The following is a 230,686-nucleotide window of genomic DNA, read 5'->3' as shown; positions in this document are numbered from 1 at the left end:
CAGTGGTCGACAACGGTAACCTCACCCCATGGCCTCACGTCAGCCCGCAGCCAAGAAGACGCCCGCGAAGAAGGCGGCCGCGCCGACGAAGGCCCCGGCGAAGAAGGCCGCTGCCAAACCGCCCGCGAAGAAGGCCGCGGCGAAGAAGGCGCCCGCAAAGAGGGCACCGGCCAAGAAGGCCGCGGTGAAGAAACCCGCGCCCGCGTCGGCGCCCAGTCCCACCGGTGGCGTGTACCGCCTGGTGCGTGCCGTCTGGCTCGGCGTCGCGCACGCGGTCGGCGCCACGTTCCGCGGCATAGGGCGCGGCGCGAAGGGCCTGGACCCGGCGCACCGCAAGGACGGCCTCGCCCTGCTGCTGCTCGGCACCGCCCTGATCGTCGCGGCGGGTACCTGGTCGAACCTGCGGGGCCCCGTCGGCGACCTCGTCGAGGCCCTGGTGACCGGCGCCTTCGGCCGCCTCGACCTGCTCGTGCCGCTGCTGCTCGGCGCCATCGCCGTACGCCTCATCCGCCACCCGGAGAGGCCCGAGGCGAACGGCCGCATCGTCATCGGCCTGTCCGCCCTGGTCATCGGCGTCCTCGGCCAGGTCCACGTGGCGTGCGGCTCACCGGCCCGCAGCGACGGCATGCAGGCGATAAGGGACGCGGGCGGCCTGATCGGCTGGGGCGCCTCCACGCCGCTGATCTACACCATGGGCGAGATCCTCGCGGTGCCACTGCTGGTGCTGCTCACCGTCTTCGGCCTCCTCGTCGTCACGGCGACGCCCGTCAACGCCATCCCGCAGCGGCTGCGGCTGCTCGGCACCAAGCTCGGCGTGATCCAGCCGGAGCCCGAGGCCGACGAGTTCGGCGACGACGAGCGCTACGACGAGCAGTGGCGCGAGGCGCTGCCCGCCCGGTCCTCGCGCCGGCGCACCGCCACCCCCGACGCGTACGCCCCCGACCACGCCGAGGAGGAGGCGCTCACCAAGCGCCGCAGGCCGCGCAGGACCCCCGTGCAGCCGGACATGGGCCGGCCGATGGACGCCGTCGACGTGGCGGCCGCCGCGGCCGCGGACCTGGACGGCGCCGTCCTGCACGGCATGCCGCCCTCGCCGCTGGTCGCCGATCTGACGCAGGGCGTCTCGGGGGAGCGCGAGGAGCGGGCACGTACGGCCCCTGTGCCGCCCGCGCGCGCCCAGGACGCGCCGGTGCCCGGCAAGCTCAGGAAGAAGCCGCAGGAGGCCGCTGAGGGCGTCGTTCCGGACCTCACCAAGTCCGCGCCCGACACCCCACGCGATCTGCCGCCGCGCGCCGAGCAGCTCCAGCTCGCCGGCGACATCACGTACGCGCTGCCCTCGCTCGACCTCCTGGAGCGCGGCGGCCCCGGCAAGACCCGCAGCGCCGCCAACGACGCGGTCGTGGCCTCGCTGACGAACGTGTTCACGGAGTTCAAGGTCGACGCGGTCGTCACCGGCTTCACGCGCGGCCCGACGGTCACGCGGTACGAGATCGAGCTCGGCCCCGCCGTGAAGGTCGAGAAGATCACGGCGCTGGCCAAGAACATCGCGTACGCGGTCGCCTCCCCGGACGTGCGGATCATCTCGCCGATCCCCGGCAAGTCCGCGGTCGGCATCGAGATCCCCAACACCGACCGCGAGATGGTCAACGTCGGCGACGTGCTGCGCCTCGCGGACGCCGCCGAGGACGACCACCCGATGCTCGTCGCGCTCGGCAAGGACGTCGAGGGCGGCTACGTCATGGCCAACATGGCGAAGATGCCGCACATCCTGGTCGCCGGAGCCACCGGCTCCGGCAAGTCGTCCTGCATCAACTGCCTGATCACCTCGATCATGCTGCGGGCGACCCCCGAGGACGTACGGATGGTCCTCGTCGACCCCAAGCGCGTCGAGCTCACCGCGTACGAGGGCATCCCGCACCTGATCACGCCGATCATCACCAACCCCAAGCGGGCCGCCGAGGCGCTCCAGTGGGTCGTGCGCGAGATGGATCTGCGCTACGACGACCTGGCGGCGTTCGGCTACCGGCACATCGACGACTTCAACCGGGCCGTCCGCGAGGGCAAGCTCAAGACGCCCGAGGGCAGCGAGCGGGAGCTGCAGGCCTATCCGTATCTGCTGGTGATCGTCGACGAGCTCGCCGACCTGATGATGGTCGCGCCGCGCGACGTCGAGGACTCGATCGTGCGCATCACGCAGCTCGCGCGCGCGGCCGGTATCCACCTGGTGCTCGCCACCCAGCGGCCCTCCGTGGACGTCGTGACCGGTCTGATCAAGGCGAACGTCCCTTCGCGGCTCGCCTTCGCGACCTCCTCGCTCGCGGACAGCCGCGTCATTCTCGACCAACCGGGTGCAGAGAAACTCATCGGAAAGGGTGATGGTCTCTTCCTGCCGATGGGGGCGAACAAGCCCACCCGAATGCAGGGCGCCTTCGTCACCGAGGACGAGATCCACGCGGTGGTCCAGCACTGCAAGGACCAGATGGCGCCCGTCTTCCGCGACGACGTGACCGTCGGCACCAAGCAGAAGAAGGAGATCGACGAGGACATCGGCGACGACCTCGATCTGCTGTGCCAGGCCGCTGAGCTGGTCGTTTCCACCCAGTTCGGCTCCACGTCGATGCTTCAGCGCAAGCTGCGCGTCGGCTTCGCCAAGGCCGGACGGCTGATGGATCTCATGGAGTCGCGCTCCATCGTGGGCCCGAGCGAGGGCTCCAAGGCACGTGACGTTCTCGTGAAACCCGATGAGCTGGACGGCGTGCTCGCCGTGATCCGCGGGGAGGCTCACCCGTAAGAATCGTGAGGCAACCGTTTCCCTTCGGCATACGTCAAGTTGAGGGAGGGACAGGAGAATGTCCACCATCAGGATGTCCGGCCATTCCGATGGCGTACAAAGACCGTCCGTCCGGTTGCCCCACTCTTTCGCGACCCCCCTAAACTGAACCTCCGGCAGGTGGCTACACGCTCGAAAGGCGCCCCCGTGTCCATCGGCAAATCCCCTGAAGACGACCGACCTTCAGACGACCGCCTCGACCGAATCGCCGGCCCGGCAGACGAGAGCCCGGCCGACGAGAGCCCGGCAAGTGACCGCCCGGCCGACGACCGGCCCTCGATCGGCCACGTCCTGCGACAGGCCCGCGTCGACGCCGGTCTGACCGTCGACGAGGTCAGCACGTCCACCCGGGTGCGCATCCCCATCGTGCACGCGATCGAGCAGGACGACTTCTCGCGGTGCGGTGGCGACGTGTACGCCCGTGGCCACATCAGGACGCTCGCGCGCGCCGCCGGGCTCGATCCGGTCCCGCTGCTCGCGCGGTACGACGAGGGGCGCGGCGGACGTCCGCCCGGGCCCACGCCGGCGGCGCCCCTCTTCGAGGCCGAGCGCATCCGCTCCGATCGGCGCCGGCCGAACTGGACCGCCGCCATGGTCGCCGCGATCGTCGCTGTGATCGGCTTCGTCGGCTTCACCGCTTTCAACGGCGGCGACGACGGCGCCGGGCCGAACGCGGTCGCCGAGGGCTCCGAGCCCGCCACCAGCAAGCCCGCCCAGAAGCCCAAGCCCAACAAGCCCGCCGACCCCAAGCCCGATCCGTCGGACAGCGCCATCGCCGGCGTGCCGGGCGACAAGGTCACGGTCAAGGTCGCCGCCGCGGACGGCCGCAGCTGGATCTCGGCCAAGGACCACAACGGCCGCACGCTCTTCGACGGTGTCCTGGAGCAGGGCGAGGACAAGACGTTCCAGGACAAGAAGAAGATCGACCTCGTCCTCGGCGACGCGGGTGCGATCAATCTGTACGTGAACGGCAAGCAGGTCGAGAACGAATTCGAGCCCGGTCAAGTGGAGCGCCTCACGTACACCAAGGGCGACCCGGAAGTCGGCTGACAGAGCCCGCGGGGTGGCTGACCTGCGACGCGGCCCGGACCGCGGTGACGTCGGGATGACGTGCCGACGACCGCGGACCGACGGCCGGGTAACCCTGGCGGGCGGGGCCGATCCATGGACGAAGTAGTCTTGAGACCATGCCCGAACGCCGCACCGTCGCCCTTGTCACTCTTGGCTGCGCCCGTAACGAGGTGGACTCGGAGGAGCTGGCAGGCCGCTTGGAGGCGGATGGCTGGCAGCTCGTCGAGGACGCCGAGGACGCGGATGTCGCCGTCGTCAACACCTGTGGCTTCGTCGAAGCCGCCAAGAAGGACTCCGTCGACGCCCTCCTCGAGGCCAACGACCTCAAGGGCCACGGCAAGACCCGGGCCGTCGTCGCGGTCGGCTGCATGGCCGAGCGGTACGGCAAGGAACTGGCCGACGCGCTGCCCGAGGCCGACGGCGTGCTCGGGTTCGACGACTACTCCGACATCTCCAACCGGCTGCAGACCATCCTGAGCGGTGGCAGCGTCGAGGCGCACACCCCGCGTGACCGGCGCAAGCTCCTGCCGATCAGCCCCGCGGAGCGGCAGGACGCCGGCGCCGGGATCGCCCTGCCCGGGCATGCCCCCGTAGAGCCCCCCAAGGACCTGCCCGAGGGTGTCGCGCCCGCGTCGGGGCCGCGCGCCCCGCTGCGCCGCCGCCTCGGCAGCAGCCCCGTCGCCTCCGTGAAGCTGGCCTCCGGCTGCGACCGGCGCTGCTCGTTCTGCGCCATCCCGTCCTTCCGCGGCTCCTTCATCTCGCGCCGGCCCTCCGACGTCCTCGGCGAGACCCGCTGGCTCGCCGAGCAGGGCGTCAAGGAGGTCATGCTCGTCTCCGAGAACAACACCTCCTACGGCAAGGACCTCGGCGACATCCGCCTCCTGGAGACGCTCCTTCCCGAGCTGGCCGCCGTCGACGGAATCCAGCGGGTGCGAGTCAGCTACCTGCAGCCCGCCGAGATGCGGCCCGGACTCATCGACGTACTCACGTCGACGGAGAAGGTCGCCCCTTACTTCGACCTGTCCTTCCAGCACTCCGCGCCCGGCGTGCTGCGCGCGATGCGGCGCTTCGGCGACACCGACCGCTTCCTGGAGCTGCTGGACACCATCCGGGCCAAGGCGCCGCAGGCCGGTGTCCGGTCGAACTTCATCGTCGGCTTCCCCGGCGAGAGCGAGGGCGACCTCGCCGAGCTGGAGCGCTTCCTGACCGGCGCGCGGCTGGATGCCATCGGCGTCTTCGGGTACTCCGACGAGGAGGGCACCGAGGCGGCGACATACGACGAGAAGCTGCACCAGGACGTCGTCGACGAGCGGCTCGCGCACATCGCGCGGCTCGCCGAGGAACTCACCTCGCAGCGCGCGGACGAGCGGCTCGGGGAGACCGTCGAGGTCCTCGTCGAGTCCCTGGACGAGGAAGAGGGCCCGCTCGGCCGCGCCGCGCACCAGGCCCCGGAGACCGACGGCCAGATCCGTTTGACGGGCACCATCGGTGGGGACGGCCTGCAGGTCGGCCGTATGGTCGTGGCAAAGGTCGTCGGCACGGAGGGCGTGGACTTGGTGGCTGAGTGTCTCGAGGAGGCCGGCAGATGACCGGAGTCCCGGCATCCGCGTCAGGCGGTTCCGGCACGCAAGGCGCCCCGGGCGCCAAGCCGGTGCGTGGCGGGAAGCTGGGTGCTGCGGCCGTCAATCAGGCCAGCCTGTGGAACGTCGCCAACCTGCTCACCATGGTCCGGCTGCTGCTCGTACCAGGCTTTGTGATGCTCCTGCTCGGCAACGGCGGTTACGACCCGGCCTGGCGGTCGTTCGCCTGGGCCGCCTTCGCCGTCGCCATGATCACCGACCTCTTCGACGGGCACCTGGCACGCACATACAACCTGGTCACGGACTTCGGGAAGATCGCCGACCCCATCGCCGACAAGGCGATCATGGGTGCCGCGCTGATCTGTCTGTCCTGGCTCGGGGACCTGCCCTGGTGGGTGACCGGAGTGATTCTCGGGCGCGAGCTCGGCATCACGCTGCTGCGGTTCTGGGTGATCCGCTATGGCGTCATTCCGGCCAGTCGCGGCGGCAAGATGAAGACGCTCGCGCAGGGCACGGCGGTCGGCATGTACGTTCTCGCCCTGACGGGACCGCTCGCGACACTGCGGTTCTGGATGATGGCGGTCGCCGTCGTACTGACGGTGGTGACCGGACTGGACTATGTGAAGCAGGCCGTTGTACTGCGCAAGCAGGGCATGGCCGAGGAGCGTACGGCGGCGTCGGAGTCCGCCCGGGAGGCCGCGAAGTGACATCCCCCGGACTGTCGGCGGCCGCGGTGTCGGCGAGGCTGCTTCGGCTCCTGGCCGCGCGCGACGAGACGCTCGCTGTCGCCGAGTCGCTCACGGGGGGTCTGGTGGCCTCCGAGATCACGGCGGTGCCCGGGGCCTCGACGGTCTTCCGGGGGTCCGTGACGGCGTACGCCACTGATCTGAAGCGGGACGTGCTCGGGGTCGACGGCACCCTGTTGGACGAGCGCGGAGCCGTGGACGCCGAGGTGGCACGGCAGATGGCGGTCGGCGTGCGGAAGGCGCTGGGCACCGACTGGGGGATCGCGACCACCGGTGTCGCGGGGCCCGAGGCCCAGGACGGCAAGCCCGTCGGGACTGTCTTCGTGGCGGTCGCGGGGCCCGGTACGGACAGCGTGCGCGGTTACGCCCGTGGCGGAGCCGAGGGGAAAGTGGCCGCTCTGCGGTTGAACGGCGACCGCTCGGAAATCCGTATGGAGAGCGTACGGAGCGTGCTCACGCTGCTGCTGGAGCAGCTGGCAGGCGAACCTGCCGGGAACGGGCGGGCACAGGATACGGAACAGAACGGGGGGAATTGATGTTTGCAGCCCTGAGTGAACACGACATCGCTCCCCGCACGGCCGCCGCACGAGGCGGTACGGTGGGGCGTGAAGGATGCGGCTACGCGGTCCGAGGAGGGAGCCACCGATGATTCTGCTCCGTCGCCTGTTGGGTGACGTGCTGCGTCGGCAGCGCCAGCGCCAGGGCCGTACTCTGCGCGAAGTCTCCTCGTCCGCCCGAGTCTCGCTCGGCTATCTCTCCGAGGTGGAGCGGGGGCAGAAGGAGGCATCCTCCGAGCTGCTTTCCGCGATCTGCGACGCGCTTGACGTACGGATGTCCGAGCTGATGCGGGAAGTGAGTGACGAACTGTCGCTCGCCGAGCTGGCCGAGTCTGCGGCAGCAGTCACGGAACCGGTGCGTGCGCCGGTTCGCCCGATGCTCAATTCTGTCTCCGTCTCCGTGGCCGGTGTGCCACCGGAACGGGTGACGATCAAGGCGCCCGCCGAGGCGGTGGACGTCGTCGCGGCGTGACGGCCTTTCTTGGCTGAGAGCGCCTATGCGTGTGAAGGTCCCGACCGGGTACTCGGTCGGGACCTTTTGCGTTTTCCTGAAAGTACGGATGCCTTGTGACGAACGTCCCGTGACGAACGTTCCGTGACGAACGTTCCGTGACAAACGTTCCGTGACAAACGTCCTGTGTGGGAGCACTCAGAGGGGATAGAAGAGCCCTTAAGCCAGCTTAATCAGCCGTATTGGGCTATTTATGCCATGGTTGATGAGGGTTTCTCTCGTTCGTCGATGAGGTGGAGGAAACAGATGTACGTCGCCAAGAGCCCCCTGTCCGACGCGGCCCAGAAGACGGTCTCGGAGGCGCTGCAGGGCGCGCTGGTGGACCTGGTCGACCTGTCGCTGGTGGCCAAGCAGGTTCACTGGAACGTGGTCGGGCCGCGTTTCCGTTCCGTACATCTGCAGCTCGACGAGGTCGTCGACACCGCGAGGCAGCACTCCGACACGGTGGCGGAGCGCGCCTCCACGCTCGGTGTCTCGCCCGACGGGCGTGCGGCGACCGTGGCGCAGAGCAGCGGCATCGGCAAGGTCCCTGAGGGCTGGGTCAAGGACTCGGACGCGATCGGGGTACTCGTGGACGCGCTCGGTGCCGTGATCACGCGCTTCCGTGAGCGGATCGACACGACCGGTGAGGCGGACCCGGTCAGCCAGGACATCTTCATCGGGATCACGGCTGACCTCGAAAAGCATCACTGGATGTTCCAGGCCGAGAACGGCTGACGCGCCCGTAGCGCCCCCGTAGTGCTTCCGATGCCGGCGGTGAGCCCTCCCGGCGGGTGAACCCGGCGTTTAGCGTCGATCTCGCGTCGGCGGGAGGTGACAGCCGTGACAACCGTGAACGTGACAGCCGTGACGTGGCGGGTGGTGCGGTGGGCGCCTGCCGTCGGGATCGGCGCGGTGTGGTGGTGGGGTGTGCTGCGCCTGGCCTTCGCGCCCGACGCGGGCGCCCTGGAAGGGGCGGTCGCCGCCGGCGGGTGGGGGCTGAGCCTGCTGCCTGTGCACTGCGTGCCGAAGTCGCGGGCTGTCGGGGCGGCGAAGGCCCGGCGGCCAGGGGGTGAGCTTCCAGGGGGTGAGTTTGAGGGACGGGGGCGAGGGCGGGCTACCAGGGCATGGCGACTCCGCCGTTGGGGCGGAGGATCTGGCCCGTCGTGAAGGACGAGGCGTCGGATGCCAGGTGCAGCACTGCGTGTGCGATGTCGTCCGGCTCGCCGACGCGGCGCAGGGGTGACACGCGCGCCATGATCTCTTCGGTGTGGGCCGGGGCCGGGGCCGGGGCCGGGGTTCGGCTTGGGGTTTCGGCTGGGGTTTGGGCTTGGGAGCGGGTGGGCGTTTCTTGTGTGTCGTGGCGGGCCGTCATGGGCGTGCGGACCCAGCCCGGCGCCACGGCGTTGACCCGGATGCCGTGCGGGCCGACTTCCGTGGCCAGGGTCTTGGTGAGCTGCACGACGGCGGCCTTCGCCGCGCCGTAGCAGAGGAGGCCCGGGCCGCCGGTGTCCACCGCTCCTGAGGCCATGGTGATGATGCTGCCGCCCTTGCGGGCGTCGATCATGGCGCGGGCCGCCGCTTGGCAGGCGTAGAGGACGCCCTTGAAGTTGATGGTCAGGACCCGGTCGAGGTCTTCGTCGCGGGTCTCCAGGACCGGGCTGCTGTGCATGACTCCGGCGATGGCGGCCATGATGTCGAGTCGGCCGTGGGGTGCGGTGGTTGTGGCGGCTGCGACGGCCTGCTCGACCTGTTCCCTGTCGGCGACGTCGAGTCGGTGGGTGTGGGCTTCGCCGCCGGCCGCCTTGATGAGCGTCGCGGTCTCGTGGAGGCCCTGGGTGTCGCGGTCGGCGCAGTGGACGGTGGCTCCCGCCTCGGCCAGGAGCAGGGCCGATGCGCGGCCGATGCCGCTGGCGGCGCCGGTGACGAATGCGGTGCGTCCGGTGAGGTCGTACGCCTTGACGGGCATGACGGGACGGTACGGCTGGACCTGACGGGGCGTCAACTGGTTGGTGCGGGTGCGGGTGCGGGTGCGGGTGCGGGGGTGGGGGCCCGCTGTGGCGCGGGCGCAGGGGCAGCCGTGTCAGGTCAGGGGGTCGGGCCCTGCTGGCAGGTGGGGCACCAGTAGGTGGGGCGGCTGCGTGAGCCGTCTCCCTGCTCCGCCACGCGGATCGAGGTTCCGCAGCGCAGGCAGGGGCGGGGCGCGCGGCCGTACACGTACAGGCGCTGGCCGGTGCGGGGGCGGCCGGTGGTCGTGCGCGAAGGCCGGTCGCGGTTGGCTTCCAGGAGCTTCTTGGCGAACGCGGGGAGGCGGGCCGCCGTCTCCTCGGGGAGTGCGCCCACCGTGAGCCAGGGGGTGACGCCCAGCAGGAAGCAGAGCTCGCTCTTGTAGATGTTGCCGATGCCCGCGAGGTTGCGCTGGTCCAGCAGGGCTTCGCCGAGGGGGCGGTCGGGTGTCGCCTGGAGGTTGCCCAGCGCGCGCTCGGGGTCCCAGTCGGGGCCGAGGAGGTCGGGGCCCAAGTGGCCCACGGCCTTGCTCTCGTCGGCGGTGCGGAGCAGTTCGAGGACGGGCAGGCGGTACCCGACGGCGGTGCGCTCGGCGGTGCCCAGGATCGCCCGGATCTGGTGTGCCGGGCCGCCGCGCCAGGGTTCGCCGGGGGCGTACACCCGCCAAGCGCCGTCCATGCGGAGGTGGGAGTGCAGGGTGAGGCCGCCCTCGATGCGGGTGAGGAGGTGCTTGCCGCGCGGGGTCACGTCCAGGACGGTGCGCCCGGTGAGGTCGACCGTCGCGAGTTTGGGCACGCGGAGGTCGGAACGCGTGAGGGCATGCCCGGCGAGAGCGCTGTGCAGCCGCCGGGCCGCCTGATGGACGGTGTCTCCTTCGGGCATGGGTCCAGGGTGGCATGGAGGGAGGTGGGGCGGGGGCACGCGTGCGGGCACGTTGCCCTGCGCCCAGGGGTGGCACCGTTACGCGCGCAGTCGCAGGCCCCGTGGGGTGGCGTGGAAGCCGGCTCCTTCCAGGAGGGGGGCGAAGGGGGAGGTCAGGGCGGCGGCGCCGTTGACGCGCTCCACGGTGACCGTGCCGAGGGAGCCCGCTCGGGCGGCTGCGGCCAGGGCCCCGGCGGCCGCGTGCAGGCGGGGATCTTCGGTGACCGGTTCCTCGGGAACCCCGGGCCAGGCGAGGAGTGTCTTGCCGCCGCGCTCCATGTACAGCGTCAGTTCGCCGTCGACCAGGACGACGAGGGAGCCCGCCTTGCGGCCGGGCTTGTGGCTCGCGCCGGTCGGAGGCTCGGGCCAGGGCAACGCGGCGCCGTACGCGTTGGCGGGGTCGGCGGCGGCGAGGACGACGGCGGCCTGTGCGTCGGAGGGGCGCGAAGCGCCCGTACGCTCCCGGGAGTTCGCCGTGGCGCGCAGGCGGTCCACCGCGCCGTCCATCGCGAACTGGGCCGCGCCGAGCCCTTCCACGACGTAGCCCCGCCGGGCCTGGCCGCTGTCCTCGAAGGCGGACAGGACACGGTACGTCGCCGAGAAGCCGCCCTCGACACCTTCGGCCGCCACCGCACCACGGGTGACCACGCCATGCCGATCCAGGAGGGAGCGGGCCAGGGCGTGCGCGCGCACCGTCAGGTCGGACTCGCGCGGCGGAAGCAGCGACCAGCGGCCCGCGACCGTCGGGGGGCCGCTGCGGGAGGCGGTACGGGCGGCGGCGGTCAGCGTGCCGTATCGCCCGCGCGGGATGCCCCGCTTGGCACGGTGAGCCGTGGCGCCCGCGGTGCGGCCCGAGCCGAGGAGCGAGCGCATCGGGCTGAGCGTGTCGTTCGTGAGCCGTCCCGACCAGGCCAGTTCCCAGACGGCGTCGGCCAGTTGGGGGTCGGAGGCTTCGGGGTGGGTGGTGGCGCGGACCTGGTCGGCGATCTGGCGGAAGAAGAGGCCGTACCCCCCGGAGAGGGTGTCCAGGACGGACTGGTGCAGGGCGGTGAGTTCCAGGGGATGCGGGGGCGGCAGGAGCAGGGGCGCCGTGTCGGACAGGTAGAGGGAGACCCAGCCATCCTTTCCCGGCAGGGATCCGGCGCCGGCCCAGACCACCTCGCCGGCCGCGGTCAGCTCGTCGAGCATGGCGGGGGTGTAGCCGGAGACCCGCGACGGCAGGACGAGCTTTTCGAGCGCGGATGCCGGGACGGTCGCCCCCTGCAACTGCTCGACGGCGCGCGCCAAGCCGTCGATGCCTCGCAGGCCATGGCCGTCCAGGTGCTGCCACTGGGGCAGGAACTGGGCGAGTGCGGACGGTGGCACCGGCTCCAGCTCGTGCCGCAGGGCCGCCAGGGATCGGCGGCGCAGGCGGCGAAGGACCGCGGCGTCGCACCACTCCTGGCCGATGCCCGCCGGGTGGAACTCGCCCTGTACGACGCGGCCGTTCCCCGCGAGGCGTTGCAGCGCGCCCTCCGTGACCGCCGCTCCGAGGCCGAAGCGGGCGGCGGCGGTGGCGGACGTGAACGGGCCGTGCGTGCGCGCGAAGCGGGCCAGGAGGTCGCCGAGGGGGTCCTTGACCGGCTCGGTGAACGCCTCGGGGACGCCCACGGGCAGGGCCGTGCCGAGGGCGTCCCTCAGGCGTCCGGCGTCCTCGATCGCCGCCCAGCGCTCGGCCCCGGCGATCCGGACCCGGATGGCGCGGCGGGCGGACGCCAGCTCAGCGGCCCACTCGGGCTCCGCACCACGCTCGGCCAACTCGGCCTCAGTGAGGGGTCCAAGGAGGCGCAGCAGATCGGCGACGCCTTCGGAGTCCTTGATCCGGCGATCCTCCGTGCGCCACTGGAGCTCCTGCTCCAGCTCGGTCAGGACGTCCGCGTCGAGCAGTTCGCGCAGCTCCGCCTGGCCGAGGAGCTCCGCGAGCAGATGGGAGTCCAGGGAGAGGGCCGCCGCGCGCCGCTCGGCCAGCGGGGAGTCACCCTCGTACAGGAACTGGGCCACGTACCCGAACAGGAGCGAGCGGGCGAAGGGAGAGGGCTCCGGAGTGGTGACCTCGACGAGGCGGACGCTGCGGGACTCGATGTCGCCCATCAGTTCCGTGAGGCCCGGTACGTCGAAGACGTCCTGGAGGCACTCCCTGACGGCCTCAAGGACGATCGGGAACGAGCCGTACTCGCTCGCCACTTCGAGCAGTTGCGCGGCGCGCTGGCGCTGCTGCCACAGGGGGGTGCGCTTGCCGGGACTGCGGCGCGGCAGCAGCAGGGCGCGGGCTGCGCATTCGCGGAAGCGGGAGGCGAACAGGGCCGAGCCGCCCACCTGGTCGGTGACGATCTGGTTGACCTCGCCCTTGTCGAAGGCGACATCGCCGGCCCCGATGGGGGCCTTGTCGGCGTCGTACTCCATGGCGGGCTCTGCGGGGTCCTGGTCGAGCAGGTCCAGGCCCATCAGGTCGGCGTCGGGCAAGCGCAGCACGATGCCGTCGTCGGCGTGCATGACCTGCGCGTCCATGCCATACCGCTCGGTCAGGCGGGCGCCCAGGGCGAGGGCCCACGGCGCGTGCACCTGCGCTCCGAAGGGCGAGTGCACGACGACCCGCCAGTCGCCCAGCTCGTCACGGAACCGCTCCACCACGATCGTACGGTCGTCCGGGATGTGACCGCAGGCCTCGCGCTGCTCCGCGAGGTACGTCAGGACATTGTCGGCGGCCCAGGAGTCGAGCCCCGCGGCGAGCAACCGCACGCGCGCGTCCTCCCGCGAGAGCGCGCCGACTTCCCTGAGGAACGCGCCGAGCGCACGGCCCAGTTCCAGCGGGCGCCCCAGCTGGTCGCCCTTCCAGAAGGGCAGGCGGCCGGGGACACCGGGAGCGGGGGAGACGAGGACACGGTCACGGGTGATGTCCTCGATGCGCCAGGAGCTCGTGCCGAGCGTGAAGACGTCGCCGATCCGGGACTCGTACACCATCTCCTCGTCGAGCTCTCCGACGCGGCCGCCGCCCTTCTTCGGGTCGGCGCCGGCGAGGAAGACCCCGAAGAGGCCGCGGTCGGGGATCGTGCCTCCGGAGGTGACCGCGAGGCGCTGTGCGCCCGGCCGCCCGGTGACCGTGCCCGCCACGCGGTCCCAGACCACGCGGGGGCGCAGCTCCGCGAAGGCGTCGGAGGGATATCGGCCCGCGAGCATGTCCAGGACGGCCGTGAACGCGGACTCCGGGAGCGAGGCGAAGGAGGCGGCCCTGCGGACCACCGTGAGGAGGTCGTCGACCTGCCAGGTGTCGAGCGCGACCATCGCCACCAGCTGCTGGGCCAGCACGTCCAGAGGGTTGGCCGGGACGCGCAGCGACTCGATTGCGCCGGTCCGCATCCGCTCCGTGACGACGGCCGCCTGGACCAGGTCGCCTCGGTACTTGGGGAAGACGACTCCGGTGGAGACCGCGCCCACCTGGTGGCCCGCGCGGCCCACGCGCTGCAGACCGGAGGCGACGGACGGCGGCGACTCGACCTGCACGACCAGGTCGACCGCGCCCATGTCGATGCCCAGCTCCAGACTGGACGTGGCGACCACGGCCGGCAGCCGGCCCGCCTTCAGATCCTCCTCGACCAGCGCGCGCTGCTCCTTGGAGACCGAGCCGTGGTGGGCGCGGGCCAGGACCGGCGGAGCGCCCTTGGCAGCGCCGGACTCGGCCATCATCTCCGCGGGCGAGTGGTCCTCGGGGAGGGCCTCACCGGTCGCTCGCTCGTACGCGATCTCGTTGAGGCGGTTGCACAGGCGCTCGGCCAGGCGGCGGGAGTTGGCGAAGACGATCGTCGAGCGGTGCGCCTGGACGAGGTCGGTGATGCGCTCCTCGACGTGCGGCCAGATCGACGGGCGCTCGGCTGCCGCGCCCGTGCCGTCTCCGGAGTCGGCGACCGGGGAGCCGCCCAACTCACCGAGGTCCTCGACGGGGACGACCACCGAAAGGTCGAACACCTTGTCGGACGGCGGCTGGACGATCTCCACCTTGCGCTTGGGGGAGAGATAGCGCGCCACCTCGTCCACCGGCCGCACCGTCGCCGACAGGCCGATGCGGCGCGCGGGCTTCGGCAGCAGCTCGTCGAGCCGCTCCAGGGACAGCGCGAGATGGGCGCCGCGCTTGGTGCCCGCGACGGCGTGCACCTCGTCGAGGATCACCGTCTCGATGCCGGTGAGCGCGTCCCGGGTGGCCGAGGTGAGCATCAGGAAGAGCGACTCGGGGGTGGTGATCAGGATGTCCGGCGGGCGGGTGGAGAGGGCGCGGCGCTCGGCGGGCGGGGTGTCGCCCGAACGGATGCCGACGCGCACCTCCGGCTCGGGCAGGCCGAGGCGCACGGCTTCCTGGCGGATGCCGGTCAAGGGACTGCGCAGATTGCGCTCCACGTCGACCGCGAGGGCCTTCAGCGGCGAGACGTACAGCACCCGGCAGCGCTTCTTCGGGTCCGCGGGCGGCGGCGTCGAGGCCAGCTGGTCGAGCGCGGCCAAGAACGCGGCCAGTGTCTTGCCGGAGCCCGTGGGCGCGACGACCAGCACGTCGGCACCCTCGGCGATCGCCCGCCACGCACCGGCCTGGGCGGAGGTGGGCGCGGAAAAGGCCCCCGTGAACCAGTCGCGGGTCGCGGGGGAGAACTCGTCGAGGGCGCTGTGGGCACCGGACGTGGAGCTGACCATGACCCCATCGTGCACCCCGCCACTGACAACGGCGTCGACCTGCGGAAACGGCATTGCGCGCAGGTCGCAGAATGGAGGCATGGCAGCTTCGGCGGAGCAGGCTCGGCACTGGCGGTACGGCGAGCTGCCCGGCGTCGACCTGCTGCGGGCCCGCTATGTCCGCAAGACGTTCTTGAGGCACACTCACGAGCACTTCGTGATCGCGGCGATAGCCGAGGGCGTCGAAATCTTCCACCACAGCGGCGCCGACCGGCACGCGGGCCCCGGGACCGTTGCCCTGGTCAACCCGGACACCTCGCACACCGGCCGGGCCGGTGCGCCCGAGGGGTGGCGGTACGGTGCCGTCTACCCGGCACCGGAGGTGATCGCCGGCATCGCCGCGGAGACTACGGCCATTCGTGGCACGCCCGGGTTCATCCGTCCCGTGCTCGACGATCCGCACGCCGTCGCCCTCGTCCACCTACTGCTGCGCGCCGCGGAAGAGGGCAACGCGCTCGCCGCCGACACCCTCCTGCGGGTGGTGGTGACCCGGCTGCTGCGGCTGAACGGCGGGCGGCTGCCGCACCGCGCCGTGCGCACGGCCGGTGCCAGAACCGCGGCACGCGCGCGTGCCGTCCTTCAGGATCGCCTCGCCGATCCGCCGAGCCTGGAACGGCTCGCCACCGACCTCGGAGTCGGCCCTTTCGCCCTGCTGCGCGCCTTCCGCGACCTGTACGGCATGCCGCCGCACGCCTGGCTCACCGACGCGCGCGTACGCCGGGCGCTGCGCCTCCTCGACGCGGGAACGACCCCCGCCGACGCGGCCGCCGCCGTGGGCTTCACCGACCAGCCGCACCTCAACCGGCACTTCACCCGGATCGTGGGAGTGCCTCCGGGGGCGTATCAGCGCGAGCGCAAGAACGTACAAGACCCGGCGGCGGCAGCGCTCATAGCGTCCGGGGCGTGGCAGAACAGGCGACGCACACGGGCGCGGACGACGGAACCGACGCCGGCGACGGCACCGGCGAATCAGGGGGCAGGCACGCACAGGACGGACGCGCTTCGAAGAGGCGCGACGCGGCCGTCGTCCGGGACGCGCTCGGCGTCGGAGTCGCCGTCGGACTCTCGGGCTTCGCCTTCGGGGTGACCTCGGCGGGCAGCGGCCTCACCGTGCTCCAGGCCTGCGCGCTCAGCCTGCTGGTGTTCACCGGGGCCTCGCAGTTCGCGCTTGTCGGTGCGCTCGCGGGGGGCGGCCATCCCTTCACCGCCGCCGCGGGGGCTTTCTTCCTCGGAGTGCGCAATGCCTTCTACGGGCTGCGTCTGTCGCAGGTGCTCGACCTCCCGCGCGCGGTGCGGCCGTTCGCCGCGCACTGGGTCATCGACGAGACCGCGGCCGTCTCCCTCGCCCAGCCCACGCGGCGGGCCGCCCGCATCGGCTTCACGGTCACCGGACTCAGCCTCTACCTGCTGTGGAACCTCACCACGCTGCTGGGCGCACTGGGAGCCGAGGCGATCGGCGACACCGACGTGTGGGGGGTGGACGCGGCCGGGCCAGCTGTCTTCCTGGCGCTGCTCACGCCCATGCTGCGCACGGCGAGGGACCGCTCCGTCGCCGCCGTCGCGGGCCTCCTCGGGCTCGGACTGCTGCCCTTGCTGCCGACGGGAGCACCCGTCCTGGTGTCCGCGCTCGCGGTGCCGATCGTCCTCTGTGCAGAGGGCCGAAAACGCCGGGCGGGGCCCAGGCGTGAGGAGGACCGAGAGACTTCTGACGAGCCGCAAAGGGATGACCAGTGAACATCTGGATCGCGATCGGAAGGGACGACCAGTGAGCATCTGGATCGCGATCGGAGTGACTGTCGTCGGCTGTTACCTCGTCAAACTCGTCGGCCTCCTGGTGCCCGCCGACGCGCTGGAGCGGCCGCTCGTCAAGCAGATGGCAGCCCTGCTTCCCGTGGCCCTGCTGGCGGCTCTCACGGCCCAGCAGACCTTCGCCGACGGGCGGGTGCTCTTTCTGGACGCCAAGGCGGCAGGGCTCGCCGCGGCCGCCTTGGCGCTGCTCCTGCGTGCGCCGTTCCTGGTCGTCATCGCGGTGGCCGTGTTCACCACGGCCGGGCTGCGGGCGCTGACGGGCTGAACCGGCGCCTGCCGGGCCCGTCAGGCGATGGGCCGCCGGTAAGCCCGTAGCGTGCGCAGCGCCTCGATGGTCACGATCGGGCGCGACTCAAGGGCCGTACCCGGTGCCCACTGGCGCCACCGGACAGGCCAGCCGCCGTCCTCCTGCTGTTCCCGCGCCAGGAGGTCCAGCGAGCGCTCCATCTCGGCATCGGTGAACCACGCGCGCGCGAGCGACTCGGGAGTCTTCGCGAAGTCGTGCGCGAAGTGGTGCTCACCCGGCGCGTATCCCGGGGACACCGGATACGCGTCCAGGTCGTCCGGGTCCAGCGCCGCCAGACGCTGCTCCCGCACGAGGCGTCCGAGGCGGTCGGCGGCGGCCTGCGCGCGGGAGCGGTCGGGCGCGCCGTCGAGGAAGGCGACGGCCGCCTGGACCTCGTACGGATGCGACTTGCCGAGCGATTCGACGGCCGCCCAGCAGAAATCCGTGGCCCGGAAGAGCCAGGCGTGCCACACCCCGTTGCGGTGCAGCAGCCCGACCACGGGCCCGGTGGCCAGCAGCTCACTGGGCGGGTTGTCGAGGATCGGCACGAACGGTGCCGAAGGGTAGCCGCGCTGGCTGGGATGGATCGCCGGGAGGGCGCCCTCAGGCGTCGACACGGACGTCAGATAGCGGCACACGCGCTCCACCCGCTGCCCGCCGCAGCGCCGGATCGAGTCCAGGATCCGCAGCGCGTGCCCGATGTGCAGCGGCTGGGCCACAGGGCCGCGCAGATCGGGTTCGAGTGCGTAGCCGTACCCGCCGTCCGCGGTGGCGTACGCGGCAAGGGCGGTCTCCACGGCGTCCGCGGCCCGGTCGCCGCCGTCGAGGAAGTGGTACGCGAACCGCCGCTGCTCCAGGACGCGCGCGGTGAGCCAGACGAAGTGCTCGGCGCGGGCGACCGGGGAGGACGCCGCGTCGGGGGAGGGCACTGGGTCGGGGGATGCTCCGGTTTCGGCCATGTTCCGACCGTAGGACGGAAAGCGTTCTCGACAAGCCCCCTGCGCCCGGCTGCACTCTCAGGGGCGCGATACTGGAGGCATGCGGTTGACGGTCTTCTGGCAGCGAATGGCGGCTCACTTCGGAGCGGGCTACGCCGACTCCTTCGCGCGTGATCACGTGATGACGGAGCTGGGAGGCCGTACGGTCCACGAAGCGCTGGAGGCGGGCTGGGAGGCCAAGGACGTCTGGCGCGCGGTCTGCACGGCCATGGACGTACCGCCCGAAAAGCGCTGACTACGGACCACCCTATGGGCCGCTCGTGGCCTCTACGGGTCGCTCCACGGGCGGCTTGTTGTCGTCGGAGGGCGCCGCCACGCGCGCGTAGGCCGCCACAGGATTGTGGGCAGCCCGTCCCAACATGCGGGGGCGGCGACCGATTGCCGGCGGCGTGGGCGAGACTGGCCCCGTGGCACCCACAGACGAGACCGCGCAGGTCACCCAGGACATCGCTCCACTCGGCACGACGCCGCCCGCGCAGCCCCCCGCCGGGGCCGAGGCAGGGCACGGCGCCCGCATGCCGCGCTGGCTGCCGCGTGCCATGGTGCTCGCCCTCGCGCTCATCGCCTGCTTTCAGCTCGGCAGTTGGGCCTTCCATCAGCTGACCGGGCTGCTGATCAATGTCCTGATCGCGTTCTTCCTTGCGCTCGCGGTCGAGCCGGCGGTGAGCTGGATGGCCGCGCGCGGGCTGCGCAGGGGCTTCGCCACGTTCATCGTCTTCATGGGCGTCGTGATCGCGAGCGCGGGCTTCGTCACGCTGATGGGGTCGATGCTCGCGGGCCAGATCGTGGACATGGTGGAGGACTTCCCCGACTACCTCGACAAGGTCATCAGCTGGATCAACCAGACGTTCCACACGGAACTCTCCCGCGTCGAGGTGCAGGACAGCCTGGTCCACTCCGACTGGCTGCGGAAGTACGTGCAGAACAGCGCCAGCGGCGTCCTGGATGTCTCCGCGCAGGTCCTCGGCGGTCTCTTCCAGCTTCTGACGATCCTGCTGTTCTCGTTCTACTTCGCGGCTGACGGGCCGCGGCTGCGTCGCGCGCTGTGCTCGGTGCTGCCGCCCGCCAAGCAGGCCGAGGTGCTGCGCGCCTGGGAGATCGCGGTCGACAAGACCGGCGGCTATCTGTACTCGCGCGGGCTGATGGCACTCATCTCCGGGGTCGCCCACTACGTCCTGCTCCAGGCGCTCGACGTCCCCTACGCGCCCGTGCTCGCCGTGTGGGTGGGCCTGGTCTCCCAGTTCATCCCCACCATCGGCACGTATCTGGCGGGCGCCCTGCCGATGCTGATCGCCTTCACGGTCGATCCCTGGTACGCGCTCTGGGTGCTGATCTTCGTAGTGATCTATCAGCAGTTCGAGAACTACGTGCTGCAGCCCAAGCTCACCGCCAAGAGCGTGGACATCCACCCCGCGGTCGCCTTCGGGTCGGTCATCGCGGGAACGGCACTTCTCGGCGCGGTCGGAGCGCTCATCGCCATCCCGGCCGTCGCGACCCTGCAGGCTTTCCTCGGGGCGTATGTGAAGAGGTACGACGTCACGGACGACCCCCGGGTGAACGGGCACCGGCGCCGGGTCGGACCACCCCTCCTCGCGCGCGTGCGGCGCGCGTTGCGCGGGCCGAACGACCCGGGGGCGGCGGCGGAGTCCGAGACACGACCGAAGCCGGACGAGCGCCCGTAGGACCCGGCGGGCGGTTGTTCAGAGCGGCAGCAGTCGAACCTCGGCCTCGGGGAGCTTGGCCCACCAGTAGTGGTGGCGGCTGTAGACCTTCGTCTCGCGGTCGGCGAGGAGCGCGGTGAGGGAGCGGGCCTCCGCCGCGAGCTCGTCCCAGGTCCCGGGCGACAGGGAGTGGAAGGCCGTGGCCTCGATCGCGCCGTCCACCTGACGCCACACCCCGGCGACATGGCCGTCCACCAGCAGGGTGGGCAGCACGTCGCCGTTGTTCCGGATCACCAGGGGGCGGTAGGCCGGGGGTATCAGGCGGCTGCGGTCGGCGTAGGCCAGCAGAACGCTGTCCCACATCGCCATGAGCCGGGGCGGTGCGGGGGTGTCCGCGGCCGGGCGGGAGGCGCCCGGAAGGTCGAACAGCGCGCTTCCGTCCGGCCCCTGGAACTGCTCGACGACGCCGTCCAGAGCGCGGAGCGCCTCACGTACGGGAGCCCGCTGCACCATGGAGAACTGAGCCACGTCCGCCACGGACGCGGGGCCGAACCCCTCCAGATAGCGCAGGATCAGGGCCCGCAGCGCCTCCGGTACCACCGCTCGCCCCACCGGCAGGGGCCCGGCCTCGGCCGCCACGAAAGACGGCCGGACGCCGAACGACCACGGCGCGTCGGTCGGCGCGTGGTGCAGCGGCGCATACGCCTTCAGCCCCCACCACGCCCCGTCCGCCTTCTCGGCGCCGAGCCGCTCCGCGATCCATCCCTGCAACTCGGCCGAGGTCCGCGGCCGGGCGGCGAAGGCCAGCAGTTCCGGCACCATCTCCTCGGCGTCCGCGGGCGTCAGGCCCGAGGCGGCGAAGCGGTGGCCGAGCCGGGAACCGTACAGGGTCGGCTGCATCGCTCCGCGGAAGTCCTGGTAGTCCTCGGCGTGTACGGCGTGCAGGGTGATCCGCATGAGCGTCGCCTTGACCAGCGTGCGCTTGGCGAAGGCGGTGTCGAGCTCGGCAGCAGCGAAGCCCGTGAGTCGGTTCCAGAGCGCGAGATACGGCGAGGCCGCGTGCTGCGCCTGCAGCGCGACCACGCGTCGTATCCCGTCCTGGACGGTCAGCGGCTCACGCTTCAGCAGCATCTGACGGCTGAGGGTGGCCCGGTTGAGTTCGCCCGCGGTGATCTTCACAGCGCAGGATTCTGCCCCGCTCCACCTCGCCCCAGCCAGTGCTTGGGCTGTCCCGGTCTCCGCCGCCCCCGAGGGCGGTGTCGAGCTTGACACTAAAATCGAACATCCATTCTTATGGGGTGTCCGGCGGTGATTTTCCGGGGGCGCGGGGGTGATCCCTGGCACGCTTCGGCGGATTTCGGTGAGGGATGGCCTCGAGTTATCCACAGGCTGGACGGGCGTCGGGGCGGATTGTCAGTGGCAGGCGTTAGCGTCTTTGACGTGAAGCGATCGACTCAAGCAAATCGGGTGGAACCCATGGCAGGAACCGACCGCGAGAAGGCGCTGGACGCCGCGCTCGCACAGATTGAACGGCAATTCGGCAAGGGCGCAGTGATGCGCATGGGCGAGCGGCCGAACGAGCCCATCGAGGTCATCCCCACCGGGTCGACCGCGCTCGACGTCGCGCTCGGCGTCGGCGGCATCCCGCGCGGCCGTGTGGTGGAGGTGTACGGACCGGAGTCCTCCGGTAAGACGACCCTCACGCTGCACGCCGTGGCAAACGCCCAGCGCGCAGGCGGCGCGGTGGCCTTCATCGACGCGGAGCACGCCCTCGACCCCGAGTACGCGAAGAAGCTCGGCGTCGACATCGACAACCTCATCCTGTCCCAGCCGGACAACGGCGAGCAGGCTCTCGAGATCGTCGACATGCTGGTCCGCTCCGGCGCCCTCGACCTCATCGTCATCGACTCCGTCGCCGCCCTGGTGCCGCGCGCGGAGATCGAGGGCGAGATGGGTGACTCGCACGTGGGTCTCCAGGCCCGTCTGATGAGCCAGGCGCTCCGGAAGATCACCAGCGCGCTCAACCAGTCCAAGACCACCGCGATCTTCATCAACCAGCTCCGCGAGAAGATCGGCGTGATGTTCGGCTCCCCGGAGACCACGACCGGTGGCCGGGCGCTGAAGTTCTACGCGTCGGTGCGGCTCGACATCCGACGCATCGAGACCCTGAAGGACGGCACGGACGCGGTGGGCAACCGCACCCGCGTCAAGGTCGTCAAGAACAAGGTCGCGCCGCCCTTCAAGCAGGCCGAGTTCGACATCCTCTACGGCCATGGCATCAGCCGTGAGGGCGGCCTGATCGACATGGGCGTGGAGAACGGCTTCGTCCGCAAGGCGGGCGCCTGGTACACGTACGAGGGCGACCAGCTCGGCCAGGGCAAGGAGAACGCCCGTAACTTCCTGAAGGACAACCCCGACCTCGCCAACGAGATCGAGAGGAAGATCAAGGAGAAGCTGGGCGTCGGCGTGAAGCCCGAGGCTCCGGCCGCCGAGCCGGGCACGGACGCGGCGGGTACCGTCCCGGCCGATGACGCCGCCAAGACGGTGCCCGCGCCGGTGGCCAAGGCCGCCAAGTCCAAGGCCGCGGCGGCAAAGAGCTAGTCCGTGACGCGACGAACCGACTGGACGGACCACACCGTCCCCGAAAGCCGCCCCGGGGCCCCGGGGCGGGGCCACGGGGACGGTGTGGATCAAGACGGCGTCGGCCAAGGTGATGGCCGCGGTTTCCGGGAGGACGACGGGGCCGGCTTCGGGGGCGATGGCGGCAACCGGGAGGGCGGCATCGGCCGGAGCGGCGGGCGCCGGCGGCGTGGCGGCTTCGGTGACCATCAGGACAGCGGCCCCCCTTCCTCGTCGAGGGCCGAGAAGGGGGAGCCGCCGACGGGGGATCCGGCTGAGCGGGCGCGGGCGATCTGTCTGCGCCTGCTCACCGGTACCGCGCGTACGCGCAAGCAGCTGGCCGACGCGCTGCGCAAGCGGGACATCCCCGATGACGTGGCGGAAGAGGTCCTCTCCCGCTTCGAAGAGGTCGGCCTGATCAATGACAGCGCCTTCGCGGACGCCTGGGTGGAGTCCCGCCACCACGGCCGGGGCCTGGCCCGCCGGGCACTCGCCCGGGAGCTGCGGACCAAGGGCGTGGAGTCCATGCTGATCGACGAAGCCGTGGGGCAGCTGGACTCGGAGCAGGAGGAGGCGACCGCGCGCGAGCTGGTCGCCCGCAAGCTCCGCTCCACGCGCGGCCTGGACCGGGACAAGCGGCTGCGCCGCCTCGCGGGCATGCTCGCCCGCAAGGGTTACGGGGAGGGCATGGCGCTCAGAGTGGTCCGGCAGGCCCTGGAGGAAGAGGGCGAGGAGACCGGGGACTTGGGGTGCGAGACGTTCTGAGCGGGCCGCTCCCACGGGGGTGGGGCGGCACCCAGAACGATCCACGCATCCCAACGGGCGCTCCGTGGGGTGGGGTTATCCCCCCTGCGGAGACGCCGGGCCGCCGCAGTGCACAGGAATGTGTGCACAGACGACTGTGTACGCATGGCAGAGGAACCCGGCACGACTGATGCGAGGCAGGCCCATGACTCGGCCTCCGCCACTGCCCCTGCCTCGCAAAAACCCCCGGCTGCCCACGCCCAAGCCGCTCCGGAGAAGCTTCCAGCCTCAGCCTCAGCCACGGAAGAGGGGGACCCTCCGGAAGGGCCCTCGCCCTCGCCCCCAGAAGAGCTGACCGACCTCAGCGTGCTGAAGGCTCTCGCGCAGCCTCGGCGGCAGCAGATGCTGCAGCACCTCACCGTGCACGGCCCGGCCACCTCGGCGACGCTCGCCAGGGCCCTCGGCCTCAACACCGGGTCCACCAGTTACCACCTGCGCGAGCTCGCCCGCTACGGCTTCGTCGAGGAGACGCCCGAATCCGGGCACGGGCACCGGCACGGACGCGAGCGCTGGTGGCGGGCCGTCCCCGGCGACCGGCGCTTTCCGCCGCGCAGTCGGCAGAGCCCCGAGACGCGGCTCGTCATGGACGAGCTCAACCATCTCTCGTACGCCGCCGACCTCGACCTCTTCGAGCAGTCGCAGCGGGAGACGAGTGCCGAACTCGGCCAGTGGGCCGACGCGTTCCCGTACTCGCGCGGCACGATCCGGCTGACCCTCCCCGAACTGCGCGAGTTCTTCGAGGAGTACATCGGGCTGCTCAACCGCTACAAGCGCCCCGACACCGACACCCCGGCCGGCGCCCGCACGGTGCTCACGCGCTTCATGGCCTTCCCCGCACCCTCCAGGCCCGCCACGCCCGCCGCCCCCGCCGCGCCCTCCGACAACCGAAAAGAGACCGAGCCCTCATGATGCTGCGCTACGCACTGCAGACAGTCAGGGACCGCAAAGGCGGATTCCTGGGTGCCTTCCTCGCACTGATGTGCGCAGCCGCACTGATCACGGCATGCGGCACCCTCCTGGAGACCGGGCTGCGCGGCACCATCAAGACCGAGCGCTACGCCGCCGCGCCCGTGATCGTCTCCGCCGACCAGAACGTCCACCAGACCACGGTCAAGCACAAGAAGGGCAAGACCAAGGTCAAGCACAAGGCGAAACCGATCGCGGAACGGGCCTGGCTGTCGGCCGAAGGCATAGCGGACCGGCTCAAGAAGGCCCCGGGCGTCCGCGCGGTCGTGCCCGAACTGACGTTCCTCGCCCAGCCATTGGCGCCCGCCGTCGCGAGGGACGCCGACAGGCCCGCGTACGGACACGCCTGGAAGTCCGCCGCCCTCACCCCCTTCCGTCTCGTCGACGGCAGCGCACCGCGTGCGGCGGGTGACCTCGTCATCGACCGTGATCTCGCCGACCGCACCGGCCTGACGCCCGGCGACCGGCTCACCGTCCAGTCGACGCAGAGCCCGCGCAGCTACCGCATCACCGGCATCGCCGCCCCTCAGAACGGCGCCCTCGCCCACCAGACCTCGCTCTTCTTCTCCCCCGGAGAGGCCGAGCGGCTCGCGGCGCACCCCGGAAAGGTCACGGCCTTCGGCGTCGTACCGGACGAGGGCACCGACGTCGCTGAGCTGAAGCGGGCTGTCGTACATGCCCTCGACGGCACGACAGCACAGGTCAGCACGGGTGATGATCGCGGACCTGTCGAGTTCCTCGACGCGGCGGGCGCCCGCGTCAAGCTCGTCAGCATGGGCGCCGCGATGGGCGGCACATCGCTCCTCGTCGCCGTCCTCGTGGTCGTCGGCACCTTCGCGCTCTCCGTCCAGCAGCGCCACCGCGAACTCGCCCTGCTGCGTGCCGTCGCCGCGACACCGAAGCAGATCCGCAGGCTGCTGGGGCGCGAGGCGCTGGTCGTCGGTGCCGCGGCGGGTGTCACCGGCTCGCTCGCCGGAATCCCGCTCGGCGGCTGGCTGCACGGCCGGTTCGTGGGCACGGGGGCCGTCCCGGCCACCCTCGAACGGGCCGTCAGCGTCTTCCCGCCCTTCGTCGCCATCGCCGCGACCCTGCTCGGCGCCTGGGCCGCCGCCCGCATCGCGGGCCGCCGGATCGTCCGGATCCGCCCGGCCGAAGCCCTCGCCGAGGCGCGGGTCGAGCGGGTCCGGCCCGCCTGGGGCCGCGTCGTCGCCGGTCTCGTCCTGCTCGTCGGCGGCATCGTCCTGGTCGCCGTGCTGAGCATCCTGCACACCGAGGCCGCGTCGACTCCCGTGACATTCCTGGCCGTTGTGGTCTTCGCCTGCGCCATCGCGCTCCTCGGCCCGTTCGTCGTCCGGGCGGCGGCCGCGCTGCTGCGTGGTCCGCTCCGGCTGAGCGGCCCGGCCGGCAAGCTCGCCCATGCCAACCTGCGCGGCAACGCGGCCCGGATGGCCGCCGCCGTCACCCCCCTCGCCCTCCTCACCGGCATGACCTGCACCGTCCTCTTCGTCCAGCCCACCCTCGACGACGCGGCTCGCGCCGAGGCGCGCGACGGCATCCGCGCGAACTGGGTGCTCGCCGCGCAGGGACCGGGCGTTCCGGCGCAGGCGGCGCGTGAGTTGCGTACGACCGAAGGCGTCGAGGCCGCCACCGAGGTCGTACGCACCACCGTGCGCGTAGGGCTCGGCAAGTACCCGGCGCAGGGCGTCACGCCGGAGAGCCTGGCCCGGACCTGGGACCCGGACGTCACCGCCGGATCCCTGAAGGGCTTCGACGAGGACAGCGTCGCCGTCAGCGAACTGGCCGCCGACCGGCTCGGCCTGAAGCCGGGCAGCACGCTCAAGTTCACCCTCGGGGACGGTACGAAGGCCGAGCTAACCGTCCGGGCCGTGTACGCCCGCGGGCTCGGGTTCGGCGATCTGACCATGGCGCACGGCCTGGTCGCCCGCCATGTCGACAACCCGCTCGCCGCCACGGTCCTCGTCAAAAGCGACCGCACACAGCAACAACTCGCGGCGGCGGTCGAGAAGTTCCCAGGCGTACGAGTTCTCGCCCCGGCCGCCGCCGACGGACTCCAGGCCGAGCGCCGGCAGGACAACGCCGAGGTGAACCACCTCGCCATGGGGCTCGTCCTGGCCTTCACCGCCATCGCGGTCGTCAACACCCTCGCGATGTCCGTGTCCGAGCGCATCCGGGAGTTCGCGATGCTCCGGCTCGCGGGCGCCACACGCCGCCAGGTGCTGCGGATGCTGCGCACCGAGGCGCTGTCGGTCCTTCTCATCGGCACGGCGCTGGGCAGTGGGGTGGCGCTCGCCGTCCTGAGCGCGTTCAGCGTGGGCATGACGGGCAGCGCGGCACCGACGGTCACTCCGCTGGTGTACGTCTCCGTGGTCGCCGTCGCCGGGCTGCTCGCCCTGGTGGCGACCGTGCTTCCCGGCCGTGCCGCCCTGAGGCCGCTCCCGGTCGCGGTGGCGACGGCGAAGGAGTAGGGAAGTAAGGGGCAGCACGCAAGGGTGGGCGCCCCTTACCCGAGGGGCGCTCACCCTTGCCTTCACGGGCCCATCGCGCGCGTTCACACGGTGACCGGAAGCCCCGCCGTCCGCCACGCCTGGAAGCCGCCGACGAGGTCGGTCGCGTGGCGCAGCCCCAACTGCCGCAAGGAAGCGGCCGCGAGGCTCGACGCGTACCCCTCGTTGCAGATCACGACGACGCGCAGCGCGTGACCGGTGGCTTCCGGGGAGCGATGGCTGCCCTGGGGGTCGAGGCGCCACTCCAGTTCGTTTCGCTCGACGACCAGCGCTCCGGGGATCAGTCCGTCGCGTTCCCGCAGTGCCGCGTATCGGATGTCGACCAGCAGGCCGCCGGCTTGGGAGATGGCGTACGCCTCCTGGGGAACGACCCGGTCGAGGCCGAGCCGTACGCGCTCCAACAACTCGTCGATGCCGATCGGCTGTTCACTCACTGCCAGTCCTCCGGGCGCTCCACGGACTCCAGGCGGAGCACGTCGCCAGTCCGGCTGTAGCGGCGGATCCGTGGCAGGGGCGGGTAGTAGGCGTGTACGGAGATGGCGTGCTCGGCGGGCGACTCGTTCAGCACCTCGTGCACGTGGTTGCGGCCGAATGCGCGGCCCTCGCCAGGCGTCAACTCCCGTTCGCGGTCGACATCTCCGGTGAGTTCCAAGGTCTTCCAGCCGTCGGTGGGCAGGCGTACGGCGAGCGCGTTCTCCTTGAGGGTGCCCGCCGCGGTGAGGAACGCGCCGATCGACTCCGCGTGGTCGTGCCAGCCGGTGCCGGTACCGGGCGGCCAGCCGATCAGCCAGGCCTCGCTGCCACCGGGCCCCTCCAGGCGCACCCAGGTGCGGCCCTCCGGGTCGAGCGGCAGGGAAGCGATCAGCTCGGGGTCGGCCGCGCTGCGGCGGACGAAGTCGAGGAGTTCAGCGGCGGTGGGGGCGGCGGGAGCGGTGGAGCGTGCGGACGCGGGCGCGGTGGAGGAAGGGGTGGGGGCAGACACGGGTACCGTCCTGGAAGTTCGCGGAAGAGCACGCGAGCAGGCCGGGAAGCGGCGCTCAGCGTGCGGGGGAAGAGGCGAATTCAGCAGGACGGGTGACACACGCAGCCCGCGTAGCGGACGAGGTCCATATGGACCCTCCGCCACAGGCGCACATCGGTGTCGGTCACGATCCGGAGTAGACCATGGAGGTCGGGGGAGGTCAACTCCTGCGCATCCGCTGCCGACGGGGGCCTCGCCGGGGGCAGCGACCCCGGAATACGTCCACCGACCCACACCGACAGCGAACCCCACGCCCGCGGCCATGCAGACACTGACCGGCCCGCCCAGGGGAGCGGACCAGCCCCCGCCACCGAGCCCGCGCCTACCAGTCCACGCCGACAACGGACCACGCCCACGCCGCCAGGGCAAACACTCACCGGTCCAGCCCCGCCGCCGGGCTCGGGCCTATCAACCCACGCCGGCAGCGGTCCGCGCGCCCGCCGCCAGGCAGACACTCACTGCCCCCCACCAGCAGCGGACGCCCCCCGCCACCGGTCACACGCCCATCAAGCCCATCTCGGCCCCCCACAGGACCGAGGCACACGCACGCCCCCTCACTTCGCCGGCCGCGCCGCCCGCGTCCCCGCGGGGCTTGCCTCCCCGCCCCCCGGAATCGCCTGGCCGACAGGCTCCGTATCGGCGGTCCCCCGTTCATGGACCGTCGGTTTCGGGCCGCCCACCGCCGCCTCGGTCGCCGCGTACAGCTCGGCCGGGCGGACTCCGGAGAGCGCGGTGACCAGGCGCCCGTCGGGGCGTACGAGCAGGACCGAGTGCGCGCCGGCCCCGGGGTAGTTCTCCGCGACGAGCAACTCGGCGGGGTGCGGCAGTGCCGTGACGGCCGCGGCGAGCCGCGGCATGATCCCGGCCGTCACCCAGTGCCGCCGCTCCCACACCATGGTGCCCGGCGCGACCAGGACGACGAGGAAATGACCGAACCCGAGCCGTTCCCGCAGCTGCACGAAGGACCCGTCGGGCGCGGTCACCCGCACATCGGCGACCGGAGCGCCCGGCTCCGTCGCCACCGCCACCTCGGACTCGGACGGCGCGGGCGCCAAGGGCGAGCCCGCGTACGACGAGGGTGCCCCGAGCGGCCCGCGCCCCACGTGGCCGTCCGTGAGGAGCGCGTCGTGCCCGCGCGCGGTCCCCGGCACGTAGGAACGCAGACCTTTGCCGCCGCGCAGAACCGGCAGCGACTGGTCGGCGGCGCGCAGCCGTGCGGCCACACCGGCCCGCCGCTCGGTCTGGTAGCTGTCGAGCAGCGGATCGCGCGCGCCGTGGTGCCAGGCGAGCGCCAGCTTCCACGCGAGGTTGTCCGCGTCCCGGAGCCCCTCGTCGAGCCCCTGGGTGCCGAGCGCGCCGAGCAGATGCGCGGCGTCCCCGGCAAGGAAGGCACGGCCGACCCGCCACCGGCGGGCGAGGCGGTGATGGACGAGGTGCACACCCGTGTCGAGCAGTTCGTACGGAGGTGTGGAGCCCCCGCACCAGCCCGCGAGGGTCTCCCGGATCCGCAGGACCAGGGCATCGGGCGTCACCAGCTCACCCCGCGGCGGCAGCAGCCAGTCGAGCCGCCACACCCCGTCGGTGAGCGGGCGGCCCGTCACCTCGGCGCCTCCGCCGCGCCACGGGGGCATCCGATGCAACAACGCCTCACCCGCCCAGGGAAGTTCCGTCCGCAGCGCCGCCACGGCATGTCGCTCGACGGCCGTACGACCCGGAAAGCGGATGTCGAGCAGCTTGCGCACCGTCGAGCGGGCCCCGTCACAGCCCACGAGATAACTGCCCCGCCACCACGTGTCCTTCCGCCCACGCGCGTGGGCGGTCACCCCGGAGGCGTCCTGCTCCAAGGAGTCGAGCTTGCTCGCCACCGCGAGCTCGACGAGCCGCTCGTCGGCGATGGCGTCGCGCAGCGCGCCGGTCAGGACGTGCTGCGGAAGATGCAGCGGGGAAGGAACCTCGTCGCCGAAGGAGAGTTCCCGTATCACTTGCTTGCGCCGCAGGGACCGCCAACTCGTCCAGCGCGCACCCGTTTCCGTGTCACCGAACGACCGCCCCACGAGCCGTTCCACGAAGGCAGCGGTGTCCTCGCGGAGCACGACTGTTCGCGCGAGGCGCTGTTCGTCCTTGCCGGGCCCTTCGTCGAGGACCACCGTGGGCACCGAGTGGCGGGCGAGTGCGAGAGCGAGGGCGAGGCCGACGGGGCCCGCGCCGACGACGATCACCGGGTCCACGGCGCACGCCCTCCGGCCCGTCGGGTTCCGAGGGTCCGGGCTGCCCGGAAGCGCTGGACGTACGTACAGGAACTGGCAGTTGGAGCCCGGTGCACGATCACAGAACGTATGCAACCCATTGCCGGTGCTTGCGTCAAGTGACGATGGCAGTGGCGTTCACCAGGAAGTAAGAGTGAAGTGGAGCGGAGGGAGAGGGATTCGGGCCCGGGGAAACGAGTGTGGGGAGCGGCACCTCGGCCGCCCCCCACACTCGTGTCGACGTTACGTCAGTTGGACTTCCCAACCGTGCCGTTGGAGTCGTCGTCCGGGCGCCCGGATCCATCCTCGGTCCGCCCGGGTCCCGCCGAGGGCTTCGCGGCACCTGCCGATGGCTCCACAGGGCCCATCGCGGGCTCCGCAGCGACCTTCGGGCCCAGCGGCGTGGCCGCGTCCAGCACGCCCGGCGCCTCCGCGGGCTCCGCGGCGGCGGCCACCACGATGCCCGTCTTGGCGCGGCGCCCGCGCTTCTCGATCCAGGTGGCGAGCGACGAGAGCGCCAGACAGAGCGAGATGTAGATGACACCGAAGACGGCCACCGTCTGGACGAACGGGTAGGTGCCGTTCACCGGAGTGTTGTTGGCGATCAGGCGGGCCGAGTACAGCAGCTCCGGGTAGAGGATCATGAAGCCGAGCGAGGTGTCCTTGAGGGTCACCACGAGCTGGCTGATGATCGTCGGCAGCATGGAGCGCACGGCCTGCGGGAACAGGATGCTGGCCATGACCTGGGTCTTGCTCAGGCCCAGGGCGTAGGCGGCCTCCCGCTGGCCCTTGGGGACGGCGTTGATGCCCGCGCGCAGCACCTCCGCCTGGACACAGCCGTTGTAGATGGCCAGGCCCCAGACCAGCGCCCACATCGGGGTCATGTCGCCGAGGATGCCGACCCACAGGGCGAAGATCGTGATCAGCAGCGGGATCGACCGGAAGAGGTCGATGAAGATGACCGAGGCCCAGCGGACGAGCCGGTGGTCCGAGAGCCTGCCGACGCACAGTACGACCGCGAAGACCAGCGAGAAGACACCGGCGAGCGCGAAGACCTTCAGGGTCGCGAGGAGCGCGTCGAAGATGTTCTGGCGGATGCCGGAGTAGTTGAAGATGTCCCACAGGGCGCTGTCGAACTCGCCCTTCTCGTTGAGCCGCAGCACGACCCAGACGATCAGGCCGAGCACCGCCGCGGTGCCGACGATCGAGTAGATCCTGTTGCGGACCTTGGCCTTGGGGCCCGGGGCGTCGAAGAGAACGCTGGCGCTCATCGGGCGACCTCCATTCGGTGCTCCAGCAGCCGGAAGGCGCCATTGATGGCGTACGTGATGATCAGGTAGGCGACCGTGACCCAGAGGAAGATCATCGTGATGTCGTAACCCTCATTGCTGAGGGTCTTGGTGACGTTGAACAGATCGACGTTGTCGAAGCCGCCCGCGATCGCCGAGTTCTTGGTCAGCGCGATGAAGATCGAGCCCATCGGGGCGATGACCGCGCGGGTGGCCTGGGGGAGCACCACTACCCGCATCACCTGGGTGAAGCTCATGCCGATCGCGCGAGCCGCCTCGGCCTGCCCCATCGGCACGGTGTTGATGCCGGAGCGTATCGCCTCGGCGACGAAGGACGAGGTGTAGAAGCCCAGCGCCACGACGCCGAGCACGAAGGAGTTCATGTCCGGGAACAGGATCTTCGGAAGGATGAAGAAGGCCACCAGGAAGAGCAGCGTCAGCGGGGTGTTCCGCAGGATGTTCACCCAGAGGGTGCCGAAGATGCGCAGCGGCGGGACCGGGGAGACCCGGAAGGCGGCAATGATCACGCCGAGCACCATGGCGATGATCCCGCTGACCACGGTCAGCTCCACGGTGCCGATGAACCCCTCGCGGAACAGCGACAGGTTGTCGGTCAGTACGTTCATGAATTCTCCGCGAGAGGGCGGTCGGGCGGCGATGGGCTCACAAGACACCCCGCCCCGTACGGACGTGTCGGCCGTACGAAGCGGGGCTCGGGGGTCCTACTTCGGGTCGGTGAAGGCCGGCGGGTCCTTGTACTCGGAGCCGGACTTGCCGATGGTGGCGTCGAACGCCTTCTTGTAGTCGCCGTTCTCCTGGTGCGCCTTGATGGCGTCCGCGACGGCCTTCTGGAGCGCCTTGTCGCCCTTCTTGAGGCCGACACCGTAGGGCTCGTCGGAGAAGGGCTTGCCGACGACCTTGAGCTTGCCCGGGTTCTGCGCCGCGTAGCCCATCAGGATGGCGTCGTCGGTGGTGACGGCGTCGACCTGGTTGTTGAGCATCTGCGCCACGCACTCGGAGTACTTGGACAGCTCGGTCACCTTGGCGCCGTACTTCGGCTTCTTGATGTTCTGCAGCGGCGTGGAGCCGACGATGGAGCAGACCTTCTTGCCGCGGACGGTCTCCGGGCCCTTGATGTCCTTCTCGTCCTCGCGGACCAGCAGGGAGGCACCGGCGTGGTAGTACGGCCCGGCGAAGTCGATCTGCTTCTTGCGCTCGTCGTTGATCGTGTACGTGCCGATCATCAGGTCGACATCGCCCTTGGAGACCGCGGTCTCGCGGGCACCGGAGTCGATCGTCTTCCACTCGATCTGCTTGGCCGAGAAGCCGAGGTCCGCCGCGATCATCTTGGCGATCTCGATGTCGAAGCCGGAGTACTCCTTGGTCGACTGGTCCTGGAAGCCCAGGTACGGCTGGTCGGCCTTGGCGCCGACGACCAGCTTGCCGCGCTTCTTGGCGTCCTTGAAGACGGACGAGTCGACCGAGACGTCCTTCTTGACCGTGTAGCTGAGCGCCTTGGTGTCCTTGCCGTCCGAGCCCTCCGGCTTGTCACCGGCGGAGCCCTCCTTGCCACCGCAGGCGGTGGCGGTCAGCGAGAGCGCTGCGACGGCCGCTGCGACGGCAACGGACTTACGGAGCTTCATGGGGAACATCCTCTGTTTCGACTGGAGTTGAGACGGCGTGGGAGCCTCAGTGTTTAAGGATCTTCGACAGGAAGTCCTTGGCCCGGTCGCTGCGCGGGTTGCTGAAGAACTGGTCCGGCGTGGCCTCTTCGACGATCCGGCCGTCCGCCATGAAGACGACGCGGTTCGCCGCGGACCGGGCGAAGCCCATCTCGTGGGTGACGACGACCATCGTCATCCCGTCGCGGGCGAGCTGCTGCATCACCTCGAGGACCTCGTTGATCATCTCCGGGTCGAGCGCCGACGTGGGCTCGTCGAAGAGCATCACCTTGGGGTCCATCGCCAACGCGCGCGCAATGGCGACGCGTTGCTGCTGACCGCCGGAGAGCTGCGCGGGGTACTTGTCGGCCTGTGAGGCGACACCCACGCGGTCCAGCAGGGCGCGGGCCTTCTTCTCGGCCTCCGCCTTGCCGGCCTTGCGCACCTTGGCCTGGCCCAGCGTCACGTTCTCGAGCACGGTCTTGTGCGCGAAAAGGTTGAACGACTGGAAGACCATGCCCACGTCGGCGCGGAGACGGGCGAGTTCCTTGCCTTCCTGGGGCAGCGGCTTGCCGTCGATCGAGATGTTTCCCGAGTCGATCGTCTCCAGGCGGTTGATGGCGCGGCACAGGGTCGACTTGCCGGACCCGGAGGGGCCGATCACCACGACGACCTCGCCGCGGGCGATGGTCAGGTCGATGTCCTGGAGGACGTGCAGAGCGCCGAAGTGCTTGTTGACGTTCTTCAGCACGACCAGGTCGTCCGCCCCGGGCGGTATGGCGTCCTTGGTCACCGATACTTCGGTCACGGCTTGTTGCTCCATCCTCCTCGGTTGGGAGGACAGTAATAACCCAGCGCGACCAGCGTCATTACATCTGAGGGGAAATTGAGCATAACGATCCGGCCGCAACCGGACACACCGTGTGAAGAGGGTCCACCGTGTGCGTACCGGCTGGATAACGGAACGTGTCCGTGACCCGAACCCTCTTGACGCGGTCCTTATCCATCGGCGTGGATGCCTGGGTGCGTATGCGCGACTACCGGCCATGAGGGAACGACGGATGAACTGGAGGGGGCCCGTATGAGACTGCTTCTTGTAGAGGACGACGACCATGTGGCCGCCGCCCTGTCCGCGGTCCTGGCCCGGCACGGCTTCGACGTCGTGCACGCCCGGAGCGGCGAGGAGGCGCTGCAGGCCCTGCTGCCCGCGCAAGCGCCCCCCTTCGGAGTGGTGCTCCTCGACCTGGGCCTGCCCGACCAGGACGGCTACGAGGTCTGCGGCAAGATCCGCAAGCGCGGCTCGATACCGGTGATCATGGTGACGGCGCGCTCGGACGTACGTTCCCGGATACACGGCCTCAACCTCGGAGCCGACGACTACGTAGTGAAGCCGTACGACACCGGGGAACTCATCGCCCGCATCCACGCGGTCATCCGGCGCCCCACTCCTGGCGGCGCGACGGTGCCGGGCGACAGCAAGCTGCGGCTCGGTTCCGTGCACATCGAACTGCCCACCCGCCAGGTCAGCGTGGAGGGTTCGGTTGTCCAACTGACCCGCAAGGAGTTCGACTTGCTCGCGCTCCTCGCCCAGCGACCCGGAGTGGTGTTCCGCCGCGAGCAGATCATCAGCGAAGTATGGCGTACCAGTTGGGAAGGGACGGGGCGCACGCTGGAAGTGCACGTGGCGTCCCTGCGCTCCAAACTGCACATGCCGGCGCTGATCGAGACGGTACGAGGCGTCGGCTACCGCCTCGTCGCCCCGGCCACGTAGCAAGAGCGAGGACAGGTGCGCTCTCGCCTCCTCCCGCTGCTGATCGTCCTCATGGCGGGCGTGCTGCTCGCGCTCGGCTTCCCGCTGGCCGTCAGCGTCGCGGCAGCGCAGCAGCAGAAGGTCGTCGTGGACCGGATCGACGACACGGCGCGCTTCGCCTCCCTCGCGCAGTTCGTCACCGAACGCCCGACGGGCTCCCGGGTGAAGGACGGCACGGACGAGCGCCGCGAGACGCTGCAGAAGGAACTCGACGACTACTACGAGGTCTACGGCATCAGGGCGGGCGTCTTCTACCGCGACGACGGCCCCATGGCGCATGCCCCGGCCACCTGGTACCTGCCCGCCAAGGGAGACGTCCGCGGTGCCTTCCAGGAGGCGCTGCGCTCCCGCGGCAGCCACGACCCCGAGCAGGTGTGGCCCTGGCAGCGGGGCCGCCTCGCCGTCGCGTCCCCGGTGATCAAGGACGGGGACGTCATCGCCGTCGTCGTCACCGACTCCCCCACAGGACGCATGCGTTCGAAGACGCTCCAGGGATGGCTGCTCATCGCCGCGGGCGAATCGGCGGCCATGCTCCTCGCGGTCGGTGCCGCCCTGCGGCTCACCGGATGGGTGCTGCGCCCGGTGCGGGTCCTGGACGCCACCACGCACGACATAGCGACCGGACGTCTCAAATCACGCGTCGCGGCCGCGGGCGGTCCGCCGGAACTCAGACGCCTGGCCCGGTCGTTCAACGAGATGGCCGACAACGTCGAGGACGTGCTCGAACAGCAGCGCGCCTTCGTCGCCGACGCCTCGCACCAACTGCGTAACCCCCTCTCCGCCCTGCTCCTGCGCATCGAGCTCCTCGCCCTGGAACTGCCCGAGGGCAATGAGGAGATCGCCTCGGTCCGCACCGAGGGCAAGCGCCTGGCCCAGGTCCTCGACGACCTGCTCGACCTGGCGCTCGCCGAGCATGCCGCGGCTGACCTGTGCCTCACGGACATCGGCGAACTGACGGCCGAGCGGCTCGCCTCCTGGCGGCCGCTCGCCGACGAGCGCGGCGTACGGCTGACAGGCGAGTGTCCGGCGACGACCGGCTGGGCCGACCCGGTCGCCCTCTCCAGCGCGCTCGACGCGGTGATAGACAACGCCCTGAAGTTCACCCCCGAGGAAGGCGAGGTCCATGTGACGGTCTCCGCCGGCAACGGCACGACGACCGTCGTGGTCGCCGACGGGGGACCCGGCCTGACCGAGGACGAGCTCGCCCGCGTCGGCGACCGCTTCTGGCGCAGCAACCGCCACCAGAACGTGAAGGGCTCGGGTCTCGGCCTGTCCATCTCGCGCGCCCTGCTCGCGCCGGGCGGCGGCTCGATCGCGTACGCGCGAAACGAACCGCACGGGCTGAAGGTGACCGTCAGCGTGCCCCGCAGCGAGCCGTCCGCGGCGGCCTGACGGCAGGGCTCAGCGCTCCCGCTCAGCGCTCAGCGTCCGCCGGTCCGGCTCACGGCTTGACCGAGCGGTAGTAGCGGCGTGCACCGTCGTGCAGTGGAAGGGGGTCGGTGAACAGCGCGGTTCGCAGATCGACCAACTGGGCCGCGTGCACCTCATCGCCGATGTGATCGCGGCTGTCGATCACCGTACGGGTCAGCCCGGCGGTGAGGTCGGCATCGGCCCGATCCGTGGTGACCAGGAGGTTCGCCACGGCCAGGGTGGGCACCGCGGAGCCCTGCTGGGCCTCCGGATAGGCGTCGGCCGGCATCGTCGCGGCCCGGTAGTAGCGCGAGGCGCCGCCCTGCTTGTGCAGCCTGTCGACGAGGTAACCGAGCTTGACGAGGCGGATGCCCATCTGCTGCGACAGCACACGCACGGAGGTGGTCGGCAGACCGCCCGACCAGAAGAAGGCGTCCACGGAACCGCTCTTCAGGAGGCCCGGCATGGTGTCGATGCCCGCCGACACCGGCTTGATGTCCGCGACCGGGTCGAGGCCCGCCGCGTCCAGCACCCTGTCCGCTATCAGCCGCACGCCCGAGCGGCCCTGCCCCACAGCCACACGCTTGTTCCGCAGATCTTCCACGGAGTGGATGTCGGAGCCCCGGGGCACCACCAGCTGGACGTAGTCGTCGTAGAGGCGTGCACAGCCCCGCAGACGGTCCGCCCCCGGAGCGCCGTCGAGGCGGTACTTCTCGACGGCGTCGGCGGCCGCGATGGTGAAGTCGGCCTCTCCCGTGGCCACCCGCTGGATGTTCTGCTGCGACCCCTGGCTGTTGAGGAGGTCCACGTCCACCTTCGGCATGTCCTGTGAGATCGCCGTACGCAGAAGCTTTCCGTACCGCTCGTACACGCCGTTCCGCACGCCTGTGCTGAACGTCATCCGGCCACTCGGAGAGCTCTCGCCCACGGGAAGCAGCCACCACATCAGCAGCCCGAAGACCACAAGCGCCGCGGCCGAACCCTGGAGGGCGCGGCGCCTGCTGATACGGGGGAGTGCCTGGAGCATGCGCGCGATCCTGCCAGCCCACTCACCGTGATGACCAGGGGCGAGGTCACACGGGGCCGCCCTGAGGGCCGCCCCGAGGCGCTCCCTTCGGATATCGCCGGACACGCGCGCGTGGCGACCCCGTACCCTGGGGGGCGAGATGAGCGCGAAGACTTACGAGGTGCGCACCTACGGGTGCCAGATGAACGTCCATGACTCCGAGCGGCTCTCCGGGCTGCTGGAGGACGCCGGCTACGAGCGTGCGCCCGAAGGAGCCGACGGCGACGCCGACGTCGTCGTCTTCAACACGTGCGCCGTGCGCGAGAACGCCGACAACCGTCTGTACGGCAATCTCGGCCGCCTGGCGCCGATGAAGACCAAGCGTCCAGGGATGCAGATCGCCGTCGGCGGCTGCCTCGCCCAGAAGGACCGCGACACCATCGTCAAGAAGGCGCCCTGGGTCGATGTCGTCTTCGGTACGCACAACATCGGCAAGCTGCCGGTCCTCCTGGAGCGCGCCCGCGTCCAGGAAGAGGCGCAGGTGGAGATCGCCGAGTCCTTGGAGGCGTTCCCCTCGACGCTGCCCACCCGCCGCGAGAGCGCGTACGCCGCGTGGGTCTCCATCTCCGTCGGCTGCAACAACACCTGCACCTTCTGCATCGTCCCCGCCCTGCGCGGCAAGGAGAAGGACCGCAGGACCGGCGACATCCTCGCCGAGATCGAGGCACTCGTCGGCGAGGGCGTCTGCGAGATCACGCTCCTCGGGCAGAACGTGAACGCGTACGGCTCGGACATAGGCGACAGCGAGGCCTTCAGCAAGCTCCTGCGCGCCTGCGGGAGGATCGAGGGCCTGGAGCGGGTGCGCTTCACCTCCCCGCACCCCCGTGACTTCACCGACGACGTCATCGCCGCCATGGCCGAGACGCCGAACGCGATGCCGCAGCTCCACATGCCACTGCAGTCCGGCTCGGACCCGGTCCTCAAGGCGATGCGCCGCTCGTACCGCCAGGAGCGCTTCCTGGGGATCATCGAGAAGGTCCGCGCCGCCATGCCGGACGCGGCCATCTCCACCGACATCATCGTGGGCTTCCCCGGGGAGACCGAGGAGGACTTCGAGCAGACGATGCACGTGGTCCGAGAGGCCCGCTTCGCCAACGCCTTCACCTTCCAGTACTCCAAGCGCCCCGGGACCCCGGCCGCGACCATGGAGGGGCAGATCCCCAAGGAGGTCGTCCAGTCGCGCTACGAGCGTCTGGTGGCCCTCCAGGAGGAGATCTCCTGGGAGGAGAACAAGAAGCAGGTCGGCCGCACCCTGGAGCTGATGGTCGCCGAGGGCGAAGGCCGCAAGGACGGCGCCACGCACCGCCTCTCCGGCCGCGCCCCCGACAACCGCCTGGTGCACTTCACCAAGCCGGATACCGAGGTGCGCCCCGGTGACGTCGTGACAGTCGAGATCACCTACGCCGCCCCGCACCACCTGCTCGCCGAAGGCGCCGTGCTGAACGTGCGCCCCACGCGCGCGGGCGACGCCTGGGAGAAGCGGAACGCCGAGGCCGCCGCGAAGCCCGCGGGCGTCATGCTGGGCCTGCCGAAGATCGGCGCTCCCGCGCCGCTGCCGGTGGCGACGGGCAGCGGCTGCGGTTGCGACTGACCCAGGGTCGGTCATCCAATAGGCGACTGACCCCGGGCCCGGTCATCCAGTAGGCGCGTTACTCTGCGGATCATGCTTGTCGCCGCAGCCGTCTGCCCTTGTCCGCCCCTGCTCGTACCCGAGGTGGCCGCGGGAGCTGCCCCCGAACTGGACGCCGCGCGCGCGGCGTGCACGGACGCCATAGGGGTCCTCGCCGCCGCCAGGCCCGACCGGCTCGTCGTCGTGGGCTCCGCCGAGCCGAGCGGCAGCGGGCCGCATCCGCAGGGCGCGCGCGGCTCCTTCCGGGGCTTCGGGGTGGACCTGGACGTACGGCTCGGATCTGCCGGTGGCGATGGAGACGGCGATGGCGAGGCCGCCGGGCGCGAGCTTCCGCCGTCGCTCGCGGTGGCCGCCTGGCTGCTCGGGCGCACGCGGTGGTCGACCGCCCCAGTGGAAGGTCTCGGCGTGGGGGAACCACTTGCCGCCGAGCGGTGTATTCAAGTCGGAGGAGAGATCGGGGCACGGGCCGACCGGGTGGCCCTGCTGGTGATGGGCGACGCCAGCGCGTGCCGCACGCTGAAGGCGCCGGGCTACCTCGACGAGCGGGCGGCCGACTTCGACGCGGAGATCGGACGTGCCCTCGGCGCGGCCGACGTGGCGGCGCTGAAGGCGCTGGACGCGGAGCTGGCGTACGAACTGAAGGCGGCGGGACGTGCTCCCTGGCAGGTGCTCGCCGGGGCGGCCGATGGCGCCGCGCTGAGCGGCGAGCTGCTCTACGAGGACGCGCCGTACGGCGTCGGGTATCTCGTGGCCGCCTGGTCCTAGCGGAAAGCCGCCTGGCCCGGGCGCGCGGGGCGCCCGGACACGCGGCGACGGCCGCGAAGCGGGATGCTTCGCGGCCGTCCGCCGGTGCGGTTCAGGAAGCCGGAGGGGGCGACGGGGGCGTCGGGGACGACGGCGATGTGGCGCTGCCGCCCGCGTCCTTGCCCTGGTCCGGCCCGGCGAGGCGGTCGACGGCGTTCTTAGCCTTGCCCGTTCCCGCCTGAATCTTGTCGCTGTACTTGCCCTTGGTCTTCTCGTCGACGACCTTCGCGGCCTTGTCGAGGCCCTGGTCGATCTTGTCCCCGTGCTGCTGCGCGAGGCCGGAGACCTTGTTCTTGGCAGGGGCGAGCTTGGCCTTCAGTTGGTCCAGGAAGCCCATGGATTCACCTTCCCTCGCCGGGGACTACTTGCGGGCGCCCTCACCGGCCTCGTTGTCGGCCGCTTCTCCGGCGGACTGCTGCTTCGGAATGTCCACACCCTCTGCCGCGCTTTCCGCCGCGCCCGCCTCTGCGGTTTCCGCAGGCTTGTCCTTGTCCTCGGTAACGCTCTCGGCGTCCGTGTCGGCCTTGGCCGCGGGCTTCGAATCGGTGGAGGCTTCGGCCGGTCCGGCCGATTCCCCGGCCTCTTCCGGCTCGGCCGTCAGGGTGGCGGCGGCTGCCTCGGCCGACGACGCCTCTTCGCTCTCGTTGGTCTTCCGGCGAAACCTTGCAAAAACACCCATATCTACTCCATACGTTACTCGTGTGGGCGAAATCCCGCGGCGCCCGGTGCGTCCCATTGCGTCGCCCGGGCTGTCGGTCCTCGAAACCGGCGGCCGGAACCTCGCAACAGGCAACGACCTGAAAGCCGTGCCGTCACGTAGCTCGTTCGGGAAGTACGCGCCGGGTTTGCGAGACTGGGGCGGTGAGTAGTGCAGCTCCCGCCCCGCGGGTCATCGCCGTCGTCGGTCCGACCGCAGCAGGAAAGTCCGATCTGGGCGTTTTCCTCGCTCAGCGTCTCGACGGCGAAATCGTCAACGCCGACTCCATGCAGCTCTACCGAGGGATGGATATCGGCACCGCCAAACTGACGCCCGAGGAGCGCGGCGGCGTCCCTCACCACCTGCTCGACATCTGGGACGTCACGGAGGCGGCCAGCGTCGCCGAGTACCAGAAGCTGGCCCGCGCCCAGATCGACCGCCTCCTGGCCGAGGGGCGCTGGCCGATCCTGGTCGGCGGCTCCGGGCTGTACGTCAGGGGGGCCGTCGACCACCTGGAGTTCCCCGGCACCGATCCCGCCGTACGGGCCCGTCTGGAGGAGGAGCTCGCCCTGCGCGGCCCCGGAGCGCTGCACGCCCGCCTCGCCGCCGCCGACCCCGGAGCCGGCCAGGCGATCCTGCCCAGCAACGGCCGCCGGATCGTCCGCGCCCTGGAGGTCATCGAGATCACCGGCAAGCCCTTCACCGCCAACCTGCCGGGCCACGACTCCGTGTACGACACGGTCCAGATCGGCGTCGACGTGGCCCGCCCCGAACTCGACGAACGCATCGCCACGCGCGTGGACCGCATGTGGGAGGCGGGCCTGGTCGACGAGGTACGCGCGCTGGAGGCGCGAGGGCTGCGCGAAGGGCGAACGGCATCGCGGGCGCTCGGCTACCAGCAGGTGCTCACCGCGCTCGCGGGGGAGTGCACCGAGGAAGAGGCGCGTGCCGAGACGGTGCGCGCCACCAAACGCTTCGCGCGCCGTCAGGACTCGTGGTTCCGGCGCGATCCGCGGGTGCACTGGCTCAGTGGGGCCGTGGCCGACCGCGGGGAACTCCCGGCACATGCGCTGGCGTTGGTCGAACGACCGGTCACAGCCTGATCACGTGATGGCATCGGGACGCTCCGGCGGTCATCCGGGCACCTGACACCGTGCCATCATCGACCATCGATCGACCGGTGGAGTCCGAAGTAGGAGGGCGCGTGGCGATGGAGGCCGGCCCTCGTGACACCGCGCATGACGGCGGAGAGCAGCTGAGTCCCGACGGTCCCGACGAGGTCGGTGGCGGCGTGACGGACGACGGCCCCGGTGCGGACGAGATGTCCCCGGAGGCCGAGGTCGAGGTCGAGCTGCGTCCGCAGCGAAGGCTGCGCATCTGGCAGCTCGCGCCGATCGTGATCCTCGCCGCAGTCGGTTCCCTGATGTTCGCCTTCCCGCTGGCCTTCGAGTTCGGCGACGGCGGTGCGGTGGTCGCCATGCTCGGGCTGCTGCTCAGCTGCTGCGCCGCCGGCTGGGGGATGATGGCCGCCCGCCGCGTGGGGCACACCTGGCCAGGACTGCCCGAGCGGGGCTCCGGGCGCCGTCCGGACTGGCGGGTCGTCTCCGCGTACGCCCTGATGTTCCTCGGCGCGGCGGTCCTCGCGGTGTGGCGGGTGGCCCGGCTCCGCTGACGCGGCCCTGGCGGACCCCCTTCACCGGCACCGCGCGGACCGAGTGTCGTACCCACCCCGTACGATCGAGGAATGAGCACGCGGATCGCCTTCCTCAAGGGGCACGGGACCGAGAACGACTTCGTGATCATCCCGGACCCCGACAACACCGTCGAGCTGCCCCCGGCCGCCGTGGCCGCCCTGTGCGACCGCCGCGCGGGCATCGGTGGCGACGGCCTCCTGCACGTCGTACGCTCCGCCGCCCACCCCGAGGCCCGTCATCTCGCCGACCGGGCCGAGTGGTTCATGGACTACCGCAACGGCGACGGGTCGATCGCCGAGATGTGCGGCAATGGAGTGCGCGTCTTCGCCCGGTACCTCCAGCACGCGAGGCACATCGGCGAGGGCGACCTGGTGGTGGCCACCCGCGGCGGCGTGAAGACCGTGCACATCGCCAAGGCGGAAGCCGGCGGCGAGATCACCGTGGGAATGGGCAAGGCGCTGCTCCCCGGAGAGGACGTCACCGTCTCGGTCGCGGACCACCAGTGGCCCGCGCTCAACGTGAACATGGGCAACCCGCACGCGGTCGCCTTCGTGGACGACCTCTCCGAAGCGGGCAAGCTCTACGAACCCCCGCTCTTCAGCCCCGCCTCCGCCTACCCGCAAGGCGTCAACGTCGAATTCGTCGTCGACCGAGGCCCGCGCCACGTCGCCATGCGCGTGCACGAGCGCGGCGCGGGGGAGACCCGCTCGTGCGGCACGGGCACATGCGCCGTGGCCGTGGCCGCGGCCCGCAAGGACGGCGTGGACCCGTCCGTCACCGGAGCCCCGGTGACGTACACCGTCGACGTGCTCGGAGGACGCCTGGTGATCACCGAGCGGCCCGACGGCGAGATCGAGATGACAGGCCCGGCCGTTATCGTCGCCGAGGGCGAGTTCGCGTCCGAATGGCTCGAAACGGCAATCGCATGAACTGTCGCTCGAATGGGTGATCCGTTTCACGCTCGGCGAGAGGCGGTCAGTGCCGCGTGATGGGCTCGGTAGCATCAAGCACCGGCCCGGACGGAGTACGCCACCGTCCGTTCACCGCCGGTCGAAGCAGCCGGAGGTGCCCATGAGTGCGGAGGCCACGAACCCTGCCACGCCCGTCCCCGTGACGTCGGGGATCCAGCGCAGGCGCGGCCGCGCCCGCCTCGACCTGCGCAGGCTCGGCAGGGCCGCCCTGCTGGGCCCCGCCACCCGTGACCGTCTCCCCGACGCGATCGGCCATGTGGTGGAAGCCCACCGGGCCCACTACCCCGACGCGGACCTTGAGCCCCTGCGCCGTGCGTATGTCCTCGCGGAGTCCTCGCACCGCGGCCAGACGCGCAAGAGCGGCGAACCGTACATCACGCACCCCCTCGCCGTGACCTTGATCCTCGCCCAGCTCGGCGCGGAGATCACCACCTTGACCGCGTCCTTGCTCCACGACACCGTCGAGGACACGGACGTGACGCTCGCACAGGTGCGGGCCGAGTTCGGTGACGACGTCTGCTATCTGGTCGACGGCGTCACGAAACTGGAGAAGGTCGACTACGGAGCGGCCGCCGAGCCGGAGACCTTCCGCAAGATGCTCGTCGCCACCGGCAACGACGTGCGCGTCATGTCGATCAAGCTCGCCGACCGGCTGCACAACATGCGCACTCTCGGCGTGATGCGCCCCGAGAAACAGGCGCGCATCGCCAAGGTGACCCGGGACGTGCTCATTCCGCTCGCCGAACGCCTCGGCGTACAGGCGCTCAAGACCGAGCTGGAGGATCTCGCCTTCGCGATCCTCCACCCGGAGGAGTACGCCGAGGTCCAGGCCCTCATCGCCGCCGACGCAGCAAGTGAGGGCGACCCGCTCGGGGACATCGCGGGCGAGGTGCGCGGTGTGCTGCGCGAGGCGGGCATCGCGGCCGAAGTGCTCATCCGGCCACGGCACTCCCTCTCCGTCCACCGGGTGCACCGCAAACGCGGCGAGCTGCGCGCGTCGGACTACGGCCGCCTCCTCGTGCTCGTCAATGAAGACGCGGACTGCTACGGAGTCCTGGGCGAACTGCACACCTGCTTCACGCCGGTCGTCTCGGAGTTCAAGGACTTCATCGCCGTACCGAAGTTCAACCTCTACCAATCGCTGCACACCGCCGTGGCCCGCGCCGACGGTGAGGTCGCCGAAGTCCTCATCCGCACACACCAGATGCACCAGGTCGCGGAGGCCGGCGTCGTCGCCCTGCGCAACCCCTACGCTCCTCCTGCGGAGGAGCCTTCCGACAGGGCCGACGACGAGCGCGTGGACCCGACCAGGCCCGGCTGGCTCTCCCGGCTCCTCGACTGGCAGCAGGCCGCCCCCGACCCGGACACTTTCTGGTCGACGCTGCGCGAAGACCTGGCCCAGGACCGCGAGATCGCCGTCTTCCGGCCCGACGGCGGCACACTCGGCCTGCCCGCCGGAGCCAGCTGCGTGGACGCCGCCTACGCCCAGTACGGGGAGGACGCGCACGCCTGCATCGGCGCACGCGTCAACGGCCGCCTGGCGACGCTCAGCACGGTCCTGCGGGACGGTGACACAGTGCAGCTGCTCATGGGCCAGGACGCCACCTCGGGGCCCTCACGCGAGTGGCTGGACCACGCCCGCACGCCCGGCGCGCGCATCGCCATCCGGCGCTGGCTGACCACGCATCCGGCGCCCGCCCCGACGCCGTCCGGGCAGCGGCAGCCCCAGCAGGCGCCGGTGGCGGGGCCCCGCCCTGAGGCCTCCGACGCCCCGCGCCCCGCCGCCCCGAGCGCCGTGGTGGACCGCGAGGGCGCGAGCGTGCGGCTCGCGGGCTGTTGTACGCCGGTGCCGCCCGACGCCATCACCGCCTTCGCCGTGCGCGGAGGCGTGGTGACCGTCCACCGCGTCGGCTGCCCCTCGGTGGAGCGCATGAAGGAAGTGGGGCGCGCGGAGGTCGGCGTGCGCTGGGGGGACACCGCGGAGTTCCGGGTCACCCTGACCGCTGAATCGTTCGGCCGCGCCCATCTGCTCGCCGACCTCACCGAGGCGATCGCTCTGGAGGGCGTCGCCATCGTGTCCGCGACCGTGGAGCCGCCGACCCAGCAGCGCGTTCGCCATACGTACACGCTCCAGCTGCCGGACGCGGCGCACCTTCCAGGACTGATGCGGGCGATGCGCGCCGTGCCGGGCGTGTACGACGTGAGCCGCGCCCAGCATCCGGCGGCCGCGGTCAACTGAAGCGGTTCGGTGGCCCTGACCGGCTGAGGCCGGCCCGGGACCGCGGCCCATCAGGTGGGCCCCGCAGCGACTCGTTCGAGTGGCCCGGCGCGCGCCGTCGCACCGCCGGAGGCGCACGCTGATAGCGGTAAGTTCATGCTGCTCACCCCTCGGACCACGGCCCCGCGACCGAAGGCCTTCCGCGCCCCTCGCATCGCCGCGGCGCTGATCGTGGCGACCGCGTCCGCCGCTCTCGTCGCGGCGAGCGCGCCGTCGCCGGTCACCCCGCTCGGCATCGGTGACCCGCTCTTCCCGCACCTGGGCAACCCCGGGTACGACGTGGAGTCGTACGACATCGCCTTCGCCTATCGCGGTGACAACCGCAAGCCGCTGGACGCCGTCACCAAGATCGACGCCCGGGTCACGGCGCCTCTGGAGCGCGTGAACCTCGACTTCGCGCACGGCAAGGTCCGCTCCGTCGAGGTCAACGGCGAGACGGCACGCTTCGACAGCAGCGGTGAGGATCTGGTCCTCACGCCGTCCGCGTCGGTCGGGACCGGCGAGCGGCTGCGGATCACCGTCCGGCACACCAGCGACCCCTTGCCCTCCAAGGACGCCCAGGGTGGCTGGGTGCGGACCGGTGACGGGCTCGCCATGGCCAACCAGGCGGACGCCGCCCACCTGGTCTTTCCATGCAATGACCACCCTTCGGACAAAGCGGTGTTCACGTTCCGTGTGACGGCCCCCAAGGGGCTCACCGCCGTCGCCAACGGGCTGCCGGTCGGCAAGGCCCACCATGGCGGCCGGGCCACCACCTGGGCCTACCGCACGCACCACCCCATGGCGACCGAGCTGGCACAGGTGTCGATCGGCCGCTCCACCGTGTTGCACCGCGAGGGCCCGCACGGCCTTCCCGTGCGCGATGTGGTGCCCACCAAGGACCGCAAGACCCTGGAGCGCTGGCTGAAGAAGACGCCCGGCCAGATCAGCTGGATGGAGAAGAAGGTGGGCCGCTACCCCTTCGAGACCTACGGCGCCCTGGTGGCCCACGCACGGACCGGCTTCGAACTGGAGACACAGACTCTCTCTCTCTTCGAGAGAGAGCTCTTCACCCGCCCCGAGTACCCGGAGTGGTACGTCGACACAATCATGGTGCACGAACTGGCGCACCAGTGGTTCGGCGACAGCGTCAGCCCTCAGGCCTGGTCGGATCTCTGGCTCAACGAAGGCCACGCCACCTGGTACGAGGCACTCTTCGCCGAGGAGAAGGCGAAGCGGCCCCTGAAGGACCGGATGCGGAACGCCTACCGCCGGTCGGACGGCTGGCGCGCGGCCGGCGGACCGCCCGCCAGGCCCAAGGGGGCCGCTCCCGGGCAGAAGATCAGTATCTTCCGGCCCGTCGTCTATGACGGCAGCGCCCTGGTGCTCTACGCCCTGCGCCAGAAGATCGGGCACCGGGCCTTCGACCGGCTTGAGCGGCAGTGGGTCCGCACCTACCGCGACGGCAACGCGACGACCGCCGATTTCGTACAGCTCGCCTCGCGGAACGCCGGGCGTGACCTGGGCGGATTCTTCGACGCCTGGCTGTACGGGGAGAAGACGCCGCCCATGCCGGGGCACCCGGACTGGCGTACGACGGCGCCGGAAGGGAAATAATCTTTCCAGGCGGAAAAACACGGATGACGAGACGGGCCGTGCCGTGCAACCATCGTCAGGTCGACGACACGGTCGGCCTGAGTTCGGTTCGGGCCGGAGTCGGTTCGGGTCTGAGTCCGGTTCGGGTCTGAGTCCGGGCTCCGGGGCATCCCCTCGGGGACATCTCAGGGTCGGTCCGGGCGGCTCCCGGGAATCTCCGGGTCGCACCAGGCGTTGACGACTGTGACGGATGACGCATCCGCCCGCGACGGATCAGGCATCCGTCCGCATTTCCATCGATGTATCGACGTAAGGATCCAATGACCTCCTCTTCTTCCCCTTCCCAGGACGCACAGAGCTTCGCGCAGAACTACCCCGAAGGTCTTCGGGCCGATGCCCTGATGGAAGAGGACGTCGCCTGGAGCCACGAGATCGACGGAGACCGGGACGGCGACCAGCTCGACCGCTCCGAGCGTGCGGCCCTGCGCCGCGTCGCCGGACTCTCCACCGAACTCGAGGACGTCACCGAAGTCGAGTACCGACAGCTCCGTCTGGAGCGTGTGGTGCTCGTCGGCGTGTGGACCTCCGGGACGGTTGACGATGCGGAGAACTCCCTCGCCGAGCTGGCGGCCCTCGCGGAGACGGCGGGCGCCCTCGTGCTCGACGGCGTCATCCAGCGCCGCGACAAGCCGGACCCGGCGACGTACATCGGCTCCGGCAAGGCGTTGGAGCTGCGCGACGTCGTGCTCGAGACCGGAGCCGACACCGTCGTGTGCGACGGTGAGCTGAGCCCCGGCCAGCTGATCCACCTCGAAGACGTCGTCAAGGTCAAGGTGGTCGACAGGACCGCCCTGATCCTCGACATCTTCGCCCAGCACGCCAAGTCCCGAGAGGGCAAGGCGCAGGTCGCCCTCGCGCAGATGCAGTACATGCTGCCGAGGCTCCGCGGCTGGGGCCAGTCGCTCTCCCGTCAGATGGGTGGCGGCGGCGGTGGCGGCATGGCCACCCGCGGTCCCGGTGAGACCAAGATCGAGACGGACCGACGACGGATCCGCGAGAAGATGGCGAAGATGCGCCGTGAGATCGCGGAGATGAAGACGGGCCGCGACATCAAGCGGCAGGAGCGTCGGCGCCACAAGGTGCCTTCGGTCGCCATCGCCGGATACACGAACGCGGGCAAGTCCTCGCTCCTCAACCGCCTCACGGGCGCGGGCGTGCTGGTGGAGAACTCGCTGTTCGCCACCCTCGACCCGACCGTGCGCCGGGCCGAGACGCCGAGCGGCCGGGTCTACACCCTGGCCGACACGGTCGGGTTTGTCAGGCATCTGCCGCACCACCTCGTCGAGGCGTTCCGCTCCACGATGGAGGAGGTCGGCGACTCCGACCTCATCCTGCACGTGGTGGACGGGTCGCACCCGGTGCCGGAGGAGCAGCTTGCCGCCGTGCGCGAGGTGATCCGCGATGTGGGCGCCACCGACGTGCCCGAGATCGTAGTGATCAACAAGGCGGACGCGGCGGACCCGCTGGTCCTCCAGCGGCTGATGCGCAACGAGAAGCACGCGATCGCGGTCTCCGCGCGCACCGGTGCCGGTATCGAGGAGCTTCTCGGGCTCATCGACACCGAGCTGCCGCGGCCCGAGGTCGAGATCGAGGCCCTCGTTCCGTACACGCACGGCCAGCTCATCTCGCGCGCGCACGCCGAAGGCGAGGTGCTCTCCGAGGAGCACACCGCCGACGGCACACTGCTCAAGGCGCGGGTGCACGAGGAGCTCGCCGCGGACCTCAGTCCGTACGTGCCGGCCGCTCACTGACCGCAGCCGCACGCGACCAGCGCGGTCCGGCTCAGCCACGGCGAAGGCCCGCCCCCTTTCGAAAGGGGGCGGGCCTTCGCCGTGGCATGTGTCGGTGTGTACCGCGCGGTTACCGCGAGCCGTACTTCTTGCTCATCATGTCGTAGACCTGCTCGGCACCCTTGCCCAGCTGCGGTCCCGCCAGCCACGTGTTCTCGGCCGGGCCGATGGAGGTGTTCGACACGAGCTCGGTCTTGTCGCCCACCACACGGAACCAGCCGCCGCCGGATGAGCCGCCGGTCATGGTGCAGCCGATGCGGTACATCGTCGGCAGGGCCGGCGACAGCGAGAGACGGCCCGGCTTGTCGACGCACTTGTGCATGATCAGGCCGTTGTACGGAGGAGCGGCCGGGTAGCCCCAGGCGCCCATCGAACTCACGCTCTGCGTGGACGGAGTCGAGAAATCGACATCGAGAGCGTTGCCGACGGTCTCCTCCAGGGACTTGCCGCCCTGCTCCGGCTTCACGTGCATCACGGCGTAGTCGTACGTCGCACCCGCGCCGCCCGTCGGACCGCCCTCGTTGATCCACTCGTTCGAGGTCGAGACCCAGTCGGCCCAGTACTGGCCGTAGGGGGCGATCTCCTGCGGGGCCGCGTTGCCCAGCTCGGCCTCGGACTTGCCGAGGTCGTTGTAGGAGGGCACGAACGCGATGTTGCGGTACCAGCCGCCGCTCTTGCCGGCGTGCACACAGTGGCCCGCGGTCCACACGAGGTTGGACTTGCCGGGGTTGCGGGGGTCCTTCACGACGGTGCCGGAGCAGACCATCGAACCCTCGGGGGAGTCGAAGAAGATCTTGCCGACGGGGGCGGCGTTCTCGTGGTACGGCGTCTTCTCGGGCTTGGCCCTGACCGGCGTCGGCTCGGGATCGGTGGCGCCCTGGTCGGCGGTCGCGTCCTTCACGGCGATCGTCTTCTTCGGGTCCTTGGCCTTCTGCATCCGCTCGGGCTTCCAGAGCCCGGCGATGACCGGGTTGACGAAGTCCTTGGACTCGCGCAGCCAGTCGTCCTTGTCCCAGTTCTTCCAGGCGCCGTTCTTCCACTTGTCCGGGTCGATGCCGTGCTTCTTGAGCTTGTCGGCGAGGTCACCGGGAAGCTTGGAGTCGGAACCCTCAGAACCCTCAGAACCTTCGGAACCGGAGCTGTCAGCTCCCTGGGAGGCGGCGGTGCCCGGCTTGTCGCTCGCCTTGTCTTCGCTCGGGCCGCAGGCCGTGGCGGTGAGCGCCAGGGTCGCGGCGAGTCCCGTTGCGGCGAGTGCGGCGCGCCGCCCACGGTTGCGCGCGAAAAGCGCACGAGTGGAACGCATGGTGCTGTTACCCCCGATAGAGCGTGTAAGTGCGTGATTGCGCATAGCGCGTATTTGCCATGTACGTGTCATGTGTGGACCCGGGAGAGCCCGGGGAACTCCGCGTGGACACAACACCTCACTATGCCTGTGAGGTTGGGGATGAACGGCGGCGGGGTCGTGAAGGTTTCCGGCGACCCCGCCGCGTCCCACTACTGGTCGGCGAACTTCTCGCTGACCGCGCTGTAGATGCCCTTGGCCTCCTTGCCCAGCCGCGGACCGGCCAGCCAGCCCGCCGTCACCGGACCGATGGAGGTGTTCGACACCAGGGCGGGCTTGCCGTCCTGGCCCTGGGCGACCCAGCCGCCGCCGGATGAGCCGCCGGTCATCGTGCAGCCGATGCGGTACATCGTCGGGTCCGGCTCGGTGAGCGAGAGCCGGCCCGGCTTGTCGGCGCACTGGAACAGCTTCTGGCCGTCGAAGGGCGACGCCGCCGGGTAACCGGTGGCCGTCATGGTCTTGATCTGGGGCACCGCCGGAGCGTCGAAGTCCACCGGGAGCGCCGAACCGACGGTTTCCTCCAGCGACTTGCCCTCGCTGCCCTTCTCGGGCTTCACGTGCATGACGGCGAAGTCGTACGGCGCGCCCTTGCCGCCCGTCGGACCACCCTGCTCGATCCACTGGTCGGAGGTCTGCGCCCAGTCACCCCACCAGACGCCGTACGGAGCGACCTCTTCCTTGGGGGCGTTCTGCAGCTCCTGGGCCGACTTGCCGCTGTTGTTGTACGAGGGGACGAAGACCATGTTGCGGTACCAGCCGCCCTTGGCGCCGGCGTGCACACAGTGGCCCGCGGTCCACACCATGTTGGACTTGCCCGGGTTGGCCGGGTCCTTGACGACGGTCGCGGAGCAGACCATCGAACCCTCGGGACCGTCGAAGAAGAGCTTGCCCGACTCGGCCGCCCGGTCGTGGTACGGCGCGTTCACGGCGGCCGCCTCCACGGGCTCGGGCGTCGGATCGGTGACGCCCTGGTCACCGGAGATGTCGTTGTCATCGACGCTCCGGTCCGGGTTCTTGTCGGCGTCCCGCATCCGGTCCGGGTCCCACAGGTCCTCGATGATCGGGTTGACGAACTCACCGGCCTCGCGCAGCCAGTCGTCCTTGTTCCAGTCCTTCCAGGCGCCGTTCTTCCACTTGTCCAGGTCGATCCCGTGCTCCTTGAGCCGGTCCTGGAGGTCCGCCGGAATCTGGATCTTGTCGTCGCCGGCGCTGCCGCCCTCGCTGTCACCGGGCTGCGAGGACGACGAGTCGCCACCGGCGTTGTCCTCGCTGGGCCCACAGGCCGTGGCGGTCAGTACGAGCGCCGCGCCGAGCGCGACCGCGGCCGCCACGGGGGAGGTTCTGGTGCGCGCGCTCCTCCCGCTGCGGGCGGCGAAGAGCGGACGTATGGGTCGCATCGTGAGATTCCCCCTGGGCCTCGAAATCGTTCCAAAGTGCTGGACACCCGGGCGCGGAACACCCGTCGCACACCGATGCGGGCTCCCGTGAACCCGGGAGCGGCGCACCTGTCGCTGGTGAACGGCCCCCCACACTATGCCGGTGCCGTTGGGGACGGCCGACGGAAGGGCAACGGTTCCGTCACGGCAAGGATCTTCCGACAACCCGTGATCCTGCGGGGTCACCGTCGTTGGTACGTACGGGGGAGGCGCGGCCTGCGTTCATCTCCCCTGCCAACTCGTCTGCGCGATCGGCCACATGAGGCTCCCGAGATTCCGGGCGTCACACCGGGCCGGGCGCGCTCGTCCACAGCGGGAGGACCAACAGTCGTGGCCGTGACCGAGCCAGCGCCCGCGGCGGTGTCCGCAGCACGTTCCGTAACGCAGTCCGTGCCTTCCGTGCCATCTGCGTCATCTGAGCCTTCTGCGTCGTCTGTGACTCCTGCCGAGGCGTGGGGCGAGGGGCGGGGGAGGGCGAGTGAAGAGGCGGCCATGGAGGCGCACCCTGCTGAGCACTCTGCGACGAAGGCCGCGCACTCCGCGACACAGGAGGGCATCCTGCGGCGGCAGTCGGCACGCGAATCGGCGGCGCGCACCTACGCGCGAGCACTGCCGATCGTGCCGGTGCGGGCGCGCGGCATGACCATCGAAGGCGCCGACGGAAGCCGCTACCTCGACTGCCTCTCCGGTGCCGGAACCCTCGCCCTCGGACACAACCACCCTGTGGTGCTCGAAGCCATCCGGAAGGTCCTCGACTCGGGGGCGCCGCTGCACGTCCTGGACCTGGCCACACCCGTCAAGGACGACTTCACCACCGAGCTGTTCAGCACGCTGCCGCGCGGCCTCGCCGAGCGTGCGCGGATCCAGTTCTGCGGCCCGGCCGGGACGGACGCCGTGGAAGCCGCGCTGAAACTGGTCCGCGCGGCCACCGGTCGCGACGGCATGCTGGCCTTCACCGGCGCCTACCACGGCATGACGGCCGGGGCGCTCGAAGCATCCGGCGGCGCACAGGACGTACGCGTGGCGCGCCTCCCTTATCCGCAGGACTACCGCTGTCCCTTCGGCCTCGGTGGCCCCAGCGGCGCCGAGCTTTCCGCTCGCTGGACGGAGAGCCTCCTGGACGACACCAAGTCGGGCGTACCGCTTCCAGCAGGCATGATCCTGGAACCGGTGCAGGGCGAGGGCGGTGTCCTCCCGGCACCCGACGCCTGGCTGCGCCGGATGCGTGAGATCACCGCGGCCCGCGGCATCCCGCTCATCGCGGACGAGGTACAGACGGGCGTCGGGCGCACCGGCGCCTTCTGGGCCGTCGAACACAGTGGCGTCGTACCCGACGTGATGGTGCTCTCCAAGGCGATCGGCGGCAGCCTTCCGCTCGCCGTCGTCATCTACCGCGACGACCTCGACGTCTGGCCACCCGGAGCTCATGCAGGCACCTTCCGCGGCAACCAACTCGCCATGGCCGCCGGTGCGGCGACCCTCGCGTACGTCCGCGAGAACGGCCTCGCCGAACGCGCCGCCACGGTCGGCGCCCGCATGCTCGCCCAACTCCGCTCCCTGGCCGCGTCCCACCCCTGCGTCGGCGAGGTCCGCGGCCGGGGCTTGATGCTGGGTGTCGAACTCGTCGAACCCGCCGATCCGGATGGGCAGAGGTCGCCGGACTCTGTCCCCGTCCCGGCCGCGCGGGGCGGGAGCCCGGACAGTCAGAGGAAAGGGCCGGACATCCGCAGGGAGGGGGGCGGGTCTGGAGCGGTGGCCGGCGCCGCCGCCAGAGGCAACGGCGACAGCCGGGACGAGGACTGCGAGGGCACGTCGGCCATCACCCACGCGGGCACCGCGTACGACCCGCTCGCCGAGGCGGTAGAAACCCTGCCCCCTCTCGCCCGCCCCCGTCCCCCGGCACCCCAAATGGCCGCGGCCGTGCAACGGGAGTGCCTGCGCCGCGGCCTCATCGTCGAACTCGGCGGCCGCCACTCCAGCGTCGTACGGCTCCTCCCTCCTCTCACCATCACCGACGAACAGGCGGCCGCGGTCCTCGACCGCCTCGCCGACGCGCTGGCCACCGCGGCGCGTACCCACCACGGATAGCCAAGACGGACCCGGGCCGCCCCGGCGGCCATGAGACGCCGGGCACGCCCCGGCCCCGTCGCCACACGGAGCCCGTACAAACTCACAAGGAACCCCTCTTGAACGCCACCCCCGCATCCGAAGGCCGCCCCCACCCGCACGCCCCAGGGGCGTGCGGCACGCAATCCTCACTGGTGGCGGAGTCCGGTACGGTCCCCCGGCAGAAGGGTGGCGGCCAGGAGGCCGAGCACCTGCGCGGCACGTCCACGGACCTGCTGGAGCACCCTGACCCGCACATCGCCGCGCAGGCAGCAGCCGTCGAGAACCTCCTGCGCTGCTGGGTAAGAGAGAACAACCTTCCGGCGCCGGACCACGGCGTCCTGCGCATCCCCCTCCACGCCAGCGGCACGGCTCTGCTCATCCCCGTGCACTACTGGTCGGCCACCGGCTGGCACCGCTTCGGCCTCCCCTACCTGGAGGACGGCCCGGCCAGCGCACCTCCCGTCGACGCGGTCACGGTCGCGGCCCTCCTCGGCCGCGAGACCGCCCGCCGCGACGCGCAACCGGTGCCGAGCGTTCCGGCGGCGGCACCCGAGGCGGGGCGCGGGTCCCGCCCAGGGGCTGTGACTGAGCCCGAGCCGGTGTCCGAGCCGCGACCGGCGACCTCCTCGGCAAAGTCGGCCAGTCCGGCAGAAGCGGCCAACCCCTCAGTGGTGGCCGATCCGCCGACCGTAGCCAATCCGGCAGGCTCGGCCACCCCACCACGGGCCGGCGACGGCGCCGACCTGGTCGGCCGGGTCGCCGACTCCGTCCGCCGTACCGCCGAGTTCATCGCCGACCGCCGCGCCAGCCCAGGCGACGAGCCCGACCTCTTCCTCTCCGCCGAACAGTCCCTGCTCCTTGGCCACCCCCTGCATCCGACCCCCAAGAGCCGCGAGGGCCTGTCCGACGCCGAATCGCGCCTCTACTCACCGGAACTGCGCGGAGCCTTCACGCTGCACTGGCTGGCCGTCGACCCCTCCGTGCTCGCCTCCGACTCGGCCTGGACGGAGCGCGGCCGCACTGTCCCGGCCGACCAGCTCACCGCCCGCCTGGCCGGACCGGAACTGCCGCTGGCGGACGGCCGCGTCGCCCTCCCCGTCCACCCTTGGCAGATCCGCGAACTCCGACACCGCCCCGCGGTAGCCGAACTCCTCGATGCGGGTCTCCTGCAAGACCTCGGGTCTCACGGAACCCCCTGGCACCCCACTTCCTCCGTACGCACCCTCTACCGCTCCGGCGCGGCCGCCATGCTCAAGCTCTCCCTCGGCCTGCGCATCACCAACTCCCGTCGTGAGAACCTCCGCAAGGAACTTCACCGTGGCGTCGAGGTCCACCGGCTGCTGCGCAGCGGCCTCGCCGAGAAGTGGCAGGCGGCCCACCCCCGCTTCGACGTGGTCCGCGACCCGGCGTGGCTCGCTGTCAACGGCCGTGACGGCGCACCCGTGGCCGGGCTCGACGTCATGATCCGGCACAACCCCTTCGGCCCCGGTGACGATGCCACCTGCGTCGCAGGGCTCGTCTCGCCCAGGCCCTCGGCACTGTCCGCCGGCCAGGACCGTCGCCTGATGCGGTCCCGGCTCGGTGAGACCGTCACCAGGCTGGCCGGACGAACTGGCCGCCCTCGAGGGGCCGTCGCCACCGAGTGGTTCCTGCGCTACCTGGAGAGCGTCGTCCGCCCCGTGCTGTGGCTGGACAGCGAGGCGGGCGTCGCCCTTGAGGCGCACCAGCAGAACACGATCCTGCTGCTCGACCCCGACGGCTGGCCCGTGGGCGGCCGCTACCGCGACAACCAGGGCTACTACTTCCGCGAGTCACGGCGAGCCGAACTCGACCGACGGCTCCCCGGCATCGGCGGCCACAGCGACACCTTCGTCTCCGACGAGGTGACCGACGAGCGCTTCGCCTACTACCTCGGCATCAACAACGTCCTGGGCCTGATCGGAGCCTTCGGCGCCGAACGGCTCGCGGACGAACGGCTGTTGCTCGCCGCCTTCCGGCGCTTCCTCGGTGATGTCGCATCAGGCCCCGACCGGTTGCGCACCTCGCTGCCCGCGACGCTGCTCGACTCACCCGTGCTGCGGTGCAAAGCCAACCTGCTGACCCGGCTGCACGGACTCGACGAACTCGTCGGCCCGGTCGACACCCAGTCCGTCTACGTCACCATCACCAACCCCCTTCATTCCTGAGGAACATGTCCCACCACTTCTGACAGGAGCGACGCCGTGCCTCCCACCGATGCGAGCACCGACGCCGGGGCCGAATCCACAGCCCCCGACGCCGACGGCGCGGACACCCTCGACCTGCGCCTGCCCGACGAGCTTGTCGCCTTGCTGGCCGAGGGCGAAGAGCGAGCTCCGCGGGCAGCTCACATCGGCCATTCCGAGCACGCGCCGGACCGTGTGCCGCACGACGTGCCGGACCACACCCCAGGCGTTGTAGCGGCGGAAGACCTCCTCGACAGCGTCGCCGACTGGGGGCCGGCCGCCACCGCCGCCGGTGTCTTCCAGCTCGTGCCCGTCCGTCTCGAACGCGACCTCCCTCTGATCAGCCGTTGGATGAACGACCCCGCCGTGGCCGCCTTCTGGGAACTCGCGGGACCCGAAGCCGTCACGGAGGCCCACCTGCGCCCTCAGCTCGACGGAGACGGACGCAGCGTGCCCTGTCTTGGCGTGCTGGAGGGCAGGCCGATGAGCTACTGGGAGATCTACCGGGCGGACCTCGACCCGCTGGCCCGTCACTACCCTTCGCGCCCGCACGACACCGGAATTCACCTCCTCATCGGTGGTGTCGTCAACCGCGGCCGAGGTCTTGGCACTTCGTTGCTCAGAGCCGTCGCCGACCTCGTGCTCGACCACCGCCCCGCGTGCGCACGCGTCATCGCAGAACCCGACCTGCGCAACACCCCCTCCATCTCCGCCTTCCTGAGCGCTGGCTTCCGCTTCTCCGCCGAAGTGGATCTGCCCGGCAAACGGGCGGCGCTCATGGTCCGTGACCGGGCCCTGCGCCCAGTGCTCTGACCTGATCACTTTTGGTACACCGCTCGACCCGATCCGGTTCCCTCCCTGAGGAGTCCCCGTGCCGAATCCGTCCGACAGCCCGATTCCCCATCCCTCCGCCGCGCTCTACGACCCGCCCGAACTGACCCAGGACAGTTGGCGTGAGGCCGGACGTCGTCTGCTCGCCAAGATGATCGGTGAGTTCGCGTACGAAGAGATCATCCGGCCAGTACCTGTCATAGGGGGCGAGCCGGATACGTACCGCCTTCACCTCGAACCGACCGAGCCCGGCGGCGCCGGCGGGGTCCACGGGGTCCACGGGGTCCACGAGGCGTTTGGAGGTGCCGAGCCGGCCGCGGCTCCCGGCTCGGCAGAGATCACCACACCGGCAGGGCCCCCCGCCCTCGACGCCCCCGTCCTCGACACCCACGCCCTCTTCATCCCTGACAGCGACACTCCCGGCAGTGACCAAGGCGCCACCTGTCTCACCTTCCGCGCCCGCCGAGGCTCGTACGAGGGCTGGCATGTGGACCCGGCCAGCCTGGCCCTGGCCGAGGGCGGCGCGGCCGGACTCTCCTTCACCGACCCGGTCCGATTCCTCGCGCTGGCCCGCCGGACCCTCGGCCTCGACGGCGCCACCCTCGGCCACCTGATCCGCGAGCTCAGCGTCACGCTCTGCGCCGACGCCCGGATCGGCCACACCGCGCTCGCCGCGCCGCAGCTCGCCGACCTCGGCTACGCGGAACTGGAGGGGCACCAGGCCGGCCACCCCTGGCTTGTCCTCAACAAGGGACGCATCGGCTTCTCCGCGAGCGACACCGGCCAATGGGCGCCCGAGGCCCGTCGCTCCACGACGCTCCCGTGGATCGCCGTTCACACCGACCTCGCCGTGTACCGAGGCATCACAGGACTGGAAACCGCACCGCAGCTCTACGCCCGCGAGCTCACCACCGTCACCCAGGAGTCCTTCGCGGACTTACTGCGCACACGCGGACTCGACCCCCGGGAGTACTTCTACCTTCCGGTGCACCCCTGGCAGTGGGACGAGGTCGTGCTGCCGCTCTTCGCTCCCTCCGTCGCCGCGGACGCCATTGTTCCGCTCGGTAGCGACGGCGACCTGCGCCTTCCGCAGCAGTCCATCCGCACATTCCTGAACGCGTCCCGTCCCGACCGGCACACCGTGAAGCTGCCGTTGTCGGTCCTGAACACACTGGTGTGGCGAGGCCTCCCGACTGAGCGCACGGTCGCGGCACCAGCCGTCACGGCATGGATGCACGCCCTGCGCGACGCCGACCCCTTCCTGCGCGACGAGTGCGGGGTGATCCTGCTCGGCGAGGTGGCATCGGTGGCCGTGGAGCACCCGGTCTACGACAGGCTGCCCGAAGTCCCGTACCAGTACAGGGAACTGCTCGGCGCCATCTGGCGTGAGCCGATCACCCGCTACCTCGCTCCCGACGAACGCGCGCGCACCCTTGCCTCACTGCTCCACACCGATCCGGGCGGCAAGGCCTTCGTCGCGGAGCTCGTGGAACGCTCGGGGCTGTCGCCCACCGTATGGCTGCGCCGACTGTTCGCCGCCCTGCTGCCCCCGCTGCTGCACTTCCTGTACCGCTACGGCACCGTGTTCTCCCCTCACGGGGAGAACGCCATCGTCGTCTTCGACGACAAGGACGTGCCCGTCCGGCTCGCGGTGAAGGACTTCGTCGACGACGTGAACGTCAGCGCCGCACCGCTGCCCGAGCACGACTCGATGCCGGCCGATGTGCGCGACGTCCTGCTCACCGAGCCGCCCGGATTCCTCACCCAGTTCATCCACTCCGGCCTCTTCGTCGGCGTATTCCGCTATCTGGCACCGCTGTGCGAGGAACAGCTGGGTGTCCCGGAGGCCGACTTCTGGTCCGCCGTGCGCGCCGAGATCCTCCGGCACCAGGCGCGCGCTCCGGAGCTGAAGGAGCGGTACGAGATGTTCGACCTGCTCACACCCCGTATCGAGCGGCTGTGCCTCAATCGGAACCGTCTTCTCCTCGACGGGTACCGTGACCGCCCCCAGCGTCCTCACGCCGCCGTGCACGGGACCGTGCCCAACCCTCTCCATCAGCCTTGATCGCGGGATTGTCAGTGGGGCACCGTAGGGTGGTCGCGCTATGACGAAGCCCTCCCTCCCCGAGCTCCTGCACGCCGCCGTCACCGCTGTCGGCGGCACGGAACGCCCTGGCCAGGTATCCATGGCCGAGACAGTCGCCGAGGCGATCGACGACGGCTCACACCTGCTGGTCCAGGCCGGTACCGGCACGGGTAAATCCCTCGGTTACCTTGTGCCGGCCCTGGCGCACGGGGAGCGCGTCGTGGTCGCCACGGCCACGCTGGCCCTGCAGCGCCAGCTCGTGGAGCGGGACCTGCCGCGCACGGTGGAGGCGCTGCATCCGCTGATGCGCCGCCGCCCCCAGTTCGCGATGCTCAAAGGCCGCTCGAACTACCTGTGCCTGCACCGCCTCCACGAAGGCGTGCCCCAGGAAGAGGAGGAGGGCCTCTTCGACCAGTTCGAGGCGGCCGCGCCCACCAGCAAGCTGGGCCAGGACCTCCTGAGGATGCGGGACTGGGCGGACGAGACCGAGACGGGCGACCGCGACGATCTCACCCCCGGGGTGTCCGATCGCGCCTGGTCCCAGGTCTCCGTCTCCTCCAGGGAGTGCCTCGGGGCCTCGAAGTGTGCCTATGGGGCGGAGTGTTTCGCCGAGGCTGCTCGCGAGCGTGCCAAGCTCGCCGATGTCGTCGTCACGAACCACGCGCTGCTCGCCATCGACGCCATCGAGGGTGCCCCTGTCCTTCCCCAGCACGAAGTGCTGATCGTGGACGAGGCCCATGAGCTGGTCTCGCGTGTCACCGGTGTGGCCACGGGCGAGCTAACCCCCGGGCAGGTCAACCGCGCCGTCCGTCGCGCGGCCAAGCTCGTCAACGAAAAGGCGGCCGACCAGCTCCAGACCGCATCCGAAGGCTTCGAGCGGTTGATGGAGCTGGCGCTGCCAGGCCGTCTGGAGGAGATCCCCGAAGACCTCGGGTATGCGCTGATGGCCCTGCGTGACGCCGCGCGCTCCGTCATCACGGCGCTGGGCTCCACCCGGGACAAGTCGGTCCAGGACGAGGACGCGGTCCGTAAGCAGGCACTCGCCTCCGTGGAGTCGATCCACGATGTGGCGGAGCGCATCACGAACGGCTCGGAGTACGACGTCGTCTGGTACGAGCGGCACGACCGTTTCGGAGCCTCCCTGCGCGTGGCCCCCATGTCCGTGTCGGGTCTCCTCCGGGAGAAGCTCTTCGCCGACCGCTCGGTGATCCTCACCTCGGCCACGCTCAAGCTCGGCGGCGACTTCAACGGCGTCGGGGCCTCACTCGGCCTGGCCCCGGAGGGCACCGAGTCCGAGGACGCGCCTCAGTGGAAGGGCCTCGACGTCGGGTCCCCGTTCGACTACGGCAAGCAGGGCATCCTGTACGTCGCCAAGCACCTGGCTCGTCCCGGGCGCGAGGGCACTCGCAGCGACATGCTCGATGAGCTGGCCGAACTGATCGAGGCGGCCGGCGGTCGCACGCTCGGCCTGTTCTCCTCCATGCGCGCCGCTCAGAGCGCGGCGGAGGAGCTGCGCGGCCGCCTGGACATGCCCATCCTCCTGCAGGGCGAGGAGACCCTGGGCGAGCTGATCAAGGGCTTCGCGGCGGACGCGAAGACGTGCCTCTTCGGGACGCTTTCGCTCTGGCAGGGCGTCGACGTGCCGGGGCCCAACTGCCAGCTGGTGATCATGGACAAGATCCCGTTTCCGCGTCCCGACGACCCGCTGATGAGCGCCCGCCAGAAGGCGGTCGACGAGGCCGGTGGGAACGGCTTCATGGCGATCGCTGCCACGCACGCGGCCCTGCTGATGGCGCAGGGCGCGGGACGTCTCGTACGAGCGTCCGGAGACCGTGGGGTGGTCGCCGTGCTGGATCCCCGTCTGGCCACCGCGCGCTATGGAAGCTATCTGCGGGCTTCGCTGCCTGACTTCTGGTATACGACGGACCGGAACCAGGCACGCCGCTCCCTGGCCGCGATCGACGCCGCGGCGAAGGCCGCCGAGGCGTAGAACCCCCGGCTGCGACGACGGCCGGAGCTGCGTGTGGGGGCGAAGCGCCCCCACACGGGCGGGCGCCTTTGACCGGATATAGCACCGGACACAGCAGGGCCCCGGAACCGGCGCAGTTGGTTCCGGGGCCCGGTCTGGGGCGGAGGCTCACACCCGCCGCAGCACCGCCACGACCTTGCCGAGGATCGTTGCCTCGTCGCCGGGGATCGGCTGGTACGCGGAGTTGTGCGGGAGGAGCCAGACGTGCCCGTCCTCGCGCTTGAAACGCTTGACCGTCGCTTCGCCGTCCAGCATGGCAGCCACGATGTCGCCGTTCTCCGCGACGGGCTGACGGCGCACCGTGACCCAGTCGCCGTCGCAGATCGCGGCCTCGATCATCGAGTCACCGACGACCTTCAGTACGAAGAGCTCGCCGTCGCCCACGAGCTGCCGGGGGAGAGGAAAGACGTCCTCCACCGACTCCTCGGCGAGGATCGGCCCGCCGGCCGCGATACGGCCCACCAGCGGGACGTACGAAGCGGCCGGTTTGCCGGTGGTGTCGGTGGGCTGGCTGCTCGGCTGGTCCGAGCCCCGCACCTCGTACGCCCGCGGGCGGTGCGGGTCGCGGCGGAGGAAGCCCTTGCGCTCCAGAGCCATCAGCTGGTGGGCGACCGAGGAGGTGCTGGAGAGGCCCACCGCCTGACCGATCTCACGCATTGACGGTGGGTAGCCGCGTCGCTGCACGGAGTCCCTGATGACCTCGATCACGCGGCGCTGCCGGTCCGTGAGCCCCGAACTGTCGGCACGGATGCCTGGAGGTCGGCCCGGCAGGGAGCGAGTGGGCTTGGGCCCCTCCTGGTTCGTGGCTGCGTCATTCATGGCATGCACCGGCTCGAGTCGGCTCTGGGAGCGGTCCTGGGCAGTGATGGTGGCGCTGTCTGCGGTGGTGGTCACGTCGGTCGGCCCCTCTCGAGATGTTCTCTCCCTAGCTAGCCAACGGTAGTTGCTTTCGAAAGGTTGCGCCAAACACACGTTCGAGTGAAAAATCGGCGATTACCTGACGTGATCATGTGTCCAGGTGTATGGCTGGCGCTCGGGCCGAACGGCAATTCGGTTCATTACGGTACTCTTCACCGCCGGGGTCGTGAGCCCCTCCGTGGCGCTCCCATACTGCCACCCGGTGCCCCGTCAACCCGGCACCGGCCCCCGCCCCGAGCGGCGCGAGTGACGACTTCGTAGGTCTGACGCGGTCTGGGGCGATGCGACACGCTAGGTGCCGAAAAAGCGGTCAAACCCCAGATCTAGTGGTTGGATTGCGGGAGTGGCCCAGAAGTTGTGGTCCCTGGTCTTTCAGGGCCTCGGGGATCGCCTATGCTTGGGGCTGCTTCGAGGGCCCCGAGGGCCTGTTGAGGCTTATGAGTCACGCCATGAAGGAGGGTTCGGAGTTCCATGCACTGCCCCTTCTGCAGGCACCCCGACAGCCGCGTAGTCGACAGCCGCACCACCGACGACGGCACGTCGATCCGCAGGCGCCGCCAGTGCCCTGACTGCTCCCGTCGTTTCACGACCGTGGAGACATGCTCACTGATGGTGATCAAGCGCAGCGGCGTGACCGAGCCCTTCAGTCGTACGAAGGTCATCAATGGCGTCCGCAAGGCGTGCCAGGGACGGCCGGTGACCGAGGATGCCCTCGCCCTGCTCGGCCAGCGGGTCGAAGAGGCGGTGCGCGCCACCGGAAGCGCCGAGCTGACCACCCATGACGTCGGGCTGGCCATACTGGGTCCGCTGCAGGAACTCGACCTCGTCGCCTACCTGCGCTTCGCGTCCGTGTACCGGGCGTTCGACTCGCTCGAGGACTTCGAGGCCGCCATCGGGGAGCTGAGGGAACAGCGGCTCGACGCCGAGCCGCGCGACGCGGGCGGAGAGCGCGTCGTGAACGACTGCGGGCCCGGAGGGACTGTCGAAGTCCCGGTGCCCGCCACCGCCGCCGACTGACCGGCTGACCGACCGGCCGGCGGCGAAACCAGACCTGTTGTGGGTGTCCTCTGCGATGCCCACGACATCAGACACATATCCGTGCCATGGGAAGAACGTGGCACTTCAGGGCGTTTTAGCCTGATACAGGGAGGCGGCATGACCGAGACGACGAGCGGCCCGGCACGAGGTTCCCGCGCCAAGGGAACCAAGGCCAACAAGGGTCTGCGCATCGACCGCATCCATACGACCCCCGGCGTGCATCCGTACGACGAGGTGGTCTGGGAGCGCCGTGACGTCGTCATGACCAACTGGCGCGACGGCTCGGTCAACTTCGAGCAGCGTGGCGTCGAGTTCCCCGACTTCTGGTCGGTGAACGCGGTCAACATCGTCACCAGCAAGTACTTTCGCGGGGCTGTCGGTACTCCGCAGCGCGAGACCGGCCTCAAGCAGCTGATCGACCGCATCGTGAAGACGTACCGCAAGGCCGGCGAGGACTACAACTACTTCGCCTCGCCCGCCGACGCGGAAATCTTCGAGCACGAGCTGGCGTACGCCCTCCTGCACCAGATCTTCAGCTTCAACTCGCCGGTCTGGTTCAACGTCGGAACGCCGCAGCCGCAGCAGGTCTCCGCCTGCTTCATCCTGGCCGTCGACGACTCCATGGAGTCGATCCTCGACTGGTACAAGGAAGAGGGCATGATCTTCAAGGGCGGCTCCGGCGCCGGCCTGAACCTGTCCCGCATCCGTTCCTCCAAGGAACTGCTGTCTTCCGGAGGCAACGCCTCGGGTCCTGTCTCCTTCATGCGCGGTGCCGACGCCTCCGCAGGAACGATCAAGTCCGGTGGCGCCACGCGCCGCGCGGCCAAGATGGTCATCCTCGACGTCGACCACCCCGACATCGAGGGCTTCATCGAGACCAAGGTGAAGGAAGAGGAGAAGATCCGCGCCCTGCGCGACGCGGGCTTCGACATGGACCTGGGCGGCGACGACATCACGTCCGTCCAGTACCAGAACGCCAACAACTCGGTCCGCGTGAACGACGAGTTCATGAAGGCCGTGGAGTCCGACTCCAAGTTCGGGCTGCGCGCCCGGATGACCGGTGACGTCATCGAGGAGGTCGACGCCAAGTCGCTCTTCCGCAAGATGGCCGAGGCGGCCTGGGCCTGCGCCGACCCCGGCATCCAGTACGACGACACCATCAACGCCTGGCACACCTGCCCGGAGTCCGGCCGGATCAACGGCTCGAACCCGTGCAGCGAGTACATGCACCTGGACAACACGTCCTGCAACCTCGCCTCGCTGAACCTGATGAAGTTCCTGAAGGACGACGGCAAGGGCACCCAGTCCTTCGACGCCGAGCGCTTCTCGAAGGTCGTCGAGCTGGTCATCACCGCGATGGACATCTCGATCTGCTTCGCGGACTTCCCGACCCAGAAGATCGGCGATAACACCCGGGCCTTCCGTCAGCTGGGCATCGGCTACGCCAACCTCGGCGCCCTGCTGATGGCCACGGGTCACGCGTACGACTCCGACGGCGGTCGCGCCCTCGCCGGTGCCATTACGTCGCTGATGACGGGCACCTCGTACAAGCGTTCCGCCGAGCTCGCCGCGGTCGTGGGTCCGTACGACGGCTACGCCCGCAACGCCACGCCGCACAAGCGCGTCATGAAGCAGCACGCCGACGCCAACGCCACGGCCGTCCGCATGGACGACCTGGACTCGCCGATCTGGGCCGCCGCCACGGAAGCCTGGCAGGACGTGATCCGCCTCGGTGAGAAGAACGGTTTCCGTAACTCCCAGGCGTCCGTCATCGCCCCGACCGGCACCATCGGTCTCGCGATGTCCTGCGACACCACGGGCCTGGAGCCCGACCTCGCCCTGGTGAAGTTCAAGAAGCTCGTCGGCGGCGGCTCGATGCAGATCGTCAACGGCACCGTGCCGCAGGCCCTGCGCCGCCTGGGCTACCAGGAGGAGCAGATCGAGGCGATCGTCGCCCACATCGCCGAGAACGGCAATGTGATCGACGCCCCGGGCCTGAAGAGCGAGCATTACGAGGTCTTCGACTGCGCCATGGGTGAGCGCTCCATCTCCGCGATGGGCCACGTCCGCATGATGGCCGCGATCCAGCCGTGGATCTCGGGCGCCCTCTCCAAGACGGTCAACCTCCCGGAGACCGCCACTGTCGAGGACGTCGAAGAGGTCTACTTCGAGGCCTGGAAGATGGGCGTCAAGGCGCTGGCCATCTACCGCGACAACTGCAAGGTCGGTCAGCCGCTCTCCGCCAAGAAGAAGGAGGCGGAGAAGACCGAGATCACCGAGAAGACCGAGGACACGATCCGTGCCGCGGTCGAGAAGGTGGTCGAGTACCGCCCCGTCCGCAAGCGCCTCCCGAAGGGCCGTCCCGGCATCACCACTTCCTTCACGGTGGGCGGCGCCGAGGGTTACATGACCGCCAACTCCTACCCGGACGACGGTCTGGGCGAGGTCTTCCTGAAGATGTCCAAGCAGGGCTCGACCCTCGCGGGCATGATGGACGCCTTCTCGATCGCCGTCTCGGTCGGTCTGCAGTACGGGGTGCCCCTGGAGACGTACGTCTCCAAGTTCACCAATATGCGCTTCGAGCCGGCCGGCATGACGGACGACCCGGACGTGCGGATGGCGCAGTCGATCGTCGACTACATCTTCCGCCGCCTGGCGCTGGACTTCCTGCCCTTCGAGACGCGCTCCGCGCTCGGCATCCACTCCGCCGAGGAGCGTCAGCGTCACCTGGAGACGGGCTCCTACGAGCCGTCGCTCGACGACCCCGAGGTCGACGTCGAGGGGCTGGCCCAGTCCGCTCCGCGGCAGACCGAGTCGCTGAAGGCGGTCGCCACGCCGAAGGTGGAGGCCGAGGCGGTCAAGCCCGCCCCGCAGCAGGCGCACACCAGCGCCGAGCTGGTCGAGATGCAGCTCGGTATCCAGGCCGACGCGCCGCTGTGCTTCTCCTGCGGTACGAAGATGCAGCGTGCGGGCTCCTGCTACATCTGCGAGGGCTGCGGCTCCACCAGCGGCTGCAGCTGACCGACGGCGGAAGCCGATTGACAGCTGAGGCCGACTGACAGCTGAGGCTGGCTGACGGCAGAGGCTGGCTGACGGCACACGAAGGGGATCGGCGACTACGTCGATCCCCTTCGTTGTGTGCTGTTGCGGCGAATCGTGGTGAGAGGGCTACTTCTCGCGCCGCTGTCAGATCTTGCTTCCCATGAGGGAGGCGAACTCCGTCGGATCGGCGTCGAAGCCACGGATGACCTCGCGGAACGACCACGCCCCGGACTCGTCCCTGGTGAACTCCGCGACAGTCGAAGCTGTGCTTCCGGAGACACCGGACAGATCGTTCTGTGCCAGATCCGAGTGGCCTTCGCGAACCCGGACCACGGTGTTCGGGATGTCGCCGAACGTCTTCTGCGCTTCCTGCTGCTGGATAGCGACGCCCACCACCACCCGGGAGTACGTGGGCGCGAGGCGGTCCAGCTCCAGGACCATGACCTCATCGAAACCGAAGCCCTGACCCGTCCTGCTGTCACGGTTGAGGGTGATCGTGCCGTCGGGTGAGCGGCTGTCGAAGTGCACGAGATACACGGGGTTTCCGTAAGGAGCATCCGACGTGTAGGTCGCGGCGATGATGTCGAGGTCGTTGGGCGTGGAGCCGGCCGGGCCCGGCTCCCACTTGAGACCGACTTCGACCTTCTTGATTCCCTTGCTGACACCGCTCACTGGGCTTCCCCCTCCTCGTGGCCCGGCCACTGCGGATCCGCCAGGCATGTCCCACACATACGCTACGACGCGCGACTGACAACGGCGTAGCGCTGCTGGTCAGGAGCGCGCAACAGGGCTGCCACCCGGGCAGGTTGGCGTTCGGCGCGGCCCCGGAGATCATTGCTTCATGACATGGAACGGGGAAGAACTCGATGTCGACGCCTACTTGGCGAGACTCGGGCACACGGCTGGGACGAAGCCGGATCTGGATACTCTGCGCGCGCTCCACAGGGCGCATGTGGCGGCGATCCCCTTCGAGAACCTTGAGATGATGCTCGGCCGTCCGGTCCCGCTGGACCTGGCGGCACTGCAGGACAAGATGGTGCACAGCCGGCGGGGCGGCTACTGCTATGAACAGAACCTGCTCTTCGCGGCGGCTCTCGAACGTATCGGCTTCAACGTCACCGGACTTGGAGCGCGCGTCAGGGCCAGGGCGTCCGCCACGCGCGCGGTGACGCACATGCTCCTGAAAGTCGAGGCGGACGGCGAGGACTGGCACTGCGATGTCGGATTCGGCGGCGACGGGCTGCTCGAACCGATCCCGCTGCGCGGCGACGTGGAGACGCGACAAGGGGAGTGGCGTTTTCGGATCGAGCGTGAGGACGACGGGGCCATGGTCCTGCGGACGTGGCGCCCCGACGGATGGTTCGACCTCTACGCCTACACCCTGGAGCCACGCCTTCCCGTCGACTACGTAGTCATGAACCACTACACGTCGACCCACCCCAGGTCGTCGTTCATCCGGCGTCCGGTCATGCAGAGGGCCGCTTCCGAGATGCGACGCAGGCTGGTGGGCGATCAGTTGAGTGTCACGTACCCGGACGGCTCGGTGGTCGAACGAGCCGTCCCTGTGGGCGAATTGACGGACGTTCTCGCTCGGGAGTTCGGTATTGAACTGGATGCTGATGACTCAGCCGAGCTGATCCGGGTGCACTACGCCGGAGCGTGACCCGGGGCGCGCTCCGCGCCGTACGATGGCGCGGTGCTGGTCAAGTGGATTCGCTGCACCGTGGTGGACCGTCGGGGGTTCGAGCGAGGGCAGCGAAAGTGGGCGGGGCTTTTGGGGGAGCCGGGGTTCCGGGGACAGGGCGGGGGGTGGAGTCGAGGTCGGACGGGTGTGGCCCATGTCTTCACCTTCTGGGAGAGCCGCGCCTTCTACGACTCCTTCATGGCTCGCTCGCACGACCGCCTCGCGGCCGCGCAGGGGGGTACGTACAAGGACCACCAGGCCAAGCTCTTCGATCACCGCTTCGATGTGAAGACGGGCTTCGAACCGCGCTTCACGGACGCCGACGTGGTACGCGTCGCGCACTGCCGGGTCCGTGAAGCGCGGGTGGAGCACTTCGCCCTGATGCAGGAGAAGGTCTGGAACCCGGCGATGGCCGGCTCGCCCGGCATGGTGCGTGGGCTTTTCGGAGAGGCGCCCGGACACGAATTCCTCGTTCTCTCCATGTGGCAGTCCGCCGCTGAGCACGGCAAGTACCGCGCCGAGCGCGTGGAACGCCTCTCCCTGCGCGCGCAGACGGAGGCCGATGTCTCCGCACTGGCCGGGGACATCGTGCAGTTGGAACCGTCGTGGACGGTGTGACTCCTCCTTGAGAGGCGTCCTCGCGGGTGGAGCGAGCGGGTGGGGTGTACGGGTGCGGTCTGTCCTGGCTTGCGGCGCCGTTGCTGTCACCGTCTGGTGAAAGCCCCTTCGCGCGTGGCGGCGATGGCCGCAGCCGCCGACTGGTCGGCCAGCGCCGTGTCGATCGGCTCACGCGTGATGAAGACGCGGAGCAGCAGTGGTGCGGACACGGCGCGGACGAGTGCCGCCGAGTCGATGTCAGGGCCTGCCTCGCCGCGCTCCACGGCCCGCGAGACGACCGCTTCGCAGCGGCTGAACCGCTCGGCGTAGAAGGCATGGAGGGCCCTGGCGGCCCGCTCCGACTGGAAGGCCGCGGCGATGAAGGCGGTGGGTGCCGCGGCCGTCGCCTCGTCGGAGAAGGAGTCGACCACCTCACGGGCGAGCTCGCGCAGGTCCCCCTCCAGACTGCCGGTGTCCGGCGGAGTCCACGTGTCTTCGCCCGCCATGTCGAGGGCGTCGGCTACCAGACCCTCAAGTCCGCCCCAGCGGCGGTACAGCGTGGTCTTGTGGACTCCTGAGTGATCGGCCACGTACTCGACGGTCAGGCCCGGATAGCCATGGTCCGCGAGGCCGCTCAGTACGGCGTCGCGGACGGCGGCGCGGGTGCGGGCCGTGCGGCCGCCGGGGCGGCGGGTGCCGGGGGCGGCGGCGGGCGCTGCCGATTCCACCGCGTCGGACTGTGACGCTTCGCGTTGCGGAGGCTCGGCGTACTCCGCCCGTTCCGCCCGTTCCGCCGGTTCCGCCCGTTCCGCTATGTCTGCTTCCGGTCGGCTTCGCCGATTCGTCTCGCCGGTCGCGGGCCGCTCACCGGCTCGTGCTGGGCTGCTCTGACCAGCGGTAACAGGTCTGTCCGCCATGGCTTGTCTCTCTCCGTCGTCCCGTACCCGGCAGGCCCGGCGCCTACAGCCGGGAAAATAATCGCAACTTCTGTTGCGTTAGCCGGGTTACTGTGTCACGCTCATCGTAATGCGACAACCGTTGCGTTTGACTGGTGTGGATATGGAACCGGGGGTGCCCTTGCCTACTCAGATCTCTCTGCATGGCGTGACCAAGGCCCGTGGCGAGCGGCTGTTGTTCGACGGGGTGACCCTCGCGATCAGGCCGGGCGAGCGCATAGGTGTCGTGGGGGAGAACGGCGCGGGCAAGTCCACGCTGCTGCATCTGATGTCCGGCGACGAACAGCCCGACGAGGGCGAGGTGGTGACCGTCGCCGACCAGGGGGCGGCGTTGCTCGCGCAGACTCCCCCGCTGCCCCCCGACTGCTGCGTCGATGATGCGATCGACGCGGCGCTGGCCGAGCTGCGATCCATGGAGCGGCGGCTGCGCGACCTCGAAGCAGACCTTGGTTCCGCTACGGAACAGACGCTGGCAGAGTACGGCGATCTACTGACGGCCTTCGAGCTGCGCGGCGGCTATGAGGCGGACGCACGTGTGGACAAGGCGATGCACGGACTGGGGCTCGGGCACATCGGCAAGGACAGGAGCCTGGGCAGCCTGTCCGGTGGTGAGCAGGCGCGGCTCGGCCTGGCCTGTCTGATCGCAGCCTCGCCGGAAGTCATGCTCCTTGACGAGCCGACCAACCACCTCGACGAGGAGGCGCTCGACTGGCTGGAGTGCGCCCTGTCAGCACACCGCGGCACGGTTGTCGCGGTCTCGCACGACCGTACGTTCCTGGAGCGGATCGCCACCGCCATCCTCGAAGTGGACGCCGACCGCAGGACGGTGGTGCGGCACGGCGGCGGCTACCAGGGGCTGCTCGCCGACCGGGCAGCCGCCCGGTCGCGCTGGGAGCAGGAGTACGCGCAGTGGTGTGAGGAGACGAGCCGGCTCCAGGAGTTCATGGCGACCACCGCCCATGCCGTCGCCGGTGGGCGTGGCATGAAGGACAACAACAAAATGGCGTACGACCGGGCGGCCGGCCGGGTCCAGGCCTCGGTCGCGGGCCGCGTGCGCAACGCGCAGGAGCGCCTTCGCAGACTCCGCGAGCAGCCGGTCCCCAAGCCTCCCGAACCACTGATGTTCGCGGCGCGTCCCATGGCGGGTGCGGCCCAAGGGGCGCTGGTGACCTTGCGGAACGTACGAGTGGGCGAGCGGCTCGCCGTGGAGGAGCTCACGGTGTCGGCCGGTGAGCGACTGCTGATCCACGGGGGCAACGGCGCGGGCAAGTCCACGCTGCTGCGCGCCATGGCAGGTGTCCTGGACCCCGACGAAGGAACCGTCGTCCGTAGAGGACGGATCGGCTATCTCGCCCAGGAAATACCGGTACAGCGTCCTGCCGAGCGCGTCCTCGAAGTGTTCGGCAAGGGCCTCGGCCTGACCGAGGAGGAAGGGACGGAACTGCTCCTTTCGTACGGCATGTTCCGAACCCGCGACCTGCATGTCCCTGTGGGGGCGCTCTCCGCCGGGCAGCGCCGGAGGCTGGCCCTCGCGCGGCTGCTCGCCAGGCCGGCGGATCTGCTGCTCCTCGACGAGCCCGCCAACCACCTGGCGCTCGGCCTGGTCGAGGAGCTGGAGGCGGCACTCGACCAGTGGACGGGAGCGCTGGTCGTCGTCTCGCACGACCGGTCACTGCGTCGGCGTTTCACGGGCCGAATACGCCGGATGGAGTCCGGACGGCTACCCGCCTGAGCCGCCCGACAGCACGCCGATCTAGGGTTTCCGCATGGCACGCCCGCGGCGCATCATCCTGGTCCGGCACGGCGAGTCGGCGGGAAACGCCGACGACACCGTGTACGAGCGCGAGCCCGACCATGCGCTCGCACTCACCGAGACGGGGTGGGCCCAAGCGGCGGACGCGGGGAAACGACTGCGTGAGGTGCTCGGCAGAGAACGGGTGAGCGTGTACGTCTCGCCGTACCGCCGCACGCACGAGACGTTCCAGGCGTTCCGGCTCGACTCCGAACTAGTACGGGTGCGCGAGGAGCCCAGGCTGCGGGAACAGGACTGGGGCAACTGGCAGGACAGGGACGACGTGCGCTTGCAGAAGGCGTACCGGGACGCGTACGGACACTTCTTCTACCGCTTCGCGCAGGGTGAGTCCGGAGCCGACGTCTACGACAGGGTGGGGGCCTTCCTCGAGAGCCTCTACCGGAGCTTCGAGGCCCCTGACCATCCGCCGAACGTCCTGCTGGTCACGCACGGACTCACCATGCGGCTGTTCTGCATGCGATGGTTCCACTGGTCGGTGGCCGAGTTCGAGTCGCTGTCCAACCCAGGGAACGGCGCGATAAGGATGCTGGTGCTCGGCGAGGACGGCAAGTACGCGCTGGATCGGCCGTTCGAACGCTGGCGCGAGCCGGAGCCGTACGGCATCACCGGCTAGAGTGGCAGGGCGATGACCGCTGACTCCTCTCCCGACCGGCGCCTGGAGCGCGCTCTGGCCAGCCTGCGCGGACTGGCGGTGGGGGACGCGCTGGGCTCCCAGTTCTTCGTGCCCGCGCACTACCCACTGCTCAAGCACCGACAGCTGCCGGACGCCCCATGGCAGTGGACAGACGACACTGAGATGGCCTGCTCCGTGCTGGCCGTCCTCATCAAGCACCGCCGGATCGACCAGGACGCGCTTGCCCGGTCCTTCGCCGAGCACCACGACTTCGACCGCGGTTATGGCCCTGCCGTGAACCGTCTGCTGAGGCTGGTCCGTGAGGGCGGGGACTGGCGGGAGCTGGCTTCCGCGCTCTTCAAGGGTCAGGGTTCCTGGGGCAACGGCGCCGCGATGCGGATCGCCCCGCTCGGCGCCTGGTACGCGGACGACCCGGAGCAGGCGACACACCAGGCGGAGATCTCGGCCTACCCCACGCACCAGCACCGGGAGGCCGTGGTCGGAGCCATGGCGGTAGCCGCGGCCGCGGCGTTGACGGCCGCTCCCGCGGGGCCGCCCACGCCACAGGCCCTCCTCGACGGCGTCATCGCCCTGGTGCCGCGCAGCGCGGTGGGGGCGGGGCTGCGTAGAGCGCGGGACATGCTCGACTACGGTGACGCGGCGACGGTCGCCGCGGTCCTGGGATGCGGGCGCCGCACTACGGCTCATGACACGGTGCCGTTCGCGCTGTGGTCGGCTGCCCGTGGCCTTGGAGCGTACGAGCGGGCCATCTGGGACACAGCCCAGGTGGGCGGCGACATGGACACGACGTGCGCCATCGTGGGCGGCGTGGTTGCTGCCGGGGACGGCGGGGCGCCACCCGTGGAGTGGCTGGAGCGGACCGAAGCGCTGCCGGGCTGGGTGCCCGTCGGGAGGGCTTGATTCCGGACCTTTCCGGAGCCCCTGGCGCCTCAAGGTCACGGTCGTGCCACAGGCGCTTCCTGGCCGGGAGCCGGGAATGGCTGCGCGGATACTCTTGTGCGGCCCGCTGGTTGATCTTCGCTTGCGCGTATTGAACGAGATGCCGGTTCCGGCAGCCCTGCGGCATCTGAGCGTGCCGCGTGCCGTACGGATGAACCGGCCGGGAGGGGGTCCCGTGTCCGACACACCCGCCAGCCGCGACGGATCAGTCGAGGGTGACGGATCAGCCAGAGGTGACGTACCAGCCGGAGGCGACACTCCGGCCGGAGGCGATACAGTAGATACGTCTGGGGCAGTCGAGCCGCCCGGGCCCGTGCGGACGGCGACCCTCTGCGCAGTGCTCGCCACCGGTGTACTGACCATGCTGTTCCTCGGTGACGGCCTGGCGCTCAATCTGCTGATGGCTGCCATCCCGGCCACGCTCGCCGCCTACTTCGCCCGCCGGACGGCCGGTGGTCGACCTCGCGCATGGTCGCTGACGTGGGCAGTCGGCGGACTGGCGCTGCTGGTCGTGCCCGCCCTGCGTGACGCGGGATGGCCGTCATTCCTCGCGATCGTCTCCGCGCTCGCGCTCGGCTCGCTCGCGCTGCACGGCTGCCGGACCTGGCTCGGGATAGTCCTGAGTCCGATAGGCCTCTTCGACGCTCTCTGGAAGGGCCTCGTCTGGGGCTGGCGCGGAGTGCGTGAGCGCGCGGGCAGTGCGAACGGCGCAGGCCCCGCCATGCGCGCGGTGGCGGTGACCGCCGGGCTGCTTCTGGTCTTCGGCGCGCTGTTCGCCGGCGCGGACGCCGCCTTCGCCGATCTGCTCGGCGATCTGATACCTGACGCCTCCGTCGCGGGCGTTCCTTGGCGCATCCTGCTCCTGATAGCCGGTGTGGTCGGTGCTCTCGCCGCGGCGCACACGGCGGCCTCCCCCCTGCGCTGGGACCGGCTCGTGGTCAACCCCGGCCGGGCCCGTGGCCGCATGGAGTGGGCGCTGCCGTTGATCGTGCTCAATGTGCTGTTCGCGGCGTTCAACGCCGTCCAACTCGCCGTGCTCTTCGGCGGGTACGACGCCGTCCTCGACAAGACCGGACTCTCCTACTCCGCCTACGCGCGGCAGGGGTTCTGGCAGTTGCTCCTGGCCACGTTGCTCACGCTGCTCGTCATCGTGTTCGCGTTGCGCTGGGCCCCGCGCGACGGCTCCAGGGACCGCGCTCTGGTGCGCGCGGTGCTCGGCACGCTCTGCGCGTTGACGTTGGTGGTGGTGGCGTCCGCGGTGTGCCGCATGGAGATGTACGTGGAGGCGTACGGGCTGACCAGGCTCAGGATCTCGGCCGTCGCCGTGGAGCTCTGGCTCGGCGTGATCATCCTGCTGCTCATGGCTGCCGGAGTGTGGGGCGCTCGATGGCTGCCGCGTGCCGTCGCCGCGAGCGCCGCTGCGGGGGTGATGGCCTTCGGCCTGCTCTCGCCCGACGCGATGATCGCCGAGCGCAATGTGCAGCGCTACGAGGACACCGGCAAGTTCGACCTCCATTACGCGCGGCAGCTCTCCGCGGACGCGGTGCCCGCCCTCGACGGACTGCCGGAACCGAAGCGCTCCTGTGCGCTCATGGACATAGCCGACGACCTCGGGACCGAGAGCGGCCCTTGGTACGCGACAAGCTTGGGGGAGTCCCGGGCCCGGCAGGTCATCGAGGCGCGGCCAGCCGAGCCGGACCTGGACGTCTGCGGCCGGACGAGCACTGGGACCCCATACACCTCGTATCCCTGACATCGGTCCACGCCCGTTGGTGTCGGTCGCTGCCCACCGCTTCGTATCGCTGCGATCGAGGCAGGGGCCGATGAAAGCAGCCGGGCAGGTGCCGGGCCGACCTCGCTGTCATGGTCGCCCCGGCACGCGCCCTGGCCTCCCTAGCAACCCCTGGCCCCGCCAGCAGCCCCTGGCCCCGCCAGCAACCCTTGGTCCCGTCGGCAGCCCCAGGCCCGTCAGCCGCCCCCTGGCCCGGCAGCGCTCGCCGTACCCGACAGGGCTTCGAGGTCGCTCTTGCGTACGCGGATCACCAGCGTGGCGGTAGCCAGGGCGAGCAGGGCCATGGCTACCGCCGGGATGAAGGCCGTCGAGATGCCCTCGGACAACACCTCGTGACCCCACGGCGCCGGGAGTTCGTGGGTCCTGGCGAATTCAGCCTTCTGTTCCGGAGTGCCGTGGGCCATGAAGTCCGCCATCTGTTCCTTGGCCTCGTCCCGGCTCGCGGTGCCGAAGACCGTGGTCAGGATGGAGAGGCCGAGCGAACCGCCGACCTGCTGGGTCGCGTTGAGCAGCCCGGATGCCGCGCCCGCCTCGTGCAGGCCCACTCCGGAGACCGCTGTCAGCGTCAGCGTCACGAAGTTCAGGCCCATGCCGAAGCCGAACAGCAGCATCGGACCGAGTACTCCACCGACGTACGAACTGTCCGGGCCGATCAGTGTCTGCCAGCCGAGGCCCACGGCGACGATGATCGAACCGGTCACCATGAACGGTTTGGGGCCGAGGACCGGCAGGAACTTCTGCGAGAGCGCCGCACCGATCGCGATCACGACCGTGACCGGCAGGAAGGCCAGGCCGGCCTCGATCGGGGTGTAGTTCAGTACGTTCTGTACGAAGAGCACGATGAAGAAGAACATGCCGAACATCGCGGCAGCGAGGCTGAGCATGATCACATACGTGCCCGAGCGGTTGCGGTCGGCGAACATCCGCAGCGGAGTGATCGGTTCCTTCGCACGGCTCTCGACCAGCGCGAAGGCGACGAGCAGGACGACCGCGGCCGCGAACGACCCCAGGGTGAGGCTGTCGCGCCAGCCCTCCTCGGAGGCCCGGATGAAGCCGAAGACCAGGGAGGTCATGCCCGCCGTCGAGGTGAGCGCGCCCAAGAAGTCGAAGCGGCCCGGGTGACGCTCGGATTCGTTGATGTAGAGCGGGGCCAGCACGGCGATCAGGATGCCGATGGGTACGTTCACGAAAAGCACCCAGCGCCAGTCGAGCCACTCGGTGAGCATGCCGCCGGCCAGTAGCCCGATCGCGCCGCCGCCCGCGGAGACGGCCGCGAAGACGCCGAACGCACGGTTCCGCTCCGGCCCTTCGGGGAAGGTCGTCGTGATGAGAGCCAGCGAGGTGGGCGAAGCGATCGCGCCTCCGACACCTTGCAGGGCGCGCGCGGCCAGCAGCTGCCAGGGCTCCTGGGCGAATCCGCCGAGGAGCGAGGCGAGCGTGAAGAGGAGGATGCCGGCCATGAAGACGCGGCGACGTCCCAGAATGTCCCCGGCCCGGCCGCCGAGAAGCAGCAGGCCGCCGAAGGTGAGGGTGTACGCGCTGACGACCCATGTCAGGTCGGTCGTGGAGAAGTTGAGCGCGCCCTGAATGTGAGGCAGCGCGATATTCACAATCGTCGCGTCCAGGACCACCATGAGTTGGCAGGCCGCGATGACGGTCAGGGCTATGCCGGGATGCCCCTGCCGGCGTGCTGCACCAGGCTTGTGATCTTGCGTCAGTTGAGAGGTAGTCACCATGATCCCCCGCAAGTGCCTTAGTGAACGGACTCGTTCACTGTTCTGAAGACGGTAGTGACTCACCTTCAGTGAACGCAACCGTTCACTCGCTCGCTCAACGGAGAGATATCGATGGTTACTTCGCGCTGGTCGGCCGTTCCCGCTCGGACGGTGTCCCCGCGGCGTCGGGGCCCTGTGCTCGAGCGGGCGATCCTCGACGCCGCCCTTGAGCAGCTCAGCACGGTGGGCTGGAGCGGGCTCACGATGGAGGGCGTGGCCGCGGGCGCGCAGACGGGGAAGGCCGCGGTGTACCGCCGCTGGCCGTCCAAGGAGGAGCTCGTCGTGCACGCGCTGCGGGTCGGGCTGCCGCAGATCGACAGCACCCCGGACCTAGGAGGCGTCCGGGAGGAGCTTCTGCAGCTGTGCGGACAGATTCGCGAGGCCATGTTCTCGCGCCCCGGATTCGCCCTGCGTTCGGTGCTTCACGAATGCGATACGGCAGCGGCGGAACGCTTCCATGAAGTGATCTTCGAGGGCGTCGTGGAGCCGAGCGTCAAACTGATCAAGGAGGTCGTGCGGCGTGGCATCGCGCGCGGAGAGGTGCGTTCCGGAGGTATGGACGACTACGTATGCGACGTCATTCCGGCCATGCTGATGTACCGCTCCAAGGTGTGCGGCAGCGAATGGACGGACGAGGAGTTCGAGGCCCTGATCGATCAGGTGATGGTGCCGCTGCTGCGTCGCTGAGGGAGGCCCGGGACGGGCCTGGGACGGGCCCGGGGCGGCCCGTTCGGGGGCCACCCGAGGGCCGATCAGGCCCGCTTCGCGTAGAGCGTAGGGCAGGTCTTCGCGTAGTACGCAGGGCAGGTCCATGAGCCGTTGTACGGACCCGCTGGAGAACCGTTCACGAAGGGGCTCAGGAGCGACTGGGCAAGCCTGGGTGTCGCAGGTGGCCTCCGGCGGCGTACGCTGTCTGGCGCCATGCCGTACGAAGCACCCACCCACACCGTCGAGCGCTCCTTGCGCGCCACCACCGGAGCGAAGATCGTCGCCGGTGTCGACGAGGTCGGGCGCGGTGCGTGGGCGGGCCCCGTCACCGTCTGCGCGGCGGTCACAGGACTGCGCAGGCCGCCCGAAGGGCTCACCGACTCCAAGCTGATCAGCCCCAAGCGACGCACCACGCTCGCGGAGGAGCTCGAGAGCTGGGTCACGGCGCACGCCCTCGGTCACGCCTCGCACGAGGAGATCGACGAACTGGGGATGACGGCCGCGCTGCGGCTCGCCGCGGTGCGCGCACTGGAGGGGCTGCCCGTCCGTCCGGACGCGGTCATCCTCGACGGGAAACACGACTACCTCGGCACTCCATGGCGGGTTCGTACGGTGATCAAGGGTGACCAGTCCTGTGTGGCCGTCGCCGCCGCTTCGGTGATCGCCAAAGTCCGGCGCGACAAAATGATGGCCGAACTGGGCATCGAACATGCAGACTTCGGTTTTGCGGCCAACGCCGGCTATCCGTCGCCGGTGCACAAGGCCGCGCTGGCGGAGCGGGGGCCCACCCCGTACCACCGGCTTACGTGGGCGTATCTTGATGCGCTGCCCCAGTGGCGGCACCTCAAGAAGGCCCGCAGCTGGGCGGACGGAAACGTTCCGGAAATCGAGGGTCAGCTCGGCTTTGAGTTCTGACCCTTTTCCGGCACGTCCGGTCGCACTCATGTGCCACCCGCCGACGCGAGTCGCATCGGCGTTTGATAGACAACACTTCATGCCTCTCATTCCCGAGGAGCCTCAGATTCACGAGAGTGCCCAGGGTCCCCGCGCCACGCAGGCCAGTGGCCGCACCGCGCCGACCCCCCGCCCCGTACCCGGTCCGCGTCCCGCGGCTCCGCCGCGTCCCGGCCGTCCGGGTCCCGCCCGGCCGATGCCGCCCGCGCAGCGCACGCCGCGTGATGCGGCCGCCAAGCCCGGGCTGTCCACCCCGGCTGCTTCCGGAGCCTCTGCTTCCGGAGCTCCGGCTCCAGGAGCCCCGGCTTCCGGAGTACCTGCCTCTGGAGTACCTGTTTCTGGAGCACCTGCTTCCGCAGCGTCCGCTTCTGGAGCGTCCGCCGACAGTGCCTCCGCGGCCTCGGTTCCGCAGATCCAGTTGATCCCGGCCTCGGCCGAGGGCGCGCTGGACGCGGCCGAGGAGGCTGTCGACCTGCTCCTCGACTCCGGGCGCGCGCCCGGGGACGTCCTGGTGATCACCACCGGCGAACCGCACCCGTGGGCCACGCACGAGCTGTCCTTCGGCGAGGCCGCCTACTGGGCCCAGCACGACGCGGGCGACGACGTCTTCTACGCCGACGCCGCCGCGCTGAGCCGTGCGGCGACCCGGCCCGTGGTCGTCGTCGCTGTCAACGGTGCCAGCGAGGAGACCGCGCTCGGCGCGCTGCCGACGGCTGTGACCCGAGCAGGCGACCTGTTGATCGTGTGCGGCGACCCGCAGCGGATCAACTCGATGCTGAGCGCGGGCGTCTGACGGTTACGCGTCTGGCGTCCTCGCCCGGCGGTTGTGTCGCCCGGTGGCCGCGTCGCGCCCGGTGGCTGCGTCCGACGTTCGACGTCCCGTGTCCGCCGGGGGTCGTGCGTCGGTCGGTGCGCGCCGTGCGGTGCCAAAGCGCGCCGTGCGGTGTCGACCCGTGCCGTGGCCCCCTGTGGTGCACGGTGATCAGTCGTGTGCCGCGCGGAGACGTGGCTGCTTCCCGCGTCCCGGCGCTGGATGCGGGGCACGCACTGGGGGCGAGGTCGCAGCGTGTGCGTGCGTGGCGCCTCAGAGTGCGCGTGCGTGGCGCGTCAGCGTGCCGCCGCGCGGCGGAGCACGTCCGAGGCGGCGCCTCCGGCGCGAGGCGCCGGCGGGTCGGCTCCGGTGAAGGCATCGGGCTGCGAGTCGGCGCTCGGCCTGCGGCCACCGCGCCCCTCGCCGAGCACCTGCCAGCCGTCGCGAGTCAGCGTGATGTACGCACCGCAGCGCAGCCCGTGCAAAGTGCAGGCGTCCCGCAGACCCCACATCCAGGCTCCGTCCTCCTGCGTCCAACGCGCGTCGCCCTCACGGCAGTAGAGCAGCACGGCGGTGCGCACCGGAGTGCGGCGCCGCAGGTCGTGCGGGATGATCCGACGCAATTGCGCGAGCAGCGCGTTACGGAAGATCCAGCCGTCCGTCGTGGTCGCGCGGCGGCTGAACGAGGCGCTCGCGCAGAGCCGGTCGTCCGGATCCAGCACCGCCACGACGGCCGTCGCGGGGGCCGGCCGATGCCGGGAGTGCAGGCCGCTCACGACCTCGCGTGGGTTGCGCAGCAGGGGGATTCCCGCGGCTGACCACTCCGCGGGCTCGAGCATCCGGGCCAGTCGGTGGGCGGAATCGGCGGACATCTCGGCCGGCGTCGAAGACTCCGGCAGCGAGGCCGCATCGGACGGAGCGAATGCGAAGGTCACGGTCCTCCCTTCGGCTACGCGCCCCCGACTGAGGGCGAGGGTCGGACTGGGGGAGCGCACCGCGGCACAGCCCTTCCGGGCCACGGGAACCGCGCGGGGAGCAATTCCAATTCTTCCCGTCGTACGTGCTTGCGGCAACGAGCATTTGGGCTCGCACGTCGGTATCGGACGATGCGTCGTGTATATCCTTCCCACCTTGCCGTCCCTCGACGCTCACTCCGTCCCTGTACAGCCAGGACCTTGTACAGCCAGGACCAGCGGCGACATGTCCATGGCTCCGGCGCGACGTCGGTCCGGTGCGACGTCGCCTCCTCATCGGGCCTGGTCACGTTGCGTGAGTTGGTCGATTGTCAGTGGTATCGGGTTGCATGGGGGCATGGACAACCAGGAGCTGCGCACTGAAGCCGACGCCATCCTCGCCGAGCTCGTCGGCGACCCGGGGGGTACGGCGCGGCTGCGGGAGGACCAGTGGCAGGCGGTGGCGGCTCTGGTGGAGGAGCGTCGGCGCGCCCTGGTGGTGCAGCGCACGGGCTGGGGCAAGTCGGCGGTGTACTTCGTCGCCACCGCTCTGCTGCGACGGCGCGGCTCCGGCCCTACGGTGATCATCTCGCCGCTGCTGGCGCTGATGCGCAACCAGGTCGAGTCGGCGGCGAGGGCGGGCATCCGGGCGCACACGATCAACTCGGCCAACCCGGAGGAATGGAACACCATCTACGAGGAGGTCGAGCGAGGCGAGACCGACGTCCTCCTTGTCAGCCCGGAACGCCTCAATTCCGTGGACTTCCGCGAGCAGGTGCTGCCCAAGCTGGCGGCCACGACCGGCCTGCTGGTGGTCGACGAGGCGCACTGCATCTCCGACTGGGGGCACGATTTCCGCCCCGACTACCGCCGCCTGCGGGCGATGCTCGCCGAGCTGCCCGTCGGCGTCCCGGTACTGGCCACGACGGCGACCGCCAACGCGCGCGTGACCGCGGACGTGGCCGAGCAGCTCGGGACCGGTGCGGGCGAGGCTCTGGTGCTGCGCGGCCCGCTGGAGCGGGAGAGCCTGCGCCTGGGCGTGGTCCAGCTGCCGGATGCAGCGCACCGGCTGGCCTGGCTCGCCGAGCACCTGGACGAGCTGCAGGGTTCCGGAATCATCTACGCGCTCACCGTCGCCGCGGCCGAGGAAGCCACCGCCTTCCTGCGGCAGCGCGGCTTCCAGGTGGCCTCGTACACGGGCCGTACGGAGAACGCCGACCGTCTGCAGGCCGAGATCGATCTGCAGGAGAACCGGGTCAAGGCGCTCGTCGCGACTTCCGCGCTGGGCATGGGCTTCGACAAGCCGGATCTCGGCTTCGTGGTGCACCTCGGCTCGCCGTCGTCGCCGATCGCCTACTACCAGCAGGTGGGCCGTGCGGGCCGCGGTGTCGAGCACGCCGATGTGCTGCTGCTGCCGGGCAAGGAGGACGAGGCCATCTGGCGCTACTTCGCCGATACGGCTTTCCCGCCCGAGACCCAGGTCCGGCAGACCCTGGCGACCCTCGCCGACGCGGGACGACCGCTGTCCGTGCCCGCCCTGGAAGCGGCGGTGGACCTTCGGCGCACCCGCCTGGAGACCATGCTGAAGGTGCTCGACGTGGACGGGGCGGTCAAGCGGGTGAAGGGCGGCTGGACCTCCACCGGGCAGCCGTGGGTCTACGACGCCGAGCGGTACGCGTGGGTGGCGCGGCAGCGCGCCGCCGAGCAGCAGGCCATGCGGGACTACGTGAGCACGTCCCGGTGCCGGATGGAGTTCCTGCGCCGGCAGCTGGACGACGAAGGTGCGATTCCCTGCGGCCGTTGTGACAACTGTGCCGGTGCCTGGGCCGATTCCTCCGTCTCGTCGGAGACGTTGACGGGAGCGGCGAAGGAACTGGATCGCCCGGGGGTGGAGGTCGAGCCGCGCCGGATGTGGCCGACGGGGATGCCCGCGCTGGGCATCAACCTCAAGGGACGTATCCCGGCCAAGGAGCAGTGCTCCACCGGACGTGCCCTCGGGAGGCTCTCGGACATCGGCTGGGGCAACCGGCTGCGCCCGCTGCTGGCCGAGAACGCGCCTGACGGTCCGGTCCCCGACAAGGCCCTACAGGCGGCGGTGGACGTGCTCGCCGACTGGGCGCGCTCTCCGGGCGGCTGGGCGCCGAACGTCCCGGAGGCCTCCGCCCGGCCGGTGGGAGTCGTCGCCGTACCGTCCCTGTCCCGACCGCAACTGGTCGGGTCCCTCGCCCAGGGGATCGCCACCATCGGCCGCCTCCCCTTCCTGGGCGCCCTGGAGTACACCGGCCCGGACGGCGCGCACACGGCACGCCGCAGCAACTCCGCCCAGCGCGTCAGGGCGCTCTCCGGCGCGTTCACCGTCCCTGAGGAGCTGGCGGCCGCCCTGCGGCGCTCACCAGGCCCTGTCCTGCTCGTGGACGACTACACGGACTCCGGCTGGACCCTGGCGGTCGCTGCCCGCCTTCTCCGCCAGGCGGGCAGCGAACAGGTGCTTCCCTTGGTGCTCGCTGCGGCGGGCTGAGCTTTCCCCCGGCCCTCTCCCGCGCGGACTGCAGCGGTTGTGACCAGGCGTACCAGGCGTAACAGGCGTGCTTTTGTGAGAGCGAATCGACAGGCAGCTCGTTCGGGTGAGATCCCAAAAGAGGAGCGTTCCTGTAATGGCCAAGATTCACACCGACGGTTCAGCTGGGGCGCCGCTGTGGGCACCGAGAAGAGCTCTTACGAATTCGAGGGAAACGCCGTCCAGGCGGACGTCGACGGCCCTCCGTTCGTGCTCGGTACATTCACGCACCACAACATCCCGATCTACATACCGTTCGAGCGTTTCCGGGCGGACCTCAAGGTCGCCATGACCATCCAGGACAGCACCAAGCGAGACTTCATCATCCGTTTCTCGCATTACGAGTCGCTGAATCGCGGACCCGTGGCGGCCCAGGCCGATGTGGTCGACCTGCCAAACGTCAAGGTGGAGAAGGCCGCACACACCTCTCGCGTCGCTCACACCTCCATGGCGTGCCCCTGACCAGAGTTATCCACAGGGGCAACCGGAACCTTGTGATCCGCGGGACAGTCGTCGCATGACGAATCACAGCGAAGCAACGGGACCGATCGACCCGAACGACGCCGCTCGTTCCGACGGCCCGACCGACCCCACCTCCAGCCCCGTCCGCCCCGGCTCCACCGACCCGGGCCCCGCCGAGCTTCGTCCCGGCGATCCGTTCGACGAGCCCTTGGTCACCCTGCGCACCCCTGCCGAACTGGCCGACGCCTTGCCGTACCTGCTCGGCTTCAAGCCCGAGGAAAGCATCGTGCTCATCGCGCTGCACGGGGAACGCGGGCGGTTCGGAGGCCGGGTGCGCCTAGGGATTCCCGAGCGCGCGGAGGACTGGCCGTGTGTCGCGCAGCAGCTGGCCCAGTGCCTGGTGGGCGGCTGCGAACGGAGGGGAGCCCGCCCCGACGGCATCGTCGCCTTCCTCTGCCGGGAGCCCGGCGAAGCGGAGTCCGGACAACAGGTCGTGCGGCGCCTACGGCCGCTGGCGCAGTTGCTGCGCACGGCGTGCGGCGCGCTCGACGTCCCGGTGTTCGAGGTCGTGTGCATTTCGGGAGGTCGCTTCTGGACCTACTGCTGTCCGGACACCCGGTGCTGCCCGCCGGAGGGCATCCCCCTGCTCAGGCCGGGCACCTCGGTCCTGGCGGCTGCGGCGACCTACATGGGCGTCCCAGCGGTCGCCGGCCAAGGCGAGATCAGGGCGCGGCTCATCCCCTGGGAGACCGCTGCGGCGATCGAGCAGGAGCGTGCGCTGGACGCCGCCGGCCTCGCGCTCATCCCCAGGATGCTGAACGAGGAGGCGCACGTAGCCGCCGCCGAGACGCTCGACCTGGCGCGTCGGATCAGGGCGCGGCTGGCTGCCGCACCGCCCGCTAGCGGCACGCTGGAGGCGGACAACAGGGACGACGAACTGATCGCGCACGACGAAGCGGCCGCACTGATCCTCGGCCTCCAGGTCCGGACGACACGCGACCGCGCGGCGGAGTGGATGGAAGGCGACGAGGCGCCTCCCACGCTCCGGCTCTGGCGGGCACTGGCGCGACGTTGCGTCGGTGCGTACGCGGAGCACGCGGCGGCACCGCTGGCTCTCGCCGGTTGGGTCGCCTGGTCCCTGGGCGACCTCGCGGAGGGCCAGGAAGCCTTGGACATGGCGTTGTGCGCCGACCCCGAGTACATGTTCGCCCAGCTCCTGAACCGCGCATGCAACGAAGACATGGACCCGGAGCCGATCCGTCGCTGTCTCCGCAGGAGGCACAGCGATTGCGATGACGATTCTGACGGGACCTCTGACAGCAATCCTGAGGGGAATGCGGCTTGGGAATCGCCGGGCGGCTCCTCCGAAGGCCCGGGGGCTGTGCGGTTGTCGGAGGCGACGGACTCGCCCGCGCAGGGAGGCGCTTCCAGGCGGCGTCGTCGCCGACTGCCTCGTTCGCCGGGCAGCGATGGCTCCCGGAGCTTCGACGCCCCCCGCTCCTCAAGCGGACCCGGCACCAGCCGTAGCCCAGGCGGCCCCAGCGGCCCCCGTGCCTCCGGCGGCGTCCCCGGCGCGGGCCCCCAGAACCGGCGGCGGACCATCAGGCGCGGCACGAGGCACGGCCGATGAGCGCGCCCGTGCGTGGGTGGGCCAGGTGGGCGGCGCCGCTGCGCTCAAGGTTGGCGTCCATAGGGAGATGGCTCCATGTGGTCGGCTTCCTGTGGGGGGAGCGTGTCTTGCGGCGGTGCGGGTCCGTTCACCTGAGTGGCGGTATCCGCGGCCGAGCCGCGTCGCTGTACCGCCTCCGACCTTCCGTAGCGCAGACAACGCCGAAGAAGCCGCCCCATGTCCCTTTCCGCTCCGTCTTCCGCGTCCGACAGAGAGGGGCCTCGCCGGCCCGCGCCGACCCCCGCGCTCCGGCCCGGCGCACCGCGTCCGTCCGGTCTACCGGCGCAGGCGTTGCGCCGCCCTGCCGAGCTCCCGCCCGCGCACGCGACCTTGATCTGCGTCGCCCTGCCTGCCTTCGCCGTCTCGACCGACCAGGGGCAGTTGACCGGCCGTGGGCTGGAGGGGTTCTACCGCGAGGGACGCCGGATCCTGTCGCGCTGCCAGGTGCGCGTAGCAGGGCGCGAGCCCGTCGCGGTGCAGGCCCGCATGGTCTCCGCGGACAGCGCCCGCTTCGTGGCGACACTGCGCCTGCCGACCGACGCCGGCCCCGACCCGGAAGTCGTCGTCGAGCGGATCCGCTACGCGGACGGTACGGAACGGATCACGTTGCACAGCGCGGCCGGGCGCCACCTGCGGCTGCCCGTCGAGGTCGCGCTCGGCACGGACCTTGCCGAGGTGGGACTCGTCGCCTCCGGCAGAGCCGGGCCCGAACTGCCCGCGAGCGTGCACGCCTCCGGCATGCGGTGGTCGTCCGCCACGGCCCACTGCGCGGTCACGGCTGACCCGGCGCCCGCGGACGCCCTGGCCTCGGCGGGGCTGTTGCGCTGGGAGGTGGACCTGCCGCCGGGCGCCTCCCGGAGCGTGGAGCTGCGGGTGAGGCCCGATGGCGCCGGGCCGATCCGCGCGGCGGGGCACGGCGCGATGCGTTCCGTCACCACAGCTCGAGCCGTGGGCGACGACCCCAGGGTCCAGCCGCTGCTCGACCGGTCCATCGAGGATCTGCAGGCGTTGCTGCTGCGGGACCCCGGACACCCCACGGACATGTACGCGGCCGCGGGTGCGCCGTGGCGCTGCGGACTCGCGCCCGCCGAGGCGCTGGCCGCCGCCCGCATGGCGCTGCCGCTTGGCACACGGCTCGCCGCCGGTACGTTGCGCGCCCTCGCTCGAAGCCAACTGGCGGGGCCCGGACCGCGGTTCGGCATGATCCCGGGGCCGCTGAGGGACGCGGGGCCGCACCTGCCACCCGGCTGCACCGGCATCGAGGCGACCCTGCTCTTCCCCGTGCTCCTCGCCGAAGCGCGGCGTTGGGGGCTTCCCGGACAGGAAGTGGAGGAACTGCTGCCCGCGGCGGAGAGGTGCCTGCGGTGGCTGCGCACCGCGGTCGGCGACGGCGTATTCCTGACGGACGCGCACCCGAATGGACCGGCGCGCTGTGAGACCCAGGCTCACGCGCACCGGGCCGCGCTGCTCGGCGCCGACCTGCTCGACGCATACGGCATCGAGGGCTCCGCGGACCTGCGGCAGTGGGCCCAGCGGCTGCGGTCCACGTTTCGGGAGGAGTTCTGGGTGGAGGACCGGACAGGTGGCCGCCCGGCCTCGGCTCGCCTGCGCGACGGCCGCCCCTTGCGGCACCTCACCGGGGGAGCGGCCCACCTCCTGGACACCGGCCTGCTCGGGTCGGGGACGCTCGCCCCGGGCCTGCTCGACAAGGTCCAGACCGGACAACTCGCCAGGCTGTTCGGCGGGCCCGCCATGGACTCCGGTTGGGGGCTGCGCAGCCTGGGGGCCAGAGAGGCCGCGTACAACCCGTTCGGGCATCGCGGCGGGACGGTCCGCGTACAGGAGACGGCGGCCGCCGTCACGGGCCTTGCGGCGGCGGGGTACGAGAAGGAGGCGAGTTCGCTGTTGCGAGGCCTGCTGTCGGCGGCCGAGCGCTTCGGCCATCGGCTGCCCGAGATGTACGCGGGGGAGCAGCGCACGGAGGGCGGGGCTCCGCTGGCGCACCCGGCTGCCTGCCGCCCGGCGGCGACCGCCGCGGCCGCCGGGGTGCAGGTCCTCACGGCGCTCGCCGGAATCCGCCCCGACGCGCCGGCGCGGACAGTGACGCTGAGACCGGTCCGCAGCGCACCGCTGGGGGAACTGGAGCTGACCGCGCTGAGCGTCGCGGGTGCCCCGTTCTCCGTGCGGGTGAGCCGACTCGGCCTCGCCATGGTCGAGGAGGCGGCCGATGGGTTGCAGTTGGGGGTGTGATGGCCCGGTTGGGCCTTTAGGAGGTATCCGGCGTGGGGGCGGGGACATGAGTGCGGAGAAGCGGGGACAACCGGACCCGGAGCTGCGGGTCAAGGAAAGAACCTGGTCGGAGAGGTGTGGACGAAGGGAGAGAACCTGGCCGGAAGCCATGGGCGAAGAAGCTGTTTATCGTCAGGCAGACGACTATGATCGCGGCATGTCCCCCTACGACCCGTCGGCCTTCCCGCCCTTCGCCGTCACTGTCGACCTGGTCGTGCTGACCGTGCGCCGTCACGCGCTCTGCGCGCTGGCCGTACGGCGCGGTGAGCAGCCCTTCCAGGGGCGTTGGGCGCTCCCCGGAGGATTCGTACGCCCTGATGAGGATCTCTCGGCCGCAGCGGCGCGCGAACTCGTCGAGGAGACGGGCCTGTGCGCCCATGACCCCGACACCCCGGCGCAGGCCAACGGAGCGCACCTGGAACAGCTCGCCACGTACGGCGATCCCAAGCGCGATCCGCGGATGCGGGTGGTCAGCGTCGCCCACCTCGCGCTCGCTCCCGACCTGCCCGCGCCCCGGGCGGGCGGCGACGCGCACAGCGCGCGATGGGCGCCGGTAGAGGCGCTGCTCAACGAATCGGGCTTCGGCCGTGACAGCGAACCGGCCGCGCCGCTGGCCTTCGACCACGGGCAGATCCTGGCGGACGGCGTGGAGCGCGCCCGGTCCAAAATCGAGTACTCGTCGCTGGCCACGGCCTTCTGCCCGCCGGAGTTCACCGTCGGCGAACTGCGTCGCGTGTACGAGGCCGTCTGGGGTGTCGTCCTCGACCCTCGCAACTTCCATCGCAAGGTGACCGGTACCCCGGGCTTCCTCGTGCCCACGGGTGGCACGACGACTCGGCAGGGCGGCCGGCCCGCCCAGCTCTTCCGCGCGGGAGGGGCGACGCTCCTCAACCCGCCGATGCTGCGCCCCGAGGTCTGACCGCCCGCCCTCGTCCTCGGCCGCCGACTGCCCCGCCCCGCCCCGCCCCAGCGGTTCCCGCGTTCCGCGTCGCTCGGTGGACACCCGCGACCCACCTCCTGCCCGAAAAGCCGGAAATATCGCGTTATCTTGCTGCAGTACCCGCGGGGTTCGTCCGCCCCCGACCCGGCGGACGGGCCCCGGCCGCCGAGCGGTCGCACATCCTGCGAGAGAAGCGATGATCCAGGCCATCGGACTGACCAGCAATCCCCGCGATGAGCTCCAGCCCGCCGTCGACGACGTGTCCTTCGAGGCGCGAGTCGGCCGTGTCACGGCGTTGCTCGGCGCCGAGGGCGCCGGTAAGACCACGGTGCTGCGGCTGATGCTCGAACTCCAACAGGGTCGCGGAGTCGCGTACTTCAGAGGCCGCCCCCTTCATCGCATCGCTCACCCCTCGCGTGAGGTGGGCGTGCTCCTGGGCGATGTCCCAGGGCACCCGGCGCGCTCGGTCCGTGGGCACCTGCGCATGCTGTGCGCGGCCGCCGGAGTATCCGGCCGACGTGCCGACGACGTCCTTGAGGCCGTGGGCCTCGTCAGCCTCCGGGACCAGCGCCTCGGCACCCTCTCGCGCGGCATGGACCGTCGCCTCGGGCTGGCCTGCGCGCTGCTCGCCGACCCGCACACGCTTGTCCTGGACGGGCCGGCCGGCGGGCTCTCGCCTCGGGAGGGCGCCTGGCTGCACGGACTCCTGCGTGCCCACGCGAGCCAAGGCGGAACGGTTCTGTTCACGACGGACAATGCCAAGGAGGCGGCGCGGACCGCCGATCGCGTCGTCACGCTGGAGGCAGGGCGGCTCGTCGCGGACCAGGAGGTCACGGACTTCGCGAGGACCAGGCTCCGCCCCCGCGTCGCCGTCCTGAGCCCCCACGCGGCCCGCCTCGGCGCGCTCCTCGCCAAGGAAGCCCGCGCGGGGCGGCGCTCCATCGAGGTGGTCAAGGAGGACGGCAACAGGCTCTCCGTATACGGCAGTAACTGTGCCGACGTGGGGGAGACCGCCTTTCGACACGGCATCCTCGTCCATCAACTCGCCGACGAAGTCGGCGACGCGGGGCCTTGGGGACCCCCGGAGCCCTCCGGGCCTTCAGGTCCTTCGGTGCCGTTGAAACGGCCGGAGCCGTCGATGCCCCAGGGCATCGCGTCCGAGGCTCAGGTCCCCGCCGACGAGCCCGCCGAAGCCCAGCCGCCGGAGGCAGCCTTCGAAGCTCCTGCGTCCCTCGCCCACCTCGTTCCGCCAGGGGGAGACGGCACGGTCCCGCTCACGAGCGGCGATGGCACTTCCGCTTCCTCCCTGCCGCCGCCCATCACCGTCCACCCGAGCCGCAGCCCCCTCCGCCCCCTGCGGTACGAACTACGTCGCCTGACAGGTGTGGGGACCGGCTATTTCACCCTGGCCGCCGTCCTCGCCACCTCTGCTCTGATCTGCGTCTTCCTGGCGCGGGCCGGGCACACGCCGCAGCCGCGCCTGCTCGCCGCCTGGCCCCAGGAGCTGCCCTTGCCGCCCGCCGCTCTTGGCGCGGGGTTGCTCGGCGCCCTCGCCTTCGGGGACGAATTCCGGCATCCCGCCCTCGCCGCGGACCGGGGAACCGTCCCGCGCCGCTTGGGGCTCCTCGTCGCCAAGCTGCTCGTCGCCGCCGCCACGGCTCTGCTGCTCGGTCTGCTCGCGGTGGGTGCCGACGCCGCGCTGCTTCACCTTGTATACGGAGAAGAGCTCACCAGAGTTCCCGGCGACTGGCTTTCCTTGAGCGGGGGTTGGGCGGCCCTGGTGACGGGGTGTGCCTGGGCGGGTGTGCTGGCCGCCGGTGTCTTCCGCTCCACGACCGCCGGGCTGGCCGCGGTCGTGGCGGTGCCGATCGTCGTCGTACCTCTCGTACAGAAGGCCGTTGAGGGGCCTGCTGTGCGGTCGGCGGCCGGACTTCCGGGGCGGTTGCGGGATCTCGCGCTGATGCAGTGGCCGTTCGGGGCCGAGCGTTACGTGGCAGGGGGAGTCCGCATGGTCGCGCAACCCGTGGGCGGCGCGCTGATGTTGTCGGTGACCGCTCTGCTCTGCGCATATGTGCTCACGGCGATGCGTGGCGGAGTCCGGTGACGACCGTCCGTCGTCTTCCGTTTCGGGGCTGCGCGCAACTCCCCGGACGGCGCTCGTTTCTTTCCGATAAGGCGTCAATTGCGGCGAGGTAAGCGATCACCCTTTCGTGTGCTTTTCACCAAAGACCTCAAGGGAGTTGGGAGCCACGCCGACAACTGATCCGTGAGTACCCTTGCGCACACCATGATGACCACCGCCCGCTCCGCCGACTCCGGCCTCGCCGGCCCGGGCGACCTCGACCGATACCCCTTCGCCGAGCCCCCCGGGGGCGGCGACCGTGTCGTCGCCCCCATGTGGGACGGCGCCGACCACGACCTGGGGCGTGTGAGCCGGCGCGCGTCCGGAAGCCGCGGCCGCGGGCTGCACGGCCAACTCGTCCAGCAGCTCGGCCAGATGATCGTCTCCGGCGATCTCGGCGCCGACCGCCCGCTCGTCCCCGAGGAGATCGGCCAGCGCTTCGAGGTCTCCCGCACCGTCGTCCGTGAGTCGCTGCGTGTGCTCGAGGCCAAGGGCCTCGTCAGCGCCCGGCCCAACGTCGGCACGCGCGTGCGTCCCGTCAGCGACTGGAACCTACTCGATCCGGACATCATCGAGTGGCGTGCCTTCGGGCCGCAGCGCGACGATCAGCGGCGCGAGCTCGGCGAGCTGCGCTGGATGATCGAGCCGCTCGCCGCCCGCCTCGCCGCCGGACACGGCCGCGAGGAGGTGCAGCAGCGTCTCGCCGACATGGTCGAGATCATGGGGCACGCGCTGGCCCAGGGCGACCCGATCACGTTCTCGCGCGCCGACGCGGAGTTCCACTCGCTGCTCATCCAGGTCGCCGGCAACCGCATGCTGGAGCACCTCTCCGGCATCGTCTCCGCCGCCCTGCAGGTCTCCGGAGGCCCGGTTACGGGCTGTGACCGACCCAGCGAGGCCTCTCTCGTGCACCACTCGCGCGTGGTCGACGCCCTCGCGGCGGGCGACGGGGCCGGCGCCGAGGCCGCCATGCGGCAGCTGCTCACCGTCCACCCGGAGGTGGAGCGCGTCGTGCCCGCCCCTCGCGAGCACTGACCCGCGCGTCGCCGCCGCCCGCCGTGCACGCGCCTCGCGACAGGCGCCTCGTCGTCCCCATGCCGTCGACGGCTCCGCCTCCGCACCGGGCGTCGCCGGATCTCCGCGGGCTCCCAGGGGCCCGGCGGGGTCCGGCGACGCGATCGTGAGGGTTGCATCGCGGGGCAACGGGGGATCATTCGTGCATGCCTATAGGTCGCTTTTGGCCGCATCTGGACGCTTTTGAGTACTTACGGGGTGTGACTCGGGCCACGTAGATTGGGCGTAACGCTCCAAGGAACAGCGCGATGACCTAAGAGGTGATAGCCGAGGAGGGAATACAGCAGTCGTTCGCGGCGCTGTGTAGCTCCCCGGCCCCCGCCCGCGCCGTCGGCCCGAATCCCTAGCCGCCGGTCGTCGGCTCCGGTCCACAATGGACGGGGCCGGAAGCCGTTTTCCAACGTTCCGAGAGGTTGTTCGTGTCGGCCAGCACATCCCGTACGCTCCCGCCGGAGATCGCCGAATCCGTCTCTGTCATGGCGCTCATCGAGCGGGGAAAGGCTGATGGGCAGATCGCCGGCGATGACGTGCGTCGTGCCTTCGAAGCTGACCAGATTCCGGCCACTCAGTGGAAGAACGTTCTGCGCAGCCTCAACCAGATCCTCGAGGAAGAGGGTGTGACGCTGATGGTCAGTGCCGCGGAGCCGAAGCGCCCCCGCAAGAGCGTCGCAGCGAAGAGCCCGGCCAAGCGCACCGCGACCAGGACGGTCGCGGCCAAGACCGCTACGGCGAAGCCCACCGCCACCGCCGCCACTGAGGCGCCGACCGCGGATGGCGCCGCCGAGGACGCGTCCGCGAAGAAGGTCGCTGCCAAGAAGACGACGGCGAAGAAGGCCGTCGCGAAGAAGACCGTCGCCAAGAAGGCCGCGGCCAAGAAGTCCACTTCCAAGAAGGACGCCGACGAGCTCCTGGACGAAGAGGGCACCGAGGAGACACCCGCCGCCGGCAAGTCCGGCGAGGGCGAGCCGGCCGAGGAAGGCGCCCAGGGCTTCGTGCTCTCCGACGAGGACGAGGACGACGCGCCGGCCCAGCAGGTCGCCGCGGCCGGCGCCACCGCCGACCCCGTCAAGGACTACCTGAAGCAGATCGGCAAGGTCCCGCTCCTCAACGCCGAGCAGGAGGTCGAGCTCGCCAAGCGCATCGAGGCCGGCCTGTTCGCCGAGGACAAGCTGGCCAACGCCGACAAGCTCGCGCCGAAGCTCAAGCGCGAGCTGGAGATCATCGCCGAGGACGGCCGCCGGGCCAAGAACCACCTCCTGGAGGCCAACCTCCGTCTGGTGGTCTCCCTGGCCAAGCGCTACACCGGCCGCGGCATGCTCTTCCTGGACCTCATCCAGGAGGGCAACCTCGGTCTGATCCGCGCGGTCGAGAAGTTCGACTACACCAAGGGCTACAAGTTCTCCACGTACGCCACCTGGTGGATCCGTCAGGCGATCACCCGCGCCATGGCCGACCAGGCCCGCACCATCCGTATCCCGGTGCACATGGTCGAGGTCATCAACAAGCTGGCCCGTGTCCAGCGCCAGATGCTCCAGGACCTGGGCCGCGAGCCCACCCCGGAGGAGCTGGCCAAGGAACTCGACATGACCCCCGAGAAGGTCATCGAGGTCCAGAAGTACGGCCGTGAGCCGATCTCCCTCCACACCCCTCTGGGTGAGGACGGCGACAGCGAGTTCGGTGACCTCATCGAGGACTCCGAAGCGGTCGTGCCGGCCGACGCGGTGAGCTTCACGCTCCTCCAGGAGCAGCTGCACTCGGTCCTGGACACCCTGTCCGAGCGTGAGGCGGGCGTGGTCTCCATGCGCTTCGGTCTCACGGACGGCCAGCCCAAGACCCTCGACGAGATCGGCAAGGTCTACGGAGTGACGCGTGAGCGCATCCGTCAGATCGAGTCGAAGACGATGTCGAAGCTGCGCCACCCGTCGCGCTCGCAGGTCCTGCGGGACTACCTCGACTAGGTCTCCTCAGTCGTCAGAGCGTTTCCCGGAAGGCCCGAAGTCTCGGTACGAGGCTTCGGGCCTTCCGCGCGCGGGTGCGCGGTATGCGCCGCTGGATGACTCTGGGTACGCGTTTGCAGCCCAGAGTGAGGAGATCGCATGCGTCGTTCCTTCGTCCGGTCGTGGACACGGGCACTGGCTCTGGCGGCCGCCGCCGCCCCACTGCCGTTGGCTTCCCCGGCACCCGCGGCCGCCGACAGCGTGGTCATCGGGGGCAGCCCTGTACGGATTTCCGATAATCCATGGATGGTGGCGCTCTCCAGCCGTGACCGGTTCGGGGGTACCCGCTCGGGACAGTTCTGCGGCGCCGTCGTCGTCGGGCGTACGACGGTCCTGACGGCTGCCCACTGCATGAGTGAGGAAGCGCTGGGCGTGCCCCTGAGCCGCGTCCTGGACCTGAAGGTCATCGCCGGCCGCGGAGACCTGCGTACGTCGGAGGGCAGGGAGATCGCTGTCCGTGACGTCTGGGTCAATCCGAAGTACGACGGCCAAACCAACTCAGGGGACGTCGCGGCGCTGACCCTGTCCGAGCCGCTACCGGAGAAGTACGTGATTGCGATGGCGGGGAGCGGCAACCCCGCATACGAGGCGGGGACGGATGCGTCCGTCTACGGCTGGGGGGACACCACGGGGTCGGGCCAGTACGCCCGGACGCTCCACGCGGCCAGGGTGCGGGTGCTGCCCGACACCGTGTGTGAAAAGGCGTACCCGGGCAGTGCCGCCGGGAAGTACGAGGCCGCCACCATGCTGTGCGCCGGCGAGATGGACGGCCGACGGGACGCCTGCCAGGGGGACAGCGGCGGGCCGCTGGTCGCGAAAGGACGACTCATCGGGCTTGTGTCCTGGGGGAGCGGCTGTGGGCGTCCTGGGAGTCCAGGCGTCTACACCCGGATCTCGGACGTGGCCAAGATGATCGGGGGTGCGCCTGAAGAGAGTGTTCCGCCGAGGTCACCGGCGGAGCCGCCGGTCCAGGAGGGCCCTGAAGGGGTGTGGGGCCTCTTGTGACGAGAGCGGGCGGCCGTCCCTGCCTGTTGGCAGGGACGGCCGCCCGTTCGCCGGCCTGGTGCGCCGGAGCTGGCTCGTCGTGGATGCGAGGTGTCAGCGTTCCTCTTCGGTGACGCTTTCCGGAACGGCGGTCAGGCGCTCCGTCTCGTCCTGTATCTCAGCGGCGATCTTCTTGAGTTCCGGCTCGAACTTGCGGCCATGGTGGGCGCAGAAGAGCAGTTCGCCGCCGCTCAGCAGGACGACGCGCAGGTATGCCTGGGCGCCGCAGCGGTCGCAGCGATCAGCGGCCGTCAGGGGGCTCGCGGGGGTCAGAACAGTAGTCACGTCGCCTCTTCTCTAGCTCGACGAGCTGTCGTACCAGGGTCAACATCCAACCAGGCCGAAAACGTTCCCGCTCGCGGCTTTTCCTCAAAATTTCTTTTTGAGGAGGTTGTCCGTTGCCGGTTGGCGGCGAATGTGCCGTATTGCGTCTCTTACGTGTCTTACGGTTTCGCGCTGTCTGTCAGGTCGGTGTCCTCCCGGCTGGCTTGCCGGTTGTTCATGAGGACGTGCCCGGAGCCTAAATGGTTCATGCCTCGAAGGGAACGTGACGTGCGCTTCACCCCATCGAGGGATCGAACATGCATACGAGTGTGGGCTAGTCTGAGTTGTGACGAGGGTGGCGTTACAACGGCTCTACCAGGCCTCGGTACCCTCTGACGGGCAACCGAAGCCGCGTCCTTACCCCAAAGGACTCCCCTTGAAATTCAGCGAGGAGCGAACCGCGTGACCGCCGAGACGTCCGTGCCGTCCACAGCGTTGCTGACAGGAGCAGATCGGGACGGTTCCAACTACACCGCGCGGCACCTGCTCGTCCTGGAGGGGCTCGAGGCCGTCCGTAAGCGCCCGGGCATGTACATCGGGTCGACGGACAGCCGCGGCCTCATGCACTGCCTCTGGGAGATCATCGACAACTCCGTCGACGAGGCCCTGGGCGGGTACTGCGACCACATCGAGGTCATCCTCCACGACGACGCCTCCGTGGAGGTCCGGGACAACGGCCGCGGCATCCCCGTGGATGTCGAGCCCAAGACCGGCCTTTCCGGAGTCGAGGTCGTCATGACCAAGCTTCACGCGGGCGGCAAGTTCGGCGGTGGCTCCTACGCCGCCTCCGGCGGTCTGCACGGCGTGGGCGCCTCCGTGGTGAACGCGCTCTCCGCGCGCCTCGACGTCGAGGTGGACCGGGCGGGCCACACGCACGCGATCAGCTTCCGGCGCGGTGTTCCCGGTGCCTTCGCCAAGGCGGGCCCCGATGCGCCCTTCGACTCGTCGGTGAAGCTCAGCAAGGTCAAGAAGGTCCCCAAGAACCGCACCGGCACGCGCGTGCGCTACTGGGCGGACCGACAGATCTTCCTCAAGGACGCCAAGCTGTCGCTGGAGCACCTCCATCAGCGCGCCCGCCAGACCGCCTTCCTCGTGCCGGGCCTGACCCTCGTCGTCCGCGACGAATTCGGCCTCGGCGAGGGTGGCACGAAGGGCGAGGAATCCTTCCGCTTCGACGGCGGCATCAGCGAGTTCTGCGAGTACCTGGCCCGGGACAAGGCGGTCTGCGACATCCTCCGGTTCTCCGGGCAGGGCACCTTCAAGGAGACCGTGCCGGTCCTGGACGACCACGGCCAGATGACTCCCACCGAGGTCACGCGTGAACTCGGTGTGGACGTGGCGCTGCGCTGGGGCACCGGGTACGACACGACCGTCAGGTCCTTCGTCAACATCATCGCCACCCCCAAGGGCGGCACCCACGTGAGCGGCTTCGAGCGCTCCCTCACCAAGACGATGAACGAGGCGATGCGCAGCCAGAAGGTGCTGCGCGTCGCCGAGGACGACATCGTCAAGGACGACGCCCTGGAAGGCCTCACGGCGGTCGTCACGGTGCGTCTCGCGGAGCCGCAGTTCGAGGGCCAGACCAAGGAGGTGCTCGGCACTTCCGCGGCCAACCGCATCGTCGCCAACGTCATCGCCAAGGAGCTCAAGGCCTTCCTGACGTCCACGAAGCGGGACGCGAAGGCCCAGGCCCGTGCCGTCATGGACAAGGCCGTCGCCGCGGCCCGTACGCGCATCGCGGCCCGCCAGCACAAGGACGCCCAGCGTCGCAAGACCGCCCTGGAGTCCTCGTCGCTGCCCGCGAAGCTCGCGGACTGCCGCAGCGACGACGTGGAGCGCAGCGAGCTCTTCATCGTCGAGGGCGACTCGGCGCTCGGCACCGCCAAGCTCGCCCGGAACTCCGAGTTCCAGGCGCTGCTGCCGATCCGCGGCAAGATCCTCAACGTTCAGAAGGCGTCCGTGACGGACATGCTGAAGAACGCCGAGTGCGGCGCGATCATCCAGGTCATAGGAGCGGGGTCCGGCCGGACCTTCGACATCGACGCGGCGCGCTACGGAAAGATCATCCTGCTCGTGGACGCCGACGTCGACGGCGCCCACATCCGGATCCTGCTGCTGACGCTCTTCCAGCGCTACATGCGGCCCATGGTCGAGGCGGGGCGCGTTTTCGCGGCGGTGCCGCCGCTGCACCGCATCGAGCTCAGCCAGCCGAAGAAGGGCCAGGACAAGTACGTCTACACGTACTCGGACCGTGAGCTGCGGGAGACCCTGCTCGAACTGCAGCGCAAGAACGTGCGCTACAAGGACTCGATCCAGCGGTACAAGGGTCTCGGCGAGATGGACGCCGATCAGCTGGCCGAGACCACGATGGACCCGCGCTTCCGGACTCTGCGCCGGATCAACATCTCGGACCTGGAGTCGTCCGAGCAGGTCTTCGACTTGCTGATGGGCAACGACGTCGCTCCGCGCAAGGAATTCATCACGAGCTCCGCGGCGACGCTGGACCGGTCCCGCATCGACGCGTAGCGGGCCAAGGCTTCACCTGATGGGGTGAAGCGCGGGGAGAGAAGAGTCGGGGATCTTCACGATCTGCCCATCCTTGGGCACGCGGACGAACAGGCTGCGGACAAGGGGGGTTCGGTGGAGAGGTACGACGGGCCCGATGCCGGGTCGGGCCGGGCTGGCCCGACCCGGCATCGGGCCGGTGATCTGAGGGATCCTTGGTACGACTCGCTCACCTCCGGCTGGGAAGAGCTGGACGGCACGGGGGCGCCGGCTCCGTTGTGTCGCCCGGGGCCGGGGCACAGCGGCGGGACGCGAGCGCGGCCGACATCTATCTGGAAGTGCGGCGCGGCGACGCTTTCCAGGAAGTGCGGAGCCGGTATCGGAGGTTCGCCTTCCCGGCGGTTGCCGTCTTCTTCACGTGGTACGTCGCGTACGTCGTGACCGCGACGGCGGCGCCGGGCCTGATGGCGCGTCCCGTCGCGGGAGCGGTGAATGTGGCGATGCTGGCGGGGCTCGGGCAGTTCCTCACGACGTTCTTGCTGACCTGGGCGTATGCCCGGCACGCTCGGTTGCGCAGGGACCGTGCGGCCCTTGATCTGCGGTGGTCCGTGTTCGAGCAGAAGCGAGAGCGGGACAGAGACCGGGAGCGGGGTAGCGATCGGGACCGGGGAGCCGAGCGGTGACCGGTGATCATCAGACCCTTGCTCTTCTGCTGTTCGGTGCCTTCGTGGCCGTCACACTCGCGATCACGACGTGGGTGAGCCGTAACAGACAGGGTTCGGCCGAGGAGTTCTACGCGGGCGGGCGGCTCTTCTCGCCGATGGAGAATGGTTTTGCCATCGCCGGGGACTACATGTCGGCCGCCTCCTTCCTCGGCATCTCCGGGCTGATCGCGCTCTTCGGGTACGACGGGCTGCTCTACTCGGTCGGCTTCCTCGTCGCATGGCTCGTGGTGCTGTTCCTCGTGGCCGAACTGGTGCGCAACTGCGGACGGTTCACGCTCGCCGATGTCGTCGCCTCGCGGATGAGGGAACGGCCGGTGCGGATCGCGGCGGGAACTTCCTCGGTGACCGTCTGCGTTCTCTATCTGGTGGCGCAGATGGTGGGGGCGGGCTCACTGGTCGCGCTGCTGCTCGGTGGGACGAGCGGGGCGGCGCAGTCCTGGACGGTGGTCGGCGTCGGCGCGCTCATGGTGATCTATGTGTCGTTGGGAGGGATGCGGGCCACCACCTGGATCCAGATCGTGAAGGCCGTCCTGTTGATGTCCGGCGCGATCGTTCTGACCGTGCTTGTCCTGGTGCGCTTTCATGGGGACTTCGATCAACTGCTGCGCACGGCAGCGGACCGCAGCGGCGAGGGTGAGCGGTTCCTGGCGCCCGGCCTGAAATACGGCGGGGACTGGACCGCGCGGCTGGACTTCATCAGCCTCGGGCTGGCGCTTGTGCTCGGTACGGCAGGGCTGCCGCACATCCTGTCCCGCTTCTACACCGTGCCGACCGCGCGGGCCGCGCGCCGGTCGGTCGTCTGGGCCATCGGTCTCATCGGCAGCTTCTATCTGATGACGATCGTGCTCGGCTTCGGCGCGGCCGCGATCGTGGGCTCCGAGGCGGTGCGCGGGTCGAACGCCGCGGGGAACACGGCGGTTCCGCTGCTCGCGCTCGACCTGGGCGGCGGCGCGGGCTCCACAGGCGGAACGGTTCTGTTCGCGGTCGTCGCCGCCGTCGCCTTCGCCACGATCCTCGCCGTGGTCGCCGGGATCACGCTCGCCTCTTCGGCGTCGGTCGCCCACGACCTGTACGCCTCCTTGCGACGGCGGAACGCGAAGCCGCGCGGTGAGGTGGCGGTGGCGCGTGTCGCCGCGGTGGGGATCGGTGTGGTCGCGATCGGGCTCGGCTTGCTGGCCCGCGACCTCAACGTCGCGTTCCTGGTGGGCCTCGCCTTCGCGGTCGCCGCGTCCGCCAACCTGCCGGTGCTGCTGTACTCGCTGTTCTGGCGGAACTTCACCACGCGTGGCGCGGTGTGGTCGGTGTACGGGGGGCTGCTGCCCGCGCTCGCGCTGGTCGTGCTCTCACCGGTGGTCTCCGGAGGGCCCAACTCGCTCTTCCCCGGGGCGGACTTCCAGTACTTCCCACTGGAGAACCCGGGGCTCGTCTCCATCCCGCTGGGGTTCCTCGCGGGCTGGCTGGGCACGGTGACCTCGCGCGAATCCGCGGACGAGGCCAAGCATGCGGAGACGGAAGTGCGGTCGCTGACCGGTGCCGGAGCGGCGTAACGATTCACTGGGCGTTCTCCAGTGGCCGACCAGTGGCCGACTAGACGCTCGCCGTCCACTCGTAACGGTGTTCCGGGCGGCCCGTGTCGCCGTACTTGAGGCTGAGCCTGACCCGGCCCGTGCGCTCCAGGAGCTTCAGATAGCGCTGCGCGGTCTGTCGGCTCAGCCGCGTGTGGTCGGCCAGCTCCTGGGCGGAGAGCGGGCCTTCCGCGGCCATCAGCGCCCGGCGTACCAGCTCCGCCGTGGTGGGGGAGTGCCCCTTGGGCAGCTCGGGTGCCGGGGTCGCCGAGAGCGCGCCGAAGATCCGGTCGACCTCGGCCTGCTCGGCCTCGCCCCCACCGTCCAGCGTGCGGCGCAAGGTCGCGTACGCGTCCAGCTTGGCGCGAAGACCCGCGTAGGAGAACGGCTTGACCAGGTACTGGAGCGCGCCGTGCCGCATCGCCGCCTGCACGGTGGCGACATCGCGCGCGGCGGTCACCATGATCACGTCGGTCTGGTGGCCGCGCTCGCGCAACGTACGTACGACCGACAGGCCCGTCTCGTCCGGCAGATAGTGATCCAGCAGCACCAGGTCGACGGGGACGGCCGCGACGAGGCGCAGCGCCTCTGCGGCGCTGTGCGCCTTCGCCACCACGCGGAAGCCGGGGATCTTCGCCACATAGGCGGCGTTGACGTCCGCGACCCGGACATCGTCGTCGACGACGAGGACCTCGATCATGGCGTCGCCTCCGTGCCCTTGATCAATGTTGATTCCTCCGTGGCGGCGAGCCCGGGCTCCGTGAGCGCTTCGGGCAGGGTGACGGTGAACTCCGCGCCTCCCTCGGGTGCTTCACCGGCCCGTGCGCTGCCGCCTTGCCGCTCGGCGAGTCTGCGGACCAGGGCGAGGCCGATCCCGCGTTTGCCGTGGGCCGGCGGCTCCTTGGTGGTCCAGCCCTCCGTGAAGATCGTCTCCCGCTGCCCGGCGGGCACCCCGGGGCCGGTGTCGCGCACCCGCAGGACCACGGAGCGTCCCTCGGTGCGAACGGCGACCTCCACGCGCGCGTGGCGGGTTCCCGCCGCGGCGTCGAGGGCGTTGTCGACGAGGTTGCCGACGATCGTGACGAGGCCGCCGGGATCGACGAGGCGGTCGGGCAGCGCGGTGTCGCGTGGCACGGAGAGCGCGACCCCTCGCTCCGCGGCGACCGTCGCCTTGCCGACGAGAAGGGCCGCGATCAGCGGATCGCGGATCTTCTCGGTGATCTGCTCGGCGGTCACGCGGTGGGCGCCGGCCACCTCGCCGACGAACTCCGCGGCCTCCTCGTACATCTCCAGTTCGATCAGACCAAGGAGCGTGTGCATGCGGTTGGCGTGCTCGTGGTCCTGGGCGCGCAGGGCGTCGATGAGGCCGCGGGTGGAGTCGAGTTCGCGGCCGAGCTGCTCCAGTTCGGTGCGGTCGCGCAGGGTCGCGACGGCGCCTCCGTCGTCGGTCGGCATGCGGTTGGCGACCAGGACGCGCTGTCCGCGGACGGTCAGCAGGTCGGTGCCGGTGACGCGTCCCGCGAGGACGTCGGTCGTACGTCCCGCGCCGAGCGCCTCGTCGAGCGGCCGGCCGAGCGCCTCCGTGCCGAGGCCGAGGAGGCGCTGCGCCTCGTCGTTGAGCAGCCTGATCCGGCCGCCGCGGTCCAGGGCGACGACCCCTTCGCGGATGCCGTGGAGCATCGCCTCGCGCTCTGCGAGCAGGGCGGAGATATCGGAGAAGGCCAGGTCACGGGTCTGCCGTTGCACTCTGCGAGAGATCAGATACGCGGCGAGCGCGCCGACGGCGAGCGCCCCGCCCGCGTAGGCGAGCAGCCCCGGGATGGAGTGGATCAGGCGGGCCCGCACGCTGTCGTACTCGATGCCTACGGAGACGGCGCCCACGATGTCGCCATGCGCGTCCCGCAGCGGCACCTTGCCGCGCGCCGAGCGGCCCAGCGTGCCGTTGTCGATCTCCATGACCTCACGGCCCGCGAGCGCGTCGCTGGGGTCGGTCGAGACGATCTTGCCGATCTGGGCGCGGTCGGTGTGGGACCAGCGCACGCCTTCCTTGTTCATGATCACGACGTACTCGGCGCCGCTGGCCCGGCGGATGCGGTCGGCCTCCGTCTGGACGGGCCCGTCGCTCGTGGGCCGCGAGGACTTCAGGTCCTCTGCGATCTGCCGGTGCGCGGCCGTCGTCTGGGCGATGGCGAGCGCGCGGCGCATCGCCTGGTCGTCGAGTTGGTCGCTGAGGGGCGCGAGGAAGAGCCCGGTGGCGAGCACCGCGACCCCGGCGGCGATCGCCAGCTGCATCAGCAGCACCTGCGAGAACACGCGCCGCGGCAGGCCGAGGCGGAGGCGTCGCGCAGGGGAGGTGGGGCTCATGTGTACGAACGGTACGGCCGGTGGCGGCCTACTCCGAAGTCAGTGTGGCGCGGATCTCGTATGTGGACGCACCAGCTCCAAGCGCCGACCGGCCCGATCCCCCCGCACGGCGCCCTACGGTGCCGGGCGCACCGCCAGCACGTCCATCCGCGCCGGGGACCCGAGAGCCGCTCCGCAGCTCTCCGGGCGGGGCGGTCGCGAGGCGCCCTGGGCCACGGTGACCCGCCACCGGCGGCCGTCGGTGTGCTCCACGGTCACCTCCCAGCGCCGGGCCGCGCCGTCCGTGCCGACGACGGTCAGGGTCCCCGCGGTGTCCTCGCCCGTCGATGCGCGCACCGCCAGCTCGGCGGCCTGCCCGGGGCGCTCCCACGCGGAGTTGCCCCGGCAGCTCTCAGTGATCACGCGGCCCGCACGGACGGCTTCGAGGATCTCCTTGACGGAGTGCGTCCCGGTCCGGCCGTACGCATAGCCGTACGGCAGCACCAACAGGGTGGGTGAGAAGCGGTGGCCACCCAGATGAGTGATCTCCCACGTTCCCTCTTCACCGGCGGCGGCGAGCTCGGCGGCGAGTGGCCTGCCGAGCAGGGCGCAGCAGCGGTCGCGCTTGCCGTTGGTGCAGACGAGCGCGAGCGGGGCGCCCGTGTGCGGGGTGCCGAAGCCGCCGTGGTCGCCCGCGCCGAGAGCCGGGAAGTCGAGGTCGAGCAGCCGGCGCGCATCGTCCGTCATCTCGGTGCGCAGCCAGGTGCGGCCGGGGACGGTGTGCGCCACGTACACCCGCTGCCGCGTCGGCGCGTAACGGTCCGCGTGGCGCCCGGGGCGGCGGATCAGCGCGACGCGCACGCCGGTGCCTTCAGCGGCCCTCTCCAGGGCGCGGCCGACCTCGGGGTCGAGGTGGCTGGACGTCAGTGCCTTGGCGCCCCAGGGGCCGGCTGCTCCAGCAGGAGCCACGTCCTGGCGGTGGCGGCGGTCCCCGCGAGAGGTTCGTCCAGATCCCGCGAGGCGGTCGCGCACGTACTCACGAAGGTGAGCCTAACCCGCCCGTTTCCCCGAGCGATTCACACCTCTCAGGAGGAGCCCGCCGGGGAAGGCGAGGAAGGGGTCGGCATCGGCTGGGGCGGGCGCACTCCGTCGTACTGGCCGCTGGGGCGCATGCGCAGCGGCCGTTCGTCGTACTCCTCCAGGGCATGTGCGATCCAGCCCGCCGTGCGGGCCACCGCGAAGATCGTCTCGCCCGCCTCGGCCGGCATCCCGGACGAGGCGGTCAGGACGGCCAGGGCGAGGTCGACATTGGCGCGCAGGTCCGTGTGGCGGGCCGTGGTGGCCACCACGTCACGGGCCGCGGCGAGGGCGGGGCCGGCCTTCGGCATCACTTCCAGGAGGCCGAACAGTGCCTGCGCGCGCGGGTCCTCGCCGGGGTAGAGGCGGTGGCCGAGCCCGGGGACGCGGCGGCCCGCGCGCAGTTCGTCGGCCACTACGGGGGTCGCGCTGCCCCGGTCGAGCACGTCGAGGAGCATGCGGTGGGCGAGACCGCTGGCCGCGCCGTGCAGCGGGCCCTCCAGGACGCCGAGCCCGGCCGACACCGCCGCGTAGGGGTGGGCGCGCGCCGAGGCGGCGACCCGCACGGCGAGTGTCGACGCGGCGAGATCGTGGTCCACGAGCAGCGCGAGGGCCGTGTCCAGGGCGTGCAGCGAGGCGTCGTCGGGCCTGACGCCGCTCAGCCGCGCCCACAGCCGCCGGGCCAGCGGGCCGTCGTCCCGGTGGCTGGGCAGGACCGGCGGTAGCGCGGCGACGAGCGTGGGGATCAGCGTGCGCGCGGTGCCGATGACCGCCTCTTCGGAGAGGTCGAAGCGGAGTGGGTCGGCCGCACCGGCGGAGATGGCCGCCACGCGCAGCCGGTCCGTGGGCCCACTGTGCTCGGGCAGGGCGTTGACGGCGCGACGGGCCGCGGAGACGGTCTCGCTCGGGGCGGTGAAGCCGATGCCTGGGCGCAGGACGCCCGTCCACAGCCACTCCGCGACCTCTTCGTAGGAGTGCGCCAGCGCGAGCTCGGTGGCATCGACGCCACGGAAGTAGTAGCGGTCGTCGTCGATGAGTGTGATGCGGGTGCGTACGGAGAGTTCGTTGGCGGCGGTCGAGGCCGTGGGGTTCCGCCTGTTCCTGCGGGCCAGCGCCTCGACCTCCTTGGCGTCGAACGTGCTGCCCCGTGCGCCTGGACCGCGGCGGCTGCTGAGCTGGCCGCGGCTTACATACGCGTACACGGTCTCGGGTTTCACACCGAGCAGCTCGGCGGCTTCTTTGGTGCTCAGCCGCCGCCGACCGTCGTGCCCGGTTCCTTGATCCGTCATGGGCGACACCGTATCCGCATCCCGACAACTGTATGTCATATTGATTCAATCAATATTGACAGAGCTTCAGTCAAGCATGGACAGTCGAATCAAGTCCAGGGAGGAAGTCGAGGAACAACATGCCGATCAATGGCTCCGCCGTCACCCCCACCGAGCCCGTCGAGGTCCCACGAGGACTCGCGGGTGTCGTCGTCACCGAGACCGAACTCGGAGACGTGAGGGGATACGAAGGCTTCTACCACTACCGCCAGTACTCGGCCGTCGAGCTCGCGCAGAACCGCAGCTTCGAGGACGTATGGCACCTGATGTTCCACGGCGGCTTGCCGGATGCCGCCCAGAGCGCCGCCTTCGCCGCGCGGACCGCGCCCTTGCGCCATCTCCCCGAGGAGGTCCGTGACGCGCTGCCCGCCATCGCCCGCGCGAGTGCGCTGTCGGGGCCGCTCTCCGGGCTGCGCACCGCCCTGTCCCTCTTCGGGGCGTCGAAGGGCTTCCGCCCGGTGTACGACATCGACGACGACCGGCGCCGCGCCGACGCCCTGGCAGCCTCCGCCATCGTGCCGACCCTGCTCACCGCGCTGTACCGGCTCGGCCAAGGGCTCGAACCGGTGGAGCCGCGCGAGGACCTGTCGTACGCCGCCAACTACCTCTACATGCTCACGGGTTCACAGCCGGACGCCGTCCGCGCCCGGGCCATCGAGCAGTACTTGATCTCAACCATTGATCATGGGTTCAACGCGTCAACGTTCACGGCCCGGGTCATCACTTCGACCGGAGCGGATGTCGCGGCCTGTCTGGTGGGCGCCGTCGGCGCGCTGTCGGGGCCGCTGCACGGCGGAGCGCCGAGCCGGGCCCTCGACACGCTGGACGCGATCGGCACCCGCGACCGCATCGACGGCTGGATCCGTGAGCGTGTCCTCGCGGGCGACCGCATCATGGGCTTCGGGCACCCCGTCTACCGCACGGAGGATCCGCGTTCACGCATGCTGCGGGACATCGCGCGGCGATTCGGCGGTGACATGGTGGAGTTCGCGGTCGAGGTCGAGCGGCAGGTCGAGGCGATCCTGGCGGAGCTGAAGCCGGGACGGGAGCTGCACACGAACGTGGAGTTCTACGCGGGCGTCGTCATGGAGCTGTGCGGGCTGCCGCGCGAGATGTTCACGCCGACGTTCGCTTCGGCGCGGGTCGTGGGCTGGAGCGCCAACATCCTGGAACAGGCGCGGGACTCGAAGATCATCCGCCCGGCGGCGCGGTACGTGGGGGAGACGCCGCCCGTGCCGGTGCCGCCGGCTGCGGTGCCGCCCACCCCGGAAGAGCTTGCTCCGGTGCCGCCGACCGCTGAGCGTTAGGAACCGGTTGGCGGTGTGCCGCGCTGCCGGTCCGCCACAGCCTGCTCGAAGGCCCGGAACACTCGCCCCTCCAGGCTCTCCGGCGGCAGCGCGGCCTTGTGCGCCCGTGTCGCGTTCCAGTAGCGACGGAACGCGATGCTGTTGCGCGGGTTCGAGGCGTGCACGACCATTCCGCTTCCGTATGGCTGCCCCAGCTGTACGCGAGTACGTAATAGCTGCCCCAGCTGTACGCCAGTACGTAGTGATTGAACGTCAGGTTGGCGACAGGTCCGCGGAATTCTTTCCCGGGCCGAGCACGGGAAACGGGTCCGGCCCCTGAGGGGGGCCGGACCCGTGAGGGTGGCTGCGCGGCCGGGCCGTGGAGCCACCCGTCGGCGATCGCCGTTATTCGTCCGGAATGTCGGGCCCGGACGGCAGAGTGCCGCTGAGCGCGTCGGTCATATCGGTCCCCACCACCGCGAAGTCGCCGTCGGCGAGATCGAAGATGTCGGGACATGTCTGGCCTGTGAAGCTGCCCCGTTGCTTCGGGGCGACGCCTATGCGGGGTTTTGTGAAGAGTTCCATGGCGTTCTTGTGCCCGAGGCGAACTGCCATTCTGCGACTCCTTGCGGACGGGCAGGGAATGACGGTGAACAAATGGCACTGACTGTGAAGGAGTGCTCACAAGGTGCGATGAGGAGTCGCCGTCGGAATGCTGGGTGTGGCACGACGGCGAGTTCGGCGCGGCTCAGGTCTCGGGGATGTCGACCTTGGCTCGGATGAGAGTGTCCCGGCTGATGACGACGATGCGTTCATAGGCGGCACGTGCAGCATCGGCCGGCAGTTCGCCATCGAGCGCCTCGGTCCTGTCTGTCCCGATGACGGCGAAACTGCCGTCGCTGAGCTCGAAAATGTCGGGACAGGTCTGGCCGGTTGCGCTGCCCCGCTCGCGGGGAGACGCGCCGATGCGGCGCACGATGTTCAAGGGGATCCCGGTCCTTGGGCGGTAGAGGAGTAAGGGCGCAGCCAGGTTAGCCCTTGATGTCGCCGAGGTGGGTGCGCCGTCATCCAACTGGACCTATTCGGCGGGAGGTTCGCCCACCACCCACCACTCGTCGGTGTCGGCCTCCTGCAATTCCCTGTCCAGGCGATCCATCATCCGGCCCAGCTTGGCCTCGTCCGAGGACCGGTCCAGGCTCGCGCGGTGATGGCGCGTGGCATCCCAGTAGTGCCGGAAGAGCGGGTTCTGGCACATCACCCGAAGGTGTCCGTGCAGCTCTCCCAGCGTCATGGCGCCGATGCGATGCGCATGCAGCGCGTTGATGTAGAGGGCATTGGCGAAGAGGAATTGCCGCTGTTTCTCAGGGGGGACGTCGTCGTCGTACGTGTCCAGGACGGCGGCCAGCGTCGCGTCCTCCATGGCTTTGCACAGCAGGTCGAAGTGCAGCCGGTGCTGCTCGGTGAGTGCGGCGTTTCTGCGCTCCGCGTCGGCTGCGGCGATCTCTCGCTCGGACGCGAGGCGCTTGTGTTCCACCGCGCGTGCGGCCTGCTTGCGCTCCTTTGCCCAGTGCCATGCAAACGTTCCGGTCGCGAACGCGAGCCCGGCGACGGCTGCCGAACCCACCCCCCGTACCCAAAAGTTCTGTGTGGTCATGTCAACCCCCGATTCAGGCGACCGTCCGCCGGTCGTCGGGTGCGGGGCGACAGGGAGCGGACCGGCGAGCGGTGGGCGGTGCGCTTGCCGTCTCCCAGGGTGCCGAGCGGCTCTGATCGACGGGGAGGCGGAGAGGAGGCGCACAGAGGGAAGTGGTGGTCGCACATCCCGGCGCCGTGCCCAATGTGTGCCCCGCGAGCGCCGCTAACAATCGTTCACTTCGCGCCCGTCCGCGCCCGCCTATCCTGGGGCGGTCTTCATTCTTCATACGGGTTCCGGCGACGTCCCGTATTCCGCGTACGGGATCTTCCGAGGTCCGCACTCCGTGTGCGGGGTCCGCCGCGGCCCGTAGAACGTCGGTACGAAGGGTCCACGGTTGAACAAGCAGCAGATCCCGGTCGTCGTCCTCGCCGGATTCCTGGGTTCCGGCAAGACCACCCTGCTCAACCATCTGCTGCACCGCAGCGGCGGCAGCCGGATCGGGGCGATCGTCAACGACTTCGGATCGATCGAGATCGATGCGATGTCGGTCGCGGGGCAGCTCGGCGACTCCACCGTCTCGCTCGGCAACGGCTGTCTGTGCTGTGCCGTGGACGCGAGCGAGCTCGACGAGTACCTGGAGCGGCTCGCCCGGCCCTCCGCGGGGATCGATGTCATCGTCGTCGAGGCGAGCGGGCTCGCCGAGCCGCAGGAACTCGTGAAGATGCTGCTCGCGAGCGAGAACCCGCACATCGTGTACGGAGGGCTCGTCGAGGTCGTCGACGCCGCGGAGTTCGACGCCACACGGGAGCGGCACCCCGAGGTGGAGCGGCATCTGGGGATCGCCGATCTCGTCGTGGTCAACAAGGCGGACCGGGTGGCCGACGAGGAGCGTGAGCGGCTTCTGGGCGTGGTCCGGGGCTTCACCGACCGTGCGGCCGTGGTGGCCGCCTCGTACGGGCGTGTGGACGTGGAGCTGCTCCTCGACCGCAAGCCCGTGGGGGAGCGGATCGGGCAGCTCTCGTTCGAGGACCTGCGCGAAGACACGCACTCCGGAGCCGAAGCCGAGACCTGTGAAGACGGCTGTGGTCACCGGGACCACCTGCACTCCGCCTACGAAAGCCTCGCCTTCACCTCCGAGGTGCCCATGGGCCCGCGTTCCTTGATGGCCCTGCTCGACAGCAGGCATGAAGGGCTCTACCGCATCAAGGGGTACGTCGATTTCGGCGCCGCCGACCCGCGGAACCGGTACGAGGTGCACGCCGTGGGGCGTTTTCTGCGCTTCTACCCGGAGCGGTGGGCTCCGGGTGAGCCCCGGCTGACCCAGCTCGTACTCATCGGGTCGGGCATCGACGTACCGGCCCTGGAGAAGGAGCTGGAGGCCTGTCGCGAGTACGCCCCACAGGCCGATGAGCGCGGCATGTGGGGCGTACTGCGCTACGTCCAGGACCCGGACGAGGGGCCGGATCAGGAGTCGGACGAGGACCCGGACCAGGAGCCGGACGAGGACCCGGACCAGGAGCGCGGCGCGGAGTACTAGCGGGCCGGGCTACACCGGGCCCGCCACCGCCGCCACCGGCTTCGCGAGCGAGACCCCCGAGCCGTCGCGGCGCGGGTCGATCTCCGGCAGCTCGGCCGGCGCGCCGTTGCGCTGGGCCGCGCGCGGCGGTGTCGGGCCCGCCCAGGCGATGCTCAGGCAGTCCTCGCCCTTCAGGAACCGCTGGACGCGCACACCACCCGTGGCGCGGCCCTTGCGGGGGTACTGGTCGAACGGCGTGAGCTTGGCCGTCGTCTGCACCGAGTCGTCGAGCGTGCCGCGCGAGCCCGCCACCGTGAAGACGACCGCGTCCACCGCCGGGTCCACCGCCGTGAAGGAGATGACCTTCGCGCCGTCGGCGAGCTTGATGCCCGTCATGCCGCCCGCGGGACGGCCCTGGGGGCGCACCTGGGAGGCCTGGTAGCGCAGCAGCTGGGCGTCGTCCGTGATGAAGACCAGGTCCTCCTCGCCGGTGCGCAGCTCGGCCGCGCCGACGATCCGGTCACCGTCCTTGAGGGTGACGACCTCCAACTCCTCCTTGTTGGTCGGATAGTCCGGCACCACACGCTTGACCACGCCCTGCTCGGTGCCGAGCGCCAGGCCCGGTGAGGACTCGTCGAGCGTCATCAGGCAGATGAGCTTCTCGTCCCCGGTCAGCGGAAGCAGCTCCGAGACCGGCGCTCCTCCGGAGAGGTTGGGCGCGCCCATCGTCTCCGGGAGCTGCGGCAGGTCCACTACGGAGAGGCGCAGCAGCCTGCCCAGGGACGTGACCGCTCCCACCTCGCCGCGCGCCGTGGCAGGCACCGCCGAGACGATGGCGTCGTGCTTGACGCGTTTGGTCTCGCTGTCCGTGAAGGGGTCGCCGTTGGCCGTGCGTGCCAGCAGGCCCGTCGACGACAGGAGTACGCGGCACGGGTCGTCCGCCACCTGGAGCGAGACCGTCGCGGCGGGGGAACCCGCCGACTCCAGGAGCACCGTACGCCGGTCCGTGCCGAACTTCTTGGCGACGGCGGCCAGTTCCGAGGAGACCAGCTTGCGCAGCTCGGCGTCCGACTCCAGGATGCCGGTCAGCTCGTCGATCTCGCCGTTGAGCCTGTCGCGCTCGGTCTCCAGCTCGATGCGGTCGAACTTGGTCAGCCGGCGCAGCGGGGTGTCCAGGATGTACTGCGTCTGGATGTCGCTCAGCGAGAAGCGTCCGATCAGGCGCTCCTTGGCCTGCGCGGAGTTGTCGCTGGACCGGATGAGGCGGATGACCTCGTCGATGTCCAGGAGCGCGATCAGCAGGCCGTCGACCAGATGCAGGCGGTCGCGCTTCTTGCCGCGGCGGAACTCGCTGCGGCGGCGCACCACGTTGAAGCGGTGGTCGAGATAGACCTCCAGGAGCTCCTTGAGGCCGAGGGTGAGGGGCTGGCCGTCCACCAGCGCCACGTTGTTGATGCCGAAGGACTCCTCCATCGGCGTCAGTTTGTACAGCTGTTCCAGGACGGCCTCCGGGACGAAGCCGTTCTTGATCTCGATGACCAGGCGCAGGCCGTGCGAGCGGTCGGTGAGGTCCTTGACGTCGGCGATGCCCTGGAGCTTCTTCGCGCCGACCAGGTCCTTGATCTTGGCGATGACCTTCTCGGGGCCTACGGAGAAGGGCAGTTCGGTGACGACGATGCCCTTGCGGCGTGCCGTCACGTTCTCCACGGTGACCGTCGCCCGGATCTTGAAGGAGCCGCGGCCGGAGTCGTACGCGTCCTTGATGCCGTTCAGGCCGACGATCCTGCCGCCCGTGGGCAGGTCGGGGCCCGGCACGTACTTCATCAGTGTCTCGAGGTCGGCCCCCGGGTGCTTGATGAGGTGGCGGGCCGCGGCGATGACCTCGCCGAGGTTGTGCGGCGGCATGTTCGTCGCCATGCCGACCGCGATGCCCGACGCGCCGTTGACCAGGAGGTTCGGGTAGGCCGCGGGGAGTGCCGACGGCTCCATCTCCTGGCCGTCGTAGTTCGGCTCGAAGTCGACGGTGTTCTCGTCGATCGACTCCGTCATCAGGGAGGTGGCGTCGGCCATCTTGCACTCGGTGTACCGCATGGCGGCCGGCGGGTCGTCGTTGCCGAGTGAGCCGAAGTTGCCGTGGCCGTCCACCAGCGGGAGGCGCATCGAGAAGGGCTGGGCCATGCGCACCAGGGCGTCGTAGATCGACGCGTCGCCGTGCGGGTGCAACTTACCCATGACCTCGCCGACGACACGGGCGCACTTCACATAGCCGCGGTCGGGGCGCAGACCCATCTCGTTCATCTGGTAGACGATCCTGCGGTGCACCGGCTTCATGCCGTCGCGGGCGTCCGGCAGGGCCCGGGAGTAGATGACCGAATACGCGTACTCGAGGAAGGAGCCCTGCATCTCGTCGACGACGTCGATGTCGAGGATCTTCTCCTCGAACGAGTCGTCGGGCGGCGGGGTTTTCGTGCTGCGGCGGGCCATCGCTGCTGCGGCTCCTTCACCAACAAGTGCGGGATCTGACGCCGACCATTGTGGACTGTCCCACTGACAACGCCGACCACGACCCGTGCGGTGGCGTCACTCGGGACCGCGCCGAGGCGGGACCGGCGCCGACGCGGGACTATGCCGACGCGGGACTATGCCGTGGGCGGACCGGGGAACTTCGCCAGGTGTCCGCACGCTTGCATACAGTGGCAGGACTGGCAGCAATTGTTCTGGTCCAGCGATGATCACCATGATCCAGCGATCGAAGGGACGTACATGCCCATGGGTCACACGGCCACAGCCGAGGCCGGCTCCGGCGGCCTGACAGCGACCGAGCACCGGCTGGCCAATGGCCTGCGCGTGGTGCTCTCCGAGGACCACCTGACCCCGGTCGCCGCGGTCTGCCTCTGGTACGACGTCGGCTCCCGCCACGAGGTCAAGGGGCGTACCGGCCTGGCTCACCTCTTCGAGCACCTGATGTTCCAGGGATCGAAGCAGGTGCACGGCAACGGCCACTTCGAGCTGGTCCAGGGAGCGGGCGGCTCGCTCAACGGCACGACGAGCTTCGAGCGCACCAACTATTTCGAGACGATGCCCGCCCACCAGCTGGAGCTGGCCCTGTGGCTCGAAGCCGACCGGATGGGCTCACTGCTGTCCGCGCTCGACGACGAGTCCATGGAGAACCAGCGCGACGTCGTCAAGAACGAACGCCGTCAGCGCTACGACAACGTCCCGTACGGCACGGCCTTCGAGAAGCTGACCGCGCTCTCCTACCCGGAGGGCCACCCCTACCACCACACGCCGATCGGCTCCATGGCCGACCTGGACGCGGCCACTCTGGAGGACGCGCGCGACTTCTTCCGCACGTACTACGCGCCCAACAACGCCGTCCTGTCGGTCGTCGGCGACATCGACCCGGAGCGGACGCTCGCCTGGATCGAGAAGTACTTCGGGTCGATCCCCTCGCACGACGGCAAGCAGCCGCCGCGTGACGGCTCCCTCCCGGAGCGCATCGGCGAGGAGCTCCGCGAGGTCGTCGAGGAGGAGGTCCCGGCCCGCGCGCTGATGGCCGCCTACCGCCTCCCGGAGGACGGCACGCGCGCGTGCGACGCGGCGGACCTGGCGCTGACCGTCCTCGGCAGCGGCGATTCCTCCCGGCTCTACAACCGGCTCGTGCGCCGCGACCGCACCGCCGTCGCCGCGGGCTTCGGCCTGCTGCGCCTGGCCGGTGCCCCCTCGCTGGGCTGGCTGGACGTGAAGACCTCCGGTGACGTCGAGGTGCCGGTCATCGAGGCGGCCGTCGACGAGGAGCTCGCCCGCTTCGCCGCGGAGGGCCCCACTCCGGAGGAGATGGAGCGCGCCCAGGCCCAGCTGGAGCGCGAGTGGCTCGACCGGCTCGGCACGGTCGCGGGCCGCGCGGACGAACTGTGCCGGTACGCGGTCCTGTTCGGCGACCCGCAGCTCGCCCTCACCGCCGTGCAGCGCGTCCTCGACGTCACCGCCCAGGAGGTCCAGGAGGTCGCGAAGGCCCGCCTGCGCCCCGACAACCGCGCGGTGCTCGTGTACGAGCCCGTGACGGCCGCCGAGGAGATCGAAGAGACCGTCGCCGAAGGGACCGGCATCGACGGACTCGCCGGCGCCGAGATCGAAGAGGATGAGGAGGCGGCGAAGTGAGCGAGGCCGCGACGATGCAGTTCCACCCACAGCCCGAGGCCGGCACGGCCAAGCCGTGGGCCTTCCCCGCCCCCGAGCGCGGCGCGCTGCCCAACGGCCTCACGGTGCTGCGCTGCGACCGCCCCGGCCAGCAGGTCGTCGCGGTGGAGGTCCACCTGGAGGCGCCGTTGGACGCCGAGCCGGAGGGCCTCGACGGCGTCGCCACGATCATGGCGAGGGCCTTCAACGAAGGCACCGACAAGCACTCCGCCGAGGAGTTCGCCGCAGAGCTGGACCGCTGCGGCGCCACGATGGACGCGCACGCCGACCACCCCGGTGTCCGCGTCTCCCTCGAAGTCCCCGTCTCCCGCCTCCCGAAGGCGCTCGGTCTGCTCTCCGACGCCCTGCGCGCCCCCGCCTTCGCGGACAGCGAGATCGAACGTCTCGTACGCAACCGCCTGGACGAGATCCCGCACGAGGCCGCCAACCCGGCGCGCCGCGCCGCCAAGGAGCTGTCCAAGCAGCTGTTCCCGGCGAGCTCGCGCATGTCCCGTCCCCGCCAGGGCAGCGAGGAGACGGTCACGGCCATCGACTCGGCGGCGGTGCGCGCCTTCTACGAGAAGCACGTCCGCCCCGCGACGGCCACCCTGGTGGTCGTCGGCGACCTCACGGGCACCGACCTGGACGCCGTCCTGGCGGACACCGTCGGCACCTGGACGGGCGGCACGGCCGAGCCGCGTCCGGTGCCCGCGGTGACCGCCGACGACACGGGCCGCGTGGTCATCGTGGACCGTCCCGGAGCCGTGCAGACGCAGCTGCTGATCGGCCGCGTCGGCCCGGACCGGCACGACCGCGTCTGGCCCGCCCAGGTCCTCGGCACGTACTGCCTGGGCGGCACCCTCACCTCCCGCCTGGACCGCGTCCTGCGCGAGGAGAAGGGATACACCTACGGCGTACGCGCGTTCAGCCAGGTCCTGCGCTCCGCGCCGGACGGTACGGGCGCCGCGATGCTCGCCATCAGCGGATCGGTCGACACGGCCTCCACGGGGCCCGCGCTGGACGACCTCTGGAACGTCCTGCGCACCCTCGCCGCGGAGGGTCTGACCGACGCCGAGCGCGACGTGGCGGTGCAGAACCTGGTGGGTGTGGCCCCGCTCAAGTACGAGATGGCCGCCTCCGTGGCGGCCACGCTCGCCGACCAGGTCGAGCAGAACCTCCCGGACGACTTCCAGGCGCAGCTGTACCGCCGGTTGGCCGCGACCGGCACCGTGGAGGCCACCGCGGCCGTCGTGAGCGCCTTCCCGGAGGACCACCTGGTGACGATCCTCGTCGGCGACGCCGCGCAGATCGAGGAGCCCGTCAGGGCGCTCGGCATCGGTGAAGTGAGCGTGGTCAGCGGCTGAGTGCCGGCCGGGCACCGTCAGCGGTGACGGACTGAGCGACAGTCAGGACATATCGGACCCCGGTGACCGTTACGGCCGCCGGGGTCCTCATATGCCCGAATTCGTATGGAGGTTGCCTGTCTGCCGTGTGGCGTGCGCAACAAAAGTGGCGTTGTGTTTGTCGATTGAAAGCAGGCGCGCTTAGCTTCGATCCGGCTGTTCGTCACGCAGTACGTCGCATCCGCGGCACCGGACAGTCATCGCCGAGTCCCCGTACGGCGCGAGCCAGGGGAGCCGGGGACCCACATGTCCCCTGGGGTGAATCGGGCACCTTGCCGTCAGGCGAGGGACTCGTAGGAGACCTTCCTGCTCCGAACCCGTCAGCTAACCCGGTAGGCGAGAAGGAAGGAAAGGATCAGCCGCTTCATGGCGTTCACCCGTGCCACCGGGAAGCACCGTCGTCCCAGCCGCCTCACCCGCACCTCCGCGAACGTCGCGGGTGTCGCCGCGCTCACCACGACCGGCGTCATCGGAGGCCTGGCCGCTCCGGCGCTGGCCGCCGCCGACGACGCGGCCGTCGAGCACATGGGACTCACGCAGGCGATCTCCGTAGGCGACTCGCTCGCCGAGAGCATCGACGCGCAGGCCGCCGCGCAGCGGCAGGCGGCCGACGACGCGGCCGCCGCCAAGATGGCCGAAGCGGCCGCCAAGAAGAAGGCCGCCGAGGACAAGCGCAAGGCTGAGGCCGACGCCAAGGCGAAGGCCAAGAAGGAGCGCGAGGCCAAGGAGCGCGCCGCCCGCGAGGCCGAGCGCAAGCGCCTGAACACCTACGTCTCCCCGATCTCCGGCTCGTACGTCTCCACGGGCTACCAGACCGGCGGTGCCATGTGGTCCTCCGGCAGCCACACCGGCGTGGACTTCCACGCCGCGTCCGGCACTCCGGTCCACGCGGTCGGCTCCGGCACCGTCGTCGAGGCCGGCTGGGGCGGCGCCTACGGCAACAACGTCGTCATCAAGATGAACGACGGCACGTACACCCAGTACGGCCACCTGAACTCCCTCGGCGTCACCGTCGGTCAGACGGTCACTCCGGGCCAGCAGATAGGCCTCTCGGGCTCCACCGGCAACTCCAGTGGCCCCCACCTCCACTTCGAGGCCCGCACCGGCCCGGAGTACGGCTCGGACATCAACCCCGTGACGTACCTCCGCTCGCACGGCGTCAACGTCTGACCCTTCGCGCCTCACCGAAGGCCCCGGCTCTCCCGAGCCGGGGCCTTCGTCGTTTCCCCGGCCCGCTGCCTTCGGCCACCCGCCCGCCTTTGGCCAAAAGATATCCATGGATTCCGGCCCGCCATCGGAAATTCCGAAGCTCTGCAATAGAGTCACCGAACGAGCGTCGGTCGACCGCGTTTCGCGGGGATTAAGGCGGAGGTCCGGACATGCGTATTCCCGCGCATTCGGTGTGCACGGCCATCCGGGACGACATTGTCTCCGGTGCCCACGAAAGAGGCGGCCGGCTCACCGAGGAGGTTCTCGCGCGCCGCTACGGCGTCTCCCGCGTTCCCGTGCGCGAGGCCCTGCGCACCCTGGAGGCCGAGGGCTTCGTCGTCACGCGCAGACACGCGGGCGCCTGCGTCGCCGAGCCCACGCAGCAGGAGGCCGCCGACCTCCTGGAGCTGCGCATGCTGCTGGAGCCGCTCGCCGCGGCCCGCGCCGCCCAGCGCCGCACCGACGCGCATCTGAAGGTCCTGCGCGGTCTCGTCAGACTGGGCCTTGAGCGCTCGAGGAGGGGGCAGGGGGAGGATCTGCGCTCGCTGGGCGGCTGGTTCCACGAGACGCTCGCCCAGGCCTCCGGCAGCCCCGGGCTGATCGCGCTGCTCACCCAGCTCCGGCGCAAGACCGCCTGGATGTACGTCGTCGAGGCCCCGGTCGCGCCGGTCGACTCCTGGTCCGAGCACGCGGCGATCGTCGACGCGGTCGCCCGCGGGGACGCGGAACGGGCCAGGGCGCTCACCGCGGGGCACACGGACCGGGCGACAGCCGCGCATCGATTGCGCCATTCATCGCGGGGCAGCCGTGTGAGCAATGTGCAACATGCCGTAAACACGGCGGGCCTGCCGAATTAACGTGGGCGCCGTATACAAAGAGAGCCGTGAGGAGGGGGCTTTGGTAAAGCCAATTCCGGGCGGTTGTCTGTGCTGCCCGAATTCAGGCGCCGCATTCGCCGGATGAGTGGCAGATAAATCGAAGGGCCCACCCCGTGTTCCAGGGTGGGCCCTTCGAAGGGTGCTGCGTGGCGGTTCAGACCGTCTCCGGGAGCTCCTCAAGGCCCTCCGCGACCAGCTTCGCCAGACGGTCGAGGGCGGCGTCCGCGCCCTCGGCGTCGGAGGCGAGCACGATCTCCTCGCCGCCCTGGGCGCCCAGGCCGAGCACCGCCAGCATCGAGGCGGCGTTGACCGGGTTGCCGTCGGCCTTGGCGATCGTCACGGGGACGCCGGCGGCCGTGGCCGCGCGGACGAAGATGGAGGCGGGTCGGGCGTGAAGGCCCTCGGCCCAGCCGACGTTGACGCGGCGCTCAGCCATGTGTTGCTGCCCTTCCAGGTGTCTCACACTTGTCTAGACCATTGTCTCATGCCGTCACGGGTGCTCCGTCGGCCGCCTTCGGCCTCTCCCAGCCTGCCCCGGCCCGAGCGGCCCCGCGACCCGTACCCTGGCCCCATGCAGACCCCGTCGGATCAGCAGGATCGGCATCGGCAGGACCGGCACGACCACCCGTCGCACTGGGAAGCCGATGTGGTGCTGCGCGACGGAGGCACCGCCCGGATCAGGCCCATCACGGCCGAGGACGCCGACCGCCTGGTCAGCTTCTACGAGCAGGTCTCGGACGAGTCGAAGTACTACCGCTTCTTCGCGCCCTACCCGCGGCTGTCCGCCAAGGACGTGCACCGCTTCACGCACCACGACCAGGTCGACCGGGTGGGTCTCGCGGCCACGGTGGGCGGTGAGTTCATCGCCACCGTGCGCTACGACCGCATCGACGAGCGCGGCATGGCCGCCAGCGCGCCCGCCGACGAGGCCGAGGTCGCCTTCCTCGTGCAGGACGCCCACCAGGGCCGGGGCGTGGCCTCCACGCTCCTCGAACACATCGCGGCGGTCGCCAGGGAGCGCGGTATCCGGCGCTTCGCCGCCGAGGTGCTGCCCGCCAACACCAAGATGATCAAGGTGTTCACGGACGCGGGCTACCAGCAGAAGCGCAGCTTCGAAGACGGCGTCGTCCGCCTTGAGTTCGACCTGGAGCCGACCGACCGCTCGCTCGCCGTGCAGCGCGCCCGCGAGCAGCGCGCCGAGGGGCGCTCGGTACAGCGGCTCCTGACGCCGGGTTCGGTCGCGGTGATCGGCGTGGCCCGCACCTCCGGCGGCGTGGGCCGCAGCGTGCTGCGCAACCTCCAGGAGGCCGGCTTCACCGGCCGCCTGTACGCGGTGAACAGCGCGTACGACGAAGGCGCCGAGGTCGACGGGGTACCCGCGCACCGCTCCGTGGCGGCCATCGAGGAGCCCGTGGACCTCGCCGTGATCGCCGTACCCGCCGACCGGGTGCCCCAGGTCGTCGCCGAGTGCGGTGAGCGCGGGGTGCAGGGCCTTGTGGTGCTCTCCGCCGGGTACGGCGAGAGCGGCGCGGAGGGCCGCGAGCGACAGCGTGAACTGGTGCGCCGGGCGCGGTCGTACGGCATGCGCATCATCGGACCGAACGCCTTCGGTGTCATCAACACATCCCCCCGTACGCGGCTCAACGCCTCGCTCGCTCCCGAGCCTCCCGCGCGCGGGCGCATCGGTCTGTTCACCCAGTCCGGCGCCATCGGCATCGCGCTGCTGTCCGGTCTGCACCGACGGGGCGCGGGCCTGTCCACGTTCGTCGGCTCCGGAAACCGCGCCGACGTCTCCGGGAACGACCTCCTTCAGTACTGGTACGAGGACCCGGACACCGACATCGCCTTGATGTACCTGGAGACCATCGGCAATCCCCGCAAGTTCACCCGCCTCGCGCGCCGGGCCGCGACCGCCAAGCCGCTCGTCGTGGTGCAGGGCGCCCGGCACAGCGGAATCACGCCCACGGGACACGCGGTCCAGGCCACGCGCCTGCCGCACGCCACGGTGTCGGCGCTGCTGCGCCAGGCGGGCGTCATCCGTGTGGACACCGTCACCGAGATGGTCGACGCGGGGCTGCTGCTCGCGGGGCAGCCGCTGCCGTCCGGCCCCCGGGTGGGTATCCTCGGCAACTCCGAGTCGCTGGGGCTCCTCACGTACGACGCGTGTGTCGCCGACGGGCTGCGTCCGCTGCCGCCCCGCGACCTCACGACCGGGGCCACGCCGGCCGACTTCCGGGCCGCGCTCGCCGAGGCGCTGTCCGACGACGGCTGCGACGCGGTGATCGTCAACGCCATTCCCTGGGTGCGCGAGGACGGGGTCGCCGCCGACCCCGAGACACTGGCCACGGAGCTGCGGGCCGCCGCTGAGGGGTGCCCGGCGAAGCCGGTGGCCGTCGTCCACGTCGAGCTGGGCGGGCTCGCCGAGGCCCTGTCCGCCGCGACCAGCACCCGGCCGGGCGCCCCGCCGAAGGAGCCCGGCACCGCCGACCGCGCCGACCCGGTCGCCCCCGCGCGGCCCGTGCCCACGGCCGGGGGCGAGACGCCGCCGGGCGCCGCACCGGGGGTGGCCGAACCCTCCGCGGAGCGGCCGGGCGCCGCACCGGGGGCGGCCGAACCCCCCGCGGAGCAGTACCGCATCCCGGCCTACCCCGCCGCCGAGCGAGCCGTCCGCGCCCTCTCCGAAGCCGTCAAGTACGCCCAGTGGCGCCGCGAGGCCGCCGAGCCCGGCAAGGTGCACGAGTACGACGACATCGACGAGAGCGGGGCCGCCGAGCGCATCACGGAGCTGCTGGCCCAGGAGGGCGACCCGCGCGGTGCCACCCTCGCCCAGGCCGACGCCCACGAACTGCTCAGGCGGTACGGCATCCGCGTACGACGTGCCCTCCCCGCCCCCGACCCGGACGCGGCCGCGCACGCCGCGCGCACGCTCGGCTACCCCGTGGCCCTGAAGACCACCGCCCCCCATCTGCGCCACCGTGCCGACCTCGGCGGGGTCCGGCTCGACCTCGCCGACGAGGAGCAGCTGCGGCGGGCGTATCAAGAGTTGATCAACGCGTTCGGCAAACCCGCCGAGCTGCGGCCCGTCGTCCAGGGCATGGCGCCGCGCGGCGTCGACACCGTCGTGCGCGCCGTCATCGACCCGGCGGCCGGAGCGGTGCTCTCCTTCGGGCTCGCGGGCGCCGCCTCCGAACTGCTCGGCGACACCGCCCACCGCCTCATCCCGGTCACCGACCGGGAGGCCGCCTCCCTGATCAGATCCATCCGGACCGCGCCGCTCCTGTTCGGCTGGCGCGGCTCGGCGCCCGTCGACACCCGGGCGCTCGAAGAGCTGCTCCAGCGGGTCTCCCGGCTCGTCGACGACCACCCCGAAGTGGTCGGCGTCTCCCTGGAGCCCGTGGTCGTCGCCCAGCGCGGCCTCTCCGTGCTCGGCGCCTCCCTCCGGCTCGCGCCCCCGCCCGTCCGCGACGATCTCGGCCCGCGTACGCTCCCGGGATACTGAAGCGCGCCTTCCGGGCACAGGGGCGGCCATGGGGCACCGTGCGCCCCGCGCCGGGCCGTAGGATGGACGGCATGGCAAAGACCGGTACGACGACCCAGGGGCTGCGCGCGGCGATCGAGCGCAGCGGCTACTACCCGGCCCTCGTGGCCGAGGCGGTGGAGGCCGCGATCGGCGGCGAGGCCATCGGGTCGTACCTGGTCCACCAGGAGACGACGTTCGACGCCAACGAAGTGCGCCGGCACGTCACGGTCCTCGTCCTGACCGGCACGCGCTTCATCGTCAGCCACACCGACGAGCAGGCGGCGGACAGCACGTCCCCGACGCCGTACGCGACGACCTCCACGGAGTCGGTCAAGATCGGCCGGATCTCCTCGGTCGTCCTCAGCCGCGTCGTCGCCAACCCGGAGAAGTACGTTCCGGGCACGCCGCCCCGCGAGGTCGTCCTGACCATCGGATGGGGCGCCGTCTCCCGCATCGACCTGGAGCCCGCGGCCTGCGGCGACCCCAACTGCGAGGCGGACCACGGCTACACCGGCAGCTCGACCGCCGACGACCTGAGCCTGCGCGTCAGCGAGGCCGGGGACGGCCCCGACGCCGTCCGGCAGACCCTCGCCTTCGCCCAGGCCCTGTCCGAGGCGACCGCGGAGACCGCTCGCTGATGTCGCTGCCCGCCTGGGACGACGTGGAACCGATCGCCCTCGACACGGCCCCCGTGCCCGCGTACGGCTCCGGCTCGCTCGCCGACCTGCTGCCCACACTCGTCGCCCACCAGGGCGTGCCGGGCTACGAAGCACCGGCCATCGCGGAACTCGCCCCCGCCGACCGGAACTGCGTCTTCCTGATCGACGGCCTGGGCTGGGAACAGCTCAAGGCACATCCGGCCGAAGCCCCCTTCCTGACCTCGCTCCTGCACAGCTCGCGGGGCGGCACAGGGCAGCCCATCACCGCGGGCTTCCCCGCCACCACCGCGACCTCGCTCGCGTCGGTCGGCACGGGCCTGCCGCCCGGCGCCCACGGCCTGCCCGGCTACACCGTGCGCGACCCCGCCACCGGCGAGCTGATGAACCAGCTCCGCTGGATCCCCTGGACCGACCCGCGCAAGTGGCAGCCCTACCCGACGGTCTTCCAGCAGGCCCACGACGCGGGCGTGCACACCGCCCAGGTGTCGTCCCCGACCTTCGAGAACACTCCGCTCACCAAGATCGCCCTGAGCGGCGGTTCCTTCCGGGGCAAGCTCTCCGGAGAGGACCGCATGGACCTCGCCGCTCAGCAACTGGCGGCGGGCGACCGGTCCTTGGTCTATACGTACTACGCGGAAGTGGACGGCAAGGGCCACCGCTTCGGCGTCGACTCCGACGCCTGGCGCGGCCAGCTCATGTACGTCGACCGGCTCGCCCAGCGTCTCGCCGAGCAGCTGCCGCCGCGCAGCGCCCTGTACGTCACCGCCGACCACGGCATGCTCGACATCCCCTTCGACGACGCCTCCCGCATCGACTTCGACGAGGACTGGGAGCTGCGCGCCGGCGTCGCCCACCTCGGCGGCGAGGGCCGCGCCCGCCATGTCTACGCGGTGCCCGGCGCCGTGAACGACGTCCTGACCGTGTGGCGCGAGGTGCTCGGCGAACAGTTCTGGGTCGCCTCCCGCGACGAGGCGATCGCGGCGGGGTGGTTCGGTCCACACATTGATCAACGTGTGTACGAGCGCCTCGGTGACGTCATCGCCGCCGCGCACGACGACGTCGCGATCATCGCCTCGGAGCGCGAGCCCAAGGAGTCCTCGCTGGTCGGCATGCACGGCTCCATGACCCCTGTGGAGCAGCTCGTCCCCCTCCTCGAAGTACGCTCCTAGCCGTACGCCCCTCTGCCGGCGCCCCCGACTCCGCACGCCCCCCGAAAGGTCCGCGACCCCCCATGCCCGAGCTGGTGTTCTTCTCCGGAACGATGGACTGCGGAAAGAGCACTTTGGCGCTCCAGATTGGGCATAACCGGTCGGCGCGGGGCCTCCAGGGTGTGATCTTCACGCGCGACGACCGGGCGGGCGAGGGCAAGTTGTCGTCGCGGCTCGGGCTGGTGACCGAGGCCGTCGAGGCGCGTCCTGGGCTGGATCTGTACGGGTACGTGGTGGATCAGCTGTCGCGGGGCGGCCGGGTCGATTACGTGATCGTGGACGAGGCGCAGTTCCTCGCGCCGGACCAGATCGACCAGTTGGCGCGGATCGTGGACGACCTGGACCTGAACGTCTTCGCGTTCGGGATCATGACGGACTTCCGTACGCGGCTGTTCCCCGGCTCGCAGCGGTTGATCGAGCTGGCGGACCGGCTGGAGACCTTGCAGGTCGAGGCGATGTGCTGGTGCGGGGCGCGGGCCACGCACAACGCGCGCACGGTGGGCGGCGAGATGGTCGTCGAGGGCGAGCAGGTCGTGGTCGGTGACGTGGACCATCCGGCGGAGGCGGTGGGGTACGAGGTGCTGTGCCGGCGCCATCACCGAAGGCACATGACGAGCGCGTCGGCACAGGCCGGGGCGCTGTCACCGGATGTGCTGCCGGTTTCCTCCAGCTGACTTCAGGGGAGGCGCCGACGCGTAGGAATCCGAGGTGGGCCGTACCCGGCGTACAGCCCGACTCGTCTGTCTTTGTGGCACCGCGGCCGCGGTGCAGCGTGGGGCGTACGGCTTCTGGGCGAGCGCAGTGACCTGGTCGCGGGTCGGGACGACGGGGACACCGCTGGCGTTGAGGCACATGACGGCCACGGTGCAGACGCGGTCAAGTTGGATTGCTCCAGCCAGCGGCACAAACCCGGGTTGTGCGGGATGAGCATGGTTAGATCTTGCCCTCGGCGGTCTCGACCTCGGTCATGTCGCCGTACGAGAGCAGGTCCGGAGCGATCGCGTCGAAACGACGGTGCACCAGGTCAGGGCCGCCCTGTGCTTGCCCTGCCGGGTCAGCGACTTCCGCCACCCCGGCGGCTTGCGCCCTTGCAGGCCGAGCTCGGCCATGATCTCCGCGACGGTGTTCTCCGCTGGCCAAGGTCGTCTCGTTGATCCCCGGGTCCTCCGCGACCTCGCCCACCGACTTCCCCGTCTCACTCACGATCCGAACCACCCCCTCGCGGAACTCGGCATCGAACTTCCGGCGCTTCTGAGTCATGACCCTCAACTACCTCTCCGGGCAACGACTCCACGCCACGAGGGGAACCTCAAATCGAGTCTCCATTCGAACCGAGGCGATTCACGGTGCCTGGCCGAGTGGCATTCGAGTTCCTGCCCAGATGGCTGTTCAAGACTCGACGGAGCCGTGCGCAATGCCGGAGGCGGTCGTGGAGGCGCATGCGTCGGACCAGCCGGGCAGGATTGCGGTGATCCATCTTCACGGCAAGCGGAAGAGTCGTATTCGCTATGGAGAACTCGCCCTGAATGGGCCTGCCATGGCGGTGGCGGTGCTCGGTTGTCTGCTCGTGGGTGTCCGCCGCCGTCTTCGCCGTCGCTACGCCTTCGGCCGATGAGCGGGTCGTGGTGGTCTACGTGGTGAGTCAGAGGTGCACCGAGCCCGCTCGGCTCGCAGATACCGTGCGGGCGACTCCGCGTGACGGGTTCAGGATGAGCGTTGAGAGGTCGTGCTGGTCCGGCCAGGCACGGTGCGCCGCCCGACGAGCGGGAAGGTGCGCAGGCCCGTGATGCTGGAGATGCGTCTGGCGGGCGAGCTGCGGCCGTTGTACGTGTGTGTGGGACACGGCCAAGCGGAGAGCGGATGACGGTCGGCAACGAAGTGGGCCGGGACCAGAGGTGTGTGAAGACCCGGGCCGGCACGAGAATTGCCCGGGAGTGGGCCCGGGGGGCGGTTTCGCCCGGGCCGACCTGCTGGAGACGCTGCTCGGAGACCCGTACGACTCCGGCAACCCCACCGGGCTGGGTGCCCTGCTCGGTGCCGAAGGCAGGGGAGAGCGGCACGAGGCGGCCGAGGAGGTGCTCGGGCGGTTCGGACTCGGTGCCGAGTCCGTGCCGACCGGTCGGGGAGGTCGGCTGGCGCGTGCCGATGAGCTGGCCGCCGTCCTTGCACCGGTGTTCCGGCGCGACTTATCGGTGGGGTTCGGATACGGCGTCACCTCACTGTTCGCCGCGTTGCCGGTGTGGGCGGCGGGCAGCTCCGGACAACGTGGCGGCATGGCGAACCTGCTCCGTACGGGCGGCCGTGCCGCGATCGTGCACCATGCATCCAGTCGAGGAAACGCCCTGTACCACGGGGAGATGACAGTTTGGCGGGAGGGCGGCCGGTTTGTCGTCGACGGGCGAAAGGACGTCGTCATGAACGCCGACCGTGCCGAACTGTTCACGGTGTACGCCCGCAACGCCACTCCGCGCGGCTCCGGCTAGTTGTGCGTGCTGGCGCTCGACCGGACCGTATGGGAAGAGGGCGGTGGCGACCGACTGCTGGGGCGCCGCTCGGTGCACGGGCTGCGCGGTGGGTACGTCGGCGGGACGGCTCTGGACCGACATGTCGTCGGCGAGGAGGCACTGGTCGGCACGAGGGGCAGGGCGGGAGGCTCGCCCTGCAGACCTTTCAGCTCAGCCGGACGTCGGTGGCGGGTGCTCTGGTCGCGGGTGCCGACACTGTGCTGCGGACCGCGGTGGGCACCGTGCTGCGGGACCCCCGGGGGGTGGGCTACGTGCCCTTCATCTCGCTTCCCGAAGCGCGCATTTGGCATCCGCTGCCGGGAAGTACCTGGCCCGGAGGTCGTCCGGGACGTCTTGGAGGATCTCGCGGGAATCCTCGGTGCTGCGACCGGGACCGCCGACGACGGTGCCGGGCAGCTGTTCAAACTGCTGCGGGACATGCCGGCCGCAGGACTCGGCCCCGTCGGCACCGCCGGCTGCCAGGCGGTCCTGGGACCCCAACCGCACTGGCTGGCCGACCGGTCGTGGTTCACAGCGCCTGAGCCGCCGGCCGACCTCTTCACCCGGGATGCCGGGGCGATGCCGTCCCTGGAACTCAGGGCGCTTGCCGTGGCGGGTGGTGACGACACCCTGGCCGCCGCCCTGGTGCACGGTGCCCGTCGAGTGCTGGACCGGCCCGCCTCCGGGACGTACGGCACGGTCCTGCACACCCTGGCCCGCGCTTTCGTGACGGAGTTCAGGCGGCTGCGGGACCGGATACACGCCCTCGCCCGCGACGGCCGTCCGGTACCGCCGGGCCCGGCCCTCTACTCACTGACCGACCGGTACGTCCATCTGGCAGCGGCTGGAGCTGCCTTGGTGAGCTGGGAGTTCGCCGCGTCCGGTGCCACCTTCGCCGGTCAACCCACCTGGCTCACGCTCGCACCGCACCGGCTCGGCCACCGCCTCTGCCTCCCGGGGCTGCCGGAACTGCCCGCCGGGACCGTGGCCGACGTGCTGGACGAGGCGGTGGAGCGACGGCACGAGGGGCGCGGTTACGACATGCGCGGCCAGGAGCTCAGGCCCGCGCGGTGCGAGGGACACGTCCCACCTGACCTGTCCGCGGCAGGGCGCCCGTGAGGGGCGCACTCGGTGCCCCGGTCGAGGTTCCGGGACCCTCATCAGCCCCCTGGACGCGGCTGGTCGGTGACATGGCCGCCCACGGTACCGCTCTCGCGCACGGTGAGTGGGCCGGCTGGCTGCCGCCGGACGTCGGTGCGCCCTGGGTGCGCGAACACCTCGGGCCCTACGACTGGAAGCGGGCCGGACTGCTGCGGAACCCGGTGGCCCGGGGCCGGTTCGTGGCGACCCGGCTGCTGATCCGGCACGCCGCCGGCGCGGTGCTGGGTGTCGCGCCGGACGAGGTGGACCTGGCGTACCGGCTGGAGCCGCTCGACCGGCACCTGGCGTACGAATCCGTACGCCGGCTGCTGTGCACCCCGGCGGAACAGGAGTGGCTGGGGCGGCTCACGGACTCGGAATGTGCCCGGGAACTGCTGCGGCTGTGGACGCTCAAGGAGGCTTGCACCAAGGCCATCGGGCAGGGCATGCGCATGGGATTCACGGGTTTCGGGTTCACTCCGGACGGTGCCGGCCTGGTGTCGGCGGACGGGAGTCCACACTCGGCCGACACGACAGTGCACTGCATGCTGGACGCAGATCTGGTGGACGAAGTGCTGCTTGTCCTGGAGGAACAGGCGGGGTGAGGGCCTTGCCGTGGGCGCGGTTGATCCCGTACCCGCGTGGGATCTGCGACTCCATTTTTTCCCGTGGCTGGATTTGGCTGATTAGAATCATGGAATCGGGGAGGCAAGGGTGCGGTCGGCGCGCCAGGAGGGCCTGTCTCAGGGCGGCAGGTACATGAGCGGCGGGCTGTTTTTTGGGGGAAGCCGATGATCGGCGTATTGATTGCAGAAGACATGCTCATGCTGCGCAAGGCACTGGTGGCGCTGATAGAGATGGAACCGGACATCGACGTGGTGGCGGAGGTGTCCGACGGCCTGGATGTCCTGCCGCGGGCCCGGAGCGTGCTGCCGGACGTCGCGGTCCTGGACATCGATCTTCCTGGCATGGACGGCCTCTCGGCCGCCGCGGAGCTGAAGCGGGAACTGCCGCAGTGCAGGACCCTGATGCTGACCAACCTCAACCGTCCGGGCAACCTCCGCCGGGCACTGGCCGCGGGAGCCTCCGGCTTTCTGCACAAGGACGCAGAACCGGACAGGCTCGTCGCCGCCATTCGCTCGGTCGCCGAGGGGCGCCAGGTGGTCGACGCCAAACTGGCGCTCGACGCATTGCAGAACGGTCCCGAACCGCTGGCCCCGCGTGAGCTCCAGGTGCTACGGCTCGCCGCGGAGGGCGAGGAGGCCGGCCAGATAGCGGGGCGGCTCTTCCTGTCGGTCGGTACCGTGCGCAACTACTTGTCCAGTGCGGTCACCAAGCTGGGGGCCCGCAACAGGATTGACGCGGTTCGCATCGCTCGCGACGCCGGCTGGATCTAGTGCTCTGCGCCCCTGGCTGACCGTGGGTTGTGAGGTGGGTTCCGCTCCGGCGGGCTGGTCTTCCGTCGGGGGAGGTTCAGCCCTTGCTGACTGCGGTGAGGATTTCCGGGAGGCGCGCGGCCGCCTGCGGGGCGGCCACGCGCAGGCCTGCGCAGGACGTGAGAAGCCCCCAGGCGGCGCCTACCGGCAGGAGGAGCCAGAAGAGAGGCTGGCCGGAGGCGTGGAGCCATACGGTGAGGGCGATGACGGGGGTGCAGAGGAGTACGCCCGCGATCATGCCGCCGAAGATGGAGAGGGCGGCAATGGTGCCCTGGCCAGGGACGATGTTCTTCCTGCCTTCCTGGGGGATGGAGTACGGGGCACGGACGGAGGCGACGGCCCCCGTGCCGAGCACGGAGCCCAGGAATGCGCAGGTGAGACCGATGGACTCAGGGACCGTAGTCATGTCGCCGAGCATCAGCGCCGTCACGATGACCGTCAGGATCGAGTGGGGGACAGCGACCAGTGACAGGGCCAGCGCCCGGCCGCGTAGTTCGAGGGAGGCGTCCCGGGGCGAGCCGATTGTCTGGAGCACCATCCAGAAGCCCGAGTGGTCCTGGCCGAACTGGTTGTACATGACCGTCCCCAACATGGCGGGCGCGCAGCACGCGAGGTAGATCGTCCCGCGGCCCTGGAGGGCATTGAAGACGGGCACGATCAGCCCGATCGCAAGGGCGATGACCAAGGCCCCCCTGGTTTTGGGATCCCGCCGCATGTACCGCAGTGATCGCTCCATCACCGTCCCGGTCCGTCCACCGGGCAGCCACCGGGGCCCGGTGGCGCCATGGCCCGACCGTCCCTTCCGGCCTGGCCCGGCCGCTGCGACCGTCGATGCGTCGGGGCTGGTCATCAGCCTGACGAGCGTCCCCCGCCACCATGCCAGCAGCAGGAGGAGCAGCAGCCCGGTGAGGACGAGCTGGGCCACTGCGGCCCCGTACGAGCCCCTCGCCGCCGAGTCCACCGCGCCGATCGCGGACGCCGGCGGCACCCACCGCAGCACCGCTTCGAGAGGCCTCAACGCTTCCAGGTCACCGGCCCGGCCCAGACTTTGCGCCCCGAAGCTGACCAGCTGGGCACCGATCGCGATCAGCAGTCCGCTGAGTACGGCCAGGTCGCGGCCACGACGGGAGGTGAGCAGCCGGGTGTTGGCGGTGGCCACGGCCCGCGCGAGGGCCACACAGACGACGAGCGTCAGCGGTACGGCGACGACGGCTGTGGTCCAGGCCGCCGGTCCGTACGCGACGGCGATCACCGAGCCGAGCAGCACGCACAGCGTGTACAGAGGTCCGATGCCGACCAGGGACGCGGCGAGCAGAGCGCGGACCAGGGTCCGCGGGTCGAGCGGCAGCATGGCGAGCCGGGTCGGATCGAGGGTCTCGTCGCCGCCGGTGGCCAGGAAGAGCGGCATCACGGCCCAGCCCAGTGAGACCACTCCCGCGAGCAGGACCACGACGACGGTCGCGTCCTCGTGGCCGCGGAGCAGGACCAGGCCGAAGATCTGGGCGGCGGCGAAGAGGAGGGCGAGGACGAGGGAGGCGAGATAGAGGGCGCGGCGGCCGGAGGACTGGCGCAGGCCGTTGACCAGGAGGGCGAGTTTGAGGCGGGCGAAGGTGGCGGTGAGCGCGGCAGGGGTGGGTGCGGTCATCGGTCGCTGCCTCCGCCGAGCCAGTTCAGAGTCTCGGCGTCGGCTGTTTCGCGGGCGCCGACGAGTTCCAGGAAGGCGGTCTGGAGGGAGGGAGCATCGCCGCGGACTTCGGTGAGGGGGCCCTGGGCGCGGATGTGGCCGGCGGACATCACCGCGACCCAGTCGCAGAGGGACTCGACGAGTTCCATGACGTGGGAGGAGAACACGACGGTGGCGCCGGAGGCGGTGTAGCGCTGCAGGACGCCGCGGATGCTCTGGGCGGACACGGGGTCGACGCCCTCGAACGGCTCGTCCAGGAAGAGGACTTCCGGGTTGTGGAGCAGTGCGCAGGCCAGGCCTATCTTCTTGCGCATGCCGGTGGAGTAGTCGACGACGAGTTTGTGCTGGGAGCCGGTGAGGCCGAGAACGTCCAGGAGCTGGGTGCTGCGGCGCTCGACCTCGGTGGGGGCGAGGCCACGGAGGCGACCGTTGTAGAGGAGGAGTTCGCGGCCGGAGAGGCGCTCGAACATGCGAAGGCCCTCCGGGAGGACGCCGATGTGGGCCTTGACCTCGACAGGGTCCTGCCAGACGTCGCGACCGCCGATCTCGACCCGGCCCTCGTCGGGGCGGAGCAGACCGGTGATCATCGACAGCGTCGTCGTCTTGCCCGCACCGTTGGGGCCCACGAGGCCGATGAAGCGGCCGGCGGGGAGGGTGAGATCGATGCCGGCCACGGCGGTTTGGTCGCCGAAGCGTTTGCACAGTCCGCGGACGTGGACGGCTGGCGGTGGGCCCGGCTGTCCGGACGTCTGCTTGCGGTTCGCGTCGGAATCGGTCCCCGACAGGTTCCTGTGTGTCGCACCCGTGGTCATGGAGCAAAGCTAGGGCGTGCCCGGCGCATCTCGGTCGAGAATGCCTTGACCTCGCGATTGCTGGCCCCACGGCTCCCTGTGCCATGGTCTGCTGCCCACCCGCCTGTCCCGGGAGGGGGCCGTCAGGAACCCACCGGCTCGCGAGAAGAGGGCGTGGGCCCCGGGCGGAGTTCACGCCGCAGCGGTGATCCTCCTCTGCCGTTCCCCCCGGTGCACGGGGAGTTCGAGCTCGGCGACCAGGGCGAAGGAGTCGTCGTTGCGCATTCCCGCGGTGAGCCGGCCGCCCAGTTCCTCGATGCGCGCGGTGAGGTTCGCAATGCCACTGCTGATCGCTGTGTCCCGGTCGTCGCGCTGGAGCCGGGCCTGCCGGCCCGCACCGTCGTTGACCACGCTCAACCGCACCGCCGTGTCCGTGCGTGCCACGGCGATCGTGACCGTTTCGGCATGGCTGTGCCCCAACGTGTTGGTGAGCGCCTCGCGCAGCACGATCGCCAGCACCGAGTCCACCGTCGGGGGCAGGGCGTCGCAGTCGATTTCGATCGTGGCCCGTATGCCCAGCGATTCGAGCAGCGACCGGGCGGCCGCCGCCTCCGAAGCCAGCGTGCTGTCGCGGTGGCCGCGGGCGAGGCACCGTACGTCGGCCGATGTCTGGCGCACCAGGCGCAGCACCTCGGCCAGTTCCTCCTCCGCGCGAGAAGGCCGGTGGCTCACCAAACGGTGGGTGAGTTCACACTTCAGGGCGATCGCCGTGAGGCTGTAGCCGAGCTGGTCATGCAGGTCGCGGGCGAACCGTAGCCGTTCCTGGGCGATGGCGAGCTGGGTCAGCCCCGCGCGCGATTGGTACGCCTCGCGGACCATGGCGCTCAACCGGGACAAGCCGTAGATGATGAGGGCGGTCTGGAGGGCGGTCGTGGTGGTGAGCGCGATGGTGTCGAAGGAGAACCCGAGGTGGACCGCGATGAAGTCGGCCGAGGCAATCTCGACGGCGACCAGCGGCCACGAAAGGGCGCCGGGCAGCGCCAGCAGCGTCGAGGCGGACAGGAAGCCCGGCATGTCGAGCCACGCCTTCCCGAACAGCATGAAGGGGATGTAGGTGAGCACGGCCATCGCCATGAGGCCGCGCTTCCTTCCGCGCAGCATCCTCGGCGCGAGTCCGGGGAAGGAGTACAGGAGTTGGACGCAGAACAGGACGGCTGCGATCAGCAACGGCCCCGATCCGATGTGTGCCGCGAGAACGTAGGTGGTAGCGGTGACGAAGAGGGTGGCCAGTGCTCCGGCGGAGAGCAGGCCGGCGACCCGAGAGGCAGTGCCGAGGCCCGTCGCCCGTGAATCCTTCGTGAGTGACCGAAGAGCTTGGTCGATCCGCATGAGGCCCCCTGTGCTGAACTACGGCAATCGAACACCGCGTGCGATCTTAAATGATCATGTGTGTTTCCGGTGCTTCGGGCGACCGTGACATTCACATCAGAGCCTCCGGCTGTCACTGGGCAGTGCGCGGAGGTACACCGGTGCCGCCCTCACGGACGAGTGGTGTGAAGAACTCATGGTGGATGCGGGAGCGGGTCATGCCCAGAATGGGGAGGGAGGCACTGGAATTCGTGACCTGTGTGGGCGAGGCTCAAAAAGCGTTCGGTTCAACGTTCGCTCAATGGGGACAGCCGGTCTGGGGTGATGGCCCTTGGACGGCACAGTGAGGGGAATCATGGAGATCAAGGTCCTGGGGCCGCTGGAAGCCGAGGTGGGAGGCCAGTCCGTCGTCCCGAGCGCGGCGAAGCCCCGGCAGATTCTTACGCTGCTCGCGGTGCGTGCCAATCAGGTGCTTCCCGTGTCGACGCTGATGGAGGAGATCTGGGGGCACGACCTTCCGCGCAGCGCCTCCACCACTCTGCAGACGTACATCCTCCAGTTGCGCCGCAAACTCATCGCCGCCTACGGCACCGACTCGGCCCACGTCGCCCGAGAGGTGTTGGTCACCCGGCACGGCGGCTACCTCCTGCAGCTCCAGCCGGGCGAGGTGGACGTCGAGGAGTACGACCGGCTCGCCGCGCTCGGCCGGGACGCCTTCGAGCGGGGCGACGACGAGGCGGCGTCCGCCCATCTCGGCCAGGCACTGGGCCTGTGGCGGGGGCAGGCGCTGGTCGACGTGCGGACCGGGCCGATCCTCGAAGTCGAGCTGGCGCGTCTGGAAGAGAGCAGGCTGTCCGCCTTGGAGCGCAGGATCGAGGCCGATCTGCGGCTCGGCCGGGACAGTGCGCTGCTCAGCGAACTCAGCGAACTGACCATCCGTCACCCGCTCCACGAAGGTCTGCACGCCCAGCGCATGGTGGCCCTCTACCGATGCGGCCGCCCCTGGCAGGCGCTGGAGGTCTACCAGCGGCTTCGCGGCCGCCTCGTGGACGAACTGGGTCTCGAACCCTCCCCCCGGCTGCGTCGTCTCCAGCAGGCGGTGCTCTCCGCCGATCTGGCCCTGGAGCCGGACAGGAGCAGCGACCGCCGCCGCGTGCTCAACCTTTTCGCAGCCTGACCGGACGTCGAGACGGGGTTGTCCCTGCTCGGGGCGACCCGTACTCGACTTGGTGTCGAGCTTCGGGGGGCAAGGTGCGGGGGGTGGTCCGACCGGACCGTGACCCGCATCGAACGGCCTAGGGGGCTGCCTTGCCCGAAGTACGCGTCATTGATCTCTCCTCGCCCGTGGACGCCTCGTTCTGGGAGCCCGACCCTGTGGTGCACGAGATCCTGACACCTGCCCAGGGTGCGCGGCACATGGCCGACGAGATGAAGGAGCACTTCGGGATCGAATTCGATCCGGGGGACCTGCCGGGCGGTGAACTGCTCTCGTTGGACACGCTCACGCTGACGAGCCACACCGGCACCCATGTGGACGCCCCCGCGCACTACGGCTCGGTGGGCGAATACGGGACGCCGCGCACCATTGACCAGATGCCGCTGGACTGGTTCCTGCGGCCCGCGGTCGTCCTGGACCTCACGGAATCCGGCGTCGGCACCATCGGTGTCGAGCAGATCGAGAAGGCGATCGCCGAGGCCGGGTACCGGCCGCAGCCGCTGGACATCGTGCTCCTGAACACGGGGGCTTCCCAGTGGGTGGGCACCCCGCGCTACTTCACCGACTTCGCAGGCCTCGACGGGGCCGCCACCGACCACCTGCTCGATCTGGGCGTCAGAGTGATCGGCACCGATGCGTTCAGCCTGGACGCCCCGTTCGGACACATGATCCGTACGTACCAGGAGACCGGTGACCGCTCGGTGCTGTGGCCCGCGCATTTTGCCGGGCGGCGCCGCGAGTACTGCCAGATCGAACGGCTCGCCGGCCTCGCCGAGCTGCCCAGGGCACACGGATTCAAGGTCTCCTGCTTCCCCGTCAAGATCGCGGGAGCGGGGGCGGGATGGACTAGGGCAGTGGCCCTGGTCGAGGAGTGAGCGGTGACTCACGCCCGCCGCTGCTCCTCTGCTTCCACCATGCGGGTGCCGGGGTGTCGGCCTTCACGCGCTGGCAGACGGAGTTCGGCGCGGCGGCCGAGGTCGTGCCGGTGCTGCTACCCGGACGCGACACCCGTGTTCGGGAGCCCAGGGTCACTGAACTGTCCGCCCTGCTCGCCGAGTTGGAGACATTCGCCGCCCTCGCTGAAGGGCGCGACCTTGTGCTGTACGGGCACAGCCTCGGTGGACTCGTCGCGTACAGCTTCGCCGCGGCCCGCCAGCTCACCGGGTGTCCTCCCCGTGCGGTGGTGATCGGCGCGGCCGTACCCCCGCATCTGCGCTCGCCCCTCACCGGGAGTGAGGAACTGGTGGACATCGGGCTGCTCGGTCTCCTGGTGGAGAAGGGGATCATGCCACCGGAGGCGATCGACGAGGAGCGGGCTGCGGGAATCTTCCGGCGCCGAGTGCTGCCGCCGCTCCGCGACGACCTGCGGCTCGGCCAGGACCTGGTGCGCCGCGCCGGGGCACGGCTACGGATGCCCGTTCTGGCGCTCGCCGGCGCCGACGACCCGGTGGCACGGCCCGAGGCGGTCGCCCAGTGGGGTCGTTACGCGGCTGCCGGTTTCCGCACGCGCACCGTCGACGGTGGCCACCTCTTCGTACGGGACCGGTCGCTGCCCGCGTTGCTGCGTACGGAACTGAGCGGCATCTTCCCGGGATTCGCCCCCGGACCGAGCCTCTCCCGCATTCCCCGTCCCCGGATCTCCATCTCAAGTCGAGCCCCGTTTGAGCAGGTGGGAGCAGGGTCGGCAGAGCAACAGCAACACTTCACAGGACCGGGCAGAGAGGTCGTACGGACGTGAGAGGACAGCAACCGCGATGCGTCGCGGCGGGAGCGGCGCGTCAACGGAAGGGACAGGCATGAGCCGACGTGTGGTCATCACCGGGATCGGGGTGGTGGCGCCCGGCGGGGTGGGCACCGAGGAGTTCTGGTCGCTGCTGACCAGCGGGCGCACCGCGACGCGTGCGATCAGCCACTTCGACGCCACCTCGTTCCGCTCCAGGATCGCCGCCGAGGTCGACTTCGACCCGGTCGCTGCGGGCCTCGGCCCCCAGGAGGTGCGCCGGATGGACCGGGCCGCGCAGTTCGCGGTGGTCAGCGCCGGGGAGGCGGTGGCCGACAGCGGCCTCGACGTGGAGCGGCTCGACCCGTTCCGCACCGGCGTCACCATCGGCAGCGCGGTCGGTGCCACCACCAGCCTCGACACCGAATACAACGTCGTCAGTTCCGGCGGGTCGAAGTGGCTGGTGGACCCCGAGTACGCGGTGCCCCATCTCTACGACTACTTCGTGCCCGGCTCCTTCGCGAAAGAGGTCGCCTGGGCGGTCGGCGCGCAGGGCCCGGTCGCGGTGGTATCCACGGGATGCACCTCCGGGCTCGACTCCGTCGGCCATGCCGTGGAGCTGATCAGGGAGGGTACCGCCGACGTGATGATCGCGGGCGCAACCGACGCCCCGATATCGCCGATCAGCGTGGCCTGCTTCGACGCGATCAAGGCCACGTCGCCGCGCAACGAGGACCCGGCGACCGCGTCTCGCCCCTTCGACGCCACCCGCAACGGCTTCGTGCTCGGGGAGGGGGCGGCGGTGTTCGTCCTGGAGGAGCTGGCGGCCGCACGGGCGCGAGGCGCCCACATCTACGCCGAGATCGCCGGCTTCGCCTCGCGCAGCAACGCCTACCACATGACCGGGCTGCGCACGGACGGCAGGGAGATGGCGGAGGCGATCGGGGTGGCCCTGGACGAGTCACGCCTGGACCGCACGTCCGTCGACTACATCAACGCGCACGGCTCGGGCACCAAGCAGAACGACCGACACGAGACCGCCGCGTTCAAGCGGAGCCTCGGCAGCCACGCCTACGCGACACCCATCAGTTCCATCAAGTCGATGATCGGCCACTCGTTGGGCGCCATCGGTGCGCTGGAGATCGCCGCGAGTGCCCTGGCCATCGAGCACGCGGTAGTCCCGCCCACCGCCAACCTGCACGAGCAGGACCCGGAATGCGACCTCGACTACACCCCGCTGGAAGCCCGGGACCGGCGTATCGACACCGTGCTCAGCGTCGGCAGCGGATTCGGCGGATTCCAGAGCGCCATGGTGCTCACCCGGCCCGAGAGGAGGACCACCGCGTGAGCGGCGACGTCCTGGAACGAGACAGTGGGAGCAGCGTCTCCGCCGCCCGGCAGGGCGCCGCTCGCGCGGTGTTCACCGGCATCGGCGTCGCGGCGCCCAACGGCCTGGGCACCGAGGCGTGGTGGGCGGCGACGCTGCGCGGCGAACACGGCATCCGGCCCGTGAAACGCTTCGACGCCTCCGGCTACCCGGCCAACCTGGCCGGCGAGGTGCCGGGATTCGAGGCCCGAGAGCACATCCCCAGCCGTCTGCTTCCGCAAACCGACCACATGACCAGGCTTGCCCTGGTTGCCGCTCAGGAGGCCCTCGACGACTGCGGGGCGGACGCCGGGGCGCTGCCCGAGTTCGGGGCCGGCGTGGTCACCGCGGCCTCCGCCGGCGGCTTCGAGTTCGGCCAGAAGGAGCTGGAGGCACTGTGGTCCAAGGGCGGCCAGTACGTCAGCGCGTACCAGTCGTTCGCCTGGTTCTACGCCGTCAACACCGGCCAGATCTCCATCCGGCACAAGCTGCGAGGTCCCAGCGGGGTGATCGTCAGCGAGGGGGCCGGAGGGCTCGACGCGGTCGCCCAGGCGCGGCGCCAGTTGCGCAAGGGCAGCAGCCTCATGGTCACTGGCGGCGTGGACGGGGCGGTCTGCCCGTGGGGCTGGACGGCGCAGCTCGCCGGAGGCCGGCAGAGCGTCAGCGACGACCCGGGCCGCGCCTACGTCCCGTTCGACGCCGAGGCCTCGGGCCATGTGCCCGGCGAGGGCGGTGCCATCCTCGTCCTGGAGGACGCGGAGGCGGCGCGCGAGCGAGGCGCTCGTGTCTACGGGCAACTCGCCGGCTACGCGGCCACGTTCGACCCACGACCCGGCACCGGCGGCGAATCCGGACTGCGCCGCGCGATCGAACTCGCCCTCTCCGACGCCGGGTTGACGCATGGCGCCGTCGACGTCGTCTTCGCGGACGCTGCCGGGGTGCCGGACCTCGATCGTGCCGAGGCGGAGGCGATCACCGCGGTGTTCGGCCCGTACGGCGTGCCGGTAACGGTCCCGAAGACGATGACCGGACGGCTGTCCGCGGGCGGCGCGTCGCTGGACCTCGCGGCCGCGCTCCTCTCCATCCGGGACCGGGTGCTCCCGCCGACGGTCCATGTCGGCCGGCTCGCCGACGGCGTTCAGCTCGATCTGGTGACGGGTGTCCCGCGCCAACGCCGCGACCTGCGCACCGTCCTCGTCCTCGCACGGGGAGCCGGTGGTTTCAACGCGGCGGCGGTGGTCCGGGCGCCGGGTACCGCCGCCGGCTGAGTGCCTGCTCAACGTCCGAACCGCATAACGAATCACAGAGTGGAGCAAGGAAGATGACCGAGATGACACTGGAACAGCTGACCGGAGTACTCAGGGAGTGCGCGGGCGAGGACGAGACGGTCGACCTGGGCGGAGACGTCCTCGACACGTCCTTCGACGAACTGGGCTACGACTCGCTCGCGGTGCTGCAGACCACCGGTCGCATCGAGCGTGACTACGGCATCCAGCTCTCGGACGACACGGTCGCCGAGGCGAGCACACCGCGGCTCCTGCTGGAGTTCATCAACGCGGCGCTCGCTGTGGAGCAGACCCGCGCGGCCTGACCCGGCCGGACGGGTACGGCGACGGCCGAGGCACTTCGGAGTGCCTCGGCCGTCGCCTTCGTCGTACGTCCCGAACATCGTTCCTGCCCGTCGTACGCCGTCCCGCAGCGCACGGACATGGCGCTGCCCCCGTCCCGAGGGGGATGCGGGACGGGGGCAGCCGTTCAGGTGGGGCCAGGGGCCTGCTCGGCCCGGGAGGGTCAGAGCAGGTCGTCGCGGGTGACCTGGCGGTGTTCCACCAACCAGTTGGCTCCGTCGCGGACCAGCCTGTCCTCGCACAGCGTGCTCACCCGGATCGCGGCCTGACCGCCACGCGGGGTCTCGATGACGAGTGCGTAGCAGCGCGCCGAGACGGAGCCGTCGGCACTGGGCTCGACCGAGACCATGCCGAGCCAGTGCCGACGCTGCACGCCCTTGGCCCGGTACTCCTCGGCGGCCTTGGCGGCGGAGGCGTGGATGCCGGCGCGGCCGACGGCCGGCTCGGGGTGAGCGTTGGCGGCGAACACCCCGTCCTCGGTGAACGTACGGGCCCATTCCTCCGCCCGCCCGTCGTCGAGCAGCTGCATCTGCCGCGCGTAGAACTGCTGGATCTGGTGGTAAAGCGCACCGGTGCCGGAGGTGGTTGCCTCGTCCGTCACAGTCATGGTCGTCCCTTTTCTCCCCGGTGAACACGCATGGTCACCATGGTGGTGACGCACCGAGCCTGGGCCGTCCGCCTCGTGCCCGTCTCGAACGCGGGTCGACCGGCGAACGTCCACCGACGCTCGATCGCGGGTCGAGTACCGGCCCGGATATTCACAGGCGGTTCTTTCTTCAACTTCCTATTTCTTCACTTTCCAGAGGAGCACCGAGCATGTCGGGTACGGAGCAGAAGGTGGCCCTGATCACCGGGGCGACCAGCGGCATCGGCCTTTCCGCGGCGCGTGAGCTCGGCCGTGCGGGCCTGAAGGTGTTCATTTGCGCACGCAACGCCGAGAATGTGTCTCTCACCGTCAAGCAGTTGCGGGACGAGGGGTACGAGGCCGACGGCTCAGCCGCCGACGTCCGCAGTGCGGAGGACGTGCGCGAGCTGGTGGACACCGTCGTCGCGCGGCACGGCCGTATCGACGTCCTGGTGAACAACGCGGGTCGCTCCGGCGGCGGAGTCACCGCCGACATCGAGGACGAGCTGTGGGACGACGTCATCGCGACGAACCTCACCTCCGTCTTTCTCGTGACCCGCGCCGTGCTGCGCCAGGGTGGCATCGGTGAGCGGGGCTGGGGCCGCATCATCAACGTGGCGTCGACGGCGGGCAAGCAGGGCGTGGTCCTCGGCGCCCCCTACTCAGCGTCGAAGCACGGCGTGGTCGGCTTCACCAAGGCGCTCGGCAACGAGCTGGCGCCGACCGGGATCACCGTCAACGCGGTCTGCCCCGGCTACGTCGAGACCCCGATGGCGCAGCGCGTACGGCAGGGCTACGCAGCCGCGTACGACACCTCCGAAGAAGCGATCCTCACCAAGTTCCAGGCGAAGATCCCGCTCGGCCGGTACTCGACCCCCGAGGAGGTGGCCGGCCTCATCGGCTACCTGGCCACCGACACAGCCGCCTCGCTCACCTCCCAGGCCCTCAACGTCTGCGGCGGCCTCGGCAACTTCTGACATCCCTGTACCACGAGAGAGCTGAGGAAGACCCCCATGACCATCCGCGAGGTTGAGCACACCGTCACCGTGCAGGCGCCGGCCGCCGAGATCTACCGGCTGATCGCCGACGTGACCGGCTGGCCGGTGATCTTCCCGCCGAGCGTCCACGTCGACCGTGTGGAGGAGAGCGGGAGCGAGGAGCGCATCCGGATCTGGGCCACCGCCAATGGGGCCGCCAAGAACTGGACGTCGCACCGCATCCTCGACAGTGAGGCGCTGCGGATCACCTTCCGTCAGGAGGTCCCCGCGCCGCCGGTGGCCGCGATGGGCGGCACCTGGATCCTGGAGCCCGTCGACGAGCAGACCACAAGGGTCCGGCTGCTCCACGACTACCGCGCCGTCGAGGACGACCCCGAGTCCTTGCGCTGGATCGACGAGGCCGTCGACCGGAACAGCAGGTCGGAGCTGGAGTCCCTCAAAAGGAACGTCGAACGTGCCACCCACGAGGCCGAGTTGACCTTCTCCTTCGAGGACTCCGTGCGCATCGAGGGCGCCACCAAGGACGTGTACGACTTCCTGAACGAGGCCGACCGGTGGACAGAGCGCCTGCCGCACGTCAGCCGGGTCGAATTGACCGAGGACGCCCCGGGGCTCCAGGTCCTGGAGATGGACACCCTCGCCAAGGACGGTTCGGCGCACACCACCAAGTCGATACGTGTCTGCTTCCCGCACGAGCGCATCGTGTACAAGCAGATCACGCTGCCCGCCCTGCTCCTGCTGCACACCGGGTACTGGCACCTCGTCGAGGACGGCGACGGCCTGCTGGCCACCTCCCAGCACACCGTTACCCTCAACACGGCCAACATCGCCCGGATCCTGGGCGAGGACGCCGGGGTCGCCGAGGCCCGCACGTTCATCCAGGGCGCCCTGAGCACCAACTCACGCGCCACGCTCGGCCACGCCAAGGCCTACGCGGAGGCCCGTCGTGGCTGACCGCGCGGGCTTCCGGCTCGACCTCCTGGTGACCGAGGCGGCCGCGGCACACCCGGAGCGCACCGCGATCCGGTCCGGTGGGCGCAGCGTGGACTTCGCCGGCCTGGAGCGTCAGGTCGACGCGGCCGCGGCCGCGCTGCGGGAACTCGTCCCGGAGCAGGGCGCGACGGTTGCCGTCGCCTCCGTCCTCGACCCCGACTTCGCCGTCGCCTACTACGCGTCGGTCCGGGCAGGCCATGTCGCCGCCGTGGTCAACCCGCTGCTGCGCGAGGAGGGGATACTGAAGGTGCTCGCCCTCTGCGAGGCACAAGTCGCCCTCGTCGACGCGGCACTGTACGCGCGGCTGGTACCGCTCAGGGACCGGTTGCCGCACTTGCGACACCTGGTCCTCATCGGCCCCGCGCCCGAAGACCCGGTCCCCGGCGCCGAGACCCTCGCCGGCCTCATCGCGCGCTCCGCCCACCGCGCGTCGGCCGCGTCGGCCCCGGACCCCCTTCCGGACCCGGACGACGTGGCCTGTGTGCAGTTCACCAGCGGTACGACCGGCCGGCCCAAGGGCGTACGGCTGACGCACCGCAACCTGACGGTGAACGCCGCACAGATCGCCGAGGCGCACCGACTGGACGCCGGCTCGGTCACCCTCAACCATCTTCCGACGTTCCACCCGATGCACCTCAACTCGGCCATGCGGGCGGCCGCCACCCAGATCCTCTGCACCGCGCCCGACCCGGCCGACGCGGTCCAGGAGGCCAACCGCGCCGGGGCGACGCACTTCTACAGCCTGCCGGTCCGGCTCGCCCGCCTCGCCGGGGCGCCCGGCCTCGACGGGGTCGCCCTGACGTCGGTGCGCCTGATCGCGTCCGGTGGCTCCGCGCTCCCCGTACCGGCGGCCCGGGCGCTGACCGAACGCTTCGGTGTGCCCGTCATCCAGGGGTACGGACTTGCCGAGACGTCGCCGCTGACCCACAGCGACGACCCCGCGGATCCGGTGCACGGTTCGGTGGGACGGCCGGTGCGGGACACCGAGTGCCGGATCGTCGACTTGGAGTCCCGGGCCGTGCTGCCCGCCGGCTCCTTGGGCGAGGTCCAGTTGCGCGGGCCGCAGGTGATGAAGGGTTATCTCGGGCTTCCCGACGGCTCGGGCACGGACGGGGCCGGCTGGTTCACCACCAGCGACGTGGGCCGGATCGACCAGAGCGGCCGGCTGTTCGTGGTGGACCGGCTGCAGGACGTCTTCAAGTGCGACAACTTCCTGGTGGCGCCCCTGGAGATCGAGCGGACCCTCGCCCGACATCCTCGGGTGCGCGAGACGGTCGTCGTGGGGGTTCCCGACGAGCGTCGTGGTGCGGTGGCCGCGGCCCAAGTGGTACTCACCGAAGGGGCCTCCCCCGACCTGGACCTTCTGCTCGGCGAACTGACGGCGTACGTCGCGGAGCGCCTGCCGTACTACCAGCACCTGCACCACGTGGAGTTCGTGCCTGGCATCGAGCGTTCGGGCAACGGCAAGATCCAGCGACGGCTGATCGCGGACGAGTTCGCGGCACGGCTTGCCGCCGGGGCGCAGCAGGAGGCGGTGGCATGACCGACCACGCGTTGCGGGACGGCGGCAGCCTCGGCCTGGAGGACCGTGTCGCCGTCATTACCGGCGCCACCCGGGGTGTCGGCCTCGCGGTCGCCCGCAAGCTCTGTGCGGCCGGCGCCCAGGTGGTGCTGACCTGGGCGCACAGCGAGGCCGACGCGGATGCGGCCCTCGCGGAGATGTCAGGCCTCAGGGGCGGAGCCGTCGCGGTGCGCGTCGACGTCACCCGGCCCGAGGAGCTGAGGGCCCTGGTCGAACGGGTTCGCGCGGACCACGGCGGCATCGACGTGTTCGTGCACAGCGCGGCCTCCTGGCACCCCTCTCCGGCTGTGGGCGCGGACCCCGACCTGGTGGGTGCCGACATCGCGGCCGGGGTCGGCCCGTTGCTCTCGGCGGCGCCGCTGCTCGCCGGGGCGATGGCGGGCAGGCCCGGACGGATCATCGCGGTCTCCAGTAGCGGAGCCCGCTCGGTGATTCCCCAGTACGTGGGGCAGGGCCTGGCCAAGGCGGCCCTGGAGAGCCTGGTGCGCTATCTGGCGGTGGAGCTCGCCGGCCGCGGTATCGCCGTCAACGCCGTCGCCACCGCGAAGATCGACAAGGGGCCCGGCACCGTCAACCCCGGTGCGTTGGCCGCGCTCGCGACCCGTACCCCGGCGGGACGGCTGACCACTCCGGACGACATCGCGGACGTCGTGGCGCTGCTCTGCACGGACGAGGCCCGCTGGATCCACGGCCAGGTGATCACCGCGGACGGTGGCCTCGGCCTGCTCTGACGGTCGTCGGCTCCGGGCGGGACGGCGAAGGCAAGACGAGGAAAGGCAGAAGGGCGGACAATGAGCTCCGAGAAGATCGCCACTGACATCTGCATTGTGGGCGGCGGCCCCGCGGGGCTGGTCCTGGCCCTGCTGCTGCTGAAGTCCGGCGTGCGGGTGGCCGTGGTCGAGAAGCACGGCGGCGCGCAGCGGGAGTTCCGTGGGGAGATACTCCAGCCGGGCGCGATGAAGTTGCTCGACCGGCTGGGCGTCCTCGGAGGGGCCCGCGCCCGGGGAGCACACGAGCACGAGCGGTTCCGCCTTGTCGACCGGGACCGGGTGCTGCTCGACATCGACTACCGGACGCTGCCGGCCCCCTACGACCACCTGCTGAGCATTCCGCAGGACCACCTGCTCAGCGAACTTCTCCTGCACTGCCGCCATTTCGCCGATTTCGCCTACCTGGACCGGCGTCGGCTGTCCGCGCTCCCGCGCGAGGGAGGCCGGGTGGCCGGGGTGCGGGCTGACGGCGCGGGGGGCCCGGTCGAGGTGCGCGCGCTGGCCGTAGTGGGCGCCGACGGACGGTTCTCCAAGACCCGGCAGCTCGCCGGGATCGGTGCGGGCCGTGTCGAGGCGTTCGACTTGGACGTCCTGTGGTTCAAGCTACGGCGCTCGGAGGCCGAGCCGGGCCGTACCAGGGACGTACGGGTGTTCCGGGCAGGCGGCAGTCCGGTCCTCGCGTACGACTCCTTCCCCGACCGGATCCAGGTCGGCTGGACGCTGCCGCACAAGGGCTACCAGGCGGTGCTGGGGCGCGGATTCGGGCATGTCAAGAACGAACTCGCCCGCGCGGTACCGGAGTACGCGGACCTCGTCCACGAACAGCTCTCCTCCGTACGCGACGTGAGCCTGCTCGATGTGTTCTCAGGGCGCGCCGACCGGTGGGCCGTCGACGGGCTGCTGCTGATCGGCGACGCGGCACACACCCACAGTCCGATCGGTGCCCAGGGCATCAACCTGGCCGTGCAGGACGCGGTGGTGGCTCACCCGGTTCTGGTGGACGCGGTACGCCGGGGTGACGCCGGCGCGGCGGCGCTCGGCGTGTTCGAGCAGCGGCGGGCACCCGACATCGCCCGGGTGGCACGGCTTCAGTCCGTCCAGAGCAAGGCGATGCTGTCGCACGGCACCTTCGCCACCCGGGTCCGCCCGAAGCTGGCCGCCGCAGTGCGGCACACCCCGCTCTACCGGAAGATCCTGAACGCCGTCGCGTACGGCAACCAGGACATCCGCATCGCTGAGGAACTCCTCGACTGAGCGGCGGAGCAGAGAGGGATCGATGCGGAAGGGGCGGCATGGCCGCCCCTTCCGCATACGCGCGCCCGGGTGTCCAGGCGCCCTTGAGGCCGCTTCGAGCCCCTCGGGCCATGCTCACGGCTGCCCGTTGAAGGATCACTCTCCGAGAAAGGCGGTCAGCCATGGCCGGCAAACCCGATGCCACGTGCGGCCCGAAGCTCTTCACCGTCGTCAACACCTTCACTCTCAAGGACCCCGAGAACGCCGGAGACTTCGAGCGCCGGTTCCTCCAGCACGTCGCGTGGATGCGCGAGCAGGAGGGCTTTGACTCGCATCAGGCAGTGCGGCTCACCGAGCGCCCGGACGTCTATGTGAACATCGGACGCTGGCGCACGCCGCAGGATTTCCAGAAGGTGCTCGGCGACGAGGTCTTCCAGGCGCATGCCGAGGAGTTCCACCAGCTCGTGGACGTCGTGGCCGAGCCGTCCATGAACGTGCTGCGCGCCGGTGAAGCCGTACCGCTCACCCCGGTCGTCGTCGTGGAAACCCTGCTGAGCGAGCTGGACCCGGACTCCTGCGAAAAGGCCTGGGCCGGGTACGTGGCCGAGCTGGCGGGCCGTGAGGGCTTCCGCCACGCCGACCTCAGCCGCTCGCTGGTCAAGCCCGGGTTGTACACGTTCGCGTCGTGGTGGACGACGGCCGAGGCGTACCGCGAGGCCCGCGCCGTCTGCGCGGCCCCCGCCATCGGGTCGGCCGATGAGGCAGTCCACGTGACTGCCCATCAGGCCGCCCGGTCCTTCGCTGCCTGACTCCCGTTCGCCCACGTTCCGCATCCCGGGTTCGAGCAGGGCGCCCGGACCCGGGTGCGGGGGCGGCAGCGGTTGTCCAGCGTCACTCCACCATGACCTCACATTCTCAACCTGCTGTCCGCCAACACCTTGAGAATCACCTTGAGAAGAGGACTTCATGAAGGCTCTGGTGCTGTCAGGCGGGTCGGGCACCCGGCTTCGCCCCTTCACCTATTCCATGCCCAAACAACTCATACCGATCGCCAATCGCCCGGTGATCGAATACGCGCTTGAGAACATCCTCGCGCTCGGCGTCACCGAGATCGGGGTGATCGTCGGTGAGCACAGGCCGGAGATCGAGGCCGTCCTCGGCGACGGGTCACGGTTCGGCGCACGGATCGTCTACATCCCGCAGGAGCGTCCGCTCGGACTCGCCCACTGCGTCGCCATCGCCCAGGACTTTCTCGGCGACGACGACTTCGTGATGTACCTCGGCGACAACATGCTGCCGGAGGGCGTCACCGAGATCGCTCAGGACTTCCGGGCGGGCCGGCCGGCCGCCGAAGTGGTCGTGTACAAGGTCGCTGACCCGCGTGCCTTCGGCGTGGCGGAGATCGCCGCTGACGGCACTGTGCTGCGCTTGGTGGAGAAGCCGCAGGAGCCGCAGAGCGATCTCGCGCTGATCGGCGTGTACTTCTTCACCCCGGAGATCCACCGGGCGGTCGCCGCGATCGAGCCGAGCGCCCGCGGTGAGCTGGAGATCACCGATGCCATCCAGTGGCTGGTCGCCGAGGGCGCGGACGTACGGGCCCGGGAGTACGCGGGCTACTGGAAGGACACGGGCCGAGTCGAGGACGTACTGGACTGCAACCGCCAACTTCTCGACGGGCTGAGCGGTTCGGTCCAGGGCCAGGTCGATGCCGACAGTGTGCTGGTGGGCGAGGTCCTGGTGGAGACCGGGGCCCGCATCCTCAACTCGCGCATCGAGGGCCCCGCCGTGATCGGCGCGGGCAGCGTCGTCGCGGACAGCGACATCGGCCCGTACACCGCCATCGGCCACAACTGCGTGCTCACCGGCAGCCGGCTCGGGCACTCCATCGCGCTGGACGGTGTGACGGTCTCCGGGGTGCGCGATGTCCACGGCTCCCTCATCGGCCGCGGCGCCGCCGTCACCGGCGTGCACAGCACGGGCCGCCACCGTCTGGTGGTCGGCGATCACACCCAGGTCGAGGTGGCTGCCTGATGCTGAAGCCAAGCGACGAGACGGAGTGGGGGGCGGACCGCGCAGGGGCAGCCCTCGTTCCGTTCGCGGTCGGAGAAGGCACGGGAGGCCGGATCCGGCAGAGCCAGGTCAGCGATCCGGAAGAAGTGGTGGAGCAGGGGGCACAGCCATCTGAGCCATCGAGGGCAGCCGGCGTGAAAGCCATCCCTGCCCCACCCGCGCAGTCCCGGAGTCGCGGACTCACGGGACCCACTCAAGAAGGCAGGGCGGCATGAGAATCCTGGTCACCGGCGGAGCCGGTTTCATCGGGTCTCACTACGTACGGACCATGCTGACGGGCGGCTACGCCGGCTACGAGGACGCCCGGGTGACCGTCCTCGACGAACTGACCTACGCGGGCAACCGCGACAACCTCCCGGCACCCGGGCCGAGGCTCGACTTCGTCAAGGGCGACGTGTGCGATCTCGACCTGCTGCTCGGGCTGCTACCCGGCCACGACGCGGTGGTGCACTTCGCCGCCGAGTCGCACGTCGACCGTTCCCTGGCGTCGGCCGCGGAGTTCGTACGCACCAATGTGGGGGGCACCCAGAACGTCCTGGAGGCCGCGTTGCGCACCGGCGTGGGCCGTGTCGTGCACGTCTCCACCGACGAGGTGTACGGATCCATCGAGGAGGGTTCCTGGACGGAGGAGTGGCCGCTGCTGCCCAACTCCCCCTACGCCGCGTCCAAGGCCGGATCCGACCTGATCGCCCGTGCCTACTGGCGCACCCACGGCCTGAACGTCTCGATCACCCGTTGCTCCAACAACTACGGGCCCTACCAGCACCCCGAGAAACTGATACCGCTCTTCGTCACCAACCTTCTGGAAGGCCGCGAGCTGCCGCTGTACGGCGACGGCGCCAACGTCCGCGAATGGGTGCACGTCGACGACCACTGCCGGGCCGTTCAGCTCGTGCTGACCGGCGGCAGACCGGGCGAGATCTACAACGTCGGCGGCGGCGACGAGCGGACCAACCGGCAGATCACCGAACAGCTCCTCGACGAACTGGGCGCCGACTGGAGTTCGGTGCGCAAGGTGGCCGACCGCAAGGCCCACGACCTGCGCTACTCGCTCGACGACACGAAGATCCGGGAGGAACTGGGCTTCGTCCCGCGGATTCCCTTCGCGCGGGGTCTCGCGGACACCGTCGCCTGGTACCGGGACAACCCTGGCTGGTGGAAGAAGGCCAAGCACGATCAGGAGAACGGAGCGGGCGCATGACCGACAGCGCACAGGTCCTCGTCGTCGGCGCGGGCCCCGTCGGCCTGTCCGCCGCCCATGAGCTGGCCCGGCACGGGGTGCGGGTCCGGATCGTCGACGCGGCGGCCGGGCCGGCCGTCACCAGCCGGGCCCTGGCCACGCACGCGCGGACCCTGGAGACGTACGACCAGATGGGGATCCTCGGCGAACTGCTGCCGCGAGGACAGCGTGTCGAGCACTTCACGTTGCACCAGAACGGTTGCCGCCTGGTCCGCTTCGACACGGACTACAGCAGGCTCCCCACCCGCTTCCCGTTCACACTGATGGTGGACCAGGTGGTCACCGAGCGGGTGCTGCGTGCCGCACTCGCCCGGTTCGGGGCCGAGGTGGAGTGGGGGGTGAGGCTGGAGTCGTTCGTGGACACCGGTGACACGGTCTCGGTGACACTCCGTCACCCGGACGGCACCGAGGAGACGGTTACTCCCGACTGGCTGGTCGGCTGCGACGGTGGACACAGCACGGTCCGCAAGCAGCTGGGTATGCCGCTGATCGGCGAGAGCAGCGAGACCTGGCTGATCGCCGACGCGGTGGTCGATTGCGGCCTGCCGCGCGACAGCATCCACTGGATGCGCACCCCGGCCGGCACCGTGATGATGGTGCCGTTCCCGGACCCCGGCAAGTGGCGGCTCCTCGACACCGCCGACGCGTCGTACGAGAGTGACGAGGCCGTGGCCCGGCGGTTCGCCGCGAAGATCGAGGCCGGAACAGGGCGCCGGGTCATGGTCGAACCGCCCAGCTGGGTATCAGTGTTCACCATCCAGCAGCGCATGATCGAGCAGATGAGCAAGGGCCGGGTCTTCCTGGCCGGAGATGCCGCCCATGTACACAGCCCCGCTTCGGGGCAGGGCCTCAACACCGGTGTGCAGGACGCGGTCAACCTGGCCTGGAAGCTGGCCTCAGTGATCCACGGTGAAGCCGGCGCCGGGCTGCTGAAGTCGTACAGCACCGAGCGGGTGCCGGTCGGTGCGACCTTGTTGAAGTCGACCCGCATGGCCACCCTGCTGGTCCAGCTCCGGAGCCGCACGGCAGCTGCCTTCCTGAGGACCGCGTTCACCTTCCTCCGCTCCGTGCCGCCACTGAAGTCGAAGATCGAGCGCAAGATCATGGGCGGCATGTCGGCCCTCGGCCTGTCGTACGCCGACAGCGCCCTGTCCGTCGGCTCACCGTCCGGCGGAGTCCTGGCACCGGGCGACCGCGTCGCCCGGGTCGACGCGGACGGGCTCACTCGGGTGCCTGCCTGGCAGGAACTGCTGGCCGAGCTGGGCCGCCCCGGCTGGACGCTGCTCGCGTTCCCCGAGCCCGGCCGGTACACGGAGCTTGAGCGGCTTGTGGAGGCTTACCCGTCCCTCTCGGTGCGCTCCGCTGTGGCGACCGGCGGCGGGGCGGTGTCCCACGGGCTCGTCGGCCCGGCAGCGCCCGGCGCGCTCGCCGACCCCGGCGGGCGGCTCGCCGCCGACCTCGGGGTGACCGCCGGTGGATGGCTGCTGATACGCCCGGACGGCTATCTCGCCGCCGACGGACCGGATCTGACGGCGGGAGCTCCGGACGCGGCGCTGGCCGAGTGCGGGCTGCGCCCCGGGGCCGGACGACGGGTGGCGGCGCAGGCCGCGGACCGCGCCGGGTCGGGCGGCGCCGCTTCGCCGAGCGCGGCCGCTGAAGTCAGGTGATGCGGAAGCGGCCGCCCGGCGGGCCCGCGCCCTGCGCGCTCCGCACGGCGGAGCAGGACCGGCGTGCGGCCTGGAGCGTTTTCCCGGAGGTGAACCAGGTGAACCTGGCGGGAAGGCCCGGGGCCGCGCGGATCGCGGTGTTCGGCGGCACCGGGTTCGTGGGCCGCCGGGTCTGCCTCGTCCTGGCCGGGCTCGGTCATGACGTGCTGGCGGTCAGCCGGTCCGGGCGGGTGCCGGTGCCCGGCGTCCGCCCGGTCGGGCTGGATCCCGTCGCCGCAGGCCCGGTCGAGACCGCGCGGCTGCTGCGGGCCGAGCGGGTGAAAGCCGTCGTCAACGCGGCAGGCGCCGTCTGGGGCGCGGGGCCCGAGGAGATGGAACGGGCCAACTCCGCGCTCGTACGCACGCTGGTGAGCGCGGCCACGGCACTGCCGGCCCCGCCGCGGTTCATTCAGCTCGGCTCGGTGCACGAGTACGGGCCCGATCGGGGCCGGCTCCGCGAAGAACTGGTGCCGCGCCCCACCACACCGTACGGGGCGACCAAACTCGCCGGTACCGAGGAGGTGCTCGGTGCCGCCCGCGACGGGCGGCTCACGGGTCTGGTGCTGCGCCTTGCGAACCTGGTGGGGCCCGGCGCCCCCGGCGAGAGCCTGCTCGGCTCCGTCCTGGCCCAGCTCGCCGCCGCCCGCGCGGGTGGAGGTCCCGCACTGCTGCGTCTCGCCCCGCTCGGTGACCGCCGGGACTTCGTCGATGCCGATGACGTGGCGCTCGCCGTGGCCTCCGCGGTCCGCGGCCCCGTGAGCGGTGAGGTCCTCAACATCGCGGGGGGCAACAGCGTACGGGTGCGCCATCTCGTCGAGCTGTGTATCGCCGAAGCCGGCCTGTCCGTACGCCTGTCGGAGATGTCCGCTGCGGCGCCGCGGCTGCGGGCGGTCGGTGGCACCCAGAGGGTGGACATCGGCCGGGCCCGCCGCCTGCTCGGCTGGGCGCCGTCCCGCCCGCTCACCGATTCGGTGCGGCTCGCCTGGCGGGACGTGGTCGGCACCCGTGCGTCGAGCAGCAGTTGAGCGGACTTTCACAAGATGTCAGCGAGCCGGAGAACAGAGAGCAAGAGGGAGAGCACGGGTATGGAGATCATCGGGAGAGGATTCCTGGCCGGGAACCTGGCACCGCTCGCCGGCCGCCACCCGGGTGTGTGCGTGCTGGCGGCGGGGGTGTCCGCCACCGGCGACACCTCCCTGGCGGAGTACGGCAGGGAGGCCGAGCGGTTGTACGAGCTGATGGAGCGCTGCGCCGACGACGGCCGGAAGCTGGTCTTCCTGTCGACGGCCTCAGCCGGCATGTACGCGTTGCGGGGCGGGCCGGGGCGGGAGGACGGCCCGGTGCGTCCGGGTACCGCGTACGGGCGGCACAAGCTCGGCCTCGAAGCGGTACTGCGCGCCTCGGGTCTCGAATGGCTGATCCTGCGCCTGGCCCACGTGGTGGGGCCCGGTGAGCCGCCGCATCTGCTGTTGCCGGCGCTGACGAGCCAGATCGTCTCCGGGACGGTCCGTGTGCTGCGTGGCGCCTCGCGCGACCTCATCGACGTCACCGATGTCGTGCAGGTGATCGACGAGCTCCTGGAGCGCGGGGTGAACCACGAGGTGGTGAACGTGGCCAGTGGCCATGCGGTGCCGGTAGAGGAGATCATCACCTGCATCGAGCAGCGGCTCGGCACCCGTGCCGTACGCGACTACGTGCCCGCCCGGGCGGGCCAGCCGGTGTCGACCGAGAAGCTGCGTGCCCTGGTGCCGGCGGTCGCGGGAATGGGCTTCGGCCCTGGTTACTTCCGGGGCGTGCTCGACAACTACCTCGACGCCTGTGTTCCGGAGCTCACCGCCCGCTAGGAACCGCACCCCGGCCTCCGGGCGGGACGTCGGCCCCCAGGACCACGACCGGGTCCTGGGGGCCGACGCTTTCGGGTGGGCGAAGTGTCGCCATGGCGGGAAGGACGCGTCAGCCGGCCGACGGGGCGCGGACAGCTGCGGCCGGTGCGGTGTCGGTCTCGTCGTGCACCTTGGGCTCGGGGAAGAAGAGCGCGCACGTGAAGGCCAGTGCGAGCGTGCCGGCACCGAGCAGGAACGCCGAGTGCAGCGCGTCGAGGAAGGCGCCCAGTGCCTCGCTCCGGAGAGCGGGGGAGAGCGCGAGCAACCCCGTGACGTTGATGTTGCCGTCGTCCGCGGCGGCCCCCTGGGCAGCGGCCGGCAGCTGAGAGGTGAATGCGGCCGCGACGACCGAGCCGAAGATCGCGGGGCCCAGGGACTGACCCATCATCCGAGCGAACGCCACCGCCGTCGAGGCGGTGCCGACTTCGGAGAAGTCCACCGTGTTCTGCACCGCGGCCGTCGGAACCTGCGTCAACTGGCCGATGCCGAGGCCGAATCCGACGAGGTAGATGCTGAGCAACCAGGTTGAGGTCGTGGTGGTCAGAGTCGCGCACAGGCCGATGGTGACAGCCGCGAGGGCGCTGCCGATCAGCGGGAAGGGCCGGTACCGGCCGAACCGTGAGACCAACGAGCCGGTGATCAGCATGCCGAGCAGCATGCCCAGGATCATCGGCAGGAGATGCAGGCAGGTGTCGAGTGAGTCGAGTCCGCGCACGATCCGCAGGTACAGGGCCATGTAGAAGGCCATGCCGAGCAGGGCGAAACCGCCGAGCAGCGAAATGGGCACCGTGATTCGGAAGACCTTGTTGCGGAAGAGGGCCAGCGGGAGAATCGGGTCCCCGGCCCGGGACTCCTGCCGTACGAAGGCCGCCAGGAGTACGAGGGCCGCGGCGCCCGTGCCGATCACCGGCAGCGAGGTCCAGGAGTACCGGCTGCCGCCCCACTCGGTCACCAGGAGCACCGCGCACACCGCGAGGACGATCAGGCCGCCGCCGGTGAAGTCGATCCGGGACGTGCGCCGCTCGACCGGGACCTTGGGGGAGAGGGCCAGGGCGGCAGCGACGAGGACGGTGAGCGGGACGTTGATCAGGAATGCCCACCGCCAGGTCACGGTCAGCCCCAGTATCACGTGGGTGTCCGCGAAGAAGCCGCCGATCACCGGGCCGATCACGATTCCGAGCAGGGTCACGCCACCGACGTACCCGCCGAACTTCGCCCGGTCCTTGGGCGGTGCGATCTGCGCGACGATCACCATCGCCACGGTCATCAGACCGCCGGCGCCCAGGCCCTGCAAGCCCCGGAAGACAATGAGCTGGGGCATGCTCTGGGCGATGCCGCACAGCAGCGAGCCGGCCAGGAACAGTCCGAGCGAGACGAACATGACCGACTTGCCGCCGAGCCGGTCGGCCAGCTTTCCGTACAGAGGGGTCGCGGCGCCCAGCGCGAGGGTGTAGACGGTCAGAACCCAACGGCTGTCGTCGACACCGTGCAGGGGGTCGAGGTCCTTGATGATGGAATACATCGCCACGTTGACGACCATCATGTCCATCGCCGCCAGCAGTGCGGCCAGCACGAGCGCGCCGACGATCGCTCTCAGCCGGCTCCTCGGCAAGAGGGGCTGCGTTGCCAGTGAAGTGTCCGACACGTCGGTATTCCTTCGTTCCAGAGGGCCAGTGGCACGGGGCGGTTCGGCGGTGCCGCCCATACGGTATGGGGAGATTCCACTTGCTGCCCGTGCCGTGGTGGAGCCTTGCTTGAGTGCAGCTTGAGTGCAGCTTGAGTACGGCACGAGGGCTGGGTCCGGCCGCCGAGCCGGGGGTGCGACGGGATCAGAGCAGCGTTTCGAGCTTGCGGGCCACCTCGGCGGGGGCCGGGCAGTCCGCGATCTCCTGGCGCAGCCGGTCCGCAGCCGTGCGGTGGGCCGCGTCGCCGAGCAGCTTCTCGACGGCGGTCTTCACGTCGAAGGGGTCCGACTCCCGCTGCTCCAGGTGGAGTCCAGCACCTGTGCTCGCCAGCTGTTGGGTGTTGTACAGGCCCTCGCGGATCGAGGTGATGCCGAGCTGCGGGACCCCGTGGGCGGCGGCCGTCATCAGGACGCCGGTGCCGCCGGTGTGCACGATCGCGTCGGAGCCGGCGAGCAGCGCGTTCAGCGGGGCCCAGCCGATGGGACGGACGTGCTCGGGGAGCGGGCCGAGCCGGTCCACCAGTTCCCTGCCCGCCTCGCCCAGGGTCAGCACCACCTCGGCGCCGGTCGCGGCGACCGCGCGCACCACGTCGCCGAAATAGTCGGCGACGGCCGGTCCGAGCTTGCGTTGCTGCGAGGTCCCCCAGGTCACCACCACACGCGGCCGGTCCGTGGAACCGGTCAACTCGCGCGGTACCGTTCCGGATCCGTTGTACGGGATGTAGCGCATCGGCAGGCGATGGCGCAGCGGTGCGGCCGGCAGCCCGGTGACGTGTTCGGACCAGATCAGGCTGGCGGGGCGCGGATCCACCCACGCCACGGGCTCGGTGACCGGCTCGGCACCGACGCCCTCGAACAGCCCGGCGTAGTCCTCCCAGCGTTCGCCGCCGATCAGGTCCTTGAACTCGGGCCGAAGCCAGCGTGCCATGCCGTACAGATGCCCGACCACGGGTACCCCCAGGGCCTGACCGGCGACCAGACCGTTGAAGGTGATCGGGTCGTGCACGATCAGGTCGGGCCGCCAGCTGCGGCCGAATGCGACGAGGTCGGCCGAGGTCGCCCGGGAGAACGCGAAGAGCAGCCCCGCCATGTTGCGCATCACGCGCTCCTCGACGGCGGCCTGCGACTCGTCCGGGTGGCGCTTGACCGGAGCGAGATCACCACGGGCCAGGACCGCCTCGATGTCGATGTCCTGGCCCACCGGGACGGCTGTGAGACCGGTCGCTGAGATCGCGTCCGTCAACATCGGGGAGCTGGCCACCCGGACCTCGTGGCCCTCGTTGACCAGCGCCCAGGCGAGCGGTGCGAGCGGCAGCAGATGGGCACGCTCGGCGTAGGTGGTGAACAGCACCCGCATGTGGGGCCTCTTCCCGTGAGAAGTGTCAGGAGTGGGGCCCGAGGTTGCCAGCGGGGACTCGGAGCCGGGTCGAGCGCGGCCAGGCGGCGGACCGGGATGTTCGAGTCCGGCTCGACCGATCCTGCGAGCCGCCCGCCCTACCGTCTCGGCCATGCAGAAGCTGAGAGTGGGATTGCTCGGTGCCTCCAGGGTGACACCGGGTTCAGTGGTCGGTCCGGCCAAGCGCCTCCCGGAGGTAGAACTGGTTTCGGTCGCCGCACGGGACCCGGAGCGGGCGCGCCGCTACGCCGCGAAGCACGGGATCGCCGGATCGGCCGCCGGTTACGCCGAGTTGGTCGCTTCGCCCGACGTGGACGCTGTCTACATCGCCCTGCCGAACTCGCTCCACGCCGAGTGGACGATCAAGGCCCTGGAGGCGGGCAAGCACGTGCTGTGCGAGAAGCCCTATGCGGCCAACGCCCAACAGGCGCAGCAGTCCGCGGCAGCGGCGGCCGCCGCTACGGGGCTGACCGTCATGCACGGCATGCACTACCGCTACCACCCGTTGATGGAAGCCCTCGAAGAGACGGTGCGGGGCGGAGAGCTGGGAGAGGTCGAGCATGTGGAGGCCCATCTGTGCTTTCCCAATTTCCGTACCGACCCCGTTATGGCCGGCTATGAACTGGGCGGCGGAGCGACGATGCTGTGCGGGGTCTACCCGCTGGACGCGCTGCGCGTTCTCGGCCCCGGGGAGCCGGAGGTGGTCGCGGCCCGTGCCACGCTCCACTCCGACCAGGTCGACCGCACCATGGAGGTCGATCTCCGCTTCCCGGGCGGCGCGACCGGCCGGGTCACGTGCTCCATCAGCCCGGTTCCCAGACCGCGACTCTCGCTGACCGCCGGAGTGGTCGGCGAGCGCGGCTCGGTCAAGGCCCGCAATTACCTCGTTCCTCAGCTGTGGAACCGCCTGGAGACCCGGATCGACGGGGCGGTCAGCCGCCGACGGGTGCGCGGACTGGCCACGTACGACTACCAGTTGAAGGCGTTCGTCGACGCGGTGCTGCACGGCGGTCCGGTCCGTACGGGTCCGGACGACGCGGTCGCCACCATGCGTCTGGTGGACACGGTCTACGAGGCGGCCGGACTTCTGCCCCGAGGCCTGTCGCGCGAGGCCACGCAGCAGGCCTGACGCCCGCCGAGTCCCCGCGCGTCCGCCGTGCCTCGGTCCGCCCCGGCTCCTTGAGCCCGTACTCGACCCCACTCATCCCGTCATCCCGCGAACCTCTACACGAAATCAGGGTGTATCCATGACCGATCAGTCCCTCCACGGCCGCGTCGCGCTTGTCACCGGTGCCGGCAGCGGCCTCGGCGTCGTGCTGGCCAAGGACCTCGCCCGGCGTGGCGCGGCCGTGGCCGTCCACTACCACAGCTCCTTCGACGCGGCGAAGCAGGTCGTCCGGGAGATCGAGAAGGAGGGAGGCCGCGCGGTTGCCGTGAAGGCCGACCTGACCGACCAGGCACAGGCCGACCTGCTCGTCGCCAAGGTCGGCGGCACGCTCGGCGAGCTCGACCTGCTGGTCCTGAACGCCACCGGATACCCGGACGTGCAGCGCGGCCCCGCCGTCAAGCACACTCCCACCCAGCTCGCCGACAACATGCGGGCCCACTACCTCACTTCCATGACTCCGGTCCATGCCGCCCTGCCCGGCATGGTGGAGCGCGGCAGCGGCTCGGTCGTCTACATTTCCGACACCTTCCTGCGCCGCACCACGCTGATGGGCCTGGGCCACGCCCTGCCCAAGGCCGGTGTGGAGAGCGCGATGAAGCACTTCGCGCAGGAACTCGGCCGCTCCGGCGTCCGTTTCAACACGGTGATCGCGGGCGCCGTGCGCAGCCCCGCCCTGGAACGGGCCTTGTCCGACGAGTCGGTGAAGGCCCACGTCGAGAAGTTCATGACGGAGATCCCGCTCGGCCGGGTCGCCGAGCCCGAGGACGTCGCGAACGCTGTCGCGCTGCTCGCGGGTGACCAACTCGGCTATGTGACGGGTGCGTTCCTCCCGGTCACCGGCGGCCTTCTGCTCATCTGACGGTCCGTAGGTGAGTCGCGGGAGACATGGAGGAAACCGACCGTGCGAGTACTGTTCACCACCACCAGCTGGAAGGGCGCGTACTTCTGCATGGTGCCGCTGGCCTGGGCGCTGCAGGCGGCCGGGCACCAGGTCCGGCTCCTCTGCGCACCGCACCAGGCCGGCCCGATCGGCCGGGCAGGCCTGGTGGCGGTGCCCGTCGCGCGGGAGCTCGACGTCATGCGGATGGAGCGGTTCGCCCGGTACGCGCAGGAGTCGGCCGGGCCGCGCACCGACGAGTTGCCGCTGCTGCATCCCTACACCGGTCAACCGGTCGGTGAACCGGGGGAGTTCGATACGGCCGCCGAGGCGGAGCGATTCTGGAGCGGCTGCGCCGGAGTGATGGGCCACAACGCCGACGCGGCGGTGCGGTTCACCCGCGACTGGCGCCCTGACCTCGTGGTCCACGACTTGATGACCCCCGAGGGGGCACTGGCCGCCCGGGTCGCCGGGGTGCCGTCCGTCTTTCACTCGCCCGGCATGTTCGGCACGGTGGAGGACGGCGGCGAGGCCGACCTGGAGATGGACGACCCGAGCGGCGCCTTCGCCCGGCACGGCGTCGGTCCCTGGGACCGTACGCAGATCGGCTGGGCCGTCGACCCGTCCCCGCCGGGGCTGCTGCCGCCGTTCGGCACCGCCGAGCGGCTGCCGATGCGGTACGTCCCCTACAACGGGCCCGGTGCGATGCCGCTGTGGGCACTGGAGCGGCCGAAGAAGCCGCGGATCTGCCTGATCTGGGGCAACTCGGCGACCGCCATCTTCGGCCCGCGGGTCCCCGCACTGCGCCACGCCGTGGACGCCGTGGTGGCCTCGGGGGCCGAGCTGGTCCTGACCGCAGGTCCCGAACAGGTGGCCGCGCTGGGTGCGTTGCCCGACTCGGTGCGCCTGCTGGAGGACTTCCCGCTGCACCTGCTGCTGCCGGCCAGCGACGCGATCATCCATCAGGGCAGCGTCAACCCGCTGATGACCGCGGCGGCCGCCGGGGTCCCGCAGCTGGTGCTCGGGCTCACCGACGACCAGCGGGTCATGGGGGGGCGGTTCGCGGAGGGCGGCTCCGCACTGGTCCTGCCCGGGCTCACCGCCGGACCCGATGACATCACTCAGGCGGTCGGTGCCCTTCTGGAGAGCACCGCGCTCGGTGCGGCGGCCGTCCGGATCGCCTCCGGCATCGCCACCCGGCCCACCCCCGCTCACACCGCGCGGGTCCTGGCGGAACTCGCCGCCGCGGGCCTGCCCGGCTGAAAGCCCGTGGGCGGCCGCCCCTGCCGCGAACCCGCGGGAGGAGGCCGGTTCCGCGCGCCCCCACATCCCGTATGTACGCGAAGGCGTCCGTGCCCATCCACTTCGACCGTATCCGGTCGGTGAGCAGAAGGAACCAACTTCAATGACTGTCATCCAAGAGACCGAGGTCACCGCTGCCGGTCTGCACGGCGTCATGCGCGGCTACGTGAACGCGAGTCTGCTCCGAGCCGGCCTGGAACTCGGGGTCTTCGACGCCGTTCACCAAGGACTTCAGACCTCGGACAAGATCGCCGAGCACGTCGTGGCGGATCCGCGCGGCACCCGCATCCTGCTGGACGCGCTGGCCGCCACCGGCCTGTTGCGCCGGCGCGGTGCGGACGAGTACGAGCTGGCGCCCGGCGGCGAGACCTACCTCGTCAGCACCAGCCCCCAGTACTTCGGCGGCGCCGTGAAGATCGGCGTCAGCAAGTGGGAGTGGGACGCCCAGTGGCGGCTCGCGGAAGCGGTCCGCAAGGGCGGCGCCGTCATGGACACCCACGCGCTCACCCCTGACTTCGACTACTGGGAGGAGTTCGCCGAGCACATGAACTGGTGGCAGAATGGCGCCGCCAACGTCATGGCCGAGCAGCTGCTGCCGTGGGCGAAGGACCGCGACTCGGTCGACGTCCTGGACGTCGCGTGCAGCCACGGCTCGTACGGCTTCTTCTTCGCCCGGCAGGAGCCCCGTGCGAAGGTGACCGGGCTGGACTGGCCGCACGTCCTCAAGTACACCGAGCGCAATGCCGAACGCCTGGGGCTGCGGGAGCGCTGGGACTCCATTGCCGGCGACATGTTCGAGGTCCCGCTGGAAGGCCCGTACGACATCGTCATGCTCACGAACGTGCTGCACCACTTCTCGCGCGAGGAGTCCACGGAGCTGCTGCGTCGCATGGCCGAGGGCCTGAAGCCGGGCGGCAGGATCGCCATCACGGGCCACACCTTCAAGGACGGCGTCCTCCCGCAGGACAATCCGCTGCCGTTCATGTTCTCCGTGATCATGCTCACGATGACCTTCACCGGCGAGACGCACTCCATCAGCACCTATGAGGAGATGCTCCTCGACGCGGGCTTCATCAACCCGACGGTGCATCAGGACGCCAAGGCGATGCACACCGTGTTCATCGCTGAGCGCGCCTGACAGCGGCTCACCCACTCACCATCTCAGCCTCAACCTCAACCGAAGATAAAGGCGGTGGACGAATGACCGGCAACAACAGCGCTGTCGCGGCCGACGTGCTGGACGAGCTGCGCACGTGGCTCCTCGACGAGCACGGCGAGACCGTGGACCCGGACCGGCTGGGCTACGTACGGGCCGAGGTGGAGCGCATCGTGAAGGAGGACGTGCCCGGCGCGATCGTCGAACTCGGCTGCTTCCGCGGCGCGATGACCCTCTGGATCCGCAGCATCCTCGACTCCCTCGGTGACGACCGGGACATCCACGTCTACGACTCCTTCGAAGGGCTCCCGGACACGGCCGAGCAGGACGAGATCGTGCTGCCGTCCGGACTGATGGCCGCGACTCCCGAGGAACTGCTCGCGACCTTCGAGAAGTGGGGCAGAGCCGCCCCCCACATTCACCCGGGCTGGTTCGAGGACACCCTGCCCGACGGGCTCCCGGAGCAGATCGCCTTCGGCTACCTGGACGGCGACCTCTACACCTCGACGGTGGTCTCCCTGGAGACCTGCGTGCCCAAGCTGGCCCCGGGGGGTGCTCTGCTGCTCGACGACTACGCGGACCCCGAGGCGAACCCGAGGACCGTCGTCAAGTTCCCCGGCGTCAAGCAGGCCAGTGACGAGTACTTCGGCGCCGCGTCACCGGTGGAGGTGCTAATCGGAGAAGGCGACCTGGCGTACGGGCGGTACGTCCGTCCTGCCGCCTGAACAGGCTGAACATCCCTGCCACGGGGCGGCGGACCCGGAACCGGGTCCGCCGCCCCGTGCTGTCCCCGGACGTCCCCGCGCCCGGCCTTGAGTAGGAGACCTCTTATGCGCGTCCTGTTGACCACCTCCGGCTGGGCCGGCGACTACGTCTGTCTGGTCCCGTTCGGCTGGGCCCTGCAGGCGGCCGGCCACGAGGTCCGGGTGGCCTGCACCCCGGCCCAGACAGCCGCCGTCCGCGGCGGCGGACTCGTCCCGGTGCCCGTCCTGGACGCCGCCGACATGATGCGGATGGCCCGCCTCGGCCACCTGCTGAAGTCGGCGGCCGGCAGCCGCATCGAACCCGGTCTACCGTTCCCGCTCCATCCGGTGACCGACGAGCCGGTCGGCAGCCTGGACGAACTCGACCTGACCGCCCTCCAGATGGAGCTGTGGCTGCCGCTGGCCGAGGCGGCCAGGCGGAGTGCCGACGGCATCGTGGGGTTCGCCCGCGCCTGGCGCCCGGACCTCGTACTGCACAGCCTCAACAGCGAGGAGGGGCCACTTGCCGCCCGGGCCGTCGGGGTCCCCGCGGTGTACTGCCCGCCGGGCTTCTTCGGCGCCGTGGAGACCGGCGCCCTCGATCTCGGCCCCGACGACCCGACCGGCAACTTCCCGCGCCACGGCCTCGCCCTCTGGTCGCGCGCCGGCATCCGCACGGTCGTCGACCCCACGCCCGGCGGTGTGGCACTGCCGCACGGTGGGGCCGACGTCCACGCCGTGCGGTACGTCCCGTACAACGGCGCCGGCCACCTGCCCGAGGGGCTCGACCGGGACGGACGGCGGCGCGCCGTGGTGCTCTGGGGGCGTTCCGGCAGCGGCATCTTCGGCACCGAACTGGCTGCCCTGCGGTACGCCCTGGAGGAGACCGCCGCCCTCGGCCTCGACGTGCGGCTCGCGGCCGGCGCCGACCAGATCCGGGCGCTCGGGCCGGTGCCGGACGGCGTCAGCGTCCTCGGTCAGGTCCCGCTGCACCTGTTCCTTCCCGGGGCGGACGTCCTCATCCACCACGGCAGCGCGAACGTCCTGATGAACGGCCATCTCGCCGGAGTCCCCCAGATCGCCCTCGCTCTCGCGGACGACACCATCGAGGTCAGCCGCCGTTCCGACCGCACTGGCGCCTCTCGCACCCTGCCCGGCCTGCTCGTCTCCCGCGCCCAGGTCGCCGAGGCGGTCGCTGCGGCTCTGGACGACGGTACACAGCGCGAGGCGGCCCAGCGGACGCGTGCCGGTCTCCTCGACCGGCCGTCGCCCGCCGGGCTGGTCCCGGTGTGGGAGGAACTGGCCCTGGGGACGAGGGCCGGCTGAGCCAGCGAGCACGAGCACCGGCCGACCGGGCGCAACGGCGTTGGCACGCGACCGGCCCCAGCGTGCCCGGCCTCCGGCAGGAACCCTTGGTACCACCACTTCGGCCAGCCGTTCGCTGTCCGTCTCGGTCGAAGGTCTTTGCCAGGACAGTGAGCCCGGCTCTGTCGCCGGGGACCTTGCCGATCTCCACCTTCCGCCGGTAACGCTTGTCCCACTCCGGCGCGATCAGCGCACGCGGCCAGTCCCCGTCGGCCTCGGCCGATTCCTCCCACGCGGCTCGCAGTGGTCCGCCGACCAACTCAAGTCGGCCGAGCGTACGCACCGCAGAGAGCACATGGGTGGCATCAGTTCGCTGACGGCCCCGACTTGTTCTACGCCGTGGCAGTGCCCAAGTCGCAGCAGATCCACGGCCCGCGCATCGACTGCCTCACCGGCCAGGGCCCGTCCGAGGCTTGGCATCGTCTGGATGCTCGCCCGCCGCAGCATCACCTGCCCCGAGGGGATCGCCTACTGCCTGGCCAGTGCCCCGTTGGATGCCATCGTTGCCGACCTGGCCCGCGTCGCGGGCTGCCGCTGGAAGATCGAGGAGTGCTTCCAGAGCGCGAAGAACGAGTGCGGCCTGGGCCAGTACGAAATCCGCCGTTGCGTCGGCTGGCACCGGCACGTCACTCTCGTCATGCTCGCGCACATCTTTGTCGCGGCGATGGTCGGCCAGGCACGCGAAAGGGGGGGCGACACGGCCGCCCCCCGTTATCTTCTTCGCGGTCCTGGAAGAGGGCCGCTGGCCTCCGGGCCCGGCATGACGCGAACACGCAGTCAGATGGTCACTCTGGAGACGCCGTCACCAGGCACGCGCCCCTACACTGGCACTGCATGCGGCGTGGTCACACCTCCCCACCCAAGCCGTTGGCCAGCACTGATGCGGAAGCGTGACTGGAGTACTAGGCGGCTATGGCCACCAGCTGAGGTACGACTTCCGCAGGGCTCGGACGGGACTCGATGTCTTCGCGGATCACCCGTGCCGCGTCCTTCAGGGACGGGTCGGTCAGCAGACCGGCGGTGAGGGCGCGGACCTCGTCCGGCTCGGCACGGAGCCCGGGCAGGGCGAGCGCGGCGCCCGTGCGGGCGATACGTCCGCTGACCGTGATCTGCTCTTCGTTGAGAGGCAGGGCCAGTTGCGGCACCCCGCAAGCCGCCGCCGTCATCAGGGCGTTGACGCTGCCGTGGTGCACGACGCCGTCGCTCCGGTCGAGGAGCAGGTGCAGCGGGAAGCCGTTGAGTACGCGCACTCCGTCCGGCAGGGGGCCCAGCTCCCGCACCTGCTTCGGGTGTGCGGTCAGGATCACCTCGGCACCGGAGTCGATTCCTTGCGCCATCGCGGCCCCTACCGCTCGGGAGGCCGACGCCTCGGCACCCGACGAGCTGCCCCACAGCACGGTGAGCCGGGGCCGGGTGCGCGGTGAGAGCAGCCACGGTTCCACCCCGCCGGGCCCGTTGTAGGGGACGTACCGCATCGGCAGCCGGCGGGCGGAGCCGGCCGGTGGCAGTGCGAGGGAGGGCGAGGTGTCGATGAGGTACTCGATCTGTCCGCCGTCCCACGGTCTCTGCCCGTACCTGACGAAGGAGCCGGACGGGTCGCCGTCCCCGAGGTCGACGCCGGGCTCGGTCTCCACGGTGCCGAACAGCCCCGGGGGGAAGTACACCGAGGGAACATCGGTCAGCCGGGCGGCGAGGGCGCCCTCCGGTGTCATCAAGTCGTGCAGCACCAGGTCGGGATGCCAGCTGCGGGCGAACCGCACGGCTCCGTCGTAGCTGCGCCGGATCGCGTCGTGGCAGGACTCGAAGAAGAAGGGTGCCTCCCGCTCGATGTCGAACTCGTCGAGTGAGACCACTGGTTCACCGGTGTACGGATGAAGGGGAAGGGGATGGCCCGGCGAACCGGCCATCGCTTCCAGGTAGTTGGTCATCCGTAGAATGGTCGGCATGTCGGCGCTGTCGAGCACCGCAGCGGGGACGAGCCCGGCCCGGCTCACGGAGCGGGCCTGGCCGGGGGTGCAGGCCACCCGGACCTCGTGCCCTGCGGCCCGCAGCGCCCGGCCCAGCGGCATCATGCAGAAGTAGTGGCCCCGCCAGTCCGAGGCGGTGAACAGGACCTTCATCGGACCGCCGGCTTCCTCGTGGCCAGCTTCTCCAGCTCACCCACGAGATCGGCCGGGGTCGGCCGGGCGTCGTTCTCGGCGCGCAGTCGTCGGGCCGCCTCTTGGTAGGAGGGGCCGGTGAGCACCGCCGACACGGCCCGGCCGACCTCCTCCCGGGTCGCTTCGAAGCCTGGCAGGGTGACACACGCCCCGGTCGGCTCCATCCGCCGGCCGAATTCCCGCTGGTCGGTGTTGAGCGCGAGGCCGACCTGCGGTACCCCGGCAGCGGCCGCGTTCAGATAGCAGTTGTCGCTGCCGTGGTGGATCAGGACGTCGCAGACTTCCAGGAGCAGGTCGAGCGGGAAGTCCCGCAGCACCCTGACCTCCTCGGGCAGCGGACCGAGCGCCTCGACCTGGGCGGGGCTTGCCGTCAGGACGACCTCGGCACCCGCCTCCACCGCCGCGTCGACGGCGTACCGCAGTGTGGGGACCTCGGTGCCGAAGAGGCCGGAGGCGGAGTTGCCCCACAGCACGCACACGCGCGGTCGGTCCCTGGGCTCCAGGACCCAGCCGGGCAGGGTGCCGGTGCCGTTGTACGGGACGTAACGCACCGGCAGGCGGCGGGCTTCGCCCAATGGCGGCACCGCGTCGTCCGGCGAGGGATCGACGACGTAGGCGATGTCGGCCCTGCTCCACGGACCGACACCGTGGCGCTCGAAGGAGGCGAGGGGGGTGGCTGCGGTCAGGTCGAGCCCCGGGACGGTCTCGACGGTGCCGAAGAGACCCGGTGCGGCGTACACGGCGGGAATGCCGAGGACCTTCGCGGCCAACGCGCCCTCCATTGCCATGACGTCGTGGACCACCAGCTGGGGCTGCCAGGCCTTCGCGAATTCCACGGCGCCGTCGCAGCTGCGGGCCACGGCTGCCTGCGCGTCCTCGAAGAAGGTGGGCGCTTGCGACCGCACGTCGACGGCGTCCAACCGCTCGATGGGTTCCGCGGTCAGTGGGTGCAGCGGGTTGCCGGGCAGAGTGCGCTGTGCGAAGAGTGCTTCCACGTACAGGTTCATCCGGGCCATCGTCATCATGTCGGGACCGTCGAGCACCGGTACGGGGACCAGCCCCGCATCGCTGATCGCGTCGGTCTGACCGGGGGGACAGGCCACCCGGACGTCGTGGCCCGCCGCCTGCAGGGCCCAGCCCAGCGGCACCATGCAGAAGTAGTGGCCCCGCCAGTCGGAGACCGTCAGAAGTACGCGCATCACACACCAACCCTCAGCTCGTGGCCGGCCTCGGCCAGCTCCTCCAGCTCCGCCACCAGATCGGCCGGGGTCGGCCGGGCGGCGTTCTCTTCCTTGATCCGGGCGGCGGCCTCCCGCCGGTCCGCGTCCGACAGCATCGCCGCGGTCGCGCGGTCGATCTCCGCCCCGTCCGCCGTAAGGCCCGACAGGACGACCGCCGCGCCGGTACCGGCCATTCGTGCTCCGAACACTTCCCACTCGTCGCTGAGCGTCAGGGAAAGTTGCGGAACACCAGCCGCTGCTGCCGTCATGAAGGCACTTGCCCCGCCGTGGTGGATGATCATGTCGCAGGTCGGCAGCAGCAGATGGAGCGGGAACTCCCGCAACACCCGCACGTGGGAGGGCAGAGGCCCGAGCGAGGCGACCTGCTCCTCGCTCGCGGTGAGCACCACTTCGGCCGCATGCGCCGCCGCTGCCCGTACCGCGTGACCGAACGCCGGCACGTGGGGCCCGTACATCGCGGTCGCCGAATACCCCCAGAGGACACAGATCCTGGGCCCGGCCGCCGGTTCGTGGAGCCAGGGGGGCGATGCGCCCGGGCCGTTGTACGGGACGTAACGCACCGGCAGCCGGAGTGCGGTGCCGTGCGGCGGCAGCGCGCCGTCCGGCGACGGATCGATGACATGGCTGATCTGGGTGCGGTCCCACGGCTCGGCCCCGTGCCGGGCGAACGAGCCGGTCGGGTCCTCCAGGCCGAGGTCCACCCCGTGCTCTGTTTCCGCCGCGCCGAACAGGCCGAGCGAGTGGTACACCGCCGGGACCCCGGCGAGCCGGGCCACCAGGGCGCCCTCCGGGGCGAGCAGGTCGTGCACCACCAGGTCGGGCCGCCAGGCACGGCCGAAGGCGACGGCCGCGTCGTAGCTGCGTTCGATGACGCCCGGCATTTCTGCCCAGAAGCGGGCGGCCGCGCCCGCGGCGTCGAACTCCGCGAGGTCCTTCAGGGGCCTGCCGGTGACGGGGTGCGGGGGCAGACCCGGCAGCGGGCTGCGGCCCTCGACGGCCTCCTGGTAGCGGGTGAGCCGGGCCCAGTACGTCAGGTCCGGGCTTTCCAGTACGGGTACCGGGATCAGTCCGGCCTCCCGTACCGCTCCGGCCTGGGCAGGGGGGCAGGCCACCCGGACGTCGTGGCCTGCCGCCTGCAGGGCCCAGCCCAGCGGCACCATGCAGAAATAGTGGCCACCCCAGTTCGACACGGTGAACAACACCCGCATGCAGGCCTCCTCGGCGCTCGGTGGGCAGTGCTGTGCGCGCCAAGCGTTCCGGGCGCGTTCGTGGTTCGCGCCGAGCGTCCACGGGCCCTCTGGATCCGCGCTCGGGCCGTCGTGGAGTGCCCGGCCACGGGGCAGCGGGGGGCGTGAGCGCGATTCGATCGGTCCTCCACCGTCCTGGCCCAGCCTCGGCCCGGAACGCAGGTCCACGAGCGAAGGAGTGCAGCCATGAAGCGATCCGCCGCGCAGAGCCGGCCGCGCACGACGGCTCTCCCCGCAGACCGTGCCGTGCGCTTCACCCGGTCCGCGCTGGTGCGTGACAGTACGGTGACGCCCAACAGCCGTCTGGAGGAGTGGCTGTACGAACACCAGCGCGACACGAGCTGTGAGATCGACATGGTCCGGCTCGACCAGCTGTCCGGCTGGCGGATCCTTCCGGACAGCGGAAACCTCATCCACGACTCCGGCCGGTTCTTCTCCGTGACGGGTCTGCGGGTGCGCACGGGCTCGGCGGCGCACGGCAGTTGGGACCAGCCGATCATCAACCAGCCGGAGATCGGCATTCTCGGCCTGCTCGCCAGGGAATTCGACGGGGTCCTGCACTTCCTGGTCCAGGCGAAGATGGAGCCGGGAAACATCAACCGGGTACAGCTGGCGCCGACCGTTCAGGCGACTCGCAGCAACTATGCGGGAGTGCATCGGGGCAAGGGCATCACCCACATCGAGTACTTCACCGGTGCCCGACCCGCCGCGACACTCTACGACGTGCCGCAGTCCGAGCAGGGCGCCTGGTTCCTGCACAAGCGCAATCGCAGCATGGTCGTCGAGACCACCGGCGAAGTGCCGCACGGAACCGACTTCCGCTGGCTCACCATCGGCCAGATCCGTCGGCTGCTGCACCGCGACAACCTCGTCAACATGAACACCCGGTCCCTGCTCGCCTGTCTGCCGTACGCCGTCGACGGCAGCGCGTACGAGGACGCCGACCCGTACCGGCGCAGCATCCTTGACTCGCTGGCCGAACCCGACCGCGCGGTCCACGAACTCCGCCACGTGCGGAGCAAGCTGACACAGGTCAAGGCACACAGCGAACTCGTCCGGGAGACCCTGCCCCTGTCGGCCGTCACGCGCTGGTACCGCGATGGCCACCGGATCGCGCACGAGGACGGCAAGTACTTCCGCATCGTCGCGGCGGACATCCGCACGCGGGCCCGCGAGGTCGCCCGCTGGAGCCAGCCGCTGATCGAGCCCGTGGGCACGGGGCTCGCCGCATTCCTGGTCCGGCGCATCGACGGGATCCTGCACCTCCTCGTACGGGCCCGGGTCGAGGCCGGTCTGCCGGACGTCGCCGAGTTCGGCCCGACCGTGCAGTACACGCCGGGAAACCACGAGACGCCGCCTCCGTGCCTGTCGGCCGCCCTCGACGCCCCTCCGGAGCGGATCCGCTTCTCCGCCGTTCTGTCCGAGGAAGGAGCGCGCTTCAAGGAGGCGCAGTGCCGCTACCTCGTCGTGGAGGTGCCGGACGGATTCGAGACGCCGGAGCCTGACTTCGTCTGGATGAGCCTCGGCCAGTGCGGCCAACTCCTGGAGCACGGCTACTACTTCACCATCCAGGCCCGAACTCTGCTGTCCGCTGTCCACGCCACTTGGTGAACCGTCCGGTGGTCCCCGGAACCCGGTGACGACCCGCCAGGCCCCCACGAAATGGAGACACCACCCATGCCGAACAAGCGCCCGCTCTACTACCTGGTCTCACCCGCCGGGGTGCCCAACTTCGGCGACGAGCTGATCGCCGCGACCTGGCTGCGCCAACTCGGCCAGAACGCACCGGACGCCGACGTCGTCCTCGACTGCGTGAACCCCCGGCAGGTGCATCCCTCGTTGCTCGGCCTGCACCCCCGGCTGCGCCTCACCGACACCCTCTGGCAGGTCTGTCTGCGCAACTGGGACGAGGGTGCGCTCGCAGCAGCCGGCGTCGCCCAGTGGGCGGTGGCCAACCCCGAGCAGACCATGGACCTCGCGGAGGGCATGCAACTGCTGCTCACCGCGGATGTCATCCATCTCCTCGGCGGTGGCTACATCAACGACATCTGGCCCGCCTACTTCGGCCTGCTCGCAGGGGTCGCCGCAGCGGCCGAACGCTCCGGCGCCCGCGCCGCGCTGACCGGCCAGGGCCTGTACCCGGCCGCCGACGGAACCGCCGACCTCCTCGCGGAACTGGTCGGCAGCTTCGAGGTGTTCGACGTACGCGACCAACCGTCCGCCCAGCTCGTCGGCCCTCGCGCCACGTTGACCGGCGACGACGCCTTCCTCGGCGGAGCGGGACGGCTGCGTGACGGAGCGTTGCCCGAGGTAATGGTCTCGGTGCAGTCGCTGCTCTCCGAGGTCGAGGACGGCCGACTGCTCGACGCGATACGCCGGGGCATCGACGCCTGGGGCGTCACCGAGGTCGGCCTCCTGGAGTGCGCCCCCGGCCAGGACGCGGACATCCTCGCGCTCGCTGAGCGAGTCCTGCCGGTGGTAGTACGCCGCTTCTCCGTCGCCGAAGTCCTCGCGGACGGCTTCCCCGCCGCCCCCGGACAGACCTGGATCTCCACGCGCTTCCACCCGCACCTGGTCGCCGCCGCGGGCGGTGCCAGCGGAGTTGCCCTCAGCGTGCACGCCGACTACTACGGCACCAAGCACCGCTCCCTCGCCGACGCCGGTTCGCGCTGGCATCTTCTGGACGGCTGGGAGCTGCCGGAGCGTCCCACCGCCCAGGGCTTCAGCCCCGCTGACCTCGACCGGCTGCGCACCGCCAAGGAGCAGCTCGCGGCCCGGATCTACGGCTGACCGACATGCGGATCCTGTTCACCACCTGGGCCCCCGGCTCGCATCTGCTCCCGATGCTCCCGCTGGCCCGCGCCTGCCAGACCGCGGGACATGAGGTGCGGGTCGCGGTACTGCCGTCCTGCGTACCGACAGTGCGGCAGGCGGGCCTGACGCCGGTGCCCGTGGGTGCGGAGCCCGGGCGGGGCGCCGCCTCGTTCGGTGCCGGACCCGCGGGCGGCGGCCCCTGGCCCGCCGACTGGCCTTTGCGCGTCCGGGAGTTGGCTCCCGAGCAGCGGGCGCTGCTCGACGGGATCACGGCGCGCCAGTTCGCCACCGCTGAGCATATGGCCGACGAGGTGACTGCGTACGCTCTCCGGCTGCGGCCCGATCTCGTGGTGCACGACGCCGCCACACACGTGGGCCCGCTGGTCGCGTCGGTGCTCGGCGTACCGTCGATCGCCCATCTGTGGGGCAGCGCGGCCGTGCTCCGCATGGACCGGGTGGATCTGGGCGACGAACTCCGGCCGGAATTCCGTGAGTTGTACTCGACGCATGGCGGCGAAGCGGGGCACGAGCCCCGGTGGTGGCTTGACCCGTGCCCGCCGAGCCTGTGGCTGCCGGTGCCGGGAGTGCGGCGCGTGGCGGCCGGGTTCGAGCCTGCCCGCGCATCCCGCGCATCCCGCGCATCCAGCGCGTTGACCGCGACGCGGTCCGGCCGCCCGCGGGTGTGCCTCATCTGGCCCGGACCGCGGGTGCCGGGTGTCGTGACGGGGACGGCGGCGCGGCTCGCGGCGCGGGGGGTCGAGGTGGACCTGGTGCTTGACCCGGCGGCGGCACGGACACCGGGCGAGCTGCCCGACGGGGTGCGCGTGGTGAGCGGGGTGCCGCTGGACTCCGTACTCGCCGGGGCCGCGGCCGTGGTCCACCCGGGTGACGGGCCGGGCGTACTGGCCGCTGCCCGGGCAGGGGTGCCCCAGCTGGTGCTGTCACCGCGCCCCGAACAGCTCGTTACGGGTACCCGGCTGGCCGCCGCGGGTGCGGGCCTGCACCGGGCGCTGCCCACGCTCCTGGTGGCTGAGGAGCCGGTGCGGCTCGTGGTGCACGACGTACTCGAACTCCTGGAGTCCGCCGACGCCCGCGTGGCGGCCGAACGGCTCAGGGACGAGGCGGCACAGATGCCGGGACCGGCCGAGGCAGTGGCGCTGCTGTCGGCGACGGCGGAGGAGGGAGCCGCGGCAAGAAGCGTGGGACACCACCGTCTGTCGAGTGGAGATTGAGCCGGCTGCCGAAGAGTGCGGTGCGGACAGGCAGCACGAGCGAAGTCGGCCGTCGGCGCGACGGGGACGAAGGGGATGCAGTGATGAATGTGCACAAGGAGCTCGTGCTCGACGAGGTCCGCAAGTTCCACCAGGACCAGGAGCACCAGGCGGACGGGGAATTCGTCCCCGGCGTCACCGAAATCTGGCCCTCCGGCGCGGTCCTTGACGCGGACGACCGGGTGGCCCTGGTCGAGGCGGCGCTCGACATGAGGATCGCGGCGGGCCGCAGCTCACGGAAGTTCGAGTCGGCCTTCGCCCGCCGGATGAAGCGGCGCAAGGCTCATCTGACCAATTCGGGTTCTTCGGCGAACCTGCTGGCGCTCACCGCCCTCACCTCGGACCACCTGGAGGAGCGCCGGCTGCGTCCCGGGGACGAGGTGATCACCGTGGCGGCGGGCTTTCCCACCACCGTCAACCCGATCCTGCAGAACGGGCTGATCCCGGTCTTCGTCGACATCGACCTCACGACGTACAACACCACGGCCGAGCGGGTCGCGGCCGCGATCGGTCCGAAGACCCGGGCGATCATCATCGCGCACGCCCTCGGCAATCCGTTCCCCGTCGCCGAGATCGCCCAACTGGCGGAGGAACACGACCTGTTCCTCATCGAGGACAACTGCGACGCGGTCGGCTCGCTCTACGAAGGGCGGCTCACCGGCACCTTCGGCGACATGGCCACGGTCAGCTTCTACCCGGCCCACCACCTCACCATGGGCGAGGGCGGCTGTGTGCTGACCTCCAACCTGGCGCTGGCCCGGATCGTGGAGTCGTTGCGCGACTGGGGCCGGGACTGCTGGTGCGAGCCCGGCGAGAACGACAAGTGCCTCAAGCGGTTCCAGTACCACATGGGCACCCTGCCGGCCGGCTACGACCACAAGTACATCTTCTCGCACGTCGGGTACAACCTGAAGGCCACCGACATCCAGGCCGCGCTCGGGCTGAGCCAGCTCGGCCGACTCGACTCCTTCGTCGAGGCCCGGCGCGCCAACTGGCAGCGGCTGCGCGACGGGCTGGCCGACGTGCCGTGGCTGCTGCTGCCGGAGGCGACGCCCCGCTCGGAACCGAGCTGGTTCGGTTTCGTCCTCACCGTCGACCCCGGGGCACCGTTCAGCCGGGCCGCCCTCGTCGACTTCCTGGAGGGCCGCCGCATCGGCACCCGTCGGCTCTTCGCGGGCAACCTGACCCGCCACCCGGCGTACATCGGAAAGCCGCACCGAGTGGTGGGCGACCTCACCAACAGCGACGTGGTGACCGAGCAGACCTTCTGGGTCGGCGTCTACCCCGGTCTCGGCGAGCCCCAGCTGGACTACGTCGTCGAGTCGATCCGCGAGTTCGTGACCAAGCACGGCTGAAGCGCCGTACCACGCATGAGATCCGTGACCTTGCACGGATGAGGAGGAGAGCAGCAATGTCCCAGCTCGCGAAGGAGACCGCGCTGAGATCGCGGGAGAACGCGGGGCTGTCGGCCCGGCTCGCCCGCTCGGCCGCCACGACCGAGGGCTCGTGGCTGACCACCGGGGAGTTCGCCGACTGGCTCGCGGCCCGGGCCGGGGCCCACCGCTTCCGGGTGGAACGGATTCCGTTCGACGCCCTCGACGGCTGGTCCTTCCAGGACGGGACCGGGAATCTGGTGCACCGCAGTGGCCGCTTCTTCTCCGTGGAGGGGCTGCACGTCACCATCGACGACGGTCCCCACCGGGAGTGGCACCAGCCGATCGTGCATCAGCCCGAGGTGGGCGTCCTCGGCATTCTGGCCAAGGAGTTCGACGGAGTCCTGCACTTCCTGATGCAGGCCAAGATGGAACCGGGCAACCGCAATCTGCTGCAGCTGTCGCCCACGGTCCAGGCGACCCGGAGCAACTACACCAAGGTCCACCAGGGTGCGGACGTGAAGTACATCGAGTACTTCAATGGGGAGGAGCCGAGCCAGGTGATCGTGGACGTGCTCCAGTCCGAGCACGGCTCCTGGTTCTACCGCAAGAGCAACCGCAACATGATCGTGGAGGCGTTCGACGAGGTGCCCCTCGACGACGACTTCTGCTGGCTGACGTTGCGGCAGATCGGTGAACTCCTCGCGCGGGAAAACGTGGTGAACATGGACACCCGCACCGTCCTCGCATGCGCCCCCTTCGGCGGCCCCGCACGCCGGGACCGGGCGGACGACTCCTTCCGGGCCGCGCTGCTGCGTTCCTCGGACCCAGCAACCGGCGCCCTGCATTCGGACACCGAACTGCTGTCCTGGTTCACCGGCCGACGCTCCCACTACGACACCCGCGCTGAACGCGTACCCCTGACGGACCTCCCGGGCTGGCACCGTACCGCCGACGCGATCGAGCACCACCAGGGCCGCTACTTCAGGGTGGTTGCCGTCCGCGTCGAGGCGGGTGGCCGTGAAGTCCCCGGCTGGACACAGCCGTTGATCGAACCGGTCGGGCAGGGGGTGGCCGCCTTCTTGGTACGCGTTCTGGACGGGGTGCTGCACGTGCTTGTCCAGGCCAAGCCGGAGGGCGGCTTCCTGGGAACGGTCGAGTTGGCGCCCACGGTCCAGTGCACGTCGGGCAACCACGACGAAGCCCCGCTGTTCCTCGATGAAGTGCTCGCGGCGGTGCCCGGACGGATTCGCTACGACACGGTCCACTCGGAGGAGGGAGGCCGCTTCCTGCATGCGGAGACCCGTTATCTGGTGGTCGAGGCCGAGGAGCCGACGGAGCCGGGCGGCGGGGCGCCCTCCTGGCACGTCCCCGACGACTACGCCTGGGTGACGGTCGGCCAGCTGACCTCGCTGGTACGTCACGGTCACTACGTCAACGTCCAGGCCCGTACGCTCCTGGCCTGCCTGAACTCCCTCGGATACGGTTCCGATGACGTCGACGGCTGACGGGGCGGCCCCCGTGCGCTTCGGAGTGATCGGCTGCGCTGACATCGCCCGGCGGCGGATGCTGCCGGCGATGGCTGCGGAGCCGGGTATCGAGCTGGTAGCAGTGGCCAGCAGGGACGCGGCCCGCGCGCGGGAGACAGCCGAACCCTACGGCTGCGGCGCCCTGTCGGACTACCGCGAACTCATCGAACTCTCCTGCGTCGACGCCGTTTACGTTCCCCTGCCGATCGCGCTGCACTCCGAGTGGGTGGCCATGGCCTTGGAAGCGGGCAAGCACGTCCTAGCGGAGAAGCCACTCACCGACGAACCGGAGGCCACCGCACGGCTGCTGAGGCTGGCCCGAGAACGCGACCGGGTCCTGATGGAGAACGTCATGTTCGTCCACCACCCCGTGCACGCCGCAGTGCGCCGCCTGGTCGACGAGGGGGCGATCGGTGAGCTCCGCTCCTTCAACGCCACATTCACCATCCCCGAACCAGCCCCGGGCGACATCCGTTACAACCCCGATCTCGGCGGTGGTGCTCTCCTGGACATCGGGTACTACCCGGTGCGGGGTGCGCTGCACTTCCTGGGCGACCGCCTGGAAGTGGCCGGCGCGGTACTGAGCCGTGGCCCGGGCCGACGGATCGAGACGTCCGGCGCGGCCGTGCTGCACCGGACGGACGGAGTGTTCGCCCAGCTGGACTTCGGCATGGCGCACGCCTACCGGTCCAGCTACGAACTGTGCGGCAGCAGCGGCCGGATTCGCGTCGGCCGGGCGTTCACCCCACCTGCGGACCGTTCCCCGGCGGTGGTCCTCGAACGAGCCGGGGCGGAGCAGCTCATCGACTTCGCACCCGCCGATCAGGTCACCGCGACACTGAGGGCCTTCTGCGGCGCTATCAGGACAGGTGAGGGGGTGGACGGCGCAACCGTCCTGGCCCAGGCTGGTCTGCTCGCCGCGATCCGCAGCACCGCATCCCAACAGCGTTGACCCCGGCTGTTCAGCGGAATTGGGTGATCTGACGCCCCGATAGCAGAAAGGTGCCGCTGACCTGCAAGGATGCGAGTGTCTAGGCCGTATCCGTCGCGAAAGTCGGGGCACCTCAGTCCCATCTGAGCCGACCCAGAACGCATTCACCCCGACGAAGACCAGGAAGGAAGAGTCGAGCACCACCCCGGGCCCGTGGAACCCGGCGCAGCCGCACCGTCATGCGGCGGCCCGCCTCGAACGACACGGGGACATTACGGGCGAACCGTCGAGCCAATCAACGACCGAGCCCCGCTGTCGAATCGAGGTTGATGAGGTCCGTCTCCGTGGGAATCCGATCTGGTGCCGGCGGCTTTTCGCGAAGAGAGAGCCAACTGCGGTGTCTGCTCCAGCGGTGTTCGAGACGCCGTCGCTAGCGTCTGCCCGGCACCGGGGCAACAGGCGGCCGCGCAAAAGGGACAAGGGGAAACATGACAACCAAGACCGAGAACGGCAAGCCGCGACGACTGCCCTCATTGACGGGTGCCCGGTGGATTGCCGCGCTGTTGGTCTTCCTGAGCCACGTAGTGCTGTTGGAGAACTTGCTCGCCAAGGATGCCACTCTGACCACTCTGACCAGGGTGTTCGGGCACGCGGGATCGACTGGGGTGGAGTTCTTCTTCATCCTCAGCGGTTTCATGCTTGCCTGGGCAGCCAGACCGGGGGAGCGTAAGTCCGCGTTCTGGCGTCGACGGTTTTTCAAGATTTACCCGATTCACCTGGTGACCTGGGGTGCCGGGCTGTTCCTGGCCATAGTGTTCAAGCAGGCGGACGCCGTCGGCAACCCCGTACCCAGCCTCTTCCTCCTGCATTCCTGGCTGCCCACGGGGGAGAGTCCTAATTCTCCGTCCTGGTCGCTGTCTTGTGAGTTCTTCTTCTATCTGATGTTTCCGTTGCTGCTCGGGCGGGTCAACAGGATTCGCGAGACCCGCTTGATGTGGTGCGCCGGTGGGGTCGCATTGGTGGTCATTGCCTTGCCGTTCCTTGCGCAGCTGCTGCCCTCTCAGCCCTCCTTCGCCGTCAACGGCACCAGCGTCCCGGCCTTCCAGTTCTACGCGGTTTATTTCCTGCCTCTGGCCCGAGTGCCGGAGTTCCTGCTGGGCATCGTGGTGGCCAGGCTGGTGTTGAGCGGCAGGTTCCCAGCGATCGCTCCGCGCTCGGCGATCCTGTTTGCCCTGGTGGTCTACATCGCATCGTTCAAGACGGGTCCCATCTTCGGTGTGGCCGCACCGATGGTCATCCCGTTGGCCGTGGTCATCGGTTCGCTGGCCAGGGCGGATATCGAGGGACGATCGACGCGGCTGGCCTCGCCCCGGTTCGTTTGGCTCGGCGAGGCAAGCTTTGCCTTCTACCTGGTGCACTGGATGGTGTTGCACTACGGGCACATCATTCTGGGCGGGGGGACGTACGGTGTGGCGGTGGCCACCCTCATCGTCGTCGTGCTTTTTGTAGTTTCCCTTGGTCTTTCGGCTGCCCTGCTCCATTATGTGGAGCGCCCGATCATGAGCCGCTTCAGCACGTCGAAGACTTCGAGCAGGATCCAGGCCACCGAAGCCATGCCGTGAGAACACGCGGGTCGACTCCATTGCGTATATTGAAGCTTCCCCTTGATCGACCCTGCTGGCCAATTCACATGGCGGTTCAGCTGGGCTTCGGCGGGGGCTCATTGTCGCGATGCGCAACAGGGATTCGTTGGGCGAGACCTTCGCGGATGCGGAGTTCGCCGATTTGTTCGCTCGGCGGGGGCATCCTGCCTTGTCAGCGGGGTTCGTGGCGATGGTGTCGGTCCTGCAGTACACCGAAGGGCTCGCTGACCGGCAGGCCGCTGACGCGGTACGGGGCAGGATCGACTGGAAGTACTGCCTCGGGCTGGAGTTGACCGATTCCGGCTTCGGCGCCTCCGTGCTCAGCGAGTTCCGTAGCCGTCTGGTCGGCAACGACTCCGCGGGCCGCCTGATGGACCGGGTCCTCGAGGTGCTGGCCGGCCGGAAACCGCTGGGGCCCGGGGGCACGCAGCGCACTGACGCGACACATGTGGTGGCGAACATCCGGCTGCTGAACCGGCTGGAGCTCGTAGCGGAGGCGATGCGGGCGGTGTTGGAGGCTCTGGCGGCCGTGGCGCCGGGCCAGCGATTACCGGCTGTCCCGGACCGAGGCCACCCGTGACGTACTCGCCCGTACGGTCGGCCAGGACGGCGTGCCACTGTCCCCGCGGTCCAGGTGCTGCGGCAGGTCTGGATTCAGCAGTACCGGTACGACAACAGTGCGGCATACGTGCTGAGGGCGGCCAAGGAGCTACCGCCGGGCTCGGTGTCGATCGGCAGTCCGTACGACATCGAGGACCGATACAGCATCAAACGCGGCATGGCCTGGCGCGGCTACAAGGCCCACTTCACCGGGGCATAGGGCTGTGGTGCGGAGTCCGGCGGCGATGTTGGTGTGGCCGGTGGCGCGGAGTTGGTTGATGGCGAAGCTGCGGAGGGTGGCCATGTTCTCCGGGCTGTGCCCGGTGTGGATCTTGGAGGCGTCCTCGCGGAAGGCCGTATCGCGGACAAAATGCAGACGGTTTTCGATCACCCAGTGTGCTCTCAGGATCTTCGTGATCCGCTCAGCCTCGATCCACCGCGGGACCACCGGCCGGCGGGCGCCATCGCCACCGGCGCCCGCCGCCTCACCCTCCACCTGCCCGAACGCTGGCGCTGGGCCGACGACTTCACTGACCTGTGGACAGCGACCGGACAGCGCATGGTCACCTGACCCGCGCGACCGCTCTGCCCGCCCACGACCCGAAAGACCTCGGAGACCCCCCGCACCGGACGGCCACTCGGCGATCACCGCTGCCCGCACCTCGAAGGAATACTGAGAACCCGCCCAACACCCGTGATCAGAATTCACGCGATGGATCGAGGCTCAGAAATGGTGGATGCCCCAGCAAAAGGACGCCGGCTCTGCAGATCGAGCACAACCGCTCCGCCCGCGGACTCCAGGGGATGATCTTCACGCGGGACGACCGCGCGGGCGAGGGCAAGCTCTCCTCGCGGCTCGGTCTCGTCACCGTCGCCATCGAGGCGGCGGACGACTTCGACTTCTACGCCCATCTCGTCGACCACCTCTCCCAGGGCGGCCGCGCGGACTACGTGATCGCGGACGAGGCACAGTTCCTGGCTCCGGAGCAGATCGACCAGCTCGCGCGGGTCGTCGACGACCTCGGCCTCGACGTCTTCGCCTTCGGCATCACCACGGACTTCCGCTCCACGCTCTTCCCGGGCTCGCAGCGCCTGGTCGAGCTCGCCGACCGCGTCGAGGTGCTCCAGGCCGAGGCCCTGTGCTGGTGCGGCGCCCGCGCCACGCACAACGCCCGCACCATAGGCGGCGAGATGGTCGTCGAGGGCGCCCAAGTCGTCGTCGGCGACGTCAACCAGTCGGCGGACGAGGTGGGTTACGAGGTCCTGTGCCGCCGCCACCACCGGCGCAGGACGACGGCGGCGACCGCACGCGCGGGCGCCCTCTCGCCGGACGTCCTGCCGGTGGACGCGGCCACCGCCCGCGCCTGACTCAGGCGCGGGCGTGGGAGCGTACGACGGTGAAGACCGCGCCCTCCGGGTCGGCGACTGTCGCCTCCCGGCCGTGGGAGCCGTCACGGGCCGGCTTGATGAGCTGGCCGCCGAGTTCGACGACCCGGTCGACCGCCTCGTCCACGTCGGCGACCTCGAAGTACGTCATCCAGTGCGGGCCCCGGTCGCGCGGCAGCGCCTCGCCCACGCCGTGCATGGACGCCACCGGACGCCCGTCGACGAGCAGGGTCAGATAGTCGAAGTCGGCCGAGACGACGGCCTCTTCCGTGTAGCCGAACACGGCTTCGTAGAACGTGGCGACGCTCGCGGTCTCCTGCGTCACCAGTTCGTTCCAGGCCGGTGCGCCCGGCTCCCCGATCACCGCGCTGCCCAGGTGCCGCGCGGCCTGCCAGAGGCCGAACACGGCACCCGTGGGGTCCGACGCGATGGCCATCCGCCCCGCCTTGCCCGCGGTGATCGGGCCCACGCCGACCGTGCCGCCGCAGTGCCGCACCGCCTCGGCCGTCGCGTCCGCGTCGTCCGTCGCCAGATAGGGCGTCCAGGCGATGGGCAGATGCCGGTCGGGCGGCAGTTGACCGATGCCGGCCACCTCCCGGCCGTCCAGGAGTGCCCGCACATAGGGGCCGAGCTGCTCGGGACCCGGCCGGAACTCCCAGCCGAAGAGCGCTCCGTAGAACTCCTGGGTCGCTGTCAGGCCATGCGCCATCAGGCTCACCCAGCAGGGTGTGCCAGGGGCGTTTCGACCGGCTCCCGTGCCGTCGCGCTGCCCTGCGGACGCCTGTGCCTCGGTCATCGTCACCCTCTCCTCGGCCTTCGTGGTGGCCGCTTCACTTCCGCTCCCGAACGCGCGCACCCTCGCCGCCGCGTATGCGCCCCTGCAGATGCTCGCACCACCTGATCCGCCGCGCGTCCCGGCCGCGCCGCACTGCCGGGCTTCTCGCGGAGGATGCCCGTTTTACGGTGTCTCATCCATCGGGCGGGGTCCGGCGGAGCAGGGTAACCGGACCTTGGCCGAACGGCCACCCCATGCGCAAGGATGGGACCCATGAACGCCATCATCTCCGCATCCGAACTCGCGAGCGACCTGGCGGGCGAGAATCCGCCGGTCCTGCTCGACGTCCGCTGGCAGCACCAGGGCTCGATGCGCACCGCGTACGAAGAGGGGCACATCCCGTCGGCGGTCTTCGTCGACCTGGACGCCGACCTGGCAGGACCCGCGGGGGCCGGTGGCCGGCACCCGCTTCCCGACGTGGACCACTTCGGTGCCGTGATGCGGGCGGCGGGCGTCTCGCCGGACCGGGACGTCGTGGTGTACGACGGTGGCCAGAACTGGGCGGCCGCGCGCCTGTGGTGGATGCTCCGCTGGACGGGGCACGCGTCGGTACGCGTCCTTGACGGCGGTCTCGCCCTGTGGACCGGCCCGCTGGAGCAGGGCGACGGGGTGGCCCCGGCGCCGGGGTCCTTCGAGCCGGCCCCGAACAGCACGGACTTCCTCGAGGCCGACTCGGCCGCCGCCCTGGCCCGCTCGGGTCTGCTCCTGGACGCCCGCGCGGGCGAGCGCTACCGCGGTGAGGTCGAGCCGATCGACCGGGTGGCCGGGCACATCCCGGGCGCGGTGTCGGCCCCGACCACCGAGAACGTAGAGCCGGACGGCCGCTTCAAGCCGGCCGCCGAGCTGGCGGACCGCTTCAAGGCGCTCGGCGCCTCCGGCACGTCGGAGGTCGGCGTCTACTGCGGCTCGGGCGTCTCGGGCGCCCACGAGGTGCTCGCCCTGGCGGTGGCGGGGATTCCGGCCGCGCTGTACGTCGGCTCCTGGTCGGAGTGGTCGGCGGACGGCTCCCGCCCCGTCGCCACGGGCCCGGATCCGCAGTAGGCCACAGGACACGCGTAAGGGCCCCGCACCGGCAGGTGCGGGGCCCTCACGTCGTACGTATGACCAGTCCTGGTACGTATGACCAGTCCTGGTACGTGCGACTACTCCTGCTTCTTGCGGCGCGTGCCGAAGACGATCTCGTCCCAGCTGGGCACCGCGGCGCGGCGTCCGGGGCGCACCCCGTCCGCCTCGGCCTGGCGGTCCGTGGAGCCGACGAGGCGGTCCCGGTGGCTGGCCACCGAGCGCGGCATGAGCACGTCCGCGTACGCCGAACCGGCGCCGGCCGACGCCGCGGGGGCCTCCTCGGCCTCCGGCTCCTGCTCGGACTCCTCCGGGGCGGGCGGCGGCAGTTCCGTGGTGGTCGTGACCGCGGGCCGCTCCGGTACGACCATGTCGCCGCGGAAGCTGGGCACCGCCTCCAGGAGGCTGGTCAGCGAGTCGCGCTCCTGCTCGGCGACCGCGGGCCCCGCATCGTCGCCCTCCTCCGCCGGATCGCCGGGGGAGGGGATGCTCTGGCGGTCGAGCTGCCGGTCCAGGGCGCGGTCGAGCGGCCGGTCCAGGGGGCGGTCCCGGGGGAGCCGGGCGATGCGCGGCACGAACGGGAAGCTGGGCTCGGGCGCCGCGATGTCGTCCGTCTCGCCGATCAGCGAGCGCGCCTCGTCGTCCACGGCCTGCACGAGCCGCCGGGGCGGGTCGTACGTCCAGCTCGCGGAGTGCGGCTCGGTCGCGACGCGGTAGACGAGCAGGACCTCCCAGGTGCCGTCGTCACGGCGCCAGGAGTCCCACTGGACGGATTCCTTGTCGGCGCCGCGCAGCAGCAGCCGCTCCTGGACCGCCTCGCCGAGCTGGGGCCCCGTGTTCTCACCGGGGCGGCGCACGGGGGTCTTTCTGGCACGCTCCGCCATGAAGGCCCGCTCGGCCAGCACCGGTCCTTCGAAGCGGCGGACACGATCGACGGGGATTCCGGCGAGCTGGGCCACTTCTTCCGCGCTGGCACCGGCACGTATCCGCGCCTGGATGTCGCGCGGGCGGAGGTGGCTCTCCACCTCGATCTCGATCTGTCCGAGTCGGGGCCGGTCGCCGCGGACGGCCGCACGCAGCCGTTCGTCGATCGGAAGCGTGTACTCCGTGCTGTCCGCAGCCTTCAGCACCAGCCGTGTGCCGTCGTTGCTGACGGCCACGACACGCAGTTCGGGCATGGGGACCTCCCGGGTGGTGCCTGCCGACGTCACGTGCGTCGCTGCTTCCGCTAGTCGAGTGTGGCCTGCCCGGGTGCAGCCTGCCACAACCTTGCCGAGTTGCCCGGCGTGTCGGGCGGGGGCCCTGGATCGCCGTTATGGCACGGTTACCATTTTGCAACGCTAAGTGACGACGTTCGTCACCCTGTGCGGCCAGCCCCCCACCCGGCGGTTCTGGAAGGCCCCGGGCACCCTGGCGGGAGACCGGACCCAGGGCTCGCAACAGTACTCCATTCGGGCCACGCGGGTGGACCGCCGCGCCGCCGAACTTCTCATGGGGGAAGGGAGTTGGTGGCCTTTTTCGGTGCGACGACCGGCGCATGGGTGGCGCACTTCACGGAAACACCAGAAACGGAACTAATCGATTCGCCCATACGTCCCCCTCTCGTGTGGTCAGTCGAAAAGGTCAGAAAGGCAGGCAAGGGTCGGAGATGCGAATAAAGCCGGATTCCGGCAAGGAGTCGGAGGGCCAGGAGGAGCCGGGGGAGAAGCGGCGCCTCGATCTCAGCGTGCCGCAGGTGGCGGGGAGCGCCATCGCCGCGGTCGTGGCGGCGAAGCTGGCCTCGAACCTCGGCGTCTACGGGACGATCCTCGGCGCCGGCGTCGTGAGCGGCATCGCGACCTGCGGCGGCACGATCTTCCAGCACTTCTTCAAGCGTACGGGTGAACAGATACGCGTCGTGGCGGTGCAGGCCAAGCCGAAGGCGCACCAGGTCCCCGTGACCACCTCCGCATCGGTGCCCGAGACGTTCAGGACCGCCGCCTACAGGGGAGCCGCGTCCCCCACCGGTCCCGTGACCACGACATGGGGCAGACCACGGGACGGCGAAGTCGACGCCGGGTCGGACACGACCGGAGCGGACGCGACCACAGTGTCGCCGTCCGCGGCGGACGCCGATCCGACGACCGTCCTGCCGTCGGTGGCGGATGCCGATCCGACGACTGCCCTGCCGTCGGTGGCCGCCGACCTCGACGCCGAGAAGACGCAGTTGCTCGGCTCGGTCGACGCCACCCAACTGCTGCCCCGTGACGACGCCACGCGCGTGCCCCTCCCGTCGGAGGAGTTCACCGACGGCACCACGCACCGCGCGCGGGTCCGCAGCTGGAAGCGGCCGTTGATCGCGGCGGCCGTCGTCTTCGGTGTCGCCATGGCGGGGATCACCACGTACGAAGTGGTTGCCGGGGAGGACTTCAGCGGCGGCAAGGGCACCACGATCAGCAACCTCACGGGAAACCACTCCTCTCCGAAGAAGCCGTCCACGCCGTCCGGCGAACCGACAGGGCAGCCCTCTGACAACGGCACTTCGGGGACGGACGGTCCCCAGAAGGGTGACGGCACCGCGACGCAGGACCCCAACGGGACCGGCGGCCAGACCCCGGACCAGGGCACCGGCACGGACACCGACGGCTCCAAGAACGACCCTGACAAGGGCTCCGGCACGGACTCGGACAAGGACAAGGGCACCGACTCCGGAGACGACGGTTCCAAGACGGACCCGACGCCGACGCCGCCTCCGACGCCCACGCCGTCGAGCGGCACCGGGACCGGCAGCGGCAACGACAACGGCACGGGCGCCGGCGGCGACGCGCAGCAGGGCGAGACCACCAGCCCGTAGGCGGGCGTCAGTCGCCCAGGACCCGCCGCAGGTAGGCGTTGCCGAACAGGCGGTCGGGGTCGAGGCGGTCGCGCAGGGCCGTGAACTCGCCGAAGCGGGGGTACGCCTTGGCGAAGTACTCCGCGTCACGCCTGTGCAGCTTGCCCCAGTGCGGCCGCCCCTCGTGCGCGGTGAAGATCCGCTCGGCCGCCGCGAAGTACGCCTGGTAGGGCGTGCCCTTGTACATGTGGACGGCGATGTACGCGCTCTCCCGGCCCGAGGCCGTGGAGAGCGCGATGTCGTCCGCGGGCGCCGTGCGGACCTCCACGGGGAAGCTGATCCGCAGCCGCGAGCGGTCCACCATCGCCTTCAGCTCGCGCAGGGTCTCCACGAGGGCCTCACGCGGAACGGCGTACTCCATCTCCATGAAGCGCACCCGGCGCGGGCTGGTGAAGACCTTGTAGGGGATGTCCGTGTACGTACGGGCGGAGAGGGCCTTGCTGGAGATCTTGGCGATGCCCGGGATGGTCGCGGGGACGGCCCGGCCAAGGGAGCTGACCGCCTGGAAGAGGCTGTTGGAGAGCAGCTCGTCCTCTACGAAGGCGCTGATCCTGCCGGGCGGGGCGGCGGGGCCCGGGCTGCGGTTGTTGCGCTTGGTGTTGCAGTTGCCGGTGTGCGGGAACCAGTAGAACTCGAAGTGCTCGTTCTCCGTGAAGAGCGCGTCGAAGTCGGCGGTGACCTTGTCGAAGGTCATTGGTTCCTCGCGGGCGGTCAGGAAGAAGACCGGCTCCACGGCGAAGGTGATCGCGGTGATGACGCCGAGCGCGCCGAGTCCTATGCGGGCGGCGGCGAAGACGTCGGGGTTCTCGTCGGCGGAGCAGGTCAGGACCGTGCCGTCCGCCGTGACCAGCTCAAGGCCCTTGATCTGCGCGGCGATCGAGGCCGAGTCGCGGCCCGTGCCGTGCGTGCCGGTGCTGACGGCTCCGGAGACGGTCTGCTCCATGATGTCGCCCATGTTCGTGAGCGACAGGCCCTCGCGGGCGAGCGCCGTGTTCAGGCGCTTCAGCGGGGTGCCGGCCTCCACGGTGACCGTGCCCGCCGCACGGTCGACGGCACGGATGCCGGTGAGGAGGCCGGGGCGTATGAGGAGGCCGTCGGTCGCGGCGGCCGCCGTGAAGGAGTGGCCCGTGCCGACGGGCTTCGCCTTGAGGCCGTCGGCCTTGGCCTCGCGCAGGGCCTCGGCGAGCTCGTCCACAGAGGCGGGGGTGACCTCCCTGACGGGCCGCGTGGTGACGTTGCCGGCCCAGTTACGCCACGTCGCTGTGCTCTTCCCGCTGCCCCTGCCCGTTGCCGTGCCCATGGGTCCCTCCCCGTCGCGGAACCGGCCGCTTCAGCCGGCGATAGCCCAGGAACCCGACCACGACCGCGGCGGCTCCGGAGATCCCCGGAACCGCGTACCCGGCCTCCGGTCCCGCGGCGTCGATGACCCAGCCGGCCGCGGAGGAGCCGAGCGCGACGCCGACCGCGAGCCCGGTGCTCACCCAGGTCATGCCCTCGGTCAGTTTCGCGCGTGGTACGTGCTGCTCGACGAGGGCCATCGTCGTGATCATCGTCGGTGCGATGGACAGGCCCGCGACGAACAGCGCCACGGCCAGAAACGGCAGGTTCCCGACCAGTTGAAGCGGGATCATACTCACGGCCATCGCACAGACACCCAGCAGCCACCTCGGGGCCGGTGCCCCCTTGAAGTGCAGCAGCCCGAAGACCGCTCCGGCGAGGCAGGAGCCGAGCGCGTAGACCGCGAGGACCAGGCTCGCCGCGGACTTGTGACCCTGGTCCTCCGCGTACGCCACGGTGACCACGTCGATCGCGCCGAAGATCGCGCCGGTCGCGACGAAGGTGGCGACGAGCACTTGGAGGCCGCCCGAGCGCAACGCCGAGCCTTCCGTGTGGTGTTCGCGCGGATGCGGCACCGGCTCGGTGGCCCGTTGGGCCGTCAGCCAGAAGACGCCCACGGCGAGGAAGGCGCCGGCGAGGAGGGGCCCCGCCTCGGGGAACCACGCGGTGGAGAGCCCGATCGAGATGATCGGTCCGAAGATGAAGCAGACCTCGTCCACCACGGACTCGAAGGAGTACGCGGTGTGCAGCCGCGGGGTGCCGCGGTAGAGGACCGCCCAGCGGGCCCTGATCATCGAGCCGACGCTCGGCACACAGCCGACCAGGGCGGCGAAGAGGAACAGTGTCCAGTCGGGCGTCTCGAACTTCGCGCAGAGCAACAGTCCCGCGACGGCGGCCAGCGACACCAGCGTCGCGGGCCGGAGCACCCGGCGCTGGCCGTGCCGGTCCACGAGCCGCGAGATCTGCGGCCCGATCGCGGCGGCGGACAGCGCGACCGTCGCCGAGAGCGCGCCCGCGAGGCCGTACCGCCCGGTCAGCTGGGACACCATCGTCACGATGCCGATGCCCATCATCGACAGCGGCATACGGCCGAGGAATCCGGCGGTGGAGAACGCCTTGGTGCCGGGGGCGTCGAAGAGGGCGCGGTAGGGGCTGGGCACGTGGACTCCGCTGAAGCGCCGGAGCTTCGCGGCGAAGGCGGCTCCGGTAAGGCGTAAAGGTGGCCCATACAGCTTACGGCTCCCCGGGCGCGGAGCGCACCGTGTTTTCGGCGCCGGACGCACCGTGATCTCGGCACTGAACGCCCCGTGGCCTCGGCGTCGAAACCACCGTGATTTTCCGGCTGTCAGTGGCGAGTGGCAGGATCGGTTGCATGTCCGATGCGCTCGATCCCACTCCCTACGACGCCCTGCTGCTGCTCTCGTTCGGCGGCCCCGAGGGCCCCGACGACGTCGTCCCGTTCCTGGAGAACGTGACGCGCGGGCGCGGCATCCCCAAGGAGCGGCTCAAGGAGGTGGGGCAGCACTACTTCCTGTTCGGCGGCGTGAGCCCGATCAACGACCAGAACCGCGCCCTGCTCGACGCCCTGCGCAAGGACTTCGCGGAGCACGGCCTGGACCTGCCGGTCTACTGGGGCAATCGCAACTGGGCGCCCTACCTCACCGACACCCTGCGCGAGATGGTCACCGACGGCCACCGCCGCGTCCTGACCCTGGCCACCAGCGCGTACGCCTCGTACTCGGGCTGCCGCCAGTACCGCGAGAACCTCGCCGATTCCCTCGCCGCTCTGGAGGCCGAGGGCCTGGAGCTGCCGAGGGTCGACAAGCTCCGGCACTACTTCAACCACCCCGGCTTCGTGCGCCCCATGATCGACGGCGTCCTGAAGTCCCTCTCCGAGCTTCCCGAGGGCGTACGGGACGGCGCGCACCTCGCCTTCACGACGCACTCGATCCCGGACGCCGCGGCCGACACCTCCGGCCCGGTCGAGGCCCACGGGGACGGCGGTGCCTACGTCAAGGAGCACCTCGACGTGGCCCGTCTCATCGCCGACGCGGTGCGCGAGGAGACCGGCGTCGAGCACCCCTGGCAGCTCGTCTACCAGTCGCGTAGCGGCGCCCCGCACATCCCGTGGCTGGAGCCCGACATCTGCGACCACCTGGAGGAGCGGCACGCTGCCGGGGCCCCCGCGGTGGTCATGGTCCCCATCGGCTTCGTCTCCGATCACATGGAGGTCCTGTACGACCTCGACACCGAGGCCGAGGCCAAGGCCGCGGAGCTGGGCCTTCCGGTCCGCCGCTCGGCGACGGTCGGCGCCGACCCGCGGTTCGCCGCGGCGATCAGGGAGCTGGTCCTGGAGCGCGCCGCCCGGGAGAGCGGCACGGCCGTCACCCCCTGCGCTCTGGGAGCGCTGGGCCCGAGCCACGACCTGTGCCCGGTGGGCTGCTGCCCGGCCCGCGCCCCCAAGCCCGCGGCCGCAGGCGCCGACAGCCCGTACGCGTAACCGCCGAGACCGCCCAACCGCTGCGACCGCAGAGCACGAGGAGCACAGCACCATGACGGACCCGCTGAAGGCGCTCAAGGCCGAGCTGCTCGACGTCGCCCTGGAGGCCGCGCACCGCGCCGGGGCCTTCCTGCGCGACGGCCGCCCCGACGACCTGGGCGTGGCGGCCACCAAGTCCAGCGCCGTGGACGTCGTCACCGAGATGGACATCGCCTCCGAGAAGCTCATCACCGACTTCCTCGCCGAGCGCAGGCCGGCCGACGGCGTGCTCGGAGAGGAGGGCGCGAGCTCCGAGGGCACCAGCGGTGTGCAGTGGGTCGTCGACCCGATCGACGGCACGGTCAACTACCTGTACGGACGCCCGGAGTGGTCCGTGTCCATCGCCGCCCGCAAGGACGGCGAGACCCTTGTCGGCGTGGTGCACGCGCCGATGCGCGGGGAGACGTACCGCGCGGTCCTCGGAGAGGGCGCCTTCGTCGGGGACAAGCCCGCGCGCGTCCGCCCGGCGCCCCCGTTCGAGCAGGCCCTGGTGGGCACCGGCTTCGGCTATCTCGCCGAGCGCCGTGTCCGGCAGGCCGAGGTCGCCCGGCACCTCGTCCCGAAGGTGCGGGACATACGCCGCGGCGGGTCGGCCGCGATCGACCTCTGCGATGTCGCGGTGGGCCGGCTGGACGCGTACTACGAGCGTGGGCTCAACCCCTGGGACTTCGCGGCCGGTGACCTCGTCGCCCGGGAGGCGGGCGCGCTGACGGGCGGCCGCTCCGGAGAGGCACTGTCGGGGGAGCTGGCCATCGCGGCCCCGCCCGGCCTCTTCGAGACGCTCCAGGGCCTCCTGGAGGACCTCGGCGCCTGGCACGACTGACGCGGCACGCACACGCAGCACGCACGCGCGGCACGCCGCGCGCCGCACGCAGTACACAGAAGCGCCCGCACGCACGGAGGGGCCCCGGCATCTCGTCCAGATGCCGGGGCCCCTCACGACTACGTGCTCAGACCTGCAGAGCGCCTACCTCGACTCCGTGCTCGGCGGCCAGGCGGTGGAGGTCCTCCAGCTCCGCCTGCTCGACCTCGGCGAGGAAGTCGTCTCCCGTCTCACGGGCCTTCGTGAGGTCGGACTCCGTGGCCTTTATGCGCTGCAGAAGACCTGCGGTGAATGCGTCCATGGTTGCGCCCCCTCGGCTGGGTCGTGGGTCGATGGCACGGGGGTGTGCCCTCAAGAAGGGACGATCACGACTTACGCCGCCCTGGAGAAAGCGGTTCGTGGTACGCCACATACGAAGCGTGATCGTGGGTGTAAGGCCGTCCTCCCCTGACTGCCTTCCGCAGAAACCTCAACGGGCGGAGAAAATCCCGCGCTCCAGGGGCCTCAGACCGCCTTACAGCCGGTTTATGGCCGAAAGGGGCAGGATGGAGGCCGACCCCAAGACAAACCTGCCCGCAGGGGCACAGCGGAAGGACAGCGACGTGCGCGTACTCGTCGTCGAGGACGAGCAGCTGCTCGCCGATGCGGTGGCCACCGGACTGCGCCGGGAGGCCATGGCCGTCGACGTCGTGTACGACGGGGCGGCCGCCCTGGAGCGCATCGGCGTCAACGACTACGACGTGGTGGTGCTCGACCGGGATCTCCCGCTCGTGCACGGCGACGACGTCTGCCGCAAGATCGTCGAACTGGGCATGCCGACCCGCGTCCTGATGCTCACCGCGTCGGGCGATGTCAGCGACCGCGTCGAGGGCCTGGAGATCGGCGCCGACGACTACCTCCCGAAGCCCTTCGCGTTCAGCGAGCTCACGGCACGCGTGCGTGCCCTCGGACGGCGTACGAGCGTGCCGCTGCCGCCCGTCCTGGAGCGGGCCGGGATCAAGCTCGACCCCAACCGCCGTGAGGTCTTCCGCGACGGCAAGGAGATCCAGCTGGCCCCCAAGGAGTTCGCCGTACTCGAAGTGCTGCTGCGCAGCGAGGGTGCGGTCGTCTCCGCGGAGCAGCTCCTGGAGAAGGCCTGGGACGAGAACACGGACCCGTTCACGAACGTCGTCCGGGTGACCGTCATGACCCTGCGCCGCAAGCTCGGTGAGCCCGCCGTCATCGTGACGGTGCCGGGCTCCGGCTACCGGATCTGACCCCCGGTGGCCGCGACCCCGGCGCCACCGGCGGCGCCTCCGAAGCCGACGTGGGACCCGAGGAAGGTCGAAACACCCTTCCCCTGGCTGCGTCCCACCATCCGCATACGGCTCACGCTGCTCTACGGCGGCATGTTCCTGATCGCGGGCATCCTGCTGCTGTCGATCATCTATCTGCTCGCCGCGCAGGCGCTGAACGTGGGCAGTGACCTGCCGTTCACCATCGAGGGCGGCTCCAAGGTCAGCAGCGACACGTGTCACAACCTGCCGACGGGCACCCGGGTCCCCGCCGACCAGGTCAACGCCGCGCTGAACGAGTGCGTCAACAGGATGCGCCAGAACGCCCTGGACAACCTCCTCAGCCGCTCACTTCTCGCCCTCCTCGGACTCGCCGTGATCGCCTTCGCCTTCGGGTACGCGATGGCGGGCCGCGTGCTCTCGCCGCTGGGCCGCATCACCCGTACCGCCCGCAGGGTGGCCGGCACGGACCTGACGCGGCGCATCGAACTGGACGGCCCGGACGACGAGCTGAAGGAGCTCTCGGACACCTTCGACGAGATGCTGGACCGCCTGGAGCGGGCCTTCACCGCACAGCAGCGGTTCGTCGGCAACGCCTCCCACGAGCTGCGCACGCCGCTGGCGATCAACCGCACGCTCCTGGAGGTGCACCTCTCCGACCCCGAGGCGCCCCCCGAGCTGCACCAGCTCGGCAAGACGCTCCTGGCCACCAACGAACGCAGCGAGCAGCTCGTGGAGGGCCTGCTGCTGCTCGCCCGCAGCGACAACCAGATCGTGGAGCGCAAGCCCGTCGACCTGGCGGAGGTCGCGGACCGCGCCGTCGACCAGGTGCGGACCGAGGCCGAGGCGAAGGGCGTGGAGATCCGCGGCGAGCGGGGCCCGGCCGTCGTGCAGGGCAACGGCGTCCTCCTGGAGCGGATCGCCCTGAACCTCGTCCAGAACGCCGTCAGGTACAACGTGGCGGACGAGGGCTGGGTGGAGGTCACCACGGAGGCTCAGCACGGTCAGGCGGTCCTGGTGGTGTCGAACACGGGCCCGGTGGTGCCCGCGTACGAGATCGACAACCTCTTCGAGCCTTTCCGGAGGCTGCGGACCGAGCGGACGGGCAGCGACAAGGGCGTCGGGCTCGGCCTGTCGATCGCCCGGTCGGTCGCGCGGGCCCACGGTGGCCGTATCATCGCGGAGCCGCGCGAGGGGGGTGGCCTCGTGATGCGAGTCACGCTACCCATCTGAGATGCTGCCGCGAACGCGCCAGTGTGTTCGCTTTGCGCGGAATTTTCGGGGACTCGAACCCGGGAAGTTCATGTGCGATCCATCACAATGGCGATTTTTCGGCCCTCTACTCTCCGTGATCGCGAAAGTCGTCGGAAAGCCGGGAAAATGCGGGTTTTCGGGGGTCTTGATCACGGGAAGTACACGGGGTGGCGCCCGTGAGTGCGACATTCGGACCGTGTACGGTCCCCATCGCCATCCAAGCCGTCCGCCTCTTCAGGGGTGCGGTTGGGTGTCGATTGAGTAACAGACCTTGATGTGAGGCAAAATCTCCGCCTCGGGTCGGGCACAAGTCCGGCTCCTCACGCGTTACGTGCGCTGAGACACCGCAGACACCCAGAGGGGGAGAGCGACATGGCAACGGACTACGACACCCCACGCAAGACCGACGATGACGTCAATGAGGACAGCATCGAGGAGCTGAAGGCCCGGCGGAACGACAAGTCGACCTCAGCAGTAGACGTCGACGAGTTCGAGGCCGCCGAGGGCCTCGAACTGCCCGGCGCGGACCTTTCCAACGAGGAGCTCGCCGTCCGGGTGCTCCCGAAGCAGCAGGACGAGTTCACCTGCATGAGCTGCTTCCTGGTGCACCACCGCAGCCAGCTGGCCCGGGAGAAGAACGGCCAGCCGATCTGCCGCGACTGCGACTGAGGCGGGGTCGGCCGTGACTGGCTCGACCCCGTCCAGGAAGCGCCGTTTCCGCAAGCGCGGAGCGGACGAAGCCGGCGCCTCGGGCGACGGCGTGCGTGACGACGAGCGGGGCTCTTCCCTCAACGGAGAAGCCTCGCTCGAACCGGCGAACGCCCTCGAGGTGGCGCCGGACGAGACGGCGGCCGACAAGGCCTCCAGGACCACTCGGACAGCCGGGTCCCGGGGCCGCGTTGCCGCCGTCGCGGGCGGAATCAAAGAAGGCGTGCGCAAGGGCGGGCGCGGCGCCAAGGCCGGCATCGGCTATCTCGCCGACCGGCTCATCGAGAACGCCCCGCGGATTCCGGTCCGCGATCTGGCGACCCTCCGCAAGCAGTTCCCGCGTCTCGGCCCCGAGCAGCTCGCGGACAAGCTCGTCTCCGGTGCGGCCAACGCCTCGTCCACGGTGGGCGCGGGTGTGGGCGCCGCGGCGATGATGCCCGTGCCGCCCGCCATGCCCGCGGAGCTGGCGGCCGAGATCACCGGCGTCGCCGCCATCGAACTGAAGCTGATCGCCGAGCTGCACGAGGTCTACGGACAGCGGCCCGGCGGCAATCTCAAGGAGCGCAGCACCGCGTACCTGACCTCGTGGACGCAGGAGCGCGGCGTCGACGTGACGAAGCCCACGACCCTCAACGCCGCCCTGGGCGGCCAGATGAAGCGGGAGCTGCGCCAGCAGATCATGAAGCGGATGGTCCGGAACCTTCCGAACCTGATGCCCTTCATGGTCGGCGCCGCGGTCGGGGCGGTGATGAACCGCCGGGACACCAAGAAGCTCGCCGCGAAGATCCGGGTGGATCTGCGGAAGCGGCAGGTGCCGTGGGACGCGTTGCCGGAGCTTCCGCCTCTGGAGGCGCCGGACGATCCGCTGCGGTTGGGGGGCCTTCCCAAGGAGCTGGGGCGCTGAGCGGGCCCCTTACGGGGCGCTCTGCCGTACGGAGTCCAGCGCCTCCGCCAGCGCCTGCGGGTGCCTCGTCGAGATGTACGCGTACGGCGTCGGGTCGTCGGGGTCGGTGATCGTGACGCGCAGCGCCGTGGGGATGTAGGCGCGCAGCAGCATGAAGGCGCGCGGGTCGGCCTTGTAGGAGCGCCAGGCGCGGGTCTCCTCGCCCGTCAGGACCTCCGCCTCGCCCAGGGCGGACACCGGGATCTTCGCGTCGCCCGCGACCAGCGAGCCGGCGACCACGCGGATCCGTACAGAGCCGTACGCGCTCGTGACGACCGCCGCCACCGCCGTGCCGCCGACCAGGCCGCCGAGGAGCGGCAGCGTGCCGAACGGCAGCATGATCAGGGCCATCGCGACACCCACCAGGACCGAGGCGAACCACCACGAACGGGGTGCGGTCAGGCGTTCTTCGTAAGGCTGCATGGAACCAAGCTTGGCACGGGGAGCTGTGAGTGCTGACGCGGAGGTAAGGTCTGCGCCTGTGAGTGGTACATCTGCAGCTCTGACACCCCCGGCCGACGCGATAGCGCCCGTCCGCCACCCCGACGCGCCCGCTCCCGGCGAGCTGATCGGCGCCCACTACGAACACTGTTTCGGCTGTGGCGAAGGGCAGGCGCATGGACTGCACCTCGCGGCGCGCGCCGGGGAGGGTGTGACCGTCACGGCCGAGTTCACCGTGCGGGAGGCGCACCAGGGTGCCCCGGGCCTCGCCCACGGCGGCGTCCTCGCCACCGCGCTCGACGAGACGCTGGGCTCGCTGAACTGGCTGCTGCGGGTGATCGCGGTGACCGGCCGCCTGGTGACCGACTTCGTGCGGCCCGTGCCGCTGGGCACCGTGCTGTTCCTGGAAGCCGAGGTCACCGCCGTCGCCGGACGGAAGATCTACTCGACCGCCACCGGGCGGATCGGCGGCCCCGAGGGGCCCGTCGCGGTCCGTGCCGACGCCCTCTTCGTCGAGGTGAAGGTCGACCACTTCATCGACAACGGCCGCCCGGAGGAGATCCGGGCCGCCATGAACAACCCGGACCAGATCCGGCGCGCCCGCGCCTTCGAGGTGAACCCGTGACGTCCCGTACCCCCTACGACGACCTGACCGAGCTGGACGTGCTGATCAGGCGCGTCGACCCCGACGTACCGCTGCCGTCGTACGCGCGGCCCGGCGACGCCGGCGCCGATCTGCGGACGACGGAACCGTGCGAACTGGCGCCCGGCGAGCGGGCCGTGCTGCCCACCGGGGTGTCCATCGCGCTCCCCGCGGGGTACGCGGCCTTCGTGCACCCCCGTTCGGGGCTCGCCGCCCGCTGCGGTGTCGCTCTGGTGAATGCCCCGGGGACGGTGGATGCCGGGTACCGTGGAGAGATCAAGGTGATCGTGGTGAATCTCGATCCGCGCGAGGCCGTGCGGTTCGAGCGCTTCGACCGGATTGCCCAACTGGTCGTCCAGCGGGTCGAGAAGGTGCGCTTCCAGGAGGTGGCGGAGCTTCCCGCATCGGCGCGGGCCGAGGGGGGCTTCGGGTCCACCGGTGGCCATGCCGCCGTGGGCGTCGGCTCGGGCGTCGGTTCGGGCGAACAAACGGGTGGGAATCGATACGCATCGGTCGTATCCGACCGGGAAGGACAGTGACGTGTTCGGACGTCGCAAGAAGGACAGTGCCGCCGAGGACGCGGCGGGCGCGGACGAGCAGGTCGTCGACGGCGTGGACAGCAATGAGCCGGCCGACGTCACGCGCTCGCGCGTGAGGCTGGAGCCGGAGCCCCGTCCCGACGGTCCCTGGGACATCTCCGAGGTCCGCGAGCCCGGCGAGGGCCGGGTGGACCTCGGCGGACTCTTCGTGCCGGGGGTCGAGGGCATGGAGCTGCGGGTGGAGGTCGCGGGCGACGCGATCGTCGCGGCCACCGTCGTGCTCCAGGACAGCGCCATCCAGCTGCAGGGCTTCGCCGCCCCCAAGAAGGAGGGCATCTGGGGCGAGGTCCGCGAGGAGATCGCCACCGGCATCACGCAGCAGGGCGGTGTCATCGACGAGGTCGAGGGCCCCCTCGGCTGGGAGCTGCGCGCGCAGGTCCCGGTGCAGCTGCCGGACGGCACGGGGGGCGTGCAGGTCGTGCGCTTCATCGGCGTCGACGGCCCGCGCTGGTTCCTGCGCGGGGTGATCTCCGGGCAGGGCGCGGTGCAGCCACAGGCCGCCGGGCTGCTTGAGCAGATCTTCCGGGACACCGTCGTCGTGCGCGGCGAGGGCCCGATGGCGCCGCGCGACCCGATCGTCCTGAAGCTGCCGGACGACGCGCAGATGGTCGCCGAGGGCACCGTCCAGCAGGAGCAGCAGGAAGGCTCGCGCTTCTCGGGCGGCATGGGGCAGCTCCAGCGCGGCCCCGAGATCACCGAGGTGCGCTGACGCCCTCGGTGTCCTGATGGCCTGACGGCGGCTCAACTGCCTTGTGGCCCGCGGTGGTTCCGGTTCGTCCGGACCATTGCGGGCCACTTTCGCGTACGCCCATACTGTGCCGGTCACTCGGGGGGAGACCGGTGCGGTGAGGGGACGGCGGGTGCCCGCCGCGGTGCGGGGCAGTCGGCATCACGGGTTGGTCCTGGGGGCCGCCGGGCTCGCCGTGCTGCTCGCGGCCACCGTCCTCGCCGCCCTCGCCGCGCTCTCCGAGAAGGCCGTGGAGGGCGGGGTACAGCGGCGGCTCGCCGCGGACCGGGAGGCCGTCGTCGAGGTCGCCGGGCCCCACCGGGCGAGGGGCGGACGGGAGTTGGACGGGGCCGTCCGCGCCGCCATCGGCCGCACCTACGGCGACGTACCCCATCACACCTGGTCGGCGCTGCGGGCGCCCGCGGCCCGCAACGACGAACTCTCCGTCACCGAGGCCGCGGGCCACCCGCACCAGGACGCCACCGTCACCGTCGCCGCCGTGGAGGGCGCCGGGCGGCACGCGGCTCTGCGGGCGGGGCGGTGGCCGCGCTCCGGTGCCGGGGCGGTGGAGGTCGCGCTGACGGAGGTCGCCGCCGCGGAGCTGGCCGTGCGGCCCGGGGACGGCATCAGGGTGCGCGGCGCGGATGAACGGCTCGTGGCGATGAAGGTCGTAGGGCTGTACGCCGCCGGGGAGCGCGCGCCGGCCATGTGGGCCTCGCTGAGCAGCACGTTCGGGACGCCCGACTCGATCGCTCTCGTACCGCGCGAGGCGTTCACGGACAGCCCCGGGCTCGCCCGGAACGCGACGCGGCTGTGGCTCGGAGTGCCCGGCGCGGGCGGGCTGCGGCTGGGGGACATCGCGGCGCTCCGGGAGCGTGTGAAGCGGTTCGCGGGCAGCGATGCGTCGCTTTCCGTTCTGCGGGGTGATGGTTCCGGGGGCGACATCGCCGTGTCGGCGGGGCTGCGCCGTGCGCTGGACCGGCTTACCACGCCGATCGCCGTGGCCCGCGCCGGGCTCTACGTCCCCGCGACGCTCCTCGCCGCGCTCGCCGTGGCCGCCCTGGTGCTCACCGCGCGGCAGCTCGCGGAGCACCGGCGTCCGGAGCTGGCGTTGCTGGCCGCGCGCGGGGCGGGCACCCGGCGGCTCGTCCTGTCGACGGCCGGGCAGTGGGCCTGTGTCGCCGTGCCCGCGGGGGTGGCCGCGCCGTTCCTCGTGGGCCCGCTGCTGCGCGGCCTCACGGCGGCCGGGGTCATCGAGGGCGAGGTGCCCGGCCCGGCGGCGGCGGGCGCGGCGTGGACCGCGGCTCTGGCCGCCGTCGCCGCGCACGGCGCCGCGGTGCTGCTGCCCACCGCACGGACCGTGCGGGACCGGCGGGCGGTGGCCCGGCTCCGTTCGCGGGTCGCGCGGTTCGCCGGCGCCCAGCGCTTCGGCGTGGATCTGGCGCTGGCGGCGGTCGCCGTCCTCGGCTGGCTGCAGCTGCGGCAGTACCGCTCGCCCGTGACCGGCGGCAGTGGCGTCGACCCGGTGCTGATCCTCGCGCCCGTCGCGATGACCGTGGCGGCCGCGCTGCTCGCCCTGCGGCTCCTGCCGCTGCTCGCCCGTGTCATCGATCCGCTCGCCCGGCGCGGCAGGGGGCTCGTCCTGCCCCTCGGCGGCTGGCAGATCGGGCGGCGCGCGGCACGGCACGCCGGGCCCGCCCTGGTGGTGACGCTCGCCCTCGCGGTCGCCGCGCTCAGCAGTACGGCGCTGGCCGTCCTCGACCGCGGCGACCGCGACCAGGCCGCGTTCCAGGTCGGCGCCGACCTGCGCGTCGTACCGGGTGACGGCGTGGCGCCGGCGGAGCGGCGCGCCGCGTACGAGGCGCTGCCGGGCGCCGAGGCCGTCACGCCCGTGATCACCTCGGAGGGGTTCGTCGGGCAGGACGCGGTGGCCGTCACCGCCGTCAACACGGAGCGGGGGCCGGTGCCTTCCCTGCGAGGCGATCTCGCGGACTCGCCTGTGCGTGAGCTGATGGCGCCGCTCGCCAAGGGCATTCCGGAGCATGGGCTTCCGGTGCGGGGCGCGGCGGCGGGTTCGCGGGTGCGGGAACTGCCGCTCCGCGTGCGGATGTCCGCCAGCGGGCGCGGTGAGGTCGTACCGGTGCGGCTCACCGTCTACTTCGAGGACGGCGACGGGCTCACGCGTTCGAGTTCCGTGGTGATCAGGGAAGGACGTACGCGGACCGTACCGCTGAAGGTGCCGGTGCGCGGACGGGACGTACGCGTCCTGCAGATCGACCTGAGCATGGTCGGCGAGCGGGTGCGGCGGACGTACCGGCTGACCGTCGACCACGTGCCGGGGCTCGCGCGGCAGGCGCGGTGGCGTGATCTGCGGGTCGACGCGCCGGATCGGCGTGCGGCCGGATGCCCCGGGGCAGAGCGGGAGCGGGGGCCGGGTGCTTCGGGGGAGGCGCCCGGGCCCGTGCTGTGCCGCGACCGGCCCGGCCGGGGCAAGCTCATCGACGCGGTGCTGCGCGGCCCCGACGGGCGGCTGAAGCACCCCACGTGGGGCGTGCGGCTCGGCACGGACCGGGCAAAGGGGCGGCCGGCCGCGCCCGCCCTCGCCGATGACGCGCTGCTCGGCTCCGGGGCGGTCAGGGTCGGGGACACCGTGACGGTCCGGCGGAGCACGGGCGGGAGTGCGCGGGTCGAGATCGTGGGCCGGATCGCGGCGGTGCCGGGCGTACCGCGCGACCGGCCGCGGCTGCTCGCCGACTCCCGTGCGATGGCCGCCCAGTGGGCCTTGGGCGGGGAACTGCCCGAGGCGGAGAGCATGTGGTGGGTGGGCGTGCGGGGGACGGACGCGGTCGGCGCGCCGGCCGCGGTGCGCGAGGATCCGCGGCTGGGGAAGGCCGTGGACGTGCCGCACGTCCGGGCGGAGTTGGCGGCCGATCCGCTGCGGCGGGGAGCGAGGGGCGCGCTCACGCTGTGCCTGGTGCTCGCACCCGCCTTCGCCGTCATCGCGTTCGCCCTGCATACGGCGGTCTCGGCGCGGGCCAGGGAGGGGGAGTTCGCGCTGCTGCGGGCGCTCGGGGTGCGGCGGGGGCAGCTGGCGGCGTACCTGTGGACGGAGCAGTTGGCGCTGGCCGCGGTGGCGGCGGTACTGGGTACGGCCCTGGGGGTCGCGCTCGCTTCGGTGATCATGCCGGTGGTGACGGTGGACGCCTTGGGGCAGCCGGTCTTTCCGCCGCTGGTCACCCAGGTGCCGTGGGTGCGGGTGGGGGTGACGGCCGGGGCGACCGCGGGGGTGATCTGCGGGGTGGTGACGGGGGCCGCGCGCGTCTTGGGGCGGGTGGATCTGGCGCGGGTGCTCCGGGCGGGGGAGGGCGGGTGAGGGGGCCTGGTGGCGCGCCCACGAGGGGTGGCTCAGTGACGCGTGCGTGGTTGTCCGTGACGCGCGCGTGGTCGCGGGTAGGGCTTGCGCTGTTGGTCGGTGTGGTGGTTGCGGTCGCCGGCGCCGGGCCCGGGGTGCTGGAGCGGCTCGGCGGCGAGGCCTTCGGGGCGCGGTTGGAGCAGGCGCAGCGAGCCGCGCCCGGGGTCGTGCACAGCGCGCGGTTCGACCCGGAGGAGGTGCGGCTCGGCGCGAAGAGCGATCTCCGGGGGGATCTCGACCGGTACGCGCAGGTCATCGCGAATGCCACGCCCCGGTCGCTGCGGGGCGCGGTCGTGCACGACTCGACCCGGGTCCGGCTTCCCACCGTGCGGGCCGCGGGCGCCGCGTTGTCGCTGGTGTACGCCTCCGACGCGCCGGGGCCAGAGTCGTACGTCGCCGGGCGGGCGCCTCGTGAGCGGGGAGAGGTCGTCGAACTCGCCGTGTCCACCCGTACGCGCGACGCGCTGAAGCTGCGGGTCGGGCAGCGGGTGCGGCTGGGGGCCGGGGCGTTGCAGAACGTGAGCGCTGTGGGGCGCGTGGCGGGGGTCTTCCGGGCCGAGGGTGAGCGGCGGCTCTGGACCGAGCAGCCCTCGTTGGTACGGCCGTTGCCCGGTGCGGCCGGGAGCGGCCCGGATGCCGCTGCGCTGATCGCGCCTCGCGGTGTCGAGATCCTGCAGAACCAGGCGGACGCCGAGCTGACCGTCCACTGGAACATGCGGCTGGAGCCGGACGCCGCGGCGGCCACCCGCTTCGTGGGGGAACCGCGGGACTTTCGGCGGGCCATGGCCCGCTTTCCGCTCGCCGCACGGGAGGCCTACTGCCAATTCGGCGTGTACGGCGGAAAATTGTGCGTCATCGGCGTCCATCCCGCCACGGAACTGGAGACCGCCACCGAACTCCCCGCTGTCTTCGAGGAGTTCCAGCGACGGTGGCGCCAGGCCACGGTGGTGATCTCGTTCGCCTCGGCCTCGCTGCTCGGGGTGGGAATCGCCGCTGTCGTCGTGACGTCGTTGCTGGTGGTGCGCCGACGGCTCGACGCGGACAGGCTGCTGCGTGCGCGGGGGGCCTCGGCGTCGGGGGTCGCCCTGGGGCGCGCCGTGTGGAGCGCGCCGGCCGTGGCGCTCGGGTTCGGTGGCGGCTGCGTGGTCGCCGGTGCGGTGCCGGGGAGTTCACCCGCGTACCGCCATGGCCTCGTTGTCGCGGTGCTCTGCTGGCTGCTGCTGCCCGCTCTCACGTGGGGTGCGGTGCGGGACCGGGCGGTGCTGCGCGACCGGGCGCCGAGGCGGGCCGGGCGGCGGCTGGTCGCCGAGGCGGTCGTGCTGCTGCTCGCCGCGGCCGGCGTGGTCGCGCTGCGGGCGCGGGGCACGGAGGGGGCCGCGGGCCCCGATCCGCTGCTCGCCGCCGTGCCCGTGCTGCTCGGGCTCGCCGCGGTCGCCGTGCTGGTGCGGTGCTATCCCTGGCCGGTGCGGCTGGTGGCGCGCTGGTCGGCCCGGGGGCGCGGGATCGTGATGCTTGTCGCGCTCTCCCGCGCCGCGAAGGAGGCTCCCGCGCGCGGGCTCGCGCTGCTCGTCCTCGTGGTGACGCTCTCCGGTGCCGTCTTCGGAGGCCTTGTCTCCGGGACGCTGACGGAGGGGCGGCGCTCCGCGGCGGCCTGGCAGGTGGGTGCCGACGCCTCCTTCCTGGGGGCGGGGCGCGACCCCGGCATGGCCGAGCGGCTGGCACGCGCGCGTGGGGTGCGGGAAACGGTGGCGGTGCGGCAGCTGCGGGTCGACCCCGTGAGCGGTACGGACGGGGGGCGGTACGGGATCTCCAGCCTGATCGGCGTGGACGCGGTGAAGCTGCGCAAGGCGGCGAGGGACTCGGCCGCCGCTCGCGCGCTGACCAGGGCCGGGCTCACGCGCGGCGGCGGGGGCGCGGACATCCGGGTGCTCGCCTCCGAAGGGCACGCCGGGGATCTGCTCACCTTCACGCGGCACGGCCAGGAGGTGCGGCTGCGGGTCGTGGGGCCGCTGCCCGAAGACGTGGGGCGCGACCGGGCGCTGGGGCCCGTACGCGGCGCCACCGAGGCACGGCAGCGGCTGCTCCTCGCCGACAACAGGGACCTCAAGACCTTCGCCGTCCCGGAGTACGAGGAGTCGGTGCTGCTGCTGTACGGCGAGCGCCTGGACGCCGAGGCGCTGCGCTCCCTCGTGCCGCGCGCCGCCCCCGGGGCCGCCACCGGCGAACTCCGCATCCGTGCCGAGGAGCAGGCCGAGGCCGAGGACGACGGGCTGATCGGCGCGGTGTCCACGGCGTACACCGCCTGTACCGCCCTCGCCGTGCTCCTCGCGCTGACCGCCCTCGTCCTCGAACTGCTGCTGTCCGCTCCCGCGCGCGGGCACACCGCCGCCCACCTGCGCACCCTCGGCCTCGGCGGGCGCGCCACCTCCGCGCTGCACCTGCTGCAACTGCTGCCCATGGTGCTCGCGGCCGTCGCGGGCGGCGTCGCGCTCGGTCTCACGCTGCCCGCGCTGCTCGGACCCGCCCTTGACCTGCGGGAGTTCACCGGCGGACCCACCGCGCCCGACCGTCGCGTCGACGCGCTGTTCACCGCGGCCCTGGGGGCGGGACTCTGTCTTCTGGTCGCAGCCGCGGTGGCCGTGGAGACCTGGCTCGGGCGCCGCCGAGGGCTCGGTGCCGTCCTGCGACTGGGGAGAACCGATGACTGAAGCGTCCCGCCGGACCGCCGTGAGCGAACTGGCCGGTCTGGAGGCGCGGGCCCGCGCCGGGCGCCGGCCCGCGGGCGACGAGGGCCTGGTCGTCTGCGACAACCTCGTCCGCGTCTACCGCACCGAAGAGGTCGAGGTGCAGGCGCTCCAGGGCCTCGACCTCGTCGTGGCCGAGGGCGAGTGCGTGGCCCTGGTCGGGGCGTCGGGGTCGGGCAAGTCGACGCTCCTGTCGATCCTGTCGGGGCTCGACCTGCCCACCGCGGGCCGCGCGAAGGTCGCGGGACACGACCTGCTCGCCATGGGGCGCCGCGAGCGCCTCGGCTACCGCAGGAGCACCGTCGGCTTCGTCTGGCAGCAGACCGGACGCAACCTCCTGCCGTACCTGACCGCACTGGAGAACGTGGCGCTGCCGATGAAGTACGCGCGCGTGCCGCGTCGTACGCGCCAGGAGAAGGCCGCCGAACTGCTCGGCGTGCTCGGCGTCGCGCACTGCCGCGACCGGCGGCCCGCCGAGCTCTCCGGCGGTGAACAGCAGCGCGTCGCCGTCGCGGTCGCCACCGCCAACTCCCCGCGCGTGCTGCTCGCCGACGAGCCCACCGGCGAACTGGACACGGCCAGTGGCGAGGACGTCTTCGCGGCCCTGCGCCGCGCCAACGAGGAACTCGGCGCGACCGTCCTGGTCGTCACGCACGACCCGCTCGTCTCCGAACAGGTCCGCCGCACCGTACGCATCCGTGACGGACGTACCTCTACGGAGACGCTCCGTGAACGGGGCGGTGACGGCGAGGAGTTCACGGTTCTGGACCGGGCGGGGCGGTTGCAGCTGCCGGGGGAGTATGTGGAGCGGTACGGGTTGCGGGGGCGGGTGCGGTTGACGGCGGAGCCGGATCATGTGGGGGTGTGGTCGGATGGGGCGGGGGGCGGCGGCGGGGCGTCCGAGGGCCGGGAGGCTCCCGAGTAGGAGTTCTGCCGCCACACCTTGACGGAGGGCAGGTCCGTACCTATGGTCACGGCCCAACGCGCGCGTTCAGGAAGGTACTTCACGTTCACATACGAGAACGGATGCTCTCATGCCGGACGCCCCTATGTCGGTTGCCCTCACCCCCGTACTGGCCGCCCTGATCGCCGGGCTCATGGCCGGGCCCGGGGCGAAGAGCGCCGACGCCGCACCCACGGATTTCGTCCACCCCGGAGTGGCCGTCTCCCGCGGCCAGTTGGACTTCGCCCGCGAGAAGGTCACCGCGGGCGCCCAGCCCTGGAAGTCCGCCTACGACCAGATGATGGGCAGCAAGTACGCCTCCCTGTCACGCACCCCGAAGCCCCGCGCGGTCGTCGAGTGCGGCAGCTACTCCAACCCCAACCACGGCTGCACCGACGAGCGCGAGGACGCGATCGCCGCGTACACCACGGCCCTCGCCTGGTACGTCACCCGTGACGACCGCTACGCGAGGAAGTCCATCGAGCTGATGGACGCCTGGTCGGCCACCATCAAGGACCACACCAACAGCAACGCCCCGCTCCAGAGCGGCTGGTCCGGCTCCAGCTGGCCGCGCGCCGCCGAGATCATCAAGTACACGTACACCGGGAACTGGGCGAACTCCGGACGCTTCGCCACGATGCTGCGCACCGTCTACCTCCCCGAGGTCATCAACGGCTCGAACTCCAACGGCAACTGGGAGCTGTCGATGATGGAGGCCGCCATCGGCATCTCCGTCTTCCTGGAGGACAAGGCGTCGTACGACAAGGCGATGGCCAAGTTCCGCACGCGCACGGCCGCGTACGTCTATCTCGCCTCCGACGGCCCGCTGCCGAGGACCGTGCCGAGCCAGAACCTCGACACCCGCGAGAAGATCGTCAAGTACTGGCAGGGGCAGGGCACCTTCACCACCGGACTCACCCAGGAGACCTGCCGCGACTTCACCCACACCGGGTACGGCCTCTCCGCCATCTCCCACGTCGCCGAGACCAGCCGCGTTCAGGGCCAGGACCTCTACTTGACCGACGTCGGCGAGCGGCTGCGGCACGGGCTCGGCTTCCACGCCAAGTACGAGCTGGGTGAGGCCCCGCCCGGCTCACTCTGCGGCGGATCGGTCCACCGCGGGCTCGGCCCCGTCACCGAGGTCGGCCACAACGCGCTCGCCGGCCGCCTCGGCCATGCCATGACCAACACCCGGCGGCTCACCGAGCAGAACCGCCCGGCGGGGTCCAACAACCTCTTCGTCGCCTGGGAGACCCTGACGCACGCGGGCAACCCCGGCTGACCGAAGCCGCCCGTCCGGGCCTTGCCGGGCCGGGCGGCCGGTGACGATACTCGCGAGGTGCCAGAAGCCATGGTCGTCGTAGAGGATCTGCACCGGACGTACGGCACCGGGGCGGCCGCCGTGCACGCCCTGCGCGGTGTCTCCCTCACCGTCCCGCGCGGCGAACTCCTCGCCCTCAAGGGGCGCTCCGGCTCCGGCAAGACGACCCTGCTCAACCTCGTCGGCGGGCTCGACACCCCCGACCGGGGGAAGATCACCGTGGACGGCGTGGAGCTCGTCGGCCTCGGCGAGAGGGGCCTCCTTGAGCTGCGCCGCGACCGCCTGGGCTTCGTCTTCCAGTCCTTCGGGCTCATCCCCATCCTCACCGCCGCCGAGAACGTCGGCGTCCCGCTGCGGCTGACGAGGACCGACCCCCGCGCGCGGGAGGAGCGGGTCGCCCTGCTGCTCGCCCTCGTCGGCCTCGCGGACCACGCCCGGCAGCGGCCCGGCGAACTCTCCGGAGGACAGCAGCAGCGCGTGGCGATCGCCCGCGCCCTCGCCAACCGGCCCGCCCTGCTGATCGCCGACGAACCCACCGGACAACTCGACGCGGAGACCGGGCTCGCCGTGATGGAGCTGCTGCGCGCGGTCGTCCGCAGCGAGGGCGTCACCGCGCTGGTGGCCACGCACGACGCGGCGCTCCTCGCTCTCGCCGATCGGGTCCTGGAGCTGAGCGACGGGCAGATCAGCACGCATCAGGGTTATGTCAAGGACACCGGCCCCACACCCCCTCGCCCGTAATGCCGGAATTGTTGGCCGTAGGGTCGACGCTGCGTACACAGTCGTCCGCTGCGTACACAGTCGTTTCAGGAAGACAATGGGGCCATGGCACGCGGCAAGCTTCGGATCTACCTCGGTGCTGCACCGGGCGTCGGCAAGACGTACGCGATGCTCTCCGAGGCCCACCGGCGCGTCGAGCGCGGCACCGACTGCGTGGTCGGCTTCGTGGAGCACCACGACCGGCCGCGCACCGAGGTGATGCTGCACGGCCTCGAACAGGTGCCCCGCAGGGACCTGGAGTACCGCGGCACGGCCTTCACCGAGATGGACGTCGACGCCGTCCTGGAGCGCGCCCCCGCCGTCGCCCTGGTCGACGAACTGGCCCACACCAACGTCCCCGGCTCCCGCAACGCCAAGCGCTGGCAGGACGTGGAGGAGCTGCTCGCGGCGGGCATCGACGTCGTCTCGACCGTCAACATCCAGCACCTGGAGTCCCTCGGCGACGTCGTCGAGTCGATCACCGGCGTGCGCCAGCGCGAGACCGTGCCGGACGAGGTGGTGCGCCGCGCCGACCAGATCGAGCTGGTCGACATGTCGCCCCAGGCGCTGCGCCGCCGCATGGCACACGGCAACATCTACAAGCCCGACCGCATCGACGCCTCCCTCTCCAACTACTTCCGGCCCGGCAACCTCACCGCCCTGCGCGAACTCGCGCTGCTGTGGGTCGCCGACCGCGTCGACGAGTACCTCCAGCAGTACCGGGGCGAGCACAACATCCGCTCCACCTGGCAGGCCCGCGAGCGCATCGTCGTCGGACTCACCGGCGGCCCCGAAGGCCGCACCCTGATCAGGCGCGCGTCGCGCATGGCCGCCAAGGGCTCCGGCAGCGAGATCCTCGCCGTCTACATAGCCCGCAGCGACGGCCTGACCGCCGCCTCGCCCAAGGAACTCGCCGTCCAGCGCACCCTGGTCGAAGACCTCGGCGGCACCTTCCACCACGTCATAGGCGACGACATACCGGCCGCCCTGCTCGACTTCGCGCGCGGCGTCAACGCCACCCAGATCGTCCTCGGCTCGTCGCGCCGCAAGACCTGGCAGTACGTCTTCGGGCCCGGCGTCGGCGCGACCGTCGCCCGCGATTCGGGGCCCGACCTGGACGTGCACATCGTCACCCACGGCGAGGTCGCCAAGGGGCGCGGGCTGCCCGTCGCCCGCGGCGCGCGCCTGGGCCGCTCCCGGATCACCTGGGGCTGGCTGGTGGGCGCCGCGGGACCCGTCCTCCTGACCCTGCTGCTCACCCACGTCGACGCCGACCTCGGCCTCGCCAACGACATGCTGCTGTTCCTGACGCTGACGGTGGCCTCCGCGCTGCTCGGCGGTCTCCTGCCGGCCCTAGCGTCGGCGGCCGTCGGTTCGCTGCTCCTCAACTACTACTTCACGCCACCGCTGCACCTGTGGACGGTCTCCAACAACAAGAACATCGTCGCGATCGCCGTCTTCGTGGGCGTCGCGGTGTCCGTCGCCTCGGTGGTGGACCTCGCCGCCCGCCGCACCCACCAGGCCGCCCGGCTGCGCGCCGAGTCGGAGATACTCTCCTTCCTCGCGGGCAGCGTGCTGCGCGGCGAGACGAGCCTCGAAGCACTCCTGGAGCGGGTCCGCGAGACCTTCGCCATGGAGTCAGTGGTGCTCCTGGAGCGCGCGGGCGACAACGAGCCCTGGACCTGCGCGGGCAGCGTCGGCGACGGCCGCCCGCCGGGCCGCCCCGAGGACGCCGACGTGGACGTGCCGGTCGGCGACCACATGGCCCTCGCCCTGTCCGGCCGCGTCCTGCCCGCCGCCGACCGCCGCGTCCTCGCCGCGTTCGCCGCGCAGGCCGCCGTCGTCCTGGACCGCCAGCGCCTGAAGTCCGAGGCCGACCAGGCCCGCACCCTCGCCGAGGGCAACCGCATCCGCACCGCGCTGCTCGCCGCCGTCAGCCATGACCTCCGTACGCCTCTGGCGGGCATCAAGGCGGCCGTGTCCTCGCTGCGCTCCGACGACGTCGAGTGGTCCGAGGAGGACGAGGCCGAACTCCTCGCGGGCATCGAGGACGGCGCCGACCGCCTGGAACACCTCGTGGGCAACCTCCTAGACATGTCGCGGCTGCAGACCGGCACCGTCACCCCGCTGATCCGCGAGATCGACCTGGACGAGGTCGTCCCCATGGCGCTCGGCGGCGTCCCCGACGGCAGCGCGGAGCTGGACATCCCCGAGACGCTGCCGATGGTCGCCGTCGACAAGGGCCTGCTGGAGCGGGCGGTCGCGAACATCGTCGAGAACGCCGTGAAGTACGCCCCCGAGGGCGAGCCCGTCAAGGTCTCCGCCAGCGCACTGGGCGAGCGCGTCGAGGTCCGCGTCGTGGACCGCGGCCCCGGCGTCCCCGATACCGCCAAGGACCGCATCTTCGCGCCCTTCCAGCGCTACGGTGACGCTCCGCGCGGCGCGGGCGTGGGCCTCGGCCTCGCCGTCGCCCGGGGCTTCGCCGAGGCCATGGGCGGCACCCTCGCCGCCGAGGACACCCCCGGCGGCGGCCTCACCATGGTCCTCACCCTGCGGGCGGTGGCCGGGCGCCCGCCGGACCGCGACGGCCTCCCCGGTCCCACGGGCCTCGCCGGTCTCCCCGATGTCCCCGCCCAGGTCACCCAGTGACCCCGAACCAGAAGTCAGAAAGGCAGGCCGGCATGACCCGGGTGCTCGTGGTCGACGACGAGCCGCAGATCGTACGCGCCCTCGTGATCAACCTGAAGGCGCGCAAGTACGAGGTGGACGCGGCCCCCGACGGCGCCACGGCGCTCCAGCTGGCCGCCGCCCGCCACCCCGACGTGATCGTGCTCGACCTCGGTCTGCCCGACATGGACGGCGTGGAGGTCATCAGGGGCCTGCGCGGCTGGACGCGCGTACCGATCCTCGTCCTGTCCGCGCGGCACAGCTCGGACGAGAAGGTCGAGGCCCTGGACGCGGGCGCCGACGACTACGTGACCAAGCCGTTCGGCATGGACGAGCTCCTGGCCCGGCTGCGCGCGGCCGTCCGCAGGGCCGAGCCCGTCGGCGCGGGCGAGGACGACGTCATGGTCGACACGGAGGACTTCTCCGTCGACCTCGCCGCGAAGAAGGTCAACCGCCACGGCCGCGACGTACGCCTCACTCCCACCGAGTGGCACCTCCTGGAGGTGCTCGTACGCAACACCGGCCGCCTGGTCAGCCAGAAACAGCTGCTCCAGGAGGTGTGGGGCCCCTCCTACGGCACGGAGACCAACTACCTGCGCGTCTACATGGCGCAGCTGCGCCGCAAGCTGGAGGCGGATCCGGCGCACCCGCGGCACTTCATCACGGAGCCGGGGATGGGGTACCGCTTCGAGCGTTGAACTCGTCCGTGAGCGGGCATAAGCACAGATGAGCGCACCCCTCTCCTCAGTGTCGGCACCCCCCGGTACGCTTTCTGTATGAGTGCTGTTCCTGGTTCCGAAAAGCCGGCAGGCCGTTTCCGGCGCATGCTCGACCGGCTGTCCTCCTCCCAGGAGGATCTGGAGTCGGAGGAGCTGCGTGAAGACGCCGAGACCGCGGGCTGCGTCCGCATCGGCGACTGTCAGGACCGCCAGATAGTCACCGTTACTGGTACCTTGCGCACGGTCACCCTGCGACCACGCGCCGGGGTCCCCGCGCTGGAGGCCGAGCTGTTCGACGGCTCAGCGGCGCTGGACGTGGTGTGGCTGGGCAGGCGCTCCATCGTGGGGATAGAACCGGGGCGCAAGCTGATCGCGTCGGGCCGGATCTCGATGAGCCGGGGCCGCCGAGTGCTCTTCAACCCCAAATACGAACTCAGACCCCTCGGACGGGAGTAGCCGGTGACGTCCCTCGACAAGCCGACGGACCAAGGGAACGCGGATCAGGCCGCCGATTCCAGGGCCGTGACCGAGGCAGCGCTCTTCGAAGCCTTCGGCGGCGTGCGGGGCATGGTGGAGACGGTCGTTCCCGGCCTGCTCTTCGTGACCATCTTCACGGTCAACAAGGACCTGCACATGTCGGCCATCGCGGCCCTCGCGGTGTCCCTAGTGCTCGTGGTGGTCCGCCTGGTCATGAAGGACACCGTCAAGCACGCCTTCAGCGGCGTCTTCGGGGTCGCCTTCGGCGTGGTCTTCGCGATGATGACCGGCAACGCCAAGGACTTCTACCTGCCGGGCATGCTCTACACCCTGGGCCTGGCCCTGGCCTACATCATCACGACCATCGCGGGCGTCCCCCTGATCGGCCTGATCCTCGGCCCGGTCTTCAAGGAGAACCTCTCCTGGCGCACCCGCAACCCCGGCCGCAAGAAGGCGTACGCGAAGGCCAGCTGGGCCTGGGGCCTCATTCTGCTCGCCAAGTGCGCGATCCTCTTCCCGCTGTACTGGTGGGCGGACACCACGCAGTTCGGCTGGGTCCTGGTCGCCCTGAAGATCCCGCCGTTCCTGCTCGCCGTCTACCTCACCTGGCTCTTCCTGGCGAAGGCCCCGCCGCCCATCGACGTGTTCGCGGAGATGGAGGCCGCCGAGAAGGCGGAGAAGGAGCGCGAGGCCGCGGCGCAGGCCCAGCGGGGCGCCCCGTAAGGGGGCGCGGGGCTGTGACATGTGCGGCTCCGCCGCGTGGGCGCGACAAGCCACGACGAGCCCGCAGACAAGAGCATGGGGGGCGCCCGGTGACTTACCGGGTGCCCCCCATCTGCGTACCGCGAAAACCGTCAGCTCACGGGGTCTTCCCGCCGCACCGACAGCAGATCCTCCAGCTGCTCCTCGCGCGCCTGAGCCGCTACGAAGAGAAGCTCGTCGCCCGCCTCCAGGGAGTCGTCCGGGGTCGGCGCCAGCACACGCGTGCCGCGGATGATCGTCACCAGCGAGGTGTCCTCGGGCCACTGGACGTCGCCGACCAGCGTGCCCGCGAGGGCGGACTCGGGCGGCAGTGTCAGCTCGACGAGGTTCGCGTCGCCGTGGCTGAAGCGCAGCAGCCGCACGAGGTCGCCGACGCTCACCGCCTCCTCGACGAGCGCGGACATCAGACGCGGCGTGGAGACGGCGACGTCGACGCCCCAGGACTCGTTGAAGAGCCACTCGTTCTTGGGGTTGTTCACACGGGCGACGACCCGCGGGACGCCGTACTCCGTCTTGGCGAGCAGGGAGACGACGAGGTTGACCTTGTCGTCGCCGGTCGCGGCGATCACGACGTTGCAGCGCTGGAGCGCGGCCTCGTCGAGGGAGGTGATCTCGCAGGCGTCGGCGAGCAGCCACTCGGCCTGCGGGACGCGCTCGACCGAGATGGCGGTCGGCGCCTTGTCGATGAGAAGGATCTCGTGACCGTTCTCCAGGAGCTCACCGGCGATGGAACGGCCCACCGCGCCGGCTCCGGCAATGGCGACCCTCATCAGTGACCGCCCTCCTCGGGGCCTTCGGCGAACGCCGCTTCGACCTTGTCGACCTGATCGGTGCGCATCATCACGTGCACCAGGTCGCCCTCCTGCAGAACCGTCTGCGAGGTCGGCAGGACCGCCTCGCCCAGCCGGGTGAGGAAGGCCACACGTACGCCGGTCTCCTCCTGGAGCTGACTGATCTTGTGCCCGATCCAGGCCTCGGACGCGTGCACCTCGGCGAGCTGTACGCCGCCGGTGGGGTCGCGCCACAGCGGCTCGGCACCCGAGGGGAGCAGGCGGCGCAGCATCTGGTCGGCTGTCCAGCGGACCGTGGCGACCGTGGGGATGCCGAGGCGCTGGTAGACCTCGGCGCGGCGCGGGTCGTAGATGCGGGCCGCGACGTTCTCGATGCCGAACATCTCGCGGGCGACCCGTGCGGCGATGATGTTCGAGTTGTCGCCGCTGCTGACGGCGGCGAAGGCGCCCGCCTCCTCGATGCCGGCCTCGCGCAGGGTGTCCTGGTCGAAGCCGACACCGGTGACGCGGCGGCCGCCGAATCCGGAGCCCAGACGGCGGAAGGCCGTGGGGTCCTGGTCGACCACGGCGACCGTGTGCCCCTGTTGTTCCAGGGTCTGCGCGAGAGCGGAACCGACTCTCCCGCAGCCCATGATGACGATGTGCACGACCGTCCTTCCGGCTGTGTCAATACTCTGTGCTCAGGCTGAACAGGCTGAACGGTAAAAGCGTCTCAGACCGGAGCCCAAGCTACACACGCGCGGTCCGCGCGGGGCACCCCCGTGCACCCGCCGGAAGGGTCGGCCCCGGCTTCAGTCCACGCTGCGCAGCAGACCTTCGACATTCTGCAGCCGGTGGCCGAGTTCGACGAGCTGCAGGCGGGTCGCCTCCTGCTCCGACCTGGCGCGTTCGACCGCTGCGCGGTACTCGTGCATGGCCTCGGCGTACTGCCGGTCGCGCTCGCGGTTGCGCTGGGTCTGGAAGTAGGCGACGGCGACGATCGCGCCGGCGAGTATCAGGAAAAATGCGACCGGGATGATCACATCGTCCATTAGGGCGTCCCCTTTGCTGAGTGCTGTTCGTCGTCGCCCGTCTGACCCTCGCGGACGGCCGCGGTGATCGTATCCACGTTCAACCGCACGTCGAACGGTGCGAGTTCGAAGTACTTGAGCGCCTTGCCGTCGTCGGAGAGTTCCAGGCGGCCGACGACGAGGCCTGCCTTCTCCATGCGTTCGAGGTGCATGTAGAGCAGGGGGCGGGACACCCCGAGTCGCCGGGCCAGTTCGCTGACGTACAGCTGGCCGGACGAGAGCTCGCCGATGATCCGGATGCGCTGGGCGTGGCCGACCGCCGCGAGAAAAGCCAGGAGCTCCTCGCTGTCCATGGTCCGCCTTCGCGCTGGTGCCGATACCGATACCTGTCAGCCAAGGCTTACGCATGACGGGAACGGCTGTCAAACCCCGCACGGACCCCGCCCGTTACACCAACTCTTACGGTTGACGGCTTGAACCTTCACCTGTCAGTCTCCACTTACACATGAAGGACGAAGGGGTGGACGGACATGACCAGGGGCGGGAAAAGCAGGAGCGGGCGATCGGTCACGGTGCGCGCGGCACGATGGAGCGCGCTGCACCCATGGCGGGCGGTCATCGGCTGGCTGGTCTTCGTGGCGCTGTGCCTCGGGGGCGGGATCGCCGCCGGCATGAACAGCGCCACCAGCGCGGACTTCCGCGTCGGCGAGGCGGGCCGGGCGGAGGCCCTGGCGACCGAGGGCGGCGTCCAGCTGCGGTCCACGGAACAGGTGCTGATCCGGGCCGCGTCGGGCCCGCTGGACAGGGCGGCGGCCGACGCCGCGGTCAAGGACATCACCGCCCGGATGAAGGCCCTGCCCGAGGTCGCCTCGGTCGCGGCCCCGGTGCGTTCCGCCGATGGACGCGTCGTGCGGGTGCCGGTGGAGCTGAACGGCTCCGAGCAGGACGACCAGAAGAGGGTCCCCGCGCTCCGGGCCCAGACCGAGGAGGCCGCGAAGGCCCACCCCGGCCTGGTGATCGAGGAGACCGGCGACGCCTCCGTGAGCAAGGGCGTCGACGACCAGCGCAACAAGGACCTGAAGTTCTCCGAGGCGATCACACTGCCGATCACCCTGGTCACGCTGGCCGTGGTCTTCGGCTCGGTCGTCATGGTCGGCGTGCCGCTGCTGCTCGCGATCACCTCGATCATGGCGACCATGGGCCTGGCGATGCTGGCCTCGCACCTGCTGCCCGACACCGGCGTCGGGATGAGCATGATCCTGCTCATCGGCATGGCCGTCGGCGTCGACTACACGCTCTTCTACCTCAAGCGGGAGCGCGAGGAACGGGCGCGGGCGGGCGGCCGCCTCAGTTCGGAGGCGCTCGTCGAGGCCGCCGCCGCGACGGCCGGGCGCGCGATCGTCGTCTCCGGGCTCGCCGTGATCGTCTCCACCACCGCGCTCTACCTCGCCGGTGACGTCATCTTCGACTCGCTCGCCACCGGAACCATCCTGGTCGTCGCCGCGGCCGTGGTCAGCTCGGTGACGGTGCTGCCGGCGCTGCTGGTCAAGCTCGGGCGGCGCACGGAACGCCGGCAAGCCAAGCGCCTCGCGAAGGGCAAGCCGGTACGGACGTACGCCCACGGCGAGAAGAAGCCCGGCCGCGTCTGGAACGCCCTGCTCGCACCCGCCCGCAAGCGCCCCGCGCTCACCCTGTGCCTGTCGGTCCTGGTCATGCTGGGACTCGCCCTGCCCGCGCTGAACATGAACCTCAAGAATCCGGCGCGGGACAGCTTCTCGCGTGACATCCCCGCGATGCAGGGGTACGACAGGCTGCTCGACGCCTTCCCGGAGCAGCGCGTCCGCCACCTCGTCGTGGTGCGCGCCGAGGCCGCGCAGGCCGCCGATGTACGGGAGGCGCTGACGGCACTGGACCGGGAGGCGCAGGCGGACCCGCTCTTCTCCGGCCACCGCTCCGGTGCTCCGCTCCTGCGCTCCTCCGAGGACCGCAGGACCACGACCCTGGAGCTGAACGCCCCGCACCCGACGTACTCGGAGAAGGCCGAGGACTCACTCGCCCACCTGCGCGACGACTACCTGCCCGCGACCGTCGGCAAGCTGCCCGGCGTCGAGACGGCCGTCACCGGCGAAGTGCCGCGAGGCGTCGACTACGTACAGCACCAGAACCAGAAGCTGCCGCTCGTCCTCGGCTTCCTGCTCCTGATGACCTTCGCCATGACGGTCTACGCCTTCCGCTCCGTCGTCCTCGGACTGCTCGGCGTCGTCCTCAATCTGCTGTCCGTCGGCTCCGCGCTCGGACTGCTCGTCCTCGTCTTCCAGGGCGAGTGGGCCGAGGAGCTGCTCTCCTTCGTCTCGCTCGGCGGGATCTCCTCGCGCGTACCGCTCTTCCTCTTCGTGATCCTCTTCGGGCTCTCGATGGACTACCAGGTCTTCGTGGTCAGCCGGATCCGCGAGGCCGCCCTGAACGGCGTACCCACCCGGCAGGCGGTCCTCGACGGCATCGCGTCCTCCGCCAAGATCGTCACCAGCGCGGCGATCGTCATGGTCACCGTCTTCGCGAGCTTCGTGATGCTGCACATCCTGGAGATGAAGCAGATGGGCTTCGTCCTCGCGGCGGCCGTCCTGCTCGACGCGTTCGTGATCCGCGTCATGATCCTGCCGGCGGCGCTGCTCCTGCTGGGCCGCGCCACCTGGTGGCCGTCCAAGTCGATCCGCCGCGCGGAGGCGCGGGCCGCGGACTCCTGCCAGGGCTCCTTCGACCGGGATTCCGAGCGGCGCAGGGTCGCACAGCACGGATAACCGGGGCGGATCCGGAGCAGATGGGGGGTGTGGGTGGGCGGGCGTCCTGCCGAACGCTTACGATCCTCTGCGTGTCCAAACTGACCGACGTGCCCAAACGGATCCTCATCGGGCGCGCACTGCGCAGTGACCGGCTCGGAGAAACGCTCCTGCCGAAGCGCATCGCACTCCCCGTCTTCGCGTCCGACCCGCTCTCCTCCGTGGCATACGCGCCGGGAGAGGTCCTTCTCGTCCTCTCCATCGCGGGTGTGTCGGCGTACCACTTCAGCCCGTGGATCGCCGTCGCGGTCGTGGTGCTGATGTTCACCGTGGTCGCGTCGTACAGACAGAACGTGCACGCCTATCCGAGCGGTGGTGGCGACTACGAGGTCGCCACCACCAACCTCGGCCCCAAGGCGGGGCTCACCGTCGCGAGTGCCCTGCTCGTCGACTACGTCCTGACCGTGGCCGTGTCGATCTCCTCGGGCATCGAGAACCTCGGCTCGGCGGTCCCCTTCGTGGTCGAGCACAAGGTCCTGTGCGCGGTCGCCGTCATCGTCCTCCTCACGCTGATGAACCTGCGCGGCGTGAAGGAGTCCGGGAAGCTCTTCGCGATTCCGACGTACGTCTTCGTGGCCGGCGTCTTCATCATGATCGCGTGGGGTGCCTTCCGGGGCATCGTCCTGGACGACACCATGAAGGCGCCCACCGCCGACTACGTGATCAAGCCCGAGCACCAGGGCCTCGCCGGTTTCGCGCTCGTCTTCCTGCTCCTGCGGGCCTTCTCCTCCGGCTGTGCCGCGCTCACCGGCGTCGAGGCGATCAGCAACGGCGTCCCGGCGTTCCGCAAGCCGAAGTCCAAGAACGCCGCGACGACGCTCGCGCTCATGGGCGGCCTGGCCGTCACCATGTTCTGCGGCATCATCGCGCTCGCCATGGTGACCAAGGTCCGGATGGCGGAGTACCCGGGCAAGGACCTCTTCCACAACGGCGTCCCGGTCGGCTCGGACTACGTCCAGAACCCGGTGATCTCCCAGGTCGCCGAGGCCGTCTTCGGCCACGGCAGCTTCCTCTTCATGATCCTGGCCGCGGCCACCGCGCTGGTCCTCTTCCTCGCGGCCAACACCGCGTACAACGGCTTCCCGCTGCTCGGCTCGATCCTCGCCCAGGACCGCTATCTGCCGCGCCAGCTGCACACCCGCGGCGACCGCCTCGCGTTCTCCAACGGCATCGTGCTGCTCGCGGGCGCGGCCGCCCTGCTGGTCGTCGTCTACGGCGCGGACTCGACCCGTCTGATCCAGCTCTACATCGTCGGTGTCTTCGTCTCCTTCACGCTCAGCCAGATCGGCATGGTCCGGCACTGGAACCGCCACCTGGCCGGCGAGAAGGACCCGAACAAGCGCCGCCGCATGATCCGCTCCCGCGCGATCAACACCTTCGGCGCCTTCTTCACGGGCCTCGTGCTGGTCGTCGTACTCGTCACCAAGTTCACGCACGGCGCCTGGGTCGCGCTGCTCGGCATGTGCATCTTCTACGCGACGATGACGGCGATCCGCCGCCACTACGACCGCGTGGCCGAGGAGATCGCCGCCCCGGACACCCCGTCCGACGACCACATGCGCCCCTCCCGCGTCCACTCGATCGTCCTGGTCTCCAAGATCCACCGCCCGACGCTGCGCGCCCTGTCGTACGCGAAGCTGATGCGCTCGCACACCCTTGAAGCGCTCAGCATCAACGTCGACCCGGCCGAGACCAAGGCGCTCAAGGACGAGTGGGAGCGGCGCGGCATCACCGTGCCGCTGAAGGTCCTCGACTCGCCCTACCGCGAGATCACCCGGCCGATCATCGAGTACGTGAAGAACCTGCGCCGGGAGAGCCCGCGCGACGTGGTCAGCGTGATCATCCCCGAGTACGTGGTCGGCCACTGGTACGAGCACCTGCTGCACAACCAGAGCGCGCTGCGCCTCAAGGGCCGCCTGCTCTTCACCCCGGGCGTGATGGTGACGTCCGTCCCCTACCAGCTGGACTCCTCCGAGGCCGCGAAGAAGCGGGCCCGCAAGCGCCAGGAGTGGAACGCGCCGGGTGCGGTGCGGCGGGGGCCGGTGGAGAAGCCGAGGCGTACGAGGGAGAAGGAACCGAAGGAGAAGGAACCGGGCAAGAAGGAGCCGAGCAAGAAGGCTTGACGCCGCCTCCCGGCCTGTCTGTGGTGAACAGCCGGACAACACCCACGTAGACTGGTGGGCTGTTGTCCGGCTGTTCCCCTTTTTACGTTGTGGAGTCACCCCGCCATGCAGGCAGAACCGAAGAATCCGCAGGCGGGGAACGCGCAGGCGGACACGTCGACGTCACCGGTGGACACGTCGACGTCACCGTCGGACACGTCGCTGGTCGGCCACGAGTACGAGGTCGAGGTCGGCCCCGTCGCGCACGGCGGCCACTGCATCGCCCGTACCGCCGAGGGCCAGGTGCTCTTCGTACGGCACACGCTGCCCGGCGAGAAGGTCATCGCACGCGTGACCGAGGGCGAGGAGGGTGCGCGCTTCCTCCGGGCGGACGCGGTGACGATCCTCGACCCGTCCAAGGACCGCGTCGAGGCCCCCTGCCCCTACGCGGGCCCCGGCCGCTGCGGCGGCTGCGACTGGCAGCACGCCAAGCCGGGCGCGCAGCGCCGCCTCAAGGGCGAGGTCATCACCGAACAGCTCAAGCGACTAGCGGGCCTGACCCCCGAGGAGGCCGGCTGGGACGGCACGGTCATGCCGGCCGAGGGCGACAAGGTGTCGCCGGGCGAGGTCCCGTCGTGGCGTACGCGCGTGCAGTACGCGGTGGACGAGGACGGCAACGCGGGCCTGCGCCGCCACCGCTCGCACGAGGTCGAGCCGATCGAACACTGCATGATCGCCGCCGACGGCGTCTCCGAGCTCGGCATCGAACAGCGCGACTGGTCCGGCATGGCGTCGGTCGAGGCGATCGCGGCGACCGGCTCCCAGGACCGCCAGGTGATCCTCGCCCCGAAGCCGGGCGCGCGCCTGCCCATCGTGGAACTGGACAAGCCGGTGTCCGTGATGCGCGTCGAGGAGCATGACGGCGGCATCCACCGCGTCCACGGCCGCCCCTTCGTCCGCGAGCGGGCCGACGGCCGCACGTACCGCGTCGGCAGCGGCGGCTTCTGGCAGGTCCACCCGAAGGCGGCGGAGACGCTGATGCTCGCCGTCATGCAGGGCCTGCTGCCCCGCAAGGGCGACACGGCCCTGGACCTCTACTGCGGCGTCGGCCTGTTCGCGGGCGCACTGGCCGACCGCGTCGGCGAGAAGGGCGCGGTCCTCGGCATCGAGTCCGGCAAGCGAGCGGTGGAGGACGCCCGCCACAACCTCGCGGGGTTCGACCGCGTCCGCATCGAACAGGGCAAGGTCGAATCGGTCCTCCCGCGCACGGGCATCACCGAAGCGGACCTCATCGTCCTGGACCCCCCGCGCGCGGGCGCGGGCAAGCAGACGGTCCGCCACCTGGCGAGCCTGGGCGCGCGGCGGATCGCATACGTGGCTTGCGATCCGGCGGCGTTGGCTCGGGACTTGGCGTACTTCCGGGACGGGGGGTATCGGGTGCGGTCGTTGCGGGCGTTTGATCTTTTTCCGATGACCTCGCATGTTGAGTGTGTCGCTGTTCTAGAGCCAGCGGCGAAGGGCCTCTGAACTGCCATTTTGTAGTTCCGGTGAGCTCGTTCGACCTGCTTTCGAGGCTTGGGCGGGTACACCGTGTGGTGTGCGTTGCGTTACTCGATCTGATCTGAGGAGCGGTGCTGGCGCAACGCCTCGGTATTACCGTCCTGTGGTCGTGACAGGTGGTGCTGTCTGCGGCCGCCGTGGCGTCCTGCCGACGAGGTAGGGCAGGCCGCGGTAGGCAAAGTCGCGCAGGACCTTGGGTGTGCCCGCACCGGGACCCTGCCCGTTGGAGCACGGAGGACGTAGGTCGCCACTCGGGATTCGAGTGAGCGCGCTGGTGCAGCGTCTGGAGTCCGCGGAAGCGGTGCGGGCCCTGCTCGCCCTCTTGCCGCATCGCAGGAGGCGGGGATCCCGAGGCTATGGCGTTCCCGTCCTGTTGGGCAGCAGTGTTGTATCCGGCTGTCGGCGCGATTGTCGTTCCCATTCTCGCCGTTCCCTCTGTTCGCGTTCTTCGCGCCCGGGGGCGTTGCGCGTTGACTACGGCTTCGAGGCTGGGCAGTCGCCAGTGCTTGGGGTGTATGGATGCGAGGAGTTGGTTGAAGGTGTCGAGCGAGTGCTCGTCGTCGATGGATTCACCTCGGTCGGCCTCGAGCCGCGTTCGGATCTCCAGCCAGCGGTGTGCCCATTCGCTGATGTGCCAGATGGTCATGGCGTCGAGATAGCGGACGGCGGGGCGGGTGCCGTTGATGCGACATTGCTTTTTGAGGGATTGGCGCCCGGCGTGGATCTGTTCAAATTGCCAGAGCAGGTTGAAGTAGTGGTCGAGGACTATGTCGGAGGTTTCGTCAGTGGGCCCGGTCCCACGCCTGTAGCGCTCCAGGATGCCGCGGGACTTCGCGGTGTCGGCTGAGGTGAGGTTGCCGAAGAGGGAGCGGGCGAGTTCGAAGCCGGCGCGGGCGCTGTTGCCGCGGGTGGTGTACGCGGCGATGCACGCACTGATGACGGCAAGGCCAGCAGATACGAGGGCAGTGTTGGTGGGGCTCATGCTCGGCAGCATGGCTCGCCCGGAGTCAGGCCATGCACAGCTTGAGCCGGATCAGAGGTTAGGACGATGGCCAGTCGGAGGAGCTCCAGCTGTCGCCATTCTCTTGACCGTCGCCGGAGTCACGGCGGCCAGTGAGACCACATTCGGGATCGAGGAGCCCAGCGCGTAGCGGCCAAGGGGCAGACCGACGCTCCACACGACACCGCCGGCGATCTGTCACACGATGAACGCCCGCGCCGGGGCCCGGCCCCAGTGCGCTCGCGAGAGGATTGAGCACCGTGCGCACCACCGGCACGAACCGTGCGAGCACGAGCGCCTTCGCTTGCCCGAACGACGCGAGCAGTACCTGAGCTGCCATCTCCAGGTGGAGCCGGCGCCAACCTCGGGCTCGCCCTCGCCTAGGGTTGCCGACGTCGCCACCGGCAATGGCTGATCGCGAATGATTCCGGCCAGCGACAGGTCAGTGACTGGCCATAGCCGTCGAGTGCACCGTTCGACAGCGGCAGACTCACGTACGGTCTTCGGACCTGTGGGGCGATGTTGGGGGAGCGGTGCACATGACCGGGGCGGGGCGGCCTTATCCCGTCGAGGAACTCCTGACGGCGGTGCACGCCGAGATCCTCGCCGAACTCCGGAACGACGCCGAGGGCGCCATGAAGGTCGCACTTTCCAAGGGGCGGCTTCTCTCACAATACGGGGGGACACGCGAGTATCTCTTCGAGTGCCGCACCTGGCACGACAGCCTGGACGGTGCTTCTGTCCTCGCCCGGCCGTCACGTTCCCGGAAGGCGTGGGACCCGGCCGAGGCGTCTCGCGCTCCGGACGGGACCGTACGGCTCGTGACGAAGGCCGATCTGGGGGCGGCGCCCGTGAACATCCAGATCCGCAAGGACGACTCCGCGAACTGGGCCGCGCTGGCCGAGCGCCTGGAGACGGTCGGCGGTCAGGACAGCCCCGTCGACGCGGACCACGCGGGCTGGCTGGTTGGCCGCGGTAACCCGCGCACCGGCCGTGCCGAGAACCCGGGGCAGTGGGTGGCGAACTGGGCAGGGCTCCAGCTGAACCCACGTCAGCGCGACGCTGTCGCACAGGCCCTCGCCAGTGAGGTCCTGTTCCTATGGGGACCGCCTGGCACCGGGAAGACGGACGTCGTCGGTCACATCGTCGAGGGCAGTTTCCGCCAAGGACTCAAGGTTCTCTTTCTCGCCCCCACGAACGTCGCGGTGGACCAGGCCCTTGAGCGGATGTGCTCCCTGCTGGAGCACGAGGAGGGCTTCGCCGAGGGGATGGTCCAGCGGGCTGGGACCATCGTCCTGCCGTCGCTGCGCGGCCGCTACGGAGACCAGGTCGACCCGGCCCGGATTGCCGCCCTGCTCGTGGAGAGCATCGATCGACAGATCAGCACGGCGACCGACCAGCTCAAGGGGGCGAGGGCGGCGCTGGCCTTGCACGACCGGATCCGGGACCTGGAGTCGGATCCGGCCACCGGCACGGAGGAGATGGCGGAGGCAGACCGCGACCACGCCGCGGCGGCGGGTTGCGTAGCGTTGGCCACAAACCCCGAGGCAGCGCCAGACTCAGGGGCCAAGCCGCCGTCGAAGTCCTAGCTGAGCCGTTTCGTTCGGATCAGGGTGTTTCCCAGCCGGGCAGCGAAGCCATATGCAGGCGAAAGCGGCCGCCATCGGTAGGTATGCCCGGTACGTCTCAGCCAAAGCCCGACCCGCTCTCATCGTCACCTGTCGGTCACGGATAGCGTTGCTTCGCTCAAGCTAACCCTCACCTCACCGGAGACAACTGTGAACCGCACGACCCGGCTCGTGGCGGCCGCGCTCGCGGCCTCCGCCGCCCTGTTGCTGAGCGCCTGTGGCGGCTCGGACGACAACAAGGGCAACGACAAGATCGCCGGGGCGGACACCGGCTCGAAGAAGTCGGCATCGCCGTCGTCCGCGACGGCGGACGGGATTGACCGGCCGGAGATCAAGCTCCCGAAGGACGACAAGCTCGTCTTCGAAGAGTCTGATGACGCGAAGGAAGCGTCCGTGCTCAATGACAACCGGGAATTCATTCGAGCCACGGATGACGCCATCATCCGCGGGAACCCGAAGTCCTCGGCCTTGAGGTTCTACGCCAAGAGTGACGCCTTGAAGGTCAGCGTGGATTGGGTGCAGCAGTTTGTAGACGCTGGACAGTCCGTCAGCGGAACGGTGCGCTATTACAACCGCGAGGTGACGTTCCTCAAGGATGGATCTGCGGGGCTCACTTATTGCGGCGATGAAACCAAGGCATATAACAAGGACCGGAAGACCGGTAAGCGCTCTGATGGCGTTTCGTCGAGCAGCGACGCGTACGTGTTCTACAACCTGCACCTTGAGAAGGACTCGAAGGGTGTCTGGCAGGCCGAGCAGATGATGTCGAAGAGGGGGGCTCAGCAGTGCCGTTGACGAGAACCGCGAAGTGCGGCCTGGTCATCGGCGTGCTGACCACCGTGCTTGTCTCGGGCTTGCCGGTTGCCTTCGCTGAAGGGCGTGCTCCAGGAGGTGGCGTGAAGCCGGGCTCTCAGGGAGGTCAGCCAGCCGGAGAGAAGGAAGGGCAGGAGATCGGGGCCAAGATCACCTACAACCTTTCCAGGAACGGATCGGGCGGGAGTGTCGGCGCCATCCAGCCTGTGGGTGACTGGACGCCGCCGCCCTGTTGGTTTGCGCCGAAGTACACACCCGGCCAGTACAAGGCGTACATGAAAGACAGTTGGTCCGTCGGAGGTGACCAGGCGGAGTGGGTGAAGGAAGAGAAAAAGCAGTTCGGGAAAGGGAAGCCCGACGCAGACTTCCATATGAAGGACAAGGATGATGGCTACTGGTGGGGCCACTTCATCAACCGCGATCGGATGGATGAAACCGCCGCCTGGGAGTGCATGTTCCGCGACCCGTGGTGGGTCAAGAAGGGCGATGACCCCAAGGTTGAGCACGCCATTTCGCCCGAGATTCTCGCCGGGCTCGCCTATGAAAAAATCCGGGTGCCTGACACCTCTGTGACCATGAAGCCCCAGGGCGCGCAGAAAGTGAATCTCAACACCTGGTTGTGGCTCGACAAGGCCACGTTCAAGCCCGTGTCCGTCACCGCCAGCCTGCCAGCCCTGGACATGACGGCGACGACCACCGCCGAACCTGTCGGCCTCCACATCGAGCCAGGTACCGAGGAAGCCAAGGTCTTCCCGGCATCCGGTGACTGCCCGATCAACGCGGACGGCAGCATCGGCGAGCCGTATGCGAAGGGGAAGACGGACCAAGAGCCGCCGTGCGGGATGGCCTACCTCAGGTCCACGTCGGGGACTGGCCCGTACCAGTTCAAGGCGTCCGTCACTTGGAAGGTCTCCTGGAACGGCACGGGTGGCGCGAAGGGCGATCTGCCGGACGGCACCTTCGAGACCACTCAGGACGTGAACGTCCAGGAGATCCAGTCCATCAACCGCTGACCGAGGCCGTCGGCCGGTCAGCACACCACGGGCAGAACCATCTCAACCCACGGGGGCGGGCAGCATGTCGGACTTGAAGAAGGATGCGGAAGCCCTGCACAAAGCGGCATCCGCGCTGGGCAAGGTGGATCACCACACCCGCAAACCGCTGCACGACTTCAAGGCGGCCTCGCACGACCTCTCCGCCTTCGGGGTGCTGGGCTCGCTGATGAGCGCCAAGGACGACATCCAGGACGGCATGGACACCATCGCCAAACTCACCAAGAACCTGCACAAGGAGTGGGAGGCCGAGGCGAAGTTCATGGGGGATGTCTCCGATGCCTTCGACCTGCTGGACGTTCTGCTGAGTGCAGCGGCCCGCGCCAAGAAGGGCTGAGCCGTACAGGGGCTTCGATATCATCCCCGGCGACATCGACATCGACGCCGAAGACCTCAACCCGCTGCACTGGATCAACAAGGCCAACCACGCCTTCGGTGACACCCTCGCCAGCGGCCTGGAGTTCCTCGGCATCACTGACCCCGCCGTCGACCCCGATGGCATCCGCGAGATCGCCAAGCAGTGGCGGGCCCTGGCCAAGGGCCTCGACGCCGCCGCGCACGACGCCAAGTCGGCGCTCAATGATCTGGAGTGGGAGGGCCAGGCCGCCAAGGCACTCCACAAGCGGGCCGAGGCCAGCCGAACGCAGGCCACCGACATGGCTGACTCGCTGCGCGACGGTGCCAAGGCACTGGACGACTTCGCTGATGAAGCCCACGAACTCCTTTCCGAGATCGGCGTGATCCTCGCGGAAATCGTCGAGTTCGAGATCGCGGGCCTGGCCCTGTCCGTGCTGACCGGCGGCCTCTCCGCGATCGCCGGCAGCCTCGCTGCTGGTGCACGGGCCGCGAAGGTAGTGGCGCTGATCGCCCGGATCGAGAAGTCCGGGACCCGCATGGCCTCGGTCATCCGCACCGTCATGGAGGCGATCCGCGGCCTGGAGCGGGCGCTGAAGGCTCTCGGGGAGATCAAGACGATCGCGAAGGCCGGCAAGCTCGCTGGCGAAGGTATGAAGTTCTCGGCCTTCGATGCGCTGTTGCAGGATCCGGGGACGTTCAAGGATCCGGAGAAACTGGCAGAGACCCTGGCCCTGGGGGCCGCTTTCGGAGTCGGTGCGGGCGGTCTGGGCAAGGTCCTCGGCAAGGGCCTGGGCAAACTCAAGCCCAGCGAGCTCGCCAAACTCGGCAAGACATTGGGGCTCGACGGCTCCGGCCTGTCTCGCCTCAAGCTGCGCCCCTCAGAAATGGAGAAGCTGCCCGCCTCCATCCGAGCTGTGCTCAAGAAGTGCAAGTTCGACCCGATCGACGTGGCGACCGGCGACATGCTGCTGCCCCAGACTGACGTCGAAATACTCGGATCGCTGCCCCTGATGCTGACGCGGACGCATGTGTCGTCGTATCGGTGGGGCGGATGGTTCGGCCCTTCCTGGGCTTCCACCCTGGATCAGCGCCTCCAGATCGACGATGACGCGATCACCTACGCCGCACCCGACGGCGCACGGCTGGTCTATCCGCTCCCGACCGTCGGCAGAAACGATCCTGTCTACGCCGAACTCGGCCCTCGAATACCTCTGACCTGGGACACGGAAGTCGACGGTGCCCTGCGCCTGACTGACCCGGACACCGGGCACTCGTACGTCTTCCACTCCCCGTGTCCCATTGACGACGGTCAGGCGGTCGACCTGCCCCTGCAGGCCATCGTGGACCGCAACGGCCAGCGCATCACCCTCCGCTACACGTCCGACGGCACTCCGGTGGAGGTCGCCCACTCCGGCGGCTACCGCGTCGCCATCGACCACCACCGCGACCTGCCCCGCATCAGCGGCCTGCGCCTGCTCGACCCCAAACTCCCCGACGCCGACGGCACGGTCCTCATCTCCTACGGCTACAACGACGACGGACACCTCACCGAGGTCACCAACTCCTCCGCTCTGCCCATGCGGTACACCTACGATGCCGCAGGCCGCATCACCTCGTGGACCGACCGCAACGACACCTCCTACGCCTACTCCTATGACGAGCACGGGCGGGTCATTCGCACCGCGGGCAGCGACGGTTTCCTTTCCGGCACCCTCGATTACGACAACGCGGCGCGCGTCACCACGGCCACCAACTCGCTGGGGCACATCAGCCGTTACGAACACAACGAGGCACTGCGCCTGACCCGGGAGACCGACCCGCTCGGGAATACCACACTCCAGGAATGGGACAGCGAGCACCGGCTCACGGCGGTGACCGATCCCCTCGGCCACACCACCCGATACACCTACGACGAGCAGGGCCGCGTCACCTCCGTCCAGCTTCCGGACCACCACGAGGTACGCGCGGAATACAACGAACTCGGCCTGCCAACGGCTATCAGCGAGGCCGACGGCGGCCAGTGGCTCCACGCCTACGACGAACGCGGTAACCGCATCGCTCTGACCGATCCGACTGGGGGTACCACTCACTACACCTTCACCTCGGCCGGCCATCTCTCCGGTGTCACCGACGCCTTGGGCAACACTCTGCGGGTACGCACCGACACGGCAGGGCTCCCGATCAAAGTCACTGACCCGCTCGGCGCCCGTATCAGCTACGAACGCGACGCGTTCGGCCGGCCGGTCACCATCACCGACCCGCTGGGAGCCAAAACCCAACTGGCCTGGACAGTGGAAGGGAAGATCACCTCCCACACCCTCCCGGACGGAACCAGCGAGTCATGGGAGTACGACGCCGAAGGCAACTGCATCACGCACACCGATGGGCTCGGTCGCATATCCCGCTTCGAGTACACCCACTTCGACCTGCTCTCGGCCCGCACCGGTCCCGACGGTTTGCGCTACACCTTCACCCATGACACAGAACGCCGTCTCACCCAGGTCGCCAATCCACTGGGCGCCACCTGGACCTATCACTTCGACCCCGCGGGCTCCCTGGTCGGCGAGACGGACTTCGACGGTCGCAGCCTCGCCTACGTCCATGACGCCGCAGGTCGGCTCACGGCCCGCACCACCGCTGCCGAGCAGACCATTCGCTACGAACGCGACCCCATGGGCCGCACCGTCGTCAAGGACGCGGCTGGCGCCGTCACCACCTACACCTATGACGCCGCAGGCCGCCTGACCTCGGCCAATAGCCCCGACGCAGTACTGCACCTCCACCATGATGCGGCAGGACAACTCCTTTCCGAGACAGTCAACAACCGCACCACCCGCTACACCTACGACCTCCTGGGCCGCCCCACATCCCGCACCACCCCCACCGGCGCGACGAGCACATACGCCTACGACGCCGCAGGCAACCGCACCCATCTGGCGACCGGCGGCCGCACCCTGACCTCCCAGCACGATGCGGCCGGGCATGAGCTCTCCCGCCGCATCGGCGACGAGCTCACTCTGGCCAGCACCTACGATCCCCTCGGGCGGCTGACCAGCCATACGGTCGCCAACGCCTCCGGCACCACCGTCCAGCAACGCGCCTACACCTACCGGGCCGACGGCTCCCTGGCCGCCCTCGACGACCAGATCAACGGGTCCCGCCGCTTCGACCTCGATTCCACGGGCCGTGTCACCGGAGTCCACGCCGGCGACTGGACCGAGACCTATGCCTACGACGAGACCGGCAACCAGACCCACGCCTCCTGGCCTTCCACTCACCCCGATCACGAGGCCACCGGCACTCGCGCCTACGCCGGCACCCGCATCACCCAAGCCGGCCGCATCCGCTACGAACACGACGCCGCCGGACGCATCACCCTGCGCCAGCAACGCCGCTTGTCTCGTAAACCAGACACGTGGCAATACGCCTGGGATGCCGAAGACCGCTTGGTGTCGGTCATCACCCCGGACGGGACCCGATGGCGCTACCACTACGACGCCCTCGGCCGTCGTATCGCCAAGCTCCGCCTGGCCGACGACGGACAATCCATCCTCGAGCGCGTCGACTTCACCTGGGACGGCACCACCCTCTGCGAACAGACCACCGCCTCGGCGGAACTGCCGAAACCGGTCACGCTCACCTGGGACCACGACGGCCTGCGACCTGTCGCCCAGGTCGAACGCATTACCGCCGCCGACGCACCGCAAGACGAGATCGACTCCCGCTTCTTCGCGATCGTCACCGATCTCGTCGGCACACCGACCGAACTCATTGACGAGCATGGCGAAATAGCCTGGCGTACCCGCAGCACGCTGTGGGGCTCCACCGCATGGGCCACCGATGGTGCCGCGTTTACACCACTGCGTTTCCCGGGACAGTACTTCGATCCTGAAACCGGTCTTCACTACAACTATCTTCGCTACTACGACCCTCAGACTGCGCGCTATTTCACGCTCGACCCTCTCGGCCTCGCCCCAGCGCCCAATCCGGTCACCTACGTGCCCAACCCGCATATCTGGGTTGACCCCCTGGGACTGAAATGCACTTACCCGACGGACGCTGACGCCTTCCCTGGTATCGTCTTCCGCTCGCTGGCCAGGGGCGAAGATCCGGCACTGGGGCTTGTGGCGCGTGACCCCAGCGCCGTCATTGTCTCACCCCTGTCCCACGTGGCAGGGAAGAGGATGAGCCCATGGATCTCGACCACGAAGCTCCCCAGCGCAGCGTTCGAGAAGTACAACCAGGGGAACGGTGTTGTGGCCATCGACCTATCCAAGATCGGCTCTCGAATAGAAGACGTATCCGCTGGATTTCCCGGCAAGGGGCGCATCGACTTCTACGCCAGGAAGGATCAAGAAGTCCTCATCTTCGGTAAAATCCCCAAGGAAGCAATCATTGGAGTTTGGTCATGAAGCACTCGGACCCACAGACCCTGGAAGCCCTCGACCTTGCCTGGGATCCGGAACAAGGCCCCCTGGGCAAGCTCAGAGACGGAGAGTACGACCCCTCCCTCGGAGAGCGGTACATCGAGCTGCTCAATTCTATCGAGATCTCGGAAGGGGAGCCCCTTCACCCAGACTTCGTCAAGCTGACCTGGTTCGCTCCGCTCTTTTCCGAGTGGCAAGTCGATAGGGCTGTGGAGTTCGGCGCAGACAAGCGTGCAGTCACGGATTTCACCGACCGAGTGAGGGAACGCATCATGGAACTCCTGGGCGTTCCGTAGGACCCTTTCGCTCCGGAGAGCCCATGCTGTCGCATGCAGACTTCGCCTGGTCCGCCCCGCTTTGGCGCGGACCACGGCAGGTTCCTGCTGATCGGGACCTACGGGCAAGGCAGATGAAGGGCGCAGAGGGAGAGAGGCCAGCTCCCGACGCCTGCTTCCGACTAAGCTCGTGGCGGGAGCACGGGGACGCGCACGAGGGGGACCATGAGCCGGGTTGTCGTGGTGCACGGGGTGGGGCGGCAACTTGACACCGCTGAGACTCTGTTGGCGGAAGTTGAGCCAGCGCTGCGCGGCGGGGTCGGACTCGCCCTGCGCCGAGATCCCACGCTCGGGCGGCTGATGGACGACGACATCGCCTGCGCCGGATATGGGGACCTCTACAGGCAGCCCGGCACGCGCGGCGAGCCGTACTACCGGGCGGAGGACGTGGAGCCAGGGTTCGAGGCAGAGCTGCTGGAGACCTGGTGGCGGGAGGCGGCTCGGCTGGACCCCCGTGTCCCCGGACCAGACACCGTAGGGCCGGAGGGTACGGGCTCCGGTCCCGCTGCCCGTGGCGCCGTCGGCCGTCTTGCCTGCCGCCCCCTGTCTGCGGACCGGGTTCGCCGCGCCCTGCACGCTCTCACCCGCACTCGCTTCTTCGGTGCCGTCTCCGACCGGTTGCTCATCTCGGACCTTAAGCAGGTGCGTCGCTACTTCACGGAGCCCAAGCTGCGTGAAGCCGTGCGGGCTCGGGCTGCGGAGCTGATCACGCCAGACACCCGGGTGGTCGTGGGTCACTCGCTGGGCTCGGTGGTTGCCTACGAGGTACTGTGCGCGCTCCCGCCGGAGCAGCCGCCGCTGACTTTGGTCACCCTCGGCTCCCCGCTGGGGCTGGCCGGGCTTGTCTTCGACCGCCTACAGCCTGCACCGCAGCAGGACAGTACAGGGGTCTGGCCGGCCCCAGTCAAGCAATGGACAAACCTGGCCGACAGCGGTGACGTGGTTGCGCTTGTCCGCGAATTGGCACCCCGGTTCGGACCGCAGGTCCTGGACCTGCTCGTGGACAACGGCTCCGAGATGCACAACATGCGCGCCTATCTGACGGCGGTGGAGACCGGGACGGCGATCGCCACGGGGCTGGCTCGGTGACGCAAGGCCCGATGGCGGGCGCCCCTGCGCCAGGCGCACCGAACGGCCCGGCTGCCGACGGGCTCAACCGGTATGTCTTCGCCTTCGGCACCGGCACGTTCACCGCCGATCCGCTATTGGAGGACCTGCCCGGCGTGGCCGAGGACCTGCGGCGGGTCTTGGCTCTCTTCTCCTCGCTCGGATACGCGGAGATCCTCCCGGAGCTCGCCCGTGCACCCGATGCCCAGCAGGTGCGCGCCGGTCTGGAGGACTGGCTCAAGGCGGATGAGCGCAGCAAGGAGGACGTGCTCGTCGTGTACTACGCAGGGCATGGCCTGCGCGACGACCGGTACCACCGGCTCACCTGCCGCAACAGCCGTCGCAACCGCGTGAGTACTACCCTCGCCTCCCGCGAACTCGCGGACTTGCTGGCCGACGCCCAGGTCGGGCACGTTCTGCTGCTGCTCGACACCTGTTACGCCGAACTGGGCGCGGCCGAGATTGCGAACGTCACCGGTCAGCTGGTGGACTACCGCCCCCCGGGGGCCGACGGGCTGTGGCTGGTGGCCGCGGCCCGCTCCCGCGAGCTCGCGTACGACCATGCTTTCGTGACCGCTCTGGAGGCCGCAGTGCGCGCGGGCACGGCCGGGATGCGGCAGCGGTACTTGGATATCCCAACGGTGATCGACCAGGTCAACGACCATTTCCGGGGACACCGCCCGGACCAGTGCGCCAGCTATCACGCGGTATCCGGCCGGGCGGTCCCGCCGTTCTTGCCCAACCCGAAGTACCGGCCCGGACTGCCCGACGAGGCGATGGACGTGGAGTCGCAGCGGGAGTGGACCGCGCATTTCGGTCCGCGGGGCCGGGGCGTGGAGTACGCGAGCGAGCCGGGTGACTGGTTCACCGGGCGCCTGCAGGCCCTGGCCACGCTGGCGGGCTGGCTGCGCGATCCCGTCCACGATGCCCGGGCGCGGGTGGTGACCGGAGATCCAGGGTCCGGCAAGTCGGCCGTCCTCGGTCGGCTGCTCGCGCTGGCCCGCCCAGACCACCCGGAGGCGCTTGCACATCTGCTGCCGCCACCCGATTCGGTCACGGTCTCCGTGCACGCACACGGCACCACCCTGGAAGGGCTCACCGCCCGGCTTGCCGCCGCGCTGGAAGTGGAGGCGGACAGTCCGCCGCAACTGCTGGCGCGGCTTGCCGAGTACGAGGGTCCCCAGCGGACCGTGCTGATCGATGCGCTGGAGGAGGCGGGTACGGCTGTCGGCGGGCGGGAACCGCAGCGCATCGCCCGTGAGCTGCTCCGGCCGATGTCCGTTCTGCACAACCTGCGCCTGCTGATCGGCACCCGGCGGACGATGATCCCCGAACTGGGCCGGGCCGTCGAGGTCGTTGACCTGGACTCCGACGCGTACTCCGGCCGCGATGACATCGAGCACTACGCGCGGCGCACGCTGGCCGGGATGCCCGGAGGGCTGACGGTGGCGGACCGGGAGACCGTGGCCGCCGCGGTGGCCCGGCGGGCGGGCCGCTCCTTTCTGGTCGCCCGGATGACGGTACGGGCCCTGCTGCACGGGGACCTGACCCCCGACCTGTCCCGTCCGAGCTGGGCGGAGGAGCTGCCCTCGGAAGTTGGGCAGGCATTCGACGCGTATCTGGCCCGGTACGGTGAGGACGAGGAGCGGGTACGGCGACTGCTGCGGCCCCTGGCGTATGCGGAGGGCTCCGGTTTGCCATGGGATTCGCTGTGGGCTCCGCTGGCGGCGGCTCTGTCGGGCGAGAAGTGCACCAATGACGACGTGGACTGGCTGTGGCGGCGGGCCGGGGCGTACGTGGTGGAGGTGCCGGCCGGTGAGGACCGGTCGGTGTTCCGGCTCTATCACGAGGCGCTGGCCGAGCACTTGCGCGATCCGCGACGCAGCCGCGAAGACCAGCGCCGGATGACGGCTGAGCTGATCGCCTCAGTGCCGCCGCGGACCGACGGTGATGGGCCGGACTGGGAGCGCGCGCACCCGTACGTCCATGCCCACTTGGCGGGCCACGCAGCGGCCTCGGGGGACCTCGAGCACCTCCTGCAGGACCCGTGGTTCCTAGTGCATGCGGAACCGGACGGGTTGTTGGCCGCGATGGACGGTGTATGGAGCGGAGAGGCGAAGCACGTACGCACGATGTACCGAACCTCGGCCCACCTCTACCGCGATCTGTGCGTACACGAACGGGCCCAGGTGCTGGCCGTGGACGCGGCCCGGTACCAGCTGGAGGAACACCGGCGAAGGCTGGGGCGGAAGCTGGAGTGGGCGCCGCGGTGGGCGACCGGGTCCCAGACGAGCACCCTCTTCCGGGGAGAGCTGAGCTCGACGTCCGGCGAATCGCTGGTCGCGGCGGAGCTGAACGGAATGCCGGTCGTGCTCAGCGCACAGCGCGGGGGGCCGGTGCAGATCTGGGATCCGGTGCAGCAGAGCTGTGTGGCCACCCTGGACGGGCACACCCGCACAGTGACAGCGATGAACTGCATCGAGGTGGATGGCGCCACGCTCGCCGTGACCGCATCCGACGACGGAACCGTGCGCGTCTGGGACCTTGCACGCAACACCGAACTCCGGAAGTTCGTGGTCCAGAGCGAGGCCGAGACCACTCGCAAGGCCGATGAGGGGCAGGTACAGACCGCTGTGGCGGGTCTGGTCTGCACCTGGCTCCACGACGAGGTGCTGATCGTCGGCTGCGCCCCGGACGGCTCGGCTTGGACGCGGGAGTTGATGTCCGGCGAGGTCAGACGAACCCTTCCGGCGTTGTCCGGGGCAAGCAGCTACCGCCTCTCGGTCCTCTGCCTGGAGACGCAGGGGGTGGCCACCGCCCTTGTCGGCTCGCCGTCCGGCCCGCTGCGATGGTGGAACCTCGAGACCGGGGAGTCGGACCAACTCCACGACTCCGAGGATTGCCAGGCGGTGGCGAGCGTCGCCCAGGGCGGCCGCGAGTTCGTGTCCCTCGGCTCCCGCCAGGGGGATCTTCAGTTCCGTGACCCGGCAACGGACACCGTCGTCTCTACCTGCCGCGTCGGGTCGGGCTGGATCTCGGCCATGGCGTTCACCGAACTCGAAGGCCGCGCGGTCATGGTGGTGGGCTACGGGGACGGCTCCATGGAGCTGAGGGAACGGCCGGGTGGCCGGCTGCTCGCACGGCTGAACGGCAATGCGGACTGGGTCCATGCCATCGTGATAACGAGCGTGGACGGTCGACCGGTGGCGGCCAGCTCCAGCAGCGGCGGATCCATCAGACTGTGGAGCCTGGAGGAGCAAGCCGAGGCGGTCGAGGCTCCGGCTCATTCGAGTCGGGTGCGGGCGGTCGTGTGCACTGTGCTGGACGGAGCCGCTGTCGCGGTGTCAGCGAGCGATGACCACACGGCACGGGTATGGGACGTGGCGTCCGGAAGGGCGCTGCAGTGCCTCGAAGGGCATACCGATTGGGTGGAAAGGGTGGCCTGTACGACGGTCTCCGGCACACCGGTCGCCGTGACCAGCGGCGAGGACGGCACCGTACGAGTGTGGAATCTCGCGGACGGGGCGGAGACCGGAAGAGTTGAGGCAAGTTACTCGGATTTGCAGTTGCTGGCCTGCGGGCACCTCGAAGGTGGTCCGGTCGCCTTGCTTGCGAAGAAGGGCTTCGACAGGGCCCGGACTGGCATCTGGAACCTGGAAACCCTGCAGATCAGCGGGGCTTTTGAGGCCGCCTCCTACCACCCCGCCTCGGCCTGGGCTCTCGTGGATGGACGACCTCTGGTCGTGATCGCGGAGAACGATCTGTTCGGGCGAGCCGAGCGCCAGGCAGGGGTCTGGGATCTGAGTGATTGGACGCGGGTGGGCGACTTGAAGGGCCTGACCGATCAGGTCAACGCCCTGGCCTGCGGCACTGACGGCCGTGACCCAGTGGTCTTGGTGGCCACTGCCGAGAACGGTGCCCAGGTGTGGGATCTGCGGACCCAGCAGCTGCGACACCGGCTCGGGGACGGCTGGGTGTCCGATGTGGAGCTGGGCCTGCTGGATGGGGTGCCGGTGGCCGTCACCGCCAACCGCTACACCGTGGTTGTCTGGGACCTCGGCGACGGCACGCCCCTTCATGAGATCCGAATGCCCCTCGCTCCCGATGCCATCGCCTTTGCCCCCGGCGGTGAGCTCGTCGTCGGCGCCGGGTACGAAGTGATCGTCCTGGAGCGCTGAAGCGCATGGCACGTCAGCCCGGGCGTCAGGGCCGACGGCAGCGCACAGCTCGCGATGCGCAGGGCCGTCATCCGTCAATGGTCGGCGAGGCGTGCTGGTAGCAGTGACGCCCCCGAACCAGCCATGCACGAGGTCGTTAGTGCACACCGCCAGAGCCGCTTTGATCACTCGATGCGGCCCGGATCTCGGGGAGGCTTTCTGTGATGGCTTGCGCATAGTCAGCGAGAAGGCGCGTCAAACCGTCGTGCAGAGCCGATAGTTGCTCGTACTCGTCGACCTCTGTCGACGTCCAGGCTGCCCCGGTGTCTTCCAACTCCGACAGACGCAGCTTGGCCATGGCTGCACTGACGACAGCCCGGGAGGCATTGAGGAGGCGGCTCGCGGATTCACTGGAGGCGTTAACGAGGAGGGCGTCGAGTTCGCCCGGGGCGGGAAGCGCCGGGATGCTGAAATCAAGCCAGTAGTCTCCCCAAAGACGGCGGCGCCGAGCCTCTGGGTCGACGTCGTTCACCACATCGATGCCGCCTGTTTCATTCCGCCGAACCGACAGGCCGGAACGGGCTGCCAGGTCAGTGGTCATAGTGGCGAGGCCGTCGTCGCTGCCGGGGGCTGCGCCCGGCGGGGCTACGCCGAGGAAGGAGCCCAGCTCCACCAGCTTTCGCGTGTGCTCGTCCACGTCGGGCAGGACTGCCATGTCGTCCGTGAGCATCAAGGTGTCCGGTGCGGCCGCGCCCAGACGTGCGTACTGCATGGGCGTCCCGTGGACCGCGGATTTCCACGCCGCCATGGCTACGTCCACCCACCAGCAGACGAATTGATGCGCCGCTTCGCGGTGCGCATTCGCGCACCGGATGGCCAACCTCAGGCGGACAGAGAGCAGCGCGTACTCGGCGTCGTACCGCGCTCCCTGGTCGGCGGCGCGCTGCTCGATGCCGGCTTCGCTGAGCTCGTTCAACTCCTCCATGCGTTGCTGCTCTGCTTGTGACTCCTCGAGGAGGACGGTTGAGCACCGTGCCAGGGTGGACAGGGCTTCGTCCACCTCAGGCGCCGTCATTGCCTCGGCCGGGAAGGGCCTAGGCGCGGGGAAGGAGGGGTGGCCACTCACGTCAGACTCCTGGAAAGTGAGGAGGGGTAAAACGAAGCGGGGCTCGTGGAATCCCTCTCAGTTGCGGATGTCAACGGACGGTAGTCCTCAAAACGTCAGAGTGTGCTTGAAACGGCGCAAGATGACGTGCAGCCTGCCCCCGGCGGGGGCCGAAACGGGCGACGGGCCGCCGCAAATCGCCAGGACGTTCAACAGCGGGAGGGTGTCGGCGGACAGAGCCCGCACGCACGCCGTCCAATATCTCAAGGTCGCCTTCACTACAGCCTCCCGCCTTGGGAAGAGCTGGCAGGACTGCGCAATGCCGAACTCTCGCGTAGCTGTGCACAGTTCGCCGACAAGCAGTCGCGAGGACGTCGACGTCGAGTCGGTGCTGCAAGTCACGCGGATCACGCTAGGTTGGCTGGCTCACCGGATCAGTCAGATCTCCGAGAGTTCCGGGCCAGTGAATCGTTCGCCGCGCTGGGACTAGTCAGACCGTCGAGCGTTCCTCGGGGATGGGGCCGGTTGCGTCGCCTCAACTGTGGCGGCCGGCAGCCCAACGCCGCGTTCCACTGCAGCGTGTTCATCCTTCCGCGGGGCGATTACGCGGTGGCCAAGGACGCTGCTGGGAGGCTGGCTGCGCGGGCGGTTGTGACGAAGGTCTTGCGACGGGTTTCGAGGCGTTCGATGAGCGGGCCCCGGACCCATCCACCGATCAACAGATCCCATGTCGCCGGGCAACGGTCGACCAGGGACAGGATCTGGTCTAGCTGTACTTCGGCGAGGGTGGCGCTGTCGCGAAGGCAGTAGTCCAGGAGGCCGCGGTCATGGTCTTTCCCCTCCTCGTCCTTGCACGCCCAGTCGACGAGGAGTTTCCAGGCAACAAAGGCCGAACCATGGCGATCGGTCGTGCAGTTCTCCGGGTCGCCAGGGCACCAGCCTGCTTCCAAGGCGCTGATGGTCGCTCGCAGAACCGCACGATCGAGTGCGCACCATTTCAGAGAGCGGCACTGCGAGAGAAGGTGCTCTGCGGCCGTAAGGACATCATGTGGGGCCAAAAACTCCAGTGAGGCGTAACTGGTTTCCACCGGGATGGCGTGCTTGGCGAGGAGAACCTTGCGTTCATCGTGATCGAGGCTCGGCAACCGCTTCACGACACTCACCAGGGTGTCGGAAGCGCTCAGGAACTCCCTGCAGGCGCTGCCGAGTGCAATGTGCTGTTGCTGATCCTGGTGAAGGAGGCTCTGGGTTCGCACCGCCGAGACGGCCGCGTCCGCCTGGATACGCCCGGTCAGGAGCGCGGCGGATGTTGCACTTTCTGCACTGCGTTTGGTCCACCACGCGGCGACTAAGGCAGTGGGAACGGAGAGGAGGGCTGCGATCGAACCCAAGTCGACTATGTCCATAGAGCAATGCTGGATGACGGAGAGCTGACGCGAGGGCGGTTCGGTGCAGATTGATGAGACCGGATATTTGTTCCCCCTCGCGGTTGTGGCCGCTCGTTTGGAGCGTCTCCCGAACCGGGCCGCACGCCCGCGGCATCAGCGGGCGGGGAACGCAGAGAATGCGCGCTGACCTCAATTGATCAAAGTGCCGTACGCGAGATTGGGGGCCGTGGGCTGCCCCGGGCAATCCACGAGCCTGGAGGGCTGCCGTGCGTGAGATGCCCGCACCGTGTCACTGGCGACCGCTACTCCGGTAGCCCCCTGAGAGCCCTTGAAGGGAGTAGGGGCCGTAGATCGGGCCGGGCTTGATGAGCCGATTGTTCATCCATCCCCGTCGGTGCTTACAACCCATCCCCTCCGCCAGCTGGCGACTACTGACCTTCAAAGCGTGGTGTCGCGAGGGACTGACGTCTCATGATCCCTGCGGTACGCCGACTGCATGAGGTATGCGCAAGGGGGCGGGCTGA

General features: G+C 70.3%; 186 protein-coding genes, 7 pseudogenes and 1 riboswitch (1 of these 194 cut by a window edge). Of the genes and pseudogenes, 136 read left to right on the top strand and 57 right to left on the bottom strand.

The features are described from left to right. The 7 genes and pseudogenes from ACWDZ7_RS20625 to ACWDZ7_RS20595 form a co-directional block, all read left to right on the top strand. A pseudogene (locus ACWDZ7_RS20625) lies at positions 1-2,791 on the top strand (DNA translocase FtsK) (it extends 7 nt beyond the left edge of the window). A gap of 186 nt (positions 2,792-2,977) precedes the next feature. Further along, positions 2,978-3,880, top strand: coding sequence for a helix-turn-helix domain-containing protein (locus ACWDZ7_RS20620; protein WP_451798702.1), 903 nt, complete (start codon positions 2,978-2,980; stop codon positions 3,878-3,880). Positions 3,881-4,017: 137 nt separating this feature from the next. Then, positions 4,018-5,490: a 30S ribosomal protein S12 methylthiotransferase RimO gene (gene rimO, locus ACWDZ7_RS20615; RefSeq protein WP_451798701.1), complete on the top strand. Its 1,473-nt coding sequence runs from the start codon at positions 4,018-4,020 to the stop codon at positions 5,488-5,490. After that, positions 5,487-6,188: a CDP-diacylglycerol--glycerol-3-phosphate 3-phosphatidyltransferase gene (pgsA, locus tag ACWDZ7_RS20610; RefSeq protein ID WP_451798700.1), complete on the top strand. Its 702-nt coding sequence runs from the start codon at positions 5,487-5,489 to the stop codon at positions 6,186-6,188. The genes rimO and pgsA overlap by 4 nt, the downstream gene beginning before the upstream one ends. A 26-nt stretch (positions 6,189-6,214) precedes the next feature. Next, positions 6,215-6,763: a CinA family protein gene (locus ACWDZ7_RS20605; protein ID WP_451798719.1), complete on the top strand. Its 549-nt coding sequence runs from the start codon at positions 6,215-6,217 to the stop codon at positions 6,761-6,763. 109 nt (positions 6,764-6,872) lie between these two features. Beyond that, the gene (locus tag ACWDZ7_RS20600) at positions 6,873-7,256 is read left to right on the top strand and encodes a helix-turn-helix domain-containing protein (RefSeq protein WP_451518383.1); all 384 of its coding nucleotides are present in this window, start codon (positions 6,873-6,875) and stop codon (positions 7,254-7,256) included. A 285-nt stretch (positions 7,257-7,541) separates the two neighbouring features. Next, entirely contained in the window at positions 7,542-8,012 is a 471-nt protein-coding gene (locus ACWDZ7_RS20595) for a Dps family protein (protein WP_451798717.1), read from the top strand. Between the two features lie 379 nt (positions 8,013-8,391). Here the strand turns inward: ACWDZ7_RS20595 and ACWDZ7_RS20590 are convergent, their stop codons facing one another. From ACWDZ7_RS20590 to ACWDZ7_RS20580, 3 genes are all read right to left on the bottom strand, one after another. Continuing rightward, complete coding sequence (locus ACWDZ7_RS20590; RefSeq protein WP_451798699.1) at positions 8,392-9,243, bottom strand: SDR family NAD(P)-dependent oxidoreductase; 852 nt, start codon at positions 9,241-9,243, stop codon at positions 8,392-8,394. A gap of 119 nt (positions 9,244-9,362) precedes the next feature. Next, entirely contained in the window at positions 9,363-10,163 is an 801-nt protein-coding gene (locus ACWDZ7_RS20585) for an Fpg/Nei family DNA glycosylase (RefSeq protein ID WP_451798697.1), read from the bottom strand. A 78-nt stretch (positions 10,164-10,241) separates the two neighbouring features. Further along, positions 10,242-14,918, bottom strand: coding sequence for an ATP-dependent helicase (locus ACWDZ7_RS20580; RefSeq protein ID WP_451798695.1), 4,677 nt, complete (start codon positions 14,916-14,918; stop codon positions 10,242-10,244). Between the two features lie 79 nt (positions 14,919-14,997). Between ACWDZ7_RS20580 and ACWDZ7_RS20575 the strand changes: the two are divergent. The 3 genes and pseudogenes from ACWDZ7_RS20575 to ACWDZ7_RS20565 form a co-directional block, all read left to right on the top strand. Further along, positions 14,998-15,871, top strand: a pseudogene (locus ACWDZ7_RS20575) (AraC family transcriptional regulator); the annotation flags it as partial. Next, positions 15,861-16,691: an AzlC family ABC transporter permease gene (locus ACWDZ7_RS20570; RefSeq protein WP_451798693.1), complete on the top strand. Its 831-nt coding sequence runs from the start codon at positions 15,861-15,863 to the stop codon at positions 16,689-16,691. The pseudogene ACWDZ7_RS20575 and the gene ACWDZ7_RS20570, both read left to right, overlap by 11 nt. A gap of 31 nt (positions 16,692-16,722) precedes the next feature. After that, positions 16,723-17,031 carry an AzlD domain-containing protein gene (locus ACWDZ7_RS20565; protein WP_451798691.1) on the top strand — a complete coding sequence of 103 codons (309 nt, stop codon included), beginning with the start codon at positions 16,723-16,725 and terminating at the stop codon, positions 17,029-17,031. Positions 17,032-17,051: 20 nt separating this feature from the next. On the opposite strand, the gene ACWDZ7_RS20560 is transcribed toward ACWDZ7_RS20565, so the two are convergent. Further along, entirely contained in the window at positions 17,052-18,011 is a 960-nt protein-coding gene (locus tag ACWDZ7_RS20560; RefSeq protein ID WP_451798690.1) for a hypothetical protein, read from the bottom strand. 79 nt (positions 18,012-18,090) lie between these two features. Here ACWDZ7_RS20560 and ACWDZ7_RS20555 point away from each other — a divergent pair, with 79 nt between their 5' ends. Beyond that, positions 18,091-18,285, top strand: a complete 195-nt coding sequence (locus tag ACWDZ7_RS20555) for a DUF3046 domain-containing protein (RefSeq protein WP_451798689.1) — start codon at positions 18,091-18,093, stop codon at positions 18,283-18,285. Between the two features lie 172 nt (positions 18,286-18,457). After that, positions 18,458-19,732 (top strand): AI-2E family transporter, encoded by a 1,275-nt coding sequence (locus ACWDZ7_RS20550; RefSeq protein WP_451798687.1) that lies wholly within the window; start codon positions 18,458-18,460, stop codon positions 19,730-19,732. Positions 19,733-19,750: 18 nt separating this feature from the next. On the opposite strand, the gene ACWDZ7_RS20545 is transcribed toward ACWDZ7_RS20550, so the two are convergent. Further along, positions 19,751-20,890 (bottom strand): winged helix DNA-binding domain-containing protein, encoded by a 1,140-nt coding sequence (locus tag ACWDZ7_RS20545; RefSeq protein ID WP_451798686.1) that lies wholly within the window; start codon positions 20,888-20,890, stop codon positions 19,751-19,753. Positions 20,891-21,187: 297 nt separating this feature from the next. Here ACWDZ7_RS20545 and recA point away from each other — a divergent pair, with 297 nt between their 5' ends. The 4 genes from recA to ACWDZ7_RS20525 all read left to right on the top strand — a co-directional run bounded on the left by recA (position 21,188) and on the right by ACWDZ7_RS20525 (position 26,586). After that, positions 21,188-22,312 carry a recombinase RecA gene (gene recA, locus ACWDZ7_RS20540; protein ID WP_451798684.1) on the top strand — a complete coding sequence of 375 codons (1,125 nt, stop codon included), beginning with the start codon at positions 21,188-21,190 and terminating at the stop codon, positions 22,310-22,312. Positions 22,313-22,315: 3 nt separating this feature from the next. After that, positions 22,316-23,095, top strand: a complete 780-nt coding sequence (recX, locus tag ACWDZ7_RS20535; RefSeq protein WP_451798683.1) for a recombination regulator RecX — start codon at positions 22,316-22,318, stop codon at positions 23,093-23,095. A gap of 345 nt (positions 23,096-23,440) precedes the next feature. Beyond that, positions 23,441-24,043 (top strand): ArsR/SmtB family transcription factor, encoded by a 603-nt coding sequence (locus tag ACWDZ7_RS20530; protein WP_451798681.1) that lies wholly within the window; start codon positions 23,441-23,443, stop codon positions 24,041-24,043. Continuing rightward, positions 24,040-26,586 carry an FtsX-like permease family protein gene (locus tag ACWDZ7_RS20525; RefSeq protein ID WP_451798680.1) on the top strand — a complete coding sequence of 849 codons (2,547 nt, stop codon included), beginning with the start codon at positions 24,040-24,042 and terminating at the stop codon, positions 26,584-26,586. The genes ACWDZ7_RS20530 and ACWDZ7_RS20525 overlap by 4 nt, the downstream gene beginning before the upstream one ends. An 83-nt stretch (positions 26,587-26,669) precedes the next feature. On the opposite strand, the gene ACWDZ7_RS20520 is transcribed toward ACWDZ7_RS20525, so the two are convergent. The 8 genes from ACWDZ7_RS20520 to ACWDZ7_RS20485 all read right to left on the bottom strand — a co-directional run bounded on the left by ACWDZ7_RS20520 (position 26,670) and on the right by ACWDZ7_RS20485 (position 33,650). Beyond that, positions 26,670-27,065 (bottom strand): rhodanese-like domain-containing protein, encoded by a 396-nt coding sequence (locus ACWDZ7_RS20520; protein WP_451798715.1) that lies wholly within the window; start codon positions 27,063-27,065, stop codon positions 26,670-26,672. Beyond that, a complete protein-coding gene (locus ACWDZ7_RS20515) occupies positions 27,056-27,607 on the bottom strand; it encodes a cysteine dioxygenase (RefSeq protein WP_451798678.1) in 552 nt (183 codons plus the stop codon). The genes ACWDZ7_RS20520 and ACWDZ7_RS20515 overlap by 10 nt, the downstream gene beginning before the upstream one ends. An 80-nt stretch (positions 27,608-27,687) precedes the next feature. Further along, entirely contained in the window at positions 27,688-27,759 is a 72-nt protein-coding gene (locus tag ACWDZ7_RS20510; RefSeq protein ID WP_327084869.1) for a putative leader peptide, read from the bottom strand. Positions 27,760-28,200: 441 nt separating this feature from the next. Next, a complete protein-coding gene (locus tag ACWDZ7_RS20505; RefSeq protein ID WP_451798676.1) occupies positions 28,201-29,874 on the bottom strand; it encodes an FAD-dependent monooxygenase in 1,674 nt (557 codons plus the stop codon). Between the two features lie 266 nt (positions 29,875-30,140). After that, positions 30,141-31,163 carry an amino acid ABC transporter permease gene (locus ACWDZ7_RS20500; RefSeq protein ID WP_451798675.1) on the bottom strand — a complete coding sequence of 341 codons (1,023 nt, stop codon included), beginning with the start codon at positions 31,161-31,163 and terminating at the stop codon, positions 30,141-30,143. Continuing rightward, positions 31,160-31,807: an amino acid ABC transporter permease gene (locus ACWDZ7_RS20495; RefSeq protein ID WP_451798673.1), complete on the bottom strand. Its 648-nt coding sequence runs from the start codon at positions 31,805-31,807 to the stop codon at positions 31,160-31,162. The genes ACWDZ7_RS20500 and ACWDZ7_RS20495 overlap by 4 nt, the downstream gene beginning before the upstream one ends. A gap of 96 nt (positions 31,808-31,903) precedes the next feature. After that, positions 31,904-32,824 (bottom strand): glutamate ABC transporter substrate-binding protein, encoded by a 921-nt coding sequence (locus tag ACWDZ7_RS20490; protein ID WP_451798671.1) that lies wholly within the window; start codon positions 32,822-32,824, stop codon positions 31,904-31,906. A gap of 46 nt (positions 32,825-32,870) precedes the next feature. Next, the gene (locus ACWDZ7_RS20485; protein ID WP_451798669.1) at positions 32,871-33,650 is read right to left on the bottom strand and encodes an amino acid ABC transporter ATP-binding protein; all 780 of its coding nucleotides are present in this window, start codon (positions 33,648-33,650) and stop codon (positions 32,871-32,873) included. A 273-nt stretch (positions 33,651-33,923) separates the two neighbouring features. Between ACWDZ7_RS20485 and ACWDZ7_RS20480 the strand changes: the two genes are divergently transcribed. Continuing rightward, positions 33,924-34,613, top strand: coding sequence for a response regulator transcription factor (locus tag ACWDZ7_RS20480; protein WP_451798667.1), 690 nt, complete (start codon positions 33,924-33,926; stop codon positions 34,611-34,613). A gap of 15 nt (positions 34,614-34,628) precedes the next feature. Next, positions 34,629-36,044, top strand: coding sequence for a HAMP domain-containing sensor histidine kinase (locus tag ACWDZ7_RS20475; protein ID WP_451798665.1), 1,416 nt, complete (start codon positions 34,629-34,631; stop codon positions 36,042-36,044). Positions 36,045-36,093: 49 nt separating this feature from the next. Here ACWDZ7_RS20475 and ACWDZ7_RS20470 read toward each other — a convergent pair whose 3' ends face one another. Then, the gene (locus ACWDZ7_RS20470) at positions 36,094-37,089 is read right to left on the bottom strand and encodes a TAXI family TRAP transporter solute-binding subunit (protein ID WP_451798664.1); all 996 of its coding nucleotides are present in this window, start codon (positions 37,087-37,089) and stop codon (positions 36,094-36,096) included. A gap of 139 nt (positions 37,090-37,228) precedes the next feature. Between ACWDZ7_RS20470 and miaB the strand changes: the two genes are divergently transcribed. Both miaB and ACWDZ7_RS20460 read left to right on the top strand, forming a co-directional pair. Continuing rightward, positions 37,229-38,719, top strand: coding sequence for a tRNA (N6-isopentenyl adenosine(37)-C2)-methylthiotransferase MiaB (gene miaB, locus ACWDZ7_RS20465; RefSeq protein ID WP_451798663.1), 1,491 nt, complete (start codon positions 37,229-37,231; stop codon positions 38,717-38,719). A gap of 72 nt (positions 38,720-38,791) precedes the next feature. Continuing rightward, the gene (locus ACWDZ7_RS20460; protein ID WP_451798662.1) at positions 38,792-39,523 is read left to right on the top strand and encodes a class III extradiol dioxygenase subunit B-like domain-containing protein; all 732 of its coding nucleotides are present in this window, start codon (positions 38,792-38,794) and stop codon (positions 39,521-39,523) included. A gap of 91 nt (positions 39,524-39,614) precedes the next feature. Here the strand turns inward: ACWDZ7_RS20460 and ACWDZ7_RS20455 are convergent, their stop codons facing one another. Next, the gene (locus ACWDZ7_RS20455) at positions 39,615-39,899 is read right to left on the bottom strand and encodes an antitoxin (RefSeq protein ID WP_451798661.1); all 285 of its coding nucleotides are present in this window, start codon (positions 39,897-39,899) and stop codon (positions 39,615-39,617) included. Positions 39,900-39,923: 24 nt separating this feature from the next. Further along, positions 39,924-40,241, bottom strand: a complete 318-nt coding sequence (locus tag ACWDZ7_RS20450) for a hypothetical protein (protein ID WP_451798659.1) — start codon at positions 40,239-40,241, stop codon at positions 39,924-39,926. A 182-nt stretch (positions 40,242-40,423) separates the two neighbouring features. Here ACWDZ7_RS20450 and miaA point away from each other — a divergent pair, with 182 nt between their 5' ends. The 6 genes from miaA to hflX all read left to right on the top strand — a co-directional run bounded on the left by miaA (position 40,424) and on the right by hflX (position 48,588). Further along, a complete protein-coding gene (gene miaA, locus ACWDZ7_RS20445; protein WP_451798658.1) occupies positions 40,424-41,362 on the top strand; it encodes a tRNA (adenosine(37)-N6)-dimethylallyltransferase MiaA in 939 nt (312 codons plus the stop codon). A gap of 107 nt (positions 41,363-41,469) precedes the next feature. Continuing rightward, positions 41,470-41,931, top strand: a complete 462-nt coding sequence (locus ACWDZ7_RS20440) for a hypothetical protein (protein ID WP_451798713.1) — start codon at positions 41,470-41,472, stop codon at positions 41,929-41,931. Positions 41,932-42,003: 72 nt separating this feature from the next. Beyond that, the gene (dapF, locus tag ACWDZ7_RS20435; protein ID WP_451798656.1) at positions 42,004-42,882 is read left to right on the top strand and encodes a diaminopimelate epimerase; all 879 of its coding nucleotides are present in this window, start codon (positions 42,004-42,006) and stop codon (positions 42,880-42,882) included. A gap of 142 nt (positions 42,883-43,024) precedes the next feature. Beyond that, entirely contained in the window at positions 43,025-45,163 is a 2,139-nt protein-coding gene (locus ACWDZ7_RS20430) for a RelA/SpoT family protein (protein WP_451798654.1), read from the top strand. Positions 45,164-45,298: 135 nt separating this feature from the next. Next, a complete protein-coding gene (locus ACWDZ7_RS20425) occupies positions 45,299-46,798 on the top strand; it encodes a M1 family metallopeptidase (protein WP_451798652.1) in 1,500 nt (499 codons plus the stop codon). A gap of 299 nt (positions 46,799-47,097) precedes the next feature. Next, complete coding sequence (gene hflX / locus ACWDZ7_RS20420) at positions 47,098-48,588, top strand: GTPase HflX (RefSeq protein WP_451798651.1); 1,491 nt, start codon at positions 47,098-47,100, stop codon at positions 48,586-48,588. Between the two features lie 109 nt (positions 48,589-48,697). Here hflX and ACWDZ7_RS20415 read toward each other — a convergent pair whose 3' ends face one another. Then, complete coding sequence (locus tag ACWDZ7_RS20415) at positions 48,698-49,930, bottom strand: trypsin-like serine peptidase (RefSeq protein ID WP_451798650.1); 1,233 nt, start codon at positions 49,928-49,930, stop codon at positions 48,698-48,700. A 191-nt stretch (positions 49,931-50,121) separates the two neighbouring features. Further along, positions 50,122-51,366 carry a trypsin-like serine peptidase gene (locus ACWDZ7_RS20410; RefSeq protein WP_451798649.1) on the bottom strand — a complete coding sequence of 415 codons (1,245 nt, stop codon included), beginning with the start codon at positions 51,364-51,366 and terminating at the stop codon, positions 50,122-50,124. 531 nt (positions 51,367-51,897) lie between these two features. Between ACWDZ7_RS20410 and ACWDZ7_RS20405 the strand changes: the two genes are divergently transcribed. The 5 genes from ACWDZ7_RS20405 to ACWDZ7_RS20385 all read left to right on the top strand — a co-directional run bounded on the left by ACWDZ7_RS20405 (position 51,898) and on the right by ACWDZ7_RS20385 (position 60,625). Further along, complete coding sequence (locus ACWDZ7_RS20405) at positions 51,898-53,493, top strand: diaminobutyrate--2-oxoglutarate transaminase family protein (protein WP_451798648.1); 1,596 nt, start codon at positions 51,898-51,900, stop codon at positions 53,491-53,493. Between the two features lie 98 nt (positions 53,494-53,591). Next, positions 53,592-55,700, top strand: coding sequence for an IucA/IucC family protein (locus ACWDZ7_RS20400; protein WP_451798646.1), 2,109 nt, complete (start codon positions 53,592-53,594; stop codon positions 55,698-55,700). 36 nt (positions 55,701-55,736) lie between these two features. Continuing rightward, entirely contained in the window at positions 55,737-56,531 is a 795-nt protein-coding gene (locus tag ACWDZ7_RS20395; protein ID WP_451798645.1) for a GNAT family N-acetyltransferase, read from the top strand. Positions 56,532-56,589: 58 nt separating this feature from the next. Further along, complete coding sequence (locus ACWDZ7_RS20390) at positions 56,590-58,614, top strand: IucA/IucC family protein (protein WP_451798644.1); 2,025 nt, start codon at positions 56,590-56,592, stop codon at positions 58,612-58,614. A 40-nt stretch (positions 58,615-58,654) separates the two neighbouring features. Further along, entirely contained in the window at positions 58,655-60,625 is a 1,971-nt protein-coding gene (locus ACWDZ7_RS20385; RefSeq protein WP_451798642.1) for an ATP-dependent DNA helicase, read from the top strand. 147 nt (positions 60,626-60,772) lie between these two features. Here ACWDZ7_RS20385 and lexA read toward each other — a convergent pair whose 3' ends face one another. Further along, positions 60,773-61,558 carry a transcriptional repressor LexA gene (gene lexA / locus ACWDZ7_RS20380; RefSeq protein ID WP_030778599.1) on the bottom strand — a complete coding sequence of 262 codons (786 nt, stop codon included), beginning with the start codon at positions 61,556-61,558 and terminating at the stop codon, positions 60,773-60,775. A 495-nt stretch (positions 61,559-62,053) separates the two neighbouring features. Between lexA and nrdR the strand changes: the two genes are divergently transcribed. Next, on the top strand, positions 62,054-62,599 hold the full coding sequence (gene nrdR, locus ACWDZ7_RS20375) for a transcriptional regulator NrdR (RefSeq protein ID WP_451798640.1): 546 nt from the start codon (positions 62,054-62,056) through the stop codon (positions 62,597-62,599). Positions 62,600-62,737: 138 nt separating this feature from the next. Further along, a complete protein-coding gene (locus ACWDZ7_RS20370) occupies positions 62,738-65,641 on the top strand; it encodes a vitamin B12-dependent ribonucleotide reductase (protein ID WP_451798639.1) in 2,904 nt (967 codons plus the stop codon). A gap of 165 nt (positions 65,642-65,806) precedes the next feature. Here the strand turns inward: ACWDZ7_RS20370 and ACWDZ7_RS20365 are convergent, their stop codons facing one another. After that, a complete protein-coding gene (locus ACWDZ7_RS20365) occupies positions 65,807-66,334 on the bottom strand; it encodes a TerD family protein (protein ID WP_451798638.1) in 528 nt (175 codons plus the stop codon). A gap of 169 nt (positions 66,335-66,503) precedes the next feature. Between ACWDZ7_RS20365 and ACWDZ7_RS20360 the strand changes: the two genes are divergently transcribed. Both ACWDZ7_RS20360 and ACWDZ7_RS20355 read left to right on the top strand, forming a co-directional pair. Beyond that, positions 66,504-67,325 carry an arylamine N-acetyltransferase family protein gene (locus ACWDZ7_RS20360; protein WP_451798636.1) on the top strand — a complete coding sequence of 274 codons (822 nt, stop codon included), beginning with the start codon at positions 66,504-66,506 and terminating at the stop codon, positions 67,323-67,325. Positions 67,326-67,358: 33 nt separating this feature from the next. Continuing rightward, positions 67,359-67,964: a YdbC family protein gene (locus ACWDZ7_RS20355; protein ID WP_451515411.1), complete on the top strand. Its 606-nt coding sequence runs from the start codon at positions 67,359-67,361 to the stop codon at positions 67,962-67,964. An 86-nt stretch (positions 67,965-68,050) separates the two neighbouring features. Here ACWDZ7_RS20355 and ACWDZ7_RS20350 read toward each other — a convergent pair whose 3' ends face one another. Beyond that, positions 68,051-68,671 (bottom strand): TetR/AcrR family transcriptional regulator C-terminal ligand-binding domain-containing protein, encoded by a 621-nt coding sequence (locus ACWDZ7_RS20350; protein ID WP_451798634.1) that lies wholly within the window; start codon positions 68,669-68,671, stop codon positions 68,051-68,053. 349 nt (positions 68,672-69,020) lie between these two features. Between ACWDZ7_RS20350 and ACWDZ7_RS20345 the strand changes: the two genes are divergently transcribed. From ACWDZ7_RS20345 to ACWDZ7_RS20330, 4 genes are all read left to right on the top strand, one after another. Continuing rightward, positions 69,021-70,631, top strand: a complete 1,611-nt coding sequence (locus tag ACWDZ7_RS20345; protein WP_451798633.1) for an ABC-F family ATP-binding cassette domain-containing protein — start codon at positions 69,021-69,023, stop codon at positions 70,629-70,631. A gap of 34 nt (positions 70,632-70,665) precedes the next feature. Continuing rightward, positions 70,666-71,325, top strand: a complete 660-nt coding sequence (locus ACWDZ7_RS20340; protein ID WP_451798631.1) for a histidine phosphatase family protein — start codon at positions 70,666-70,668, stop codon at positions 71,323-71,325. A gap of 12 nt (positions 71,326-71,337) precedes the next feature. Beyond that, positions 71,338-72,246: an ADP-ribosylglycohydrolase family protein gene (locus tag ACWDZ7_RS20335; RefSeq protein ID WP_451798629.1), complete on the top strand. Its 909-nt coding sequence runs from the start codon at positions 71,338-71,340 to the stop codon at positions 72,244-72,246. A 190-nt stretch (positions 72,247-72,436) separates the two neighbouring features. Then, the gene (locus ACWDZ7_RS20330) at positions 72,437-74,038 is read left to right on the top strand and encodes a DUF4153 domain-containing protein (protein ID WP_451798712.1); all 1,602 of its coding nucleotides are present in this window, start codon (positions 72,437-72,439) and stop codon (positions 74,036-74,038) included. Between the two features lie 215 nt (positions 74,039-74,253). On the opposite strand, the gene ACWDZ7_RS20325 is transcribed toward ACWDZ7_RS20330, so the two are convergent. Next, on the bottom strand, positions 74,254-75,810 hold the full coding sequence (locus tag ACWDZ7_RS20325; protein ID WP_451798628.1) for an MFS transporter: 1,557 nt from the start codon (positions 75,808-75,810) through the stop codon (positions 74,254-74,256). Between the two features lie 114 nt (positions 75,811-75,924). Between ACWDZ7_RS20325 and ACWDZ7_RS20320 the strand changes: the two genes are divergently transcribed. From ACWDZ7_RS20320 to ACWDZ7_RS20310, 3 genes are all read left to right on the top strand, one after another. Further along, positions 75,925-76,539, top strand: a complete 615-nt coding sequence (locus ACWDZ7_RS20320; protein ID WP_451798627.1) for a TetR/AcrR family transcriptional regulator — start codon at positions 75,925-75,927, stop codon at positions 76,537-76,539. Between the two features lie 234 nt (positions 76,540-76,773). Then, a complete protein-coding gene (locus tag ACWDZ7_RS20315) occupies positions 76,774-77,475 on the top strand; it encodes a ribonuclease HII (protein ID WP_451798626.1) in 702 nt (233 codons plus the stop codon). 79 nt (positions 77,476-77,554) lie between these two features. Continuing rightward, entirely contained in the window at positions 77,555-78,307 is a 753-nt protein-coding gene (locus tag ACWDZ7_RS20310; RefSeq protein WP_451798625.1) for a hypothetical protein, read from the top strand. 314 nt (positions 78,308-78,621) lie between these two features. On the opposite strand, the gene ACWDZ7_RS20305 is transcribed toward ACWDZ7_RS20310, so the two are convergent. After that, positions 78,622-79,260 carry a hypothetical protein gene (locus ACWDZ7_RS20305; RefSeq protein WP_451798624.1) on the bottom strand — a complete coding sequence of 213 codons (639 nt, stop codon included), beginning with the start codon at positions 79,258-79,260 and terminating at the stop codon, positions 78,622-78,624. Positions 79,261-79,636: 376 nt separating this feature from the next. Between ACWDZ7_RS20305 and ACWDZ7_RS20300 the strand changes: the two genes are divergently transcribed. The 9 genes from ACWDZ7_RS20300 (at position 79,637) to ACWDZ7_RS20260 (ending at position 93,393) form a co-directional block, all read left to right on the top strand. Beyond that, positions 79,637-81,796 carry a RecQ family ATP-dependent DNA helicase gene (locus tag ACWDZ7_RS20300; protein ID WP_451798622.1) on the top strand — a complete coding sequence of 720 codons (2,160 nt, stop codon included), beginning with the start codon at positions 79,637-79,639 and terminating at the stop codon, positions 81,794-81,796. Positions 81,797-81,835: 39 nt separating this feature from the next. Next, entirely contained in the window at positions 81,836-82,297 is a 462-nt protein-coding gene (locus ACWDZ7_RS20295) for a choice-of-anchor K domain-containing protein (protein WP_451798621.1), read from the top strand. 55 nt (positions 82,298-82,352) lie between these two features. Continuing rightward, the gene (locus ACWDZ7_RS20290) at positions 82,353-83,927 is read left to right on the top strand and encodes a DUF4192 domain-containing protein (RefSeq protein ID WP_451798619.1); all 1,575 of its coding nucleotides are present in this window, start codon (positions 82,353-82,355) and stop codon (positions 83,925-83,927) included. A 330-nt stretch (positions 83,928-84,257) separates the two neighbouring features. Further along, the gene (locus tag ACWDZ7_RS20285; RefSeq protein ID WP_451798618.1) at positions 84,258-86,216 is read left to right on the top strand and encodes a glycogen debranching N-terminal domain-containing protein; all 1,959 of its coding nucleotides are present in this window, start codon (positions 84,258-84,260) and stop codon (positions 86,214-86,216) included. Between the two features lie 196 nt (positions 86,217-86,412). Beyond that, complete coding sequence (locus tag ACWDZ7_RS20280; RefSeq protein ID WP_451798616.1) at positions 86,413-87,174, top strand: NUDIX hydrolase; 762 nt, start codon at positions 86,413-86,415, stop codon at positions 87,172-87,174. Between the two features lie 217 nt (positions 87,175-87,391). Beyond that, positions 87,392-89,299, top strand: coding sequence for an ABC transporter ATP-binding protein (locus ACWDZ7_RS20275; RefSeq protein ID WP_451798615.1), 1,908 nt, complete (start codon positions 87,392-87,394; stop codon positions 89,297-89,299). Positions 89,300-89,461: 162 nt separating this feature from the next. Further along, positions 89,462-90,352, top strand: coding sequence for a FadR/GntR family transcriptional regulator (locus ACWDZ7_RS20270; RefSeq protein ID WP_451798613.1), 891 nt, complete (start codon positions 89,462-89,464; stop codon positions 90,350-90,352). A gap of 452 nt (positions 90,353-90,804) precedes the next feature. Beyond that, positions 90,805-92,349 (top strand): RNA polymerase sigma factor, encoded by a 1,545-nt coding sequence (locus ACWDZ7_RS20265; RefSeq protein WP_451798611.1) that lies wholly within the window; start codon positions 90,805-90,807, stop codon positions 92,347-92,349. Positions 92,350-92,487: 138 nt separating this feature from the next. Next, positions 92,488-93,393, top strand: coding sequence for a S1 family peptidase (locus ACWDZ7_RS20260; RefSeq protein ID WP_451798610.1), 906 nt, complete (start codon positions 92,488-92,490; stop codon positions 93,391-93,393). Between the two features lie 93 nt (positions 93,394-93,486). On the opposite strand, the gene ACWDZ7_RS20255 is transcribed toward ACWDZ7_RS20260, so the two are convergent. Next, on the bottom strand, positions 93,487-93,717 hold the full coding sequence (locus ACWDZ7_RS20255) for a DUF7455 domain-containing protein (protein ID WP_150186615.1): 231 nt from the start codon (positions 93,715-93,717) through the stop codon (positions 93,487-93,489). Positions 93,718-94,158: 441 nt separating this feature from the next. Between ACWDZ7_RS20255 and ACWDZ7_RS20250 the strand changes: the two genes are divergently transcribed. The 3 genes and pseudogenes from ACWDZ7_RS20250 (at position 94,159) to ACWDZ7_RS20240 (ending at position 98,533) form a co-directional block, all read left to right on the top strand. Then, the gene (locus ACWDZ7_RS20250) at positions 94,159-96,282 is read left to right on the top strand and encodes a DNA gyrase/topoisomerase IV subunit B (protein ID WP_451798608.1); all 2,124 of its coding nucleotides are present in this window, start codon (positions 94,159-94,161) and stop codon (positions 96,280-96,282) included. Between the two features lie 114 nt (positions 96,283-96,396). Next, a pseudogene (locus ACWDZ7_RS20245) lies at positions 96,397-96,944 on the top strand (DUF485 domain-containing protein). Beyond that, positions 96,941-98,533 (top strand): solute symporter family protein, encoded by a 1,593-nt coding sequence (locus ACWDZ7_RS20240; RefSeq protein WP_451798607.1) that lies wholly within the window; start codon positions 96,941-96,943, stop codon positions 98,531-98,533. The pseudogene ACWDZ7_RS20245 and the gene ACWDZ7_RS20240 overlap by 4 nt, the downstream one beginning before the upstream one ends. 40 nt (positions 98,534-98,573) lie before the next feature. Here ACWDZ7_RS20240 and ACWDZ7_RS20235 read toward each other — a convergent pair whose 3' ends face one another. The 4 genes and pseudogenes from ACWDZ7_RS20235 to ACWDZ7_RS20220 all read right to left on the bottom strand — a co-directional run bounded on the left by ACWDZ7_RS20235 (position 98,574) and on the right by ACWDZ7_RS20220 (position 103,260). Further along, positions 98,574-99,251: a response regulator gene (locus ACWDZ7_RS20235; RefSeq protein ID WP_451798605.1), complete on the bottom strand. Its 678-nt coding sequence runs from the start codon at positions 99,249-99,251 to the stop codon at positions 98,574-98,576. After that, complete coding sequence (locus tag ACWDZ7_RS20230; RefSeq protein WP_451798604.1) at positions 99,248-100,915, bottom strand: sensor histidine kinase; 1,668 nt, start codon at positions 100,913-100,915, stop codon at positions 99,248-99,250. The genes ACWDZ7_RS20235 and ACWDZ7_RS20230 overlap by 4 nt, the downstream gene beginning before the upstream one ends. 114 nt (positions 100,916-101,029) lie before the next feature. After that, positions 101,030-101,934 (bottom strand): annotated as a pseudogene (locus ACWDZ7_RS20225) (sucrase ferredoxin). 45 nt (positions 101,935-101,979) lie between these two features. Further along, on the bottom strand, positions 101,980-103,260 hold the full coding sequence (locus tag ACWDZ7_RS20220) for a citrate synthase family protein (protein ID WP_451798602.1): 1,281 nt from the start codon (positions 103,258-103,260) through the stop codon (positions 101,980-101,982). Between the two features lie 119 nt (positions 103,261-103,379). Between ACWDZ7_RS20220 and ACWDZ7_RS20215 the strand changes: the two genes are divergently transcribed. Then, positions 103,380-104,606, top strand: a complete 1,227-nt coding sequence (locus ACWDZ7_RS20215; RefSeq protein ID WP_451798601.1) for a citrate synthase/methylcitrate synthase — start codon at positions 103,380-103,382, stop codon at positions 104,604-104,606. Here the strand turns inward: ACWDZ7_RS20215 and ACWDZ7_RS20210 are convergent. From ACWDZ7_RS20210 to ACWDZ7_RS20195, 4 genes are all read right to left on the bottom strand, one after another. Further along, entirely contained in the window at positions 104,603-104,770 is a 168-nt protein-coding gene (locus ACWDZ7_RS20210) for a hypothetical protein (RefSeq protein ID WP_451798599.1), read from the bottom strand. The two genes, ACWDZ7_RS20215 and ACWDZ7_RS20210, sit on opposite strands and share 4 nt — an antisense overlap. 220 nt (positions 104,771-104,990) lie before the next feature. Continuing rightward, a complete protein-coding gene (locus ACWDZ7_RS20205) occupies positions 104,991-105,200 on the bottom strand; it encodes a hypothetical protein (protein WP_451798597.1) in 210 nt (69 codons plus the stop codon). Between the two features lie 133 nt (positions 105,201-105,333). Then, entirely contained in the window at positions 105,334-105,570 is a 237-nt protein-coding gene (locus ACWDZ7_RS20200) for a hypothetical protein (protein WP_451798595.1), read from the bottom strand. 93 nt (positions 105,571-105,663) lie between these two features. Continuing rightward, positions 105,664-106,239, bottom strand: a complete 576-nt coding sequence (locus ACWDZ7_RS20195; protein WP_451798594.1) for a DUF6082 family protein — start codon at positions 106,237-106,239, stop codon at positions 105,664-105,666. 376 nt (positions 106,240-106,615) lie between these two features. Between ACWDZ7_RS20195 and ACWDZ7_RS20190 the strand changes: the two genes are divergently transcribed. After that, the gene (locus ACWDZ7_RS20190; RefSeq protein WP_451798593.1) at positions 106,616-107,758 is read left to right on the top strand and encodes a CobW family GTP-binding protein; all 1,143 of its coding nucleotides are present in this window, start codon (positions 106,616-106,618) and stop codon (positions 107,756-107,758) included. A 9-nt stretch (positions 107,759-107,767) separates the two neighbouring features. On the opposite strand, the gene ACWDZ7_RS20185 is transcribed toward ACWDZ7_RS20190, so the two are convergent. After that, complete coding sequence (locus tag ACWDZ7_RS20185) at positions 107,768-110,221, bottom strand: DNA gyrase/topoisomerase IV subunit A (RefSeq protein ID WP_451798591.1); 2,454 nt, start codon at positions 110,219-110,221, stop codon at positions 107,768-107,770. 285 nt (positions 110,222-110,506) lie between these two features. Here ACWDZ7_RS20185 and ACWDZ7_RS20180 point away from each other — a divergent pair, with 285 nt between their 5' ends. The 4 genes from ACWDZ7_RS20180 (at position 110,507) to ACWDZ7_RS20165 (ending at position 115,385) form a co-directional block, all read left to right on the top strand. Then, positions 110,507-111,898, top strand: coding sequence for a M16 family metallopeptidase (locus ACWDZ7_RS20180; RefSeq protein ID WP_451798710.1), 1,392 nt, complete (start codon positions 110,507-110,509; stop codon positions 111,896-111,898). After that, positions 111,895-113,280, top strand: coding sequence for a M16 family metallopeptidase (locus ACWDZ7_RS20175; protein WP_451798590.1), 1,386 nt, complete (start codon positions 111,895-111,897; stop codon positions 113,278-113,280). The genes ACWDZ7_RS20180 and ACWDZ7_RS20175 overlap by 4 nt, the downstream gene beginning before the upstream one ends. Before the next feature lie 230 nt (positions 113,281-113,510). After that, positions 113,511-113,673, top strand: a riboswitch (cyclic di-AMP (ydaO/yuaA leader). A gap of 12 nt (positions 113,674-113,685) precedes the next feature. Continuing rightward, positions 113,686-114,489 (top strand): M23 family metallopeptidase, encoded by an 804-nt coding sequence (locus ACWDZ7_RS20170; protein WP_451798588.1) that lies wholly within the window; start codon positions 113,686-113,688, stop codon positions 114,487-114,489. 209 nt (positions 114,490-114,698) lie between these two features. Next, positions 114,699-115,385 (top strand): GntR family transcriptional regulator, encoded by a 687-nt coding sequence (locus tag ACWDZ7_RS20165; protein ID WP_451798586.1) that lies wholly within the window; start codon positions 114,699-114,701, stop codon positions 115,383-115,385. Positions 115,386-115,560: 175 nt separating this feature from the next. On the opposite strand, the gene ACWDZ7_RS20160 is transcribed toward ACWDZ7_RS20165, so the two are convergent. Continuing rightward, positions 115,561-115,842, bottom strand: a complete 282-nt coding sequence (locus tag ACWDZ7_RS20160) for an HPr family phosphocarrier protein (RefSeq protein WP_030021209.1) — start codon at positions 115,840-115,842, stop codon at positions 115,561-115,563. 135 nt (positions 115,843-115,977) lie between these two features. Here ACWDZ7_RS20160 and ACWDZ7_RS20155 point away from each other — a divergent pair, with 135 nt between their 5' ends. From ACWDZ7_RS20155 to ACWDZ7_RS20140, 4 genes are all read left to right on the top strand, one after another. Beyond that, complete coding sequence (locus tag ACWDZ7_RS20155) at positions 115,978-118,905, top strand: bifunctional acetate--CoA ligase family protein/GNAT family N-acetyltransferase (protein ID WP_451798585.1); 2,928 nt, start codon at positions 115,978-115,980, stop codon at positions 118,903-118,905. A gap of 71 nt (positions 118,906-118,976) precedes the next feature. Next, positions 118,977-119,564 (top strand): DUF5998 family protein, encoded by a 588-nt coding sequence (locus ACWDZ7_RS20150; protein ID WP_451798584.1) that lies wholly within the window; start codon positions 118,977-118,979, stop codon positions 119,562-119,564. Next, positions 119,564-120,754 (top strand): alkaline phosphatase family protein, encoded by a 1,191-nt coding sequence (locus ACWDZ7_RS20145; protein ID WP_451798583.1) that lies wholly within the window; start codon positions 119,564-119,566, stop codon positions 120,752-120,754. The genes ACWDZ7_RS20150 and ACWDZ7_RS20145 overlap by 1 nt, the downstream gene beginning before the upstream one ends. Before the next feature lie 62 nt (positions 120,755-120,816). Further along, positions 120,817-121,467 (top strand): thymidine kinase, encoded by a 651-nt coding sequence (locus ACWDZ7_RS20140; RefSeq protein ID WP_451798582.1) that lies wholly within the window; start codon positions 120,817-120,819, stop codon positions 121,465-121,467. A gap of 259 nt (positions 121,468-121,726) precedes the next feature. On the opposite strand, the gene ACWDZ7_RS20135 is transcribed toward ACWDZ7_RS20140, so the two are convergent. Together ACWDZ7_RS20135 and ACWDZ7_RS20130 are read right to left on the bottom strand one after the other, a co-directional pair. After that, entirely contained in the window at positions 121,727-121,864 is a 138-nt protein-coding gene (locus ACWDZ7_RS20135) for a hypothetical protein (RefSeq protein ID WP_451798725.1), read from the bottom strand. A 78-nt stretch (positions 121,865-121,942) separates the two neighbouring features. Next, positions 121,943-122,053 (bottom strand): annotated as a pseudogene (locus ACWDZ7_RS20130) (transposase); the annotation flags it as partial. Positions 122,054-122,207: 154 nt separating this feature from the next. On the opposite strand from ACWDZ7_RS20130, the gene ACWDZ7_RS20125 reads away from it, so the two are divergent. From ACWDZ7_RS20125 to ACWDZ7_RS20105, 5 genes are all read left to right on the top strand, one after another. Beyond that, complete coding sequence (locus ACWDZ7_RS20125) at positions 122,208-122,408, top strand: hypothetical protein (protein WP_451798581.1); 201 nt, start codon at positions 122,208-122,210, stop codon at positions 122,406-122,408. Between the two features lie 319 nt (positions 122,409-122,727). Further along, positions 122,728-123,276 (top strand): hypothetical protein, encoded by a 549-nt coding sequence (locus ACWDZ7_RS20120; protein WP_451798579.1) that lies wholly within the window; start codon positions 122,728-122,730, stop codon positions 123,274-123,276. A gap of 375 nt (positions 123,277-123,651) precedes the next feature. Continuing rightward, positions 123,652-124,416, top strand: a complete 765-nt coding sequence (locus ACWDZ7_RS20115) for a hypothetical protein (RefSeq protein WP_451798578.1) — start codon at positions 123,652-123,654, stop codon at positions 124,414-124,416. A gap of 71 nt (positions 124,417-124,487) precedes the next feature. Then, positions 124,488-125,042, top strand: a complete 555-nt coding sequence (locus tag ACWDZ7_RS20110) for a 4'-phosphopantetheinyl transferase family protein (protein ID WP_451798576.1) — start codon at positions 124,488-124,490, stop codon at positions 125,040-125,042. 186 nt (positions 125,043-125,228) lie between these two features. After that, the gene (locus ACWDZ7_RS20105; RefSeq protein ID WP_451798574.1) at positions 125,229-125,834 is read left to right on the top strand and encodes a response regulator transcription factor; all 606 of its coding nucleotides are present in this window, start codon (positions 125,229-125,231) and stop codon (positions 125,832-125,834) included. A gap of 76 nt (positions 125,835-125,910) precedes the next feature. Here ACWDZ7_RS20105 and ACWDZ7_RS20100 read toward each other — a convergent pair whose 3' ends face one another. From ACWDZ7_RS20100 to ACWDZ7_RS20090, 3 genes are all read right to left on the bottom strand, one after another. Further along, positions 125,911-127,518, bottom strand: a complete 1,608-nt coding sequence (locus tag ACWDZ7_RS20100; RefSeq protein ID WP_451798572.1) for a transporter — start codon at positions 127,516-127,518, stop codon at positions 125,911-125,913. After that, complete coding sequence (locus tag ACWDZ7_RS20095; RefSeq protein ID WP_451798571.1) at positions 127,515-128,369, bottom strand: ABC transporter ATP-binding protein; 855 nt, start codon at positions 128,367-128,369, stop codon at positions 127,515-127,517. Before ACWDZ7_RS20095 ends, ACWDZ7_RS20100 begins: the two co-directional genes overlap by 4 nt. 171 nt (positions 128,370-128,540) lie before the next feature. After that, positions 128,541-129,737, bottom strand: coding sequence for a sensor histidine kinase (locus ACWDZ7_RS20090; protein WP_451798570.1), 1,197 nt, complete (start codon positions 129,735-129,737; stop codon positions 128,541-128,543). Between the two features lie 334 nt (positions 129,738-130,071). Here ACWDZ7_RS20090 and ACWDZ7_RS20085 point away from each other — a divergent pair, with 334 nt between their 5' ends. The 6 genes from ACWDZ7_RS20085 (at position 130,072) to ACWDZ7_RS20060 (ending at position 135,609) form a co-directional block, all read left to right on the top strand. Beyond that, positions 130,072-130,893, top strand: coding sequence for an AfsR/SARP family transcriptional regulator (locus ACWDZ7_RS20085; RefSeq protein WP_451798569.1), 822 nt, complete (start codon positions 130,072-130,074; stop codon positions 130,891-130,893). Positions 130,894-131,024: 131 nt separating this feature from the next. Next, a complete protein-coding gene (locus ACWDZ7_RS20080) occupies positions 131,025-131,807 on the top strand; it encodes a cyclase family protein (protein ID WP_451798567.1) in 783 nt (260 codons plus the stop codon). After that, positions 131,804-132,670 carry a thioesterase II family protein gene (locus tag ACWDZ7_RS20075; protein WP_451798565.1) on the top strand — a complete coding sequence of 289 codons (867 nt, stop codon included), beginning with the start codon at positions 131,804-131,806 and terminating at the stop codon, positions 132,668-132,670. The genes ACWDZ7_RS20080 and ACWDZ7_RS20075 overlap by 4 nt, the downstream gene beginning before the upstream one ends. 58 nt (positions 132,671-132,728) lie before the next feature. Next, complete coding sequence (locus ACWDZ7_RS20070) at positions 132,729-134,000, top strand: beta-ketoacyl-[acyl-carrier-protein] synthase family protein (protein WP_451798563.1); 1,272 nt, start codon at positions 132,729-132,731, stop codon at positions 133,998-134,000. A gap of 68 nt (positions 134,001-134,068) precedes the next feature. Then, a complete protein-coding gene (locus ACWDZ7_RS20065; RefSeq protein ID WP_451798708.1) occupies positions 134,069-135,286 on the top strand; it encodes a ketosynthase chain-length factor in 1,218 nt (405 codons plus the stop codon). Between the two features lie 53 nt (positions 135,287-135,339). After that, on the top strand, positions 135,340-135,609 hold the full coding sequence (locus ACWDZ7_RS20060) for an acyl carrier protein (protein WP_451798562.1): 270 nt from the start codon (positions 135,340-135,342) through the stop codon (positions 135,607-135,609). 200 nt (positions 135,610-135,809) lie between these two features. Here ACWDZ7_RS20060 and ACWDZ7_RS20055 read toward each other — a convergent pair whose 3' ends face one another. Then, positions 135,810-136,253, bottom strand: coding sequence for a nuclear transport factor 2 family protein (locus ACWDZ7_RS20055; RefSeq protein WP_451798560.1), 444 nt, complete (start codon positions 136,251-136,253; stop codon positions 135,810-135,812). Positions 136,254-136,462: 209 nt separating this feature from the next. On the opposite strand from ACWDZ7_RS20055, the gene ACWDZ7_RS20050 reads away from it, so the two are divergent. The 11 genes from ACWDZ7_RS20050 (at position 136,463) to ACWDZ7_RS20000 (ending at position 148,707) form a co-directional block, all read left to right on the top strand. Continuing rightward, entirely contained in the window at positions 136,463-137,248 is a 786-nt protein-coding gene (locus tag ACWDZ7_RS20050) for an SDR family NAD(P)-dependent oxidoreductase (protein WP_451798559.1), read from the top strand. 36 nt (positions 137,249-137,284) lie between these two features. Then, positions 137,285-138,223: an aromatase/cyclase gene (locus ACWDZ7_RS20045; protein ID WP_451798557.1), complete on the top strand. Its 939-nt coding sequence runs from the start codon at positions 137,285-137,287 to the stop codon at positions 138,221-138,223. Then, positions 138,216-139,805, top strand: coding sequence for a class I adenylate-forming enzyme family protein (locus tag ACWDZ7_RS20040; protein WP_451798555.1), 1,590 nt, complete (start codon positions 138,216-138,218; stop codon positions 139,803-139,805). Before ACWDZ7_RS20045 ends, ACWDZ7_RS20040 begins: the two co-directional genes overlap by 8 nt. Continuing rightward, the gene (locus ACWDZ7_RS20035; RefSeq protein WP_451798554.1) at positions 139,802-140,575 is read left to right on the top strand and encodes an SDR family oxidoreductase; all 774 of its coding nucleotides are present in this window, start codon (positions 139,802-139,804) and stop codon (positions 140,573-140,575) included. Before ACWDZ7_RS20040 ends, ACWDZ7_RS20035 begins: the two co-directional genes overlap by 4 nt. Before the next feature lie 60 nt (positions 140,576-140,635). Continuing rightward, on the top strand, positions 140,636-141,868 hold the full coding sequence (locus ACWDZ7_RS20030; RefSeq protein WP_451798552.1) for an FAD-dependent monooxygenase: 1,233 nt from the start codon (positions 140,636-140,638) through the stop codon (positions 141,866-141,868). A gap of 161 nt (positions 141,869-142,029) precedes the next feature. Beyond that, positions 142,030-142,656, top strand: a complete 627-nt coding sequence (locus ACWDZ7_RS20025; protein ID WP_451798550.1) for an antibiotic biosynthesis monooxygenase family protein — start codon at positions 142,030-142,032, stop codon at positions 142,654-142,656. A gap of 157 nt (positions 142,657-142,813) precedes the next feature. Next, positions 142,814-143,878 (top strand): glucose-1-phosphate thymidylyltransferase, encoded by a 1,065-nt coding sequence (locus ACWDZ7_RS20020; protein WP_451798549.1) that lies wholly within the window; start codon positions 142,814-142,816, stop codon positions 143,876-143,878. 250 nt (positions 143,879-144,128) lie between these two features. Beyond that, positions 144,129-145,118 (top strand): dTDP-glucose 4,6-dehydratase, encoded by a 990-nt coding sequence (gene rfbB / locus ACWDZ7_RS20015; protein ID WP_451798547.1) that lies wholly within the window; start codon positions 144,129-144,131, stop codon positions 145,116-145,118. Next, the gene (locus ACWDZ7_RS20010) at positions 145,115-146,824 is read left to right on the top strand and encodes an FAD-dependent oxidoreductase (protein WP_451798545.1); all 1,710 of its coding nucleotides are present in this window, start codon (positions 145,115-145,117) and stop codon (positions 146,822-146,824) included. Before rfbB ends, ACWDZ7_RS20010 begins: the two co-directional genes overlap by 4 nt. Further along, entirely contained in the window at positions 146,824-147,888 is a 1,065-nt protein-coding gene (locus ACWDZ7_RS20005) for an NAD-dependent epimerase/dehydratase family protein (protein WP_451798543.1), read from the top strand. Before ACWDZ7_RS20010 ends, ACWDZ7_RS20005 begins: the two co-directional genes overlap by 1 nt. Positions 147,889-147,948: 60 nt before the next feature. Then, on the top strand, positions 147,949-148,707 hold the full coding sequence (locus ACWDZ7_RS20000; RefSeq protein ID WP_451798542.1) for an NAD-dependent epimerase/dehydratase family protein: 759 nt from the start codon (positions 147,949-147,951) through the stop codon (positions 148,705-148,707). Between the two features lie 109 nt (positions 148,708-148,816). Here the strand turns inward: ACWDZ7_RS20000 and ACWDZ7_RS19995 are convergent, their stop codons facing one another. Continuing rightward, a complete protein-coding gene (locus ACWDZ7_RS19995; RefSeq protein ID WP_451798541.1) occupies positions 148,817-150,391 on the bottom strand; it encodes an MFS transporter in 1,575 nt (524 codons plus the stop codon). A gap of 184 nt (positions 150,392-150,575) precedes the next feature. Further along, the gene (locus tag ACWDZ7_RS19990; RefSeq protein ID WP_451798540.1) at positions 150,576-151,787 is read right to left on the bottom strand and encodes a nucleotide disphospho-sugar-binding domain-containing protein; all 1,212 of its coding nucleotides are present in this window, start codon (positions 151,785-151,787) and stop codon (positions 150,576-150,578) included. A 151-nt stretch (positions 151,788-151,938) separates the two neighbouring features. On the opposite strand from ACWDZ7_RS19990, the gene ACWDZ7_RS19985 reads away from it, so the two are divergent. From ACWDZ7_RS19985 to ACWDZ7_RS19955, 7 genes and pseudogenes are all read left to right on the top strand, one after another. After that, a complete protein-coding gene (locus tag ACWDZ7_RS19985; protein ID WP_451798538.1) occupies positions 151,939-152,955 on the top strand; it encodes a Gfo/Idh/MocA family protein in 1,017 nt (338 codons plus the stop codon). Between the two features lie 118 nt (positions 152,956-153,073). After that, positions 153,074-153,853, top strand: a complete 780-nt coding sequence (locus ACWDZ7_RS19980; protein ID WP_451798537.1) for an SDR family NAD(P)-dependent oxidoreductase — start codon at positions 153,074-153,076, stop codon at positions 153,851-153,853. A 42-nt stretch (positions 153,854-153,895) separates the two neighbouring features. Next, on the top strand, positions 153,896-155,134 hold the full coding sequence (locus ACWDZ7_RS19975; protein ID WP_451798536.1) for a nucleotide disphospho-sugar-binding domain-containing protein: 1,239 nt from the start codon (positions 153,896-153,898) through the stop codon (positions 155,132-155,134). Positions 155,135-155,276: 142 nt separating this feature from the next. Beyond that, positions 155,277-156,311, top strand: a complete 1,035-nt coding sequence (locus tag ACWDZ7_RS19970; RefSeq protein WP_451798534.1) for a methyltransferase — start codon at positions 155,277-155,279, stop codon at positions 156,309-156,311. Positions 156,312-156,373: 62 nt separating this feature from the next. Beyond that, positions 156,374-157,054 (top strand): TylF/MycF/NovP-related O-methyltransferase, encoded by a 681-nt coding sequence (locus ACWDZ7_RS19965; RefSeq protein WP_451798533.1) that lies wholly within the window; start codon positions 156,374-156,376, stop codon positions 157,052-157,054. Positions 157,055-157,159: 105 nt separating this feature from the next. Beyond that, on the top strand, positions 157,160-158,398 hold the full coding sequence (locus ACWDZ7_RS19960) for a nucleotide disphospho-sugar-binding domain-containing protein (RefSeq protein ID WP_451798531.1): 1,239 nt from the start codon (positions 157,160-157,162) through the stop codon (positions 158,396-158,398). A gap of 339 nt (positions 158,399-158,737) precedes the next feature. After that, positions 158,738-159,128 (top strand): annotated as a pseudogene (locus ACWDZ7_RS19955) (IS701 family transposase); the annotation flags it as partial. Positions 159,129-159,339: 211 nt separating this feature from the next. Here ACWDZ7_RS19955 and ACWDZ7_RS19950 read toward each other — a convergent pair. The 3 genes from ACWDZ7_RS19950 to ACWDZ7_RS19940 are packed head-to-tail and all read right to left on the bottom strand — an operon-like array spanning position 159,340 to position 163,045. Continuing rightward, a complete protein-coding gene (locus ACWDZ7_RS19950; RefSeq protein WP_451798529.1) occupies positions 159,340-160,557 on the bottom strand; it encodes a nucleotide disphospho-sugar-binding domain-containing protein in 1,218 nt (405 codons plus the stop codon). Beyond that, entirely contained in the window at positions 160,554-161,795 is a 1,242-nt protein-coding gene (locus tag ACWDZ7_RS19945; protein ID WP_451798528.1) for a nucleotide disphospho-sugar-binding domain-containing protein, read from the bottom strand. Before ACWDZ7_RS19945 ends, ACWDZ7_RS19950 begins: the two co-directional genes overlap by 4 nt. Further along, positions 161,795-163,045, bottom strand: a complete 1,251-nt coding sequence (locus ACWDZ7_RS19940; protein WP_451798526.1) for a nucleotide disphospho-sugar-binding domain-containing protein — start codon at positions 163,043-163,045, stop codon at positions 161,795-161,797. Before ACWDZ7_RS19940 ends, ACWDZ7_RS19945 begins: the two co-directional genes overlap by 1 nt. A gap of 225 nt (positions 163,046-163,270) precedes the next feature. On the opposite strand from ACWDZ7_RS19940, the gene ACWDZ7_RS19935 reads away from it, so the two are divergent. The 11 genes and pseudogenes from ACWDZ7_RS19935 to ACWDZ7_RS19885 form a co-directional block, all read left to right on the top strand. Then, a complete protein-coding gene (locus ACWDZ7_RS19935) occupies positions 163,271-164,695 on the top strand; it encodes an NDP-hexose 2,3-dehydratase family protein (protein WP_451798525.1) in 1,425 nt (474 codons plus the stop codon). A gap of 66 nt (positions 164,696-164,761) precedes the next feature. Beyond that, positions 164,762-165,874 (top strand): polysaccharide pyruvyl transferase family protein, encoded by a 1,113-nt coding sequence (locus ACWDZ7_RS19930; RefSeq protein ID WP_451798524.1) that lies wholly within the window; start codon positions 164,762-164,764, stop codon positions 165,872-165,874. 5 nt (positions 165,875-165,879) lie between these two features. Beyond that, entirely contained in the window at positions 165,880-167,130 is a 1,251-nt protein-coding gene (locus tag ACWDZ7_RS19925) for a glycosyltransferase (RefSeq protein ID WP_451798523.1), read from the top strand. A gap of 83 nt (positions 167,131-167,213) precedes the next feature. Then, entirely contained in the window at positions 167,214-168,524 is a 1,311-nt protein-coding gene (gene rfbH, locus ACWDZ7_RS19920; RefSeq protein WP_451798521.1) for a lipopolysaccharide biosynthesis protein RfbH, read from the top strand. Between the two features lie 56 nt (positions 168,525-168,580). Beyond that, on the top strand, positions 168,581-170,050 hold the full coding sequence (locus ACWDZ7_RS19915; protein ID WP_451798520.1) for an NDP-hexose 2,3-dehydratase family protein: 1,470 nt from the start codon (positions 168,581-168,583) through the stop codon (positions 170,048-170,050). Continuing rightward, positions 170,034-171,023 (top strand): Gfo/Idh/MocA family protein, encoded by a 990-nt coding sequence (locus ACWDZ7_RS19910; protein WP_451798518.1) that lies wholly within the window; start codon positions 170,034-170,036, stop codon positions 171,021-171,023. The genes ACWDZ7_RS19915 and ACWDZ7_RS19910 overlap by 17 nt, the downstream gene beginning before the upstream one ends. Before the next feature lie 467 nt (positions 171,024-171,490). Continuing rightward, positions 171,491-172,624 (top strand): acyltransferase family protein, encoded by a 1,134-nt coding sequence (locus ACWDZ7_RS19905; RefSeq protein WP_451798517.1) that lies wholly within the window; start codon positions 171,491-171,493, stop codon positions 172,622-172,624. 127 nt (positions 172,625-172,751) lie between these two features. Continuing rightward, complete coding sequence (locus ACWDZ7_RS19900; RefSeq protein ID WP_451798515.1) at positions 172,752-173,225, top strand: transposase; 474 nt, start codon at positions 172,752-172,754, stop codon at positions 173,223-173,225. Positions 173,226-173,279: 54 nt separating this feature from the next. Further along, complete coding sequence (locus ACWDZ7_RS19895; RefSeq protein ID WP_451798514.1) at positions 173,280-173,465, top strand: hypothetical protein; 186 nt, start codon at positions 173,280-173,282, stop codon at positions 173,463-173,465. A gap of 174 nt (positions 173,466-173,639) precedes the next feature. Further along, positions 173,640-173,816 (top strand): hypothetical protein, encoded by a 177-nt coding sequence (locus ACWDZ7_RS19890; protein ID WP_451798512.1) that lies wholly within the window; start codon positions 173,640-173,642, stop codon positions 173,814-173,816. A gap of 176 nt (positions 173,817-173,992) precedes the next feature. Next, positions 173,993-174,613 (top strand): annotated as a pseudogene (locus ACWDZ7_RS19885) (thymidine kinase); the annotation flags it as partial. Position 174,614: 1 nt separating this feature from the next. Here the strand turns inward: ACWDZ7_RS19885 and ACWDZ7_RS19880 are convergent. Further along, the gene (locus ACWDZ7_RS19880; RefSeq protein WP_451798511.1) at positions 174,615-175,427 is read right to left on the bottom strand and encodes a VOC family protein; all 813 of its coding nucleotides are present in this window, start codon (positions 175,425-175,427) and stop codon (positions 174,615-174,617) included. Positions 175,428-175,679: 252 nt separating this feature from the next. Between ACWDZ7_RS19880 and ACWDZ7_RS19875 the strand changes: the two genes are divergently transcribed. After that, positions 175,680-176,507: a sulfurtransferase gene (locus ACWDZ7_RS19875; protein ID WP_451798510.1), complete on the top strand. Its 828-nt coding sequence runs from the start codon at positions 175,680-175,682 to the stop codon at positions 176,505-176,507. A 101-nt stretch (positions 176,508-176,608) separates the two neighbouring features. On the opposite strand, the gene sepH is transcribed toward ACWDZ7_RS19875, so the two are convergent. Beyond that, positions 176,609-177,706, bottom strand: a complete 1,098-nt coding sequence (sepH, locus tag ACWDZ7_RS19870; RefSeq protein ID WP_451515452.1) for a septation protein SepH — start codon at positions 177,704-177,706, stop codon at positions 176,609-176,611. A 470-nt stretch (positions 177,707-178,176) separates the two neighbouring features. On the opposite strand from sepH, the gene ACWDZ7_RS19865 reads away from it, so the two are divergent. Further along, positions 178,177-179,361, top strand: coding sequence for a hypothetical protein (locus ACWDZ7_RS19865; RefSeq protein WP_451798509.1), 1,185 nt, complete (start codon positions 178,177-178,179; stop codon positions 179,359-179,361). A 7-nt stretch (positions 179,362-179,368) separates the two neighbouring features. Here ACWDZ7_RS19865 and ACWDZ7_RS19860 read toward each other — a convergent pair whose 3' ends face one another. Together ACWDZ7_RS19860 and ACWDZ7_RS19855 are read right to left on the bottom strand one after the other, a co-directional pair. Continuing rightward, the gene (locus tag ACWDZ7_RS19860; protein WP_451798508.1) at positions 179,369-180,700 is read right to left on the bottom strand and encodes a D-arabinono-1,4-lactone oxidase; all 1,332 of its coding nucleotides are present in this window, start codon (positions 180,698-180,700) and stop codon (positions 179,369-179,371) included. Further along, positions 180,648-181,898, bottom strand: a complete 1,251-nt coding sequence (locus ACWDZ7_RS19855; RefSeq protein ID WP_451798507.1) for an MFS transporter — start codon at positions 181,896-181,898, stop codon at positions 180,648-180,650. Before ACWDZ7_RS19855 ends, ACWDZ7_RS19860 begins: the two co-directional genes overlap by 53 nt. Before the next feature lie 212 nt (positions 181,899-182,110). On the opposite strand from ACWDZ7_RS19855, the gene ACWDZ7_RS19850 reads away from it, so the two are divergent. Together ACWDZ7_RS19850 and ACWDZ7_RS19845 are read left to right on the top strand one after the other, a co-directional pair. Next, a complete protein-coding gene (locus ACWDZ7_RS19850; RefSeq protein ID WP_451798505.1) occupies positions 182,111-183,238 on the top strand; it encodes a ferrochelatase in 1,128 nt (375 codons plus the stop codon). Between the two features lie 52 nt (positions 183,239-183,290). Beyond that, on the top strand, positions 183,291-184,100 hold the full coding sequence (locus ACWDZ7_RS19845; protein ID WP_451798504.1) for an inositol monophosphatase family protein: 810 nt from the start codon (positions 183,291-183,293) through the stop codon (positions 184,098-184,100). A gap of 127 nt (positions 184,101-184,227) precedes the next feature. On the opposite strand, the gene ACWDZ7_RS19840 is transcribed toward ACWDZ7_RS19845, so the two are convergent. Continuing rightward, positions 184,228-184,401 carry a hypothetical protein gene (locus tag ACWDZ7_RS19840; RefSeq protein WP_451515458.1) on the bottom strand — a complete coding sequence of 58 codons (174 nt, stop codon included), beginning with the start codon at positions 184,399-184,401 and terminating at the stop codon, positions 184,228-184,230. A 301-nt stretch (positions 184,402-184,702) separates the two neighbouring features. Here ACWDZ7_RS19840 and ACWDZ7_RS19835 point away from each other — a divergent pair, with 301 nt between their 5' ends. The 4 genes from ACWDZ7_RS19835 (at position 184,703) to ACWDZ7_RS19820 (ending at position 188,240) form a co-directional block, all read left to right on the top strand. Then, positions 184,703-185,356 carry a response regulator transcription factor gene (locus tag ACWDZ7_RS19835; protein WP_055544891.1) on the top strand — a complete coding sequence of 218 codons (654 nt, stop codon included), beginning with the start codon at positions 184,703-184,705 and terminating at the stop codon, positions 185,354-185,356. A gap of 6 nt (positions 185,357-185,362) precedes the next feature. Then, positions 185,363-186,607 (top strand): sensor histidine kinase, encoded by a 1,245-nt coding sequence (locus ACWDZ7_RS19830; RefSeq protein WP_451798502.1) that lies wholly within the window; start codon positions 185,363-185,365, stop codon positions 186,605-186,607. A gap of 393 nt (positions 186,608-187,000) precedes the next feature. Continuing rightward, complete coding sequence (locus tag ACWDZ7_RS19825; RefSeq protein ID WP_055544889.1) at positions 187,001-187,297, top strand: DUF4193 domain-containing protein; 297 nt, start codon at positions 187,001-187,003, stop codon at positions 187,295-187,297. Between the two features lie 13 nt (positions 187,298-187,310). After that, the gene (locus ACWDZ7_RS19820) at positions 187,311-188,240 is read left to right on the top strand and encodes a hypothetical protein (RefSeq protein ID WP_451798500.1); all 930 of its coding nucleotides are present in this window, start codon (positions 187,311-187,313) and stop codon (positions 188,238-188,240) included. A gap of 9 nt (positions 188,241-188,249) precedes the next feature. Here ACWDZ7_RS19820 and ACWDZ7_RS19815 read toward each other — a convergent pair whose 3' ends face one another. Continuing rightward, the gene (locus ACWDZ7_RS19815) at positions 188,250-188,702 is read right to left on the bottom strand and encodes a DUF3093 domain-containing protein (protein ID WP_451798499.1); all 453 of its coding nucleotides are present in this window, start codon (positions 188,700-188,702) and stop codon (positions 188,250-188,252) included. A 58-nt stretch (positions 188,703-188,760) separates the two neighbouring features. Between ACWDZ7_RS19815 and ACWDZ7_RS19810 the strand changes: the two genes are divergently transcribed. The 12 genes from ACWDZ7_RS19810 to ACWDZ7_RS19755 all read left to right on the top strand — a co-directional run bounded on the left by ACWDZ7_RS19810 (position 188,761) and on the right by ACWDZ7_RS19755 (position 204,454). Next, positions 188,761-189,345, top strand: coding sequence for a PaaI family thioesterase (locus ACWDZ7_RS19810; protein WP_451798497.1), 585 nt, complete (start codon positions 188,761-188,763; stop codon positions 189,343-189,345). Then, positions 189,342-189,902: a dUTP diphosphatase gene (dut, locus tag ACWDZ7_RS19805; RefSeq protein ID WP_451798495.1), complete on the top strand. Its 561-nt coding sequence runs from the start codon at positions 189,342-189,344 to the stop codon at positions 189,900-189,902. The genes ACWDZ7_RS19810 and dut overlap by 4 nt, the downstream gene beginning before the upstream one ends. 1 nt (position 189,903) lies before the next feature. After that, positions 189,904-190,671 (top strand): DUF3710 domain-containing protein, encoded by a 768-nt coding sequence (locus ACWDZ7_RS19800; protein WP_451798493.1) that lies wholly within the window; start codon positions 189,904-189,906, stop codon positions 190,669-190,671. A 136-nt stretch (positions 190,672-190,807) separates the two neighbouring features. Then, entirely contained in the window at positions 190,808-194,062 is a 3,255-nt protein-coding gene (locus tag ACWDZ7_RS19795; RefSeq protein ID WP_451798492.1) for an FtsX-like permease family protein, read from the top strand. Positions 194,063-194,166: 104 nt separating this feature from the next. Beyond that, positions 194,167-196,809 (top strand): hypothetical protein, encoded by a 2,643-nt coding sequence (locus ACWDZ7_RS19790; RefSeq protein ID WP_451798490.1) that lies wholly within the window; start codon positions 194,167-194,169, stop codon positions 196,807-196,809. Then, positions 196,802-197,770: an ABC transporter ATP-binding protein gene (locus ACWDZ7_RS19785; RefSeq protein ID WP_451798488.1), complete on the top strand. Its 969-nt coding sequence runs from the start codon at positions 196,802-196,804 to the stop codon at positions 197,768-197,770. The genes ACWDZ7_RS19790 and ACWDZ7_RS19785 overlap by 8 nt, the downstream gene beginning before the upstream one ends. Before the next feature lie 109 nt (positions 197,771-197,879). Continuing rightward, entirely contained in the window at positions 197,880-199,070 is a 1,191-nt protein-coding gene (locus tag ACWDZ7_RS19780) for an alginate lyase family protein (RefSeq protein WP_451798487.1), read from the top strand. A 69-nt stretch (positions 199,071-199,139) separates the two neighbouring features. Next, positions 199,140-199,850, top strand: a complete 711-nt coding sequence (locus tag ACWDZ7_RS19775) for an ABC transporter ATP-binding protein (protein WP_451798486.1) — start codon at positions 199,140-199,142, stop codon at positions 199,848-199,850. 84 nt (positions 199,851-199,934) lie between these two features. Next, the gene (locus tag ACWDZ7_RS19770; protein ID WP_451798484.1) at positions 199,935-202,517 is read left to right on the top strand and encodes an ATP-binding protein; all 2,583 of its coding nucleotides are present in this window, start codon (positions 199,935-199,937) and stop codon (positions 202,515-202,517) included. 32 nt (positions 202,518-202,549) lie between these two features. Continuing rightward, positions 202,550-203,233, top strand: coding sequence for a response regulator (locus tag ACWDZ7_RS19765; protein WP_451798483.1), 684 nt, complete (start codon positions 202,550-202,552; stop codon positions 203,231-203,233). A gap of 78 nt (positions 203,234-203,311) precedes the next feature. Continuing rightward, entirely contained in the window at positions 203,312-203,710 is a 399-nt protein-coding gene (locus ACWDZ7_RS19760; RefSeq protein ID WP_355804503.1) for an OB-fold nucleic acid binding domain-containing protein, read from the top strand. Positions 203,711-203,713: 3 nt separating this feature from the next. Then, entirely contained in the window at positions 203,714-204,454 is a 741-nt protein-coding gene (locus ACWDZ7_RS19755) for a DUF3159 domain-containing protein (protein ID WP_451798481.1), read from the top strand. A gap of 131 nt (positions 204,455-204,585) precedes the next feature. Here ACWDZ7_RS19755 and ACWDZ7_RS19750 read toward each other — a convergent pair whose 3' ends face one another. The 4 genes from ACWDZ7_RS19750 to ACWDZ7_RS19735 all read right to left on the bottom strand — a co-directional run bounded on the left by ACWDZ7_RS19750 (position 204,586) and on the right by ACWDZ7_RS19735 (position 206,647). After that, positions 204,586-205,263, bottom strand: a complete 678-nt coding sequence (locus ACWDZ7_RS19750; protein ID WP_451515473.1) for a potassium channel family protein — start codon at positions 205,261-205,263, stop codon at positions 204,586-204,588. Continuing rightward, positions 205,263-205,931: a potassium channel family protein gene (locus ACWDZ7_RS19745; protein WP_423589976.1), complete on the bottom strand. Its 669-nt coding sequence runs from the start codon at positions 205,929-205,931 to the stop codon at positions 205,263-205,265. Before ACWDZ7_RS19745 ends, ACWDZ7_RS19750 begins: the two co-directional genes overlap by 1 nt. A gap of 144 nt (positions 205,932-206,075) precedes the next feature. Beyond that, complete coding sequence (locus tag ACWDZ7_RS19740) at positions 206,076-206,315, bottom strand: hypothetical protein (protein WP_451798479.1); 240 nt, start codon at positions 206,313-206,315, stop codon at positions 206,076-206,078. Further along, positions 206,315-206,647 carry an ArsR/SmtB family transcription factor gene (locus tag ACWDZ7_RS19735; RefSeq protein WP_451798477.1) on the bottom strand — a complete coding sequence of 111 codons (333 nt, stop codon included), beginning with the start codon at positions 206,645-206,647 and terminating at the stop codon, positions 206,315-206,317. The genes ACWDZ7_RS19740 and ACWDZ7_RS19735 overlap by 1 nt, the downstream gene beginning before the upstream one ends. Before the next feature lie 177 nt (positions 206,648-206,824). On the opposite strand from ACWDZ7_RS19735, the gene ACWDZ7_RS19730 reads away from it, so the two are divergent. The 12 genes from ACWDZ7_RS19730 to ACWDZ7_RS19675 all read left to right on the top strand — a co-directional run bounded on the left by ACWDZ7_RS19730 (position 206,825) and on the right by ACWDZ7_RS19675 (position 227,690). Continuing rightward, the gene (locus tag ACWDZ7_RS19730; protein ID WP_451798476.1) at positions 206,825-209,092 is read left to right on the top strand and encodes an MMPL family transporter; all 2,268 of its coding nucleotides are present in this window, start codon (positions 206,825-206,827) and stop codon (positions 209,090-209,092) included. A 71-nt stretch (positions 209,093-209,163) separates the two neighbouring features. Continuing rightward, positions 209,164-211,254, top strand: a complete 2,091-nt coding sequence (locus tag ACWDZ7_RS19725) for an APC family permease (RefSeq protein ID WP_451798475.1) — start codon at positions 209,164-209,166, stop codon at positions 211,252-211,254. Between the two features lie 105 nt (positions 211,255-211,359). Beyond that, positions 211,360-212,760 (top strand): class I SAM-dependent RNA methyltransferase, encoded by a 1,401-nt coding sequence (locus ACWDZ7_RS19720; protein WP_451798473.1) that lies wholly within the window; start codon positions 211,360-211,362, stop codon positions 212,758-212,760. A gap of 583 nt (positions 212,761-213,343) precedes the next feature. Beyond that, positions 213,344-213,640: a hypothetical protein gene (locus tag ACWDZ7_RS19715; protein WP_451798472.1), complete on the top strand. Its 297-nt coding sequence runs from the start codon at positions 213,344-213,346 to the stop codon at positions 213,638-213,640. 692 nt (positions 213,641-214,332) lie between these two features. Next, entirely contained in the window at positions 214,333-215,382 is a 1,050-nt protein-coding gene (locus tag ACWDZ7_RS19710) for an AAA domain-containing protein (RefSeq protein ID WP_451798470.1), read from the top strand. 189 nt (positions 215,383-215,571) lie between these two features. After that, positions 215,572-216,216 (top strand): hypothetical protein, encoded by a 645-nt coding sequence (locus ACWDZ7_RS19705; protein WP_451798469.1) that lies wholly within the window; start codon positions 215,572-215,574, stop codon positions 216,214-216,216. Positions 216,217-216,248: 32 nt separating this feature from the next. Next, entirely contained in the window at positions 216,249-217,247 is a 999-nt protein-coding gene (locus ACWDZ7_RS19700; protein ID WP_451798467.1) for a hypothetical protein, read from the top strand. 64 nt (positions 217,248-217,311) lie between these two features. Next, entirely contained in the window at positions 217,312-217,623 is a 312-nt protein-coding gene (locus tag ACWDZ7_RS19695; RefSeq protein ID WP_451798465.1) for a hypothetical protein, read from the top strand. Beyond that, the gene (locus ACWDZ7_RS19690) at positions 217,595-222,055 is read left to right on the top strand and encodes a DUF6531 domain-containing protein (RefSeq protein ID WP_451798464.1); all 4,461 of its coding nucleotides are present in this window, start codon (positions 217,595-217,597) and stop codon (positions 222,053-222,055) included. The genes ACWDZ7_RS19695 and ACWDZ7_RS19690 overlap by 29 nt, the downstream gene beginning before the upstream one ends. After that, positions 222,052-222,366, top strand: coding sequence for a hypothetical protein (locus ACWDZ7_RS19685; RefSeq protein ID WP_451798463.1), 315 nt, complete (start codon positions 222,052-222,054; stop codon positions 222,364-222,366). The genes ACWDZ7_RS19690 and ACWDZ7_RS19685 overlap by 4 nt, the downstream gene beginning before the upstream one ends. 339 nt (positions 222,367-222,705) lie before the next feature. Beyond that, positions 222,706-223,494, top strand: a complete 789-nt coding sequence (locus ACWDZ7_RS19680) for a hypothetical protein (protein WP_451798461.1) — start codon at positions 222,706-222,708, stop codon at positions 223,492-223,494. A gap of 11 nt (positions 223,495-223,505) precedes the next feature. Further along, on the top strand, positions 223,506-227,690 hold the full coding sequence (locus ACWDZ7_RS19675) for a caspase family protein (RefSeq protein ID WP_451798459.1): 4,185 nt from the start codon (positions 223,506-223,508) through the stop codon (positions 227,688-227,690). Positions 227,691-227,826: 136 nt separating this feature from the next. Here ACWDZ7_RS19675 and ACWDZ7_RS19670 read toward each other — a convergent pair whose 3' ends face one another. Together ACWDZ7_RS19670 and ACWDZ7_RS19665 are read right to left on the bottom strand one after the other, a co-directional pair. After that, complete coding sequence (locus ACWDZ7_RS19670; protein ID WP_451798458.1) at positions 227,827-228,729, bottom strand: hypothetical protein; 903 nt, start codon at positions 228,727-228,729, stop codon at positions 227,827-227,829. Between the two features lie 647 nt (positions 228,730-229,376). After that, positions 229,377-230,180 (bottom strand): hypothetical protein, encoded by an 804-nt coding sequence (locus ACWDZ7_RS19665; RefSeq protein WP_451798457.1) that lies wholly within the window; start codon positions 230,178-230,180, stop codon positions 229,377-229,379. Positions 230,181-230,686 lie beyond the last annotated feature (506 nt).

This window comes from Streptomyces sp. NPDC003032 (assembly GCF_053591415.1).
Note: the sequence above shows the minus strand (reverse complement) of the source record. Positions and strands in the feature narration are given on the sequence as shown.

Bases quoted from the DNA above. Each gene is read 5' to 3' on its own strand.
- rimO (WP_451798701.1), top strand. From the start codon at position 4,018: ATGCCCGAACGCCGCACCGTCGCCCTTGTCACTCTTGGCTGCGCCCGT.
- pgsA (WP_451798700.1), top strand. From the start codon at position 5,487: ATGACCGGAGTCCCGGCATCCGCGTCAGGCGGTTCCGGCACGCAAGGC.
- ACWDZ7_RS20600 (WP_451518383.1), top strand. From the start codon at position 6,873: ATGATTCTGCTCCGTCGCCTGTTGGGTGACGTGCTGCGTCGGCAGCGC.
- ACWDZ7_RS20595 (WP_451798717.1), top strand. From the start codon at position 7,542: ATGTACGTCGCCAAGAGCCCCCTGTCCGACGCGGCCCAGAAGACGGTC.
- ACWDZ7_RS20590 (WP_451798699.1), bottom strand. From the start codon at position 9,243: ATGCCCGTCAAGGCGTACGACCTCACCGGACGCACCGCATTCGTCACC.
- ACWDZ7_RS20585 (WP_451798697.1), bottom strand. From the start codon at position 10,163: ATGCCCGAAGGAGACACCGTCCATCAGGCGGCCCGGCGGCTGCACAGC.
- ACWDZ7_RS20580 (WP_451798695.1), bottom strand. From the start codon at position 14,918: ATGGTCAGCTCCACGTCCGGTGCCCACAGCGCCCTCGACGAGTTCTCC.
- ACWDZ7_RS20560 (WP_451798690.1), bottom strand. From the start codon at position 18,011: ATGGCCGAAACCGGAGCATCCCCCGACCCAGTGCCCTCCCCCGACGCG.
- ACWDZ7_RS20555 (WP_451798689.1), top strand. From the start codon at position 18,091: ATGCGGTTGACGGTCTTCTGGCAGCGAATGGCGGCTCACTTCGGAGCG.
- recA (WP_451798684.1), top strand. From the start codon at position 21,188: ATGGCAGGAACCGACCGCGAGAAGGCGCTGGACGCCGCGCTCGCACAG.
- ACWDZ7_RS20525 (WP_451798680.1), top strand. From the start codon at position 24,040: ATGATGCTGCGCTACGCACTGCAGACAGTCAGGGACCGCAAAGGCGGA.
- ACWDZ7_RS20500 (WP_451798675.1), bottom strand. From the start codon at position 31,163: ATGAGCGCCAGCGTTCTCTTCGACGCCCCGGGCCCCAAGGCCAAGGTC.
- ACWDZ7_RS20495 (WP_451798673.1), bottom strand. From the start codon at position 31,807: ATGAACGTACTGACCGACAACCTGTCGCTGTTCCGCGAGGGGTTCATC.
- ACWDZ7_RS20490 (WP_451798671.1), bottom strand. From the start codon at position 32,824: ATGAAGCTCCGTAAGTCCGTTGCCGTCGCAGCGGCCGTCGCAGCGCTC.
- ACWDZ7_RS20480 (WP_451798667.1), top strand. From the start codon at position 33,924: ATGAGACTGCTTCTTGTAGAGGACGACGACCATGTGGCCGCCGCCCTG.
- ACWDZ7_RS20470 (WP_451798664.1), bottom strand. From the start codon at position 37,089: ATGCTCCAGGCACTCCCCCGTATCAGCAGGCGCCGCGCCCTCCAGGGT.
- miaB (WP_451798663.1), top strand. From the start codon at position 37,229: ATGAGCGCGAAGACTTACGAGGTGCGCACCTACGGGTGCCAGATGAAC.
- ACWDZ7_RS20460 (WP_451798662.1), top strand. From the start codon at position 38,792: ATGCTTGTCGCCGCAGCCGTCTGCCCTTGTCCGCCCCTGCTCGTACCC.
- ACWDZ7_RS20455 (WP_451798661.1), bottom strand. From the start codon at position 39,899: ATGGGCTTCCTGGACCAACTGAAGGCCAAGCTCGCCCCTGCCAAGAAC.
- ACWDZ7_RS20450 (WP_451798659.1), bottom strand. From the start codon at position 40,241: ATGGGTGTTTTTGCAAGGTTTCGCCGGAAGACCAACGAGAGCGAAGAG.
- ACWDZ7_RS20440 (WP_451798713.1), top strand. From the start codon at position 41,470: ATGGAGGCCGGCCCTCGTGACACCGCGCATGACGGCGGAGAGCAGCTG.
- dapF (WP_451798656.1), top strand. From the start codon at position 42,004: ATGAGCACGCGGATCGCCTTCCTCAAGGGGCACGGGACCGAGAACGAC.
- ACWDZ7_RS20430 (WP_451798654.1), top strand. From the start codon at position 43,025: ATGAGTGCGGAGGCCACGAACCCTGCCACGCCCGTCCCCGTGACGTCG.
- ACWDZ7_RS20425 (WP_451798652.1), top strand. From the start codon at position 45,299: ATGCTGCTCACCCCTCGGACCACGGCCCCGCGACCGAAGGCCTTCCGC.
- hflX (WP_451798651.1), top strand. From the start codon at position 47,098: ATGACCTCCTCTTCTTCCCCTTCCCAGGACGCACAGAGCTTCGCGCAG.
- ACWDZ7_RS20415 (WP_451798650.1), bottom strand. From the start codon at position 49,930: ATGCGTTCCACTCGTGCGCTTTTCGCGCGCAACCGTGGGCGGCGCGCC.
- ACWDZ7_RS20410 (WP_451798649.1), bottom strand. From the start codon at position 51,366: ATGCGACCCATACGTCCGCTCTTCGCCGCCCGCAGCGGGAGGAGCGCG.
- ACWDZ7_RS20405 (WP_451798648.1), top strand. From the start codon at position 51,898: ATGGAGGCGCACCCTGCTGAGCACTCTGCGACGAAGGCCGCGCACTCC.
- ACWDZ7_RS20385 (WP_451798642.1), top strand. From the start codon at position 58,655: ATGACGAAGCCCTCCCTCCCCGAGCTCCTGCACGCCGCCGTCACCGCT.
- nrdR (WP_451798640.1), top strand. From the start codon at position 62,054: ATGCACTGCCCCTTCTGCAGGCACCCCGACAGCCGCGTAGTCGACAGC.
- ACWDZ7_RS20370 (WP_451798639.1), top strand. From the start codon at position 62,738: ATGACCGAGACGACGAGCGGCCCGGCACGAGGTTCCCGCGCCAAGGGA.
- ACWDZ7_RS20360 (WP_451798636.1), top strand. From the start codon at position 66,504: ATGACATGGAACGGGGAAGAACTCGATGTCGACGCCTACTTGGCGAGA.
- ACWDZ7_RS20340 (WP_451798631.1), top strand. From the start codon at position 70,666: ATGGCACGCCCGCGGCGCATCATCCTGGTCCGGCACGGCGAGTCGGCG.
- ACWDZ7_RS20335 (WP_451798629.1), top strand. From the start codon at position 71,338: ATGACCGCTGACTCCTCTCCCGACCGGCGCCTGGAGCGCGCTCTGGCC.
- ACWDZ7_RS20330 (WP_451798712.1), top strand. From the start codon at position 72,437: ATGAACCGGCCGGGAGGGGGTCCCGTGTCCGACACACCCGCCAGCCGC.
- ACWDZ7_RS20320 (WP_451798627.1), top strand. From the start codon at position 75,925: ATGGTTACTTCGCGCTGGTCGGCCGTTCCCGCTCGGACGGTGTCCCCG.
- ACWDZ7_RS20315 (WP_451798626.1), top strand. From the start codon at position 76,774: ATGCCGTACGAAGCACCCACCCACACCGTCGAGCGCTCCTTGCGCGCC.
- ACWDZ7_RS20310 (WP_451798625.1), top strand. From the start codon at position 77,555: ATGCCTCTCATTCCCGAGGAGCCTCAGATTCACGAGAGTGCCCAGGGT.
- ACWDZ7_RS20300 (WP_451798622.1), top strand. From the start codon at position 79,637: ATGGACAACCAGGAGCTGCGCACTGAAGCCGACGCCATCCTCGCCGAG.
- ACWDZ7_RS20290 (WP_451798619.1), top strand. From the start codon at position 82,353: ATGACGAATCACAGCGAAGCAACGGGACCGATCGACCCGAACGACGCC.
- ACWDZ7_RS20280 (WP_451798616.1), top strand. From the start codon at position 86,413: ATGTCCCCCTACGACCCGTCGGCCTTCCCGCCCTTCGCCGTCACTGTC.
- ACWDZ7_RS20275 (WP_451798615.1), top strand. From the start codon at position 87,392: ATGATCCAGGCCATCGGACTGACCAGCAATCCCCGCGATGAGCTCCAG.
- ACWDZ7_RS20260 (WP_451798610.1), top strand. From the start codon at position 92,488: ATGCGTCGTTCCTTCGTCCGGTCGTGGACACGGGCACTGGCTCTGGCG.
- ACWDZ7_RS20235 (WP_451798605.1), bottom strand. From the start codon at position 99,251: ATGATCGAGGTCCTCGTCGTCGACGACGATGTCCGGGTCGCGGACGTC.
- ACWDZ7_RS20230 (WP_451798604.1), bottom strand. From the start codon at position 100,915: ATGAGCCCCACCTCCCCTGCGCGACGCCTCCGCCTCGGCCTGCCGCGG.
- ACWDZ7_RS20220 (WP_451798602.1), bottom strand. From the start codon at position 103,260: ATGACGGATCAAGGAACCGGGCACGACGGTCGGCGGCGGCTGAGCACC.
- ACWDZ7_RS20215 (WP_451798601.1), top strand. From the start codon at position 103,380: ATGCCGATCAATGGCTCCGCCGTCACCCCCACCGAGCCCGTCGAGGTC.
- ACWDZ7_RS20205 (WP_451798597.1), bottom strand. From the start codon at position 105,200: ATGGCAGTTCGCCTCGGGCACAAGAACGCCATGGAACTCTTCACAAAA.
- ACWDZ7_RS20195 (WP_451798594.1), bottom strand. From the start codon at position 106,239: ATGACCACACAGAACTTTTGGGTACGGGGGGTGGGTTCGGCAGCCGTC.
- ACWDZ7_RS20185 (WP_451798591.1), bottom strand. From the start codon at position 110,221: ATGGCCCGCCGCAGCACGAAAACCCCGCCGCCCGACGACTCGTTCGAG.
- ACWDZ7_RS20180 (WP_451798710.1), top strand. From the start codon at position 110,507: ATGGGTCACACGGCCACAGCCGAGGCCGGCTCCGGCGGCCTGACAGCG.
- ACWDZ7_RS20170 (WP_451798588.1), top strand. From the start codon at position 113,686: ATGGCGTTCACCCGTGCCACCGGGAAGCACCGTCGTCCCAGCCGCCTC.
- ACWDZ7_RS20165 (WP_451798586.1), top strand. From the start codon at position 114,699: ATGCGTATTCCCGCGCATTCGGTGTGCACGGCCATCCGGGACGACATT.
- ACWDZ7_RS20160 (WP_030021209.1), bottom strand. From the start codon at position 115,842: ATGGCTGAGCGCCGCGTCAACGTCGGCTGGGCCGAGGGCCTTCACGCC.
- ACWDZ7_RS20155 (WP_451798585.1), top strand. From the start codon at position 115,978: ATGCAGACCCCGTCGGATCAGCAGGATCGGCATCGGCAGGACCGGCAC.
- ACWDZ7_RS20150 (WP_451798584.1), top strand. From the start codon at position 118,977: ATGGCAAAGACCGGTACGACGACCCAGGGGCTGCGCGCGGCGATCGAG.
- ACWDZ7_RS20145 (WP_451798583.1), top strand. From the start codon at position 119,564: ATGTCGCTGCCCGCCTGGGACGACGTGGAACCGATCGCCCTCGACACG.
- ACWDZ7_RS20140 (WP_451798582.1), top strand. From the start codon at position 120,817: ATGCCCGAGCTGGTGTTCTTCTCCGGAACGATGGACTGCGGAAAGAGC.
- ACWDZ7_RS20125 (WP_451798581.1), top strand. From the start codon at position 122,208: ATGCCGGAGGCGGTCGTGGAGGCGCATGCGTCGGACCAGCCGGGCAGG.
- ACWDZ7_RS20110 (WP_451798576.1), top strand. From the start codon at position 124,488: ATGGCCGCCCACGGTACCGCTCTCGCGCACGGTGAGTGGGCCGGCTGG.
- ACWDZ7_RS20105 (WP_451798574.1), top strand. From the start codon at position 125,229: ATGATCGGCGTATTGATTGCAGAAGACATGCTCATGCTGCGCAAGGCA.
- ACWDZ7_RS20100 (WP_451798572.1), bottom strand. From the start codon at position 127,518: ATGACCGCACCCACCCCTGCCGCGCTCACCGCCACCTTCGCCCGCCTC.
- ACWDZ7_RS20095 (WP_451798571.1), bottom strand. From the start codon at position 128,369: ATGACCACGGGTGCGACACACAGGAACCTGTCGGGGACCGATTCCGAC.
- ACWDZ7_RS20090 (WP_451798570.1), bottom strand. From the start codon at position 129,737: ATGCGGATCGACCAAGCTCTTCGGTCACTCACGAAGGATTCACGGGCG.
- ACWDZ7_RS20085 (WP_451798569.1), top strand. From the start codon at position 130,072: ATGGAGATCAAGGTCCTGGGGCCGCTGGAAGCCGAGGTGGGAGGCCAG.
- ACWDZ7_RS20070 (WP_451798563.1), top strand. From the start codon at position 132,729: ATGAGCCGACGTGTGGTCATCACCGGGATCGGGGTGGTGGCGCCCGGC.
- ACWDZ7_RS20060 (WP_451798562.1), top strand. From the start codon at position 135,340: ATGACCGAGATGACACTGGAACAGCTGACCGGAGTACTCAGGGAGTGC.
- ACWDZ7_RS20055 (WP_451798560.1), bottom strand. From the start codon at position 136,253: ATGACTGTGACGGACGAGGCAACCACCTCCGGCACCGGTGCGCTTTAC.
- ACWDZ7_RS20050 (WP_451798559.1), top strand. From the start codon at position 136,463: ATGTCGGGTACGGAGCAGAAGGTGGCCCTGATCACCGGGGCGACCAGC.
- ACWDZ7_RS20045 (WP_451798557.1), top strand. From the start codon at position 137,285: ATGACCATCCGCGAGGTTGAGCACACCGTCACCGTGCAGGCGCCGGCC.
- ACWDZ7_RS20035 (WP_451798554.1), top strand. From the start codon at position 139,802: ATGACCGACCACGCGTTGCGGGACGGCGGCAGCCTCGGCCTGGAGGAC.
- ACWDZ7_RS20030 (WP_451798552.1), top strand. From the start codon at position 140,636: ATGAGCTCCGAGAAGATCGCCACTGACATCTGCATTGTGGGCGGCGGC.
- ACWDZ7_RS20025 (WP_451798550.1), top strand. From the start codon at position 142,030: ATGGCCGGCAAACCCGATGCCACGTGCGGCCCGAAGCTCTTCACCGTC.
- ACWDZ7_RS20020 (WP_451798549.1), top strand. From the start codon at position 142,814: ATGAAGGCTCTGGTGCTGTCAGGCGGGTCGGGCACCCGGCTTCGCCCC.
- rfbB (WP_451798547.1), top strand. From the start codon at position 144,129: ATGAGAATCCTGGTCACCGGCGGAGCCGGTTTCATCGGGTCTCACTAC.
- ACWDZ7_RS20010 (WP_451798545.1), top strand. From the start codon at position 145,115: ATGACCGACAGCGCACAGGTCCTCGTCGTCGGCGCGGGCCCCGTCGGC.
- ACWDZ7_RS20005 (WP_451798543.1), top strand. From the start codon at position 146,824: ATGCGGAAGCGGCCGCCCGGCGGGCCCGCGCCCTGCGCGCTCCGCACG.
- ACWDZ7_RS20000 (WP_451798542.1), top strand. From the start codon at position 147,949: ATGGAGATCATCGGGAGAGGATTCCTGGCCGGGAACCTGGCACCGCTC.
- ACWDZ7_RS19990 (WP_451798540.1), bottom strand. From the start codon at position 151,787: ATGCGGGTGCTGTTCACCACCTACGCCGAGCGTGCCCATCTGCTGCCG.
- ACWDZ7_RS19985 (WP_451798538.1), top strand. From the start codon at position 151,939: ATGCAGAAGCTGAGAGTGGGATTGCTCGGTGCCTCCAGGGTGACACCG.
- ACWDZ7_RS19980 (WP_451798537.1), top strand. From the start codon at position 153,074: ATGACCGATCAGTCCCTCCACGGCCGCGTCGCGCTTGTCACCGGTGCC.
- ACWDZ7_RS19970 (WP_451798534.1), top strand. From the start codon at position 155,277: ATGACTGTCATCCAAGAGACCGAGGTCACCGCTGCCGGTCTGCACGGC.
- ACWDZ7_RS19965 (WP_451798533.1), top strand. From the start codon at position 156,374: ATGACCGGCAACAACAGCGCTGTCGCGGCCGACGTGCTGGACGAGCTG.
- ACWDZ7_RS19960 (WP_451798531.1), top strand. From the start codon at position 157,160: ATGCGCGTCCTGTTGACCACCTCCGGCTGGGCCGGCGACTACGTCTGT.
- ACWDZ7_RS19950 (WP_451798529.1), bottom strand. From the start codon at position 160,557: ATGAAGGTCCTGTTCACCGCCTCGGACTGGCGGGGCCACTACTTCTGC.
- ACWDZ7_RS19945 (WP_451798528.1), bottom strand. From the start codon at position 161,795: ATGCGCGTACTTCTGACGGTCTCCGACTGGCGGGGCCACTACTTCTGC.
- ACWDZ7_RS19940 (WP_451798526.1), bottom strand. From the start codon at position 163,045: ATGCGGGTGTTGTTCACCGTGTCGAACTGGGGTGGCCACTATTTCTGC.
- ACWDZ7_RS19935 (WP_451798525.1), top strand. From the start codon at position 163,271: ATGAAGCGATCCGCCGCGCAGAGCCGGCCGCGCACGACGGCTCTCCCC.
- ACWDZ7_RS19930 (WP_451798524.1), top strand. From the start codon at position 164,762: ATGCCGAACAAGCGCCCGCTCTACTACCTGGTCTCACCCGCCGGGGTG.
- ACWDZ7_RS19925 (WP_451798523.1), top strand. From the start codon at position 165,880: ATGCGGATCCTGTTCACCACCTGGGCCCCCGGCTCGCATCTGCTCCCG.
- rfbH (WP_451798521.1), top strand. From the start codon at position 167,214: ATGAATGTGCACAAGGAGCTCGTGCTCGACGAGGTCCGCAAGTTCCAC.
- ACWDZ7_RS19915 (WP_451798520.1), top strand. From the start codon at position 168,581: ATGTCCCAGCTCGCGAAGGAGACCGCGCTGAGATCGCGGGAGAACGCG.
- ACWDZ7_RS19910 (WP_451798518.1), top strand. From the start codon at position 170,034: ATGACGTCGACGGCTGACGGGGCGGCCCCCGTGCGCTTCGGAGTGATC.
- ACWDZ7_RS19905 (WP_451798517.1), top strand. From the start codon at position 171,491: ATGACAACCAAGACCGAGAACGGCAAGCCGCGACGACTGCCCTCATTG.
- ACWDZ7_RS19880 (WP_451798511.1), bottom strand. From the start codon at position 175,427: ATGACCGAGGCACAGGCGTCCGCAGGGCAGCGCGACGGCACGGGAGCC.
- ACWDZ7_RS19875 (WP_451798510.1), top strand. From the start codon at position 175,680: ATGAACGCCATCATCTCCGCATCCGAACTCGCGAGCGACCTGGCGGGC.
- sepH (WP_451515452.1), bottom strand. From the start codon at position 177,706: ATGCCCGAACTGCGTGTCGTGGCCGTCAGCAACGACGGCACACGGCTG.
- ACWDZ7_RS19865 (WP_451798509.1), top strand. From the start codon at position 178,177: ATGCGAATAAAGCCGGATTCCGGCAAGGAGTCGGAGGGCCAGGAGGAG.
- ACWDZ7_RS19860 (WP_451798508.1), bottom strand. From the start codon at position 180,700: ATGGGCACGGCAACGGGCAGGGGCAGCGGGAAGAGCACAGCGACGTGG.
- ACWDZ7_RS19850 (WP_451798505.1), top strand. From the start codon at position 182,111: ATGTCCGATGCGCTCGATCCCACTCCCTACGACGCCCTGCTGCTGCTC.
- ACWDZ7_RS19845 (WP_451798504.1), top strand. From the start codon at position 183,291: ATGACGGACCCGCTGAAGGCGCTCAAGGCCGAGCTGCTCGACGTCGCC.
- ACWDZ7_RS19840 (WP_451515458.1), bottom strand. From the start codon at position 184,401: ATGGACGCATTCACCGCAGGTCTTCTGCAGCGCATAAAGGCCACGGAG.
- ACWDZ7_RS19825 (WP_055544889.1), top strand. From the start codon at position 187,001: ATGGCAACGGACTACGACACCCCACGCAAGACCGACGATGACGTCAAT.
- ACWDZ7_RS19815 (WP_451798499.1), bottom strand. From the start codon at position 188,702: ATGCAGCCTTACGAAGAACGCCTGACCGCACCCCGTTCGTGGTGGTTC.
- ACWDZ7_RS19785 (WP_451798488.1), top strand. From the start codon at position 196,802: ATGACTGAAGCGTCCCGCCGGACCGCCGTGAGCGAACTGGCCGGTCTG.
- ACWDZ7_RS19780 (WP_451798487.1), top strand. From the start codon at position 197,880: ATGCCGGACGCCCCTATGTCGGTTGCCCTCACCCCCGTACTGGCCGCC.
- ACWDZ7_RS19775 (WP_451798486.1), top strand. From the start codon at position 199,140: ATGGTCGTCGTAGAGGATCTGCACCGGACGTACGGCACCGGGGCGGCC.
- ACWDZ7_RS19770 (WP_451798484.1), top strand. From the start codon at position 199,935: ATGGCACGCGGCAAGCTTCGGATCTACCTCGGTGCTGCACCGGGCGTC.
- ACWDZ7_RS19765 (WP_451798483.1), top strand. From the start codon at position 202,550: ATGACCCGGGTGCTCGTGGTCGACGACGAGCCGCAGATCGTACGCGCC.
- ACWDZ7_RS19760 (WP_355804503.1), top strand. From the start codon at position 203,312: ATGAGTGCTGTTCCTGGTTCCGAAAAGCCGGCAGGCCGTTTCCGGCGC.
- ACWDZ7_RS19750 (WP_451515473.1), bottom strand. From the start codon at position 205,263: ATGAGGGTCGCCATTGCCGGAGCCGGCGCGGTGGGCCGTTCCATCGCC.
- ACWDZ7_RS19740 (WP_451798479.1), bottom strand. From the start codon at position 206,315: ATGGACGATGTGATCATCCCGGTCGCATTTTTCCTGATACTCGCCGGC.
- ACWDZ7_RS19735 (WP_451798477.1), bottom strand. From the start codon at position 206,647: ATGGACAGCGAGGAGCTCCTGGCTTTTCTCGCGGCGGTCGGCCACGCC.
- ACWDZ7_RS19730 (WP_451798476.1), top strand. From the start codon at position 206,825: ATGACCAGGGGCGGGAAAAGCAGGAGCGGGCGATCGGTCACGGTGCGC.
- ACWDZ7_RS19720 (WP_451798473.1), top strand. From the start codon at position 211,360: ATGCAGGCAGAACCGAAGAATCCGCAGGCGGGGAACGCGCAGGCGGAC.
- ACWDZ7_RS19710 (WP_451798470.1), top strand. From the start codon at position 214,333: ATGACCGGGGCGGGGCGGCCTTATCCCGTCGAGGAACTCCTGACGGCG.
- ACWDZ7_RS19695 (WP_451798465.1), top strand. From the start codon at position 217,312: ATGTCGGACTTGAAGAAGGATGCGGAAGCCCTGCACAAAGCGGCATCC.
- ACWDZ7_RS19685 (WP_451798463.1), top strand. From the start codon at position 222,052: ATGAAGCACTCGGACCCACAGACCCTGGAAGCCCTCGACCTTGCCTGG.
- ACWDZ7_RS19680 (WP_451798461.1), top strand. From the start codon at position 222,706: ATGGACGACGACATCGCCTGCGCCGGATATGGGGACCTCTACAGGCAG.
- ACWDZ7_RS19675 (WP_451798459.1), top strand. From the start codon at position 223,506: ATGGCGGGCGCCCCTGCGCCAGGCGCACCGAACGGCCCGGCTGCCGAC.
- ACWDZ7_RS19665 (WP_451798457.1), bottom strand. From the start codon at position 230,180: ATGGACATAGTCGACTTGGGTTCGATCGCAGCCCTCCTCTCCGTTCCC.